Source organism: Patulibacter americanus DSM 16676 (assembly GCF_000420025.1).
Classification (GTDB): Bacteria; Actinomycetota; Thermoleophilia; order Solirubrobacterales; family Solirubrobacteraceae; genus Patulibacter; species Patulibacter americanus.
The window spans coordinates 56,651-283,817 of the sequence record NZ_ATUD01000002.1 but is presented as its reverse complement, the minus strand read 5'-3'; the positions used below and the strand labels follow the sequence as shown (position 1 = coordinate 283,817).

The 227,167-nt window shown below is 74.2% G+C and carries 211 protein-coding genes, 4 tRNA genes and 1 riboswitch (2 of these 216 cut by a window edge); of the genes, 63 read left to right on the top strand and 152 right to left on the bottom strand.

The window, feature by feature from the left end; all coding sequences use genetic code 11:
• From F593_RS27840 to F593_RS0105555, 7 genes are all read left to right on the top strand, one after another.
• Positions 1–243, top strand: partial view of a ParB/RepB/Spo0J family partition protein gene (locus F593_RS27840; protein WP_022927771.1) — the final stretch only. The gene continues 948 nt to the left of window position 1, outside the view; only the last 243 of its 1,191 coding nucleotides appear in the window; its start codon lies off the left edge, out of view; its stop codon occupies positions 241–243.
• Between the two features lie 131 nt (positions 244–374).
• Complete coding sequence (locus F593_RS27835) at positions 375–1,730, top strand: glycosyltransferase family 4 protein (RefSeq protein ID WP_169449153.1); 1,356 nt, start codon at positions 375–377, stop codon at positions 1,728–1,730.
• Entirely contained in the window at positions 1,727–2,392 is a 666-nt protein-coding gene (locus F593_RS0105575; RefSeq protein ID WP_022927769.1) for a class I SAM-dependent methyltransferase, read from the top strand. Before F593_RS27835 ends, F593_RS0105575 begins: the two co-directional genes overlap by 4 nt.
• 76 nt (positions 2,393–2,468) lie before the next feature.
• Entirely contained in the window at positions 2,469–2,693 is a 225-nt protein-coding gene (locus tag F593_RS0105570) for an AbrB/MazE/SpoVT family DNA-binding domain-containing protein (protein ID WP_022927768.1), read from the top strand.
• A gap of 2 nt (positions 2,694–2,695) precedes the next feature.
• Positions 2,696–3,100: a type II toxin-antitoxin system VapC family toxin gene (locus tag F593_RS0105565; protein ID WP_022927767.1), complete on the top strand. Its 405-nt coding sequence runs from the start codon at positions 2,696–2,698 to the stop codon at positions 3,098–3,100.
• Positions 3,101–3,154: 54 nt separating this feature from the next.
• Positions 3,155–3,985: a helix-turn-helix domain-containing protein gene (locus F593_RS22700; protein WP_157251595.1), complete on the top strand. Its 831-nt coding sequence runs from the start codon at positions 3,155–3,157 to the stop codon at positions 3,983–3,985.
• A gap of 10 nt (positions 3,986–3,995) precedes the next feature.
• Positions 3,996–4,397, top strand: coding sequence for a VOC family protein (locus tag F593_RS0105555; protein WP_022927765.1), 402 nt, complete (start codon positions 3,996–3,998; stop codon positions 4,395–4,397).
• A gap of 113 nt (positions 4,398–4,510) precedes the next feature.
• On the opposite strand, the gene F593_RS0105550 is transcribed toward F593_RS0105555, so the two are convergent.
• The gene (locus tag F593_RS0105550) at positions 4,511–6,616 is read right to left on the bottom strand and encodes a phosphoinositide-specific phospholipase C-related protein (RefSeq protein WP_022927764.1); all 2,106 of its coding nucleotides are present in this window, start codon (positions 6,614–6,616) and stop codon (positions 4,511–4,513) included.
• A 123-nt stretch (positions 6,617–6,739) separates the two neighbouring features.
• Positions 6,740–7,333 (bottom strand): DsbA family protein, encoded by a 594-nt coding sequence (locus F593_RS0105545; RefSeq protein WP_022927763.1) that lies wholly within the window; start codon positions 7,331–7,333, stop codon positions 6,740–6,742.
• Between the two features lie 107 nt (positions 7,334–7,440).
• Here F593_RS0105545 and F593_RS0105540 point away from each other — a divergent pair, with 107 nt between their 5' ends.
• Positions 7,441–7,647, top strand: a complete 207-nt coding sequence (locus F593_RS0105540) for a hypothetical protein (protein ID WP_022927762.1) — start codon at positions 7,441–7,443, stop codon at positions 7,645–7,647.
• Positions 7,648–7,666: 19 nt separating this feature from the next.
• On the opposite strand, the gene F593_RS0105535 is transcribed toward F593_RS0105540, so the two are convergent.
• Positions 7,667–9,637 carry a BTAD domain-containing putative transcriptional regulator gene (locus F593_RS0105535; RefSeq protein ID WP_028721461.1) on the bottom strand — a complete coding sequence of 657 codons (1,971 nt, stop codon included), beginning with the start codon at positions 9,635–9,637 and terminating at the stop codon, positions 7,667–7,669.
• Between the two features lie 115 nt (positions 9,638–9,752).
• Between F593_RS0105535 and F593_RS0105530 the strand changes: the two genes are divergently transcribed.
• Positions 9,753–10,631 carry an alpha/beta fold hydrolase gene (locus tag F593_RS0105530; protein WP_022927760.1) on the top strand — a complete coding sequence of 293 codons (879 nt, stop codon included), beginning with the start codon at positions 9,753–9,755 and terminating at the stop codon, positions 10,629–10,631.
• Positions 10,632–10,664: 33 nt separating this feature from the next.
• Here the strand turns inward: F593_RS0105530 and F593_RS0105525 are convergent, their stop codons facing one another.
• From F593_RS0105525 to F593_RS0105515, 3 genes are all read right to left on the bottom strand, one after another.
• The gene (locus F593_RS0105525; protein WP_022927759.1) at positions 10,665–10,958 is read right to left on the bottom strand and encodes a hypothetical protein; all 294 of its coding nucleotides are present in this window, start codon (positions 10,956–10,958) and stop codon (positions 10,665–10,667) included.
• A 287-nt stretch (positions 10,959–11,245) separates the two neighbouring features.
• Entirely contained in the window at positions 11,246–12,811 is a 1,566-nt protein-coding gene (locus F593_RS22695; RefSeq protein WP_022927758.1) for a 4Fe-4S binding protein, read from the bottom strand.
• On the bottom strand, positions 12,811–13,806 hold the full coding sequence (locus tag F593_RS0105515; protein WP_022927757.1) for an AurF N-oxygenase family protein: 996 nt from the start codon (positions 13,804–13,806) through the stop codon (positions 12,811–12,813). The genes F593_RS22695 and F593_RS0105515 overlap by 1 nt, the downstream gene beginning before the upstream one ends.
• Positions 13,807–14,038: 232 nt before the next feature.
• Here F593_RS0105515 and F593_RS29780 point away from each other — a divergent pair, with 232 nt between their 5' ends.
• On the top strand, positions 14,039–16,654 hold the full coding sequence (locus F593_RS29780) for a metallophosphoesterase family protein (RefSeq protein WP_022927756.1): 2,616 nt from the start codon (positions 14,039–14,041) through the stop codon (positions 16,652–16,654).
• 88 nt (positions 16,655–16,742) lie between these two features.
• Here F593_RS29780 and F593_RS0105505 read toward each other — a convergent pair whose 3' ends face one another.
• Both F593_RS0105505 and F593_RS29775 read right to left on the bottom strand, forming a co-directional pair.
• The gene (locus F593_RS0105505) at positions 16,743–17,360 is read right to left on the bottom strand and encodes a hypothetical protein (RefSeq protein WP_022927755.1); all 618 of its coding nucleotides are present in this window, start codon (positions 17,358–17,360) and stop codon (positions 16,743–16,745) included.
• 87 nt (positions 17,361–17,447) lie between these two features.
• Positions 17,448–17,603, bottom strand: a complete 156-nt coding sequence (locus tag F593_RS29775) for a hypothetical protein (RefSeq protein WP_022927754.1) — start codon at positions 17,601–17,603, stop codon at positions 17,448–17,450.
• A 148-nt stretch (positions 17,604–17,751) separates the two neighbouring features.
• Here F593_RS29775 and F593_RS0105495 point away from each other — a divergent pair, with 148 nt between their 5' ends.
• The 4 genes from F593_RS0105495 to F593_RS0105475 all read left to right on the top strand — a co-directional run bounded on the left by F593_RS0105495 (position 17,752) and on the right by F593_RS0105475 (position 22,890).
• On the top strand, positions 17,752–18,573 hold the full coding sequence (locus F593_RS0105495) for a hypothetical protein (RefSeq protein WP_157251592.1): 822 nt from the start codon (positions 17,752–17,754) through the stop codon (positions 18,571–18,573).
• 48 nt (positions 18,574–18,621) lie between these two features.
• The gene (locus F593_RS0105485; RefSeq protein WP_022927752.1) at positions 18,622–21,204 is read left to right on the top strand and encodes a DEAD/DEAH box helicase; all 2,583 of its coding nucleotides are present in this window, start codon (positions 18,622–18,624) and stop codon (positions 21,202–21,204) included.
• Between the two features lie 201 nt (positions 21,205–21,405).
• On the top strand, positions 21,406–22,254 hold the full coding sequence (locus tag F593_RS27825) for a phospholipase A2 (protein ID WP_022927751.1): 849 nt from the start codon (positions 21,406–21,408) through the stop codon (positions 22,252–22,254).
• A gap of 162 nt (positions 22,255–22,416) precedes the next feature.
• Positions 22,417–22,890, top strand: a complete 474-nt coding sequence (locus tag F593_RS0105475; protein ID WP_022927750.1) for a VOC family protein — start codon at positions 22,417–22,419, stop codon at positions 22,888–22,890.
• Between the two features lie 64 nt (positions 22,891–22,954).
• Here the strand turns inward: F593_RS0105475 and F593_RS0105470 are convergent, their stop codons facing one another.
• Positions 22,955–31,822, bottom strand: a complete 8,868-nt coding sequence (locus F593_RS0105470; protein WP_084629505.1) for a tandem-95 repeat protein — start codon at positions 31,820–31,822, stop codon at positions 22,955–22,957.
• Positions 31,823–32,039: 217 nt separating this feature from the next.
• Between F593_RS0105470 and F593_RS0105465 the strand changes: the two genes are divergently transcribed.
• The 4 genes from F593_RS0105465 to F593_RS0105450 are packed head-to-tail and all read left to right on the top strand — an operon-like array spanning position 32,040 to position 34,104.
• Positions 32,040–32,537 (top strand): phage tail protein, encoded by a 498-nt coding sequence (locus F593_RS0105465; RefSeq protein WP_022927748.1) that lies wholly within the window; start codon positions 32,040–32,042, stop codon positions 32,535–32,537.
• A gap of 3 nt (positions 32,538–32,540) precedes the next feature.
• Entirely contained in the window at positions 32,541–33,056 is a 516-nt protein-coding gene (locus F593_RS0105460; RefSeq protein ID WP_022927747.1) for a phage tail protein, read from the top strand.
• A complete protein-coding gene (locus F593_RS0105455) occupies positions 33,056–33,583 on the top strand; it encodes a phage tail protein (RefSeq protein ID WP_022927746.1) in 528 nt (175 codons plus the stop codon). The genes F593_RS0105460 and F593_RS0105455 overlap by 1 nt, the downstream gene beginning before the upstream one ends.
• Positions 33,580–34,104 (top strand): GNAT family N-acetyltransferase, encoded by a 525-nt coding sequence (locus F593_RS0105450; RefSeq protein ID WP_022927745.1) that lies wholly within the window; start codon positions 33,580–33,582, stop codon positions 34,102–34,104. Before F593_RS0105455 ends, F593_RS0105450 begins: the two co-directional genes overlap by 4 nt.
• Here F593_RS0105450 and F593_RS0105445 read toward each other — a convergent pair.
• The 3 genes from F593_RS0105445 to F593_RS0105435 all read right to left on the bottom strand — a co-directional run bounded on the left by F593_RS0105445 (position 34,083) and on the right by F593_RS0105435 (position 36,552).
• Positions 34,083–34,385: a DUF6916 family protein gene (locus tag F593_RS0105445; RefSeq protein WP_022927744.1), complete on the bottom strand. Its 303-nt coding sequence runs from the start codon at positions 34,383–34,385 to the stop codon at positions 34,083–34,085. The two genes, F593_RS0105450 and F593_RS0105445, sit on opposite strands and share 22 nt — an antisense overlap.
• Positions 34,382–35,260 (bottom strand): DUF6916 family protein, encoded by an 879-nt coding sequence (locus F593_RS22680; protein WP_022927743.1) that lies wholly within the window; start codon positions 35,258–35,260, stop codon positions 34,382–34,384. The genes F593_RS0105445 and F593_RS22680 overlap by 4 nt, the downstream gene beginning before the upstream one ends.
• A gap of 140 nt (positions 35,261–35,400) precedes the next feature.
• Positions 35,401–36,552 carry an FAD-dependent oxidoreductase gene (locus F593_RS0105435; protein ID WP_169449152.1) on the bottom strand — a complete coding sequence of 384 codons (1,152 nt, stop codon included), beginning with the start codon at positions 36,550–36,552 and terminating at the stop codon, positions 35,401–35,403.
• Between the two features lie 220 nt (positions 36,553–36,772).
• Between F593_RS0105435 and F593_RS0105430 the strand changes: the two genes are divergently transcribed.
• Entirely contained in the window at positions 36,773–38,317 is a 1,545-nt protein-coding gene (locus F593_RS0105430; RefSeq protein WP_022927741.1) for a flavin-containing monooxygenase, read from the top strand.
• A gap of 72 nt (positions 38,318–38,389) precedes the next feature.
• On the opposite strand, the gene F593_RS27820 is transcribed toward F593_RS0105430, so the two are convergent.
• The 6 genes from F593_RS27820 to F593_RS0105400 all read right to left on the bottom strand — a co-directional run bounded on the left by F593_RS27820 (position 38,390) and on the right by F593_RS0105400 (position 43,364).
• Positions 38,390–39,049, bottom strand: a complete 660-nt coding sequence (locus F593_RS27820) for an adenylate/guanylate cyclase domain-containing protein (protein WP_022927740.1) — start codon at positions 39,047–39,049, stop codon at positions 38,390–38,392.
• Positions 39,050–39,247: 198 nt separating this feature from the next.
• Entirely contained in the window at positions 39,248–39,727 is a 480-nt protein-coding gene (rsfS, locus tag F593_RS22665) for a ribosome silencing factor (protein WP_022927739.1), read from the bottom strand.
• Positions 39,724–40,335, bottom strand: coding sequence for a nicotinate (nicotinamide) nucleotide adenylyltransferase (gene nadD, locus F593_RS0105415; RefSeq protein ID WP_022927738.1), 612 nt, complete (start codon positions 40,333–40,335; stop codon positions 39,724–39,726). Before nadD ends, rsfS begins: the two co-directional genes overlap by 4 nt.
• 2 nt (positions 40,336–40,337) lie before the next feature.
• The gene (locus F593_RS0105410; protein ID WP_022927737.1) at positions 40,338–41,618 is read right to left on the bottom strand and encodes a glutamate-5-semialdehyde dehydrogenase; all 1,281 of its coding nucleotides are present in this window, start codon (positions 41,616–41,618) and stop codon (positions 40,338–40,340) included.
• Between the two features lie 43 nt (positions 41,619–41,661).
• On the bottom strand, positions 41,662–42,447 hold the full coding sequence (locus F593_RS0105405; protein ID WP_022927736.1) for an ABC transporter permease subunit: 786 nt from the start codon (positions 42,445–42,447) through the stop codon (positions 41,662–41,664).
• On the bottom strand, positions 42,444–43,364 hold the full coding sequence (locus tag F593_RS0105400) for an ABC transporter ATP-binding protein (protein ID WP_028721459.1): 921 nt from the start codon (positions 43,362–43,364) through the stop codon (positions 42,444–42,446). Before F593_RS0105400 ends, F593_RS0105405 begins: the two co-directional genes overlap by 4 nt.
• Positions 43,365–43,540: 176 nt before the next feature.
• On the opposite strand from F593_RS0105400, the gene F593_RS0105395 reads away from it, so the two are divergent.
• Positions 43,541–44,758: a sensor histidine kinase gene (locus F593_RS0105395; protein ID WP_051160446.1), complete on the top strand. Its 1,218-nt coding sequence runs from the start codon at positions 43,541–43,543 to the stop codon at positions 44,756–44,758.
• A complete protein-coding gene (locus F593_RS0105390) occupies positions 44,755–45,438 on the top strand; it encodes a response regulator (RefSeq protein WP_028721457.1) in 684 nt (227 codons plus the stop codon). The genes F593_RS0105395 and F593_RS0105390 overlap by 4 nt, the downstream gene beginning before the upstream one ends.
• A gap of 23 nt (positions 45,439–45,461) precedes the next feature.
• Here the strand turns inward: F593_RS0105390 and proB are convergent, their stop codons facing one another.
• The 5 genes from proB to F593_RS0105365 form a co-directional block, all read right to left on the bottom strand.
• Positions 45,462–46,556 carry a glutamate 5-kinase gene (gene proB / locus F593_RS0105385; protein WP_022927732.1) on the bottom strand — a complete coding sequence of 365 codons (1,095 nt, stop codon included), beginning with the start codon at positions 46,554–46,556 and terminating at the stop codon, positions 45,462–45,464.
• Between the two features lie 107 nt (positions 46,557–46,663).
• Complete coding sequence (locus F593_RS0105380) at positions 46,664–47,611, bottom strand: glycine betaine ABC transporter substrate-binding protein (RefSeq protein WP_211216155.1); 948 nt, start codon at positions 47,609–47,611, stop codon at positions 46,664–46,666.
• Complete coding sequence (locus tag F593_RS22660) at positions 47,608–48,384, bottom strand: ABC transporter permease (RefSeq protein WP_022927730.1); 777 nt, start codon at positions 48,382–48,384, stop codon at positions 47,608–47,610. The genes F593_RS0105380 and F593_RS22660 overlap by 4 nt, the downstream gene beginning before the upstream one ends.
• A complete protein-coding gene (locus tag F593_RS22655) occupies positions 48,381–49,709 on the bottom strand; it encodes a betaine/proline/choline family ABC transporter ATP-binding protein (RefSeq protein ID WP_022927729.1) in 1,329 nt (442 codons plus the stop codon). The genes F593_RS22660 and F593_RS22655 overlap by 4 nt, the downstream gene beginning before the upstream one ends.
• Positions 49,702–50,370, bottom strand: coding sequence for an ABC transporter permease (locus F593_RS0105365; protein WP_022927728.1), 669 nt, complete (start codon positions 50,368–50,370; stop codon positions 49,702–49,704). Before F593_RS0105365 ends, F593_RS22655 begins: the two co-directional genes overlap by 8 nt.
• Before the next feature lie 200 nt (positions 50,371–50,570).
• Here F593_RS0105365 and F593_RS29770 point away from each other — a divergent pair, with 200 nt between their 5' ends.
• Positions 50,571–51,590: an IclR family transcriptional regulator gene (locus F593_RS29770; RefSeq protein ID WP_022927727.1), complete on the top strand. Its 1,020-nt coding sequence runs from the start codon at positions 50,571–50,573 to the stop codon at positions 51,588–51,590.
• A gap of 57 nt (positions 51,591–51,647) precedes the next feature.
• Here the strand turns inward: F593_RS29770 and obgE are convergent, their stop codons facing one another.
• Positions 51,648–52,994: a GTPase ObgE gene (obgE, locus tag F593_RS0105355; protein WP_022927726.1), complete on the bottom strand. Its 1,347-nt coding sequence runs from the start codon at positions 52,992–52,994 to the stop codon at positions 51,648–51,650.
• Positions 52,995–53,072: 78 nt separating this feature from the next.
• Between obgE and F593_RS0105350 the strand changes: the two genes are divergently transcribed.
• Both F593_RS0105350 and F593_RS22645 read left to right on the top strand, forming a co-directional pair.
• Positions 53,073–53,762 carry an SDR family oxidoreductase gene (locus tag F593_RS0105350; RefSeq protein ID WP_022927725.1) on the top strand — a complete coding sequence of 230 codons (690 nt, stop codon included), beginning with the start codon at positions 53,073–53,075 and terminating at the stop codon, positions 53,760–53,762.
• Between the two features lie 127 nt (positions 53,763–53,889).
• Positions 53,890–54,276 (top strand): hypothetical protein, encoded by a 387-nt coding sequence (locus tag F593_RS22645; RefSeq protein WP_022927724.1) that lies wholly within the window; start codon positions 53,890–53,892, stop codon positions 54,274–54,276.
• Positions 54,277–54,389: 113 nt separating this feature from the next.
• Here the strand turns inward: F593_RS22645 and rpmA are convergent, their stop codons facing one another.
• The 14 genes from rpmA to F593_RS0105275 all read right to left on the bottom strand — a co-directional run bounded on the left by rpmA (position 54,390) and on the right by F593_RS0105275 (position 69,673).
• On the bottom strand, positions 54,390–54,668 hold the full coding sequence (gene rpmA / locus F593_RS0105340) for a 50S ribosomal protein L27 (protein WP_022927723.1): 279 nt from the start codon (positions 54,666–54,668) through the stop codon (positions 54,390–54,392).
• 30 nt (positions 54,669–54,698) lie between these two features.
• The gene (gene rplU / locus F593_RS0105335) at positions 54,699–55,004 is read right to left on the bottom strand and encodes a 50S ribosomal protein L21 (RefSeq protein ID WP_022927722.1); all 306 of its coding nucleotides are present in this window, start codon (positions 55,002–55,004) and stop codon (positions 54,699–54,701) included.
• Positions 55,005–55,009: 5 nt separating this feature from the next.
• Entirely contained in the window at positions 55,010–57,349 is a 2,340-nt protein-coding gene (locus tag F593_RS0105330) for an Rne/Rng family ribonuclease (RefSeq protein ID WP_022927721.1), read from the bottom strand.
• A 9-nt stretch (positions 57,350–57,358) separates the two neighbouring features.
• Positions 57,359–58,552: an FtsW/RodA/SpoVE family cell cycle protein gene (locus F593_RS0105325; RefSeq protein WP_022927720.1), complete on the bottom strand. Its 1,194-nt coding sequence runs from the start codon at positions 58,550–58,552 to the stop codon at positions 57,359–57,361.
• Positions 58,552–60,858, bottom strand: a complete 2,307-nt coding sequence (locus tag F593_RS27815; protein ID WP_022927719.1) for a penicillin-binding transpeptidase domain-containing protein — start codon at positions 60,856–60,858, stop codon at positions 58,552–58,554. Before F593_RS27815 ends, F593_RS0105325 begins: the two co-directional genes overlap by 1 nt.
• On the bottom strand, positions 60,855–61,502 hold the full coding sequence (gene mreD / locus F593_RS27810; protein ID WP_022927718.1) for a rod shape-determining protein MreD: 648 nt from the start codon (positions 61,500–61,502) through the stop codon (positions 60,855–60,857). Before mreD ends, F593_RS27815 begins: the two co-directional genes overlap by 4 nt.
• Complete coding sequence (locus F593_RS0105310; protein WP_022927717.1) at positions 61,499–62,383, bottom strand: rod shape-determining protein MreC; 885 nt, start codon at positions 62,381–62,383, stop codon at positions 61,499–61,501. Before F593_RS0105310 ends, mreD begins: the two co-directional genes overlap by 4 nt.
• A gap of 61 nt (positions 62,384–62,444) precedes the next feature.
• On the bottom strand, positions 62,445–63,503 hold the full coding sequence (locus F593_RS0105305; RefSeq protein WP_022927716.1) for a rod shape-determining protein: 1,059 nt from the start codon (positions 63,501–63,503) through the stop codon (positions 62,445–62,447).
• A gap of 234 nt (positions 63,504–63,737) precedes the next feature.
• Positions 63,738–64,340 carry a Maf family nucleotide pyrophosphatase gene (locus F593_RS22630; protein ID WP_022927715.1) on the bottom strand — a complete coding sequence of 201 codons (603 nt, stop codon included), beginning with the start codon at positions 64,338–64,340 and terminating at the stop codon, positions 63,738–63,740.
• Positions 64,341–64,386: 46 nt separating this feature from the next.
• Positions 64,387–64,794 (bottom strand): nucleoside-diphosphate kinase, encoded by a 408-nt coding sequence (ndk, locus tag F593_RS22625; protein ID WP_022927714.1) that lies wholly within the window; start codon positions 64,792–64,794, stop codon positions 64,387–64,389.
• 111 nt (positions 64,795–64,905) lie between these two features.
• A complete protein-coding gene (locus F593_RS22620) occupies positions 64,906–65,478 on the bottom strand; it encodes a double zinc ribbon domain-containing protein (protein WP_022927713.1) in 573 nt (190 codons plus the stop codon).
• Between the two features lie 63 nt (positions 65,479–65,541).
• Positions 65,542–65,676, bottom strand: a complete 135-nt coding sequence (locus F593_RS31050; protein WP_022927712.1) for a hypothetical protein — start codon at positions 65,674–65,676, stop codon at positions 65,542–65,544.
• A 2-nt stretch (positions 65,677–65,678) separates the two neighbouring features.
• Positions 65,679–67,031 carry a bifunctional folylpolyglutamate synthase/dihydrofolate synthase gene (locus tag F593_RS22615; protein ID WP_022927711.1) on the bottom strand — a complete coding sequence of 451 codons (1,353 nt, stop codon included), beginning with the start codon at positions 67,029–67,031 and terminating at the stop codon, positions 65,679–65,681.
• Complete coding sequence (locus tag F593_RS0105275) at positions 67,028–69,673, bottom strand: valine--tRNA ligase (protein ID WP_022927710.1); 2,646 nt, start codon at positions 69,671–69,673, stop codon at positions 67,028–67,030. Before F593_RS0105275 ends, F593_RS22615 begins: the two co-directional genes overlap by 4 nt.
• Positions 69,674–69,762: 89 nt before the next feature.
• Here F593_RS0105275 and F593_RS0105270 point away from each other — a divergent pair, with 89 nt between their 5' ends.
• Positions 69,763–70,596: an alpha/beta fold hydrolase gene (locus F593_RS0105270; protein WP_157251583.1), complete on the top strand. Its 834-nt coding sequence runs from the start codon at positions 69,763–69,765 to the stop codon at positions 70,594–70,596.
• Positions 70,597–70,662: 66 nt separating this feature from the next.
• On the opposite strand, the gene F593_RS0105265 is transcribed toward F593_RS0105270, so the two are convergent.
• The 4 genes from F593_RS0105265 to tig form a co-directional block, all read right to left on the bottom strand.
• Complete coding sequence (locus F593_RS0105265; protein WP_022927708.1) at positions 70,663–70,950, bottom strand: hypothetical protein; 288 nt, start codon at positions 70,948–70,950, stop codon at positions 70,663–70,665.
• A gap of 64 nt (positions 70,951–71,014) precedes the next feature.
• Positions 71,015–72,295 carry an ATP-dependent Clp protease ATP-binding subunit ClpX gene (gene clpX / locus F593_RS0105260; RefSeq protein WP_022927707.1) on the bottom strand — a complete coding sequence of 427 codons (1,281 nt, stop codon included), beginning with the start codon at positions 72,293–72,295 and terminating at the stop codon, positions 71,015–71,017.
• Positions 72,296–72,352: 57 nt separating this feature from the next.
• Positions 72,353–72,937: an ATP-dependent Clp endopeptidase proteolytic subunit ClpP gene (gene clpP / locus F593_RS0105255; protein ID WP_033205957.1), complete on the bottom strand. Its 585-nt coding sequence runs from the start codon at positions 72,935–72,937 to the stop codon at positions 72,353–72,355.
• A gap of 178 nt (positions 72,938–73,115) precedes the next feature.
• Complete coding sequence (gene tig, locus F593_RS22610; RefSeq protein WP_022927705.1) at positions 73,116–74,585, bottom strand: trigger factor; 1,470 nt, start codon at positions 74,583–74,585, stop codon at positions 73,116–73,118.
• Between the two features lie 22 nt (positions 74,586–74,607).
• On the opposite strand from tig, the gene F593_RS29765 reads away from it, so the two are divergent.
• The gene (locus tag F593_RS29765) at positions 74,608–74,772 is read left to right on the top strand and encodes a hypothetical protein (protein WP_022927704.1); all 165 of its coding nucleotides are present in this window, start codon (positions 74,608–74,610) and stop codon (positions 74,770–74,772) included.
• Between the two features lie 145 nt (positions 74,773–74,917).
• On the opposite strand, the gene F593_RS0105240 is transcribed toward F593_RS29765, so the two are convergent.
• The 5 genes from F593_RS0105240 to F593_RS0105220 form a co-directional block, all read right to left on the bottom strand.
• Positions 74,918–75,679, bottom strand: coding sequence for a hypothetical protein (locus F593_RS0105240; RefSeq protein ID WP_022927703.1), 762 nt, complete (start codon positions 75,677–75,679; stop codon positions 74,918–74,920).
• A gap of 170 nt (positions 75,680–75,849) precedes the next feature.
• A tRNA-His gene (locus F593_RS0105235) sits at positions 75,850–75,922 on the bottom strand.
• A 53-nt stretch (positions 75,923–75,975) separates the two neighbouring features.
• Positions 75,976–76,049, bottom strand: a tRNA-Arg gene (locus F593_RS0105230).
• Between the two features lie 13 nt (positions 76,050–76,062).
• Positions 76,063–76,740: a sterol desaturase family protein gene (locus F593_RS0105225; protein WP_022927702.1), complete on the bottom strand. Its 678-nt coding sequence runs from the start codon at positions 76,738–76,740 to the stop codon at positions 76,063–76,065.
• 133 nt (positions 76,741–76,873) lie between these two features.
• A tRNA-Pro gene (locus tag F593_RS0105220) sits at positions 76,874–76,947 on the bottom strand.
• Positions 76,948–77,025: 78 nt separating this feature from the next.
• Here F593_RS0105220 and F593_RS0105215 point away from each other — a divergent pair.
• Positions 77,026–77,439, top strand: coding sequence for an OsmC family protein (locus F593_RS0105215; protein WP_022927701.1), 414 nt, complete (start codon positions 77,026–77,028; stop codon positions 77,437–77,439).
• Between the two features lie 22 nt (positions 77,440–77,461).
• Positions 77,462–78,028 carry an NUDIX hydrolase gene (locus tag F593_RS22605; protein ID WP_245540778.1) on the top strand — a complete coding sequence of 189 codons (567 nt, stop codon included), beginning with the start codon at positions 77,462–77,464 and terminating at the stop codon, positions 78,026–78,028.
• Positions 78,029–78,035: 7 nt separating this feature from the next.
• On the opposite strand, the gene F593_RS0105205 is transcribed toward F593_RS22605, so the two are convergent.
• Positions 78,036–78,536 carry an NAD(P)H-binding protein gene (locus tag F593_RS0105205; protein WP_022927699.1) on the bottom strand — a complete coding sequence of 167 codons (501 nt, stop codon included), beginning with the start codon at positions 78,534–78,536 and terminating at the stop codon, positions 78,036–78,038.
• 213 nt (positions 78,537–78,749) lie between these two features.
• On the opposite strand from F593_RS0105205, the gene F593_RS0105200 reads away from it, so the two are divergent.
• Complete coding sequence (locus F593_RS0105200; RefSeq protein ID WP_022927698.1) at positions 78,750–80,189, top strand: wax ester/triacylglycerol synthase family O-acyltransferase; 1,440 nt, start codon at positions 78,750–78,752, stop codon at positions 80,187–80,189.
• A gap of 20 nt (positions 80,190–80,209) precedes the next feature.
• Here the strand turns inward: F593_RS0105200 and F593_RS0105195 are convergent, their stop codons facing one another.
• The 5 genes from F593_RS0105195 to F593_RS0105170 form a co-directional block, all read right to left on the bottom strand.
• Positions 80,210–80,449 carry a hypothetical protein gene (locus F593_RS0105195; protein ID WP_022927697.1) on the bottom strand — a complete coding sequence of 80 codons (240 nt, stop codon included), beginning with the start codon at positions 80,447–80,449 and terminating at the stop codon, positions 80,210–80,212.
• A gap of 132 nt (positions 80,450–80,581) precedes the next feature.
• Complete coding sequence (locus tag F593_RS0105185) at positions 80,582–81,496, bottom strand: heme o synthase (RefSeq protein WP_033205955.1); 915 nt, start codon at positions 81,494–81,496, stop codon at positions 80,582–80,584.
• Positions 81,497–81,535: 39 nt separating this feature from the next.
• Positions 81,536–83,224 carry a cytochrome c oxidase subunit I gene (gene ctaD / locus F593_RS0105180; protein WP_028721454.1) on the bottom strand — a complete coding sequence of 563 codons (1,689 nt, stop codon included), beginning with the start codon at positions 83,222–83,224 and terminating at the stop codon, positions 81,536–81,538.
• Positions 83,225–83,248: 24 nt separating this feature from the next.
• The gene (coxB, locus tag F593_RS22600) at positions 83,249–84,235 is read right to left on the bottom strand and encodes a cytochrome c oxidase subunit II (RefSeq protein ID WP_051160439.1); all 987 of its coding nucleotides are present in this window, start codon (positions 84,233–84,235) and stop codon (positions 83,249–83,251) included.
• 115 nt (positions 84,236–84,350) lie between these two features.
• On the bottom strand, positions 84,351–85,172 hold the full coding sequence (locus tag F593_RS0105170; protein ID WP_022927694.1) for an enoyl-CoA hydratase/isomerase family protein: 822 nt from the start codon (positions 85,170–85,172) through the stop codon (positions 84,351–84,353).
• Between the two features lie 150 nt (positions 85,173–85,322).
• Between F593_RS0105170 and F593_RS0105165 the strand changes: the two genes are divergently transcribed.
• The 3 genes from F593_RS0105165 to F593_RS29760 all read left to right on the top strand — a co-directional run bounded on the left by F593_RS0105165 (position 85,323) and on the right by F593_RS29760 (position 87,757).
• Entirely contained in the window at positions 85,323–86,270 is a 948-nt protein-coding gene (locus F593_RS0105165) for a phosphatase PAP2 family protein (RefSeq protein ID WP_022927693.1), read from the top strand.
• A gap of 113 nt (positions 86,271–86,383) precedes the next feature.
• Complete coding sequence (gene trxB / locus F593_RS0105160) at positions 86,384–87,361, top strand: thioredoxin-disulfide reductase (RefSeq protein ID WP_022927692.1); 978 nt, start codon at positions 86,384–86,386, stop codon at positions 87,359–87,361.
• Positions 87,362–87,601: 240 nt separating this feature from the next.
• A complete protein-coding gene (locus F593_RS29760; RefSeq protein ID WP_022927691.1) occupies positions 87,602–87,757 on the top strand; it encodes a hypothetical protein in 156 nt (51 codons plus the stop codon).
• A gap of 79 nt (positions 87,758–87,836) precedes the next feature.
• Here the strand turns inward: F593_RS29760 and F593_RS22595 are convergent, their stop codons facing one another.
• Positions 87,837–88,283 (bottom strand): CBS domain-containing protein, encoded by a 447-nt coding sequence (locus F593_RS22595; protein ID WP_051160438.1) that lies wholly within the window; start codon positions 88,281–88,283, stop codon positions 87,837–87,839.
• Positions 88,284–88,526: 243 nt separating this feature from the next.
• Between F593_RS22595 and F593_RS0105145 the strand changes: the two genes are divergently transcribed.
• Genes F593_RS0105145 through F593_RS27805 form a run of 3 tightly spaced genes read left to right on the top strand, consistent with a single transcriptional unit; the run spans position 88,527 to position 89,848 of the window.
• Entirely contained in the window at positions 88,527–88,928 is a 402-nt protein-coding gene (locus F593_RS0105145; protein WP_022927689.1) for a helix-turn-helix transcriptional regulator, read from the top strand.
• Between the two features lie 35 nt (positions 88,929–88,963).
• Positions 88,964–89,245 (top strand): hypothetical protein, encoded by a 282-nt coding sequence (locus F593_RS0105140; RefSeq protein ID WP_022927688.1) that lies wholly within the window; start codon positions 88,964–88,966, stop codon positions 89,243–89,245.
• Positions 89,246–89,275: 30 nt separating this feature from the next.
• Complete coding sequence (locus F593_RS27805; protein WP_022927687.1) at positions 89,276–89,848, top strand: hypothetical protein; 573 nt, start codon at positions 89,276–89,278, stop codon at positions 89,846–89,848.
• Positions 89,849–89,973: 125 nt separating this feature from the next.
• On the opposite strand, the gene F593_RS0105130 is transcribed toward F593_RS27805, so the two are convergent.
• The 17 genes from F593_RS0105130 to F593_RS0105050 form a co-directional block, all read right to left on the bottom strand.
• Positions 89,974–90,669, bottom strand: a complete 696-nt coding sequence (locus tag F593_RS0105130; RefSeq protein WP_022927686.1) for a hypothetical protein — start codon at positions 90,667–90,669, stop codon at positions 89,974–89,976.
• A 231-nt stretch (positions 90,670–90,900) separates the two neighbouring features.
• Positions 90,901–91,317 (bottom strand): HIT family protein, encoded by a 417-nt coding sequence (locus F593_RS0105125; protein ID WP_022927685.1) that lies wholly within the window; start codon positions 91,315–91,317, stop codon positions 90,901–90,903.
• Between the two features lie 10 nt (positions 91,318–91,327).
• Positions 91,328–92,698, bottom strand: coding sequence for a tRNA nucleotidyltransferase/poly(A) polymerase-related protein (locus tag F593_RS27800; protein WP_022927684.1), 1,371 nt, complete (start codon positions 92,696–92,698; stop codon positions 91,328–91,330).
• Positions 92,695–93,840, bottom strand: coding sequence for an alanine racemase (gene alr / locus F593_RS0105115; RefSeq protein ID WP_022927683.1), 1,146 nt, complete (start codon positions 93,838–93,840; stop codon positions 92,695–92,697). The genes F593_RS27800 and alr overlap by 4 nt, the downstream gene beginning before the upstream one ends.
• 11 nt (positions 93,841–93,851) lie before the next feature.
• Positions 93,852–95,465, bottom strand: a complete 1,614-nt coding sequence (locus tag F593_RS0105110) for an NAD(P)H-hydrate dehydratase (RefSeq protein WP_157251581.1) — start codon at positions 95,463–95,465, stop codon at positions 93,852–93,854.
• Complete coding sequence (locus F593_RS0105105; RefSeq protein ID WP_022927681.1) at positions 95,462–95,839, bottom strand: holo-ACP synthase; 378 nt, start codon at positions 95,837–95,839, stop codon at positions 95,462–95,464. The genes F593_RS0105110 and F593_RS0105105 overlap by 4 nt, the downstream gene beginning before the upstream one ends.
• 153 nt (positions 95,840–95,992) lie before the next feature.
• Positions 95,993–97,345, bottom strand: a complete 1,353-nt coding sequence (glmM, locus tag F593_RS0105100; RefSeq protein WP_022927680.1) for a phosphoglucosamine mutase — start codon at positions 97,343–97,345, stop codon at positions 95,993–95,995.
• A gap of 26 nt (positions 97,346–97,371) precedes the next feature.
• Complete coding sequence (rpsI, locus tag F593_RS30775; protein WP_028721450.1) at positions 97,372–97,767, bottom strand: 30S ribosomal protein S9; 396 nt, start codon at positions 97,765–97,767, stop codon at positions 97,372–97,374.
• Positions 97,768–98,132: 365 nt separating this feature from the next.
• On the bottom strand, positions 98,133–98,570 hold the full coding sequence (gene rplM / locus F593_RS0105090) for a 50S ribosomal protein L13 (RefSeq protein WP_028721449.1): 438 nt from the start codon (positions 98,568–98,570) through the stop codon (positions 98,133–98,135).
• Between the two features lie 65 nt (positions 98,571–98,635).
• Positions 98,636–99,232 carry a hypothetical protein gene (locus tag F593_RS0105085; RefSeq protein WP_022927677.1) on the bottom strand — a complete coding sequence of 199 codons (597 nt, stop codon included), beginning with the start codon at positions 99,230–99,232 and terminating at the stop codon, positions 98,636–98,638.
• Entirely contained in the window at positions 99,223–100,836 is a 1,614-nt protein-coding gene (gene guaA / locus F593_RS0105080) for a glutamine-hydrolyzing GMP synthase (RefSeq protein ID WP_028721448.1), read from the bottom strand. The genes F593_RS0105085 and guaA overlap by 10 nt, the downstream gene beginning before the upstream one ends.
• A 58-nt stretch (positions 100,837–100,894) precedes the next feature.
• A complete protein-coding gene (locus F593_RS0105075; protein WP_022927675.1) occupies positions 100,895–102,046 on the bottom strand; it encodes a GuaB3 family IMP dehydrogenase-related protein in 1,152 nt (383 codons plus the stop codon).
• A 114-nt stretch (positions 102,047–102,160) separates the two neighbouring features.
• A complete protein-coding gene (locus F593_RS0105070) occupies positions 102,161–103,135 on the bottom strand; it encodes a 1-phosphofructokinase family hexose kinase (protein ID WP_022927674.1) in 975 nt (324 codons plus the stop codon).
• Positions 103,136–103,149: 14 nt separating this feature from the next.
• Positions 103,150–104,415: a D-alanyl-D-alanine carboxypeptidase family protein gene (locus F593_RS0105065; RefSeq protein WP_157251579.1), complete on the bottom strand. Its 1,266-nt coding sequence runs from the start codon at positions 104,413–104,415 to the stop codon at positions 103,150–103,152.
• 5 nt (positions 104,416–104,420) lie between these two features.
• The gene (locus F593_RS0105060; RefSeq protein ID WP_028721446.1) at positions 104,421–104,726 is read right to left on the bottom strand and encodes a LysM peptidoglycan-binding domain-containing protein; all 306 of its coding nucleotides are present in this window, start codon (positions 104,724–104,726) and stop codon (positions 104,421–104,423) included.
• A 44-nt stretch (positions 104,727–104,770) separates the two neighbouring features.
• Positions 104,771–105,658: an orotidine-5'-phosphate decarboxylase gene (gene pyrF, locus F593_RS22580; protein ID WP_281166649.1), complete on the bottom strand. Its 888-nt coding sequence runs from the start codon at positions 105,656–105,658 to the stop codon at positions 104,771–104,773.
• Between the two features lie 47 nt (positions 105,659–105,705).
• Entirely contained in the window at positions 105,706–105,978 is a 273-nt protein-coding gene (locus F593_RS0105050) for an HU family DNA-binding protein (RefSeq protein WP_022927671.1), read from the bottom strand.
• A gap of 241 nt (positions 105,979–106,219) precedes the next feature.
• Between F593_RS0105050 and F593_RS30260 the strand changes: the two genes are divergently transcribed.
• Complete coding sequence (locus tag F593_RS30260; protein ID WP_022927670.1) at positions 106,220–106,360, top strand: hypothetical protein; 141 nt, start codon at positions 106,220–106,222, stop codon at positions 106,358–106,360.
• 76 nt (positions 106,361–106,436) lie between these two features.
• Here the strand turns inward: F593_RS30260 and rdgB are convergent, their stop codons facing one another.
• Positions 106,437–107,024 carry an RdgB/HAM1 family non-canonical purine NTP pyrophosphatase gene (gene rdgB / locus F593_RS0105040; protein WP_022927669.1) on the bottom strand — a complete coding sequence of 196 codons (588 nt, stop codon included), beginning with the start codon at positions 107,022–107,024 and terminating at the stop codon, positions 106,437–106,439.
• An 88-nt stretch (positions 107,025–107,112) separates the two neighbouring features.
• On the bottom strand, positions 107,113–107,427 hold the full coding sequence (locus F593_RS22575) for a hypothetical protein (protein WP_022927668.1): 315 nt from the start codon (positions 107,425–107,427) through the stop codon (positions 107,113–107,115).
• Positions 107,428–107,525: 98 nt separating this feature from the next.
• Between F593_RS22575 and F593_RS0105030 the strand changes: the two genes are divergently transcribed.
• The 3 genes from F593_RS0105030 to F593_RS31045 are packed head-to-tail and all read left to right on the top strand — an operon-like array spanning position 107,526 to position 110,501.
• Positions 107,526–108,479 (top strand): glycosyltransferase, encoded by a 954-nt coding sequence (locus F593_RS0105030; protein ID WP_022927667.1) that lies wholly within the window; start codon positions 107,526–107,528, stop codon positions 108,477–108,479.
• A 25-nt stretch (positions 108,480–108,504) separates the two neighbouring features.
• Entirely contained in the window at positions 108,505–110,043 is a 1,539-nt protein-coding gene (locus tag F593_RS29750) for a hypothetical protein (RefSeq protein WP_022927666.1), read from the top strand.
• A complete protein-coding gene (locus F593_RS31045; RefSeq protein WP_022927665.1) occupies positions 110,040–110,501 on the top strand; it encodes a hypothetical protein in 462 nt (153 codons plus the stop codon). The genes F593_RS29750 and F593_RS31045 overlap by 4 nt, the downstream gene beginning before the upstream one ends.
• 44 nt (positions 110,502–110,545) lie before the next feature.
• Here the strand turns inward: F593_RS31045 and F593_RS22570 are convergent, their stop codons facing one another.
• The gene (locus tag F593_RS22570; RefSeq protein ID WP_022927664.1) at positions 110,546–111,574 is read right to left on the bottom strand and encodes a histone deacetylase family protein; all 1,029 of its coding nucleotides are present in this window, start codon (positions 111,572–111,574) and stop codon (positions 110,546–110,548) included.
• 19 nt (positions 111,575–111,593) lie between these two features.
• On the opposite strand from F593_RS22570, the gene F593_RS22565 reads away from it, so the two are divergent.
• From F593_RS22565 to F593_RS0104995, 4 genes are all read left to right on the top strand, one after another.
• A complete protein-coding gene (locus tag F593_RS22565; protein WP_022927663.1) occupies positions 111,594–113,069 on the top strand; it encodes an L-aspartate oxidase in 1,476 nt (491 codons plus the stop codon).
• Positions 113,070–113,178: 109 nt separating this feature from the next.
• The gene (locus tag F593_RS0105005) at positions 113,179–113,625 is read left to right on the top strand and encodes a hypothetical protein (RefSeq protein WP_022927662.1); all 447 of its coding nucleotides are present in this window, start codon (positions 113,179–113,181) and stop codon (positions 113,623–113,625) included.
• A 54-nt stretch (positions 113,626–113,679) separates the two neighbouring features.
• On the top strand, positions 113,680–113,817 hold the full coding sequence (locus tag F593_RS29745; protein ID WP_022927661.1) for a hypothetical protein: 138 nt from the start codon (positions 113,680–113,682) through the stop codon (positions 113,815–113,817).
• A gap of 250 nt (positions 113,818–114,067) precedes the next feature.
• Positions 114,068–114,712, top strand: a complete 645-nt coding sequence (locus F593_RS0104995) for a DUF1802 family protein (protein WP_022927660.1) — start codon at positions 114,068–114,070, stop codon at positions 114,710–114,712.
• 200 nt (positions 114,713–114,912) lie between these two features.
• On the opposite strand, the gene F593_RS0104990 is transcribed toward F593_RS0104995, so the two are convergent.
• The 7 genes from F593_RS0104990 to moeB all read right to left on the bottom strand — a co-directional run bounded on the left by F593_RS0104990 (position 114,913) and on the right by moeB (position 122,108).
• The gene (locus F593_RS0104990; protein WP_022927659.1) at positions 114,913–115,320 is read right to left on the bottom strand and encodes a M67 family metallopeptidase; all 408 of its coding nucleotides are present in this window, start codon (positions 115,318–115,320) and stop codon (positions 114,913–114,915) included.
• Positions 115,321–115,369: 49 nt separating this feature from the next.
• The gene (locus F593_RS22560; protein ID WP_022927658.1) at positions 115,370–115,663 is read right to left on the bottom strand and encodes a Sec-independent protein translocase subunit TatA/TatB; all 294 of its coding nucleotides are present in this window, start codon (positions 115,661–115,663) and stop codon (positions 115,370–115,372) included.
• Between the two features lie 4 nt (positions 115,664–115,667).
• On the bottom strand, positions 115,668–116,642 hold the full coding sequence (locus F593_RS0104980) for a PLP-dependent cysteine synthase family protein (protein ID WP_022927657.1): 975 nt from the start codon (positions 116,640–116,642) through the stop codon (positions 115,668–115,670).
• A 136-nt stretch (positions 116,643–116,778) separates the two neighbouring features.
• Positions 116,779–118,881 (bottom strand): RecQ family ATP-dependent DNA helicase, encoded by a 2,103-nt coding sequence (locus F593_RS0104975; protein WP_022927656.1) that lies wholly within the window; start codon positions 118,879–118,881, stop codon positions 116,779–116,781.
• A 54-nt stretch (positions 118,882–118,935) separates the two neighbouring features.
• Positions 118,936–120,465, bottom strand: a complete 1,530-nt coding sequence (locus tag F593_RS22555) for an ABC1 kinase family protein (protein WP_022927655.1) — start codon at positions 120,463–120,465, stop codon at positions 118,936–118,938.
• Between the two features lie 165 nt (positions 120,466–120,630).
• Complete coding sequence (locus F593_RS0104965) at positions 120,631–120,906, bottom strand: ubiquitin-like small modifier protein 1 (RefSeq protein WP_022927654.1); 276 nt, start codon at positions 120,904–120,906, stop codon at positions 120,631–120,633.
• Between the two features lie 14 nt (positions 120,907–120,920).
• Complete coding sequence (gene moeB, locus F593_RS0104960) at positions 120,921–122,108, bottom strand: molybdopterin-synthase adenylyltransferase MoeB (protein WP_022927653.1); 1,188 nt, start codon at positions 122,106–122,108, stop codon at positions 120,921–120,923.
• Positions 122,109–122,239: 131 nt separating this feature from the next.
• Between moeB and F593_RS27795 the strand changes: the two genes are divergently transcribed.
• Positions 122,240–122,887, top strand: coding sequence for an SCO family protein (locus F593_RS27795; protein WP_022927652.1), 648 nt, complete (start codon positions 122,240–122,242; stop codon positions 122,885–122,887).
• Between the two features lie 99 nt (positions 122,888–122,986).
• Here the strand turns inward: F593_RS27795 and F593_RS0104950 are convergent, their stop codons facing one another.
• The 3 genes from F593_RS0104950 to F593_RS0104940 form a co-directional block, all read right to left on the bottom strand.
• Positions 122,987–123,241: a hypothetical protein gene (locus F593_RS0104950; RefSeq protein WP_022927651.1), complete on the bottom strand. Its 255-nt coding sequence runs from the start codon at positions 123,239–123,241 to the stop codon at positions 122,987–122,989.
• A gap of 295 nt (positions 123,242–123,536) precedes the next feature.
• On the bottom strand, positions 123,537–123,725 hold the full coding sequence (locus tag F593_RS0104945; protein WP_028721443.1) for a hypothetical protein: 189 nt from the start codon (positions 123,723–123,725) through the stop codon (positions 123,537–123,539).
• Entirely contained in the window at positions 123,722–125,167 is a 1,446-nt protein-coding gene (locus F593_RS0104940; protein WP_084629480.1) for a hypothetical protein, read from the bottom strand. Before F593_RS0104940 ends, F593_RS0104945 begins: the two co-directional genes overlap by 4 nt.
• A 66-nt stretch (positions 125,168–125,233) precedes the next feature.
• Here F593_RS0104940 and F593_RS22545 point away from each other — a divergent pair, with 66 nt between their 5' ends.
• Positions 125,234–126,019, top strand: coding sequence for a thioredoxin domain-containing protein (locus F593_RS22545; protein ID WP_022927649.1), 786 nt, complete (start codon positions 125,234–125,236; stop codon positions 126,017–126,019).
• Between the two features lie 51 nt (positions 126,020–126,070).
• Here F593_RS22545 and F593_RS0104930 read toward each other — a convergent pair whose 3' ends face one another.
• The 3 genes from F593_RS0104930 to F593_RS0104920 are packed head-to-tail and all read right to left on the bottom strand — an operon-like array spanning position 126,071 to position 129,317.
• On the bottom strand, positions 126,071–127,219 hold the full coding sequence (locus tag F593_RS0104930; RefSeq protein ID WP_022927648.1) for a metallophosphoesterase family protein: 1,149 nt from the start codon (positions 127,217–127,219) through the stop codon (positions 126,071–126,073).
• A gap of 7 nt (positions 127,220–127,226) precedes the next feature.
• Entirely contained in the window at positions 127,227–128,270 is a 1,044-nt protein-coding gene (locus F593_RS0104925; RefSeq protein ID WP_084629478.1) for a 4-hydroxy-3-methylbut-2-enyl diphosphate reductase, read from the bottom strand.
• Positions 128,271–128,318: 48 nt separating this feature from the next.
• A complete protein-coding gene (locus tag F593_RS0104920) occupies positions 128,319–129,317 on the bottom strand; it encodes a M28 family metallopeptidase (protein WP_022927646.1) in 999 nt (332 codons plus the stop codon).
• A gap of 109 nt (positions 129,318–129,426) precedes the next feature.
• On the opposite strand from F593_RS0104920, the gene F593_RS22540 reads away from it, so the two are divergent.
• Positions 129,427–130,869 (top strand): WS/DGAT/MGAT family O-acyltransferase, encoded by a 1,443-nt coding sequence (locus tag F593_RS22540; RefSeq protein WP_022927645.1) that lies wholly within the window; start codon positions 129,427–129,429, stop codon positions 130,867–130,869.
• 94 nt (positions 130,870–130,963) lie between these two features.
• On the opposite strand, the gene F593_RS0104910 is transcribed toward F593_RS22540, so the two are convergent.
• Positions 130,964–132,667, bottom strand: a complete 1,704-nt coding sequence (locus F593_RS0104910) for a S8 family peptidase (protein WP_022927644.1) — start codon at positions 132,665–132,667, stop codon at positions 130,964–130,966.
• A gap of 89 nt (positions 132,668–132,756) precedes the next feature.
• A complete protein-coding gene (locus tag F593_RS0104905) occupies positions 132,757–133,053 on the bottom strand; it encodes a metal-sulfur cluster assembly factor (protein WP_022927643.1) in 297 nt (98 codons plus the stop codon).
• A gap of 49 nt (positions 133,054–133,102) precedes the next feature.
• Between F593_RS0104905 and F593_RS0104900 the strand changes: the two genes are divergently transcribed.
• Both F593_RS0104900 and F593_RS0104895 read left to right on the top strand, forming a co-directional pair.
• On the top strand, positions 133,103–133,648 hold the full coding sequence (locus F593_RS0104900) for an FxsA family protein (RefSeq protein WP_022927642.1): 546 nt from the start codon (positions 133,103–133,105) through the stop codon (positions 133,646–133,648).
• A 173-nt stretch (positions 133,649–133,821) separates the two neighbouring features.
• On the top strand, positions 133,822–134,790 hold the full coding sequence (locus F593_RS0104895; RefSeq protein WP_022927641.1) for a hypothetical protein: 969 nt from the start codon (positions 133,822–133,824) through the stop codon (positions 134,788–134,790).
• 151 nt (positions 134,791–134,941) lie between these two features.
• On the opposite strand, the gene F593_RS0104890 is transcribed toward F593_RS0104895, so the two are convergent.
• The 6 genes from F593_RS0104890 to gltB form a co-directional block, all read right to left on the bottom strand.
• Positions 134,942–135,397 carry a hypothetical protein gene (locus F593_RS0104890; protein ID WP_022927640.1) on the bottom strand — a complete coding sequence of 152 codons (456 nt, stop codon included), beginning with the start codon at positions 135,395–135,397 and terminating at the stop codon, positions 134,942–134,944.
• Positions 135,398–135,480: 83 nt separating this feature from the next.
• Positions 135,481–136,947: an RNA polymerase sigma factor gene (locus F593_RS27790; RefSeq protein WP_022927639.1), complete on the bottom strand. Its 1,467-nt coding sequence runs from the start codon at positions 136,945–136,947 to the stop codon at positions 135,481–135,483.
• 164 nt (positions 136,948–137,111) lie between these two features.
• Positions 137,112–138,143: a hypothetical protein gene (locus F593_RS0104880; RefSeq protein WP_022927638.1), complete on the bottom strand. Its 1,032-nt coding sequence runs from the start codon at positions 138,141–138,143 to the stop codon at positions 137,112–137,114.
• A gap of 102 nt (positions 138,144–138,245) precedes the next feature.
• Positions 138,246–138,887: a TetR/AcrR family transcriptional regulator gene (locus F593_RS30540; protein ID WP_211216154.1), complete on the bottom strand. Its 642-nt coding sequence runs from the start codon at positions 138,885–138,887 to the stop codon at positions 138,246–138,248.
• A 5-nt stretch (positions 138,888–138,892) separates the two neighbouring features.
• Positions 138,893–140,377 (bottom strand): glutamate synthase subunit beta, encoded by a 1,485-nt coding sequence (locus F593_RS0104870; RefSeq protein WP_022927636.1) that lies wholly within the window; start codon positions 140,375–140,377, stop codon positions 138,893–138,895.
• A complete protein-coding gene (gltB, locus tag F593_RS22525) occupies positions 140,377–145,002 on the bottom strand; it encodes a glutamate synthase large subunit (RefSeq protein WP_084629467.1) in 4,626 nt (1,541 codons plus the stop codon). Before gltB ends, F593_RS0104870 begins: the two co-directional genes overlap by 1 nt.
• Before the next feature lie 279 nt (positions 145,003–145,281).
• Between gltB and F593_RS0104860 the strand changes: the two genes are divergently transcribed.
• Positions 145,282–146,259 carry a YihY/virulence factor BrkB family protein gene (locus F593_RS0104860; RefSeq protein ID WP_022927634.1) on the top strand — a complete coding sequence of 326 codons (978 nt, stop codon included), beginning with the start codon at positions 145,282–145,284 and terminating at the stop codon, positions 146,257–146,259.
• Between the two features lie 123 nt (positions 146,260–146,382).
• Here F593_RS0104860 and F593_RS0104855 read toward each other — a convergent pair whose 3' ends face one another.
• From F593_RS0104855 to F593_RS0104840, 4 genes are all read right to left on the bottom strand, one after another.
• Entirely contained in the window at positions 146,383–150,327 is a 3,945-nt protein-coding gene (locus tag F593_RS0104855) for a UvrD-helicase domain-containing protein (RefSeq protein ID WP_022927633.1), read from the bottom strand.
• Positions 150,324–153,461 (bottom strand): PD-(D/E)XK nuclease family protein, encoded by a 3,138-nt coding sequence (locus F593_RS29735; RefSeq protein ID WP_022927632.1) that lies wholly within the window; start codon positions 153,459–153,461, stop codon positions 150,324–150,326. Before F593_RS29735 ends, F593_RS0104855 begins: the two co-directional genes overlap by 4 nt.
• An 81-nt stretch (positions 153,462–153,542) precedes the next feature.
• A complete protein-coding gene (locus F593_RS0104845) occupies positions 153,543–155,891 on the bottom strand; it encodes a type IA DNA topoisomerase (RefSeq protein ID WP_022927631.1) in 2,349 nt (782 codons plus the stop codon).
• A gap of 93 nt (positions 155,892–155,984) precedes the next feature.
• Positions 155,985–157,151: a MarP family serine protease gene (locus F593_RS0104840; protein WP_022927630.1), complete on the bottom strand. Its 1,167-nt coding sequence runs from the start codon at positions 157,149–157,151 to the stop codon at positions 155,985–155,987.
• Positions 157,152–157,375: 224 nt separating this feature from the next.
• Between F593_RS0104840 and F593_RS0104835 the strand changes: the two genes are divergently transcribed.
• Positions 157,376–159,121: a penicillin-binding transpeptidase domain-containing protein gene (locus F593_RS0104835; RefSeq protein WP_022927629.1), complete on the top strand. Its 1,746-nt coding sequence runs from the start codon at positions 157,376–157,378 to the stop codon at positions 159,119–159,121.
• 268 nt (positions 159,122–159,389) lie between these two features.
• Here F593_RS0104835 and F593_RS0104830 read toward each other — a convergent pair whose 3' ends face one another.
• The 3 genes from F593_RS0104830 to F593_RS30250 are packed head-to-tail and all read right to left on the bottom strand — an operon-like array spanning position 159,390 to position 161,001.
• Positions 159,390–160,082 carry a hypothetical protein gene (locus tag F593_RS0104830; protein ID WP_022927628.1) on the bottom strand — a complete coding sequence of 231 codons (693 nt, stop codon included), beginning with the start codon at positions 160,080–160,082 and terminating at the stop codon, positions 159,390–159,392.
• An 11-nt stretch (positions 160,083–160,093) separates the two neighbouring features.
• Positions 160,094–160,699, bottom strand: coding sequence for an SRPBCC family protein (locus F593_RS30255; RefSeq protein WP_022927627.1), 606 nt, complete (start codon positions 160,697–160,699; stop codon positions 160,094–160,096).
• A 44-nt stretch (positions 160,700–160,743) separates the two neighbouring features.
• Complete coding sequence (locus F593_RS30250) at positions 160,744–161,001, bottom strand: hypothetical protein (protein ID WP_028721441.1); 258 nt, start codon at positions 160,999–161,001, stop codon at positions 160,744–160,746.
• Positions 161,002–161,089: 88 nt separating this feature from the next.
• Here F593_RS30250 and F593_RS0104815 point away from each other — a divergent pair, with 88 nt between their 5' ends.
• Positions 161,090–161,878 (top strand): ParA family protein, encoded by a 789-nt coding sequence (locus tag F593_RS0104815; protein ID WP_022927625.1) that lies wholly within the window; start codon positions 161,090–161,092, stop codon positions 161,876–161,878.
• Positions 161,879–161,899: 21 nt separating this feature from the next.
• Here the strand turns inward: F593_RS0104815 and thrB are convergent, their stop codons facing one another.
• The 3 genes from thrB to F593_RS0104800 all read right to left on the bottom strand — a co-directional run bounded on the left by thrB (position 161,900) and on the right by F593_RS0104800 (position 165,213).
• Positions 161,900–162,769 carry a homoserine kinase gene (gene thrB / locus F593_RS0104810; RefSeq protein WP_022927624.1) on the bottom strand — a complete coding sequence of 290 codons (870 nt, stop codon included), beginning with the start codon at positions 162,767–162,769 and terminating at the stop codon, positions 161,900–161,902.
• Positions 162,770–162,838: 69 nt separating this feature from the next.
• Positions 162,839–163,867 carry a threonine synthase gene (thrC, locus tag F593_RS0104805; RefSeq protein ID WP_033206069.1) on the bottom strand — a complete coding sequence of 343 codons (1,029 nt, stop codon included), beginning with the start codon at positions 163,865–163,867 and terminating at the stop codon, positions 162,839–162,841.
• Positions 163,868–163,974: 107 nt separating this feature from the next.
• On the bottom strand, positions 163,975–165,213 hold the full coding sequence (locus F593_RS0104800) for a homoserine dehydrogenase (protein ID WP_022927622.1): 1,239 nt from the start codon (positions 165,211–165,213) through the stop codon (positions 163,975–163,977).
• A gap of 70 nt (positions 165,214–165,283) precedes the next feature.
• On the opposite strand from F593_RS0104800, the gene F593_RS0104795 reads away from it, so the two are divergent.
• Complete coding sequence (locus F593_RS0104795) at positions 165,284–165,919, top strand: HAD-IA family hydrolase (RefSeq protein WP_022927621.1); 636 nt, start codon at positions 165,284–165,286, stop codon at positions 165,917–165,919.
• Here the strand turns inward: F593_RS0104795 and lysA are convergent.
• The 4 genes from lysA to F593_RS30535 all read right to left on the bottom strand — a co-directional run bounded on the left by lysA (position 165,916) and on the right by F593_RS30535 (position 170,182).
• Positions 165,916–167,211: a diaminopimelate decarboxylase gene (lysA, locus tag F593_RS0104790; protein WP_022927620.1), complete on the bottom strand. Its 1,296-nt coding sequence runs from the start codon at positions 167,209–167,211 to the stop codon at positions 165,916–165,918. The two genes, F593_RS0104795 and lysA, sit on opposite strands and share 4 nt — an antisense overlap.
• A gap of 30 nt (positions 167,212–167,241) precedes the next feature.
• Positions 167,242–168,090 carry a hypothetical protein gene (locus F593_RS31040; RefSeq protein ID WP_157251575.1) on the bottom strand — a complete coding sequence of 283 codons (849 nt, stop codon included), beginning with the start codon at positions 168,088–168,090 and terminating at the stop codon, positions 167,242–167,244.
• Positions 168,091–168,166: 76 nt separating this feature from the next.
• Complete coding sequence (locus tag F593_RS0104780; RefSeq protein ID WP_022927618.1) at positions 168,167–168,922, bottom strand: prolipoprotein diacylglyceryl transferase; 756 nt, start codon at positions 168,920–168,922, stop codon at positions 168,167–168,169.
• Between the two features lie 24 nt (positions 168,923–168,946).
• Positions 168,947–170,182 carry a murein hydrolase activator EnvC family protein gene (locus tag F593_RS30535; RefSeq protein ID WP_211216153.1) on the bottom strand — a complete coding sequence of 412 codons (1,236 nt, stop codon included), beginning with the start codon at positions 170,180–170,182 and terminating at the stop codon, positions 168,947–168,949.
• 163 nt (positions 170,183–170,345) lie between these two features.
• Between F593_RS30535 and htpX the strand changes: the two genes are divergently transcribed.
• Entirely contained in the window at positions 170,346–171,257 is a 912-nt protein-coding gene (gene htpX / locus F593_RS0104770; protein WP_022927616.1) for a zinc metalloprotease HtpX, read from the top strand.
• 2 nt (positions 171,258–171,259) lie between these two features.
• Complete coding sequence (gene pspAB, locus F593_RS0104765) at positions 171,260–171,847, top strand: PspA-associated protein PspAB (protein WP_022927615.1); 588 nt, start codon at positions 171,260–171,262, stop codon at positions 171,845–171,847.
• Positions 171,848–171,985: 138 nt separating this feature from the next.
• Here the strand turns inward: pspAB and pspAA are convergent, their stop codons facing one another.
• The 3 genes from pspAA to F593_RS22510 form a co-directional block, all read right to left on the bottom strand.
• Complete coding sequence (pspAA, locus tag F593_RS0104760) at positions 171,986–172,276, bottom strand: PspA-associated protein PspAA (RefSeq protein ID WP_022927614.1); 291 nt, start codon at positions 172,274–172,276, stop codon at positions 171,986–171,988.
• Entirely contained in the window at positions 172,273–173,085 is an 813-nt protein-coding gene (locus F593_RS22515; protein WP_022927613.1) for a PspA/IM30 family protein, read from the bottom strand. The genes pspAA and F593_RS22515 overlap by 4 nt, the downstream gene beginning before the upstream one ends.
• Positions 173,086–173,265: 180 nt before the next feature.
• The gene (locus tag F593_RS22510) at positions 173,266–173,898 is read right to left on the bottom strand and encodes an NlpC/P60 family protein (protein ID WP_169449151.1); all 633 of its coding nucleotides are present in this window, start codon (positions 173,896–173,898) and stop codon (positions 173,266–173,268) included.
• A gap of 31 nt (positions 173,899–173,929) precedes the next feature.
• A riboswitch (cyclic di-AMP (ydaO/yuaA leader) is annotated at positions 173,930–174,077 on the bottom strand.
• Between the two features lie 152 nt (positions 174,078–174,229).
• Here F593_RS22510 and F593_RS22505 point away from each other — a divergent pair.
• From F593_RS22505 to F593_RS0104730, 4 genes are all read left to right on the top strand, one after another.
• Complete coding sequence (locus F593_RS22505) at positions 174,230–175,555, top strand: cell wall-binding repeat-containing protein (RefSeq protein WP_051160434.1); 1,326 nt, start codon at positions 174,230–174,232, stop codon at positions 175,553–175,555.
• A gap of 70 nt (positions 175,556–175,625) precedes the next feature.
• Positions 175,626–175,907 carry a hypothetical protein gene (locus F593_RS0104740; RefSeq protein WP_022927610.1) on the top strand — a complete coding sequence of 94 codons (282 nt, stop codon included), beginning with the start codon at positions 175,626–175,628 and terminating at the stop codon, positions 175,905–175,907.
• A 17-nt stretch (positions 175,908–175,924) separates the two neighbouring features.
• A complete protein-coding gene (locus F593_RS0104735; protein ID WP_022927609.1) occupies positions 175,925–177,013 on the top strand; it encodes a hypothetical protein in 1,089 nt (362 codons plus the stop codon).
• Between the two features lie 95 nt (positions 177,014–177,108).
• The gene (locus F593_RS0104730) at positions 177,109–177,903 is read left to right on the top strand and encodes a 3-hydroxyacyl-CoA dehydrogenase family protein (RefSeq protein WP_022927608.1); all 795 of its coding nucleotides are present in this window, start codon (positions 177,109–177,111) and stop codon (positions 177,901–177,903) included.
• A gap of 353 nt (positions 177,904–178,256) precedes the next feature.
• Here F593_RS0104730 and F593_RS0104725 read toward each other — a convergent pair whose 3' ends face one another.
• From F593_RS0104725 to F593_RS0104695, 6 genes are all read right to left on the bottom strand, one after another.
• Positions 178,257–178,538, bottom strand: coding sequence for a 4a-hydroxytetrahydrobiopterin dehydratase (locus tag F593_RS0104725; RefSeq protein ID WP_022927607.1), 282 nt, complete (start codon positions 178,536–178,538; stop codon positions 178,257–178,259).
• Positions 178,539–178,603: 65 nt separating this feature from the next.
• Positions 178,604–179,428, bottom strand: a complete 825-nt coding sequence (locus tag F593_RS0104720; protein ID WP_022927606.1) for a rhomboid family intramembrane serine protease — start codon at positions 179,426–179,428, stop codon at positions 178,604–178,606.
• Positions 179,429–179,463: 35 nt separating this feature from the next.
• The gene (locus F593_RS0104715) at positions 179,464–179,814 is read right to left on the bottom strand and encodes a hypothetical protein (protein ID WP_022927605.1); all 351 of its coding nucleotides are present in this window, start codon (positions 179,812–179,814) and stop codon (positions 179,464–179,466) included.
• Positions 179,811–180,356, bottom strand: a complete 546-nt coding sequence (locus F593_RS0104710; RefSeq protein ID WP_022927604.1) for an RNA polymerase sigma factor — start codon at positions 180,354–180,356, stop codon at positions 179,811–179,813. Before F593_RS0104710 ends, F593_RS0104715 begins: the two co-directional genes overlap by 4 nt.
• Positions 180,357–180,409: 53 nt before the next feature.
• Positions 180,410–181,267: a lysophospholipid acyltransferase family protein gene (locus F593_RS27775; protein ID WP_022927603.1), complete on the bottom strand. Its 858-nt coding sequence runs from the start codon at positions 181,265–181,267 to the stop codon at positions 180,410–180,412.
• A gap of 282 nt (positions 181,268–181,549) precedes the next feature.
• Positions 181,550–181,623: transfer RNA gene (locus F593_RS0104695), tRNA-Thr, on the bottom strand.
• Positions 181,624–181,767: 144 nt separating this feature from the next.
• Between F593_RS0104695 and F593_RS0104690 the strand changes: the two genes are divergently transcribed.
• Complete coding sequence (locus F593_RS0104690) at positions 181,768–183,633, top strand: ABC transporter ATP-binding protein (RefSeq protein WP_022927602.1); 1,866 nt, start codon at positions 181,768–181,770, stop codon at positions 183,631–183,633.
• Between the two features lie 91 nt (positions 183,634–183,724).
• Here the strand turns inward: F593_RS0104690 and F593_RS0104685 are convergent, their stop codons facing one another.
• The 21 genes from F593_RS0104685 to F593_RS0104580 all read right to left on the bottom strand — a co-directional run bounded on the left by F593_RS0104685 (position 183,725) and on the right by F593_RS0104580 (position 208,988).
• The gene (locus F593_RS0104685) at positions 183,725–184,165 is read right to left on the bottom strand and encodes a hypothetical protein (protein ID WP_022927601.1); all 441 of its coding nucleotides are present in this window, start codon (positions 184,163–184,165) and stop codon (positions 183,725–183,727) included.
• Positions 184,166–184,211: 46 nt separating this feature from the next.
• A complete protein-coding gene (gene sigH, locus F593_RS0104680) occupies positions 184,212–184,871 on the bottom strand; it encodes an RNA polymerase sporulation sigma factor SigH (protein WP_051160433.1) in 660 nt (219 codons plus the stop codon).
• Between the two features lie 165 nt (positions 184,872–185,036).
• A complete protein-coding gene (gene rlmB / locus F593_RS29120; protein ID WP_022927599.1) occupies positions 185,037–186,236 on the bottom strand; it encodes a 23S rRNA (guanosine(2251)-2'-O)-methyltransferase RlmB in 1,200 nt (399 codons plus the stop codon).
• Positions 186,233–187,612: a cysteine--tRNA ligase gene (gene cysS, locus F593_RS0104670; RefSeq protein ID WP_022927598.1), complete on the bottom strand. Its 1,380-nt coding sequence runs from the start codon at positions 187,610–187,612 to the stop codon at positions 186,233–186,235. Before cysS ends, rlmB begins: the two co-directional genes overlap by 4 nt.
• A gap of 156 nt (positions 187,613–187,768) precedes the next feature.
• Complete coding sequence (locus F593_RS0104665) at positions 187,769–189,313, bottom strand: NAD(P)/FAD-dependent oxidoreductase (RefSeq protein ID WP_022927597.1); 1,545 nt, start codon at positions 189,311–189,313, stop codon at positions 187,769–187,771.
• A 66-nt stretch (positions 189,314–189,379) separates the two neighbouring features.
• Positions 189,380–191,008, bottom strand: a complete 1,629-nt coding sequence (locus tag F593_RS22490; RefSeq protein ID WP_022927596.1) for a glycosyltransferase family 39 protein — start codon at positions 191,006–191,008, stop codon at positions 189,380–189,382.
• Positions 191,005–192,531: a hypothetical protein gene (locus tag F593_RS0104655; RefSeq protein ID WP_028721437.1), complete on the bottom strand. Its 1,527-nt coding sequence runs from the start codon at positions 192,529–192,531 to the stop codon at positions 191,005–191,007. The genes F593_RS22490 and F593_RS0104655 overlap by 4 nt, the downstream gene beginning before the upstream one ends.
• 86 nt (positions 192,532–192,617) lie before the next feature.
• Positions 192,618–193,115, bottom strand: coding sequence for a 2-C-methyl-D-erythritol 2,4-cyclodiphosphate synthase (gene ispF / locus F593_RS0104650; protein ID WP_033205943.1), 498 nt, complete (start codon positions 193,113–193,115; stop codon positions 192,618–192,620).
• Positions 193,115–194,038 carry a histidinol-phosphatase HisJ family protein gene (locus tag F593_RS0104645; RefSeq protein WP_022927594.1) on the bottom strand — a complete coding sequence of 308 codons (924 nt, stop codon included), beginning with the start codon at positions 194,036–194,038 and terminating at the stop codon, positions 193,115–193,117. The genes ispF and F593_RS0104645 overlap by 1 nt, the downstream gene beginning before the upstream one ends.
• A 45-nt stretch (positions 194,039–194,083) precedes the next feature.
• A complete protein-coding gene (locus tag F593_RS0104640; RefSeq protein WP_022927593.1) occupies positions 194,084–195,457 on the bottom strand; it encodes a hypothetical protein in 1,374 nt (457 codons plus the stop codon).
• 106 nt (positions 195,458–195,563) lie between these two features.
• Positions 195,564–196,331 carry a 2-C-methyl-D-erythritol 4-phosphate cytidylyltransferase gene (ispD, locus tag F593_RS22485; RefSeq protein ID WP_022927592.1) on the bottom strand — a complete coding sequence of 256 codons (768 nt, stop codon included), beginning with the start codon at positions 196,329–196,331 and terminating at the stop codon, positions 195,564–195,566.
• A gap of 39 nt (positions 196,332–196,370) precedes the next feature.
• Positions 196,371–197,021, bottom strand: a complete 651-nt coding sequence (locus F593_RS0104630; protein WP_022927591.1) for a CarD family transcriptional regulator — start codon at positions 197,019–197,021, stop codon at positions 196,371–196,373.
• Between the two features lie 75 nt (positions 197,022–197,096).
• The gene (gene disA, locus F593_RS0104625) at positions 197,097–198,209 is read right to left on the bottom strand and encodes a DNA integrity scanning diadenylate cyclase DisA (RefSeq protein ID WP_022927590.1); all 1,113 of its coding nucleotides are present in this window, start codon (positions 198,207–198,209) and stop codon (positions 197,097–197,099) included.
• Positions 198,210–198,417: 208 nt separating this feature from the next.
• Complete coding sequence (gene radA, locus F593_RS0104620; RefSeq protein ID WP_022927589.1) at positions 198,418–199,887, bottom strand: DNA repair protein RadA; 1,470 nt, start codon at positions 199,885–199,887, stop codon at positions 198,418–198,420.
• 234 nt (positions 199,888–200,121) lie between these two features.
• Positions 200,122–201,528: a PLP-dependent transferase gene (locus F593_RS0104615; RefSeq protein ID WP_022927588.1), complete on the bottom strand. Its 1,407-nt coding sequence runs from the start codon at positions 201,526–201,528 to the stop codon at positions 200,122–200,124.
• A 251-nt stretch (positions 201,529–201,779) separates the two neighbouring features.
• Positions 201,780–204,365: an ATP-dependent Clp protease ATP-binding subunit gene (locus F593_RS0104605; RefSeq protein ID WP_022927587.1), complete on the bottom strand. Its 2,586-nt coding sequence runs from the start codon at positions 204,363–204,365 to the stop codon at positions 201,780–201,782.
• 168 nt (positions 204,366–204,533) lie between these two features.
• Positions 204,534–206,045, bottom strand: coding sequence for a lysine--tRNA ligase (gene lysS, locus F593_RS0104600; RefSeq protein ID WP_022927586.1), 1,512 nt, complete (start codon positions 206,043–206,045; stop codon positions 204,534–204,536).
• Positions 206,046–206,064: 19 nt separating this feature from the next.
• On the bottom strand, positions 206,065–206,538 hold the full coding sequence (gene greA, locus F593_RS0104595) for a transcription elongation factor GreA (protein WP_022927585.1): 474 nt from the start codon (positions 206,536–206,538) through the stop codon (positions 206,065–206,067).
• Positions 206,539–206,686: 148 nt separating this feature from the next.
• Positions 206,687–207,736 carry a tRNA dihydrouridine synthase gene (locus F593_RS0104590; RefSeq protein ID WP_022927584.1) on the bottom strand — a complete coding sequence of 350 codons (1,050 nt, stop codon included), beginning with the start codon at positions 207,734–207,736 and terminating at the stop codon, positions 206,687–206,689.
• A 27-nt stretch (positions 207,737–207,763) separates the two neighbouring features.
• Positions 207,764–208,180, bottom strand: a complete 417-nt coding sequence (locus F593_RS22480) for a VOC family protein (RefSeq protein WP_022927583.1) — start codon at positions 208,178–208,180, stop codon at positions 207,764–207,766.
• A gap of 43 nt (positions 208,181–208,223) precedes the next feature.
• Entirely contained in the window at positions 208,224–208,988 is a 765-nt protein-coding gene (locus tag F593_RS0104580; RefSeq protein WP_022927582.1) for a type III pantothenate kinase, read from the bottom strand.
• A 71-nt stretch (positions 208,989–209,059) separates the two neighbouring features.
• On the opposite strand from F593_RS0104580, the gene F593_RS22475 reads away from it, so the two are divergent.
• Positions 209,060–209,833, top strand: a complete 774-nt coding sequence (locus F593_RS22475) for a glutathione S-transferase family protein (protein WP_022927581.1) — start codon at positions 209,060–209,062, stop codon at positions 209,831–209,833.
• 9 nt (positions 209,834–209,842) lie between these two features.
• On the opposite strand, the gene F593_RS22470 is transcribed toward F593_RS22475, so the two are convergent.
• The 10 genes from F593_RS22470 to F593_RS30245 form a co-directional block, all read right to left on the bottom strand.
• On the bottom strand, positions 209,843–211,495 hold the full coding sequence (locus F593_RS22470; RefSeq protein WP_022927580.1) for a DUF7800 domain-containing protein: 1,653 nt from the start codon (positions 211,493–211,495) through the stop codon (positions 209,843–209,845).
• Position 211,496: 1 nt separating this feature from the next.
• Complete coding sequence (gene folK / locus F593_RS0104565; RefSeq protein WP_022927579.1) at positions 211,497–212,054, bottom strand: 2-amino-4-hydroxy-6-hydroxymethyldihydropteridine diphosphokinase; 558 nt, start codon at positions 212,052–212,054, stop codon at positions 211,497–211,499.
• Positions 212,051–212,950 carry an acyl-CoA thioesterase gene (locus tag F593_RS0104560; RefSeq protein ID WP_022927578.1) on the bottom strand — a complete coding sequence of 300 codons (900 nt, stop codon included), beginning with the start codon at positions 212,948–212,950 and terminating at the stop codon, positions 212,051–212,053. Before F593_RS0104560 ends, folK begins: the two co-directional genes overlap by 4 nt.
• Positions 212,947–213,492, bottom strand: coding sequence for a dihydroneopterin aldolase (gene folB / locus F593_RS22465; RefSeq protein WP_022927577.1), 546 nt, complete (start codon positions 213,490–213,492; stop codon positions 212,947–212,949). Before folB ends, F593_RS0104560 begins: the two co-directional genes overlap by 4 nt.
• Positions 213,485–214,330 carry a dihydropteroate synthase gene (folP, locus tag F593_RS22460; protein ID WP_022927576.1) on the bottom strand — a complete coding sequence of 282 codons (846 nt, stop codon included), beginning with the start codon at positions 214,328–214,330 and terminating at the stop codon, positions 213,485–213,487. The genes folB and folP overlap by 8 nt, the downstream gene beginning before the upstream one ends.
• Before the next feature lie 95 nt (positions 214,331–214,425).
• Positions 214,426–216,402, bottom strand: a complete 1,977-nt coding sequence (gene ftsH / locus F593_RS0104545) for an ATP-dependent zinc metalloprotease FtsH (protein ID WP_022927575.1) — start codon at positions 216,400–216,402, stop codon at positions 214,426–214,428.
• Between the two features lie 156 nt (positions 216,403–216,558).
• A complete protein-coding gene (gene hpt, locus F593_RS0104540) occupies positions 216,559–217,107 on the bottom strand; it encodes a hypoxanthine phosphoribosyltransferase (RefSeq protein ID WP_022927574.1) in 549 nt (182 codons plus the stop codon).
• Positions 217,108–217,170: 63 nt separating this feature from the next.
• Positions 217,171–218,118 carry a PP-loop family protein gene (locus F593_RS22455; protein ID WP_051160431.1) on the bottom strand — a complete coding sequence of 316 codons (948 nt, stop codon included), beginning with the start codon at positions 218,116–218,118 and terminating at the stop codon, positions 217,171–217,173.
• Between the two features lie 110 nt (positions 218,119–218,228).
• Complete coding sequence (locus F593_RS0104530; protein ID WP_245540776.1) at positions 218,229–219,461, bottom strand: adenylate/guanylate cyclase domain-containing protein; 1,233 nt, start codon at positions 219,459–219,461, stop codon at positions 218,229–218,231.
• A 182-nt stretch (positions 219,462–219,643) separates the two neighbouring features.
• Positions 219,644–220,222 (bottom strand): hypothetical protein, encoded by a 579-nt coding sequence (locus tag F593_RS30245; protein WP_169449150.1) that lies wholly within the window; start codon positions 220,220–220,222, stop codon positions 219,644–219,646.
• 27 nt (positions 220,223–220,249) lie between these two features.
• Here F593_RS30245 and F593_RS30240 point away from each other — a divergent pair, with 27 nt between their 5' ends.
• Positions 220,250–220,939 carry a nucleoside phosphorylase-I family protein gene (locus F593_RS30240; RefSeq protein ID WP_022927571.1) on the top strand — a complete coding sequence of 230 codons (690 nt, stop codon included), beginning with the start codon at positions 220,250–220,252 and terminating at the stop codon, positions 220,937–220,939.
• 6 nt (positions 220,940–220,945) lie between these two features.
• Here the strand turns inward: F593_RS30240 and F593_RS22445 are convergent, their stop codons facing one another.
• The gene (locus F593_RS22445) at positions 220,946–221,380 is read right to left on the bottom strand and encodes a hypothetical protein (protein ID WP_022927570.1); all 435 of its coding nucleotides are present in this window, start codon (positions 221,378–221,380) and stop codon (positions 220,946–220,948) included.
• Between the two features lie 197 nt (positions 221,381–221,577).
• Here F593_RS22445 and F593_RS30530 point away from each other — a divergent pair, with 197 nt between their 5' ends.
• Positions 221,578–224,160: a lytic murein transglycosylase gene (locus F593_RS30530; protein ID WP_022927569.1), complete on the top strand. Its 2,583-nt coding sequence runs from the start codon at positions 221,578–221,580 to the stop codon at positions 224,158–224,160.
• A gap of 4 nt (positions 224,161–224,164) precedes the next feature.
• Positions 224,165–225,061, top strand: a complete 897-nt coding sequence (locus F593_RS0104505) for a hypothetical protein (protein ID WP_022927568.1) — start codon at positions 224,165–224,167, stop codon at positions 225,059–225,061.
• Between the two features lie 40 nt (positions 225,062–225,101).
• Here F593_RS0104505 and F593_RS0104500 read toward each other — a convergent pair whose 3' ends face one another.
• The gene (locus F593_RS0104500) at positions 225,102–225,884 is read right to left on the bottom strand and encodes an SIR2 family NAD-dependent protein deacylase (RefSeq protein WP_022927567.1); all 783 of its coding nucleotides are present in this window, start codon (positions 225,882–225,884) and stop codon (positions 225,102–225,104) included.
• A 76-nt stretch (positions 225,885–225,960) separates the two neighbouring features.
• A protein-coding gene (locus F593_RS0104495; protein ID WP_022927566.1) for a 3-hydroxyacyl-CoA dehydrogenase/enoyl-CoA hydratase family protein crosses the window boundary here: on the bottom strand, positions 225,961–227,167 show its 3' portion. Its footprint extends 824 nt past the window's final position; the window shows 1,207 of its 2,031 coding nt (coding positions 825–2,031); the start codon falls outside the window, past its right edge; the stop codon is at positions 225,961–225,963.

Genomic DNA, 227,167 nt, shown 5'->3' with positions numbered 1-227,167 from the left:
CCCCGCGGTCTGGCGGGCGAGGCGACGGACGGGCAGGTCCAGGCGCAGCTCGACCGCTACCTCGTCCGTTGGCTGGCGGAGCACAACAAGACGGTGGGAGAGGCGGTTGAGCTGCCCTCCGACCTGGACGACCTGGGCGCCGGGGACGTGGCGACCTGGGTTCGCCGCTGCGCGCAGGCCCTGCTGCGGGCGGACAAGCCCGCCGCGGCCGCGCACCCGGACGCGGTCAACCGGGTCCTCTGAGGACGGGCCCGGTCTGCGCGTCGGCCTGCCCTGCAGGCCGGCCAGCGTAGATGCCCGTTGCCCCAAGACCCCAAACCCACGAGTCCCGAAAAGACACAGGACGGCCGCACGATCGGCGTAGCGTCGCTCTCGTGCCTCGACGTCGTGATTCCGTGCGGTCCTCCACCCTGGATCGAGACACGGCGTCCGGCCCGTCCACGGCGACCCGCTCGGCAGCCCGCGACAGCGCGACCACGCGCGCTGCGGGCCGCGACGGCGCGACCGTCGTCGACCTCCCCGCCCGCCGTCCTGGCCGCACCGTCCGCAACGGCACCGGGCCCGCCGAGCGTTCGTCCCGGCCGGCCGGCCCGGTCGGCCCCGCCGACCGCTCCTCCGGCTCCTCCGGCCCCTCCGAGCTCGTCGTCCGCGTGCTCGCCAAGCTCGAGCCCGGCGGCGCGCAGCTCTCCGCCCTGCGGGTCGTCCGCGGCCTGGACGACCTCGGCGTGCGTTCACGCGTCCTGGTCGGTTGGGCGTCCGACGACGGCCTGGCGCTCGCCGCGCGGATGGGTGTCGAGGTCGACGTCTACGGCGCGGCGGGCGATCTGCAGTGGCGCGCCGACGAGGGCTTCCGGCGCTGGCTCGCCCCGCGCCTGCAGGGCGCCTGCGCCGTGCACGCGCATATGTTCGGGGCCTGGTGGGCCGCGGCCGGCGCGGTGCCCGCGGGCGTGCCGCTTGTCGCCAGCGAGCACAACGCGCTGACGTGGCCGACCGGGCCGCCGAGCGTCCGCCTGGCCGACGCCCTGGCGCGCGTCGACCGCTTCTACGCCCACGGGCCCGGCGCGCGGGCGGCGATCCTGGCCGCCGGCCTCGACCCGCGGCGGATGCGCGAGGGCGTCTCTCCCCTCCCCGACCTGGGCGGTGCCGCCGACCCGGCCCTGCCGTCGCCGCGAATCGTCTTCGCCGGGCGCCTGCACGCCGAGAAGGGCCCCGACGTCCTGCTCGACGCGCTCGCCCTGCTGCCCGACGCCCCGCCGCTGCAGATGCTCGGCGACGGCGCGATGCGTCCCGCGCTCGAGGCGCAGGCCGACGCGCTCGGGCTGCGCGACCGGGTGACGTTCCGCGGGTGGCAGGCACGCCCCAGCCTCACGATCGCCGGCGCCTCTGTCCTCGTCGTCCCCTCCCGCGACGAGTCGTGGTCGCAGACCGCCGTGCTCGGCATGGCCCACGGGGTGCCCGTCATCGGCACCGACGTCGACGGCCTGCCGCACACCCTCGGCAACGACCGCGGCATCGTCGTACCGCCCGAGGACCCGGCCGCGCTGGCCCGGGCGATCGACGACGTGCTCGCCGGCCGCCGCGAGATCGACCTCGTCGGCGCCCGCGCCTACGCCCGCCGGTTCGCGACCGACCGCGTCGCCGCCGGCTACGCCGCCTCCTACCGTGAGCTCGCGAGCGCCACCGCGCTCGGCGAAGCCTCCATCCCCGCAACGAACGTGGTGTCCGCATGACCCAGAACCAGGGCACCGTCGCCTGGACCCAGCACGACCTGATCGGCCTGGAGATCCTGCGGCCGCTGCTGTCGGCCGGCCCCTACCTGCCGTGGAGCTCGGGCGCGATGCGCGCCTCCGGCCTCGTGTCGATCTGCAACGAGATCGTGCTCGGCCAGCGCCGGCGGATCGTCGAGCTCGGCTCGGGCACGAGCACCGTGCTGCTCGCGCGTCTGCTCCGCGAGCAGGACCGCGGCGGCACGCTCGACGCCGTCGAGCACCACGCCGGCTGGGCCGACCGGGTCAACGAGATGCTGGCGGCCGAGGACCTCTCGTCCTTCGCGCGGGTCACGATGGCGCCGCTCGCGCCGCACCTGCACGGGGTCGATGGGCTGCCGTGGTACGAGGAGGGTGCGCTCGACGCCGTGCTCGAGGGCCCGCCGGTCGAGGTCCTGATCGTCGACGGTCCGCCCGCCTTCGAGCCGGGCGACGCCCTGGCCCGCTACCCGGCGCTCCCCGTGTGCCTGCCGCGCCTCGCCCCCGACGCCGTGGTCGTGCTCGACGACGTAATCCGCGCCGGCGAGGCCGAGATCGTGGAGCGCTGGGAGGCCCTGTCGGCGTACCGCTTCGACCGCCGCGCGGACGAGGGCATCGCGTTCGGGCGGGTGCCGGCGGCGGCCTGAACACCCCGGGCGTTGGAGGCCGAACCAGGCCCCGCGCCCAGTAGTACCGCCCGGTATTACCCGGTACGCTGACCCCATGCGCGTGACGAGCAAGGGCCAGGTGACCATCCCGCTCGAGGTGCGTCGGCGCCTCGGCATCGAGCCGGGCAGCGAGGTCGACTTCCGCGTCGACGCGGAGGGCGCCCGGCTCGTCCGCCGTACCGGGGGCGACGGCGAGGCCCTCGTCTCCGGGATGCGCGGGCGCGCCACCACGCGGATGACCACGGACGAGCTCCTCGCGCTCACGCGCGGCGAGGACTGAGCGTGCCCCACGGGACGCTGGTGGACTCGAACGTCCTCCTGGACGTCCTCACCGACGACCCACGGTGGAGTGCCTGGTCGGTGAAGCACCTGGCTGCCGCGTTCGACGCCGGTCCGGTCATCATCAACCCGCTGATCTACGCCGAGCTGTCGGTGGGATTCGAGCGGATCGAGGAGCTGGACGACGTCCTGCCGGCCCGCATCGAGCGCGAGGACCTGCCGTGGGACGCCGCCTTCCTCGCCGGCCGCTGCTTCCTCCGCTATCGCCGCGGCGGCGGGACCAAGCGTGCCCCTCTCCCCGACTTCTACATCGCGGCCCACGCAGCGCTCACCGACCGTGCGCTCCTCACGCGTGATCGCCCCCGCCACGCCGACCTGCTGCCGAGCCTGCACGTCATCGCGCCGTAGGCGGCCATGACGACGGGCCTGGACATCCGCCGCCGCACCCCGGACGATGGGCCCGTGGCACCCGACGTCGCCACCGCCCTCCCCCGCCCCGAGCTCGCCGGCCACCTGGGACGCCTCTGGGGTGTCCGGTCGATCGGCGCGCCGGAGCAGCACACCGAGCCGTGCGTCCCCGGGACGGCGCTGATCCTCGTGCTCGAGCACGACTGGGCGATCGGCACGGGACCCGACGCGCCGCTGAAGCGCATGGGCGCGTCGTTCGCGGGTGGGATCTCGCTCACCCCCGCCGTCTCCCGCCACGAGGGCCGGGTCCACGTGCTGCAGGTCGACCTCACCCCGCTGGGGACCGCCGCGGTGCTCGGGGTGCCCGGGGCCGCACTGGCGGGCGCGGTCGTCGGCCTGGGCGACCTGGTCGGCGAGCGGGACGGCGCGTTGCTCGTCGAACGCCTGGCGTGCGCGACGACGTGGGACGCCCGCTTCGCGCTGCTGCAGGACTGGATCGGGCGTCGCGTGCGCGACGCCCCCGTCCCCCGGCCCGACGTCGCGTGGGCCGCTGCGCGCATCGACGCGACGGGCGGCCAGGTGCCCGTCGAGCGGCTCCAGCGCGAGCTCGGCTGCTCCCGCCGTCACCTCTCGAGCCGGTTCCGCGAGGCGGTCGGGGTCGGCCCGAAGGCGTACGCGCGCCTCGTGCGCTTCGGCCGGGCCAAGCACCTGCTGCAGCAGAGCGCCATGGACCTCGCGACCGTCGCGGCGTCGTGCGGCTACAGCGACCAAGCCCACCTGACCCGCGAGGTGCGGGCGCTCTCGGGGCTGACGCCCGCCGGGATGCGCGCCGACGCCCCCTCGACGGTCACGTCCGTTCAAGACGGGGGCCGGGACCGCCCGTAGGTTGCGGTCCATGTCCCAGGTCATCCCCACGTTCCGCGTCCACGAGCGGGCCACGCTCCAGCACTGGGTCGACGCGTTCGGCCTGCAGCTCGCCTCCGTGCACCCCGCCGACGGGCCGGCCGTCGACCACGCCGAGCTGCGGCTGGGCGACGGCTGGATCATGGCGGGCACGTCCCGGGACGAGCGCGTCGGCCAGCCGCCCGGGACCGGTGCGACCTACTGGGTGCTCGACGACGCCGCGGCGGTCGACGCGGTCCACGCCAGCGCCGTCGCGGCGGGCGCGACGTCGGTCATCGCGCCCCGCGGCCCCGAGTACGGCGGCCGCGAGTGCGTGCTGCGGGACCGCGAGGGCAACGTCTGGTCGTTCGGGACCTACGCGCCCGGCGACGCAGGCGCGGCCGGCGGCGCGTGAGGCGCGGCTGACGACGCGTGAAGCGGCTGACGACGCGTGAAGCGGCTGACGACGCGGGAGGCGGCTGACGACGCGGGGAGCGCGGCCCACCGGAGGGGCCCCCGGATCGTCCCTCAGACCCCGTCCCGGTTCAGCTCCCGCACGACCTTCAGCAGGTCCCCCCGCTGGTAGAAGTCCACCGCGATCGAGTTGGGCTTGCGCCCGAGTCGCTCCTCGCAGCTCTTCACCCGCCTGCGCAGCACGCCCGCCTCGTTCGCGCGGGCGGCCCGCCCGGCCGGCGGCGGGAACCGGTCGATCCAGTGGTTGGCGATCAGCAACGGGTTGTCCGGGGTGCCGCGGCCCGGGGCGCACGAGGCCTGGTCGTCGGTGAACTTGTCGATCGACGTGTTCTGCGCGAGGACGAACGCCGGCTGGTGCCACGGCTCGTCGCCGCCGTCGCGCTCGTCGAGGACGATCAGGCGGCGGCCGGTGGTGATCAGGTCCTTCATGCGCGGCATCGGGCCGGTGCGCGGGAGGGTCGCGAGGTAGTCCTCGAGGCCTGCCTTGTCGAACGCCTCCTCGATCTCGGTCGGGTCGACGCTGGACTCGAGCATCACGATCAGCACCTCGGAGCGGTTGCGCTCGAGGAACCCGCGGATGTCCTTCAGCGTGCCGCCGAAGCTCTCGGCGCCGAGCTCGCACAGCGAGTGGCACAGGTAGATCCGCCGCTCGCCGTCGGAGGGCACGAGGCCCAGGCGACCCGCGAGCTGCTCGGCCGCGCCGATCGCATCGGTGCCCAGCTCGGCGGCCACGCGGTTGCGGGTCGTGCCCTCGGCCTCGAGGTCGGTGCGGATCCGGCCCTCGCGGTTCACCACGCCGTAGTGCGGGTCGATCATCAGCAGGCGGATGCCGTCGTCGAGCTGACGCGGGATCGGCAGGCGCTGGTTCGCGAACAGCCAGCCCGGGCGGTCGGCGGCCGACATCGAGTTGTGGGTGCCCGGGAAGACGACCTGGTCCAGCCGGCGGTCGCAGAGCTCCGGCAGGCCGTTGCAGGCCGTGACGTCGGCCGGCTTCAGCGGATCCGCGCCCCCGCCGTTCGGGAGCACGATCGCGACCGCCACGGTCGCGGCGACCGCGCCGGCGGCGAGGCCCCCGACCAGCGCTCGGCGCCGCGTGCGTCGACGGTCCTCCGCGGAGCGCGCCCGGCGGGCGGTGCGCAGCGGCGAGACGACCTCGGCCAGGCCCGCGAGCACGATCGCCACGCCGATGGTCGCGATGATGATCCGGGCCAGCAGCCCGGCGTCGAAGAGGATGACCGCGCCCAGCGCCGCAGCCGCCATGCCGCGTGCGACCCGCGCCGCGACGGGCAGGGATCCGTCGCCCAGCACGGCAGAGGCGCGGCGGAGGACCCACGCCCGGTCGATGCGGCGGTCGGCGATCACGACGCTCCCGAACAGCAGCGCGCCGAGCGCGCCGACGCCGAGCAGCACGCTGCGCAGGTCGCCGGCGAACGCGTCGAACGTGGCGCGCGCCGCCTGCTGCGCCTCGTCGTCGGAGATCACGCCGACGGCCTGCGCGTGGGACACGACCTCCGTCCCCAGGGCGGAGACGGCGAGCGCCCCGAGGAGTCCGCCGGCGGTGAGGGCGACCCCGGCGCGGAAGACGGCGCGCCGCCGGTCGTGGGCCAGCGCGACGATCGCGACGACGCTCAGCACGCCCAGGCCCAGCAGGGGCCACGCGACGTTCGAAATTCGGTCGGCGGTGCGGGTGACGGCCGAGGCCGCGTCCGTCCGCCGGATCGTGGCGATCTGCGGGCGCAGGTCCTGGGGCAGGCTGCGCGCGAGCTCGGGGGATGCGGTCCGCACCGCGGGCACGAGCACCTCGCGCAGCGCCGCGAGCTCGACCGCGACGTCGGTGTCGCCGCGCAGCAGCACTCCGTGGGCGGTGACCGCGGCGCGGCGGAACACGTCCTCGAACTGCCGGGTCTGCAGCACCGCCTCGATCGCGGTCAGGACGAGCGGGCGCGCCGCGACCAGGTCGGGCGCCTGACGCTCGAGCACGTCGACGGCGACCTCCTCGGCGATCACCGTCTGGACCGCGTCGGACCGCAACGCGGCGACGCCGCGGTCGGCGAACGCCTCCGGCTCGGCCAGCTCGGTCTTCACGTACACCGCCGCGATCCCCGCGACGACGAGCGCCACGGCGAGCGCCAGCAGCGCTCCTTGTCGCAGCGTGGTCACGGACGCAGTGTTTCAACGCGAGGCGGCTCGGCGTCGCGGCGCCCGGGGCATGGCGCCCAACGCCCGGCCGCGAGCGCTGCCCGTCGCGACGCATCCCGTGCCGCCGTCGGAGACGTGCCGCGCTCAGTCGGCCGATGCCCCGAGCGCGCGCGCCGCGTCCTCGAGCCGGTCGTCGCCCCAGAACCGCTCCGCGCCGACCTCGACGGTCGGCACGCCCGTGACGCCCCGACGCGCCGCGGTCTCGGTGGCGTCCCGCAGCGCCGCCTTCAGGTCGGGCCGCTCGACCGCCGCCGCCAGCGCGTCCACGTCGGCCCCGACGGCCCGGGCGGCGTCCCACACCACCTCCGGGTCCGTCAGGTCCTGGCCGAGCCCGAGCCCCACACGGAACGCCTCGAGCGAGAACTCCCGCAGCAGGCCCTGCTCGCCGGCGGCCAGCGCCGCCCGCGCCGCCAGGACGGAGTACGTGCCGAGCGGCCAGTCGCGCGGCCACGTCAACGGCAAGCCGAGTGCGGCGGCGCGCTCCTCGCAATCGCGCATCCGCCGGTCGCGCTCCGCGCCGAGCTGCAGCGACCACGGCACCTTGCCGATGGACTGTGCCAGCGCCCCGAACAGGATGGGCTGCCACCGCACCGGCATCGGCATCAGGCCGTTGATGCGGTGGGCGCTGAAGTACGCGTATGGGGAGCTGAACTCGTAGAGGAAGAGCGGTGCGGTCATGTCTCGCGGCCGGGGGCGGCTGGTCCGGATGACGCCCGACCCTACCGCCGGTCGCGTACGGCACCAACCGCCGGGTGCTCCGTGGCACCCGCCAGTAGCCTCGCGCCATGTCCTACGTCGTCGCCGCCCTCCTCGTGCTCTTCGGGCTCGCCGTCGTCCTCGACCTCGGCGGCCTGGCGACGTGGGGCTCGCAGGACCGGTCGGGTCCACGCGGCGCCGACGGCGAGGTCGGGCAGGTCCGGCCGTTGTGGGTCACGAAGGCGGTCGGTGTGATCGCGATCGGGATGGCGATCCTGCTCGTCACCACGAACTAGGCCGACGCGGGGTCGGCGATTAGCGCGACGGCGACCGGGAGGACGAGGGCTCCGCCGGGCCCAGGTAGCTCGCCACCGGACCGAGCGCGAACAGGCCGCTGCCCGCCCCCGCGATCTCGGCGGCGGCGGGCTCGAGAGCGACCCGGGCCCGTTCCGCCGTCTCGGCGTCGTTCAGCAGCGTCGCGGCGCGGGCGACGAGGCACCAGAGCGCCTCCTGCAGCAGGTCGGCCGGCGGGTCGGGCACCGCGCGCACGGCGTCCCCCGCCGCGACGGCGTCGTCGGCGGCGAGCAGGACGAAGGGGCGCGCCCAGGGCTCGAACGGCCCCCAGTCCTCGTCGGCGTCGACCGGCGCGTCCATGCCGCGGCACACCCGCAGGCACAGGCGGACGAGCGCGGGCAGGCCGCCGGCCATGCCCGGCATCCCCGCCGACTCGAGCGCGGCGACGGCCCGTGCGTAGGCGCCCGCGACGGCATCCCACCCAACGGTCGCGTCGAGCGTCAAGCGCCGCACCTCGTGCCAGCGGACGAAGACGGCGATCAGCGGGACCTCGTGCCGCTCCGCCAGCGCCGTCAGCGCGGCCGCGTGCCCGTCGGCACCCGTGGGGTCGTCGAGGGCCCCGCGGGCCTGCAGGCGGACGAGGTGCCCGAGCACCTCGAAGCTCGTCAGCCCGTGGCGCGCGGCGGTCTCGATGAGCTCCGCGCCGAGGGCGTCCCGCCGCGGCGCCAACCCGGTTCGGCCGAAGGACTGCATCAGCACGCCGTTGAGCGCGAAGGAGAGGAGCGACGGGTCGCCCAGCCCGCGCGCGATCCGCTCGGCCTCCGCGGCCGCCTCGGCGGGACGACGGCCACCGGTGCCCCGCGACTCGACCGCGATCGTCGCCAGCAAGCGGGCGCGCAGCCCGTCGCCGGCGCCGGCGTCGAGCCGGATCAGCGCCCGCTCCGCGGCCCGGACGATCCGCGCCGCCTGCTCGGGGTCGTCGCCGCGCGGCCAGATCGCGGGCACGTCGTAGCCGCCGATGACCCGCGCGGTCAACTCCGCATCGCCCAGCTCCTCGGCCGCTTCGACCGCCTCGAGCCGGCCCGCCTGCACGGCCTGCAGCCCCGGGCCACCCGCGCCGACCGCGAGACCGCGCAGCATGTCGACGGACGACCGCAGCCGGACCCGCGGCGGCACGGAGCGGTCGTAGGCCGCCGCGGTGCTCGCCCAGAGCCGGCCGACGGCCGAGTCCGCCGGCGGGTCGAGGTGCTGCGCCTGCCGCAGGACGTCGACCTCGAGCCGCCGGAGGGCGGCTCCCGGCTCGACGCCCAGCCCCTCGTCCATGAGTGAGCGGGCGCGGCGCAGCGTGGCCAGCGCGTCCCCCTGACGCCCGCTGCGGTAGAGGGCGAGCGCCAGCAGCCGCCACGCCTCCTCCCGCCAGGGCTGCTCGACCGTCAGGCGCTCCAGGTCGGCGACCGCCTCGCCGGTGCGACCCAGCGCCAGCGCCGCCGCCGCGTGGCGTTCGCGCGCCAGCAGCCGCAGCTCCTCGAGCCGTGCCCGCTCGCCCTGCGCCCACGAACCGTCGCCGACGTCGGCGTACGCCGCGCCGCGCCACAGCGCGAGGGCCTCGCCCAGCGCGTCGAGCGCCGCGTCCGGCGGGAGCGCCGCGGCGGCCTGCACCGCACGTTCGAAGCGCCACGCGTCTACCGCCCCGGCGTCCAGGTGCAGCGCGTAGCCCGGGCCGTGCGTCACGAGGACCCCCGCCGGCGCGCGCGGCGCCCGGTCGGGCTCGATCACCCGCCGGAGTTCGCCGACGAACGTGCGGATCGCGCCCGCCGCGCCCGCCGGCGCGTCCGCCCACAGGTCCTCCGTCAGCCCCGCGACCGTCACGACCTGCCCCCGGGCCGCGATCAGGCGGCCCAGCAGCTCGCGGTGCCGGCGCCCCCGCAGCGCGAGCGCCTGCCCGTCGCGGAGCGCCACGACGGGGCCGAGCACTCCGAAGGTCACCTCCACCACGTTCGCCCGCCCTCTCGCACCGTTGGCCGCTCACGGTACCGCGCGCTGATCGATCGCTGATCGGGCCCCGGGAGGCTCCAGCTCCACCCACGAACGAAGGCCCTCCCGAACGATGCACCCGACCATCCCCGGCTTCGCCGACCACCGACTCCGCGTCGCCCCGAACGTCACGCTCCGCGCCGCCGTGAGCGGCGCCGGCACCCCGATCGTGCTCCTCCACGGGTTCCCGCAGACCCATCTGATGTGGCGGCACGTCGCCCCCGCGCTCGCCGACCGGCACACCGTCATCTGCCCCGACCTACGCGGCTACGGCGACAGCGACAAGCCCGACGCATCCGATCCCGAGACGTACTCCAAGCGCACGATGGCCGCCGACGTCGTCGCCCTCGCCCGGGAGCTCGGCCACGACCGCTTCGCGCTCGTCGGCCACGACCGCGGTGCCCTCGTGGCGTTCCGCGCCGCACTCGACCACCCCGAGGCGGTCTCCCACCTGGCGTGCCTCGACGTCGTCCCCACCCTCGACACCTGGGAGGTGCTGAGCGGCACGGGCGCCGCCGTCGCGTTCCACCTGTACCTGATGGCCCAGCCGCCCGGGCTCCCGGAGCAGATGATCGCGGCCAGCGCCGACGCGTTCTTCGGCCACTTCCTCGACGCCTGGAGCGCCGGGCCCGACGCCCTGCCGGCGGACGTGCGCGCCGCCTACCTCGACGCGTGCCGCGGGGCCGTCCCGTCGATCGTCGCCGACTACCGCGCATCCGCCGGCGTCGACGTCGACCACGACCAGGCCGACCGCGACGCCGGGGCGCGACTCGCGATGCCGACCACGGTTCTGCAGCAGGACTGGGGCGCCGCGCTCGGCTACGACGCCGCCGGCGTCTGGCGCGCCTGGGCGCCCGACCTGCACCACCAGACCACGACCGCCGGGCATTTCATGGCGGAGTCGGCGCCGCAGGAGGTGGTCTCGGCGGTGGAGGCGCTCCTGCGGCGCTGACGGGCGGGGTCGCGCTGGACTACGCGGCGCCCTCTAGCAGCGGAGCTGACCGGTACGCACCCACAGGTCGCTGTTGTTGTTCTTCGTGTGCCCGTAGGACCAGAACACGCCGTTCACCAGGGTCGTCGAGTGCCCGTAGAAAGCGTCGCCCGTGTGAAGGATCCAGTCCACGGGCCCGACGCCGGGGCCGTCGCCGTAGAGGTAGACGTTGCTCTGGTTGGCCCAGCACGTGAACGCCGGGGTCCCACCGGCGGCAGCGGGTCCGGCGGTGCCGAGCGCGAGTGCGGCGGCACTCGCCAGCCCGACCGCATAGTGACGAAGCTTCATATGATCTCCTCTGCTTGGGTCTCTGGTGACGGCCCGCGCCACGGTGAAGACACCGCCGCACAGACCCCCGACGCCAAACCGCCGGCTCCACCGGCGGGCGTCGCGTACACCATATACATACGGGCTTGTCGGGCGCAAGAACGCACCGCCCGGATCCTCGCGAACACTCCCCGCGTGCTGACCTCGACCCAGGGCTCGTCGCCTCCGTCACCACCGTGGAGGGCAACTTCACCCCCGCGGACGCCCTCCAGTCGGCCCCCACAGCCCCGCCCCTTGGCCCTGCCCCCTCAGCCCCGCGCCGCCAGCAGCTCCCCGGCCAGCGCCCGCAGCCGCTCGCGCCGCCCGGGCGCCGCCGGCTCCGGCTCGGGCTCGATCACCGGCGACGGCAGCCGTCCGGCGTTGTAGTCCTCCACGAGCGCCGCGACCGTCTCCTGCGAGCAGCCTTTGTTCGTCCCGATGAACCCGGAGGGCCCGCGCTTGATCCAGCCCGCGACGTAGGTGCCGGGGTGCGGCTCGGCCGTGGCGGGGTCCACGACCCGGCCGGACGCGTTCGGCACGACGCCCCGCGCCGCGTCGTAGGGCAGGTCGCCGACGGGCAGCCCGCGGTAGCCGATCGAGGTGACGATCAGGCCGGCGTCGAGGATCTCGGTCTCCCCCGTGCCGACGACGGCGCCGGTCGCGTCGACCGTCGTCCGCTCGACCTCGAGCCCGGCGACGGCGTCGCTCCCGGCCTCGGGGCCGACGGCCGTCCCGCCGCCGACCACGCGCACCGGCGCCCGGCGGTACCGCAGCGCGATCGTCCGGTCCCCGTCGGTGGCCGCGGGCAGCTCGCGCAGCAGGTCGATCTTCGCGTTGCCGGGCGCGACGCCCGCCAGCTCGGAGTCCTCCACGTCGACCGCGACGCCGGGCGTGGCGCGCAGGCCCACGAGCTCGGGCAGCGTGAACGCGGAGCCCTCGATGCCGCGGCGCGCGACGACCACGACCTCCTCGATCCGGCTTGCCCGCAGGGCCTCGAGCGCCTCCGGGGCGATCTCGCTGCCGTCCAGCGCCTCGGGGTCCATCGTCAGGACACGGGCGACGTCGAGGGCGACGTTGCCGTTGCCGATCACGATCGCGCGACGGCACGAGAGGTCGATGGCGCGGGCGGCGTGGTCGGGGTGGCCGTTGTACCAGCCGACGAGCTGGGTGGCCGAGACCACGCCCGGCAGATCGGCGCCCGCGACCTCGAGCTTGCGGTCGGACGCCGCGCCGACCGCGTAGATCACCGCGTGGTGATCCTCGAGCAGGCCCTCGTGGGTGACGTCGCGTCCGACCTCGACGCCCAGGTGGAGCGTCAGCCCGGGGTGGTCGGCGATCCGCTCCATCTGCCGGCTGACGCGGCGCGTGCGGCGGTGGTCCGGAGCGACGCCGGAGCGCACGAGCCCGTGCGGACGGTCGAGCCGCTCGTACACGTCGACCCGCGCGCCGGGCACGGTCAGGAGCTCCTCCGCCGCGTACATCGCGGCGGGGCCGGAGCCGACGATCGCCACGCGCAGCGGCTCGCCGCGGTCGCGCACCCGCAGCGGCGGGCGGACCGGGGCCATCTTCGGGCGGGGCCGCGGGGTCGCGTGGTACTGCGCGTTGATGACCTCGAAGGCGCGCTCCGCCTCCGTCAGCTGCGAGTGCGGCTTGATCGCGTCGACCGGGCACGCGCTGATGCACGCGCCGCAGTCCACGCAAGCCGTCGGGTCGACGTGGAGCATCTCGGCCAGCTCGAACGCCGGGTCGTCCGGGGTCGGCTGGATGCAGTTGACGGGGCAGGCGAAGACGCACGAGCCGTCGCCCACGCACGACTGCGTGACGACGTGCGGCATCAGGCCACCAGCTTCGCGCGGCGGTCGGGCTCGCCGCGGTAGAGCGACGGCGCGCCGCCGATGCCCAGGCGGTTCCAGACGCGCTTGGCGATCGGGTTCATCAGGCCGACGTCGGTGGCCAGGGCGCGCATGTCCCCGAAGTACGACGCCATCACCCGCTGCGAGTGCGGGCTGTGCCAGAACGCCTCGCGGTAGACGTCGTCCGGCACGGCGAAGCGCTTCTTGATCGTCCGCGGCATCGTCATGATCTCGCCCGCGAGCCAGCGCATGATGACCGGGAACGCGATGGACAGGCCCAGGCGCTGGACGCGGCTCATGCGCGGGATCCGCAGGCGCAGGAACTCGTCGGCGAAGGAGATGTGGCGGGCCTCCTCGGCGATGTGGATCTCCATCGTCCGCAGCACCGCCGGGGGCATCTCGGCCCCCTCCCGCAGGATCGACTTCTGGTAGTGGTCGATGGGCTCCTCGCCGGCCAGGATGCCGACCATCAGGAGCACGGGGAGGTAGCCGCCGACGAAGCCGAGGACCGGCGCGGCGGCCCGGAACGTCGGGCGCATCCCGGGCACGTCGGTGCCCGTCCGGTTGACGAGCTCCTGGAACATCTGGATGTGGTTGCACTCCTCCGTCATCTCGTGGAGGCAGTAGCGGAACTCGGGCGAGCCGTTCTTCAGGCCCATCGCGTAGTGCATGAGCCCGCGGATGAGGATGCTCTCGAACGCGCCGCCGACCTTGATCGCGTTCGTCACGCGCCAGCGGCCGATCTCGATCTGGCGCTCGCGGGGCTGCGCCTGGTACCAGGCGGTCGCGCCGAGCGGATCGAGGTCGGCGGAGAGGATCCAGCGCGGGTCCGCCGGGTCGATCTGCATCTCCGGGGCGTCCCAGGCGATGTCCTCGTACGGATCGAAGTGGACGTGCACGGAGCCCTCGGAGAGGGTCCTCAGCATCGCCTCGTACTCGTCGTCGTGGGTGCGGGTGCTCGGGGCGGTGGTGCTCATCGGGTTGCTCCCTGCTCGGTGGGATGGAGCACCGGGGTCGTTCCGGACCCCTGCGTGAGGGGCACGGGCGAGGCCGGTGGCTACGGATCCGTAGCGTAGCGAAACTACGGCCCCGTAGCCAAGGGACCGGCAGGCGATTCGTCCGACGGGTCACCACCACGTCACACCCGGGCCCCCTCGGCACTGGATCCTCGGCCGGGCCCGCAGCCGCCCCCTCCATCGGACCTCTTCCGTGCGCACCGCCACCACCCGCTTCCCCCGACGCCTCTCCTCCGTCGCCGCCCTCTCCTGCCTCGCCCTCGGCGCGGGGACGACCGTCGTCGCCCACCAGGCCGCGGCGCCGACCGCGGCCCACGCCCAGGCGCCCGCCGGCGACCCGACGCTGCTGACGGACCCGTTCCTGCAGCTGCCGACGGCCGACGGTGTGACCGTCGCCTGGATGACGGAGTTCCGCGGCGCCGACCACGTGGTCCTGGTGGGCGACGGCGTAGGCGGGCTCTCCGCCGGCGCGGCCGCCGACGCCGCGCGGACGGGGCGCGCCCCGGGCGTGCGCGTCGTCCCCGCGTCCAGCCGCCGGCTCAGCCGCGTCGGCGAGGACAGCGCGTCGTTCCTGCCCGCCGACCGCAAGCCGGCGGTCGGCGCGGGCATCGTGGACCGCGAGGTCTGGCGGCACGAGGCCGTCGTGGACGGGCTGACCCCCGGCCGCAAGACCCCGTACCGGGTCGTGTCGGGGCGGGACGGGTCGTACGTGAGCTCGGGCGCGTTCCGGCTCGCCCCCGCGCCGCCCAAGGGCGCGGGCCAGCGGATCCTGCTGACCAGCGACCACCAGGCCATGGTCAACACCCCGGCCAACCTCGAGATGGCCGCCAAGACGATCGGCGACATCGACGCCGTCTTCATGGCCGGCGACCTGGCCAACATCCCCGACCGCGCCTCGGAGTGGTTCGACGACACCCGCGGCAGCGCGTTCTTCCCCGTGCTGCAGGGCCGCGGCGGGCGCGTGTCGACCCACGGCGAGACCTACAAGGGCGCCGAGATCATCCAGAACGCCCCGATCTTCCCGGCGGTCGGCAACCACGAGGTGCAGGGCCGCCGGGCCGGCGCGACCACCCTGGGCGGGTCGTTCAACGCGCCCGTCCCGCGCGCGATCGTCGAGCGCGCGTACGCCGCGGCCGCCGACACCGTGAACCCGGGCCGCGACCCGCAGATCAAGGAGGACTGGATCCGGGAGAACTCCTTCAGCACCTCCACCTACGAGGAGCTCTTCACCCTGCCGAGCGACTCCCCCGGCGGCGAGACCTACTACGCGATCACGATCGGCGACGTCCGCCTGATCTCGCTGTACTCCACGCGCATCTGGCGCAGCAGCACGGCGAACCCGGCCCCCGCGGACCGCGCGTCGTCCACCCGGTACCAGGAGAGCCGCACGAGCCTCACCGATCCGTTGGCCCAGGGATACGGGGAGCACATCTTCGAGCCCGTCGACGCGGAGTCGGAGCAGCTGAAGTGGCTCGAGAAGGAGCTGCAGAGCCCCGAGTTCAAGAACGCCCGCTTCCGCGTCGCGATGCTGCACGAGGGTCCCCAGGGCCTCGGCGACAACATCATGCCGGTCTTCACCGACCCCGTCCGCACCGAGGAGCGCGACGCCACCGGCGCGCTCGAGGGCGTGCGCTACGAGTACCCGTCGTCCGAGAACCACCTCGTGAACGACCTCCAGCCGATGCTGGAGCAGGCGGGTGTCGACCTCGTCCAGAACGGCCACAGCCACCTGTGGAACCGCTTCCAGGGCGCCGGCGGCACCCACTTCCTCGAGACCTCGAACACCGGCAACACCTACGGCGCGTTCCACCACCTGAGCGGCCGCTCGCGGCCGCTGCCGCCCGCGCCGTGGCTCGCGTCGAACTACATGTCGATCGGCAACCCCGGCGGCCTCGCGCCGATCCTGCCGACGGACAGCCCGATGCTAGCGCCCAACGGCGTCCCGATGCCGTTCGTGCAGAGCAACGACCACAACGTCTTCACGGTGCTCGACACGGCGAAGAACGAGGTCGTCTCCTACATCTACGACGTGCGTACCCCGACGGTGCGCCCGAAGGTCCTCGACCGCTTCTCCCTCGGCCGCCCGGCGGGCCCGGACGGGACCGGGACCCCGGCGGCAGACGGGACCCCGAGCCCGGCTGACGGGACCGCGACCCCGGCGGCGGATGCGCCGCAGCCCCCGGCGGTCGGCGGCGCCGCCACCGGTGCGGCGGCGCCCGGCGCGCCGGCCCCCGGCGGTCCGGGCACCAAGCCCTCCCGCACCTTCGCCGCCGCGGGCAGCGCGCGGTACGGCACGGCGGCCACCGTCCGCGTGCGGGTCGCCGGGGCCGCCTCCGGCGTGGTCGCGGTCAGCAAGGGCCGCGAGCCGTTGGCCACCGGCCGCGTCCGCGACGGCGTCGCGCGCGTCGTGGTGCCCGGCACCGCGCTGCGCCCCGGCCGCCACCGCCTCACGGTCCGCTTCGCCGGCGACGCCGGCGTCGCGGGATCCGCCACGACCTCCACGGTCGTCGTCCGCAGCACCACCCCGAAGGTGACGGCCGCCGTCGCCCCCGGCCGGATCGTCGCCGGACGGACGCGGTCCCGCGTGAGCGTGCGTGTCACCGCGCCCGGTCTGCGTCCCGCCGGCCGGATCGTCGTCCGCGTCGGTGACCGGGTCCTCGGCCGCGCGACGGTCCGGGGCGGGCGCGCCACGCTGCGGCTGAGCCGCTTCGGCAGCGCCGGCCGCCACGCCCTGGCCGTCACCTACCGGGGCGACACCGGCATCCGCGCCCGGACCGTCACGGTGCCGCTGAAGGTCGCCCGCCGCTAGCGGGGCTCGCCCGCCCAGCGGGCCTCGCGCCCGGGTGGGGCGCAGGCGGGGGCGACGGCGGCCGCGAACGAGCGGCCGCCGCGCCGGGTCAGCCCCCGAGCGGCTCGGCGGCGTCGAGCCCCGCCGGGCGCTCAGGCGCAGGCGCGGTGCCGTAGTCCGTCATCCGCGCGGTGCTCGAGACCTTCAGCGTGGCCTTGCCGTTCGGCACGAGCTTCGAGAAGTCGACGTCGTAGTCGAACGCGTGGAGCAGGCCGCGGCCGTCGACGCAGCCGCGGATGGTGATATCGGGGGCGTCCCGCAGCCGCTCGGCGTCGGTGCCCGACCGCGAGGCGGTGTCGCCCGCGAACGCGACGAGCGCGAGCGTGCCCGCGAACGAGCGGCACGTGGCGCCGCCGAGCTGCTGCGTGTCGCCGACCGACGTGATCGTCGCCCGGGACAGCCGCCCGAACAGCGACACGGGGCTCGCCAGCGTCGCGGGGGTGGCGTCGTCGATGGTCCACCCCGCGTCGCCGACGGGGATCCGCGTGTACGTCTTGCCGCCCTCGACGTACGTCTCGGCCTTCAGGGCCTTCGCTCCGTCGCCGATCGACGCCGACGCCCGGTACCGGTCCTCGACCAGGTCGACGGTGCCGGTGCCCTGGCTGATGGTCTCGCCGCTCGCCTGCTTCGAGACGCTGGCGATGCGGGCGGTCTTCGCCTCCTTCATGGCCGCGGCGGTGCGCCCGAGGGCGTCGCGGACGGCGCCCTCGTCCTTGCCGGGGACCCCGCCCTCGGCGCCACCGCCGCCTGCGCCCTAGGTGCCGGCGTCGCCGCCGGAGCCGCAGCCCGCGGCGCCGAGGCCGAGCAGCAGCGCGGCGACGAGCACCGACGACCGGCGCATGGAACGGCCGCCGATCGAGGCCGTCGGGGCGGTGTGGGGCCGGCACGGGGACGCAGTACGCGGGGACATGCCCGCACCCTAGGCGGGCGGCCGTGGGCCGGGCGACCGGCTCTCACGCCGCCCTCACGTAGGCGACCCTCCCCCACACCACCCGGAGGCCGACGCCCGCCGGCCCGCGACCGCGAACGGCGGGAACCCCCGGGTGTAGCGTGCACACATGAGCCTCGACCCCGCTCGGCCCGGCCGTCCACGACGGAGCGTGCGGCCCGGGCCGCACGCGGCCGCCGTCGCCGCGCTGACCCTGGCCGTCGCCGCGGCGTGCTGGCCCGCGCCCGCCGACGCCGCCCCGGCGGAGAAGCGGTGCTCCACGGCCGGCCGGACCCTGGCCGTCGTGGGTCCGAAGGCCCGGCCCGAGTCGCGGGTCTGGCGCTCGCGCGGGGTGACGTACGGCTGCACCGTCCTGCCCAGCGGCCGGGCGCGGACGTCGGTCCTCACGCGCGTGCCGACCGGGCTCGTGCGCCTGGACGGCGAGACGGTCGCCTGGACCACCCCGCGGGGCACCGGCGACGCGCGGACGGACCGGGTCTCGCTCTTCGACCTGCGCTGGCCCAGCCGCGAGCTGCGAGCCGTGCCCGCCGTGCCCGCGACGGCGCCGGGGGTGCCGCGCCGGTCCGCACGGGTCGACGCCCTCGCGGTGGCCAGCGGCGGGGACGTCGCCTGGGTCGCGGACGGAACCACGGTGGTCGTGGGCGCCACCCCGGATCCGCAGGCGGAGTTCACCCTGCAGGGAGCGGACGGCACGGGCACGCCCCTGTACCGCGACGGGTCGGTGGCCGTGGCCGCAGTGCATCCCGCCGACCCCGCGGTGGCGGAGCGCCTGCGCACCTCGCTGGCGATCGGCGTCGTCCCCGGCGACCCGGGGGACTCCGACGGGTGTCTCTACGCCTTCGCCAGCGCCTTCCGCTGGGACGCCGGGGCGGGCGTCGTCGAGGCGCGGATGCGCGGGCAGCGCGCGACGTTCGGAGGCGGCTGCTCGTAGCGCGCCGCGGGCCGGCGGGCCGCTGACCGATACCGTCCCCCCGGTCCCATGAAGCTCGTCTCCGCCCTCCCGTCCGACCCGTCCCCCGACGCGCTCTACGAGGCCTTCACCGACTGGGCGGCCCACGAGGGACTGAACCTCTACCCGCACCAGGAGGAGGCCGCGATCGAGCTCTTCTCCGGCAACAACGTCGTGCTCGCCACGCCGACGGGTTCGGGCAAGTCGATGGTCGCGATCGCCGCGCACTTCGCGGCGCTGGCCGAGGGGCGCGTCACGTTCTACACCGCGCCGATCAAGGCGCTCGTCTCCGAGAAGTTCTTCGCCCTCTGCGCGATCTTCGGGGCGGAGAACGTCGGCATGCTGACCGGCGACGCGGCCGTCAACGACGACGCGCCGATCATCTGCTGCACGGCCGAGGTGCTGGCGAACATCGCGCTGCGGCAGGGGGCGAAGGCCGACGTCGGCCAGGTCGTGATGGACGAGTTCCACTACTACGCCGACGGGCAGCGCGGCTGGGCGTGGCAGGTGCCGCTGCTCTCGCTCCCCCAGGCGCAGTTCCTGCTCATGTCGGCCACCCTCGGCGACGTCTCCCGGATCTCGGACGACCTCACCCGCCGCACGGGCCGTGAGACCGCGCTGATCGACCAGGCCGAGCGGCCCGTTCCGCTGCACTACGACTGGTCCGTCGAGCCGCTGCACGAGCTGCTCGAGGAGCAGGTCAAGGCGGACCGGGCGCCGCTCTACGTCGTGCACTTCACGCAGGCCTCGGCGATGGAGCGCGCGCAGTCGCTCATGTCGGCCAAGCTCGTCTCGAAGGCCGAGCGCGAGGCGATCGCCGAGGCGATCGGCGCGTTCCGGTTCACCGCCGGGTTCGGCAAGACGCTCTCCAAGCTCGTGCGCTCGGGCATCGGCGTGCACCACGCCGGCATGCTGCCCCGCTACCGGCGGCTCGTCGAGCAGCTCGCCCAGACCGGGCTGCTCAAGGTCATCTGCGGCACCGACACGCTCGGCGTCGGCATCAACGTGCCGATCCGCACCGTCGTCTTCACCGCGCTGGCCAAGTACGACGGCACGAAGCACCGCCTGCTCAAGGCCCGCGAGTTTCATCAGATCGCCGGCCGCGCCGGCCGCGCAGGGTTCGACACCGCGGGCTACGTCGTCGTGCAGGCCCCGGAGCACGTCATCGACCGCCAGCGCGCGCTGGCGAAGGCCGGCGACGACCCGAAGAAGCGCCGGAAGGTCCAGACGAAGAAGCCGCAGGACGGCGCCGTGCAGTGGACGGAGGAGACGTTCGAGCGGCTGAAGCACGCGACGCCCGAGGCCCTCGTCTCCCGCATGCGGGTGGACCACGCGATGCTGCTCAACGTCGTCAACCAGCCCGCCGACCCCGTCGTGACGATGCGGGCGCTGATGGAGGAGAACCACGAGGACGACGCCGGCCGGATGCGGCTGGCGGAGCAGGCCCAGACCCTCGGCGACGAGCTCGTCGAGGCCGGGGTGCTGCAGTGGATGGACGAGCCCGACGAGCACGGCCGCACGCTGCGCCTGGCGGTCGAGCTGCAGGAGAACTTCGCGCTGAACCAGCCGCTGGCGTCCTTCGCGCTCGTGGCGTTCGAGCTGCTGAACCCCGAGGCCGAGACCTATGCCCTCGACGTCCTCTCCGTCATCGAGGCGATCCTCGACGACCCCTTCCCCGTGCTCATGGCGCAGGCCAACAAGGAGCGCGGCGAGGCGATCGCCGAGATGAAGGCGCAGGGCATCGAGTACGACGAGCGGATGGAGCTGCTCGAGCAGGTCACGTACCCCAAGCCGCTCGGCGAGCCGCTCCTCGACGCGCTGCGGACGTACCGCGAGACCCACCCGTGGGTGCGCGAGAGCGACCTGTCGCCGAAGGCCGTCGTGCGCGACATGTACGAGTGGGGCCGCACGTTCACGGAGTTCGTCGCCCACTACGGCGTGATGCGCTCCGAGGGCCTGCTCCTGCGCTACCTCTCCAACGCCTACCGGGCGCTGCGCCAGACGGTGCCGGAGGCGGTCAAGACGCCCGAGCTCGAGGAGATCATCGAGTGGCTCGGCGAAACGGTGCGGCAGACGGACTCGAGCCTGCTGGACGAGTGGGAGGCCCTGACGGACCCCGAGGCCGTCGACGCCGCCTCGGCCGCGGCCGCCGCCGGCGCGCCGCCGCCCCCGCCGCGGCCCATCACGGGCAACGCGAAGAACTTCGCGGTGATGATCCGCAACGCGATGTTCCTCAAGGTCCGCCTCGCGTCGCGGGACCGGGCCGACGAGCTCGCGTCGCTCGACGCCGCGGCGGCCGCGCTGTCGGACCCGCCGGGCAAGATCGCGATGCGCGCCCCCGCCTGGCGCGACGCGCTCGACGCGTACTGGGACGAGTACGACGAGCTGAACGCCGGCCCGGCCGCCCGCTCCCCCGCGCTGCTCCTGATCGACAAGGACCCGCCGTCGGCGGGCGAGGGACATCGCCGCTGGCGCGTGCGCCAGCTCGTCGACGACCCGGAGGGCAACCACGACTTCCAGTTCGTGGCCGAGGTCGACCTCGACGCCTCGGACGCCGCGGGCGAGCCGGTCATCCGCACGCTGTCCTTCGGGCCGGCGAGCCACACGGACTGAAGGTCGGCCCGGCCCGACAGCCGGGCCGGCGGCGCGGAGGGATCGGTCAGCGCGGAGGGCCGGTCGTCAACACGGCGGCGCGTGGCGTTCTCATGGTCGCCTCACGAGCGCTGAGAAGCTCGTGAGAGCGCCCTCGGCGCGAGGCCACAGCGGTGGAAAGGTCGCGGCGTACCCCGTACCCCCCCACCCGAGCGAGCCGAGATGTCCCCCTCCCCGTCCCCGTCCACCCTCCGTCGCCTGGCCGTCGTCGGCCTGGCCGTCACCGCCGCCGCCACGCTGCCGCCCGCCGCCGCGTCGGCCGCCAGGGTCACCGCCCCCGGGCCGTGGCAGGCTGCGAACCGCTACCTCGTCCAGACGAACCTCGACGGCCGCGCCGCCCCCAAGCTCGAGCCCCGCGCGAAGGTCGACCACGTCAAGCAGGGCCAGTGGGTGCGGATCGAGTGCCAGACCACCGGCGAGGCGGCCTACGGCTCCACGGTCTGGACGCGGGTGCGGGGACTCTACGTGCCCGACGCGCACCTCAAGACCTACACCGACGGGTTCATCCCGGGCGTCCCCCGGTGCGATCAGGCGCCCCCGAAGCCGAAGGGCCCGAGCCGCGCCAAGCTCGCCCGCATCGTCGAGAAGGTCGCCTACGAGCAGGTCTACGGCCCGCGGTACGGGCGGTACTACAACAAGTTCAGGGGCAAGATCATCTGGGACAAGAACGGCTGCAGCGTGCCGAAGGCGATCCTCGAGATCGAGGTCGGCGCCGGCGGGTGGCTGCGCGGCAAGCCCGTGTCGTACTACGCCGGCCTGTTCCAGAAGTCCTGCGACCGTCACGACTTCGGCTACCGCAACTACGGGTCCAACTCCGACGGCCTGAAGCTGGACCCGACGGAGTCCCGCCGGGCGTCCATCGACACGCGCTTCGGCAGCAACATGGACCACCAGTGCGAGGAGATCTTCGACCGCGAGTACGTCGAGGCCCTCCAGCGGGGCCTCTGCTTCAAGGCGGCCGACGCGTTCCAGACCGCGGTCCAGCAGCAGGGCCAGGACCACTTCTTCTAGGCCACCCGGCCCGGCCGGCGCGGGGAGCGCCGGCCCTCCCGGGCGATGACACAGCTCCGGCCCGGAGACGCAGGTTCCCGGCCGGGGTCTGGCGGCCCACCGATGAGTTCCCGTCGGTCCGGCGGTCCTCTCGACGTACGCACCCCTCGAGAGGACCGCACCATGCCCACCATCAGGCCCAACCTCTGGTTCGACCGCGAGTCGGAGGAGGCCGCCGCGTTCTACTGCGGGATCTTCCCCAACTCCCGCGTCACCGCCGTCACGCGCTACGGCCCGAACGCCCCGCGCGAGGAGGGCACCGTCATGACCGTCACGTTCGAGCTCGACGGGATGGCCTTCGTGGCCATCGACGGCGGCCCCGAGTTCCCGCACTCCGAGGCGATCTCGCTCGAGATCCCCTGCCGCGACCAGGACGAGGTCGACCGCTACTGGGCGGCGCTCACCGCCGACGGCGGCAAGGAGGGCCAGTGCGGCTGGCTGACCGACCGCTTCGGCGTCTCGTGGCAGGTGGTACCCGCGGGGTGGGAGGAGCTCCTGAACGACTCCGACCCGGCGCGGGCGCAGCGGGCCATGGCCGCGATGTTCACGATGCGCAAGCTCGACATCGCGGCGCTGGAGACGGCGGCCGACGGCTGAGGGCCACCACGGGCACCGCGGCCGACGGCGGGCGCGTCCGCCGCGTGTCCCCGCCGTCGGCGTCCTACGGTTGCGGGCAGGACGCCGCGGGCCCGAACACGATGCCGGCGACCCGCTGCGTGGCGCTCACGGTGGGCGTGCCGCCCAGGTTGTTGCGGGCCTGCAGGTAGGCGCCGACTGCGCCGGTGTCCGACGGGCCGCCGCCGTAGCCCACGAGGTTCGCGGTGCTGCCCGGGTCACCGGCCATGCGTAGCCGGATGTCGAATCCGCCGTTCAGCGCGGTCCCTGCGACCTTGTTCTTCCGCACCGCGTCGGACGAAGAGCCGATGTCGAGGCACGACGTGCCTACGTCCCCGGCGGCGCTGCCGATCACCGCCCGGATCGCCCCCGTCCCGTCCGGGCCCGTCTCCTCCACCGTGTTGCCGACGACCGTGGCGTTGACCGTCCCGTTGCCGTCGTTCTGGAGCACGTCGATTCCGACGGCCCCGTGCTGCCGGACGTCGTTGCCCTGGATGAGCGCATTGATGATCGAGGCCCCGTGGCCGTTCACGAAGATGCCGTCGCCGGAGTACGAGCCCGAGTTGACCTCACCCGCGGTCCCGATCACGTTGTTCCGCACGGTCGCCCGCACCGTCCGGGAACTCCCCAGGGGCGAGTTGACCAGGATGGCCGAATCGTTCGCCCGCTCGATGTCGTTCCCGGAGACGGTGGCGGTCGTGGCGCCGCTGCCGGACACGTTGACGGTGATCCCGCCGCCGAGCGTCCGCGTGTTGGGCTGGTTGCCGTTGGCGCGGAGCGTGTTGTTCTGGATCGTCACGTTCTGCGTCGCCGAGGTCGAACCGTCCGTGGTGACCTGGACGTGATCGCCGCGGTTGCGGTCGAACGTGACGTTCTGGATCGTCGCGGTCAACGCTCCCGTGCCGTTGCTCTGCAGCCGGATCCCGTCCTCGCCGACGTCGGTCGCATCGTTGAGGCCGACCGTGCCGCCGTCCACCGTCAGGTTCGACAGCGTCGCGGAGTCGTTCGCAACGGCCATGTTGTCGTCCGCGCTGCCGGTCACCGTCGCGCCCGTGAGCGTCGCCACGCCGGCGAGCTCGGTGAAGTCCAGGCCACGCTCCTGGTCCGCGTTGCCGTTGGCGAGGATCTGCGAGCCCGCCGTCAGAGCGAACCCGTTGACCCCGGTGCCCCGGATGCCGTCGTCCTGGCCGTTCTGGACCGTGACGCCCGCCAACCGGACGTCCCTGGCGTTCGTGAGGTCGTAGCCCGCACCCGAGGCGCCCGACACCGTGCCGCCGCTGCCGACGGCCGGCGTCCCGACCGGCGAGCCGGTGACGTTCAGGCCGCCGTCCGTGCCGGTGTCGGCGAGTCGCACGCCGTTCACGGCGCCGGCCGAGTTCAGGGACCGGAACGTGAGGTCCCCCGTGGCGATGTCGGGGCCGTTGACGTCGAGGGCCGTGGCCGCCGTCGCTGCGATCGTGTTCTCCGCGCCGGTCACGCCGACCGTCCCGCCGCCCGAGGCCCGCAGGCCCGTGCCGGACGTCGTGTCGATGTCGAGGCTGCCGCCCGTGAACCGCACGGCCGCGGCGCCGGACAGCGACAGGTCGACGGCGTTCGAGGCCCCGGTGTTGAGGGTCTTCGTCGCCCCGGAGAACAGGACCGTGCCGCCGGAGCTCCCGCTCGAGGCGATGCCGCCGCCGGCGTCCGCCGTGTCGTTGATCGCGCCCGCCAGCGTGACCGTGCCGCCGGTCCGGTTGTGCACCCGGGCGCTGAGGCCCGCGCCGTTGCCGATGGTGCCGGGGTAGGTCACGTCGCCGGACCCGCCGGCCACGGAGACCTCGGCCGTGACGTGCCCGCTGAGGCTGCCGCCGTTGGCGGTGAAGGTCCCGGTCCCGATGTTCGAGAGGCGGATCCCGTTCGCGCCGCCCGTCGACGTCACCTGGTCGAGCGCCACCTTCGGCTGAACCGGCGGCGTTGCGGCGTCGCTGCTCAGGTCGACGGCCGGGCCGGCCGAGGTGACGTCGGCGTCGCCGGACGCGTTCACCGTGACGCCCATCGCGCCGTTGAGCAGGAGCCCGGAACCGGTGGTCGTGAGGTTGAGGTCGTCGAGGACGAGCGAGCCCGTCGTGCTCGTGAGCGAGACGCCCGTCGTGGGCGACGCCTGAACGGTGGTGCTGTCGATCGTCCCGGAGAGCGACGTGTCCGCGACGGTGAGACCGCGGCCGTTGGTGGTGCTCACGCTGACCGTCCCGGCCGAGGCGAAGGCGACCGTGCCCGCGTTCGCGAGCGTGATGCCCTCGCCCGAAGACGTCGCGACCACGGTGGTGTCGGAGACGTTCCACGTGCCGGTGGTGCTCGAAAGCGCCAGGCCGGTCCCACCGGCCCCGGCCGTCAGCTGCAGGTCGGCGAGCGTGCCGCCCGCGTCGCCGTTGCCGGCGATCGCCGCCCCGCCTCCGCCGTCGATGGCCAGGCCGGTGACGGTGTTGCCGTCCTCGACCGCCACCGAGCCGGCGACCGAGGGCCGCTGCGAAGGGGCGCTGTCGTAGAGCACGTCGGCGCCGACCTGCAGGTCCTGCGCCTCGCCGATCAGCCGCTGGCCGTCGAGCAGCGACACGCCGCCGGTCAGGCCGGTGGTGTCGCCCGTGCCACGGAAGACGTAGATCCGATCGTTGGCCGCGTCCGCCGCGGCATCGGCCTCGGCGAGGGTGTCGAACGGGGCGCTCGAGCGGCCCGTGCCGTTCGCCGTCGCCGTGTTCTGGACGTACCAGACGCGCTCGGCGACGGTGACGTTCACCGTGCCGTTGCTGGCGGCGTCGCCATCCGTGGCGCGGTAGGTCAGCGTGTCGGTGCCGGTGTAGCCCGTGGGCGGGACGTAGACGAACGTGCCGTCCGCGTTCCAGCCCACCGTGCCGCCCTGGGAGCTCGTCGCCGACGACGCCGCGGGGTCCACGGTGATCGGGCCGGGGCCGTCGATGTCGGTGTCGTTGGCCACGACGCTCGGCCCGGAGCTCGCCTTGCCGGCCTCGCCGGCCGGCACCGCGACGCCGCGCGCCAGGCGGGTGTTGCCCACAGCGCTGTCGGTGTCGGTGACCGTGGTCGGCGCGTCGTTCACCGCGGTGACCGCGACCGTCGACGTGCTCGTGGCGGTGAGCCCGGGCGTGCCGGAGTCCGTGGCCTCGAAGACCACCGTGCGGCCGTCCTCGGAGGGCGCGTCGGACGTGTTGCGGTAGCGGACGTTGCGCAGTGCGGCCTGGTAGTCGGCCGTGCTGGCGGCGCCGCTCAGGGTCAGCGTGCCGGTCGCGGCGTCGTAGCTGCCCGTGATGCCGCCCGTGTCGGCGAAGCTCAGGACGTCCTCCGCCGGGTTCAGCCCGGTCGTGATCCGGACCCGGGCCCCGCTCATCGTGGCGCTGTCGACGTCGGTGAGCGTCGCCGCCGGCGCGATCGACGTGGCCGGGTCGTTCTCGGTGTAGGCGAGTGCGCCCGGTCCCCCGAGCGTCGGGGCGTCGTTCACGCCCTGCAGGTTCACCGCATGGGTCACGCCGGCGCTGGCGGTCGACGTGTCGTCGCGGGCGATGGTCGTGACGGTGCGAGAACCGGTCGGCGCCTGGCTCGTGTTGCCGAACCGCACCGAGCGCAGGGCGGCCTGGTAGTTCGCGACGCTCGACGTGCCGGAGAGCGTCAGCACGCCCGTGGCCGTGTTGTACGAGCCGGCGATGCCGTTCTGGTTCGTGAACTCGAGGGTGTCGCCCTGGGGGCTGGAGAAGCCGGTCGTGATCGAGACCGTGGCGCCCGAGAGCACCGTGCTGTCGACGTCGGTCACCGTGACCGTGTCGTCCACGAGGACCGGGGAGCCGTCCTCGACGAACGTCGACACGTTGCCCGTGCCGGGCGTGACGACCGGGACGTCGGGCTCCTCAGCCACCGTGACCGTCGTGGTCGCCGCGGCGCTCTCGTCGTCGCCGTCGTCCACCACGAACCCGACGGTGCGCGGCGCCGTGCTGGGCGCTGTCGTGTTCAGGTTGCGGTAGCGGACCGACCGCAGCGCGGCCTGGTAGTTGGCCAGCGTGTCCTTGCCCGTGAGCGTCAGGAGGCCCGTCGAGACGTCGTAGCTGCCGCTGATGGCGCCGGCGTTCGTGAACAGCAGGCGGTCCTCGGCCGGCGCGAAGCCGGCCGTGATGCGGACCGTCGCGCCGTCGAGCTGCGTGTCGTCCGGATCGGTGACGGCCAGGGACGCGTTGAGGACGGTCGCCGGGTCGTCCTCGGTGTAGGCCACGGTGTTGTCGCCGCCCGTCAGGGTCGGGGCGGTGTTGATCGGGTCGATGGTCAGCGTCGTCGACGCGGCCGTGCTCGTGAGCGGGCCGTCGGACACCCGCATGTCGATCCGCCGCGCGGCTGTCGAGGGCTGCGTGGAGGAGTTGCTGTAGGTCACGCGACGCAGCGCCGCCTGGTATTCCGCGGCCGACACCGAGCCGGTCAGCGTCAGCGTGCCGGTGGCGGCGTCATAGGTGCCGGCGATGGTGCTCGTGCCCTGGTCGTAGGCCAGCTCGTCCTCGCCCTGGGCGAAATTCATGCACAGGCAGACGGTCGCCGAGTCCAGCACCGGGCTGTCCGGATCGCTGACCGTCACGGCCGGATCGACCGTCTCCGCGGGTCCGCTCTCGGTGTAGACCGGGCTGCCGCCGCCGGCCGTCGTGACCGGCCGGTCGTTCGTCGGCGTCACCGAGACGCCCTTGGTCGCGTTCGCGCTGGCGGCGTTGGCGGAGTCCGTGACGCGGAACGTGATCAGGCGGTTCGTGGTGTTCGGTGTGTCACTCGGATCCTCGAACGTCACCGAGCGCAGCGTGGCCTGGTAGTTCGCGACGCTCGCGGTCCCGCTCAGGGTCAGGACGCCCGTCAGGGTGTCGTAGACGCCGGTGATCCCGCCGCTGCCGACGAAGGCGAGGCGGCCCTGCGGCGTGGTGAGCTGGCCGGCGTCCAGGGTGACGGTGGCGCCGGAGAGCGTGGCGTGGTCGATGTCGGCGACGGTCAGACCGGGGTCGACGGCGACCGGGTCGTCGTCCTCGACGTAGGCCGAGAGCCCGGCCGTGGTGGTGAGCACCGGGGCGTCGTTGACCGTCTGGATCGCGACCGTCGTCGTCGCGGGGACGCTCGTCCGGTCGCCGTCGTCGACGACGATGCGGACCCCGCGCGACGTCGGCGACGGGTTCGTGCCGTTGACGTTCTCGTAGGTCACCGTGCGCAGCACCGCCTGGTACTGGGCGACGGTGGCCGAGCCCGAGAGGGTGAGGACGCCGGCCGCCGAGGCGTAGCTCGCGGTGATGCCGCTGGCGTCCGTCGAGACCGCCAGGCGGTCCTCGGCGGCGACGAAGCCGGCGTTGACCGTGACGGTCGCGCCCACGAGGTTCGTGTCGTCCACGTCATCGAGCGTCAGGCCCGGATCGACGACGACGGCCGTGCCGCCCTCCGTGAAGGTCGGCGTGCCGCCGCCGGGCGTCGCCGTCGGCGGGTCGTTCGACGGGGTCACCTGCACCGTGGTGACGGTGGCCGTGGAGACGTTGCTCGACGCCGCTCCGTCGTTCACGCGGAACTGGACGGTGCGCACGGCGTCCGACGGGGTCGCCGTGTTCGTGTTGCGGTAGCGCACGCGACGCAGCGCGGCCTGGTACTCCGCCTTCGTCGCGGTACCCGAGAGGGTGAGCGCCCCGGTGGCCGCGTCGTAGGCCCCGGCGATGCCGTCGCCGTCGGTGTACTCGAGGCGGTCCTCGCCGGCGACGAGGCCGGCGGTGATCGTCACGGTGGCGGACTCCAGGGTCGCGGAGTCGACGTCCGTGACCGTCAGGCTCGGGTCGAGGGGGACGCCCGTGACGTTGTCCTCCTCGAACGTGACGGTGTTGCCGCCGCCGCCGAGGACGGGTGCGTCGTTCACCGCGACCACGTCGACGGCGGCGTCGGCGACGTCCGACGTCAGGTCGCCGTCGGTGACGGTGAACCGCACCGCGCGGCGGGCGGTCGACGGGTCGTCGCCCGTCGTGGCGAAGGTCACCGACCGCAGCGCGGCCTGGTAGGCGGCCGTGCTGGCGGTGCCCGTGATCGTGAGCGTGCTCGTCGCCGCGTCGTAGCTCGAGGTCAGCCCGGGCGTCGTGGGCAGGGCGAGCGCGTCGCGGGGTGCGTCGGCGCCGCCCGCGACCCGAACGGTCGCGCCGGCGAGCGTGGCGTCGTCGGCGTCGTCGGCGATCAGGCCGGGATCGACGGCGGCGGGGCCGGTGTCCTCCGTGAACGTGGCGGTGGTGCCGCCGGCGGTGACGGTCGGCGCGTCGTTGACCGCGGCGACGGTGGCCGTCGTCGTGACCGTGTTGCTCACGGCGTCGGCGTCGGCGCCGTCGTTCACCGCGAGGGAGAACGTGCGGGTGGCCGTGGAGGGGTCGCCGCCCTCCACGTTGCGGTACCGCACGCGGCGCAGGGCGTCCCGGTACTGCCCGAGGGTCGCGGAGCCCGTGAGGGTCAGGACGCCCGTGGCGGCGTCGTAGTTGCCGGCGATGCCGTCGGCGTCCGCGTAGGTCAGGCGGTCCTCCGCGGCCACGAGGCCTCCGGTGATGCGCACGGTGGCGGAGGCGAGCGTCGGGCTGTCGACGTCGGCGACGGTGAGGGCGGGCGCGACCGTGACACCCGTGGCGTCGTCCTCGGTGTAGGCGGCCGTGGTGCCGCCGCCGCCCAGGACCGGGGCGTCGTTGACGGTGGCGACGGCGACGGTCCGCACGGCAGGCGTGCTCTGGAGCTCGCCGTCCGTGGCCCGGATCGAGATCTCGCGGGGCGCCGCGGACGGGTTCGCCCCGGAGGTGGCGAAGCGGACGGAGCGGACGGCGGCCTGGTAGTCGGCGACCGTCGCCGTGCCCGTCAGCGCCAGGACGCCGGTGCCGGCGTCGTAGGCACCGGTGATGGTCGCGGTGTCGGCGAACTGCAGCTCGTCCTCGCCGGCCGCGAAGCCGGGGCCGACGGCCAGGGTGGCCCCCTGGAGCTCGTCGTCGTCGACGTCCACGAGCACGACCTGCGGGTCGACGGCGACCCCCGCGCCGCCCTCCGTGAAGGTGGAGGTGCCGGCCCCGGGCGTGATCCGGGGCGCGTCGTTCTCGGGGTCGATCCGCACGGTGACCGTCGCGGGCGCCGAGCCGGCCCGGCCGTCCGAGACGGTGAAGGTGAAGGTGTCCGTCCCGGTCGCGTCGGCGGACGGGGTGTAGACGCGCGTGGCGCCCTCGCCGCTGAGCGTGCCCTTCGTGGGCGTGTCGGCGACGGCGGGGGTCAGCGGGTCGCCGTCGGGGTCGGCGCCCGCGAGCGTGACCGAGACCGCGGTGTCCTCGGTCGTGGCCAGCGTCGTGCCGACGGCCGACGGGGCGCGGTTGACCGGGGCGGGTGGCACGGGCGGGGTCGGCGGGCCGGAGGGCCCCTTCGGCGGCGCGGGCGGGATGCCGCCGTCGACGTCGATGACCGGGCTGGGCGCGCCGTCGATGAGGTCCGTCAGGCTGCCCTCGGCGCAGAGCGCGAAGGAGCGGGCGAGCATCCAAGCGAAGAAGGAGCGCGTGCGCCCCTCGGCCTTGGCCCGCGCCGCCGCGGCGACCTCGTCGGGCCGCGACAGGAAGCACTTCAGGCCCTCGAGCTGCCGGTTGGTGAACTCGAGGTGGCCGCCCGCGTTGTACGCGTTGGGCACCGGGCGGCCCTGGGCGTCGGTGACGTCGGACAGCGCGGTGAAGCTGCCCTCCCCCGCGCCGGACGAGGCGGCGAAGTGGACGAGGTTCGACTCGCCGCGCAGCACGGGCAGGAACGCGCCGGAGTACGGCGCGTCGATCAGCACCTTGAACGTCACGTCGCGGTGCGCGCGCAGCATCGCCCGCACGTCGGTCGCGGTCACGAGCTGCTGTTCGATGCGCCCTCCCGCGCCGCTGCGCGTGCCGACGTTGACGGCCGGCGCGCCGTCGGCGTAGCCCCCGCCGCCGAGGTACAGGAGCACGTCCTTGCAGCCCTGGTTGCGCACGGCGCGGGCGACGAAGCCGGCGGGCGTCGTGCCGCTGAGGTAGCGGTAGCGCGCGGTGCGGAAGCCCGGGTTCTGGCCGGCGAGCCGCTCGAAGACCGTGCCGAGCTCGGCGCGCGTGCGGTCGACCGGCCCGACGTCGTAGAAGTCGCCCAGCGTGTCGCTGACGCGGATGGCGCAGGAGCGCTCGGCCGCGAGCGCGTCGGCGGCGGCCTTGCTGGCGGCAGCGGCGGCCGGGTCCGCCGGCTTGTCCGCGGCCCGCGCGGTGGGCGCAGCGTCGGAGACGGAGCGCAGGGCGCCGACGACGTCGCGCAGCGGCGCGGCGAGCGGGCCGGCGAACGTGTCCGTCCGGACCTTCGCGGTCGGGGCGCTCCCCCGCAGCCGGTAGGCCCGCACGAAGACGCGATGGCGCTTGGCCCGGTAGGCCTCGTAGGACCGCAGGAAGACGGGCAGCCGCCCCGCGATCACGGGCGGCCAGGGCAGGGCACGCGTGACGGTGACCCGCCCGGTGCGCTGCCCGACGAGGACCACCCGTCCGCGGTGTTGGTAGGCCTGGTAGGGGGCCTCGTCGGCGTAGAACAGCCACGCGGCCTCGCTGCCCGTCCGCGTCACGACGGGCGCCGAGGTGACGGTGACCCCGGCGCGCCGGAGCTTGCGTTCCCGGGCCGGCCTGGCGTCGGCGCGGGCGGCGGTCGACGCACCGGCCTGCCCGATCGCGGTCCGTGCCGGCACGGGCCGCGGTTGACGGAAGACGACGACAGGCTTCGTGCCCTTCCGCACGCCGAGCGCCGCGACCGCCTTGCGCGCGGCGGCCGACGAGGAGGTGTCCGCCGAGGCGCCCGCGGGGAGGGCGGCGACGAGTCCCACCACCACGGCGAGGGTGGGGACGACGGGACGGAGCGATCGGGGCATGGTGCGGTGCGCAGGTTCCCGGCGATCTGGGCTCGACCGACGAGTCCGGCACCGCTGCGCGCAGGAGCGTACACCGATACGGAGTACGCCGTTAGCCACCCTGGACGATCGTTGGCTATCTGTTCACCTGCGCAGCGTCCGACCGCGGCCGGACGGGGATCGACCCGCGGAGAATCCGCTCTTGCAGGGCCCGGTTGCACCTGTAAGCTCGCCGCCGATGGCCGAGCCCTTCATGTCCGAGCTGCGGCTCATGAGCTTTAACTTCCCGCCGAAAGGGTGGGCGTTCTGCAACGGGCAGCTGCTCCCCATCAACCAGAACCAGGCGCTGTTCGCCCTGCTCGGGACGACCTACGGCGGGAACGGCCAGACGAACTTCGCGCTGCCGAACCTGCAGGGGCGTGCGCCGATCCACGTCGACGCGACGTCGGGGACCGTTCTCGGGGCGCGCTTCGGCGAGGCCGCGCACACCATCACCATGTCGGAGCTGCCGAGCCACCAGCACGCGGTGGGCGGAACGTCCGTCACCGGATCGAGCCCGACGCCGTCCGTCCTGGCGGCCGCCAACAACGTCTACGCCCCGCCGAGCGACCTGACGTCCCTCGCGCCCGCCACGGTCTCGAACGTCGGCGGCAGCCAGCCGCACAACAACATGTCCCCGTACCTGACGTTGAACTGGTGCATCGCGCTCCAGGGCATCTTCCCGAGCCAGAACTGACCCATGGCGCAACCGTACGTCGGAGAGATCCGCCTCTTCGCCGGGGACTTCGTGCCCGTCGGCTGGCAGTCGTGCGACGGCAGCCTGCTGCCGATCGCCGAGAACGAGACGCTCTACCAGCTCATCGGCACCACCTACGGGGGCGACGGGCAGTCGAACTTCGGGATGCCGGACCTGCGGGGCCGCGCGGCCGTGCACTTCGGCTCGGCCCCCGAGGGGTCGTACCCGCTCTCCCAGGCCGCGGGCACGGAGCAGGAGACGCTGAGCGCGCAGCAGATCCCGGTCCACACCCATACGTTCGCCGCCTCGACGGCACCCGGCTCGTTCGGCAGCCCGGAGCACGCGGTCGTCGCGAGCCCGCCGGGCGTGACGATGTTCATCCGCGACTCGCCGGGCACCGCGCTGCCCGCCAACCTCGTGACGCCCACGGGCGAGTCCCAACCCCACTCCAACCTCATGCCGTCGCTCGCGATGACCTACATCATCTCGCTCTTCGGCATCTTCCCCTCACCCACCTGATGGCCGACCCGTTCGTGGCGGAGATCCGCCCCTTCCCGTTCACCTTCGCCCCGAAGGGCTGGGCGTTCTGCGACGGCCAGCTCATGCCGATCTCCCAGAACACCGCGCTCTTCTCGCTGCTCGGCACGGCCTACGGCGGCGACGGCAAGTCGACGTTCGCGCTCCCCAACCTCAAGGGCCGGGCCCCGATCGGGACGGGTCAGGGCAACGGGCTGTCGAACTACACCCTCGGTCAGGAGTCGGGCTCGGCCCAGGTGATCCTGCTCGAGGCCGAGATGCCGCAGCACACCCACGTCCTGCAGGCGTCGAGCGATCCCGCCGAGCTCCAGACCCCCGGACCGGACCGCGCCCTGGCCCGGGCGGCCCCGGGTCGCCCCTACGGCACCGATCCGAACGCGGACCGCGTGTGGATGGCGGCCGGCACGCTGGCGCCCGTGGGGAGCACCGAGGGGCACAACAACATGCCGCCCGTCCTCGCGATCAACTACTGCATCGCCCTGCAGGGCGTCTTCCCACAGCGCCAGTGACCGCCCGCGGCGCCGTGGCGCTGCGGCCCGCGACCGCGGACGACGCGCCGTTCCTGGAGCGCCTCTACGCGAGCACCCGCGACGACCTGCTGGCGCTCCCGCTGCCCGTGCCGGCGCGCACGGCGCTGGTCGCGCAGCAACACCGGGCCCGCACCCAGCAGCACGCCGCCGCGTATCCGGACGCGTCGTCCCAGGTCGTCGAGCTCGACGGCGTCGCGGTGGGGCGACTGGCGGTGGACCACGCCGAGGACGAGCTCCGTGTCGTCGACGTCGCACTGCTGCCCGAGCACCGGGGCCGGGGGATCGGCACGACGATCCTCCGGTCGGTGCTCGCGCGGGCGGACGACCTCGCCGTGCCCGTGACGCTGCAGGTCGCGGCGGGCAACCCGGCGCAACGGCTGTACGGCCGCCTCGGGTTCCGCCCGACCGCCGACGCGCAGCCCGGCGACGGTCCGGCCGCCTACCTCACGCTCCTGCGCCCTCCGCGGGAGGGCGACGGTCAGGCGAAGACGGCCTCGTAGCGCGCGCCGTCGGCGTCCCGGCCGACCGGCACGAGGAAGACCGGCAACTCGCCGAGCTCCGGGTGGGTCAGGAGGTACGTGGCCTGCGGCAGCATCGGGTCGGCGGGCCCGACGAAGAGCAGGGAGAACGGCTCGCGCGGGGCGCCGGTCGTCGCTGCTGCCGCGGGCGTGGCGCTGCGGAGCACGAGCGCGAGCGTCCCGGCGGCACCGACGTCCAACGCGTACGGGGTGCCGACGGTCGCGGCGAAGTCGTCGACGGTCAGGGCGGAGAGGTCGGTCATACGAGCCGGACCCGGCGGCGGATGCGCGTGATGCGGCCCTGGGCGTCGACGAGCGTGAGCACCAGCTCGTGCCGCCCGGAGGTCAGCCTGCCCCGGGACGCCGCGACCCGCACCCGCAGGGGCCGTCCGGGACGGACGGCGAGCGCGCCGCGCCCGACCACCCGACCGCGCGCGAGGAGCAGCGCGTTGACCGTGCGCGTCGTGCCGAGGTCGGTGACGGACAGGTCGAGGGTCGCGGAGCGGTGGCCCGTCGCCCGCCGCGCGGCCAGGCGTCGCACCCGCGGTCGACGGCGGGGCCGGGGCGCCGCAGTACGGGCGACGGGCGTTCCGGCCGCCGTGACGGCCGGGGTCGCCGGCGCGTCGGCGCGCGGCGCGGCGCCCCGCGCATCGGGGACCGAGACCCGCACCGGCGTCCCCTCCTCGTTCACGCCCGCCACGCGCACGGTGCGGTCGACGATCGCCTCGTAGCGCCGGCCGGCGCCCGCGCCGCCCACGGGCACGAGGAACAGCTCGAACGCCCCGAGCTCGGCGTGGCGCAGCGCGTGGGTGCCCTGGGGCAGCCCGGCCGGCCCCGTGAAACGCAGGGCGAACGCGCCGTCGTGCCCGTGCAACGCGGGGAGGACGGTCGCGACGGGCAGGTCGGCGACCTCGACGAGCCGGAGCGCGACGGGCCGGCCCCCGGTGTCGACGGTCACGGCGGGATCGGCGAGCCCGAGCCACGTCGCGCGCTTGAGCTCCGGGCGCAGCGTCGCGGCCTCGGCCACGCCACCGATCGGCGCCAGCCAGAGGGCGGCGACGCCGGCGCCGCCCGCGGCCAGGAGGTGACGACGGCTGAGGCGCGGCGTCTGGTCGTCGTGGTGGAGCGCGTCGTTCATGGCCGACGGGGGATCATGACGTGGCTACCGGCGTTCGCCAAACACCCTCGGCGGACGTTCTGCTCGGCCCGATGCCTCCCCCGCGTCCCGTCGCCCGACCGTCCGGCGCCCCGCTCACCTGCCGGGGCCCGCCCGCCGCGTCAGACCGTCTCCCGCTCCGCCAGGTACGAGGGCAGCCGCCCGCCCGCGATCTTGGACGGCGGCCACCACAGCGGCTCCCGCGAGACCTCGGTGTCGAAGCCGCCGACGACGGGGCGTGAGCGCAGGTAGAGCGTGCCCGCGCCGTCGAGCAGCGCGGCACGCAGCACGGCGGGCGCCGGGCCCTCGCTCGTGAGCGGCTCGAGGCCGAGGTGGCGGGCGACGTCGTCGGCCACGACGTCGGCCTGCTGCACCGCCAGCCCGCCCTGCTTGAGCGGGTGGGCGGCCACGTCGCCGGCGGCCCACACGCGGGTCTGCTCCGCCACGCGCCCGTCCGGGCCGACGGGCAGGAACCCGTGCTCGTCGCAGGGCAGCCCCGGGAGCGACGGCCCGCCGGGCCGTGCGAGCGCCACCGCGGCGTCGACGGGCGACGCGCCCTGGAGCGGCATCCACAGGTGTCCGTCGGCCACGGCGTCCGGCCAGGTCGACGTCTGCAGCTCGATGTCGTTGCGGTCCAGGAGCCCCTGCACGGCCGCGCCGAAGTCCGCGCCCGCGGCGACCATCGGGGCCTCCTCCGCCGTGACGACCGCGAGGCGCGTGGTGCCGGCGGGCGCCGCGTGGCGGAGCAGCAGCGCCAGCTCGTACGCCGGCAGCGACCAGAGGACCCCGGGCGGGACGACGACGGCGAGCCGCCCGACCTCGCCCGCCCGCACCCGGGCGACGAGCCGCGCCAGGGCCGGTTCGTCGTGGGGGTCCCCCAGGGTGAGCGCCCCGGACAGGCCCTCCTGGGGCACGGCGCCGGTGGCGACGACCAGCGCGTCGTACCCGATGCGGGCGCCGTGGGCCGTCCGGACCTCGTGGGCGTCGGCGTCCACGGCCGCCAGCCGGTCGCAGACGAGCCCGCCACCCTGCTCGGCGGCCATGCGGGCCAGGTCGACGGTCTGCGTCATGTCCGGCACCAGGCCCGCGTAGGCGGCCAGCGGCCGGTAGCGGAAGCGGGCGTGCGGGGCCAGCAGCGTCGGACGCAGCGCCCCGCCCGTGCGCTCCTTCAGCGCGAGCAGCGTCTCGAGCGCCGCGACGCCCCCGCCGACGACGAGCACGCGGGTGTGCGCCTTCGCGGGTCCGGCGGTCGCGGAGGGAGGGGTGCGATCCATGCGCTCGACGCTACGGACGAGCAGGCCCCGCGCCATCGGGACTCGACCCGGGCGGGCACCGTAGGGACTACGGAGCGTGCCCGGACGGCCGGCGACGCGACCGGGGAGCGCGGGTGCGGTCCGGCCCCGCCGCGCCCGCCACGCCGGGGCCTTCCCCCTCTGGCTACGATGGCGTAACCTACTCACCAGTAACCGGTCACCGAGCCCTAGGATCGCCCGCATGAGCACCACCGCCGCCTCGCCGCAGTCCCCCACCGCCGCGCCGTTGCCCGACGAGGTCCGCGTCGCCATCGTCGGCAGCGGCTTCTCCGGCCTCGGCATGGCCGTCGGCCTCCTCGAGGACGGCGAGCGGAACTTCGTGATCCTCGAGACCGCGGACGACATCGGCGGGACGTGGCGCGACAACGTCTACCCCGGGTGCGCGTGCGACGTCCCGTCCCACATGTACTCGTTCTCGTTCGCACCGAACCCGGACTGGTCGCGCTCCTTCGCCACGCAGCCCGAGATCTGGGCCTACCAGCAGAAGGTCGTCGAGCGGTTCGGGCTTCGCCCCTACGTGCGCACCCGCGCCGAGGTCACCTCGGCGACGTGGCACGAGGACGAGCAGCGCTGGCACGTCGAGACCCCACGGGGCAGCCTGCGCGCCCAGTTCCTCGTCGCCGGCACGGGCCCCCTGTGCGAGCCGAAGTACCCCGACCTCCCCGGCCTCGACACCTTCGAGGGCACCGTCTTCCACTCCGCCCGCTGGCGGCACGACCACGACCTGACGGGCGAGCGGATCGCGGTCATCGGCACGGGTGCCTCGGCGATCCAGTTCGTGCCGAAGATCCAGCCGCAGGCGCAGTCGCTCGTGCTCTTCCAGCGCACGCCGCCGTGGGTCCTCCCCCGCCCCGACCGCCCGATCACGCGGTTCGAGCGGTTCCTCTTCCGCCGCCTGCCGTTCACGCAGCGCCTGGCGCGCCTCGGGGTCTACCTGACGCGCGAGAGCTTCGTCCTCTCCTTCAACCACGTCGGCGCGCTGCGCGGCCTGCCCCGCCAGGTCGGCCTGGCCCACCTCAAGCGCTCCATCCCGCACGACGAGGCGCTGCGCGCCAAGCTCACGCCGGACTACCAGGTGGGCTGCAAGCGGGTCCTGATCTCGAACGACTACCTGCCGGCGCTGGGCGCGCCGAACGCCGACGTCGTCACGAGCGGCATCCGCGAGGTCCGCCCGCACTCCATCGTCGACCACGACGGCGTGGAGCACGAGGTCGACACGATCATCCACGGCACCGGCTTCCACGTGACGGACCAGCCGATCGCGGAGCGCCTGCGCGGCGCCGACGGCCGCCTGCTCGCCGAGCACTGGCAGCAGGGCATGGAGGCCTACCGGGGCACGACGATCGAGGGCTTCCCCAACCTCTTCATGCTCGTCGGCCCGAACACGGGGCTCGGCCACAACTCGATCATCTACATGATCGAGTCGCAGGTCCGGTACGTGCGCGACGCCCTGCGCCGCGCGCGGCAGGGCCGGTTCGCCGCGTTCACGCCCAAGCCCGCGGCGGTGCAGGCCGACAACGACGAGGTCCAGCGCCGGCTGCAGGGCACGGTGTGGACCGAGGGTGGCTGCGCGTCCTGGTACATGGACGCCCGGGGGCGCAACACGACGCTCTGGCCCGACTTCACGTTCCTCTACCGCCGCCGCGTCGCCCGCTTCGACGAGGAGCAGTACGAGACGACGCCGGTCCGCCGGCGCGAGATCGAGCGCGAAACCGTCGGGGTCTGACCGGGCCCGCGCCCGGCTGGTCGGGCTGGTCGGCCGGGGTGGCCGGCTACCGCCGTCGGCGGGCCGCGTCGCTCAGGCGGCGCGGTGCACGCGGCGGCCGGCGGCGCGACCCCAGTGCTCGGCGCACTCCGCCGAGCAGAAGCAGCGCAGCTCCGGGCCGTGCTCGCCCGTCGGGGAGACGGCCACGGACGGGTCCACGGGCATGCCGCAGACCGGGTCCATCACGGGCTGGGTGTCGGGCGTCAGCAGCACGTCGACCTCGTGGACCGCGAGCGGTTTCGACAACCCCGGCACGTCGACGAGGCCGTAGGGGCGCGTCGTGGCCCACGGGGGCACCGTCGCGTCCGGGTGCTCCGCCATCAGGATCTGTCCCGGGCCGGCGCGGTCGCAGAGGCGCGCGGCGGCGTTGATGACGGCGCCCACGTAGTCGTCGCCGTCGAAGACGAGGACGTCGCCGCGGCAGATGCCGGTGCGGACGCTGAGCGGACTGGCGCCGCCGAGGTGGTGGCGGATCTCGAGCGTCGCGGCGGCGATCGACCCGCGGTCGCCGCTGGCCAGCATCACGCCGTCGCCGAGCCACTTCATCACGCGCACACCACGGCGGTCGGCGGCGCGACGCACGACGGAGCGCATCATCGAGAGGACGGAGACGGCCTCCTCGTCCCCGTTGAGCTCGGTGTACGCGCTGAACCCGCAGAGGTCCAGGAACGCGAAGCAGCGGTCGACCCTCACGGTGCGGCGGCCGGCCGGCCGTGGGGGGTCAGATCGAGCATGACGGGTCTCCGAGCACCCCATGATGACACGCCGGCTTCTGTGTCGCAGCACACACCAGCCGATCGGCGGGGGTCGTTCGTCGACGGCCCCGGGGGACCGGTTGCGCCGCCTGCGCCGGTCGGCGGAGGCGACGGCGGTCGCCCGCCGCGACCGGGCTCAGCCGTCGAGCGGCTCGGCGTCGGCCGTGGCCGTCTCGTCCGTGGACCCGCCCTCGAGCAGGTCGGCCACGTCGAAGCGCGGGCGGTCGCCCCAGAGGGACTCCAGCCGGTAGAAGGCGCGGGTCTCCGGGACGAAGACGTGCACGACGAGGTCGCCGTAGTCCATGAGGATCCAGCGGGCCTCCTGGACGCCCTCCACGCGGCGCGGCAGCAGCCGCTCGCCGTCGTGCTTCATGCCCTCGTGGACGCTGTCGTGGATCGCCTTCGCCTGGCGGTCCGTGCGGCCCGTGCAGATCACGAACGCGTCCGTGTAGGCCGAGGCTCCGCGCAGGTCGACGGTGACGACGTCGAGCGCCTTGCGGTCCGCGACGAGGGTCACGACGCGCCGGACGAGCGCCTCGAGCTCGGGGTCCGGGGGCAGGACCTCATCGGTGGCGTCCGGGGACGCGTTCTGGGTGATGTACGTACGCTTGCTCATTCGCTCTGCCCCCCACGGTAGAGCCCCAGGAGGTCGATGCGCGCTTCGACCTCCGGCGGGACGAGGTGACGGACCGTCCGCCCGGCCCGCACGCGGGCCCGGATCAGCGTCGAGGACAGCTCGAGCGCCGGCATCGCGAAGGGCAGCAACCGGTCCGGATGACCCAGCTTCGTCAGGGTCTCCAGCGCCCGCTCGTGGGTGTCCCGCCCCCGCTCCGCGACGCCGATCGCCGCGAACCGGAGGATGTCCTTCGGGCGGTGCCACGACGCCAGCCCGGCGGCCGCGTCACCGCCGAGGAGCAGCACGTACTCCGCGTCGGGGTGGCGCTCCTGCAGCTCGACCAGCGTGTCGGCGGTGTAGGACGGGCCCTCGCGGTGCAGCTCGACGTCGCAGACCCCGATCCGCCCCTCCTCACCGGCCACGGCGGCCCGGCAGAGCCGCAGGCGCTCGTCGGGCCCCGGGTCGCCGTCGACGACCTTGTGCGGGGGTCGGGCGGCGAGGACGAGCAGCACCTCGTCGAGTCCGAGCGCGTCGCGGGCGCACTCCGCGAGCACGAGGTGGCCCAGGTGCGGCGGGTTGAACGTCCCGCCCAGCAGCCCGACCCGCACGCTCAGCCGCGCACGTGGCCGTCGCCGCGCACGAGGTAGCGGTACGTCGTCAGCTCGCGCAGGCCGATCGGGCCGCGGGCGTGCAGCTTCTGCGTCGAGATCCCGATCTCGGCGCCCATGCCGAACTCCGCGCCGTCCGTGAACCGCGTGGACGCGTTGACGTAGACGGCGGCGGAGGACACGCTGCGCTCGAACGCCCGGATCGCGCCGGCGTCGCGCGAGACGATCGCGTCGCTGTGGCCCGATCCGTGGGCCTCGATGTGGTCGATCGCCGCCCACACGTCGTCCACCAGGCGCACGCCGAGGATGAGCGCGAGGTGCTCCGTGTCCCAGTCCTCGTCCGTGGCGGGGACCACCGCGGCGCCGCGGTCCTCCACGAACGGGAGCGCCTCGGCGTGGGGCCGCAGCTCGACGCCGCGGGCCCCGAGCCGCTCGGCCATCGCGGGCAGGAACGCCTCGGCGACGTGCCGGTGGACGAGCACGGTCTCCGCGGCATTGCAGGCGCTCGGGCGCTGGACCTTCGAGTTCTCGACGATCGCGAGGGCCTGGTCCAGGTCGGCCTCGGCGTCCACGTAGACGTGCCCGATGCCGGCGGCGGCGAAAATCACCGGCACCGTGGCGACGCCCTTCAGCGCGCGCTTCAGGCCGTCGCCGCCGCGGGGCACGATGAGGTCGACGTAGCGGTCCTGCGTGGCCAGCTCCGTCAGCTCGTCGCGCCCGCCGCCCGACACGAGGCCGATGGCCCCCTCCGGCACGCCCGCCGCGGCGGCCGCCTCCGAGGCCACGGTGGCGAGGACCCGGTTGGAGTGCAGGGCGCTGGAGGAGCCGCGCAGCACGATCGCGTTGCCGCTCTTCAGCGTCAGGGCGACGGCGTCGATCGTGACGTTCGGGCGCGCCTCGTAGACGACCGCGACGACGCCGAGCGGGATCCGCTGGCGCTGGACGTCGAGGCCGTTGGGCAGGCGGTAGCCCTCGATCGTCTCGCCGACGGGGTCGCGCAGCGCGATCACGTCGCGGACGCCCCGGACCATCCCCTGGAGCCGCGCCTCGTCGAGCCGCAGGCGGTCCATGAGCGCGGTGGAGAGGCCCGACTCGCGGCCCGCCTCGAGGTCCAGCGCGTTGGCGGCGAGGATCTCGGCCGACCGGGCCGTGATCGCGTCGGCGATCGCGCCGAGCGCCCGGTCCTTCGTCGCCGTGTCGAGCGCCGCGAGCCGGCGGCCCGCGTCGCGGGCCTGCCGGCAGACGTCGGCGACGGAGGGGACCTCGACGCTGGTGGTGGCCATGCGTCCCACTCTAGCCCGTCGTCCCGACCGTCCCCTCGCGGCGCTACTTCACCTCGCGGCGCAGCGTGCGGACCACGCCGACGGCCAGTGGGATCGCGATCCACAGGACGCAGGAGACCGCGAACTTGCCCCAGTCCCCCGCGGCCAGCGTCTCGGTGGGCATCCGCTCGAGCGCCTGGTTCGGGTCGAGCCACTGCCACGCGTCGTCGAGCCCCGGGACGAGCTCCCCGACGACGGAGAACGCGATCGGCAGGGCGAAGTACGCGACGATCGCCGCCGCCGGGTTCGCGAGGACGAGTCCGAAGGCCATCGCCCACAGCACGCCGACCTCGAGCGCGAGGAACCCTTGGCCGACGACGGCGCCCGAGGCGTCCCAGGCGTCGGGAGCCCCGGACGACGACGCGAGCACGGCCCCGAGGCACGACAGCCCGAAGGCGACGACGAGCGCGGCGAGGCCGAGCAGCAGGGCGGCCAGGACCTTCGCGGCGACCACGCGCCCCCGGCGCGGCACGAGCGCGAACGTCGTCAGGGCCGTGCGCTGCGACCACTCGCCCGTGGCCGTCAGGATGCCGACCACCGGCAGGAAGACGCTGAGGGGGAGCATCTGCAGCGCGAAGATGTCGCCCAGGGTGCGGTCGGCGTCGCTGCCGAGCAGGCCGCCCAGGACGGCGACGAGCAACGCGATCCCCGCGGTGATCCCGAGCAGCCAGCGGCCGGCGCGGGTGTCCGTGGCCTTGCGCAGCTCGACGCGGACGAGGAGGCCGAGCGAGGGCCCGCTCGTCCGCGGGGTGGTGCGCCCGGCGGGCGCGGTGACGGTCGCGGTGCTCATGCGGCCACCTCCTGGGCCGTCGACGCGGACGCCGCCGGGTCGGGGCTCGAGGTCAGGGAGAGGAAGAGGTCCTCGAGGCCCGCGCGCTCGGCGACCCGGAGCTCGACGAGGGGGACGCCGGCGTCGGCCGCCGCGCGGCCGACGGCCTCGGCGGTGCCGTCGACGAGCTGCCCGCCCTCCGCCGTGGGCGTCGACGGCAGGCCGGCCGCGGCGAGCGCGCGGCGCAGTGCGGTGGGTTCGGGCGAGCGCACCACGACGCCACCGCGGCTCAGGAGCTCGTCCACGGTGCCCTGCGCGACGATCCGGCCGCCGGAGACGACGGCGAGGTGGTCCGCCACCGCCTCGACCTCGTGCAGGAGGTGCGAGGACAGGAGCACGGTGCCGCCCCCGTCGGCGAAGTCGCGCAGGAGGCGGCGCATCCAGCGGATCCCCTCGGGGTCCAGCCCGTTGGCGGGCTCGTCGAGGATGAGGATGCGCGGGTCGCCGAGCAGCGCGTGGGCGAGCCCGAGGCGCTGCCGCATGCCGAGGGAGTAATCGCCCGTCCGGCGGCGGGCCGCGGTGGCGTCGAGGCCGACGGTCGCCAGGACCTCCTCGACGCGGGTCCGGGGCAGGCCGAGGACCATCGCCGAGAGCGTCAGGACCTCCCGCCCCGTGCGCCCGGCGTGCTGGGCGCTCGCGTCGAGCAGGACGCCGACGGTGCGGCCCGGGTCGGGGAGCTCCGCGTAGGGCACGCCGTCCACGGTGGCGTGCCCGCTGGTGGGGATCGTCAACCCGCAGATCATGCGCATCGTGGTGGACTTGCCGGCGCCGTTGGGCCCGAGGAACCCGGTGACGGTGCCGGGCTCGCAGCGCAGGTCGACGTCCTGCACCGCCGCGTGGGTGCCGTAGCGCTTCGTCAACTGCTCGCAGAGGATCACGGGGACCAGCCTGCCCGCGGGCCCCCGGCCCCACATCGGCCGAGGGTCTGCCCCGCCATCGACCTCCGGCCGTGGTGCGTCCGCCGTCCGGACCGTACGCTCGTCCCGTGGTCAGCACGACGTCTCCCCCGCTCCCCGTCTCCCGGTGGTCACGGGCCCGCGCGTTCCTCCCGTCCCTGCTCCTGGACGGCGCGGCCGAGGACGGCGCGCAACGGCCCGCGCGCCGGAGCGCCCGGGACTGGTTCGTCGACGTCGTGGCGTTCGTGCTGGCGGCCGGGTTCGCCGGCGCGTCCTTCGCCACGACGTTCCCCGAGGGCCCGAGCGGCGACGCGCTCGCCGTCGTCGACCTCGTCGCGGGCGTCGCCTTCCTGGTGGCGATGTGGTGGCGCCGGCGGTGGCCCGTCGCCCTCGCGCTGGCGACGGTGCCCTTCGGGGCGTTCGCGGCGTCGACGGGGGGCCCGTCCATCGTGCTCCTGTTCTCGTTGGCCGTCCACCGGCCGTTCCGGGTCGTGGCGGCCGTCACGCTCCTGCAGCTCGCGGGGCTCGTCCCGTTCTTCCGGATCCACCCCGACCCCGAGATGAGCTATTGGTCGGCGATCGTCGTCGTCTCCGCCCTGATCGTCGCGGTGACGGCCTGGGGCGTGGTGGTGCGCTCGCGCCGCCAGCTCCTGTCCTCGCTGCGGGAGCGGGCGGAGCGGGCCGAGCGCGAGCAGAGCCTGCTCGTGGACCAGGCGCGCCAGGCCGAGCGCGCCCGCATCGCCCGCGAGATGCACGACGCCCTCGCCCACCGGATCTCGCTGCTCAGCATGCACGCGGGAGCGCTCGAGTTCCGCCCGGACGCGTCCCCGGCCGACGTCGGGCGCGCCGCCGGCGTCATCCGCGCCAGCGCCCACGAGGCGCTCGAGGACCTGCGCGAGGTCATCGGCGTGCTCCGCCACACGGAGATCCCCGACGGGCAGCCCGCCCCGGAGCGCCCGCAGCCGACCCTCTGCGACGTCCCGGCGCTGCTCCAGGAGTCCCGCGCCGCCGGCATGCGGGTCGACGGCGACGTGACCGTCGACGCGCCGGAGGACGTGCCGCGCAGCCTCGGCCGCAACGCCTACCGAGTCGTCCAGGAGGGCCTGACGAACGTCCGCAAGCACGCCGCCGGCACGCGGGCGCGGGTCGCGGTGACCGGCTCCCCGACCGACGGCCTCACCGTCGAGGTGCGCAACGCCGCCCCCGTCGGCGGCACGAACGGCTCCTCCGAGGGGCCGGCGCTCCCCGGCGCGGGCACCGGGATCGTCGGTCTGGCGGAGCGGACCACGCTCGCCGGCGGGCGCCTCGAGCACGGCCACACCGGGGACGGCGGCTTCGTGCTGCGCGCGTGGATGCCGTGGGGGACGACGGCATGAGCGCGCCCGCCGCCGTGCCCGTGCGCGTGCTGCTCGTCGACGACGACCCGCTCGTCCGCTCTGCGCTGACCCTCATGCTCGACGGCGCCCCGGGGGTGCGCGTCGTCGGCGAGGCCGCCGACGGCGCCGAGGTGCCCGAGGCACTGCACGCCCACTCCCCCGACGTCGTCCTCATGGACCTGCGGATGCCGCGCGTCGACGGTGTGGCCGCGACCCGCACGGCCCGGGAGCACGCCGCCCGCACGGGCGGGCGCCCGGAGGTGATCGTGCTGACGACCTTCGACACGGACGACCACGTTCTCGACGCGCTGCGGGCGGGCGCGGCGGGGTTCCTGCTCAAGGACACGCCGCCGGCGGAGATCGTGCGGGCGATCGGGCTCGTCGCCGCGGGCGAGGGCATGCTCTCGCCCACCGTCACGAAGCGCCTGATCGCCCACGTCGCGGACGCGTCCGCCCACGACCGCCGCAGGAGCGCGTCCGGGCGGCTCGACGACCTCACCGAGCGCGAGCTCCAGGTCGCGATCGCGCTGGGCCGCGGGGCCTCGAACGCGGAGATCGGCGCCGAGCTGCACATGAGCGTCGCGACGGTGAAGGCCCACGTCTCGCGCCTGCTGCAGAAGCTCGACCTCACCAACCGGGTGCAGGTCGCGCTGCTCGTGCACGACGCCGGCCTGACGTAGCGTCGAGACGCCGCCCGCGGCCGCTAGAGGACGACGAGGCGGTCGCGGTGGACCGCCTCCTCCGGGGCCTGCGGGAGCAGCTCGCGCACGCGCTCGGTGCGCTCGCCCTGCACGAGCCGCAGGGCGCCCGAGGCGTAGCCCGAGATGCCCTTGGCGACGACGACGCCGCCGCAGGCCACGTCGACCGCGTCGCCGGCCCGGAAGTCGCCCGTCACGCCCACGACGCCCACGGGCAACAGCGACGTGGCGTCGCGCTGCAGGGCCCGGCGGGCGCCCTCGTCGACCTCGATCGTGCCTCGCGCCTGTTTCGCGTGGCGCAGCCAGAGCTTGAAGCTCGACCACCGGGCGGGGCCGGCGACGAACGCCGTGCCCTCGTCCTCGCCGGCCAGCACGCGGCCGAGCGCCTCGGGGCGCAGGCCGGAGGCGACGACGGTCGGGATCCCGGCCGAGGCCGCCACGTCGGCGGCCAGCGCCTTCGAGCGCATCCCGCCCGTGCCGAGGGTGGACGTGGTGGCCCCGACGTCGTTGTCGGCGAGCGCCCGCTCCACGTCGTGGATCTCGCGCACGAGCGTGGCGGCGGGGTCGACGCGCGGGTCGGCGGAGAAGAGGCCGTCCGTCGACGTCAGCAGCACGAGCCGGTCGGCGCCGAGCATCATCGCGACCTGTGCCGCGAGCAGGTCGTTGTCGCCGAAGGAGATCTCTTCCGTCGTCGTGGTGTCGTTCTCGTTGATGACGGGCACCGTGCCGAGCTCGACGAGCTTGGCCAGGGTGCGCCGGGCGTTGACGAACGCCTCGCGGTCGCCGAGGTCGTAGCGGGTGAGCAGCACCTGGGCGGCGGTGAGCCCCTCGGCGGCGAAGCGGTCGTCCCACTGGCGGAAGAGGCGACCCTGGCCCACGGCGCTGGCGGCCTGCAGCGCGTCGGTCCCCGTCGGGCGCGCGGCCAGCCCGAGCTCGCGGACGCCGCGGGCGATCGCGCCGCTCGAGACGACGACGAACCGCTCGCCGCCGCGGTGGCGACCGGCGAGGGTGGCGCAGAGGGCGGCGATGCCCTCGGCGCGCAGCGACCCGTCGTCGTGCACGACGACGCTCGAGCCGAGCTTGATGACGGTCAGGGACATCGGGCGTCAGGGTAGTCGCCGCACGGCGGCGGATGCGGTCCCCGCCCGGCCGGGGCGGGGCGGGCGGAGGGTTCGAACCCTCGGCCCGCGGCCCGCGGGCCGGGTCCTCAGTCCTTCGGGATCAGGCCCTCGTCCTGCAGCCACTCGCGCGCGACCTTGTCGGGCAGCACGCCCTCGATGTCGACGCGCCCGTTGAGCCGCTGCATCGTCTTCGTGGTCAGGCGCCGCGCGACGGGCTCCATGATGCGCTCGATCTGCGGGTGCTTCCCGAGCACCTCGGTGCGGATGTTCAGCGCGGCCTGGTAGATCGGGAAGAACTTCTTGTCGTCCTCGAGCGTCAAGAGGTCCAGGTTCTGGATCCGGCCGTCCGTCGTGAAGACCTCGCCGAAGGTGCAGGTCCCGTTGCCGGTCTGGGAGTAGATGAGGCCGGTGTCCAGGCGCTTCGTGTTGTCGCGGGTGAACTTCAGCCCGTACGTCTTCTGCAGGCCGGGGAGGCCGTCGGGGCGGTTGGCGAACTCGGACTCGACGCAGAGCGTGAGGTCCTTGCCCTTCGGGCTCGCGACGAGCTCCTTGAGGTCGCTGAGCTTCGTGATGCCCAGCTCCTCCGCCTTCGAGCGCTTGATCGCCAGGGCGTAGGTGTTGTTCAGCGGGGCGGGGTCGATCCAGGAGAGGCCGTTCTCCTCCTCGTCCTGCTTCTTCACCGCCTCGAACTGCGCCTTGGTCTCGGCGATCGGCTTCGCGTTGCCGAGGTACGTGATCCAGGCGGTGCCCGTGTACTCCCAGTTCGCGTCGATGTCGCCGCGCTCGATGGAGCTGCGCACGGCCTGGGACGAGACGAGGCCCGTCTGGTCCCAGACGTCGGCGCCCTGGGAGCGCAGGTACTGCACGGCGATCTGGCCGAGCACCTTCTGCTCCGTGAAGTCCTTCGAGCCGAAGGCGATCTGGGCGCCCTTCAGCGGCCCCTCGCCGCCGCCGCTGTACTGGGCGCCGCACCCCGCCAGCGCGGGGATCAGCGCAGCGGCCGCCGCCAGGGACACGATCCGTCGACGCATCATGCGCTCTCTCCCCGCAGGCCCTTGGGGCTCATGTAGCGCTCCGCCAGCCCGGCGATCCAGTCGATGAGGACGGCGAGCAGCGCGGCCGTCACGGCACCCGTCAGGAGCACGGCGTCGCGCTGGTTCTTGATGCCGTCGTTGATGATGTTGCCCAGACCGCCGCCGTTGATGAACGTCGCGAGCGTGGCGGTGCCGACGAGCAGCACGAGGGCCGTGCGCACGCCGGAGAGGATGATCGGGACGGCGAGCGGCAGCTCGACCCGCGTGAGCACCTGGGCCCGCGAGAAGCCCTGGCCACGGGCCGCGTCGACGAGGCCCGGGTCCACGTTGCGGATCCCCTCGACGGTGTTGCGCATGACGGGCAGCACGGCGTAGAGCGTCAGGCCCGCGTACGGGACCCAGCCCTTGAGGTCGAAGATCGCCACGAGCAGCACGAACACGCCGATGACCGGCGCGGCCTGGCCGGCGCTGAAGATGCCGTTGAGCAGCAGGCTGACGATCTTGGAGCGCGTGCGGGTCAGGACGATGCCCAGCGGGATCCCGATCAACAGCACGAGCACGGCCGAGATGCCGACGAGCCGCAGGTGCCGGAGCAGCGCGTCGATCACCTTGGAGTCGAACGCGTGGGCGCTCGTGGCGCCCTCCGCGTCCGTCAGGGCCGTGACCGACAGTGGGTCGGTCTGCTTGCCGATCGCGACGTAGAGCACCACGAGCGCGATCGCGACGACGACCGGCGTGGCGAAGAGGCGGACCGCCGTGGGAACGCGGGTCACGCGTCGTCCCCGGACATCGCGGCCGCCTGGCGCGCCTGCTCCGCCTCGATCTCGCGGCGGTCGATCTCGCCCGTGATCTCGGCGAGCGTCTGCACCGGCGTGGCGTCCGCCTGCTCGGCGACGGGCTTCGTGTGGATCGCCTCGAGCGCGGCGGTGACCTGGTCGAGCCGGACGACGCCGAGGTAGGCGCCCCGGTCGTCGACGGCGGGGACGACGCCCGTGCCGGAGCTCAGCATCTCGTCCATCGCGTCGTGCAGCGTGGTGGTCGCCATGACGACGCCGGAGACGGCCTGGCCCACGTGCTGCGGCTGGCCCGGGCGGTCGCCGAGCTCGTCCGTGTGCAGCCAGCGCTGCGGACGACGCTGGTCGTCGAGCAGCAGCGCGTAGTCGCGCTGGCTCGCCTGGAGCTGGCGGATGATCGTGTCGTAGCCCTCGCCCTGCGTGAACGCGGGGTACGGCTCGAGCTCGAGGTCCTCCACCCGCACCAGGTGCAGGCGCTTGACCGCGGCGCCGCCGCCGATGAACGCGCGGACGTAGCGGTCGGCGGGCTCGGCGAGGATCTCGTCGGGCGGGCCGGCCTGCGCGATGCGCGAGCGCTCCTTCAGCACGACGACGCGGTCGCCGAGCTTGATGGCCTCGTCGATGTCGTGGGTGACGAACACGATCGTCTTGCGGACCCGGCGCTGGATCTTGAGCAGCTCGGACTGCAGGCGGTCGCGCGTGATCGGGTCGAGCGCGCCGAACGGCTCGTCCATGAGCAGGATCGGCGGGTCGGCCGCGAGCGCGCGGGCGACGCCGACGCGCTGCTGCTGGCCGCCGGAGAGCTCACGCGGGAAGCGCCCGGCGAACTCGCCCTCGTCCAGGCCGACGAGCTCGAACAGCTCCGTGGAGCGCTCCGCGATGCGGTCGCGCTTCCAGCCGAGCAGCCGCGGGACGGTCTCGATGTTCTGGCGCACGGTCAGGTGCGGCAGCAGCCCGGCCTGCTGGACGACGTAGCCGATGTGGCGGCGCAGGTCGTCCGGCTTCATCTCGGCCGCGTCCTCGCCGCCGATCAGGATCCGGCCGCCCGTGGGACGGACGAGGCGGTTGATCATCCGCATCGTCGTCGTCTTGCCGCAGCCCGAGGGGCCGACGAAGACGACGATCTGTCCCGCGGGGATCGTCAGCGAGAAGTCCTCGACGGCCGGGTTCGGGCTGCCGGGGTAGCGCTTCGTGACCGACTGCAGGTCGATCTCGACGGCGTTGCCCGTGGACATCGCCTCGCGGAGGGTCTGCGTGGCGCCGGAGCGATCGGAGCTCGGCACGGCGGTGGAGGTGTCAGGCACGGATCCCCTTCGAGATGGTTGCGCGACCGAGGAGCGCCAGGAGGGCGTCGAAGATCAGCGCGATGATGATGACGCCGAGGGTCCCCACGACGATCTGGTTCGTGGCGTTGGCGCCGCCGAGCTGCGAGAGCCCGGAGAAGATGAACGTCCCCAGGCCGGGGCCGTTGACGTAGGCGGCGATGGCCGCGATGCCCACGACGAGCTGCGTCGCGGTGCGCAGGCCGGCCAGGATCACCGGCCACGCGATCGGCAACTCCACACGGACGAGCCGGCGCGTCGTCGACATGCCGAGGCCGCGGGCGCTGTCGAGCACCATCGCGTCGACCTCGCGCAGCCCGGTGATCGTGTTGCGCACGATCGGCAGCAGCGCGTACATGACGAGGGCGATGACGACCGGCGTCACGCCCAGGCCGAGCACGGCCAGTAGCACGCCGAGCAGCGCGAAGGACGGGAACGTCAGGAAGAGCCCCGCGACCGTGAGCGTCACGGACGACGCCACCGGTGAGCGGTACGTGATGACGCCGAGGCCGATCCCGAGCACCGTGGCGATGGCCATGGAGAGCGCGACGACCCACACGTGGCCCCACGCGAGCTGCAGGACGGAGTCGGAGTTGTCCCCGACGTACTCGAAGAAGCTCGATGCGACCGGTGGTACGAACACTGGAGGGGACGGTAGCCGATGTCGCAGACGCACGGCGTGTTGCCCGTTGCGCAACCCCGTCGGTGAAGTCGTCCACGGCGCGACCGCGAGCGACCCCGGCGGGGGCGCCGGCGCTCCACCGCCGGGGCCGCCCGCCCCCACGGAGGGCGGCCGTCCGCAACTCCTCGGCAACCCGCGCGACCGCGCGTCATGCTGTGGCGGTGTCCGTACCCGATCACCCCCTCGACACACCCGACGCCGGTCCGGTCGACGTCGTCGCCGCGCCGCCGGCCGCCCTCGGCGACGACGCGCTCGCCGCACCGGACGACGCGCTCGCCGCGGGGGACGACGCGCTCCCCGGACCGGACGAGACGCTTGCCGGACCCGACGAGACGCTCGCCGCGCCGGACGAGTCCGCCTCGGCCCCGGCCCCCGCGGGCCGTCGCCCGCGCGCCGTGCGGCTGACGAAGGACCTCGACCTGCTGCGCGGCCTCGCCGCCGACCCGACGGGCGAGGGCCTCGGCGTCGTGCGCCTGGCCACCCAGATCGGCCGCGACAAGAGCCAGGTCTCGCGCAGTCTCCGCGCCCTCGTCGACACGGGGCTGGTCGAGCGCGATCCGGCCACGGGCCGCTACCACCTGGGCCTCGAGCTCTACGCGCTGGCCGCCGCCACCGCGCAGCGCCGCTTGCTGTCCGTGGCGCCCGACGTCCTCCGTCACCTCGCGGGCGAGCTCGACGAGACGGTCCACCTCTGCACGCTGCACGGCATCGACGTGCTCACGCTGCGCTCGGAGTCGCCTCCGACCCGCGCGACCGCGTGGGGCGCGTGGGAGGGCGAGACCGCGCCGGCGCACGCCACGAGTGCGGGCCGGGTGCTGCTCGCCGGCCTCTCCCCCGCCGCGCTGCGCGACCGCTACCGCGCCGCCGAGCTGGCGGGGGTCGCGCCCCGCAGCCGCGTCCAGAGCGTCGACGAGCTGAACGCCGCGATCTCCGAGGTCCGCGCGACGGGGATCTCCGTCGTGCGGGAGGAGCACGAGGAGGGCGCCATCGGCGTCTCGGCCCCCGTGCACGACTTCCGCGGCGAGCGCGTCGCCGCGGTGAACGTCTCGGGCGAGCGCCGCGTGATGGAGGACCGGGTCGACGACGTCGTCACCCGCGTGGCGGCCGCCGCCGCCCGGCTCTCGCGCCTGCTGGGTGCCCACACCACGGCGGACGGCGAGCTGCCGCGCCGCCCCACCTAGGGCGTGGGCGGCCGGCCCGCGCCGGCCGCGGGACCGCCGCCCGGGGCGCTCCGCCCGCTAGGCCTCGGGGTCGAACTCGAAGACGAGGCCGGCGATCTCGACGTCGTCGCCCGGCTCGAAGCCCTGGGACTGGAGCTCCTCGATGACGCCCATCTTGCGCAGGCGCTGCTCGACGTACTCCAGCGACTCCTCGTTGTCGAGGTCGTGGCGGGCCATGAGCCGCTCGATGCCGTCGCCGACGACGCGGTAGCCGCCCTCGCCGTCGGGCTCGACGGACCAGTCGCGCGCGACGCGCGGCCGGTAGACCTTGTGCTCGGCCAGCGGCGCGTCGCCGAGGTCGACGCCGGCGGTGGTCGCCACGGCGGGACGCGACGGCACCTTGCGCAGCAGGAGCGCGCGCAGCTCGTCGATGCCCTGGCCGGTGGCGGACGAGGTCACGAGGATCGGGATCTCCGGCTCGACCGGCTCCTCCCATTCCTCGAGCACCGGCACGTCCGGCCCGTCGAGGGTCTCGCGCCAGTAGGCGACGGCGTCCTGCACCTCCTCGGGGGTGACGATGTCGGCCTTGCTCAGCACGAGCACGCGCGGGAGGGTCGCCAGGCGCTCGTCGTACGCCGCGACCTCCTTCTCGATCGTCGCGTAGTTCTCGACGGGATCGCTGCCGTCCAGCGGCTTCATGTCGAGGACGTGCACGAGCATCCGGCAGCGCTCGACGTGGGCGAGGAACTCGTGGCCGAGGCCCTTGCCCTCGCTCGCACCCTCGATGAGGCCCGGGATGTCGGCGACGATGAGCTGGCGGCGCTCGCCGTCGATCGTGCCCAGCACGGGCTCGAGCGTGGTGAAGGGGTAGTTGGCGACCTTCGGCCGGGCGCGGGTGGCGCGGGTCAGCAGCGAGGACTTGCCCGCGTTGGGCAGCCCGATCAGGCCGACGTCGGCGAGCAGCTTGAGCTTGAGGTCGATCCAGCCCTCGTCGCCGGGGAGCCCCTTCTCGGCGAAGCGCGGCGCCTGGCGGGTGGCCGAGGCGAACCGGGCGTTGCCGCGTCCCCCTGAGCCGCCCTGGGCGACGACGACGGACTGCCCGGGGACGAGCAGGTCGTGGACCGTGCCATCGAGCCCCGTGACCTGCGTGCCCGGCGGGACCTTCACGATCAGGTCCTCGCCGTCGTGGCCCTTCTTCAGGGCACCCTCGCCGTGGCGGCCGCGGGGCGCCTTGTAGTGCACGCGCCGCGAGAAGGACTGCAGGTCGCGGTAGGAGTCGTCGCAGATCAGCTCGACGTGGGCGCCGCGTCCGCCGTCCCCGCCGTCCGGCCCGCCCTTGGGTACGTGCGCCTCGCGGCGGAAGGAGGTGCACCCGTCGCCGCCGTTCCCACCCTGGACGAAGATGTGCGCGGAATCGGACAGCACCCACCGATGGTCGCACGGACGCCCTGCCCCCCGCCGCGTGCCCACGGGGCGGCCCGGAGCGCGTGCCAGACTCGGGTCATGACCGATCGTAAGACGCTCCTCATCACCGGCGCCTCCTCCGGCATCGGCTCGGCCACCGCCCGCGCGGCCGTCGCCGCGGGCTGGAACGTCGCCCTCGCCGCCCGCTCGGAGGACAAGCTCGACGCGCTCGTGACCGAGCTCGGCGCCGACCACGCGCTGGCGACCGTCTGCGACGTGACCTCGTTCGAGGACCAGCAGGCGGCCGTCGCGGCCGCCACGGAGCGGTTCGGAGGCGTGCACGCCGCGTTCGCCAACGCGGGCTTCGGCGCCGCGCGCGGGTTCCGCGAGGAGACGCCGGAGCACTGGCGCGAGATGGTGCTGACGAACGTCCTCGGCGCCGCCCTCACGATCCGCGCCGTCATCGACCCGATCAGCGCGGTCGGCGGTCACGTGCTGCTCACGGGCTCCGTCGCGGGCCGCAAGGCCTTCCCCGGCAGCCTCTACTCGTCCACGAAGTTCGCCGTGGGCGCGATGGCCGAGTCGCTGCGGGCCGAGCTCAACGGCACGGGCGCCCGCGTGACGCTGATCGAGCCGGGCATGGTCGACACCCCGTTCTTCGACGAGAAGCCCGAGATGGAGGCGCTGCACGCCGACGACGTCGCCGAGGCGGTCCTCTGGGCCCTCTCCCGCCCCGCGCGCGTCGACGTCAACGACATCCTCATCCGCCCGACGGCCCAGGACTCGTAGCCGCCCGAGACGCCCGGGGTGGGTCACGCGCCTCCGCGGGTGCCCCGGGCCGGGCCGCAGTCCGACGAGGCCCGCCCCGAGACGTCCGGGGTGGGTCCCGCACACCTCTCTCGGGTAGGGGGAGGCCATGAGCATCCTCACGCCCCAGAACGTCTCCCGCGCCATCGGCGTCAGCCGCATCGCCGTCGGGGTCGCCCTCATCGCGGCCCCGGGGCGCGTCGGGCAGGCGTGGCTCGGCGAGGGCGGGAAGACGGCCCCGACCAAGGTGGCGCTGCAGGGCCTGGGCGTCCGGGACGCCCTCATCGGCATGGCGGTGGCCCACAGCGCCGGCGACCCGGCCCGCGGGTACCGCTGGGCCCGCACGAGCGCGATCGGCGACGCGGTCGACCTGGCCGCCACGCTGAACGCTCGCGAGCTGCTCCCCCGCTCCGGCGTCGTCGCCACCGCCGCCCTGGCGGGTGCCGGCGCCGTTCTGAGCATCGCCACGAGCGAGTGGCTGCGCCGCAGCGCCTAGCGCCCCGGCGTCCCGCCCCCGGAACGACGACGGCCCGCCGATGGCGGGCCGTCCTCTCGTCCTGCGGTGCTGCGTCCGCCGCGCGTGGGGCGCGGCGGGGTGACGCGGGGTCGCTAGTCGGCGGCGACGGCCTCGGGGGCCGCCACGGGCTCGATCTCGACGACACGGCCACGCCAGCCGCGCTTGAAGGCGACGGTACCCGGCGCCTTCGCGTAGAGCGTGTCGTCCTTGCCGATGCCGACGCCGGTGCCCGGCTTGAAGCGGGTGCCACGCTGGCGGACGATGATCTCGCCGCCCGTGACGATCTGGCCGCCGAACACCTTCACGCCGAGGCGCTGGGAGTTCGAGTCGCGGCCGTTGCGAGAGGAGCCGAGGCCCTTCTTGTGTGCCATGAGTTCTGGTGCTCCTTCGAGTCTTCGGCGCTAGGCCGAGATCGAGTCGATGCGGATCAGCGTGAGCGGCTGACGGTGGCCCGTGGTCCGCTTGTAGCCACGCTTGGGCTTGTACTTGAAGATGCGGATCTTCGGGCCCTTCGTGTGCTCCACGATCGTGGCGCCCACGTTCGCGGACTTCAGCGCGTCAGCGCTGATCGCGATGGAGTCTCCACGAACGAGCACGGGCTCCAGGGTGACGGCAGCGCCAGCATCGGCGTCGAGCTTCTCGACCAGGATCTCCTGGCCCTCTTCGACGCGGTACTGCTTGCCACCGGTCTTGACGATTGCGTACATACGGCTCACTCGGACGAGATGGTCTCTGCGGTCTCACCCGTGGGCGGGTCCTCGGGGGACGCGGCAGAGCGGCGCGCACCACCAGTGCGACGCCGGACGGAAGAGGATACGTCATCCGCGGCCTCGCCGTCGGGCCGTGCTTCACCACGACCGCGCCCACGGCGACCGCGGCCGCGCGAGCGGCGGCGCGGCTTGTCCTCGCCCAGCTCGGACGGGTCGGCCTCCCCCGCCTCGACGGCGGCGACGAGCTCGACCTCCTCGACGGCGTCCAGGATCTCGTCCGCGGCCTCCACGACCTCGTCGGCCGCGGCCTCGAGCTCGTCGGCGTCGACGGGGGCGTCGATCTCGAGGACGTCGTCCTCCGTCGCCTCCTCGTCGACCGACTCCTGGGCGGCCTCCTCGGCGCGCGCGGCGGCCGAGCGGCTACGACGGCGGCGCGAGGAGCGCTTGGACGTCGTGCCCGTGGCGGTGCCGGGGTCCGGCGCCGCAGCGCCCTTGTCGGCCGGCAGGACCGCGTCGGGGCCCACGAGCACGGCGCTGGCCGACGTGCGGCCGGCGCGCTCGATGCGGACGAGCTTCTTCTCGCCGACGAAGCGGCCGCCGTTCGTCACGGAGACGACGTAGCCGCCGACCTTCGCGACGGCGTCGTCCACGTTGTACATGTGCGGCTCGACGATCTGGACGAGGACCTCCTCGCCCTCGCCGAACGGGATCGCCCGCTCGCGGACGTCGTCGATGGAGCCCTCCATCACGACCTCGAAGTCGTCGAGGGGCAGACGTTCCGTGCCCTCGAAGACGAAGTAGCGGCCCGTCTGGGCCTCGAGCTGGTGCAGCACCTTGGCGCTCTGGCCGGTGAACTCCGCGACCACGCCGGGGTGCATGCGCACGAGGAACGCCTGGGACGCCTCGGGGGCGCGGGCGGCGATCTCGCGCAGCTGGCGCTCGAACTCGATCGCGAGGGTCTCCTCGCTCTTGATGACGCCGTCGCCGTCGCACGTCGGGCAGGCGCGGGTGATGACCTCGCGGGCGCCCTCCGTCACGTTCTGGCGCGTCATCTCGACGAGCCCGAGCTTCGAGATCTCGGCGGTGAAGGTCTTCGTCCGGTCCTCCGCGAGCTTCGCGCGGAGCGTCTTCAAGACCTCGCGCTGGTTGCGCGCACGGGCCATGTCGATGAAGTCGATGACGATGATGCCGCCGATGTCGCGCAGGCGCAGCTCGTTGACGACCGCCTCGGCCGCCTCGAGGTTCGTCCGCGTGATCGTGTCCTCCAGGCGGGCCTGCTTGCCCTTGCCCGTGAACGAGCCGGAGTTGACATCGATGACCGTCAACGCCTCGCCGTAGTCGATCATGAGGTAGCCGCCCGAGGGCAGGTCGACACGGCGACCGAGCAGGCCGTCGATGACGTCCTCGACCTCGTAGGCCTCGAACAGCGGGGCCGAGTCCTCCCACAGCTCGACCTTGTCGACGAGCTCCGGGGCCGTGCGGGTGAAGAACGACTTCAGGCGCTGGACCTGGGCCGGGTCGTCGACGATCGCCTTCTCGAACTCCGAAGAGAAGATGTCGCGGACGACGCGGACGGAGAGGTCGGCCTCCTGGAAGACCATGCAGGGGCCCCTGAGCTCCTGCGCCCGCTGCTCCAGGACCTCGTGGAGCTTGAAGAGGTACGGCAGCTCACGCTCGAAGTCCTCGCGCACCGCGCCGCGCGCGGCGGTGCGGACGATCGCCCCGCCGCCGTTGAGCTCGAGGTCCTTGACCTCGCGCCGCAGGCGGTTGCGCTCGTGGTCGTCGACCTTCTTCGAGACGCCGACGCCCTCGCCCTTCGGGGCGTAGACGAGGTAGCGGCCCGCGATGGTCAGATCCATCGTGACCCGCGCGCCCTTCGTCTTCAGCGGGTCCTTGGTGACCTGCACGACGAGCTCGTCGCCGGGCTTGATCAGGTCGGAGATCTTCGTGCCGTCGTGGCCACCGTGGCCGCGGCGGACGGTCTTGACGCCGGGGAGACGGATCTCGTCGACGTGGAGGAACGCGTTCTTCTCCAGCCCGATGTCGACGAACGCCGCCTCGAGCCCGGGCAGCACGTTGTCGACGCGACCCTTGTAGACGTTGCCCACGATGGAGCGGTTCGAGCGCCGCTCGAAGTAGAGCTCGGCGACGCGGTAGTCGGACGACGGCTTCTTGCCGCCCCGTCCGCGGCCTCGCCGGCGACGGCCACCCGTTGAGGTGCTCTCGCCGTTGGGGGCGGCGGCGGCTGCGCCGTCGCTGCCCTGCCCGGCGGATTCGGTGGACTCCAGGAGCGCGACGCGGGTCTCCCCGCGGTCCACGCTCACGAGGACCTGTTTCCTCATGGTTGCCTATCAGTCGGTTCTGTCCACGGTCGGGCCTCGTCGCGTCGCTGCCCGACCCTGCGCGTAGATCGCCTGGAGCAGGCCGATCGCGAGGTAGGTGGACAGGACGGAGGACCCGCCGTAGCTCACAAGTGGGAGTGGGATGCCGGTGATCGGCATGATGCCGACGTTCATCCCTGCGTTGACCAGGACCTGGAACAACAGCATGGCCAAGATACCGGCCGCGAGCACCGCGCCGTAGAAGTCTCTGGCCGTGGAGAGGATCCGGAGCCCTCGCCACATGACCAACGCGAACAGCGAGAGGACGATCGCGGTGCCCACGAACCCGAACCGCTCGCCGATCGAGGCGAAGATGAAGTCGGTCTGCTTCTCAGGCAGGTAGCCCAGCTTCTGCTGGGTCGCCTCGTCGCCGCGACCGGTCTTCTGCCCCGAGCCCACGGCCGCCTTCGCCTGCTTGAGCTGGAACGTCGCCTCGTTCGCGTCGTTCTCCGGGTTCAGGAAGGCCGTGATGCGGTCCACCTGGTAGGGGCGGAGCACGTCGACGCCGGCGGCCGGCAGCACGCCGAGCACGCTGACGACGGCCACGACCCCCACGACCCCGATGGTCGCGAGGTGCTTGCCCGGTGCCCCGCCGATCAGCAGCACGGCCAGCGCGATCGCCCCGTAGACGAGGGACGAGCCGAAGTCGGCCGTGAGCGCCGCCGGCAGCAGCACGAGCAGCAGGACGCCGCCCGTGGTGCGCCAGGAGTGCGCGTCGTGGCGGCGGTCGACGATGAAGCTCGCGCCGACGACGGCCACGAGCACCTTGCCGAGCTCGGAGGCCTGGAAGCTGAAGAAGCCGAGGTTGATCGACAGCGTGGTGCCGTTGACGTTCTGCCCGAACAGCGCCACGGCGACGATCGACCCGAGCGTGAACGCGTAGAGCGGCCAGCGGATGGCCTGCCAGCGCGCGTAGTCGACGCGCGAGACGACCGCGGCGATGCCGAGGCCGACGAGCGCGTAGGCGGCCTGGCGGACGACGAAGGAGTTGCCCTCCGTCGCGCCGGCGAGAGCGATCACGGAGCAGAGGCTCAGCGCGACCGCGGCGAACGCGAGGATGGGATCGAAGGGCAGGCTGACGTCGACGACGTCGGCCATCGACCGCCGCCGGCGACGCGGAGCGCGCAGCCCGACGGAGCCGGCGGTGGAGCGGTCGGTCGCCATCACTCGGTCGCGTTCGCGTCGCTCTTCGCGCCGGCGCAGGTCGCGGTGGACGGGGGCTGCTCGAACCACGTGCGCAGCATCCGGCAGACGATCGGCGCGGCGGTCGTGGTGCCGAAGCCGCCGTTCTCGACGGTGGCCGCGATCACGATCGGCCTCTCGGCGTCCGGCACCATCGCGGCGAACCACGCCTGGTCCGGGCAGGTCGAGTCGTTGCAGCGCTGGGCCGTGCCCGTCTTGCCGTAGACGGGGTAGCGCCCGTGGTCCCAGCCGTCGAACACGCCCGCGGCGGTGCCGCCGGGGAGCGTCACGGCGTGCAGGCCCTGGAGGATCTTCTGCTTCCAGGTCGGGTCGCCGACGTCGACGGTCCGGCGCTTCTTCGTGTCGAACTTCTGCTCGAGCACGCCGGTGGAGGTCTGGATCTGCGTGCCGAGCTGCGGGGTCGGGAAGTGCAGCTGCGACGTCTCCTTACCCGGCTCGTCGTAGAGCCCGGCGTAGGAGACGGCGACCTGCAGCGGCGTGGCGAGGAAGTCGCCCTGCCCGACGGACAGGTTCACGTTGTCGCCCAGGAGGAATTGGCCGTTGATGTCGCCGACGAGGCCGCAGGAGGCCTTGCCCTCGTCGCGGCGGCAGTCCAGCTCGGCCTGGTTGCGCTGCTTGCGCCACGCGCTGTCGGGGATGACGCCGGGTGCCTCGCCGGGCAGGTCGACGCCCGTGCGCTTGCCGTAGCCGAACAGGCCGGCCCACGTCTGCAGCGGCTTGTCCTTCTGCTTGTAGAGCGCGGCGCCGATGTCGTAGTAGTAGACGTCGGAGGAGACCTGGAGAGAGCGCACGAGGTCCGAGGGCCCGAGGTCCTCCTTGCCGGCGTTGCAGAACTCCTGCCCCGCGGTGCCGAAGGTCCGGCAGGCGCCGCCGGCCGTCTGGGCGTCGGGCGTGACGACGCCCGTCGACAGCCCGGCCATGGCGGAGACGATCTTGAACGTGGAGCCCGTCGGGTACTGGCCGAGAATCGCGCGGTTGAGCATCGGGGAGCCGTTGCGGCGCCCCGTCAGACGCTTGGACCGGCGCTGGGAGATCTGCCCGTAGATCGTGTTGAGGTTCAGCGTCGGATAGGACCCCATCGCGAGGATCTCGCCGTTGCGCGGGTCGAGCGCCACGTAGGAGCCGGCGGCGCGGTAGTTCGTCTTGGAGTCGATGGAGTTCCCGATCTCCTTCTCCATGCCGTACTGGCCGGTCTTCTCGAGCGCGGTGTCGAGCGAGAGCATGAGGCGGCTGCCCTGCTGGGCCTCTGTCTCCTGGACCCGTCCGGTGGGACGCCCCTGGGCGTCGACCTCGACGCGCTGCTCGCCGTCGCGGCCCTGGAGGTAGCTGTTGTACTCGTACTCCAGCCCGTCCTGGCCGATCTTCTGGCCGGCCTTCAGCCCGCGGTACTTCGTCTCCTTCAGCTGGCCCTCGCTGATCTGCCCGATGTTGCCGAAGAGCTGCGCGGCGAGCTCGCCCTGCGGGTAGCGCCGCAGGTACTCCTTCGTGACCGTGATGCCGGGGAAGTCCGCCTGACGCTCGAGGAGGTAGTTGCGGATCTGCGGCTTGACCCCTCGGCTCTTGAGCGGGACGCCGGCCCAGGGCAGCTTGAGCGTGTTGGAGACGACGCGCTCGTAGAGGGCGGGCGTGGACTCGCCGAGGATCTCGCCGATCCGGTCGAGCTTGGCCCGCAGCTCGGGCGTCGCGTCGCGGCTGACCCGCAGCGCCCTCGGGCGCTTGTCGGCCAGGCGCCGCGTGGCCTCGCGGTCCGCCGCGCGCTTGCGACGGGCCGTCCGGCGGCTCAACGTCTGGCGGCGGGCGCGGGCCTCGGCCGGCGTGAGGCGGTTCAGGCGACGCTCGAGCCGCTGCTGCTGCGCCTCGGTGCGGGTCTCGGCGCGCGCCTCGTCCTCCTTCCGCTGCACGTCGACGAGCTGCTCCGACAGGCGGTCGACCGCCACCTCGTACTCGCCCGTCTTCTGCCCCCAGTCCGCGATCGTGTCGCGGTCGTCGTCGGGGATCGCGTCGGCCTGCATCGTCACGACGATCGAGGCGCGGTTCTCGACGAGCGGCTTGCGGTTGCGGTCGACGATCATGCCGCGCGGCGCGGCGACGCGGACGACACGCACGCCGTTGCTCGCGGCCTGGGTCAGGTACTGCTCGCCCTGCAGGATCTGCAGGAACCACAGCCGCAGGAACAGGATCGCGAAGATCCCGAAGGCGATGATGCCGAACGCCGCGACGCGGAGCGCGAGCTGCGGGGTCGGTGTCCTGCGGTCACGGGAGCTCATCGGATACGCACGTCGAGGTCGGACGACGGGGAACGCCGGCCGTAGCTGCGGCGTCGACGGCGGCGGCGCGCTTCCTCGGGAAGCATCGGCAGCAGCCAGGCCTTCACCCGATTATGCACGGGGAGGGACAGGACGGCGTTGATCACCGAGGTGCCGACGATCACCCAGGCCATGCTCCCGGACACGCGGACGCCTTGTGTGAGCAGCAGCTCGACGACCCCGTAGACGACCAGGACGCCCGCCGTGCCGAAGAGGCCCACGACGACCGGCACGACGCTGCTCTCCGGGTCGCGCAGCTCGCCCAGGCGTCCGATCGCGTAGGCGGAGGTGATGTAGACGAGCGAGGTGATGCCCGTCGTCTGGCCCGTGATCAGGTCGAGCAGCAGGCCGACCCCGAAGGCGAACGCCACGCCGTGGAGCGGGCCGGCCAGCAGGGCGACCATGAGCACGCCGAGCAGCGCCAGGTCGACCTGCATACCGAAGAAGTGGAGCCGTCCGAAGATCGCGGCCTGGAGCAGGACGACGAAGACTCCCAGCACGACGAGCCGCAGCACGGGCTGCGGGCCGAGCTGGGCGTGGTCGGGGAGTCGCGGCCGACGGCGCCGGCGCGGGCCCGCGCGGCGGACCGGCGGCCGGGTGCTCACTGCCCGCGGTTCCCGTTGACGACGCGGGTGAGGACCTGGACGTTCTCGAGCGTCCGCAGGTCGACGAGCGGCTTGATGTGGGCGACCTGCTCGTCCGTGCGCTCGTTGTCGACGCGGGTGACCTTGCCGATGGGCAGTTCCGGCGGGGCGTTCGACGGGAACTGCGTCGTGTCGCCCACCGTGCCGGACGTGGCGACGAGGGTCCCCGGCTCGATGTCCGTCGTGGACGGCACGAAGTCGAGCTCGAGGTCGTCGACGGTGCCGGCCCCGGCCCCGTGGACGGTCAGGATCAGCCGGTTCGTCGCGAGGTCCTTCGTGACGAGGCGGGCGCCGACGGCCACGTCCTGGCTCGGCAGGAGCGAGACGGTCGCCTGCCCGCCGCTCACGGCGCTGACGAAGCCGACGAGCCCGGCACCCTCCCCCGCCGCGCCGACGACGGCCTGGCGCTCCTCGACCCCGTCGTTCGCGCCGCGGTCGATCGTGATCGTCGTGGCCCAGGCGGTCGGCGAGTGCCCGATGACGTTCGCCGGCACCGGGCTGTTGCGCTGCAGGTCGTACCGGGCGATCAGCGCCTGCAGCCGACGCTCGTTGGGGAACTTGCGCAGGCGCGACGTCAGGTCGACGTTCTCCTTGCGCAGCCGGGCGGCGTCCGCCCGCAGCTCCTCCGCCTCGCCCTTCGCGTCAGCGGTGTCGCCGACCCAGCGCACGAGGTCGCGCACGGGCTTGGCGATCTTCGAGGCACCCTCGCCCAGGGCGCCGATCGGCCCGCCGGTCGACGAGCCGCCGGTCGAGCCGAAGCCCGCGGTGATCAGGACGAGGCACACCACCACGAGGGCGGCGAGGAGCAGGCGACGGCGACGGCGGGCGGCGGGATCGATCAAAACAGGGGGTGCGCGAGGTGGGGGACGGCGCGCGGAGGCCGGCTCGGGCGGCGGCGGGTGCTCAGTAGCGGTTGCGGCGGCGCCCGTTGCGGGAGTGTCCGCGGTTCATCCGGTGGATGACCTCGAACTCCTCCAGCGAGCGCCCGGAGCCGACGGCCACGCACGTCAGCGGGGACTCTGCCAGGTGTGCGGGCATCTGCGTCTCCTCGCGGAGCCGCTCGTCCAGCCCGCGCAGCAGCGAACCGCCGCCCGCCAGCATGATCCCGCGGTCCATGATGTCGGAGGAGAGCTCGGGCGGCGTGCGGTCGAGCGTCTCCTTCACGGCCTCGATGATGGTCGAGAGGGGCTCCTCGAGCGCCGTCCGGACCTCCTCCGAGGTGATCACGACGGTCTTCGGCAGACCCGAGACCATGTCGCGGCCGCGGATCTCGGTCTGGACCTCCTCGACCATCGGGTACGCGGACCCGACCTCGAGCTTGACGTCCTCGGCCATCTGCGTGCCGATGAGCAGCTTGTACTCGCGCTTGGCGTAGGCGACGATCGCCTCGTCGAACTCGTCGCCGCCGACGCGGACGGACTGGGAGACGACGATGCCGCCGAGCGAGATCACGGCGACCTCGCTCGTGCCGCCGCCGATGTCGACGACCATGGAGCCGGTCGGCTCGGCGACGGGCAGGCCCGCGCCGATCGCGGCGGCCATCGGCTCCTCGATGAGGTACGCCTGGCGGGCGCCGGCCGAGATCGAGGCCTCCTCGACCGCGCGCTTCTCGACGCCGGTGACGCCGGAGGGCACGCAGACGACGACGCGGGGGTGCGCGAAGCGGTTCTGGTGCGCCTTCTGGATGAAGTGGCGCAGCATCTCCTCCGTCACGTCGAAGTCGGCGATGACGCCGTCCTTCAGCGGACGGATGGCCTGGATCGTCCCCGGGGTGCGGCCGAGCATGCGCTTGGCCTCGATGCCGACGGCGTGGACCTCGCCGGAGCGCGAGTCGATCGCCACGACGGACGGCTCCGACAGGACGATGCCGCGGCCCCGCACGTAGACGAGGGTGTTGGCGGTGCCGAGGTCGACGGCCATGTCGCGGCTGCCGATCCCGGTGAGATAGCTGAAGATGCTCATCGAGGCAGGGGCTCCGGGTCCTCGTGGATGTCGGTGGGAACGGGCGCGCGAGGGACGCGCGCCGGGCGGACCCACCGCCGCGGACCGGACGCGGAGTGTATCGGAGCCTCCACCCCGGCCCAGAGGTGCAGGCGGGCCTGCAAGCGCGGGCGCACCCGCGGTGGGCGCGCCGCCGCGACGAGGAGTGCCGCGGCGCCACCGACGCGCCGGTCGGCCGCCGGGGCGGGCAGGCGCTCAGCGCAGCAGCTGGGGCATGCGCCGCGCGAGCATCGCGACGGGCAAGCCCACGACGGTCCACCAGTCGCCGTCGATCCCGTCGACGAGCAGGCCGCCGCGCTCCTGGATGGCGTAGGCGCCGGCGCGGCCCTCCCACTCGCCCGTGCCGACGTACCAGGCGACGTCGGCCTCGTCGAAGAGCCGGAACCGCACGCGGGTCAGGTCGGCGTCCGCGAGCAGGACTTCGTGCCCCTCCCCCGCACCGGCGCGCACGACGGCGGCGGCCGAGGCCACGTGGTGGTCGGCGCCCGACCAGCGGGCGAGCATCGCGGCGGCCTCAGCGGCGTCGCCCGGCTTGCCCACGGCGCGGGGCATCGGCTCCGTGCGGTCGACGATCACCGTGTCGGCGCCGAGCACCAGGGTGCCGGCCGGCTCGAGGGCCGCGACGGCGCGCGCCTTGCGCAGCGCGTTCTCGACGGCGACCGCGACGGGCTCGCCGTCGGCGGTCTCCTCGACCCCCGCCACCCGCACGCGGTGCGGGACGCGGAGCGTCGTGAGGATCGTGCGGCGCTGGGGCGACGCCGAGGCGAGCACCAGCGCGGGGCCGGCGGGCGCGGGCACCGGACCGTCAGGGTCCGGGGTGCCGCTCCCGCCGGGGGTCATCGGCTCAGCCGAGCTCCGAGAAGAAGCGCTTGATCTCGATCTCGGCGTTCTCGTCCGAGTCCGAGCCGTGGACGATGTTCTCGCCGGCGGAGATCGCGAGGTCGCCGCGGATCGAGCCCATCGTGGCCTCGAGCGGGTTCGTGGCGCCGATGACCTGGCGGCCGACCTCGACGGCGGAGTCGCCCTCGAGGATCGCGGCGACGACGGGGCTCTGCGTCATGAAGGACACGAGCTCGCCGAAGAACGGCTTGTCGTTGAGGTGGGCGTAGTGCTCCTCGACGACGGCCGTCTGCAGCTGCACGAGCTTGAGGGCGGCGATCTTCAGGCCCTTGCGCTCGAAGCGGCCGAGGACGTCGCCGACGAGCTGGCGCTGGACGCCGTCCGGCTTGACGAGGATGAGGGTGCGGGACATGGGTCTCCTGCGCGGCGATCCGCGCGTCTGGGAGGTACGGACGCGGAAAGTGAAGCAGCCGCGCGGGGGCGCGTGTCGGCGGGGTGCGCCGCGGCCGGTGGCCGCGGCGGATCAGCGCCGGGCGCGGGGCTCGCCCCGGCGGCCCTCGCGGGGGTCCGGCTCGGCCTGCGGCTCGTCCTCGCCCGGCCCGCCCGGTCCTGCGGCACGGGCGCGGCGGCGACGCGGCGTGCGGCCGGGGATCTCCGTCTCGCAGAACGGGCAGATGCGCCACTCGGGATCGAGCGGGCGCGCGCAGCCCGTGCACTGGTCGCGCAGCTTCTTCAGGCAGGAGGGGCAGCGCAGGAAGTCCTTCTGCACCTGGTACTCGCAGTGCGGGCACAGGAGGACGCCGGACTGCAGCAGGCGGGCCTCGGCGGCCTGCATCTCGAGCTCGCGCTCGCGGACGTCGTCGAGGTACTCCGGCGGCCGCACGACCATGTAGATGATCGTGCCCGCGAAGGGCAGCACGAGCGCCGCGAGGGTCGCCGTGCCGATGAGGATCGGGTCGGAGATGCGGCGGCGCGCGTCGGCCCACGTGTAGTAGACGAGCGCCAGCCAGATCAGGACGACGAAGAGGACCAGCAGCTTCACGACCGTGTCGAGCGTGCTGTTGTTGATGCCGAACACGGCGAGAGGAGCAGGCATGGGGTTCACAGGAACGGTAGTTCGTCGCCGGGTCGGGTGATTCCTGGTACGGACACGCGCGGGCTAGACGAAGGCCCGGCCGAGGCCGTAACCGATCGCGAAGAACACGAGGATCACGACCGCGACGACGGCCGCGACCGCGAGCACCATGCGCAGGAACGGGATCTGGTCGTCGTGGCGAGGGGTGGACGAAGGCATGGTCAGAAGCGCGCGCCGGGGCCGGCTCCCCGGCCACGGCGAAGATCCGCGACGAGGTGCAGCGACCCGGTGACCAGCACCGTGCCGCGCGATCCGGCAAGTGTACGGGCCGCCGCCAGCGCGTCGTGCACGCCGGCGACCACGCGGGTTTCGCGGTCGGGCAGCGCCCGCGCCGCGACGCGCGCCAGGTCGGCCGCCGGCAGACGCCGGGGGTTCGTCGGCTCCGTCACGACCACGGCGTCCGCCCAGGGGGCCACGGCGGCGAGCATTCCGACGGGATCCTTGTCGTCCAGCACGCCCACGAGCAGCACGAGCGGTCGCGACGGCGGGTCGGCGCGCAGGGCGTCGCCGAGCGCCACGAAGCCCGCCTCGTTGTGGGCGCCGTCGTGGATCACCCGCGGACCGCCGTCGGGACCGCCTCCGGGCTCGACGGTCTCGAAGCGGCCGGGGACGGCGAGGTGCGCCGCGACGTCGCGCTCGGCGCCGGGGTCGCGCGGGACGTCGGGCCCCAGCGCCGCCGACACCGCGGCGATCGCGGTGGCGAGGTTGCGCCGCTGGTAATGCGCGGCGCCCGGGGTCGGCACGTCGGGCCCCGGGTCCGCCGGGGCCTCGACGACCGTCCCCCCGACCTCGGCCGCGCGGGCCAGGGCGACCTCGCGGGCCCCCGCCGGCAGGCCGTGGGCGAGCACCAGCACGCCGCCGGGCCGGAGGACCGCGGCCTTCTCCGTGGCGATCGCCTCGACGGTGTCGCCGAGCCAGCGGGTGTGCTCGAGCGAGACGGAGGTGAGCACGGCGACGGGCGCTCCGCCCCCCGGCGTCGCCGGGGGCAGCACGTTCGTGGCGTCCCAGCGTCCTCCGAGCCCCGCCTCGATCACGGCGCACGCGACGCCGGCCTCGGCCAGGACGACGAACGCCGCCGCCGTCACGGCCTCGAACTGGGTGACGGGGCCGTCGATGGCGGGGGCCTCCCCCGCGGCCTCCGCCCGGGTGGCCTCGGCCTCGAGGGCCTCTGCGGCCTCGCGCACCCGCGTCACGGCCGCCGCGAAGGGCTCCGGGGCCGCCGGCTCCCCCGCGATGCCCACGCGCTCGCGGAAGCTTACGAGGTGGGGCGAGACGTACGTCCCGGCCCGCACCCCGTGGCGCTCCAGGAGCGCCTCGGCGATCGTCACCGTCGAGGTCTTGCCGTTGGACCCGACGACGTGGATCGCGTCGAAGCGGTCCTGCGGGTCGCCGAGGCGGGCGAGCAGCACGCGCATCCGCTCCAGGCCGGGGCGGATCCCGAAGAGCTCGCGGCCGAGGAGCCACTCCTCGGCCGCCCGCAGCGCCCCCGCGCCGGGAGCTTCCGGGCCGCTCACAGCGTGCGGAGCTCCTCGCGGAGCGCCTCGACCTTCGCCCGCTCGGCGGCCACGACCTCGGCGGGGGCGCGCGAGACGAACTGCTCGTTGCCCAGGCGCTTCTCCGTCGAGGCGATCTGCCCCTCGACCTCGGCGCGGCGCTTCTCCACGCGCGCCCGCTCCGCGGCGGGGTCGACGTGCTCGCCGGCCAGGATCGCGACCTGGCCGCCGGGGATGGCGACGGGCACGGCGTCGCCGGCCTCGTCCGTGGGCTGCAGGCGGGCGAGCCGCGCGATCAGCGTCGTGGCCTCGTCGTCGTAGCCGTCGGCCTCGAGGCGCGCCGGCAGGATCGGGCCGGGCGGCACGTTGGCGCCGTTGCGCCACGAGCGCACGGTCGTGATGGCGTCGATGACCCGGGCCAGGCGCTCCTCGGCCTCCGGGTCCAGCAGCCCGTCGTCGGGCGCCGGCAGCAGCGAGGCCGCCAGGAGGCCCGAGGTGCCGGGGATGGACGCCCAGGCCTCCTCCGTGGCGAACGGGATGACCGGGTGCGCGATCTGCAGGGTGCGGCGCAGCGCCCAGGCCAGCGTGCGGGACAGGTCGGCGTCCGTGGCGGCCTCGCGGCCCTTCACGAGCTCGAGGTACCAGTCGCAGAGCTCGCCGTAGACGAAGTCGTAGAGCCCGAGCGCGGCCTTCGCGAAGTCGTACTCGTCGATGCGGGCGGCGGTCTCGCGGGCGATCCGCTCCGTGCGCGAGACGATCCAGCGGTCCTCGAGGCGCGTGGGGAGGTCGGCGCCCGACACGCCGGCGGCCGCGACGGCCTGGTCCGCGTCCCCCAGGCGGCCGGCCGCGAAGCGCACGGCGTTGCCGAGCTTCGTCACGAGCTGCTTGCCCTGCGCGATCTTCTCCTCCGAGAAGCGCACGTCCTGGGTCGACGACATCGCGAGCAGGCCGAAGCGCACGGCGTCGGCGCCGTAGGCCGGAAACTCCCCGGCGTCGGCGCCCTTCTTCTTGGCGAAGACGGCCGGGCGGGGGCCGCCGTCCATCAGGGCCAGCGGGTCGATGCCCGTGCCGAGCGACTTGCTCATGCGGCGGCCGTCGGGCGCCTGGATGACGGAGTGGCAGTAGACGTCGCGGAAGGGGACGTCGTCGGCGAAGCGCAGGCCGAGCATCACCATGCGGGCGACCCACAGGAAGAGGATGTCGCGCGCCGTCGAGAGCACGGAGGTCGGGTAGAAGGCCCGCAGCTCCGGTGTCCCCTCGGGCCAGCCGAGGGTCGCGAAGGGCCAGAGCCCGGACGAGAACCACGTGTCGAGGACGTCGGGGTCGCGCTCCCAGCCCTCGCCCTCCGGGGGCTCGACGCCGCAGTACGTCTCGTCACCGCGGTACCAGACGGGGATCTGGTGGCCCCACCACAGCTGGCGGGAGAGCACCCACGGGCGGATCTCCTCGAGCCACGCGATGTAGCGGCGCTGCTGGCTCTCGGGGTGGATGCGCACGCGGCCGTCCTTGACCGCGTCGATCGCGGGCTGCGCCAGCTCGTCCATCCGCATGAACCACTGCAGCGAGATCAGCGGCTCGATGCGCTGGCCCGAGCGCTGCGAGAACGGGACGGTGTGCGTGTAGGGCTCCTCGGCCCGCAGTGCGCCCTGCTCGCGGAGCGCGGCGACGATCGCCTCGCGCGCCTCGGCCGTCGTCATGCCCTCGAACTGCGGGGCGTAGCCGCCGGTGATCCGGCCGTCCTCGCCGATCACGTTGAGCTGCTCGAGCCCGTGGCGGTGGCCGATCTCGAAGTCGTTGGGGTCGTGCGCCGGCGTGATCTTCAGGCACCCGGTGCCGAAGTCCGTCTTGACGTAGTCGTCGCCGATGACGGGGAGCTCGCGGCCGACGAAGGGCAGCAGGACGGTGCGGCCGATGAGGTGCTTGAACCGCTCGTCCTCGGGGTGGACGGCCACGGCGACGTCGCCCAGCATCGTCTCGGGGCGGACGGTCGCCACCACGAGCTCGGTCACGCCGTCGGCGGACGCGTCGGCGTCCTTGAGCGGGTAGGCGATCTGGAAGAGCGTGTCCGTCTCCTCGCGGTCCTCGACCTCGAGGTCGGAGATCGCGGAGCGGGAGCCCGGGTCCCAGTTCACGAGGTAGGTGTCCCGGTAGATCAGACCCTGCTCGTAGAGGTCGACGAACACCTTCAGGACGGCCTGGGCGTAGCCCTCGTCCATCGTGAAGCGCTCGTGCTCGTAGTCGGCGGAGCAGCCGAGGCGCCGGAACTGGCCGATGATCGTGCCGCCGTACTGCTGACGCCACTCCTGCGTGCGGGCGACGAAGGCCTCGCGTCCGAGCTCCTCGCGGCTCGTGCCCTCCGCGACCAGCGCCTGCTCCACCTTCGTCTGCGTCGCGATGCCGGCGTGGTCCGTGCCGACGGTCCAGCGGACGTTCTTGCCGCGCATCCGGTTCAGGCGCACGAGCGCGTCCTGGATCGAGCCGTTCAGCGCGTGACCCATGTGGAGGGCCCCGGTGACGTTCGGGGGCGGGATCGCCACGGAGAACGACTCGGCGCCCTCCACGTCCTCCCGGGCACGGAAGACCCCGGCCTCCTCCCAGCGCGCGAAGACCTCCGCCTCGACCTGGGCGGGCTCGGGGCGAGGGGAATCGGTCGTGTCGGACATCCCCTCCAGTCTAGGATCCCCCTGCGTTCGGGGTGCGCTCGTGCATCCGACACCGCGTCCGGCCGACGATCGGCCGCGGAGGACCCTTCATGCAGACCCACCTGGAGCGGCACGACGCCCGCCGGTCCCCGCAGGCTCCCGCGCCCGACGGGGCGCCCCTGCTGCTCGTCCACGGACTCGGCGGCGACCGCCACTCCTGGTCCCCGCTGCTGCCGGGGCTGACGGAGACGCGCGACGTGCTCGTGGCCGAGCTCCCGGGGTTCGGGGTCGCGCCGCCGCTGCCGGACGACATCGAGCCGACGCCGGCGGCGTTGGCCGCCGACGTGGTGCGGGCGCTGGACGCCGCAGGCGTCGAGCGGGTCCACGTCGTTGGGCACTCCCTTGGCGGCTGGGTCGCGCTGGAGCTGGCCGAGCTGGCGCCGGCCCGGGTGCGCTCCGTCGTGGCGATCACGCCCGCGGGCTTCTGGTCCCGCCCGCTCGCCGCCCACGAGGGCCGGGCCATCAAGGCCGGTCGGCGCCTGTCCCCCGTCCTCCCCGCGCTGCTCGCGCCCCGGCGGGTGCGCAACGCCGTGCTACACGGCGTCCTCGGCGGCAGCGGCGGCTTCGGGTACACCGACGCCCTCGCAGTCGTCCGCGGCTACGTCCGCGCCGCGGACTACGAGCGGGTCAGCGCCGCGATGCGGGCCCGGGTCTACGACGTGCGGAGCCGGCTGGCACCGTTGGCCGCGCGCATCCCCGTGCACGTCGTGTGGGCGACGCTGGACCGCGCCGTCACCGCGCCGCGGGCGGCGTTGCCCGCCGCCGTCCACGTCCACGTGCTCGACGGCGCCGGGCACCTCCCGATGTTCGAGCAGCCGGACCGCATCGTCACGGTGCTGCTGGCGGCCGCCGACAGCCACGGTGCAGCCGCAGGAGCGGCCTGACGGCCGCCCGCGGTGCGGGACAGGTCGACCGGAGTCCGGGGCCGGTGCCCGGCCCGCGGTTGCGCCCTAGTGCCGGCGGCCGACGCGGCGGCCGGCGGTGGACAGGGCCGCGCGGGTGCCGAAGCCCTTCAGGTCGAGCTTCGTGGCGAGGGCGCGCAGCTCCTCCTGCTCGCGGGCACTCAGCGACCCGGGACGGCCCTTGCTCGCCTTGAGCAGGGAGAGGGCGCGGCTGCGCTCACGCGGGCTGAGCTGCTGGTTCCAGTGCTGCTGGCCCTGACGGAGCAGCTCGAGCACGAGCAGCCACGGCACGGCACGGCGACCGGCGACGACGGGGGCACGGCGGAGAAGACCCATGTCTTCGAGGGTACCCGGGGCGGGCGGCCGCGACACGGCCCCCGCCCCGGCGCACAGACCCCGTTCAGGCGGACTCGGCCGTGAGCCCGCCGTGGTCGTCGCCCGCGACGGCCTCCGTCACGAGCGTCGGCTGACGGCCGTCCGAGATCGTCTCGCGGGTCACGACGCACTTGCGCACGTCGCGGCGGCTCGGGAGCTCGAACTGCACGTCCAAGAGCGCCTCCTCGAGGATCGACCGCAGGCCACGGGCCCCGGTCTCGCGTTCGAGCGCCTTGTCGGCCACGGCGTCGAGCGACTCGTCCTGGAAGACCAGCTCGATGTCGTCGAACGCGAAGCTCGCCTGGAACTGCTTGACCAGCGCGTTCTTCGGCTCGGTGAGGATCGTGATGAGATCGCTGCGCTTGAGCTGACGCACGGCCGTGACGACCGGCAGGCGGCCGATGAACTCGGGGATCAGGCCGTACTCGACCAGGTCCTCCGGCAGGGCGTTCTCGAACAGGCGATCGTCCGGGACGTCGTCCTGCGCGTGCTCCTCCGCGTCGACGAAGCCGACGCTGTGCTGCCCCGTGCGGCGCTTGACGACGTCGTCCAGCCCGGCGAACGCGCCGCCGCAGATGAACAGGATGTTCGTCGTGTCGATCGTGAGGAACTCCTGGTGCGGGTGCTTGCGCCCGCCCTGCGGCGGCACCGACGCCTGGGTGCCCTCGAGGATCTTCAGGAGCGCCTGCTGCACGCCCTCGCCCGAGACGTCGCGCGTGATCGACGGGTTGTCGGCCTTGCGCGCGATCTTGTCGATCTCGTCGATGTAGATGATCCCGGTCTCGGCCTTCTTCACGTCGAAGTCGGCGGCCTGGATCAGCTTGAGGAGGATGTTCTCGACGTCCTCGCCCACGTACCCGGCCTCGGTCAGCGCCGTGGCGTCGGCGATCGCGAAGGGCACGTTGATGATGCGGGCGAGCGTCTGGGCGAGCAGCGTCTTGCCGCAGCCCGTGGGCCCCAGCATGAGGATGTTCGACTTCTGCAGCTCGACGTCGACGTCGGGACGCTGCGCCAACCGCACCCGCTTGTAGTGGTTGTAGACGGCGACGGCGAGGGTGCGCTTCGCCGCGTCCTGTCCCACGACGTACTCGTCGAGGATGCCGAAGATCTCCTGCGGCTTGGGCAGGTGCTCGACGTCGAAGCCTGGCTGCGCCGAGAGCTCCTCATCGATGATCTCGTTGCAGAGCTCGATGCACTCGTCGCAGATGTAGACGCCGGGGCCGGCGATGAGCTTCTTGACCTGCCGCTGCGACTTGCCGCAGAAGGAGCAGAGGAGCTGCTCGCCGCTCTCGGTGGCTCGGGCCATGGTCGCGTCCTGTGTCTCGTGGGTCGCTCGCGCGAGCCGTCCGGTCCGAGGAGCCGGCTAGGCCTTCGTGACGACGTTGTCGATGATCCCGTACTCCTTGGCCTCTTCCGGGTCCATGAAGTAGTCGCGCTCCGTGTCCCGCTTGACCTTCTCGAGCGGGGTGCCGGAGTGGTGGGAGATGATCTGGTCGAGCTTGCCGCGCAGCTCGATGATCTCGCGGGCGTGGATGTCCACGTCCGTCGCCTGACCCTGGAAGCCGGAGCTCACCTGGTGGATCAGGATCTTCGAGTTCGGGAGCGCCATGCGCTTGCCCGGCGCGCCGCCGGAGAGGATGACCGCGCCCATCGACATCGCGATGCCGACGCAGATCGTGCGGACCTGCGGCTTGATGAACTGCATCGTGTCGTAGATCGCGAGGCCCGCGTACACCGACCCGCCGGGCGAGTTGATGTAGATCGAGATGTCCTTGTCCTCGTCGTCGGACGCGAGGTGCAGGAGCTGCGCGACGATGAGGTTCGCGATCTGATCGTCGACCGGGGTCCCCAGGAAGATGATCCGCTCGTTCAGCAGACGGCTGTAGATGTCGAACGCGCGCTCGCCGCGAGCGGTCTGCTCGACGACCATGGGGACCATCGGACTCATGCTGGGGTTCCCTCTTTCGAGTGGGGTGCAGGGACCCGGCCTGTGCGCGTCTGCGCCTGGGCCGGGGCTCGGAAGAACCTGCTGCTCAGCCTACCAACCGCACCCGCCGTCCCCTGCCAGCAGGGGACGAGCGTTGCGGGGCCGGGGAGCCGGGCGCCATCGGCGCCCGGCCGCAGGCTCAGGACTGGTCGGCCTCGGCGGACTCCGCCGGGGTCTCGTCGGCGTCGGCCGCCGGCGCGTCGTCGGCGGCCGGAGCCTCCTCCGCCGCCCACGGGCGACCGCCGCCGGTGGCGGGGTCCTCGCCGGCCTCGGGCGTCCACAGCAGGCCGCGCGAACGGGCGTCCTCGACGGAGACGGCCGTGGCCTTCTCGACGAGGCGCTCGATGGCCTGCTGCTGGGCGACGTCCGCGACGAGCTCGTCGCGGTGGCCGTCGCGCTCGAGGCGCTTGAGCAGCTTCTCCGGCGTGGTGCCCTGCTGGGCGGCCGGGGCGTTCAGGACGTCGAGCAGGTCGCCGTCGGCGGGCTCGATGCCCTCCTGGGCGATGTACGCCTCGACCGCGGCCTCGCGGCGCAGCGAGCGGCCGGCCTCGGGCGCGGCCTCGGCGAGCAGCTCGTCCTCGCTCTTGCCGGACATCTGGAAGTACAGGTCGCGCGAGATGCCCTGCTGAGAGAGCTGGTTCAGGGTGCGCTCGAGCAGCTCGGAGGCGCGCGCCTTCGCGAGCGAGTCCGGGATCTCGACCTCGGCCTTGAGCATGAGGGTGTCGATGACGGCCTCGCGGTACTCGCGCTCGATGGCCGTGCCGTCCTCCTCGCTCAGGCGCTGGGCGATGTCCTCGCGCAGCTCGTCGAGCGTGTCGACGCCCGCGGCCTCCTCGGCGAACGCGTCGTCGAGCTCGGGCTGCTGCTTCTCCTGGACCTCGTGGACCGTGACGGCGAAGACCGCCTCGACGCCCTGGAGCTGCTCCGCGCCGTAGTCGTCCGGGAACTGCACCGTGACGTCGCGGTCCTCGCCGGCCTTGGCGCCCTGGAGCTGGTCCTCGAAGCCGGGGACGAGGCGGCCGGAGCCGAGCTCGACGAGCTGGTCGCGTCCGGCGCCGCCCTCGAACTCCTCGCCCTCGATGCGGCCGACGAACGAGATCAGGACGGTGTCGCCCTCCTTCGCCTCGCGCTCCACGGGGACGAGCTTGGCCTGGCGCTCGCGGAGCGTCTGGATCTCCTGCTCGACGCGCTCGGTGTCGGCGGCGGGCTCGCGGCGGCCGACCTCGAAGGGCTCGAGGTCGCCGAGGGTCGCCTTCGGCTGCACGCCGATCTCGAAGTCGAACTTCAGCGGCTCGCCCTCGGCGGGCATGTCGCCAATGTTGACCTGCGGCTCGCCGACGGTCTTCACCCCGGCCTGTTCGACGGCGGCGACGAGCCACGTGCCGATCTCGCGGCGCAGGGCCTCGTCGAGCACCGTCTCGCGGCCGTAGCGGCGGAGGACGACGGGCGGCGGGACCTTGCCCTGACGGAAGCCCGGCATGCGGAGGTCGCGGGCGAGCACCTTGGCGGTGGCGAGCATCGCCTGCTCGACCGCCTTGGGGGTCACCTCGGCCTCGACCTTGACGCGGGAATCGGGGAGTTCGGTGACGGTCGTGGAGACAGCGGACATGAGGATCGGCAACGATAGCGGCGTGATGCACCCCGAGGCGCCCACGCGGCTGGACCGCACCGTCCTGGCCTTCGCCTCCGGGCCCGTCGGCCACCTCCTGGGGACGCTCCTCGAGCTCGCCACGATCGCCGGCGGGGCGCTCCGTCAGCGGGCCGCCGCCGCGGTGGCGCGCCGTCGCTCCCACTGAGGGCACAGCACCCCGGAACGGGCCGCGGCGCCCGTGAGGGCGCCGCGTGGTCCTGCATGGCGCCGTCGGTGCGCCACGTGCTGCTAGGGCGCCCTCGGGCGCCGGGTACGGCCGTGCGACGCTCGGCGTCGCGGGGGCCGGTGGATCAGCAGGTCACCGTGAGGGCGAACTGGCGGTCGACGGCGGTCGGGTCCGTCGTCGCGTCGCCGGCGCTCTGCGTGCGCACGCGGATCTGGTTCGCGCCGACGGGCTCCACCGTGGCGTTGGACCCGGGCGTCGCGTCCGTGCCGTAGACCGTGACCTGCGGGACGCACTTCGAGATGTCGGCGTCCGCGGTGACGAGGTAGCGACCGGCGGCCTCGCGGCCCGCGGCCGTGAAGCCCCGCTGGTTCGCGAGCGCGCCCTCGGCGGTGACGACGGTCGTCTTCGTGCCGGACCGCGCCTCCTCGACGATCTGCTGCGCGTCCTTGCCGTCGACGCGGTCGGCGTTCAGGCCGGTCGCGACGCCCGTGGCGTTCGTGGTGAACGGGCGCGCCGCGTCCTTGTTCGGCAGCAGCGTCGTGATGGTGCCGCCCAGCTCGCCGCGGAAGCGGAAGTTGAACGCCTGACCGTTGTTCAGGTTGGACGCCTCGATGCAGCCCTTGCCGGCGGTGGCGGCGCGGCAGCCGTAGATGGCGCCGCCGCCGGCGCCCAGGTTGGACTGGCGGGTGCCGAAGGCGTTGTTCTTCGCGATGACCTTCGTCTCGGAGCTGAAGGTGCCGCTGCGCTGGCCGCCCTTGAGCGGGGTGCCCTCGTTCGCACCCGTCGCGAGCGGCGCGGCCACTGCGGCGGCCACGACGGCGGCGGCGGTGACGGTCATGACGCGGCCCGACTTGAAGCTGCGGGCGGTGTTCGTGATGCGGGACATGGGGGTTGTCTCCTCGGTACTGGGGGTTCGTACATCCCTCCCAACCGGTCCCCGTGCGAAAGGTTGCGGTCGCCACCGAATCGATCCGCCGTGCAAGGGATCGCCCACGCCGGCGGTCCCGGAACGCAGAACGGCGCCGCTGCAGGGCAGCGACGCCGTGGGGCGCGAGGGGCGAACGACGGGACTCGAACCCGCGACCGCCTGGACCACAACCAGGAGCTCTACCGACTGAGCTACGTCCGCCGCGCCCAGGGAACTTTACCCGGTTGTCGCGCGGAGCGTCCGGTCGCCCGAGGCACCCCCACTTGGATTCGAACCAAGGACCTGCGGATTAGAAGGCCGCTGCTCTATCCAGCTGAGCTATGGGGGCGAGGCCCCGGAGGCTAGCGCGGGCGGGCGCCGGGCCGCTCGGGCGCGGTCCCGAACACGCGGTCCCACCAGGGCGCCGAGATGCCGTAGCCGCGCGTGTCGTCCTGGAAGTGGTGGCGCATGTGCAGCTCGCGCATCCGCCGGCCGAGCCGCGTGCGCGGGCGATGGTGGTGCAGCGCGTGGTGGATCACGTCGTAGACGAGGTACCCCGTGACGAAGCCGACGCCGACCGCGAGCCCGGATCCGAGGCCGAACAGCGCGACGAACGCGAGCACGAACAGCGCGTTGCCGGGGACGGAGACCGCGGGTGGCATCACGAGCCGCAGCGGGTCGTTCGGGTGGTCGTGGTGCACCCCGTGGACCATCCAGTGCAGCCGGGCGCCGAAGCCCTGCTCCGGCTCGATGTGGAAGACGATGCGGTGCACCCAGTACTCCACGAGGCCCCAGAACGCCCACCCGGCGAACGCGAGCAGCAGCACGGTGCCGACGCCCAGCCCGCGACCGAGGGCGAGCGCGAAGAGCACCCCGATCGCCGGGACGAAGAGCACGACGGGGACCAGGGGGTGCACGCGGGTGACGCGGTCGACCGTCGGCGTGCGGAACATCGGCGGCGAGGCCCGGAGCACCTCCGTCCTCGTGACCTGCTCAGGCCCTGGACGGGTCGCGGCGTGCTCGTGCTGGTCGATGGCCACGTGGACATCTTGGCACGCGCACCGACCGGCCTCCGGACGCACTCTGCGCGCACCCGGATCGTCCCTCGTGTCGGGGGCCGCCGCGAGCGGGAGGCCCCGCGGATCCGGGGTCCCCACTCGCCGTGACCGATGATCGGGGCGCCCGGATTCGAACCGGGGACCCCCGACACCCAAAGTCGGTGCGCTACCAGGCTGCGCCACGCCCCGTGCTGGCCGGCGGAGTATAGGCGGCCACGGTGGCATACTGGACTTTCGGCCTCGATCCCGGAAACAGAGGGAACAACGATGCAGGTCAAGGCTCGCGCCACCCGCGAGGACCATCTCCGCCACTCCGTCAGGATGCGGCACCACAGCACGACCGTCGACGAGCCCATCGACATGGGCGGCGAGGACTCGGGCCCCACCCCGCAGGAGCTGATGGCCGCGAGCCTGGCTTCCTGCACCGCGATCACGCTCCAGATGTACGCCGACAAGAAGGGCTGGGACATCGGCGAGGTCGAGGTGGAGTGCACCTACAAGCCCGCCCCGGAGCGCGGCTGCCCCACCCGGTTCGAGCTCGTCATGCGCGTCGACGGCACCATCGACGACGAGCAGCTCGAGCGCCTGCGCGTCATCGCGACGAAGTGCCCGGTGCACCGGGTCCTCGACGGCGAGGTCATGTTCGACGAGCGCGTCGAGCGGGTTGCCCACGTCGGCTGACGCGCGCGAGCGCATCCGGGCGGTGCTGCTCCCGACGGAGCACGCCGCCGAGCTCGACGCGCACGGCACCACCCGCGCGGCCGTCCTGGTCCCGCTCGTGGAGCTCCGCGGACGGATCCACGTCGTGCTGACGCGCCGGCCGGCCACCATGCGCCGCCACGCCGGCGAGATCGCGTTCCCCGGCGGTCGCTCGGACGACGACGACCCCACCCCCACGGCGACCGCGCTGCGCGAGGCCCACGAGGAGATCGGTCTGCGGCCGGAGAACGTCGAGGTCCTCGGCGCCCTCTCCCCGGTCGGCACGTTCGTCACGGGCTACGCGGTCTACCCCGTCGTCGGCTGGGTCGAGCACCCCGGCCGGTGGCAGCTGTCGCCGCGCGAGGTCGACGCGGTGCTCGAGCTCGACCTCGAGGCCCTGCGCGAGAGCCACGAGCAGCGCCGGCTCGTGCGGCAGGGCGTCCCGTTCCTGACCGACACCTACACCGTGGACGGCCACGAGGTCTGGGGCGCCACGGGACGGATGCTGAAGGACCTCTTCGCCCGCCTGCCGCCGGACCTCGTCGGCGCCATCGACCCCGCCGCGCGCTAGCCCCCGCTCAGGCGCGCGGGCGGCTCAGGAGCCGCTCGACCGCGTCTGCCGCGGAGGCGGCCCAGCCGTCGGCGTCCTCCGGCGGGTGGTGAAGCAGGCCGTAGGGGATCTCGTTGCGCCGGCAGAGGCGCTCGACGATCTGCGCCCCCTGGCTCAGGAGCTCGACGGGTAGCGGCCCCGAGCACTCGTAGAGCACCCCCCGGACCGTGGTGTCGATCGTGCGCTCGAGGAGCATCTCGAGCCGCGTGCCGTGCAGCGCGGCCACGCCGGCGGGGTCGGGCCCCGTGGCGGTGCCGAGGGCCCACACGAGCACCGTGACGTTGTCCAGGGCGTACCGCAGCGTGCCGATGCGGTCGGGATCTCCGTCGTAGGGCTCCGCACCGGCCGCCGCGATGGCCGCGTGCTTCCCGGGGTCGCGGGTCACGACCCGCACCGCGTGGCCCTCGGCCGTCAGGAGCCGGGCCAGCCGCAGGCCGCGGTCCCCCGCCCCGATCAGGAGCAGCCGCACGGGGTCTTCACGCTCCGGGTCACCATGGCCGCGAGTCTACGGTCGCCGCCGCGGGCCACTGCGACGGCGACCGGCCGCTGACCCGCGGACCGCTGCGGCACCGGCGAGATCGCGGCGTCGGCGGCGCCCCGAGCACCGCCACGGCACCGGCGAGGTCGCGACGCCGGCGGGGCCGAGGTCCCGGCGTCGGCTATGGTCGGCGCCGAGCCCCGTATGCCGTCCACACCGCCCTCCGAGCTGACCGCCGCCGACGTCTCCCTCCTGCGGGAGGAACGCGCCGCGTCGGCGCACATGCACGTCGGGGGCGTGTCCGTGTTCACCGGCCCTCCCCCGCCGATCGCCCAGATCCGCGCCCACGTGCTGCGCCGGCTCGAACGGGTGCCGCGCTACCGCACGATCCTGGTCAAGCCGCCCCTGCGTCTCGGTCGTCCGCACTGGGCCGTCGACCCGAACTTCTCCATCGACTACCACGTGCGCCACGTCGCGTTGCCGCGACCCGGCGACGAGCACGAGCTGCGGACCACGACAGCCCGCCTCTTCTCCCAGCGACTCGACCGCCGGCGCCCCCTCTGGGAGCTGTGGATCGTCGAGGGCCTCGCGGACGAGCGGTTCGCGGTCGTCTCGAAGTCGCACCAGGCGCTCGTCGACGGCGTGGTGGCCCTCGACCTCATGACCGCCCTCCTCGACGCCGATCCCGACACGCCGCCGGAGGACGAGGACCGTGGTCGCTGGCTCGCGCCGCCGCTCCCGTCCACCGCGCAGCTCGTGGCGTCGGGGGTCGCGGACGTGGCACGCGGTGCGCTGACCACGCCGCTGCGGGCCGCGAGCACCCTGGGCCGGCCCGTCGAGGCCGCCGCCCGCGCGTGGGCCGAGGCCGACGGCCTGGGCGACCGCGTCTCCGTGCGTCTGCGCCCCGCCCCGCCGTCGCCGCTGAACGTGCCGATCGGCCCCCACCGGCGTGTCGCGCGGACCGCCGTGCCGATCGCCGACCTCAAGCGGGTGAAGGACACCTTCGGCGGGACGGTCAACGACGTCGTCCTCGCCGTCGTGACGGGCGCGATCCGCCACTGGATGGCCGACCGCGGCCTGCGGACCGCGGGGATCGAGCTGCGGGCGGGCGTGCCCGTGGCGATCGAGGCCCGAAAGCGCGAGCCGCGGCCGATCGCCCTGCTGCACGCGCCGCTGCCCGTCGGCGAGGCCGACCCGCTCGTGCGGTTCGAGCGGATCCGCCGGGCGATGTCGGAGAACACCGCCGGCCGCCACGCCGTGGCGGCGAGCACGCTGGCGGCGGCCGACGAGGAGTTCGCCCCGCCATCCGTGCTGGCGCAGGCGTCGCGCCTGCGGTTGGACGAGCGCCGGTTCAACCTGATCGTCACGAACGTCCCGGGCCCGCAGACGCCGATGTACCTGCTCGGCCGTGAGATGGAGACGGTGGTCCCGATCCCGTTCCTGTCCGGCGACCGGGCGCTGGCCGTCGCCGTGATGTCCTACGCCGGCACGGCCCAGTTCGGGCTGCTCGGCGACCTGGACAAGCTCGACGACATCGACGTCGTCACGGAGGGCCTCGAGCGGACGCTCGAGGAGCTCCTCAGCCTCGCGCGGCGGGGCCGGCCCGCGCGACGCCTGCGGCGCGCCGCTCCGCCCGTGGGCTGAGCGACGCCGCCGGCGACGGCCTAGTGGTGGTCGTCGTGGTGGTGCACCGGGAACGCGTTGGTCTCCCGGATGGCGTCGCGCACCCACGCGACGAGGACGCCGACCGTGATGATCAGGCCGAGGGCCAGGATCCAGAGGCTCGTCGTCAGCCCGATCAGCAGGATCGTGATGCCGACCGTCAGGAGCAGCGGCTGCAGGCTCCCGCCGGGAAGGTGGATCTCGTCGCCGGCGGGCGGGACGGGGGTCTCGTGCTCGCTCATCGTTCTAGGAGACGTAGATGACGGCTGCGACGAAGGTCAGCAGGAACATCACGAGGACGACGACGCCCGCGATCATGGCGTCGCGCAGGTTGCGCTTGGCGAGGTTGCGATCCATCAGATCGGTCCTTTGGGTCAGAGCTTGGCGTCGACGACCATGCCGGCGAACAGCACCGTCAGGTAGACCAAGGCGTAGAGGTGGAGGGAGAGAGCACGTGCGCGGGTGCCGGCGCGCAGCAGCAGGAACGACTGCCGCATGAGCTCGGCACCGAGCACGAGGGCCACGGCGAGATAGATGGTGCCGAACGCCCCGGTGATCACCGGGACGACGGAGACCAGGACCGTGATCGCGGACCACACGACGATCGCCCGGTACGTGTAGCGGTCACCGCGGACCACCGGGAGCATCGGGATGTTCGCCGCGGCGTAGTCGTCCTTGATGAGCATGGACAGCGCCCAGAAGTGCGGCGCGGTCCACGCGAAGACGATCGCGAACGGGTACAGCGAGTCGACGGCGAAGCCGCCGGTCACCGCGGCCCACCCGACCATGGGCGGGAACGCCCCGGCGAGGCCGCCGATGACGATGTTGTTCGTCGTCCGGCGCTTGAGCCACATCGTGTAGACGCCGACGTACCAGGCGAAGCCCGCCAGGGCGAGCAGCGCCGCGGTGATGTTCGCCGCGATCGCGAGCAGGAAGAAGGAGGCGATCGTCAGCCAAAGCCCGACCCAGAGCGCGACGTGCGGTTCCATCCGCCCCGAGGGGATCGGACGGTCCTGCGTGCGCACCATCAGGCGGTCGATGTCGCGGTCGTACCAGTGGTTGATCGCGCTGGCCCCGCCCGAGGCGAGGGAGCCGCCGATCACCGTGGCGAGGACGAGCCACGGCGACGGGCTGCCGGCCGCGTACATCGCGGTGACGGTCGTCAGGAGCAGCAGCACCTGCACCTTCGGCTTGGTCAGCGCCACCAGATCGGCGACGCGCTGGCGCGCGCCGTCGGTCAGCAGCGCCGACGCGCCGGCACGGCGCGGTGCGGAGAGGGAGGACGGCACGCCGTCAGCCCCTCGCCGCAGCCGTGGGGACGACGCGGGTCATGCCGTCGCCGAGGCGTCCGCGGACCGCGGGTTGGACTCGTGGTTGCGACGCTCGATCTCCGCGCGGATGTCCTTCATCGGCTCCACGGAGCGCACGCGGGGCACCGCGTCGAAGTTGTTCTGCGGCGGCGGCGACGGGATGAACCACTCCAGCGTGTTGGCCTTCCACGGGTCCGGGCCGGCGACCGCGCCGTGCTTGAGGCTCCGCAGCGCGTTCCAGGCCGTGACGAGGATGCCGGCGCCCAGGATGAACGAGCCGATCGTCGAGATCATGTTGTAGAGCGCCAGGTTTCCGACGTCCGCGTACTCCGGGATGCGTCGCGGCATGCCGTCGAGGCCGATGGAGTGCTGCACGAGGAACGTCGTGTGGAAGCCGATCAGCATGAGCCAGAAGCTGATCTGGCCCTGCTTCTCGTTCATCATCCGGCCGGACATCTTCGGGTACCAGTAGTAGAGGCCCGAGAAGACCGCGAAGACCGCGCCACCCATCAGCACGTAGTGGAAGTGCGCGACGACGAAGTACGTGTCGTGCAGCTGCCAGTCCACGGGGTAGATCGCGAGGAACACGCCCGTGATGCCACCGATGAGGAACGTGCCGAGGAAGCCGACCGCGAAGAGCAGGGGCGTCCGGAACACGATCGTACCGCGCCAGAGCGTGCCGATCCAGCTGAAGATCTTGATGCCCGTAGGGATCGAGATCAGCATGGACGAGACCATGAAGAACACGAGCACGACGCTCGGGCTCGGCGTGGTGAACATGTGGTGGGCCCACACCATCAGGCCCAGGAAGGCGATGGTGAGCGTCGAGGCCGCGATCGCCTTGTAGCCGAAGATCGGCTTGCGGGCGAAGACCGGGAGGACCTCGGAGATGATGCCGAAGCCCGGCAGCACCATGATGTAGACCTCGGGGTGACCGAAGAACCAGAAGAGGTGCTGCCACAGGAGCGGCGAGCCACCCTCGGACGGGTCGTAGAAGTTCGTCCCGAAGTGCCGGTCGGTCAGCAGCAGCGTCACGGCCGCGGCGATGGCCGGAAGGGCGAGGATCAGCAGGACGGAGTACGTCAGGATCGTCCAGCAGAACAGCGGCAGGCGGCTCCAGGTCATGCCCGGCGCCCGCAGGTTCGCGATCGTGACGTAGAAGTTGATGGAACCCACGAGCGAGCCGAGGCCCGTCAGGTGGACGAGGAAGATCCACGCGTCGACGCCGCCGTTGGGCAGGTAGTCCTTCGAGGACAGCGGGACGTAACACGTCCAGCCGCACTCGGGCGGGTTGAAGAAGATCGACGCGTAGAAGACGAGTCCGCCCGCGGCCAGCAGCCAGAACGAGAGCGCGTTGAGCTTCGGGAACGCCATGTCCCGTGCGCCGATCATCAGCGGCACGAAGTAGTTGCCGAAGCCGGCCATGACGGGGACGACGAACAGGAAGACCATCGTCGTCCCGTGCATCGTGATCAGCTGGTTGTACGTCTTGAAGTCCAGGAGCGTGTTGTCCGGGACGGCCAGCTGTAGGCGGATCAGGAGCGCCTCGACCCCGCCCACGCCGAAGAAGGCGAAGGTGAGGACCAGGTACATGATCCCGATCTTCTTGTGATCGGTGGTGGTGATCCAGTCGACCCAGCCGCGGTTCGGCTTCTCGACGTCGTGGGCGACGACCTGCGGGATCGGTGTGGCGGTGACGGTGGCCATGGGTGGTTCCTCGATACCGGAGGGCTAGCGCTCGGCGCCGGAGGGCGAAGCGTCGGGGGTCTGCGGGGCGCCTTCGGCGCGCTCGTCGCCGGCGGAGGCAGCGGCCTCTGCGGCGTCGTTCTTGGCCTGCTGAGCACGGTACGCCTGGACGCCGGCACCGGACGCCGCGATGGCCGCCTTCTGCCGCGCGAGCCACTGGTCGAACTGCGCCGGGGTCACGGCGCGCACGCGCGCGGTCATGTTGGCGTGGTTGCGGCCGCAGAGCTCGGCGCAGTTGCCGGTGTAGACGCCTTCCTTGCCGAGCGGCACCTTGAACCACGTGTGGTTCGTGTAGCCCGGGAGCGCGTCGGCCTTGCCGCCGAGCTTCGGGATCCACCAGGAGTGCCCGACGTCGGAGGAGCGGATGTCGAGCGTGACGGTCGTGCCCGTGGGGACCACCATCTCCTCGTACGCCTGCACGTTGTTCTGCCGGTCCTTGTCCCCGTCGGGGTACGTGAAGCGCCAGGCGTACTGCTGGCCGTTCACGTCGATGTTCAGGGAGCGGCCGTCGGGCGGCAGCAGGCTGGAGTCCTTCGCCGTCTGGAACGAGGCGGGCACCTGCCAGCCGGCGGCGTCGGAGTTGTCGGGGTTGCGGATGCCCGGGAGCATCGCGAACGTGACGATGCCGATCACGAGCACGATGACCGCGGCACCGGCCGTCCAACCGATCTCGAGGCGCGTGTTGCCGTGGAGCTGCTCCGCCTTCGCGCCGGGGCGCATGCGGAACTTCCACAGGGCGTAGAAGAGGGCGCCTTCGACCGCCACGAAGATGATCGCCCCGATCGCGAAGATGATCGCGTAGAGCGTGTGGATGCGGTCGGCGTTCGGGGATCCGCCGGCTTGCGGCGCCCAGAACGAGGCGTGGGCTGGGCCGGCCAGCACGAGCGTCAAAGCGATCGCGAGAGCGATCGCCGACGTCATCGCCAGCAGGGATGCCCGTGAGAGGTGAGGGATCCGGTTCGAGCGTCGCAAAGCGGGGCCGATTCTAGTGGCGAAGTGCACGGGAAGGAACCACCCTGGGGTCAGCGGCCCGGAAACCCTTTTGCAGCGGGGTTCTCGGGCCTCGGGTCGGTCGGGGTCGCGAGCCTCAGCGGCCGACGTACGTCGGCGGCTGCTTGCTCATGAAGGCCATGACGGCCCCGGCGAAGTCCTCCGTGTCGCCGAGCCGCCCCTGTTCGCGACCCTCGAGCTCGAGCAGCTCCTCGAGCTGGCGGGCCACCTGGGCGTTCAGCGTGCGCTTGATCGCCGCGTAGGCCTTCGTCGGACCCGCCGCCAGCTCGCGGACCTGGGCCTCGACCGTCTCGCGGAACCCCTCCGTCGGCCGGACGCGATTGATGAGCCCGATGGCGAGCGCCTCCTCCGCGGGCACGACGCGACCCTCGAACATGATCTCTGCCGCCCGTGTCCATCCCACGCGCGCGAGGAGGAACAGCGACGCACCACCGTCCGGGCCCAGGCCGATCTTCGTGAAGGCGTGATTGAGCTTGGCGCGGTCGCTCGCCGTGACGAGGTCGCACGCCAGGGCGAACGACATGCCGATGCCCGCCGCGGTGCCGTCGACGCCCGCGAGCACCGGCTTGTCCAGGCGGCGGACGGCGCGCATGATCGGGTGGTAGCGCGACTGGAGCACATGCTCGAGGTCGGGGCGCCCGCTGGCGCGCAGCGGGATGTCGTCCGTGCCGACGGAGCCGAGGTCGGCGCCGGAGGAGAACGCCCGCCCCTCCCCCGTGACGAGCACGGCGCGGACATCCTCGGCCTCGCACGCGCGGAGCGCCGCGAGCAGGTCCTTGCCCATCTGGGCGTTCCACGCGTTCAGGACCTCGGGTCGCCGCATCTCGACGACGGCCGCGGGGCCGTCGCGCAGGAGGGTGACCGTCTCGAGGCTCTCGGCCGGCTCGAAGCTGCTCATGGGCGGGCAGGATGACAGGACGCCGCGGTCCTGGCCGGACGGCCAGTCGGTGCCGCCCGCACGCCGGCGGGCGGGCGTCCCGACCCGGCCCGCCGGGGCCCCGCGACCGGAAGGGGCCGCTCCGGGCCGGCTCGATAGCCTCTCGCCCTCGTGTCCTCCCGGAACGCCATCCGCGCCGCCGCCTGGGCGGCGGTCGGACTCGGGGTGGCCGCGCCGCTCGTCCGCCGCAGGCTCCGCCTCCGCGCGCCCGTGGTGCTCGCCACGGCCGCCGCCGCCCCGGTGGCGCTCACCTTCGTCGTCCCCCGCTCGCGCGCCCGCGACGTCGCCGTCTGCGCGCTCCAGATGTGGGCGTACTTCGCCGCCTACGAGATGCCGGCCGACGACCCCGAGCGCCTCCGCGGCCGGGTGCGCGTGGACTACCCCGTGCGCAGCGACACGGTGATCGGGCGGGGCCGCATCCCGACCGTGCGGCTCCAGCAGGCCCTGCACCGCGACGGCGCCTTCCAGACCTGGGAGAAGGTGCTGAGCTGGAGCCATTGGGTGTGGTTCGCCGTCCCCCACACCGCGGCGGCCTACGTGCTGCTGCGCCACCCCGAGCAGTTCCCGCGCGCGGCCGCGCGCATCTACGGCACGTTCGATCTCGGCGCCGTCATCTACTGGGCCGTGCCGACGGCGCCCCCGTGGTTCGCGGCCGAGGCCGGGCGCATCGACCCGGGCGACGGGCCCCAGCTGCGGCGCCTCATGCGCGAGTACGGCGAGGGCCTGTGGGGCGAGCGCTGGCCGCAGCTCTACGACGCGTTCGGCGGCAACCCGCTGGCGGCGATGCCGTCGCTGCACTTCGGCACCTCCGTCGCGGCCGCGCAGGTGCTGCGCGACACCGGGCCCGTCGCGGGCGCCGTCGGCTGGACCTACGCGGCCACGCTGGGCTTCGCGCTCGTCTACCTCGGCGAGCACTACGTCACCGACCTCGTCGCAGGCGGCTCGCTCGCTGAGCTCGTCCGCCGGGTCACGCCCCGCGCCGCGGGCCCCGTCTCGCACGTCGCGACCGCGATCGGGCGGTACGCCGCCTACGCCCGGCGACCCGATCCGACCCCCTAGCGCCGGGGTACTTCATTTTGTAAAGTGTGTTGCGGGGCGACCCGACGGCGACACGCGCAGACGCGCGTGGGCAGACTGTCGGGGAGCGCCCGACGACCAGAAGGAACCCCTCCATGCCGGACCCCGAGAACGTCATCATCATCGGCAGCGGTCCCGCCGGCTACACGGCGGCGCTCTACACCGCGCGCGCCGAGCTCGAGCCCCTCGTCATCGAGGGCTGGAACTGGGGTGGCCTGCTCCAGCAGACGACGGACGTCGAGAACTTCCCCGGCTACCCGAAGGGCATCCTGGGGCCGGACATGATGCAGGACCTGCGCGACCAGGCCGCCCGCTTCGGCGCCCGCCTGCAGACGGAGCAGGTCACCCGCGTGGACCTCTCCTCCGAGCCCGGCGGCCTCCACTCCGTGTGGGTGGACGACACGGAGTACAAGACCCGCGCGGTCATCGTCTCGACGGGCGCGGAGCACCGCAAGCTCGGCGTGCCCGGCGAGGACGAGCTCTCCGGCCGCGGCGTCTCCTACTGCGCGACCTGCGACGCGGCGTTCTTCAAGGACCACGACACGCTCATCGTCGGCGGCGGCGACTCCGCGATGGAGGAGGCGATCTTCCTCGCCAAGTTCGGCCGCTCCGTGACGATCGTGCACCGCCGGGACGAATTCCGCGCCTCGGCGATCATGGTCGAGCGCGCCCGCGCCGTGGAGAACATCCACTTCAAGACGCCCTTCGAGGTCGAGCGCTTCGAGTCCGCCCCTGGCGAGGGCATGAAGCCGCTCTCGACCGTCGTGCTCAAGAACACCATCACCGGTGAGACCGAGACGATGGAGATCACCGGCGCGTTCATCGCCGTCGGCCACGACCCGCAGAGCGAGCTCGTGCAGGGCCAGCTCGACACGGACGACGAGGGCTACGTCCGCGTGCAGGGCGTCACGACGGAGACCTCGCTGCCCGGCGTCTTCGCCGCGGGCGACCTCGTCGACCCGTCCTACCGCCAGGCGATCACCGCCGCCGGCTCCGGCTGCAAGGCCGCGCTCGACGCCGAGCGCTACCTCCGCGACGTGCCCGTCCTCGCGGACGACGTCGCCACCGTCTGATCCCCCGTTCTCCCGGCCCCGCGCCGGGAGGACCCGCGGCTTCCCCGACGAACCCCGAAGGACGCTCCGGTCCGCCCCCGCGCGCTGGCCGATGTCCGCGAGCCTGGGCGATGGCCCTGGGTCGTTCGTCCACCAGCCCCCGTGCCGGCTGCGTGGCGTCCGATCCGGGGCCGATCCTCAGGGCAATGATGAGAACGGGCGGAACCTCTCGCCCCTTCCGGTGTTCGTAAAGGAAGAACCATGGAACAGCACACGTACAGCTTCCCCAAGGTGTCCCCGGCCGATCCGCACGAGCTGCGCGAGAGCCTCCGCGCCACGCGCCGCGAGGCCGCGGGCACCCAGACCGACGACCGCCGCAGCGACGACCGTCGCGACGCGGACCGCCGCAAGCACTAGCCCCCGGGCGGAGCCCCGCTCCCACCCCCGATCGGCCGACGCGCGCGACGTCTCGTCGCGCGGCGCGGCCGCTCCTCCCTCACGCGGTGCCGATGACCTCGGACTCCGCGTCCACCGGCTCGCCGTCGCGGGCCGCCTTCTCGAGCAGGCCCCGCTCCCCGGCCCACGCCCGCGCGATGTCGCGGACGGAGATGACGCCCGCGAGCTCGGAGCCCTGCAGGACCACCAGGTGACGGAACCCGCCCTGGACCATCGCCACCGACGCGTCGTCGAGCGACCACGACGGCTCGGCGTAGACGACGTTCGTGGTGACGTGATCCGCGACCAGGACCTCGCCCGGGTCGTCGCCCCGTGCGATCGCCCGCATGACGTCGCGCTCAGTGATGATGCCCGGCCCCTCGCCGTCGGGGTCCATGACGACCGCGGCGCCGACGTTGCGGTCCGACATCAGCTTGGCGGCCTGGCGCAGCGTGTGCCCCGGACCGACCTCGACGACCAGGGGGCTCATCGCGTCTCGTACCAGCATGGGTGTCCTTCCGTCGCTCGTTCGTGCCCTGCGGCACTCCTACTCGTGCCGATCCGCACGATGTCGGGGAAGTGTAGAGCAGGATCGCGCCACGCGCGAACGTCCTACCGTCGGTAGCTCGGCAGCCCCTCGGCGCCGGCGACCCGGACGGTGCGGCGCCACGGCGCGCGTGCCGGCGGGACCGCGACGGTTCGTGCGACACCGAGTGATCCCGAACCGGGGGTGATCCGTACTCCCCCTGACATGCGGCGTCCCGACACGATCTTCATCCGTACGGCCCTCTACGAGGAGGCCGTCTCCGTCATGCGCGAGGAGTACGCCTCCGACCTCACGGTCGCCGAGCTGGCCGACCGCGTGGCGTGCTCCTGCCGCCAGCTGCAGCGGGCGTTCCACGACATCGGTGGGACCAGCTTCCGCTCCGCGCTGATCGAGATCCGCATGGAGCAGGCGGCCGAGATGCTCGCCCGCGGCCCCGTCTCCGTCCGCGAGGCCGCCCGGTCCGTCGGCTACCGCCAGCCGGCGCAGTTCGCCAAGGCCTTCCGCCGCCACCACGGCGTCGCGCCCTCGCAGTACCGCATCGGCCGCCACATCGGCCGGCTGCGCGACCTGCGGGAGGCCGCGGAGCAGACCGCTGCGGCGGCCTGACCCCCGCACCCCGGGGGAGCAGGTAGATTTTGCGCATGGCCGCACGTCAGCGCTACCGGTTCCGCGCGCCCTCCACGGGCCGCGAAGTCATCATCGAGGCCCAGCCCGGCCACACCTACCGGGACCGCGAGACCGGCGAGACGCTCGAGCCCGTCGGCAAGCTCGTGCCGCTCGCGCCGAGCGCCTCCGACCTCCCGTGGGCGGTCGAGAACCTCCGTCACTGCCCCCACTGCGGGCAGATGGCGCAGAAGGACCTCAACGACTGCCCGACCTGCGGACGGCGGCTGGACCCGATCGGCGTCGTCGTCGGCGGCTGAGTCCGGCTCCGGATCCGGGAGCGGACGACCATGCAGCCCGTCGCCACACGCCTCCTCGTGACGCTCGCCCTCGCGGCGGGCGCCGGAGGCCTCACGGCGTGCGGGAGCGACGAGCTGTCCTCCGACGTCGCCCCGAAGCGCAGCCCCGCCCTGAACGCGCCGACCGGCGACGGTCAGGCGCCCGGCGCGGGCGACCAGGCCGGCCAGATCGCCGACCTACCGACGGGCACCACCACGACCGGCCCCACACCCGCAGCGGCGGCCTCGAGCGACGCTGCGGCGTCGTCCGGCGCCGACGGGGCCGCCTCGTCCGGCAGCGCGGCGTCCGGCGCCGCCTCGGGCTCCGGGGCCGCGAGCTCCTCCGGCGGCACTGCGGCGTCCGGCGGCGGCACCGCGAGCGACGCCACCCCGCCCGCCAGCAGCGCACCCTCCAGCGGCAGCGGCGGCACGGGTGGGACGACGACCCCGAGCGGTGGATCGTCCGGCTCCGGCACGCCGTCGGGCGGCGGTTCGGGCACCTCGACGTCCGACTCCGGCAGCTCGGGCGGGTCCGCCCCCAGCGAGTTCAGCGCCTTCTGCGAGACGAACCCCGGCGTCTGCTGACGCCGGGCCTCGCCCCCCCTACGGGCGACGCCCGCCGGGCACGCTGCCACGCGGCGCCGCACCGCATATGTCGTGGGACGCCGGCACGGCCCGTGCGCGCCGCCGTGACGGCAGCGCGGAGCGGACTAGCGCGACGTCGCCGTGCGCGTCGGGGTCGGCACGAACGTCGCCGTGTAGGCGAGCCGCTCGGCCTTGTAGAGGCAGTTGAAGGTGCCGGCGGCGCCCGGGCGGAGCGTCGTGTCGACGTAGTAGTCCTTCTGGCGCTCCGCGGTGCTGCCGCCGCAACGCCCCGTGGGGCGGCTGGCGCGCCACGACGTGTTCGTGCCGTAGCCCTGGACGAGCGCGGGCGCCCACGACGGGACGCTCAGGCCGATGCTGTCGCCCTTCTTCACCGCGATCGTCGTGGGCAGCGAGAACGTGACCTCGCCACCGAAGTAAGGGTCGAGCTTCTTGGCCGAGGAGGCCGCGACGACCGTCGCGTTCACGCTCTTGCCGCGGCGCAGGACGACGAGCTGCGCCTGGGCGCGGCCGAGCTGCTTCTCCAGCGCCTTGCGGTCGTCCGCCGACGGGGCGCCGAGCATGATGCTCCAGGCGACGATCCGGCCGTCGGAGGGGATCGCGTAGACGTCGCGGTTGCCGTCCACGTTGGTCGGCATCGACGTGGTGCGCGTGACGACGGAGCACGACTCCGGGCAGCGGGGCTGCTTGCCGTCCGTGACGGTGCCGATCTCGCTGATCTTGGCCGCCGAGGCACCGCTCGGGAGGGCGATGACGGCCGCGGCGGCGAGGCCGAGGGAGACGACGAGACGACGACTGCTCATGGTGATCGAAAACCCTCCCGAGGGCTGGAAGTTGCGGGCGATGGCCCTGTGCGCCTGGTCCGGTCCGGGGCCGGTGTGCGCGTGCGACGGCGGCCGGGGACGTGGCCGCGAGGGCCCCGCGGCGCCGGACGCCGCAGCGTCGCGCGCGGACGGCCCGCTTCCCCCATCGTGCCCGATCGGCGCGCGGAGGGCGACGTTGCAACGCCCCGCCCGCGCGGCACGGCCCGGCCGTCAGGCCGTCAGGCGCTCGTGGGTCGCCGTGATCTCGTCGCGGTCCCCTGCGGCGGGGATCCACGGCAGCCGCAGCGGGTCGTCGACGTAGCGCGGGACGACGTGGAGGTGGAAGTGGAAGACCGTCTGCCACGCCGCGGAGCCGCAGTTGTTCAGGACGTTCACGCCGGCCGGCTCGAGCCGCTCCGTCGCCAGCCGCGCCACCCGCTGGGCCATCGCGGCGCAGGCCGCGAGGGCCTCCGGGTCGATCGTCAGGAGGTCGCGGTGGTGCTCCTTCGGCACGACCACCGTGTGCCCCGGGGTCGCGGGCGCGACGTCGAGGAACGCGACGGTGCGGTCGTCCTCGGCGACAACGAGCGACGGCAGCTCGCCGGCGACGATCTTGCAGAAGATGCAGTCCGGATCCCGTTCGGCCATGGACGCCACCCTACCCGCCGGGGGGGGCCGGCTCGGCCTCCGACGCCCGCAGAGCCCGGGCCAGACGGACGGCGTCGTCGGGACCCGTGACGGCGCCGGCGTCGTGCGCCACCGCCAGCGCGCGCAGCAGCCGGCCGAGCTCCGGGCCCGGACGCAGGCCCAGCTCGCGCGCGAGGGCGTCCCCGGTGACGGGCGGCCGGGGCGGGCCGCCGGCCCAGCGGACCGCGCGGGCCGCGAGGGCGGCCCACGGCGGACCCGTACCGGCCGCCAGCGCCCGGGCGAGCAGCACCCCCTCGGGCGCGTCCGTGCCGGCGGGCCCGAGCGCGGCGAAGAGCGCCTCGGGGTCGGCGTCCGCGGACAGGCCGGCGATCCGACGGACCGCGGCGACGGCGCGGGCCACCGCCGTACGGAGGTCGCGACTCGGGCGCAGGCCGTCGAGCGCCGCCCCGGCGTCGGCGGAGCCGGCCAGCAGCGCGGCGAGGACCAGGACCTCCCGGGCGCGCGGCTCGACGGCGCGTGCACGGAGCGCGGCGTCGTCCGCCGGTCGCGCCTCGGGAACGCCGAGGAGGCCGACGTCGCCCGGGAAACCGGGGCCCTCGGGCGCTCCGAGCAGGCCGCGGAGGGCGGTGCGCGTCGTCGCGGGCACGGACCCGTCCGCCCCGGCGGTCCCGGGCAGCAGGGCCGCGAGCGCCCCGGTCGCCTCGAGCGCCCGGAGGCCGCGTTCCCACGCCGGGCCGGCGAGGGCCCGGAGGAGCTCGGGGAGCACGCGCTCGCCCGGCACGCCGACCAGCGCCGGCGCGGCCGCGCGGGCCGCCCGGAGCGCGGCGTCGTCCGGGTCGGCCTCCAACTCCGCGGCGAACCGGGCCAGCCGCACGACGCGGACGGGGTCGCGCTCCAGGGCGTCGGGAGCGACGAGCCGCAGTCGCGAGGCCCCCAAGTCGACCCGGCCGCCGAACAGGTCGACCAGCGCGCCGCCACCGACGGGCTCGGCCAGCGCGTTGACGGTGAGGTCGCGCCGCCCGAGGTCGTCGTCGAGCTCGCGGCCCTGCAGCGGCGTGACGTCGAGCTGCCACGCCCGCTCCTCCTCCGGCCGCGACGTCGCGCGCCACGCCCCGAACGCGTCCGAGAGCGGGAACGCGTGACCGCCGACGGTCCGCGCCACGCGGCGGGTCACGTGCCGCACCGCGTCGCCGTCGCCCGCGAGGGCGACGTCCAGGTCGTGCGTCGGCCGGCCGCGCAGGCGCTCGCGCACCGCGCCGCCCACGACCCACCCCTCCGTGCCGTCGGCGGCGAGGGCCTCCCGCAGCGCGGACAGCACCGCGTCGGCGGCGGGCCCGTAGGACCGGCCGTCTCCCGACGGAGGCGCGGGGACGGCGGTCACGCGACGCCGGCCGCTGCGGCCCGGCCGTCGAGGGGTACCCCGTCGCGGTGGTACTCCCGCGGGACGCGGGCGCCGATCGCGCAGGTGACCTCGTAGTTGATGGTGCCGATCCACCGGGCCAGCTCCTCGGCCGGCAGGTGCTCGTCGCCGTCGCGTCCGACGAGGACGACACGGTCCCCGGGGCGCTCCGCGGCGTCCGGCCCCAGGTCGACGCCGAAGCTGTCCATGGACACCGTGCCCACCAGCGGCACGCGGCGGCCGCGGACGAGCGCCTCGGCCCCCGAGACGCCCAGCGCGCGCCGCACGCCGTCGGCGTACCCGGCCTGAACCGTGCCCACCTGCGTCTCGTGGTCGGCCACCCACCGGCGCCCGTAGCCCACGCTCTCCCCGGGGAGCAACGGCTTGACCGACGCGAGCCTGCTGTGCCACTCCAGCGCGGGCTCGACGCCCCGGGCCGCGGCGTCCTGCTGGAGCGGGTCCAGCCCGTAGATCGCCACGCCGGGGCGGACGAGGTCGAAGTGGGCTGCGGGGTCGCGGAACGTCGCGGCGCTGTTGGCGGCGTGCAGGACGACCCCGGGATGGCGATCGCGAACCACCGCGGCGAAGCGCTCGAAGCGGGCGAGCTGCTCGCCGAAGAACGCGTCGCCGGGCTCGTCGGCCGTCGCGAAGTGGGTCATGGCGCCCGAGAGGCAGAGCAGCCCGTCGTCCGCGACGGCGTCGCACAGCGCGAGGGCCTCGTCCAGGTCGCGCTGCCCGAGCCGCCCCATCCCGGTGTCGACCTTGACGTGCACGGCGGCGGGGCGGCGCTGCCCGCGCAGCCGCTCGAGACCGTCGCGGTCCCACACCACCACCTCGGCGTCGGCGGCCAGGGCCGTGGCGACGTCGTCGTCACCGAGGGGGCCGAGCACCAGCAGGCGGCCCTCGACGCCGGCGGCGCGCAGGGCGCGGGCCTCCCCCGCGGTCACCACCGCCAGCCACGTGGCGCCCCCGGCCTGGGCGGCGCGGGCGGCCGGTGCGGCGCCGTGGCCGTAGCCGTCGGCCTTCACCACGGCGCAGACGGCGGTGCCCGGACCGACGTGCCCCACGATGTGGGCGACGTTGCGCTCGATCGCGGCGACGTTGATCCTGGCGACGGTCCGCATCCCTCCCAACGCTACCCGTCGTGCGTGGCAGCGGCGGACCGCCGGGCGTGCCCCAGCCGCTCGGCGACGTCCCGGGCGATCACCCCGTCCGCGCCGTGCTCCGCCGTCGCCAGATCCCCCGCTCGCAGGTGCAGCCAGACGCCGGCGGCCGCCGCGACGAACGCGTCGGTGCCGCGGGCCAGGAGCGCGCCGATCGTGCCCGCGAGCACGTCGCCCGTCCCGGCCGTGGCCAGTCCCGGCACTCCGCCGGGGCTGATCGCCGTGCGGCCGTCCGGGGCGACGACGAGGGTGTCGTCCCCCTTGAGCACCACCACCGCGTCAGCCCGCCGGGCCGCCTCGCGGGCGTGCCAGAGCCGGCGCGCCGCCACCGCCTGCGTCTCGACGTCCAGCAGCCGCGCGAGCTCGCCGGCGTGCGGCGTGAGGACCGTGTGCAGGCCGCGGCCGCCCGCCGCGGCCAACGCCTCGGGCTCGCCGGCCACGGCCGCGAGCGCGTCGGCGTCGAACAGCGCCGGACCGTCGAGCCGGTCCACGAGGGTCCGCACGAGTGCGCCGCGGGAGCCGCCGCGGCCCAGGCCGGGCCCGATCACGAGCGTGCCGCCGTGCGAGCCGAGCGCGTCGACCACCGCGTCGGAGGCGTCGGCCGTCACCCCGCCGTCCTCGCCGGCGGGGAGGAGCACGCCCAGGGCCTCGGTCGGCGCGCGGGCCAGGATCGCCGCCTCGATGTTCGTCGGCGCGGCCACGGTGACGTAGCCGGCCCCCGCCCGCATCGCTCCGTGCGCCGCGAGACAGGGGGCGCCGCTCATGCCGGGGGCGCCGCCGACGACCACGACGTGGCCGGAGCGGAACTTCGTGCCGCTCGCCCCGCGGGTCGGCAGGCCGGCCACGACACCCGGCGTGATCAGGCCGGCCCACGGCGCGGGGATCGCGTCGGCCGCGCTCGCGCGCGCCGGAATCCCGATGTCGGCCACCGCCACGCGGCCGGCGAGGGTCTTGCCCGGGGCGATCCAGAGGCCGGGCGGCGCGGCGTGGAACGTGACCGTGGCGGTGGCCGGGACGGCGACGCCCGGCGTCTCCCCCGTGCTCGCGTCGACCCCGCTGGGCACGTCGCATGCCACGACCGGGACGGCCGCCACGCCCCGCGCGTCGTCTCCCTCGGCCGCCGCCGCGATCGCCTCGATGGCCTCGGCGGCCACGCCCCGCGGAGCGTCCGTCGCCCCGGTGCCCAGGATGCAGTCCACGACGACCGCGGCGCCGTGCAGGGCGGAGGGCTCCCACGGCTCCGCCGGACCGACCGCGTCGCGGGCGGCCGCCGCGTCGCCCCCGAGGCGATGGTCCGGCACGACGGAGAGCAGCCGCACGGGCCGGCCTGCCGCCCGCAGCAGCCGCGCGGCCACGTACCCGTCGCCCCCGTTGTTCCCGCCCCCGCAGACCACCGCGACGGGCCCGTCAGGGGCCACGGACGTCACGGCGTCGGCCAGCGCGGCCCCGGCGGCCTCCATGAGCGCCGGGCCGGCGATGCCGACGTCCTCGATCGCCCACCGGTCCGTGGCGCGCATCGCCTCGGCGTCGACGAGCGGCTCGAGGCCGGCGGGCAGGGGCGGACGGGCCCCGTCCGCCCCGCTCACGACGCCGCTCCGGCCGGGACGAAGGCCCACGCGACCGCGCCGGCGGTGTGCCGTTCGTGGGTGAGCGAGATCGCCACGTCCACGCCGAGCTCGGCGGCCCGGTCCGCGGCGGCCCCGTGCAGCCGCACGGACGGCGGCCCGCCCGTGCCGACGACCTCGATCTCCAGCGGCCGCAGGGCGTCCATCCGCAGCGCCTTCGTCACCGCCTCCTTCGCGCAGAAGCGGGCGGCGAGGGAGCGCGCGGGCCGTGCACCGCGGGCGCACGAGTCCTGCTCGCCCGGGGTGAACAGCCGGTCGCGCAGCCCGGGCCGGCGCCCGAGCGCCTCCTCGAGCCGCGCGACGTCCAGCAGGTCGATGCCGACGCCCTCTCGCATGGCGGCGATGCTATCCGCCCGGCCGAGCGGCCCCGCCCCGGGCCATCGGTGCGGAGAGGTCGGAAGCGCGGCCGCGGGCAACCCTCGTGGCGGGCGAAGCAGCCTGGGCGCCCCACCGGCGGGCGGCCGGCGCGGAGGCGCCGACGGGCGGACTCAGCGCCCGATGCGGCCGGGGACGCGGGCGACGAGCGCCTCGCACACGCGGCGGGCCTCGTCCTCCGTCGGCGCCTCGGCCATGACCCGCACGAGCTGCTCCGTCCCGGACGCGCGGACGAGGACGCGACCGCGGCCCTCGAGGTCACGGTCGGCCTGGGCCATCGCGTCGCGCAGCCCCGTGTCGGTCATCGCGGCGTCGCGGTCCTGTACGGGCACGTTGATCAGGGTCTGGGGCAGGCGCTCCATCGCGCGGCGATCGGCCAGCGCGTCGCCGCCCAGGGCCTCCATGAGCAGGAGCGCGGCGGCGACGCCGTCGCCGGAGGGCACGAAGCCCGTCTCGATGAGGTGCCCGGACTGCTCGCCACCGAGGTTCCAGCCGCGCTCGCCCAGCGCGGCGACGACGTGCCGGTCGCCGACGGGGGTCGTGGCGACCGGGATGCCGGCCTCGTCCATCGCGGCGTGGAAGCCGTAGTTCGACATCACCGTGACGGAGACGCCCCCCTGCAGACGGCCGGCGGCGCGCAGGTGCAGCGCCATGATGGCGAGGAGCTCGTCGCCGTCGTAGGCGCGGCCGTCGGCGTCCACGGCGAGCATGCGGTCCCCGTCGCCGTCGAACGCGAAGCCGATGGCGGCGCCGCTCTCGCGGACGAGGCCCTGGATCGCCTCGGGATGCGTCGAGCCGACGCCGTCGTTGATGTTGCGCCCGTCGGGGGCGTCGCCGATCACGACGACCTCGGCCCCGCGCCGGCGGAACGCCTCGGCCGCGACGGGCACGGTGGCGCCGTGCGCGCAGTCCAGCGCGACCTTGGTGCCGGTGAGGTCGAGCGCCGCGAAGCGCTCGTCCAGTGCCGACAGGTGGTCCTCGGCGGCGCCCAGGAGCGGCGCGACGTCGCCGATCCCCGGGTTGCGCACGGCGTCGGGCGGCAGCGCCTCGACGAGACCGGAGACGGCCTCCTCGAGCGCGTCGGGCAGCTTGCGGCCGTCCGGGCCGAAGAGCTTGATGCCGTTGTCCGCGTGCGGGTTGTGCGAGGCGGAGACCACGGCCGCGAGGTCGTAGCCCAGGCGGCGCACCAGCAGCGCCGCCGCGGGCGTCGGCACCACGCCGGCCAGGTGGACGTCGGCGCCGGAGGCCGCGGCCCCTGCGGCGAACGCCGCCTCGAGCATCGGCCCGGAGGCCCGGGTGTCGCGCACGACGAGCACCCGCGGGCGGGGCCGCTGCCCGCCCTCGTCGTCGGGACGCGGCGCGATGCCCCCCAGAACGGCCGCACGGCCGAGTCGCAGTGCGAGCTCGGCCGTGAGGACGATTCCGGCGGGACCACGCACGCCGTCGGTGCCGAACAGTCGGGCCACGGGTGCGAGTCCTTCGGTGGTGCGGGTTAGCGCTTGGAGAACTGCGGGCGCTTACGAGCCTTCTTGAGGCCCGGCTTCTTGCGCTCCTTGACGCGCGCATCACGCGTCAGGAAGCCACGCTTCTTCAGCTCGCCACGCAGGTTCGGCTGGGCGACCAGCAGCGCGCGGGAGATGCCGTGGCGCAGCGCGCCGGCCTGGGCCGAGACGCCGCCGCCCTTGATGCTGACGCGGACGTCGAGGTTGCCGTCCTGGCCGACGACCTCGAGGGCCTGACGGATGTTGCGACGCAGGGCCTCACGCGGGAAGTACGTGTCGAGGTCCTTGCCGTTCACCGTGTAGGCGCCGGTGCCGGGCGCCAGGATGACGCGGGCGATCGCGGACTTGCGCTTGCCGGTGGCGGCGTAGCGCGCGCCCTCGGACAGGTCGATCGAGACGTCGGCGATCGGCTCGTTGGCGGCCTCGTCGCCGTCGGCGTTCTCGCCACCCTCGGACTCGCCCTCGGCGTCGCCCTCGAAGTAGTACCCGAACTCGTCCTTCTCGCCGCTCGTGCCGCCCTCGAGCACGATGTCGACCTCGAGGTCGGCGCCGGGGATGGCCGGCTTCTCGCGCGGGGTGTCGTCGGCCTCGTCGGCCTCCTCGTCGGCGGCGGCCTCCGTCTCCGGGGCCTCCTCGGCGACGGGCTCGGCCGGCGTCTCGTCGACGGGGGTGCCCTCGGCCTCGGCCTGGGGCGCGTCCTCGGGGGCCGTGGTCGGCTCCTCGGGCGTCTCGTCGGGGGTGACGTCGTCAGTCATCGGGCGTTGATCTCCAGGGCCTGCGGCTTCTGGGCCACGTGCGGGTGCTCGGGGCCGGCGTAGACCTTGAGCTTGGTCAGCTGCTTCTTCGCGAGGCGGTTCTTGGGCATCATGCCCTTCACGGCCTTGCGGATGATCTCCTCGGGCTGCTTCGCGAGCTGCTCCTCGAAGGTGCGCGTGTACAGACCGCCCGGGAAGCCCGAGTGGCGGTGGTACAGCTTGTCGGTGCGCTTCTTGCCGGTGACGTCGATCTTCTCGGCGTTCACGACGACGACGAAGTCGCCCGTGTCGACGTGCGGCGTGTACTCCGGCTTGCGCTTGCCGCGCAGGTGCTCGGAGATCTGGGTGGCGAGGCGACCCAGGGTCTGGCCCGTGGCATCAACCACGTACCAGGAGCGTTCACGGGTCTCAGAGCTAGCTACGTACGTCTTCACAAGGATCTCGGCGTGCGCGGGCAGGGATGGACGCGCAGCGGCGAGCGATCCTAGCGCAGGAGGGGCTAGGTACGCGGTCCGGTCAGCCCGGCCTCGCGGTCCCGCGCCCACAGGAGCAGGTTCACCGCGCCCAGCAGGAAGAGCAGCGCGGCCCACGTCCCGGGGCGCACGAGCGCCGGCACGTCGTAGCGCGCGGCCACGATCGCGACGAGCGCCGCGACCGCTGCGGCCGTGGCCAGGAGCCCCATGCGCACGCCGCGCAGCTCGGCCAGGCCGACCAGGAGCAGACCCGCACCGCCGCCGATCGCGCCCGCCGTGTCCAGGGTCAGGGCCATGCGGGCGGGGGCCTGGTCCATCAGCAGCGCACCTGCGCCGGCCAGGGCCAGCACGAGCGCCGCCCCCCAGGGCCCGTCCTCGCGTCCGCCCAGGAGGCCCACCAGGGCCAGCACGAGCGCCACGGCGAGGCCGACGTGCCCGAGCTGCAGGTCCGTGCCCAGCGCCGCGGCCAGCAGGCCGGCGGCACCGAGCAGGTAGAGGACGGCCCGTGGACCCCGCGCGGGCGCGGGGCCGGGGCGCCACGACGGCGCGGCGCGGAGCGGCGCCGGTCGGGTGGCGCGGGCGGGGCGGCCGGTCGGCCGTCCCGAGCGGCTCGCTACTCCCACTCGATCGTGCCGGGCGGCTTGCTCGTGATGTCGAGCACGACCCGGTTGACCTCGCGGACCTCGCCGACCATGCGGCCGGCGACGCGGTCCAGCAGGTCGTAGGGCAGGCGTGCCCAGTCGGCGGTCATCGCGTCGTCGGAGGTGACGGCGCGGATCGCGACGACGTAGCCGTAGGTGCGCTCGTCGCCCTGCACGCCGACGGTGCGGACGTCGGGCAGCACGCAGAAGCTCTGCCACAGCTCGCGGTAGAGGCCCGCGGCGCGGACCTCCTCCTGGAGGATGGAGTCGCACTCGCGCAGGATGTCGAGCTTCTCCTCCGTGACCTCGCCGCCGACGATGCGGATGCCGAGGCCCGGGCCCGGGAAGGGCTGGCGCCACACCATGCGCTCGGGCAGGCCGATCTCGGCGCCGACCGCGCGGACCTCGTCCTTGAAGAGCGCGCGCAGCGGCTCCACGAGCTCGAACGTCAGGTCGTCCGGCAGGCCACCCACGTTGTGGTGGCTCTTGATGGTGGCGGCACCCGTGCCGCCACCGGACTCGATGACGTCGGAGTAGAGCGTGCCCTGCACGAGGAACCGCGCGCCCTCGACCGCGACGTCGCCGCTGACGTGCGTCTCGGTGCCCTCGGCGGAGGGCTGCTCGCCCACCGCGAGCTTCAGCGCCTCCTCCTCGAACACGCGGATGAACTCCGTGCCGATGATCTTGCGCTTCGCCTCGGGCTCCGTGACGCCCTTGAGGCGCTCGAGGAACCGCTTCTTCGCGTCGACGACGACGAGCGGCACCTGGAAGTGCTCGCCGAACATCTTCTCGACCTGCTCGGTCTCGCTCTTGCGCATGAGGCCGTGGTCGACGTAGACGCAGGTGAGCTGGTCGCCGACGGCCTTGTGGACGAGCAGGGCCGCCACGGACGAGTCGACGCCGCCGGAGAGGCCGCAGATGACCTTGCCGTCGCCGACCTGCTCGCGCACGAGCCGGATCTGCTCCTCGGCGATGTTCGCCGCGGACCAGTCGAGGTCGCAGTGGCAGATGTCGCGCAGGAACGTCTGCAGCGTCTGCTGGCCGTAGGGGGTGTGCACGACCTCGGGGTGGTACTGGATGCCGTACAGGCCGCGGTCGGGGGCCTCGAACGCCGCGACGGGCGACGCCGTCGAGCTGGCCAGGGCCGTCGCGCCCTCCGGGGGCGTGTAGACCGTGTCGCGGTGGCTCATCCAGGCGGGCTGCTCGTCCGGCTGGTCCTTCAGCAGCGTGCCGTGGTCGTGGACCGTCAGCTGGGAGCGGCCGTACTCGCCGACCTCGGCCGACTCGACGCGCCCGCCGAGCTCCTTCGCGAGGAGCTGCATGCCGTAACAGATGCCGAGGACCGGGACCCCGAGGTTCAGGAGCTCCGGGTCGAGCGGCGGGGCTTCGGGCGAGTAGACCGAGGCGGGGCCGCCGGAGAGGATCACGCCCTTCGGCTTGCGGCGGCGAACCTCCTCCGCGCCCACGTGGTGCGGGAGCAGCTCGGAGAACACGCCGCATTCGCGGACGCGCCGCGCGATGAGCTGGGAGTACTGGCCGCCGAAGTCGAGGACGACGACCTCGTCGACGTTCGCGCCGTCGGGCAGCGGGTTCTCGGGAACGGGAGCGTCGTCGGCGGGCGGGGTGGAGGAGTCGGTCACGGGGTCAGGCGATCGGGTGGTTGGCGGCGGGCGCGATGGCGATCTCCGCGCGGTTGAACTCCGCGAGGTCGAGCGACCCGCAGGTGGCCATCGAGCGCTTGAGCGCCCCGATGAGGTTCGTCGTGCCGGCGCCGTCCTTGGCGGGGCCCAGGAGGACCTCCTCCAGCGGACCGGCCGTGCCGACGTGGACGCGGCTGCCGCGGGGCAGCTCGCGGTGGGCGGCACCGGGGGTCCAGTGCCAGCCGCGGCCCGGGGCCTCCTCGGCCCGCGAGAGCGGCGCGCCGAGCATCACGGCGTCGGCGCCGCAGGCGATGGCCTTGGCCAGGTCGCCCCCGGTGCGCATGCCGCCGTCGGCGATGACCTGCACGTACTCCCCCGTCTCGAGGACGTGGGTCGAGCGGGCACCCGCGACGTCGGCGATCGCCGTGGCCTGCGGCAGCCCGACCCCCAGCACGCGACGGACGGTCGAGCCGACCCCGGCGCCGACGCCGACGAGCACGCCGGCCGCGCCGGTCCGCATGAGGTGCAGGCCCGTGTGGTAGCTCGAGCAGCCGCCGACGACGACGGGCACGGGCACCTCGGCGATGAACTCCTTGAGGTTCAGGACCTCGTGGTGCGGCTCACCCGACTCCGCGTCGGCCTTCGCCACGTGCTCCGCGGAGACGACGGTGCCGAGGATCGCCAGCACGTCGAGTCCGGCGTCCAGCGCCACCTCGTAGTGCTTGCGGACCCGCTGCGGGGTCAGCGACCCGGCGACGACGACGCCCGGCTCGGACTTGATCTCGCGGATGCGCTCCCGGATCAGCTCGGCCTGCACCGGCGCGGCGTGCAGCTCGCGCAGGCGGGCCAGGGCCTCGGCCTCGGACAGGTCGGCGAGCTTCGCCAGCTGCTCCTCCGCGTCGGCGTGGCGGGTCCAGACGCCCTCGAGGTCGAGGACCGCGAGGCCTCCGAGCCGGCCGATCGTGCGGGCGGTGGACGGCGAGACGGCGGCGTCCATCGGCGACGCCACGAGCGGCAGCTCGAAGCGGTAGGGCCCGAGCTTCCACGCGACGTCGACCTCGTCGGGGTTGCGGGTCCGGCGCGACGGCACGATCGTGATCTCGTCGAAGCCGTAGGCGCGGCGGGCTTTTTTGCCCCGGCCGATCTCGATCTCCATTCCGTGAAGGATCGCGCAGCAGGCGGCGGCACGTCGTCCGGCAGCCCGCGGGCGACCGCCGCACGGCCGTGGGACGCGCCGCGCCGCGCCGCCCGGCGGGAGGACCGGGCGGGGTCAGTCCTCGTCGTCGAGCTCGATGGGCTCGATGACGACGTCGTGCACGAGCCGCTCGACCTGCCGGGGATCGACGAGGCCGGCGCCCAGCCGCTGCGTCGCGTCGGCACCGCACGCGACGGCGTAGCGGAGGCTCTCCTCGTCCGAGCGCTGCTCGTAGCGCGCAGCCACGAGCCCGGCGAGGAACGCGTCGCCCGAGCCGATCCGGGCGACGGTCTCACGCACGTCGATCCGGGCGCGCAGCAGGTGCTGGCCGAGCGGGCCGCCCGCTCCCCCGTCGTGGCGCATGCCCGCGACGCAGCCGTCCTGCAGCGTCATCACGGCCTCGCGCACGCCGTGGTCGAGCAGCTCGCGGATCGCCAGCGCGCGGTCCTCGTCGCCCGTGAACTCGTGGCCGACGATCTCCTCCGTCTCGAGCTGGTTCGGGGTCAGCCCGTCCGGCTCGCTCTTGAGGAGGTGGCGCAACGGCTCGCCGTCCGTGTCCGCGTAGACCCGGACGTTCATGCGGTGGAGCTCGCGCACGAGATCGCCGTAGACCGTGTCGGGCACGTTGCGCGGCAGGGAGCCGGCGAGCACGACGATGTCGGCGCCGCGGGCGAGGTAGAGGAGCTTGTCCTGGAAGAGCTCGAGCTCGCGCTCGTCGACGCGCGGGCCCTTCTCGTTGACCTCGGTCTGCACGCCCGACGTCGGATCGAAGATCGCGGTGTTCGTGCGCGACTCGTCCGCGATGCGCACGAAGTCGTTGAGGATCGACTCCCGCGTCAGCTGCTCGACGATGCGCGTGCCCGTCGCCCCGCCGGCGAAGCCCGTCGCGATGACCGGCTGCCCGAGCGTCTTGAGCGTCCGGGCGACGTTGACGCCCTTGCCGCCCGCGAGCGTCGTCTGCTCCACGGCACGGTGCCGGTGGGCGAGACGGATGTTCGGGACGACGAGGGAGCGGTCGATGGCCGCGTTGAGGGTGACGGTGATGATCATCGCTCGGGGCCACCCTACGTGGTCGGGGACGAGCCACGAGGGCTCCCGCTGGGGCGGCGCGCCACACGCCGTGCGCGGTACACGAGGAGCGCGAGCGCGAGGACGCACAGCACCGCGGCGGCGAGCAGGAACCGCACCCAGCCGCGTTCGAGGTGGTCGTCGAGGCGTTCCCAGAACGTGGCGGCCGCGACCGCGCGCTCCGTGACCGCGGGGACCCGGGCGACGACGCGCCCGCGTTGCACCAGCTCGACCGTGCCGAGGCGGGCTCCGGCCTTCAGCGGCCCCTCGACGTCGCGGGGCAGGCCGATCACGCGGGTCGTGAAGCGCTCCCCGCGGCGGGCCGTGCGCGTGACCGACCCGGCCGCCACGATCCGCACGCGGGAGTCGCGGTAGCGCAGCGGCAGCGCCTCGAGCGCCTCCCCCCGCCGGAGCGGCCGGGCGCGTTCGTAGCGGGCGAGGGCGTAGCGCAGGAGCGCCAGGCTGTCGCTGTTGCGCTCCGCCTCGGACGAGGTCCCCAGGACGACCGTCACCACGTCGATCCCGCGCCGCCGGCCCGAGCCCACGAGCGCGTAGCCCGACGCGCGGGTGTGGCCGGTCTTCACGCCGTCGACCCACGGCACGCTCTGCACCAGCGTGTTGCGGTTGACCACCGTGATCGGCGGGCTGGCGGAGGAGAGCGTCGCGGAGCGCTCGTCGACGATCTCGCGGAACGCCGGGTAGCGGCGCAGCAGCAGCGTGATCTTCACCAGGTCGGCCGCGCTGGCGTGGTGGCCGGGCGCGTCGAGGCCCACGGGGTTCGTGAAGCGCGCGTCGATGCCGATCTTCCGCGCGCGGTCGTTCATGAGCCGGACGAAGGCGGGGACCGATCCGCCGACCGCCCGTGCGATCGCCGTGGCGGCGTCGTTGCCCGACGGCAGCATCATGCCCGTGAGCAGGTCCCGCAGGGTCATGCGGTCGCCGGTGTGGAGGTTCGCGAGCGACTCGCCCGGGCTCGCGTCGTAGGCGGGGACGGTGAAGCGGCGGGAGAGGTCGGGCTCGCGCTCGAGGGCGACCAGCGCCGTCATGAGCTTCGTGGTCGACGCGATGCCGCGCTGGTCGTCCTTGCGCCGCTCGAAGACGACGTCGCCCGTGGAGAGCTCGACGGCCAGGGCCGCCGGGGCGCCGACGTCGGGGGCGTCGTCCTCCGCGGCCCGCGCGGTCGGCGCGAGTGCCGAGAGGAGCAGGACGACCATCGCGAGCAGGGCCGACGCGCCCCGCGCGCCGGCGGGGCGTCGCAGCACGCGGGTCACCGCAGGCGAAGGCGCTGTCCGGCGCGGAGCGTCTGTGGGTCGATCTTCGGGTTCAGCTCGACGAGCCGGTCGACCGAGACGCCGAAGCGCTCCGCGATCGACGACAGGTTGTCGTTCGAGCGGATCGTGTAGCGCTTGCGCGTCGACGGCTTCTTCGTGGCCACGGCCTCGGTGGTCGTGCCCGCTGAAGGCGCCGGGTCCGAGACCCCGCCCATGCCGCCGCTGACGACGAGGAAGACCGCGACGAGCACGGCCAGGAGGGCGCCGGGCGCGAGGAAGCGGGTGGGGCTGCGCGGCGGCATCGCAGGGAGGATAGGCGTCGGGGCGGAAGAGCGGGAGGTCGGGCTCAGCGCAGGCCCGCCGCGGCGGCCCGCAGGGCCTCGGCGGCACGGCGGGCGTCGGGGCCCGGGTCCTCGTGGCCGTCGCCCGCGGCGTGGACCACGGAGCGCGACGCGGTCACGAGGGCGGCGCCCGGTCCGGGCGCGAACGCGGCGGCCAGATCCTCGACGCGCCCACCCTGCGCGCCGACGCCGGGGAGCAGGAACGGGGCGCGCGGCATGAGCTCGCGCAGCCGGCCGATGCGGTCGGGCGCGGTGGCGCCCACCACGGCCCCGACGTCGGCGACGGGTCCCTCCGGCGAGGCGTCGTCGCCGAGCGCGGCGACCGCGCGCGCCACCCGCGCCCAGACGGGGTCGCCCTCGACGAGGACGTGCTCCTGCAGGTCGGCCGCCCCGGGGTTCGAGGTGCGAACGAGGACGAACAGCCCGCCCCCGGTGCGGCGGCCGGCGGTGACGAAGGGCCGGATGCTGTCGCCGCCCATGTAGGGGGCGACGGTCACCGCGTCGGCGCCCACCCCGGGCACGGGGCCCCACGGGGTGTCGACACCGCCGAAGGCCGCCTGGGCGTACGAGGCGGCGGAGACGTCGATGTCGCCGCGCTTGGCGTCGAGGACGACGAGGAGATCGAGGGTGCGGGCGTGACCTGCGACCTCGTGGAGGGCGCGGACGCCATCGGCACCGAGGCGCTCGAAGGAGGCGCTCTGGAGCTTCACGGCCACACAGGCCGGGGCCACCGCGTCGAGGACGCGACGGCAGTGGTCGGCGACGGCGAACGCGGCACGGGCCGCGGGGGTCGCATCGACCGGAACGGTGGTCCCGCCACGCCAGAGGCGCGACGGGTCGGGGTCCAGCCCGACGGCGATGGCGCTCTCGCGCCGCCGCACCGCGGACGCCAGCCGACTCCCGAACCCGGGAGCCGACCGGTCGTCGAGGACGTTCGTCGTCAGGCGACCGACTTCTTCAGCGCGGCGCCAGCGGAGAACTTCGGCAGCTTCTTCGCCGCGATGTCGATCTGCTGACCGGTCGCGGGGTTGATGCCCTTGCGGGCGCTGCGCTCGGCGACCGAGAACTTGCCGAAGCCGGAGAACGTGACGTCGCTCCCGCGGGACAGCGCGTCGGTGATCGTGTCGAGCACGGCGTCGACGGCGGCCTGCGCGTCCTTCTTGCCGAGACCGGCCTTCTCGGCCACGTGGTCCACGAACTCTGCCTTGGTCATCTAACCGCTCCTCCTGTGGTGGGGCACGTTTCTTGTTGCGACGCTATCGCGTCTGCACGCCCCCCGCAGGAGCGGGAGAGCGACCCATCGCCTGCTGGGGAGCAGGGACGGACGGCGAGAGTGTGCCGTCCCGGCAGGACGGAACGTCGTGCGGTCCCCCCTCGGCCGGCCCGGCGACCGCCCGACGAGCCCCCTGCCGGGCGTCGCGCCGGGACGCCTGCGAGGTGCTTGGATACCGGCCATGACTCTGGAGCGGATCGCCTGGTCGATCGTCATCCTGGCGTGCCTCGTGACCGCGATCGTGCTCGTCCTCGGGCACCGCTACGGCTACGGCGGCGTCGCCGCCGCCGTCGGCCTCGCCGCCGCCACGAACCTGCGCTGAGCAGGGGTTTTCGGGCCTCGGAGCCCGGCGACCGGACCGGCGCCGGGCGCGAGGTCGTCGCTCCCCGGCCGCCGGCTCAGCGGTCGCGCGACCCCAGCCAGGCCAGCAGCTCGCGGGCCGCGATCCCGCGGTGGGAGATGGCGCCCTTCTCGGCCGGCGTGAGCTCCGCGACGGTGCGTCCACGGGCGATCTCGGTCTCGTCGGGGACGAAGATCGGGTCGTAGCCGAATCCGCCCTCGCCGCGCGGCTCCGGCGCGACCGTGCCGGTGCAGCGGCCCTCCACGACGTGCTCCACGCCGGCCCGCGGATCGACGTACGCGATCGCGCAGACGTAGCTCACGGCGCTGCCGGCGGGCACGAGCTCGCGGAACAGCGCGAGGTTCTCCTCGTCCGTGGCGTCCTCCCCCGCGAACCGGGCGGAGCGCACCCCCGGCGCGCCGTCGAGGGCGTCGGCCGCGATCCCGGAGTCGTCGCCGAAGCACGCCCGCCCGGTGCCCGCGGCGGCCGCGCGGGCCTTGCCGAGCGCGTTCTCGGCGAACGTCGTCCCCGTCTCCGGGGGCAGGTCGACGTTGTCGGGCAGCGGGGCGACCGACCACGGCCGCAGCAGCTCGGCGAACTCCTCGGCCTTGTGCGGGTTTCCGGTGGCGAGGATGAGGGTGCTCACACCCCCATCCTAGGCACCCGGTACGGGCGCGGATCGGCGCTCGCAGCGCGCTCCGGGGACGGTCCGGGCGCGCCCGGGCCGTCCACCGTCAGCCCTTGCCCCCGGGCGCGGTGCCGGCCGCGCCGATCGCGGACTTCACCTTCTCGACGACGGCCTGGGCGATCCCGCCACCCTTGAGCCCGCCGGCGACCGAGACGACGCCGACCATGATCGCGGCGATCAGCATCGCCAGGGCGACGTACTCGACGGTGCCCTGCCCGCGCTCGCCGTCGCGGAGCCGGAGCGCCCCGTGGTGGGCGCGCGCGGCGAGCGCCCGGGGCGCCAGGGCGAGCGGGACGGACGGACGGGTGGCGGCGCGGCGCGCGGCGGACGGCGAGGTGGGGACGAGCTGCTGGTGGGTCATGGTGGCTCCTGGAGCTGGACGGGTCGTGGACTGCACGGCCATGGTCCGCCCGGGGCCCGTGACGGCACCAGGGGCCGACCGTGCACAATCCGCACCGGATGCGTGTCCTCGTCGTGTCGAACATGGCGCCCGACGCCGAGCACCCGGAGCGGGGTGGGTTCGTGCGCGACCACGTCGCGGCGCTCCGCCGGCTGCCCGATCTCGACGTCACCCTCGAAGAGCTGACGCCGGGCGCCTACCGCGCCGCGGCGCGCACGCTCCACCGCCGCTACCGCAGCCGCACGTTCGACGTCGCGCACGCCCACTTCGGGCTCTCCGCCGTCCCGGCGCTCGTCGTGCGGGCCCGCCGCCGCGGCGTCACGCTCCACGGCACGGACGTCCACGTGCCCCGGAGCCGGCTGGTGAGCCTCGCGGTGCTGCCGACCCAGTCCCTCGTCGCCGCCTCGACGACGGAGCTGCGCGACGCGCTCCCGGGCTGGGCCCGCCGCCGCGCACAGGTCCTGCCCGTGGGCGTGGCCCTCGACCGGTTCCGGGCGATCCCCCGCCCGGAGGCCCGCGCCGCGCTCGGCCTCGATCCCGCCGAGCGGTTCCTGCTCTTCCCCTGGGACCCGACCCGCGCGGACAAGCGCGTCGACCGGGCCCGGGAGCTCGCGGCCCGCGCCGGCCTGCCCCTGCGCACGCTGGGCGGGGTCGACCCGACCCGCATGCCCGAGTGGATCAATGCCGCCACCGCCGTGGTCGCCCCGACGATGCACGAGGGGTTCGGGCTGGCCGCGGTCGAGGCGCTGGCCTGCGACGTGCCCGTGCTCGCGACCCCCACCGGCATCCACCCGGCGACGGTCGGCCGCACGCCGGGCTGCCTGTGCGCCCCGTGGGACCCCGACGGGTGGCTCGCCGCCCTGCGGCCGCACCTCGACGCGCCGGATCCCCGTGTGGACGGCCGCCGGGCCGTGCTCCCCCTGGGCACCGACGCCTGTGCCCGAGCCCTCCGGGACGCCTGGCGGACGCTCCTGCCGTCGCCGCTAGACTCGCAGCGCGGTCCGGCGGGGTGACCCCGCGGGGCCCGTCCCTCATCCCATGAGCAAGCTCTTCGACCGCATCCGCCAGCGCTCCGGGAAGGACGACGCTCCCCGCGTCGGCGCGGAGGGCACCCCGCCCCCCGGTGCCGCGCCGCCCGACGCCGCGGGGGCCACCGCCGCGCCCGAGACGTCGTCGCCCGCCCCTGCGGCGCCCTCGGCCTCCGGGTCGGACGCGGGCGCCACCCCGTCCGGCCCTCCCGACGGCGACACCGCCGCCGGGACGTCCGGCCCGGACGCCGGGCCGACGGCCGGCACGGGGACCGGTGGCGACGCGCGGCCGGACGCTCCGGCCGAGGCCCCCACGCAGGTGCACACAGTGCCCGGGGCCGCCGACACCGCGTTCCACCCGCAGGTCCCGGCCGGCGGCGAGCCGCCCACAGGTCAGCCGGACGGCCCGGCCCCGCCCGCCACGGTCACGGGCGACCCGTCCCAGCCCGTGGGCGGAGCGCCCGGCACCGGCGGTGCCGCGGGCACGGCCGCCGTCGGAGTCACGGGCGACGCATCCACGCCCACGGGTGCACAGCAGGCCACCGGCCAGCCCACGGGCGCCACGCCGCAGGCCGCCGGCGCCACGCCGCAGGCCACGGGTGCCACGCCGCAGGCCGCCGGCGCGCCGGCGGGCCAGCCGGGCGCCCTCGGCGCCGCGCCCGCCGCGCCGCCGGCCGACGCCGCGGTCGTGCCCACCCGCGTCAGCGTCCGCAACCGGGGGCGCATGCGGCGCCGCCTGGGCTACCTCCGCCGGGTCCGCGAGCTGGGGTACCGCGACCTGGGTGGCCTCGTCTTCGAGCTGCGCCGCGCCGGCACGGAGAACGAGGTCCTGGTCGGCGCGAAGGTCGACGCGCTGCGCGCCATCGACAGCGAGCTGCACGCCCTCGAGCACGGCCTGCGGGACTACCAGACCATCGAGGAGCTGCACGAGCCGGGCGTCTCGGTGTGCCTGCGCTGTGGCGCGCTGCACGGCAGTGACGCGAACTTCTGCCCGCAGTGCGGCATCCGCGTCGGCCAGCACGGCGCGGCGGCGCCGGCGAGCGATCCGGCCACCGTCATGGGCGCGCCCGGCGCGGTCCCCGGGACGCCGCAGGCGACGGGCACGGGCGCGAGCGCGGCCGGCACGACGGGCGCGCAGGCCGCCGCGTCCGGACAGCCGACGGGAGCCGGCCCGGTGGCCGGCGGCACCCCGGCCACCGCGACCGGGTCGACCCCGAAGCCGGTGCAGACCGGGGACCCCGCGCCCGCGCCGAAGCCCGTCCCGACCGGGGATCCCGAGCCGGCGACCTCCGTCCCGGCGGGCGACCCGGCGCCCGCGCAGCCCGTCCCGACCGGCGACCCGGGGTCCGCGTCCGGTCAGGGCGGCGACGCGGAGGACCGGCCGGACCAGCCGACCCGGATCACGGGCTCGACGCCCGCCCCGACCGAGCCCGGCGACCGCGAGCCGCGACCGAACGCCGAGGGCACCACGCCGGGCGGCGCCCCGCCGTGGGCGAGCCCGTCCACGCCCAGCGACCCCAAGGGCCGCGGGGGCCGCGAGGACCGATGAGCCGCACCCCTCCGCAGCCCGTCGTCTGCCCGCGGTGCGGGAACACCGTGGGCGCCGAGCAGGCGTGGTGCCTGAGCTGCGGCGCCCCGGCCCGCACCCGAATGAGCCCGACGCCGAACTGGAAGCTGCCGATCGCGGCGATCGCGGCGACCGTGCTCGTCGTCGCCGGTGGCACCCTCGGCGCCTTCGTGGCCCTCACGACCACGACGGACGCACCCCCCGCGAACACGACGACGACCGTGCCACCGGCCGCCGTCACGCCGCCGCCGGCGGCCGCCCCGGCGCCCGCGACCCCCGCCCCCGGCGCCGCGGCTGCGCCCACGCCGGGAGCGGCGTCCGCCACCCCGGCCCCCGCGGCCTCGACCCCGGCCCCGGCCGCCACGACCCCGGGCCCCGCCACGTCGACACCCGAGCCCGCCCCCGGCGACGACGCCCCGAGCGGCGGCGCCACGCCGTAGCACCCGCCCCCGCCCGTCCGGCCGATCCGGGCGTGGCGGGCGGCTCAGCCGGCGTCGGCGGCCACGCCGGGCCAGCGCTCCGCGAGGAACGCGCGGGCGCGGTCGACGATGCCGTCCTGTGGCACCGCCGCGGGTGCCCCGGGCGCCGGCGACGACCACGTCCCGAGCGTACCCGCCACGCACCGGGCCAGCGCGTCGGGGGCGTAGCCGCCCTCGAGGACCATGCCGACCGGCACCCCGAGCTCCGTGCCGAGACGGTGCACGGCCTCCGCCATGCGGTCGAACCCCCCGTCCGTCACCTCGCAGCCGGCGAGCGGGTCCTCCACGTGGGCGTCGTAGCCCGCGGAGACGAGGATCAGCTCCGGGGCGTACTCCCGGGCGACGGGCAGGACGACACGTTCCGTCATCGCGACCCACGTGTCGTCCCCGCTGCCGGCCGGCACCGGGAGGTTGACCGTCAGGCCCTCCCCGGCGCCGTGCCCGCGCTCGTCGGGTCGTCCCGTACCGGGGTAGAGCGGGAACTCGTGGATCGAGACGAAGAGGACCTCGTCCGTCCCCGCGAAGATCTCGGCCGTCCCGTTGCCGTGGTGGACGTCCCAGTCGAACACCAGGACCCGCCGGATCCCGTACGCGTCGCGGGCGTGGCGCGCCGCGACCGCGACCGAGTTGAAGAGGCAGAAGCCCATGGGCTCCGCGGTCTCGCAGTGGTGCCCCGGCGGACGGTGGACGGACGCCGCACGGCCCGCGCCGTCCCGCAGCAGCGCGTCCACGACGGCGACCGCCCCGCCGGCGGCGTGCACCGCGGCGTCCCACGAGCCGGGCGAGACGATCGTGTCCGCGTCGATCCGGCCGCCCCCGGAGGCCGCGAGCGCGCGGATCCGCGCGACGTGCGTCGCGGGGTGCACGGCCTGCAGCTGCTCCACGGTCGCCGCGGGCGACTCCAGGCGCTCGAAGCCGCACCAGTCCCGCGCCGCGAGCTCGCGCTCGATCGCCACGATCCGCGCCGCCCGCTCTGGGTGCGAGCCGGTGTCGTGACGCTGCGAGGACTCGTGGGCGAAGAGGGGGTGGGCCACGCCGGATACCGTACCCGCCATGCCCCCGGCCCCCGATGCGCACACGGACGTCCTGGTCGTCGGCGCGGGAGCGGCGGGTCTCTACGCCGCGCTCCGCGCCGCACGCGACGGCGCCCGCGTCACGGTGATCAGCGCGACGCCCCTCGCGGAGACCGCTTCGTACTGGGCTCAGGGGGGCGTGGCCGCCGCCCTGGCCGTCGACGACAGCGCCGCGGCCCACCTGGCCGACACGGAGCGGGCGGGCCGCGGACTCGTCCGCCGCTCCGCCGCCGACGTGCTCTGCCGCGAGGCCCCGGACGCCGTGTCCGACCTCGAGTCGCTGGGCGTCGTGTTCGACGCCGACCGCCACGGGCGGCTCGTCCTCGGCCTGGAGGGCGGCCACACCCACCGGCGCGTCGTCCACGCGGGCGGGTCCGCCACGGGACGCCGGCTCGTGCGCCAGCTCTCGGCGAAGCTCGTCGCGCACCCCGCGGTCACGGTGATGGAGCCGACGCGGGCAAGCGCCGTCTGGACCTCCGAGGGCCGGTGCGTCGGGGCGGTGACGGAGGACGGTCAAGCCGTCGCGGCCCGCGCGACGATCCTGGCCTGCGGCGGGTCGGCGGCCCTGTGGAGCCGCACGACGAACCCGCCGGGCTCCGTCGGCGTCGGGGCGCAGCTGGCGTACGCGGCGGGCGCCGACCTCGCGGACCTCGAGTTCGTCCAGTTCCACCCCACCGCGGTCGCCGGCATCCCGGGCCGCGAGGGATTCCTCGTGACGGAGGCGATCCGGGGCGAGGGGGCGCTGCTGCTGGACGGTCGCGGCGAGCGCTTCGTGAAGGAGCTGGCGCCGCGCGACGAGGTGGCGCTCGCGGTCTGGCGGACCATGAAGGAGGAGGGCACCGACCACGTGCTCCTGGACATGCGCGAGGTCGACCCGGGCGGATTCCCCAACGTCGTCGGCGCGCTGCGCGAGTCGGGCCTGGACCCGGCCACCACGCCGATCCCGGTCTCCCCCGCCTGCCACTACACGATGGGCGGCGTGGCCTGCGACCTGCACGGCGCCACCAGCGTGCCCGGCCTCTACGTCGTCGGGGAGACCGCCTGCACGGGCCTGCACGGCGCCAACCGGCTGGCCTCGAACTCCCTGGCCGAGTGCATCGTCTTCGGCGGCCGGGCGGCCCGGGCGGCCCTCGACGCGCCCGCGCTCCCGGGCTCCCTGGACCCTGCTCCCGCCGGCTCCGCGGTGATCCCGCCGTCGCGGGAGACCCGGGAGGCCCTGTGGCGTCACGCCGGACTCGAGCGCGACGCGGAGGGACTGCACGCCCTGCGGGACGACCCGCACCCCCTGGCACGGGCGATCGGCGCGGCGGCCCTCTCCCGCGAGGAGAGCCGCGGTGCGCACCGCCGCCTGGACCACCCGGAGCTCGATCCCACCCTCGACGCGGTGCACACCGTGGTGGGCCCCCTGGAGGGCTCCGCGCCCCCACCGGCGCACCACGAGCGGTGGGACGGATAAGCTCCAGCTAAGGAGCGGTCTGGTACGAATCGGCCGGTTTCTTCACTCAAACCCAACATTCGGCGGGTTCTTACAAGTAGACGGTTCCAACCCACCGTCGCTTCCCGCCATGTACCACCTCTCCAGGACTCTCTACCGCGACGTCACCCGGCACCTGCCCGGTGGCGGCTCTCGCACCACCCAGGAGCGCGTGCTTCGGGCCTGCGAGTGCACGATCGAGCGACTCGTCACGGACCCCCACTACTTCGCCCACCCGGCGAAGCACCTGTTCGGGGAGATCCGCTTCCTGTTCCCGATGGCCGCCCAGGCCCAGGTCTGGCGCACCGTGGACACGTACGTCGGCACGGTCGCGGACGAGCTCCGGCGCCGCCCGGACCTCGGCCACGACCTGACGGGCACCAAGCCGACGTGCCAGGCCACCACCCGTCGGGGCCAGCCGTGCCAGCGCGATCCGTTGACCGGCTCGCGCTACTGCCCCTCCCATCAGCACCTCAGCGAGACCGAGGAGCCGATGGAGGAGTTCATCGAGCGCACCGACCTGCCGATCGCCGCCTGATCGGCCGGGGGTCGCGCCGCCGGCGGGGGGCCGGCGGCGCGACGTTCGCCCCCGATGCTCGTCGACGTCGACGTCGGCGGGACCCCCACGGACCCGGTCGCCGTCGACGACGGCGACCACGGGCCGACGGCGCGCGGGGCGGACGGGGCGTCGGGCCGCGCGTTCGCCGCCGGCCGGGAGCTGCCGCCGTAGGCCGCGGGCACCGCGAGCGGGGCGAGACGCTGCGCCTCGCGACTCCGGCGCGGGCGGCCGGGGAACACCGTTCGGGCTGCCCGACGGGCCCTAGCACGAATCGCCAAGATCCGTGCGCTGCCGCACGGAGAGTGCTTCAGCCCTTGGATTTTGCAGCGTCGTCTGTCACGATGATGTCTCCGTCCTGTTGCGATCTTCGTTCGTAACGCTGCGCGCAGGATCGTCTCATCACCAACAGTTGGTTACCGCCATGCCTATTGCATTCAAGGAATGGGCGGTCACGGTCCGTGCCCTCGCCGAGGGTGAGCAGCTGCTCACGCTACGGAAGGGCGGGATTCGGGAGGAGCAGAAGCACTTCCGTCTCGACCACGATCGCTTCTTTCTGTACCCCACCTTCGATCACCAGCGCAACGACGTCATCCGGGAGTCTCACCTCCCCGAGCTGCGTCGTGCCCTCGAGGAGGGCGTGTGGCCGGACGGCGATCCGCCCCCCACGGCTCTGACCGACGACGGCGGCATCCCGCAGCCGGAGCGCGTCCGCATCCGGGCCTGGGCCGAGGCCGTCGCGCACTACACCGTCACGGATGCCCGTGTCGTCGAGGCGCTGTCCCCGTACTACATCTGGACGCCGGACTACGCCGAGAAGCGCCTGAACTGGAAGCACCGGCACCCGCTGCACGTCGTGCTGCTGCGTGCCTACCGCATCCCGCGTCCGGTGACCGTCCGCGTGCGTGACGACTTCGGTGGATGCCGTTCGTGGCTGGAAATCCAGCGCGACCTGCCCTTCGAGGGCACGCCCGTCCTCTCCGACGACGAGTTCACCCGCGCGACGGACCAGATCGAGTCCATCCTGGACGGCACCGCCGAGCGCGCCGCGCTCCCGGCCCTGGCCTAGCCCCCCCGGGGCGTCGCCGCGGGCCCTGGGCCCGGCACGCGCCCCCTCTCCCCCCGCCGCCGACACCTCGCGGCGGGGGTGCAGCACGACGAAGGGCCGCCCGAGGGCGGCCCTTCGTCGTTCCGTGGCGCGGGGGGCATCGAGGCCACCGCCGTCGCGGCCTGCCGGAGAGGCCGCGGGCCCGGGCCGCGGGCGGGCGCTCAGTCCGCGACGGCGACGGGCACGTCCGTGATGTCCCCGTCCCGGGTGATGAGGTAGCTCTTGACCTCGGGCTCGGCGCCCTTCGTGCCGACGATGAGCCACTCCACGCCGGGCCAGCCGCCCGCGAAGTTGATGTCCGTCTGCGACGGATAGGGCGGCGACCGGGTGTGGGAGTGGTAGATCGCCCCCAGCTCCGCGCCGGCGTCCTCGATCTCGTCGATGAGGCGCAGCAGGGTCAGGCCGTCGAGCTCGAAGCCGAGCGGCTTCGGGCCCTGCAGCACGTTCTCCATGGGGTGCACGGAGACGGCGACCCCGTCCCGCAGGGCCACCACCCCGCAGCACTCGTCCGGGGCGTCGCGCAGCGCGTGCGCGACGACCTCGTCCAGGAGGGCCGGGGCGATCCTCACGTCCGGGCCCAGGACGCGACGGGGTGGCCGGCCCGGCGCCGGGCTGCCGTCACGACTTGTTGGCGCCGAAGGCGTCCTGCGCCTCGCGGCTGTCCGTCTCCGCCTCGACGGGCTGCGCCGGGGCGACCGGGGCCGCCGGGGCCGCCGCGACCTGCTTGGCGCGGCGCGCGGGGCGCTCGTCCTCGTCGTCGTCCTCGAACGGGTTCGCGTTCGAGATTCCGTCCTTGAACTCCCGCATCCCGCGGCCGAGCGACTTGCCGACCTCCGGGAGCTTCTTCGGGCCGAGGACCAGGAGCGCGATCACGAGGATCACGATGAGTTCGGGTGCGCCGATACCGGGCATCACATCACCACCAAAGGGTCGATTCGAGGTTCTCGATCTCTTCCAGCGGGCGGGTGTAGATCCCGGAGGAGAGGTACTTCCAGCCGTCGTCGCAGACGATGAAGACGACGTTGCCCTCGTCCATCTCGTTCGCGATCCGGACGGCGACGCGGGCGATGGCGCCGGAGCTGACGCCCGCGAAGATGCCCTCCTCGTCGAGGAGGCGCCGGGTCCAGACGATCGCGTCGTTGTTCGTGACGAAGATCTTCCGGTCCAGCAGGGAAAGGTCGATGATCGGCGGGATGAACCCGTCGTCGAGCGAGCGGAGGCCCTGGACCGGCTCGCCCTGCATGGGCTCGGCCGCGACGATCTTGACGCGGTCGCCGAGCTCCTCCTTGAACCGGCGGCCGTTGCCCATCAGGGTGCCGCCCGTCCCGAGGCCCGCGACGAACGCGTCGACCTGGCCGTCCAGCTCGTCGAGGACCTCGAGCGCCGTGCCGTTGTAGTGGGCCAGCGGGTTGGCGGGGTTGCCGTACTGGTACGGCATGACGTACGTCGCGTCCTCCGCCGCCATCTTCTCGGCAAGGGCGACGGCGCCGTTGCTGCCCCGGTCGCCCGGCGAGTAGACGATCTCCGCGCCGTACATCCGCAGGAGGTCGGTGCGCTCCTGCGTGACGTTGTCGGGCATGACGACCTTGAGCCGATAGCCCTTGCGCCGGCAGATCATGGCCAGCGCGATGCCGGTGTTGCCCGACGTCGGCTCGAGGATCACGGAGTCCGGGCCGATCGTGCCCCGCTCCTCGGCGTCCTCGATGAGGGCCCGGGCGACGCGATCCTTGATCGAGCCCGTCGGGTTCGCCGACTCCATCTTGGCCCAGATCCGCACTCCCGGCTTCGGGGACAGGCGCTTCAGCTCCACCAGCGGCGTGTGCCCGATGGACTGCACGATGTCGCCGTAGCGTCCCGCGCACGGGCGGTTCTCGAGGGGAGGCAGGGCCATGGACACCGAAGTGTAGACACGCTGAGCGGCCGTGCCGCCGGGCGACGGGGGCTCCGGGCCGGCGGCGGCTGGTCCGCGTCGTCGGCCGGCGCCGTGCGACCGGCGGTAGCGTGCCAAGCCGCGTCCGCCGGGCCGCTCAGCCGCCGGTGCTCAGGACCACGGGGTGGACGCGGGCCGCGCCGTGGCGGCGCAGCTGCCCGCCGACCATCGCGCCCGTCCACCCGCTCTGCCGGACGTCGTCGACGAGGAGGCAGGCGCCCGCCGGTACCTCGCCCGCGATCCCGAAGGCCCCGCGCACGTTGGCCGCCTGCTGCGCGGCGCCTCGCTGGTCCGCCTGGCGCGGACGCTCCTCGCGGCGGACCACCACGGGGTGCCACGGGAGCTCGAGCGCGGCGGCCAGCCGGGCGCCGAGGTCGGACGACGGGTCGCCGGCGCGGCGCGACGGGACGGCCGCGACCCACTCCGGACGGATGCGCCAGCCCCGCACGAGCTCGGCCATCGCCGCCACGACGTCGTCGCCGACCCGTCCGGCGGCGATCTCCTCGCGCACCTGCTCGTCCCAGCCCGCGTCGCCGCGCCGGGCGAGCGCACGGCCGGGCTCGACGCGCACGTTCTCGGGGATCTTCCGCATGGCGCCAGTGGTGGCGTCGGGCGCCATCCGCTTCGGGTCGAAGTCGACGGGTCGCGAGCGCAGGGCCGCCTGCCCGGCACGGACCAGCTCGCGGTCCGGCGCGGCGGCGTACCGCGGCCCGGCGCACACGGCGCAGCGGCCGCAGTCCGACGGGTCGGGGTCGTCCAGCTGCTCCTGCAGCGTCCGCATCAGGCAGCGGCCGTCGGTGCCGTAGGCGGCCATCGCCTCCTGCTCCGCCCGCCGCAGCTCGGTGACGTGGCGGTAGCGCTCCGCGTCGTAGGTCCAGGTGCTGCCGGGCACGTCGACCCACCGGCCGCCGGAGCGTCCGACGGCCCCCTCGACGTCCAGCACCTTCAGCATGGCCTCCAGCCGGGTCAGGCCGAGGTTGACCTGCGCCTGGATCTCGCGGGTGGTGGCCCCCGCGTCGCCCGCGTCGGCCAGCACGCCGCGAACCTCGGCCACGCGCTCGGCGCTCGGGAACGCCTGGGTGATGAAGAAGTCCTGGATCCGCCGGTCCTCCCGGCCCCGCAGCAGCACGACCTCGGCGTGGTCGACGCCACGGCCCGCACGCCCGACCTGCTGGTAGTACGCCACGACGGAGCCGGGCGCCTGGTAGTGGACGATGAACCCGAGGTCGGGCTTGTCGTAGCCCATCCCCAGCGCGCTGGTGGCGACGACGACCTTCACGTCGTCGCGTTGCAACCGCTCCTCGAGCGCCACGCGGTCCTCCGACGCCTGCTGGCCCGTGTAGGCCTCGGCCGAGATCCCGTGCTCCTGGAGGAACGCCGCGACCTGCTGGGCGTCGGCGACCGTCAGGGCGTAGACGATGCCCGAGCCCTCCAGGGCGTCCGGGCCGCGGAGGTGCTCCACGAGCCACGCGAGGCGCTCCGCGGGGTGCGGCAGCTCGACGGTCTCCAGCCGCAGGCTCGTGCGGGCCAGGGACCCGCGGTAGGTGCGCAGCTCGCCCGCCCCGGCGTCGCCCTCGACCGCGAGCTGCTCCACGACGTCGGAGACCACGCGGTCGTTCGCGGTCGCCGTCGTGCCGAGCACCGCCGCGTCCTCCGGCAGGCCCGCCAGCACGTCGTTGATGCGGCGGTAGTCCGGCCGGAAGTCGTGGCCCCAGTCCGAGACGCAGTGGGCCTCGTCGATCACGAGCAGCCCGGTGCGCGCGGCCACCACGGGCAGGAGGCGCTCGCGGAAGCGGTCGGCGTTCAGCCGCTCCGGGCCGATGAGCAGCAGGTCGACGTCGTCCGACGCGATCAGGCCCTCGATCGTCGACCACTCCGCCTGGTTGGTCGAGTTGATCGTGTGGGCGCGCAGGCCCATCGCCTCCGCGGCCTGCAGCTGGTTGCGCATGAGCGAGAGCAGCGGCGAGACGATGAGCGTGGGCCCCGCCCCGCGCGCCCGCAGCAGCGCCGTGGCGACGAAGTAGACGGCGCTCTTGCCCCAGCCCGTCCGTTGCACGCAGAGCACGCGGGCGCGGTCCTCCACGAGGTCGCGGATCGCGTCGAGCTGGTGCTCGCGGAACGTGGCCTCCCCGTTGCCGGTCAGCTGGCGCAGCCGGCCGAGGGCCTCGTCGGCGAGGGGCGTGTCCGTCAGGGTCGACATCCCGGTCCATGCTGCCTGAGTACCCGTGCCGCGTGGGTCACGGGGCGTGCCGGATCAGGCGCGATCGAGCCGCGATCCCGCGACGAAGTCGGCTTCCTCGCGGCCGAGCTCGGTCGTCGGCTCGTCGCCGTAGAGGTACTCGCCGACGATCGCGCCCCAGTCGCCGCCCGCGTGCAGCTGACCGAGGACGATCGCGACGACGTCCGCCATCCGGCGGACGAGAACGGCCTCGGGCGGGAGCGTGAAGCGGTTGGCCTCGGCGCGCACGGCCTTGAACTGGGCGCGCTGCGCCGCGCGCTCGGCGGCCTCGTCGACCGGCGTCTCCCCGTCGACGGTCACCGGCGACGGGGCCTCCCCCGGCGCCCCGGGGGCCGGCTCGCCCTCCGGGGTGGTCCACACGCGCGGGTCGCCGGCGTCGGGCGTGAAGCGGCGGTCGCCGGGGACGGCGTACCACCCCGCCATGGCGCGCATGAGGCGCAGGACGAGGTCCTCGTCCATCGCGGCGGCGCGCTCCGGGGGCAGGTAGCCCGTGCCGATCAGGGCGTCGCGCAGGCCCGCGGCGTCGGCGTCGCGGGTCGCGCGGGCGATCGCGCGCTCCCCGTCGAGGTAGGCCGGGCCGACGTCGCGGAGCAGGCCGAAGTCCAGGAAGCAGACGCGGCCGTCGGCGCACCGCAGGTAGTTGCCCGGGTGCGGATCACCCAACGCGATGCCGTCGCGGAACAGGAGCCCGAAGAAGAAGCGGACGACGATCTCGCCGTAGCGGTCACGATCGTCCTGGTCCAGGCGCCGGACCTCCTCGAACCGCTGGCCCTGCACGAACTCCGAGACGAGCACGCGGCGGGTCGAGAGCTCCGTGTAGACCCGCGGGACCTTGACGAACGGATGCCCGCGGTAGATCCGCTCGATGCGGCGGTGGTTCTGCGCCTCGAGCTCGTAGTCCAGCTCCTCCGAGATCCGCTCCCGCAGCTCGTTGGCCAGCGACTTGGCGTCGAGGCCCGGCGCGATGCGCTTGACCAGGGGCAACAGCATCATCGCGTTGCGCAGGTCGGTCTCCACCGCCTCGGCAACGCCCGGGTACTGGACCTTCACGACGACGTCGTCGCCGTCGAGCGTCGTGGCGCGATGGACCTGCCCGATCGACGCCGCGGCGAAGGCCTGCTCGTCGAAGTCGGCGAAGACGGAGGAGAGCGGACCACCGAGCTCCTGGCGCATGAGCTTCTCGAGCTTGCGGAACGGGACGGGCGGGACGTCGTCGCGCAGCTGGGCGAGCTTGGTACGCAGCTCGTCGCGCTGGTCCTCGGGGAGACCGTCGAACTCGATCATCGAGAAGACCTGGCCGATCTTCATCGCGGCGCCGCGCATCTGGCCGAGCTGGTCGACGAGCTGGTGCACGAGGGCGCCGGTGCGCTCGGCGCGCGCCTCGGCGGAGCGCTCGGGCGTGCGGACCCGGTTCGCGGCCCGCATGCCGGCCCAGCGCAGGCCCTGACCGGCGACGAGCGAGCCGACGCGCGCGGTCCGCGCGACACGCCCCGTCGGCAGCTCCCCGGCGGACTCGGGGGACTTGTCGGACGGACCGTCGGGCACCCGTCGAGGGTAGCGAGCGGACCTGAGCGCCCGATCAGGAACGGACGCTCGGGCGCGCGGTGCGTCAGGCGACCCGGGGGCCGCCCGGAGCGGTTAGGCCGCGCCGGGCGGCCGATGGGCGACGGCCGCGCTAGCGGCCGCCGGCCGCGATGGGCGTCGGCCGCGCTAGCGGCCGCCGGCCATCGCCGGGAGGATCTGGAGCGTGTCGCTCTCCCCCACCGCGGTGTCGAGGCCCTGGAGGACGCGGACGTCCTCGTCGTTGAGGTAGACGTTCACGAACCGGTTGAGCTCGCCGTCGGCACCGTAGAGCTGCGTCTTGAGCTCCTCGTGCGCCGTGGAGAGGCCGTCGAGGACCTCACGGACGGTGCTGCCGTCGGCGTTGACCTGGCGCTCACCGCCGACGGACGGGCGCAGGACCGGGGGGATGCGAATCGTGGCCATGAGAGAGCGGGACCCTAGCCCGCGGCGGCGCAGAACGCCTCGTAGTCGGGGAAGACGCCCATCTCCTCGTCGGAGATCGACGCGCGGTCGCGGGAGCACACGGGGCACTCCGGATCCTTGCGGACCTTGACCTCGTTGAACTCGGCCGCCAGGGCGTCGTACATCAGCAGGCGACCACGGAGAGAGTCGCCCACGCCGATGATGAGCTTGATGACCTCGGTGGCCTGCAGCAGGCCCGCGGTTCCCGGCAGCACGCCGAGCACGCCGTTGGCGCCGCAGGACGGGGCGAGCTCGGCGGGCGGCGGCACCGGGAACAGGCAGCGGTAGCAGGGGCCGTCCTGCGAGGTGTCGAACACGGAGAGCTGCGCCTCGAAGCCGAGGATCGCGGCGGACACGACCGGCTTGTTCAGGCGGACGGCGGCGTCGTTGATGAGGTAGCGGGTCGGGAAGTTGTCCGTCCCGTCCACGATCACGTCGTAGGCCCGGAACAGCTCGAGCACGGAGTCGGCGTCGAGCCGGCCCTTGTGCTGGACGACGGTGACGTCCGGGTTGAGGTCGTTGATCCGCGTCGCGGCCGACTCGACCTTCGGCACGCCGATCGTGGCGGTGCCGTGGACGACCTGGCGCTGCAGGTTCGAGAGATCCACGACGTCGTCGTCGACGATCCCGATCGTGCCGACGCCGGCCGCCGCCAGGTAGAGGGCGTTCGGCGAGCCGAGGGCGCCGGCGCCGATGAGCAGCACCTTCGCGTCGATGAGCTTGATCTGGCCCTCGAGCCCGACCTCGTTGATCAGGATGTGGCGGCTGTAGCGCTCGCGCTGCTCCGCGGTGAGCGTGCGGGGCACGTCGACCTCGTAGCCGCGGTCCTTCCACAGCGTGTAGCCGCCCGTCATGGACTCGACGCGCTCGTACCCGAGGTCCTCGGTCAGCGTGCGGGCCGCCAGCGCGGAGCGGTTGCCCGACGCGCAGTAGAGGACGACGCGCTTGGAGCGGTCGCCGACCGCGCCGTCGATGCGGGACTCCAAGAACCCCCGGGGGACGTGGACGGCGCCCGGCAGCTTGCCGGCGGCGACCTCGTCGCTCTCGCGGACGTCGACGAGGACGACGTCCTCGTTCCACAGGACGTCGTGGACCTGCGCCGGATCGACTTCCGCGATCTGGCCCTTGATCTGGCGGACGAACTCCGCACCCGAAGGGGTCATGGCTTCACCTGAAGTTCCATAGGGATTACCGGCTTTACAAAGTGTAGCGGCCGGGCGGGTGCTTCCGGGACCGTCGCCGGGGCGGGGACCGGGCGCGCCCGCGACCGCCGAGGGACTACCCTCGAAGGGCCGTGAACGCCCGTGCTCGCCTGTCCCTCCTGACGACCGCCGTCGTGGTCCTCGGCGTCCTCGTCGCCCTGGCGCTCATGCGCCCTGCCGGCTCCGACTCCGAGGCCGCGGCCGAGGGCATCCGGACGGACGGCTCGCCGTTCCAGGGCGCCACGCGCCCGCCCGCGCCCTCCCCCACGTTCGCCCTGCGCGACCAGCAGGGCCGGCCCGTGTCCGTCGAGGACCTCCGCGGATCGGCGGCGATCGTCACCTTCGTCTACTCCACCTGCGACGACACCTGCCCCGCGATGGCGCGCCAGATCGCCACGGCGCTCGACACGCTCGGCGAGGACGTCCCGACGCTCCTGATCAGCGTGGACCCCGAGGGCGACACGCCGGGGTCGGCGCAGCGCTTCCTGAACAAGATGGGCCTGCGCGACCGGGCGCGGTTCGTGCTCGGCACGCGGGCGGAGCTGGCCCCGGTCTGGAAGGCCTACGGCATCCAGCCGCAGGGCGCCGGGTTCGACCACTCCGCCTACGCGCTGATCATCGACCGCAAGGGGCGCCAGCGCGTGTCGTGGCCCAGCGAGAAGCTGCAGTCCGACGGCCTCGCCCACGACGTGCGCGAGGTCCAGCGGCAGGACGCGGCGCAGGCCGCCGCCGCGCGCTGAGGCGCGCCGGCCGGGGCGGGGCGGGTCACGCGCGCCGGCTGAGGTGCGCCGGCCGGGCCCGGAGCGCCCGGGCCTGCGCGCGCCGCCGGACGGCGGCGCTCAGGCCCGGGCGGGCGCCGGGTCGAAGGGGGCGAAGGCGGCGTCCTCGCGGTCCTGGGCGGCGAGGTAGACGGCCCAGGTCTCGCGGCCGGGGCGGCGCGCCCACGCGGTCCACGCCTCGTGGGCGTCGTCGCGCGCCGCCTTCCACACGGCCTGCGCCAGGTCGTCGGCGTCGTAGCGGCGGACGACGATGTCGCGGGTGTCCTCGACGGAGTCGAGGAGCTCGTGCAGCGTGTGCGTTTCGCGGGTGGTCATGTTGCTTCTCTGATCGACGGGCTCGCCCTACTCTTGAGCACTCCGTACACGAGATCTGGTTCCACGTGAAAGGAGTCGCGTGTCGCGTCGCACGCGAGACGGGCCGTTGGGGGGAGGTCGTACCCGGGATACGGGCCGCAACACCCGGCGGTTGCGACCTGGTCGAGCCCGGGAGTACGCCGTCGAGACGACGACCATTGCGTTGACCGCAGACGGTCGCCGCAGCGGACCGCGACGACCGCGCCGGGACGCCCCGATGCTCGGGCGGCGCGGGTGGCCCGACGCCCGAGGGCGGTCAGGAGACGCCGCGCGCGTCCTCCGGGCGCGGGCCGTCCCGACGGTCGTCGTCGGCGTCGTCGAACGCGTCGTCGCCCTCCTCGGGCAGGTGGCGCCCGGCCCACCACAGGCCGCCGCCCACGATCAGGACGGGTACGAGGTACAGGACCGCGTGGTACCAGTGGCCGATGTGCGCGAGGAGCGTCACGAGAGCAACCATAGACCGAGCGACGTGAACGCCACCATCACGGCGAGCATCCAGTACTGGGAGCGGGCGGCGGCCCGCGGACCGCGGAACGTCCGCAGGGCCAGGTCGTGGGCCGCCACGAGGCCGGCGACGTGCCCGAGGACGAGCGCGGCGACCTGGACGTACCACGTCGCGTTGCCGCTCAGCACCTCGTAGTCGACCTTCCAGCCGGCCGTGCCGAACCAGTCCGCGCCGGTGCCCCGGGGGTCGGAGAGCAGGAACCCGAGCGCCTGGCCCTGGGACAGCAGGAACGAGAAGTAGTGCGCGACGGCGTAGCCGATCGCGATCGGCACCAGCGTCGGCGCGAAGCGGCCCATCAGCTCGCGGGCGTCCTGGTGCTTCGGGTCGACGCTGCGCACGCCCGCGATGCCCAGGCGGACGAAGCCCGTCACGAGCAGCGTCACGACGATCAGGCCGATCGTCGCCGCCACGGTGGCGGCCGAGCTCGCGCCGAGACCGAGCGAGCCCAGGGCGTCCTGCAGCGCGACGCCGGGGGAGCCGTCGGCCGTCCAGAGCTCGCCGCCCGAGACGCCGTCGAACGTTGTCGAGCCCACCAGCGCGAGCACGACGGCCGCGAGGCCCGGCTCGGCCCGCACCTCGGCCAGCCCCGTGCCCGGCCAGCGGAGCGTCAGCCGGCCGTCGTGCCAGCGCAGCGGGGCCAGGGAGGCGGCCAGGCGGAAGTAGCGGTCGAAGCCGTCGGCCTGGTCCAGGAAGCGGGTGCCGAAGACGGAGCAGCCGACGAGCATCGCGGCGCCGTAGAGCAGGGCGAGCACCCCCAGGAGCCCCGGGTCGTCCTTGTTCGGCGCCGCGAGCTCGAGCCAGGCGAAGGCGACCAGCACCGCCGCGGCGGGCCACAGGCCGAGGCGGGCCGGCCAGGACGTCGGGGCGGGGAGCCCGTCGGGACCGGCGACCCGCCGGCCGATCCAGGAGGCGGCGTCCGCGATCGCACGCCACGGGCTCAGGGCGCGCCACAGGTCGCCCACGAGGATCGAGAGCACGGGGAGGCCCACCCAGAAGCCGGCGTAGACCATCGCCGGGGCGACGTTCGAGAGGACGTTGTCCGTCCCGGTGATGCCGGCCCAGACCGTGAGCGCCCACAGGGCGACGCCGAGCGCGCCCAGCAGCACGCGGCCCGCGACGCGGACGGGCGCCGGCACGGCCCACGAGCGCCCGACGGCCAGCGCCGCGAGGCGCGGCCGCGGCCAGAGGACGGAGAGACCGACGAAGGAGAGGACGAGGACGATCGCCGCGGCCCAGGCGAACAGCCACTCCGGGATGGGCAGCGTGCGGGTGCCGCCGAGCCCGTGGGCGTCGGCCGCCGCCGGGGCGAGCAGCGCCGCGGCGAGCACCGCGCCCGCGACCCCGGGCCAGCGTGCGGTCCGGGCCGGTGCAGCATCAGGCATCCCGCGGATGGTAGGCAAGCGGGGCGCCCGGGGGACGCTCCTGTCCACCCCCTCCGACGATGTACCGTGTCGCCCTTCATGCGCGTGCCCGCCGAGACGATCCCGGCCCCTCCGTTCCCCCGCCCGGCGCTCTGGGCGAACGTCGCGATGCTGCGGATGGACCAGCAGAAGGGTCGCCCGGTGCTCATCGAGTTCTGGGACTTCGCCAACCCCGCGTCCGTGCGCAGCCTGGAGTACCTCAAGGCGTGGGACGCCCGCTACGGCGAGGCCGGGCTCCGGGTCGTCGGCGTGCACTGGCCCGCCTCGGACCTCTCCCGCGGCTACGAGCGCGTCGGTGCGGCCATCAAGCGCCTCGGGGTGACCTTCCCGGTCCTCATCGACGACCAGGGCGCCTACCGCGACGAGTTCGAGACCCCGGGCTGGCCGGCCCGCTACCTCTTCGACGGCACGAGCTGGCTCGTGCACTACGAGCACGGCGAGGGCGGCTACCGCGAGACGGAGGAGGCGATCCTCGAGCTGCTCGGGTCCGACGCCGAGCCGCTCGCGCCGCTGCGGCCCCTGGACGACGACGACGCGCTGCTCGCGATGCCGACGCCGGACCAGCCCGGCGCCTGGTCCGGTACCTACACCGCCGGCGAGGTGTGGGCGGTGCTCGAGCCCGGTCCGGACGGCCCCGGCTCGCTCGTCGTGGACGGCGAGACCGTCGTCGTGGACCATCCCGGCGCCTACCGCCTGGTCGCCCACGAGGTCTCGACGACCGCCGAGCTCGTGCTCGAGCCCGGCGACGGCACCGTCGTCCACGGCGTGAGCTTCGCCCCGGGCCTCGCGCCCGGAGGGTCCGGCGCGGCCTGAGCCCCGGGCCTCGCGCCCGGGGCGTCCGACCCGCCTGAGCCCCCGGCCCCGTCAGTCCTGCAGGCCGCGCAGGTCCGCGACGTCGTCGAGCAGGCGCAGGGGGCGGGCCGCCCCGTCCGCGTCGACCAACACCGCCCGCCCCGGCCAGTAGGCCGATCCGGGACCGGCCTCCGGACCGATGGGCGCCGTGCGGGGGTGCACCCACGCCCCCGTGTTCAGCATGCGGCCGCCCCGCTGGGTGGCCCATTCCCACGCGGGATCGCCCGGCAGCGGCCCGGCGCGGTGCGTGTGCCCAAAGATCAGCGCGTCGGGCGCCACGCCGAGCGCCTCGGCGACCCGGTCCGTCCCCCGCAGGCCGGCGGCGCGCAGCGTCTCGGGCGTCAGCTCGCGCTCGAAGCGCCCCAGGCCGGCGCGCTCGAGCGCGGCGAGCACGCGCGGCACCGCCAGGCGCAGGCCGCGCCCCGTCCAGCCGCGGTCGCCGTTCAGGCGCTCCCAGGTGGTCGAGGACGCCCGCTGGGTGGCGCCGACGGCCAGGCCCGTCGCGTGGTCGGCCAGCCCGTCCATCCAGCCGTAGCCGGGGGCCAGGACCCGCTCGAAGTCGTCCGGCCCCCGGAGGTCGTCCGGCGTGACCCCGTGGGTGCGGGCCGCGAGGCCGGCGGAGAGCCGCTCGAACGTCGGCATGCGCCACAGGGCGTCGACGTAGTGCCCGTGCATGACGAGCACCCCTCCGCGGCCGTTCGCGCCCGGCGGGACGAGCCACGCCCCGGGGTACGCGACCCGCAGCCGCGCGGGCGCCAGGGCCTCGGCGAGCGTGGCGGCCAGCGGCGACGCGTCGGCGGGGTCCAGCGTGGTGCTCAGCGGCAGGGGGTGGCCGTCCAGGCGTTGCGCGTCGAGCCACGAGCGGATCAGCCGGTGGTCGTGGTTGCCCGGGAGCAGCAGCAGTTCGCGGTCGGGCCCCAGCCGCTCCGCCAACGCCCGGAGGAACGGGCGGGCCCGGTCGAGGATCTCGCGCGGCGGGGCGTGGCGCAGCTCGAGCAGGTCGCCGGCGACCACGAGTCGGCCGACGCCGTCGATCGCGTCGAACAGGCGTCGTCGGGCGACGCCGTCCTCGCGGAGCAGGTCGATGCCGGAGTTCGCCCCGAGGTGCAGGTCCGAGACGACGAGGGTCGGGACGACCGCGCCGCCCGCCGGGTCGGGCACCGGCGCCCTAGGCCTGAACGGCCTCGCGGGCGGCCTGCTCCACGCGGATGGCCTTCGGCAGCATGAACCGCACGTCCTCGCGCACGACCTCGAGCTCGCGGACCTCCGTCGTGCCGCGCTGGCGGAAGAGGTCGACGAGGCCCTCGACGAGCTCCTCCGGCGCGCTGGCGCCCGACGTGATGCCGACGGTGCGGCGGCCCTGGAGCCACGCGTCGTCGACCTCGTCCACGTGGTCGATGAGGTACGAGTCCGTACCGAGCTCGCGCGTGACGTCGACCAGGCGCAGCGAGTTCGAGGAGTTCTTCGACCCGATGACGAGCACCAGATCGCACTGCTCGGCGAGCTCCTTGACGGCCGCCTGGCGGTTCGTCGTGGCGTAACAGATGTCGTCCTTGCGCGGACCCGTGATGTGGGTGAAGCGCTCGCGCAGGCGGGTGATGATGTCGCGCGTCTCGCCGACGGAGAGGGTCGTCTGCGAGATGTAGGCGAGCTTCTCCGTCTCGGGGTCGATGTCGAGCTTGTCGACGTCGTCGATCGTCTCGACCAGCGTGATGTGGTCGGGGGCCTCGCCCATCGTGCCCTCGACCTCCTCGTGGCCCGCGTGGCCGATGAGGATCATGTGGTAGCCCTCCTCGGCGAACTTCACGGCCTCGCGGTGCACCTTCGTCACCAGCGGGCACGTGGCGTCGATGGTGCGCAGGCCGCGGCGGCCGGCGTCCTCGTGGACGGCCGGGCTGACGCCGTGCGCGGAGAAGACCGTGACGGCGCCCTGCGGGACGTCGTCGGTCAGCTCGTCGACGAAGACGGCGCCGCGGGCGCGCAGGCTCTCCACGACGTGCTTGTTGTGGACGATCTCCTTGCGCACGTACACCGGGGGTCCGTAGAGGTCCAGCGCACGCTCGACCGTGACGACGGCCCGGTCCACGCCGGCGCAGAAGCCGCGCGGGCGGGCGAGCAGGACGGTGTCCGGGGTGGGGAGCGAGCTCACTCCTCCATGGTACGCGCCTTCGGGCGAGCCGTGGGCGGATACCCGACCCGACGGATCGGACATGACGCACACGCGGCCTGCAGACGCCGGGGCCCGGTGGGGTGGTCGCCCTCAGCGGCGGCGGCGCTCCGTCAGGAGCCAGTCGACGACGGTCTCCCCCGTCGCGTCGATCGCCCGCGCGGAGAGGCGGTCGAGCGTGTCCTGCGCCGTCTGCTTGTACGCGTAGTCCCAGTCGATGAGGTCGACGGCCGGCACGCCGGCCTGCAGGAACGGCACGTGGTCGTCGACGATGCCGACGCGGCCCGTGCCGGCGAAGACGGATCCCACGCCCGCCCGCTGCGCGGCGGCCCGCACCCGGGCCCACAGCTCCTCGTCGGACCCGGGCTCACGCGGGAGCCGCAGTCCACGCCCGGCGACGTAGTCCGCCACCACGACGGCGCCGAGCTTCCGCGCGTGCGCCGCGGCGTAGGCCTTCGAGCCGCGCAGGCCCTGGGCGAGGAAGTCCGCGTCGGCCGCGCCCGGCGGCAGCTCCTCGCCGTCCAGCAGCACGAACCGCACCTCGCGGGCGCCCGCGGGCCGCTTGGTCCCCGTGAGCGCGCGGGCGGCCTCGAGCACGACCGCGGTGCCGGCGGCGGAGTCGTTCGCGCCCACGAACCCGGCGGGCTCGATCTGCGTGTCGTAGTGCGCGGCGAGCACGATCGCGGGCCGGCGGCCCGGGATCGTGCCGACGAGGTTGAAGAGCCCCGGGTGGCCCGGGACCGCCTCGCGCCGCGCGCGGGGCAGGCGCGCCAGCAGGCTGCGCCGGACCCGCTCCAGCGCGGGGCTTCCCGAGGGCCGCGGGCCCGCCTGGAGCTGCAGCCGCACGAGCCGCAGCGCCCGGTCGGCGTCGAACCGGCGCGTGGTCGCCGCCGGGACCGCGGCGTCGGTCCGTCGGGCCGCAGCCAGGTCGGCGTCGAGCCCGCGACCCGCCGCGGGGGTGGCCTCCTCGCCCCGCGGGATCAGCACGAGGACCGCCACCAGCACCGCGGCGACGACCGCCCCCGCGGCGACGATCCACGCCCGCGAACGGCCGCCCGGGCGGCCGGTGTCGGAGGCGCGGCGGACGGGCATCGCCCCAGCGTAGACACCCGTGGCCGGGGCCCGTCGCGGCGGGTAGGGTGGATCGTCCGGGGCCCGCGCCCCGGACGCCCGCGCACACCGACGGAGGGGACCCCACCGCATGGCCCAGCAGCAGACGGACCGGCTCACGGCCGTGGACGCCGGGTTCCTCCACCAGGAGGGGCCGGCGTCGCACATGCACATCGGGGGCCTCACGCTCTTCGAGGGCCCCCCGCCCGCGTTCCACGAGATCCTCGACACGATCCGTGGACGCCTGCACCTGCTGCCCCGCTACCGCCAGCGCCTCGAGCACGCCCCGATGCAGTCGGGCAACCCGGTCTGGATCGACGACCCGGCGTTCAACCTCGAGTACCACGTGCGCCGCACGGCGCTCCCCTCCCCCGGTGGCCGGGACCAGCTGCGGGAGGCGACGGCGCAGATCTTCTCCCAGCGCCTCGACCGCTCCAAGCCGCTGTGGGAGCTGTGGATCATCGAGGCGCTCGAGACGGACCGCTGGGCGATGATCTCGAAGACGCACCACGCGCTCATCGACGGCCTCAGCGGGATCGACATCGCCACCGCGCTGCTCGACATCGGGCCGGAGCCGATGGAGATCCCCCACCCCGACGAGGCGTGGCAGGCCCGCCCCGTCCCGTCGCGCGCGGAGCTGCTGACGGACGGCGTGCTCGGCGTCGGACGCGCGGCCGTCCTCGGGGCCGCCCGGGCCGTCGAGGCGCTCGGCCGCCCGAAGGCCGCGATCCACCGGGTCAAGGAGGTCGGGGAGGGCGTCGGCGAGATGGCGTGGGCGCTGCTGAACCCCGCCCCGCCGACGCCCCTGAACGTCCCGATCGGCCCCCACCGCCGCTACCGCGTGGTGGAGGGCGACCTCGCCGCCTACAAGCGGATCAAGGACGCCTTCGGCGGCACCGTCAACGACGTCATGCTCGCGGCCGTCACCAGCGCGTTGCGCGAATGGCTGCGCCACCGCGGCGTGCGCACCCAGGGCCTCGAGCTCCGCGCGCTCGTCCCCGTCTCCATCCGGTCGCCGAACGAGCAAGGGCAGCTCGGCAACCGGCTGACCGCGATGCGCGGACCCCTGCCCGTCTACATCGAGGACCCGGTGCAGCGGCTGACGTTCATCCGCGAGGCGATGAAGGGGTTGAAGGAGAGCAAGCAGGCGCTCGGCGCGGAGACGATCGCCAACGTGCAGAGCTTCGCCCCGCCGACGATCCTCGCGCAGGCGTCGCGGCTGACGTTCTCGACGCGGCTCTTCAACCTGCTCGTCACGAACGTGCCGGGGCCGCAGTTCCCGCTCTACTTCCGCGGGCGGCGGATGGAGCGGGCGTTCCCGATCGCGTTCCTCCCCCAGGACCACGCGCTGGCGATCGCGATCCTCTCCTACGACGGCGCCGTGAACTTCGGACTGATCGCCGACCGCGACGCCGTACCCGACCTGAAGCTGCTCGCGGACGGGATCGCGGCGGCCGTCGACGATCTCGACTCGCTCGCGCAGACGGTGAACGCGCACCGGGCCGCCGACCGGGCGGCCGTGGCGGGCGACTGATCCGGGCGGCAGCGGCCGGGACGGGGGAGCCTCAGGGGTGAGCGGCCGGCCTCAGGCGCGACCGGGCGGCGCCGGGTCGTGACCGGGCGCCGCGTCAGCGGGTGATCGTGACCGTCGCGCGCTTCGTGATGCCCGCGCGGTTGCCGGCGCGGTCGACGCCGCGCAGCGCGTAGCGCACCGTGCCGCGAGGCACCGAGACCGCCAGCCGCGTGGCGCCGGTGGCGGCCACGCGGGCGAAGCGCCTCCCGTCGACGCTGCGCCACACCTCGACGCGGCGCACGCCCGAGGCGACGAGCGGCTTCGGCGCCTTGTCCGTCACGGTCCAGCTCAGGGTCGTGCGCGACCCCGAGATCGTGCGGGAGCGGCTGCGGAACGTGGCGCGGGGCGCGCGCAGGTCGATGCGGCGCGCAGTGTCGACCGCGGCGTAGCCGTTCACGACGCCCCAGCCCGTACCGGTCGTCCAGCCCTCCGGACGGGACGCGGTGTCCTTGATGACGCGGACGATGCCGGCGGCGGTCAGCCCCGGGTTCGCGGTGCGCACGAGCGCGGCGACGCCGGCGACCATCGGGGTCGCCATGGACGTGCCCGCCTGGTACGCGTACCGCGTGTCGCCCCGCAACGGGACCCGCTTCGCGACCGCCGGCCCGTCCTTCGACGGCTGCTCGTTCGCCGTGACCGCGGCGGGGAACGCCCCGAGGATCCCGGGGGGGCCGCTCACGTCGGCGAACGCGCCGTAGCCCGCGACGCTGATCTGGCTGCCGGACCCGGCGAAGCTCGCCCGCACGCCGGTCGCGAGCGCCGCGGTGACGGACAGGCCTATGCCCGCCTCGAGGTCCGCCCCCGTGCCCGTCGGCTGCAGGACGTTGGCGGGGTAGCCCTGCTGGGTCGTGGCCTTGTCGGCCGCGGCGGCGACCAGGACGACGCCCTTGTCGGCGGCGTCCTGCAGGGCCTGCTTCAGGAACTCCGGCGCGGGCACGTCGCCGTCGACGCCGAAGCTCATGACGATCGCGTCCGCACCGAGCGCCGTGGCCTTCTTCACGGCCTTCGCGACGCTCGTGTCGTAGAGGTCGCTCTTGATCGTGATGAGGCGGCAGCGCCCGCCGGCGCCGACGGTGCCGGCGCCGTCGTTGAAGGCGGAGCATGCGAGCGAGGCGACGTGCGTGCCGTGGCCGTACTCGTCGGTGCGGGCCGTGCCGGGCACGCCCTGGCTCTCGATGACGAGGGCGCGGTCGACGATGCCCGAGAGCTGCGGGTGCGTGAGGTCGAACCCGGAGTCGATGACGGCGACGGTGGTGCCCTTGCCATTGGCCAGCGACCACGCCTGCGGGAGCTTCATGCCCTTGGCCCACCAGCCGAACTCCACGCCGGGCGGCGCGGCGGGGTCCTGGTCGTGCAGGACGGCGTCGTTGGGGAGCGCGCGCACCGCCGCGCGGTGCTCCTCCACGACCTCGACGACGTCGGGGTCGCGCTCCAGCCGGGCCTTGAGCCGGGCGCGGGACGCCGCGTCCCCCGCCCGGACGGCCGCGGTCGTGCCGGTCGCGTCCGCCGCCACGGCACGGGAGCCGGCCTGGCGGACGGAGTCCTCGACCCGGTCGGAGACGGCGTGCGTCGCGTTCCCGTGGGCGCCGCGGACGGTGACGAGCAGCCGGCCCGTGGGGCCCGACGTCGTGGGCGCGGCTGGCGGCGTGGCCGCCCCCGCGGGCGTCGCGGCTCCGAGGGTCGTCCCCGCGAGCGTCGCGCAGGCGACCACCACCCCGAGCACGGACAGGGGGCGATGACGGAGGACGGGGCGGTTCATGGTGTCGCGGTCCTCAACCCGTGAGGAGGCCGCGGGTTTCGGTGCCGGGCGCAAAGCCGCCCGTTCGGGCGGTCCGACGCCGGCGCCGGTCAGAAGCCGAGCGCGAACTTCGCGTCCTCGCTCATCTTCTCCGGCGTCCAGGGCGGGATGAACGTGACCTCGGAGCCCACGGACTCGACGCCTTCGAGCTCCTGGACGAACTCCTCGATCTGCGACTCGACCTGCGGGCCAATCGGACAGCCCGGGGTGGTCAGGGAGTACGTGACCTGCACGTGCCCGCCCTCGATCTCGATCCCGTAGATCAGGCCGAGCTCCACGAAGTCCAGCCCCAACTCGGGGTCGATGACGTTCGCGAGCGCGGCTTCGACATCTTCGACGGTGGCCATGCACCGAGTGTGGCACACGGCCCGCGCCGGCTCGGCGTACCGTAGGGGCATGCCCCTCGTGCTCCTCGCCCTGCTGCTCGGCGGTGCCGTGGTCGAGGTCCTCGTGGCCGTCCGCGTCGCCGACCTCATCGGTGTGCTCCCCGTGGTGCTCCTGCTGTTGGGTGGCTCGCTCCTCGGCGCCCGCGTGCTCTCGCGCCGGGCGATCCAGGCCTGGAGGCGCGTCGGCGCCGCCGCCCAGGGCGGCGGGCCCGTCGGACGCCGCGTGGCCGACACCGGCCTCGTCGTCCTCGCCGGCGTGCTGCTCGTCCTCCCGGGCCTCGTCAGCGGCGCCCTCGGGCTCCTGCTGCTACTCCCGCCGGTGCGGGCGGTGCTCCGCCCCGTGATCGGCGCGCTCGTCCTGCGGCGCTTCGCGCTGCCGGTCGTCCTGGGCGCCCGTGGTGCCGGCTGGGCGTTCGACCGTGCCCGCACCGGGCGACCCGGCGCGCCCGCCGACGTCGAGGGCCACGCCACCGAGCGTGCGCCCCACGCGGACGCCCCGCCGACGATCCTGCCCCCGCGGGTCGACGGCGACGGCGCCCCGCGCTCCGGCGCCTGACCGGAACGGCGCCGCGCCGGCGCCTCCGGGCCCGGGCCACGTCGACGCCTCCCGGTGGCGCCCGCGTCGGCGCCTCCGGCTCGGGGGCGCGCCGGGGCCGACCACCAGCGGCAGGGGCCCGCGGCCCTGGGGCGGGACGAGCCCGCGGAGGGTCCCCGTGCGATCATCGCGCGATGGCCCTGGACCCCGCGCTGGAACGCCCCCGTCTCTCCGAGGACCCGACGTTCAGCGACGCCGTCACCTGCGCCTTCGCCGACGAGGCCGCGGGCGTGCAGGGCTCGGTGCGCATCGGACTGACGGCCGACGGCGCGTCCGGGCTGATCATGGTCTTCGTCGACGGCGAGCCGGCCATCGCGCAGGCCGAGGGCGCGATCGCCGTCGAGGGCACGCCGAAGGACTACGCCGCGGTGAAGGCCGCCGGCATCGACCACGAGGTCCTCGAGCCGCACCGTCGCTGGCGCACCGCGGTCGACTCCGTCGCCGGGCGCCTGGACCTGACGTTCGAGGCCGCCGGCCCGTCGCTCGTGCTGGAGCCGAAGACCCGGGCGGCGCGCCTCGGCGGCATGGAGGGCTACGAGCAGCCGTGCCGCGTGACGGGGACGCTGACGCTGCTGGCCCCCGCCCACGAGGAGCGGACGATCCGGATCGACGGCGTCGGACAGCGCGGCCACCAGTGGGGCGCCCCGGACTGGACGACGATCTCGCTCTCCCGCACCGTCACCGGCTGGTTCGGCGACGACCTGGCGTTCAACGTCAGCGCGCTGCGCCCCGCGAAGGGCCACACGCACGCGGACGAGATCGCGTGGTCGACGGTCGTCCGCCCCGCACTGCCCGAGGCGCGCGAGGAGGACGACCTGGAGGACGAGGACGACGAGGACGTCGTCGCCGTCGGGCCGCCGCAGGCGGTCGACGCGCCGGAGCCCCGCATCTCCACGACGACGGACGCCACGGGACGCCACACGCTGGCGACGGTGGAGCTGTGGGAGAGCGACGAGGGCCCGGTGTGGACGGCGACGGGCGAGGCGATCTCCGGCACCACGATCGAGCTCGGCCGGATGCGCCTGGACATGGCGTTCTTCCGCTGGCGCCTCCGCGGCCGCCAGGGCGTCGGCCGCTACGACGTGCTCCGCCGCATCGACTGACGCGGCGCGGGCCCGAACGCCCGCGCCGGTGCGTCTGAGGTGGGCGTAGGCCACGCAGGTCGGCTGGGCCGGGGTGAGAGCTGTACGCAAGTACTGCCGAGCCCCGGCCGGGCCGAGATGCGCCGGCATACGGCCGCCTCAGGCGTACCGGCTAGTTCTCGGAGCCGAGGCGGTCCCAGCAGTAGAGCTCGAGCGCCTCCTGCACGATGAGCGCTGCGCTCTCCTTCGAGAGGTGCGGGAGGATCGCGCCGAGCGCCTGCTCCTCGGCCACGCCCGCGTCGAAGGCGTCCTCGCCGCGGAACCCGGCGGCGATCTTCAGCGCCTCGCGACGGTTCTCGCCGAGCGTCGGGAAGACGCGCACGAGGAAGTCGCGGTTGGCCAGGGGCTGGCCGACCTCCATCGACGCGTGCCACGCGGCAAGCATCGAGAGGTCGTTGTCGTCGAGCTCCGCCAGGGTGCGCGAGTACTGCCCGACGAGCTCCGGCTCCGGGATCTCGTCGACCCAGGCGCGGACGACCTCGCCGACGAGCTGCCGGCGCGCCTCGCGGCCGATGGACTCGGCGATGACGCGGATGGCGTCCTGGGGATTGATGAAGACGAGTTCCACGGGGATCCGTTCTCGGGGACGACGCGGTGGACGCTACGGACAGGGGCGGACGGAGCCCGCGGTGGGGTGCGCGGCGGGCACGGCTACTCAAACCCGAACTCGTCGGCGGCGCTGCCCCCCGTGCTCGCGGCTCCGCTCCGGGACGAGGTGCCGCCGCCGGACGGCGCGGCGGCGGCGGGGACGGGAGCCGGGGTCGGGGCGGGTGCCGAGGCCGCCGGCGCGACCGGCGCGGCGGGGCCGGAGGGCGCCGCGGACCGCGCCGCGGCGTCTCGGCGGGCCGCGGCTCGTCGCGCCGCCGCTCGTCGCGCCGCCGCCCGTCGCGCCGCCGCCCGCCGTACGGCGGCCCGCCGCCGGGCCGCCCGCTCGGCGCGCCGCTCAGCCGCGCGGGTCGCCTGCCGCCGCTCGGCGGCGCGCGCCGCCGCCTCGGTCCCCGTGCGGGCCGCCCCCGCGGGAGCGACGCTCGCCCCGAGCGCCGCGACGACGGGCGACACGGGCCGGACGGCCGGGGACGGGGCCGGTGACGCCGCCGCGCGGGCCACGGACGGCGCGCGGCGCTCGGCCGGAGGCGGGGCGTCCTGCCCCGTCCCGCCCGCGACCACGCCCGCGCCCAGGGCGACGGCCGCGACCCCGGCCGTCAGCGCGAGGCCGGCCTCGGTCACCGCGCCGGCGCTGGCGGGGACGAGCAGGGCCAGGCGCTCGGCCACGACCTCCGCCACCCGCGGACGGGCGGGGGCGGGCACGGTCTGGCCCGCGCGCCCGAGCCAGCCCGTCCACGCCAGAAGCACGGGCGGCACGGTGCCCCAGCGCCCGCCCCGGGCCCGCCGCAGGCGCCCGCGGCAACTCGAGCAGCGGCGCAGGTGCGGGCGGAGCTCCGCCAGGTCGTCCCGCGACGCGTGCCCGGACGCCAGGCGGTCGATCCGGGGGCCGGCCGCCGCGCAGCTCTCCCCCATCGCGATCCCCGCGAGGGTCTTGCGCAGGCTGGCCCGGCCCTCCGCGATGTTCCGGTTGACCTTCGTCCTGCTCCAGTCGAGCTCCGCCGCGATCTCGTCGTACGAGCGGCCCTCCGCCTGGAGCCAGAGCGCCAGGCGCTCCTGCGGCTTGAGCCGTCCGAGGGCCTCGCGGGCCAGGGACAGCTCCTCCCCGCGGGAGGCCAGGTCCTCCGGGCCGTCACCCGTGTGCACGAGCCGCCGGTCGTCGTCGTCCTCGAACGCCCCGGTGCGACCGCGGCGCTCCCGCACGCGCAGCGCCTCGTTGCGGGCCACCGTGACGAGCCAGCCGGTCGCCGTCTCCGCCACGATCTCGCCCTGGTGCTTCAGGAACCGCTCGGCGGCCGCCTGCACCGCGTCGTGGGCGTCGTCCTCGCAGTAGGAGTACCGGCGCGCCACCCGGAGCATCGCGCGGGCGTTGTCCTCGAGCGTCCGCGCCGCGTCGAGGCCCCCGCCGGTCGATGACCGCGGGCGCGCGCCGGGCAGCGGGCGGGGGCGTGCGCCGACGGCGTCGAGCGGACGGGCGGGCGGATCGGACAGATCCGCCGAGGGGGAGTCGGGCATGCGGGGGCGAGTACGGGACGAGGACGGAGGGCGGCTCACCGGGGGGACCCGCCGCGCCGCATCAAATCACCCCCCGACCTGCGACGCCACTCTCCGTGGACAACGTATGCCGCGCCACCGAGCCGCTCGCGGGCCGTCGGCGGCGCCCCGGCCGCGGACCCCGCTCAGCCCGCGGCGGCGTCCGGCGCGTCCTCGCCCGGCAGACCCAGCGCCTCGGCGAGCATCGCGACCTCGTCCGCGTCGGGCTCGCAGGGGACACCGCCCTCGAGGTAGCCCTTCGGCGCGGTCGGCGACGGGCGCAGGTCCCAGTTGAGGAGGCCCAGGTCGAACGCGGCGACCGGGACGCCGAGCTCGCGCTGGAACGCGCCGAACCGGCGCTGCAGCAGAACCGCATCACCCGTGAGGAACGCGCGCTTCGCGGCGACGGAGACGGGGTCGCGACCCGCGTCGAGCAGCAGCGACCACGGGTTGACGTCCACGAGGCCCAGGCGGCCGAGGGTGACCACGAACTCGTAGCGGGCGGGGCGCGTGAGACCCGGCAGCGCGAGCGCGCGGTACGCGGCGTCGAAGCGGCGGGCCGGGTCGGTGCCGCCGGCGCCGAGGCCCTTGAGCTGGCCGCCGACCTTGCGGGCCCACTCGCGGTAGCCCTGGAGCGTCGCGACGCCGCGGTCGTGGGCGTGCGCGCCGCGCGGGCCGACCTGCGCGTTCTGCAGCGCCTCGGCGTCGGGCAGCGCCTCGTCCCAACGCACGACCAGACGGTCGATCTCGCGGAACGGCTCGCCGCCCTCGAGCGGGCCGTAGTAGGCGGTCTGGAAGAGGATCCAGGCGGCCTCCTCGCGGTCCTCGGCCTCGCCGCCGGCCAGCGCCCGCGCCGTGGCGTACGGGCCCGGGGCGTCGGTCGCGAGGCGGTCGAGGCGCACCCGGGCGCGCGAGAGCTCGCTCAGCAGGTCGTGCGCGTCGCGGCTCGCGTTCAGGCCCGGCACCAGCTCGTTGCCCCAGCCATCGCCGGCGTGACGGGTGAGCTTCGTGACCTTCACGCTCGAGGAGGTCGCGGCGCGGCGCCGGCCGGCCAGCGCACCCGAGGCGGCGCTGCGCGAGGCGGCGTGGGAGCTCTCCGTCCGGCGGGCACTCGTCACCTTGCCGGGGTTCTTGGGCTTGCTGGCCGCCTTCGCGCGCTTCTCCCGGAGGCAGATCACGCACCGATCTTCACGACGACCATGGCGGCAGAACACGGAGCGATTGTAGGTCGTCCCGCCGGCCCCGGGGTGTCGCCCGACACGTTGCGAGAAGAACCGAGCTCAGCCCGTGGGGCGGCCGCCGAGGATGCCGTCGACCAGCAGGGCGCGGATCACCGCGATCGCGGGCTCCGGGTCGTCGCCGCCGCGCTCGGCGAAGCGCATGACGATGTCCATCCCCGCGCCGATGACGCCGGCGGCGAGGAGCTCCGTGTCCAGGTCGGGGCTGCCCGCGTCCGCGAGCAGGCGGTCGAGGTCCTCGCGCAGGCTCTCGACGATGTGCGCGACGAGGTCGCCGGCGGCGTAGGCGCGCAGCGTGCCCGCGTTGCGGCGGAACATCGCCAGGAGATCCGCCCGCTCCATGAGCAGCCGGAAGTACGCGGCCGCGCCGAGCTCGACGGCCTCGCGGGGCGTCGTCGCTACGGCGCGGGCCTCGGCCATGCGGCGGTCGGCCTCCCCCACGTGCTCCGCGAAGAGCTCGAGCAGGATCGCGTCCTTGTCGGCGTAGTAGTTGTAGAAGGTGCCCGAGGCCAGGGACGTGCGCCGCACGATGTCGCGGACGGTCGTGGCCCCGAACCCGAGCTCGGTGAACGCGTCGACCGCCGCCGCGCGGATCTCGTCCCGGTTGGCGGCCTTCGTCTGCTCGCGCTTCCCGAGCACGCCCCCCGCCGGCCGGGCCGCGGTCCGGCGGGGTGTGGGCTCCACGTGGCTCAGGTGCCCGAGAGCGCGGCGGGGCGGGCCTTGCGGCCCGCCTGCTGCGCGAGGTAGCGGTCGGCGACGCGGGCGCACTGACGGCCCTCGTTGATCGCCCACACGATGAGGGACTGCCCGCGGCGGCAGTCGCCCGCGGCGAACACGCCCGGCTCGGAGGTCGCGTACGCGCCGGCCTTGATGTTGCCGCGCGCGTCCTTGTCCAGCCCGAGCGCGTCGATCGGCCCCTGCTCGGGGTGCAGGAAGCCCATGGCGAGCAGCACGAGCTCGGCGGGCTGCTCGCGCTCCGTGCCCTCGACGGGCGCGAAGGGCGGGGCCGGCTGCGCCTGCGCGTAGCGGAGCGTCGCCACGCGGCCCTGGTCGTCGCCCTCGAGCCCGAGGGTGGCGACGGAGAAGTTCTGCACGCCCTTGCCGATGGCGCGCGCCTCCTCCATCGCGTAGCTCAGGCGGAACTTCGCCGGCCACAGCGGCCACGGCGTGCGTTCGTCGGGCCGGTTCGAGGGCGGCTCGGGGAGCAGCTCGATCTGGACGACGGAGGCGGCCTCCTCGCGGATGGACTGCGCCACGCAGTCCGCGCCCGTGTCGCCGCCGCCGATGACGACGACGTGCTTGCCGCGCGCGCTGATGCCGCGCGGCTCCGGGCGCGGCGCCTGGTGGGGCACGCCCTGGTCGTCCTGCGCCCAGCGCGTGCGCTCGTAGAGGAACTCCATCGCGAAGTGCACGCCGTCGAGCTCGCGGCCCGGCACGGGCAGGTCGCGGGGAACGCGCGAGCCCGTGGCCATCACGACCGCGTCGAACTCCTCGCGGAGCTCCTCGACCGTCACGTCCGTGCCGACCTCGACGCCGCAGCGCAGCTCCACGCCCTCGTCGACGAGCTGCTGGACGCGGCGCTCGACGATGCGCTTCTCGATCTTGAAGTCCGGCACGCCGAAGCGGATCAGGCCGCCCGCGGCCTCGTCGCGCTCGAACAGCGTCACGGCGTGGCCCGCGCGGCGCAGCTGCTGCGCCGCGGCCATGCCGGCCGGACCGGCACCGACGACGGCGACGGACTGCCCCGACTCCGCGACGGGCGGCTGCGGGGTGACCCAGCCCTCGGCCCAGGCGCGGTCGATGATCGTGTTCTCGATCTGCTTGATCGTGACGGCGTCGCCCTCGTTGATCTCGAGCACGCACGCGGCCTCGCACGGGGCGGGGCAGACGCGGCCGGTGAACTCCGGGAAGTTGTTCGTCGCGTGCAGCTGGTCGATGGCCTCGCGCCAGCGCCCGTGGTAGACGAGGTCGTTCCAGTCCGGGATCAGGTTGCCCAGCGGGCAGCCGTTGTGGCAGAAGGGCACGCCGCAGGACATGCAGCGCGCGCCCTGCTGCTGGACCTCCTCGACCGGACGCTCCTTGATGAACTCCGTGTAGCGGGTGACCCGCTCACGGGCGTCGTCCCACCGGACCGGCGACCGATCGATCTTCAGGAACCCGCCGAGCTCGCCCATCAGTACTTCTCCTCGTCGGTCGTCTGCGGAGCCCCGACGATCTCCGTCGTCTCCTCCTTCGCGGCCCGTGCACCCACGGCCGCCTCCTCGTGCGCCAGCTGCTCCAGCACCCGCCGGTAGTCCGCCGGGAAGACCTTCACGAACCGGGTCTGCGCGTGCTCCCAATCGCCCAGCACCCGCTCGGCGACGGCGGAGCCGGTCCACTCGCGATGCTCCGTGATCAGGGCGTGCAGCTCGATCAGGTCGGCCTCGTCCGGATCCTCGAGCTGGTCGAGGACCGTCGGGTTGACGTTGCGCCGGAAGGTGCCCTCCTCGTCGAGGACGAACGCGAAGCCGCCCGACATGCCGGCCGCGAAGTTGCGCCCGACGGAGCCCAGGACGACCACGCGGCCGCCCGTCATGTACTCGCAGCCGTGGTCGCCGACGCCCTCGACGACCGTCGAGGCCCCCGAGTTGCGCACGGCGAACCGCTCGCCGGCGCGGCCGCGGAAGAACGCGCGGCCCTTCGTGGCGCCGTAGAGCACCGTGTTGCCGACGATCTGCTGCTCCTCGGCGACGTACGTGGCGCTCTCGGGCGGGCGCACGGAGAGCACGCCGCCGGAGAGGCCCTTGCCGGTGTAGTCGTTCGCGTCGCCGGAGAGCGAGAACTCGATGCCCGGCGCGAGCCAGCCGCCGAAGCTCTGGCCGGCCGAGCCGGAGAACGCGATCTTCAGCGTGCCCTCGGGGAGGCCGTCGATGCCCTGGAGCGTCGCGATGCGGGAGGAGATGATCCCGCCGACGCAGCGGTCGACGTTGCGGATCCGCGACTCGATCGCGACGGCCTCGCCACGCTCGACGGCCGGGGCCACCTGCGGCAGCAGCTTCCAGTCGAGGTGGTCGTCGATGTGGCCCGTGCGCTGCGGGGCCACACCGCCGAGGGCGACGTCCTCACGGATCTCCGGACGGTGGAAGAGGTTGGCCAGGTCGACGCCGCGCGCCTTCCAGTGGTCCACCGCCTCGTCCGCCTTCAGGAGCTCGGAGTGGCCGACGATCTCGTCGACCGTGCGGGCGCCGAGCTCGGCGAGGATCTCGCGGATCTCCTCGGCCACCATCAGGAAGTAGTTCACGACGTGCTCCGGCGTGCCCTGGAACTTCTTGCGCAGCTCGGGGTCCTGCGTCGCGATGCCCACCGGGCAGGTGTTGAGGTGGCAGGCGCGCATCATGATGCAGCCCGTCGCGATCAGGGGCGCGGTCGAGAAGCCGAACTCGTCCGCACCGAGCAGCGCGGCGATGACGACGTCGCGGCCCGTCTTGAGCTGGCCGTCCGTCTGCACCCGCACCCGGGAGCGCAGGTCGTTGAGCAGCAGCGTCTGCTGCGTCTCGGCCAGGCCGATCTCCCACGGGACGCCCGCGGAGACGATGGAGGAGAGGGGCGACGCGCCCGTCCCTCCGTCGTGGCCGGCGACCACGATGTGGTCGGCCCCGGCCTTCGCGACGCCGGAGGCGATGGTGCCCACGCCGACCTCGGACACCAGCTTCACCGAGACGGACGCCTCGGGGTTGCCGCAGCGCAGGTCGTAGATGAGCTGCTTGAGGTCCTCGATGGAGTAGATGTCGTGGTGCGGCGGCGGCGAGATCAGGCCGACGCCCGGCGTCGTGTGCCGGACGGAGCCGATGTACTTGTCGACCTTGTGGCCGGGCAGCTGGCCGCCCTCGCCGGGCTTCGCGCCCTGCGCCATCTTGATCTGGAGCTGGTCCGCGTTGGCGAGGTAGTGCGCCGTCACGCCGAAGCGCCCGGACGCGACCTGCTTGATCGCGGAGCGCTTGCGGTCGCCGTTGGGCTCGGGCGTGAACCGTCGCGGGTCCTCGCCGCCCTCGCCCGTGTTGGACTTGCCGCCGAGGCGGTTCATCGCGATCGCGAGGTTCTCGTGGGCCTCCGTCGAGATCGAGCCGAGCGACATCGCGCCCGTCACGAACCGCTTGACGATCTCGCTGGCCGGCTCGACCTCCTCGAGCGGGATCGCCTGCACCCCGTCCGTGTCGAAGGTCATGAGCCCGCGTAGCGTCGCCTTGCGGGTGGCGTCCGAGTTCGAGACGTCGGAGAACTCGCGGAACTTCGTCCGCGCGCCGTCGTCCGGCCCGGAGCGGTCGCCCGTGCGGACGGCGTGCTGGAGCAGCGAGATCGTGGTGGGGTTCCACATGTGGTGCTCGCCGTCGCGGCGCCACGAGTAGATGCCGCCGACGGGGAGCAGCGACTCGACCTTGGCGCCGACCTGGGTCGGGTCGTGGTCGGCGTCGAGGATCCACGCGCGGGCGTGGCGCTCGAGCGCCTCCTGCGCCAGGACCTCGAGGCCCACGCCGCCGATCCGCGAGGCCGTGCCCGTGAAGTAGCGGTCGATGAGGGAGGGGTGCAGGCCGACGGCCTCGAAGATCTGGGCGCCGGAGTACGACGCGATCGTCGAGATGCCCATCTTCGAGATCGTCTTCAGGAGGCCCTTGCCGATGGCCTTGACGACGTTCTTCTCGGCGGTCCGGTGGTCGTCGACCCCGGGGATGCGGCCCTGGTCGACGAGCGCGTCGACCGTGTCGAACATCAGGTACGGGTTGATCGCGGCCGCGCCGTAGCCCAGGAGCGTCGCGAAGTGGTGGACCTCGCGCGGCTCGGCCGACTCGATGACGAGCCCGGCCTCGAGCCGCACGCCCTCACGCACGAGGTGGTGGTGCACCGCCGCCACGGCGAGCAGCGAGGGGATCGCGACCCGCTCGGCGCTCGCCGCGCGGTCGGACAGGATGAGGACGTTGCGCCCGGCCTGGATCGCGTCGTAGGCCTCGTCGCACGCGTTGGCAAGCCGGCGATGGATGCCCTCGGGCCCCTCCGCCACGGGCCATGTGACGTCGATCGTGTGCGAGCGGAAGATGCCCTGGTCGACCTGCCGCAGCGTCTCCATCTCGTCGTTGCGGAGGATGGGGTGCTTCAGGACGAGGTGGTGCGCGTGCTCCGGCGTCTCCTCGAGCAGGTTCTTCTGCCCGCCGATCGAGGAGGACAGCGACATCACGATGTCCTCGCGGATCGGGTCGATCGGCGGGTTCGTCACCTGCGCGAACAGCTGCTTGAAGTAGCTGAACAGCTGCGGGCGCTTGTCCGAGAGCACGGCGAGCGCCGCGTCGTTGCCCATGGAGCCGATCGGCTCGGCGCCGCCGGAGGCCATCGGCGTCAGCAGGACGCGCTCGTCCTCCTGGGAGTAGCCGAACGCCTGCTGGAGCTGGCGGAGGTGCTCGCCCGACTCGTGGACCGCCTTGCGCTCCTCGAGGTCGGAGAAGTGCACGACCTGGTCGCGGTGCCACGCCTCGTACGGGCGCTGCGTGGCGACCTGCTTCTTGACCTCGGCGTCCGGGACGACCCGGCCCTGCTCGAGATCGACGAGGAACAGCTCGCCCGGCGCGAGGCGGCCCAGGCGCTTGATGTTGCTCGGGTGGATCTCGAGCATCCCGGCCTCGGAGCCGAGGATGATCCAGCCGTCCTTCGTCTCCGCCCAGCGACCCGGGCGCAGCCCGTTGCGGTCGAGCGTGGCGCCGACGGTGCGGCCGTCCGTGAAGAGCACGGCGGCGGGGCCGTCCCACGGCTCCATGAGGAGCGAGTGGTAGGCGTAGAAGCCCTTGAGCTCCGGGCTCAGGTCGTCCCGGTCCTCGAAGGCCTCGGGGACCATCATCATCACCGCGTGCGGCAGCGAGCGTCCGGCGAGCATGAGCAGCTCGAGGACGTTGTCGAACGTCGCGGAGTCCGAGCCGCCGGGGCGGACGACGGGCTTGATCTTGCCGACGTCGCCGCCGAAGAGGTGCGACTGCAGCTGCGACTCGCGCGCCCGCATCCAGTTGATGTTGCCCCGCAGCGTGTTGATCTCGCCGTTGTGGGCGATGACGCGGTTGGGGTGCGCGCGGTCCCAGCTCGGGAACGTGTTCGTCGAGAACCGCGAGTGCACGAGGGCGATCGCCGAGGTGAAGCGCTCGTCCTGGAGGTCCGGGAAGAACTGCGGGACCTGCGCGGAGAGCAGCATCCCCTTGTAGACCAGCGTCCGCGAGGAGAACGTCGACGCGTAGAACTCCGGCGTCGCCAGCTCGCAGGTGCGGCGGATGACGTAGAGCTTGCGCTCGAACGCCTCCTGGTCGTGATCGAAGCCCGGTCCCGCCTCGATGAAGATCTGGCGGAAGTACGGGCGCGCCTCGTTCGCCGTCTGCCCGATGGCGTCCTCGACGACCGGCACGTCGCGCCAGCCCAGCACGCGCTGGCCCTCGACGCGCACGTTGCGCTCGATCATGTCCTCGACCTTGTGCCGCTGGCGCTCGTCCTGCGGCAGGAAGCACATGCCGACGGCGTACTGGCCCGGCTCGGGGAGCTCGAAGTCCACGACGGACCGGAGGAAGTCGTGGGGCAGCTGTACGAGGATGCCCGCGCCGTCGCCCGTTCGCGCGTCCGCGCCGGCGGCCCCGCGGTGGTCCAGGTTCTCCAGCGCGTGTAGCGCCCGGACGATCGTCTCGTGCTGCGGGACGTTGTCCAGACGCGCGATCATCGCTACGCCACAGGCGTCGTGCTCGTTCTGTGGGTCGTAGAGGCCGTTGGCCGCGGGGAGGCGAGTGAATCGGGTCATAGGCAAGGGGTGCTCCTGCGGGAAGGGCCCGTGTGGAGCGCTCCGGGGTGGGCGACAATGCATCCCGGAGGGAACGGCGGATTCTACACCGGGGTTCGCAGGGACCTCAACGTCGGAGGCGAAGGGGCGACGAAGAGCAGGCCCCCACGGGCGACCGCCGGCGGGCCCCCCGGAGGCCCGCGTCCCCGGCCGGGCGCACGGCGTCGACGCGCCGACCGGGTCGTCCACCCCCGGTGACCGTCGTCCCGCCCGCCGACGGGCCGCTACGCTGCGCCGCGGATGGCCTCAGACGCGCAGAACCGACGACCACGCCGGCTGCGCCCGCTGCGGGACACCGACCTCGGCGCGCGCGACTGGCGCGGGATCGTGGTCCGGGCCTTCAACGCCTTCCGCGAGCAGGGGATGACGGACTGGGCGGCGACCCTCGCCTACTACTCCGTCCTCGCGCTCGTGCCGGTGCTGCTCGTCGGCGCGTCGCTCCTGACGCTGCTGGGCGCCGACTCCCTGCCGACCACGATCGCCGACGAGTTCTCGTCGCTCGTGTCGGAGCGCACGTCGAGCTCGACCGCCAGCGACAGCGCCGAGGCGGTGCGGGGCCTCGTGGAGACCGCGCTGGACCAGGCCCGCGGGGGAGCGTCGATCACCCTGGCGATCTCGATCGTGCTCGCCATGAACGGCGCCTCGGGGGCGTTCTCCGCCGCCGGCCGGGCGCTCAACGTCGTCTACCACGTGCCCGAGACCCGCGGCTTCGTCCGCCACAAGCTCGCGGACGTCCTGACGGCCGTGCTGGCGATCGCGCTCATGGCCTTCGCGGCGATCCTCTTCGTCGTCGGCGGCTCGGTCGCCGACACCGTCTTCTCCGCCGTCGGGCTCGGCGACGCGCCCATCGTCTGGCAGATCGTCCGCATCCCCGTCGGCCTCGGCGCCCTGCTGCTCGTGATCGGGCTGATCTACGCCCGGGCGCCCGACCTGCACGAGAACGGGCTGCGCCTGCTGACCCCGGGCGCGCTCACGGCCCTCGCGGCCTGGATCCTCGCCACGATCGGCTTCGCGCTCTACGTGCGGATCGCCGGCTTTGGCAGCGCCTACGGCGCTCTGGGCGGCGCGGTCGTCCTGCTCTTCTGGCTCTGGCTGTCCTCCGCCGCGTTCCTCTTCGGCGCCCAGGTCGAGGCCGAGCTCGAGCGCACGCGGCTCGTCCGCGGCGACGGCCCGCCGGCCGCGATGCCGACCCCGCCCGTGGGGACGCCGCCGGTCTGAGGGTCGGCGGTTCCCGGCCCGGTCGTGTCCGGGATCGCCGGGCACGGCCCCAGGCCCCGGCCCGGGATGCCCGGGGCGGGCCGGGACCGGCGCAGGCCGGGACCGGCGCGGGCCAGCCCCGGATCAGCCCCGCGGGACCGTCCGGGCGGCGCGGTCGATCTCGGCGCCGACCCGCTCGCGCAGCGCCGGGAGGTCATCCGCGGTGAGGACGGCCGAGGCGGGCTCGTCGGGGGCCTCCGCGAAGACGAACTGGACCTCGACGCCGCGGGCGCCGGAGAGCAGGGCGGCCAGGGCGTAGACGTCGCGCTGCAGCGCGTAGTGCCCGTCGACCACGGCCTGCGGGCTGCGGCCCTGCAGCCGGTTGGTCTTCCAGTCGGCGATCGTCACCCGGCCGTCGTCCTCGTCGAGCCACAGGTCGACCACGCCCTGCAGCAGCGGGCGGCCCGCGCCCGGGTCGAACAGGAACGGCCGCTCGACGTGGCGCCGGGCCGGCGGCAGGGCCAGCGCGCGCCGGGCGACGTCCGTGGCCTCGAGCCGCGCGGCGATCGCGACGAGCGCCCGGGCGTCGGCCTCGTCGACGGGGCCGAGCCCCGGGGCCTCCTCGGCGAGGATCCGCCGGGCGTCGTCGGGCGTGGCGCCGCGGGCGCCGGGCCCCGCCGCGGCGGGGCCGGGCCGCGCGGGACCGGACAGCCGGGCCTCAAGCAGCCCGTGCACGGCCACCCCGCGCGCCCGGCCGTCGAGGGACGCCGTCGTGAAGAGCGTGGCCGGGGGTGCGGCGGGCAGCGCGGCGGGATCGTCCTCGGCGGGCTCCTCGTCGACGGGGTCGGCCGGACGCTCGTGGCGAACGTCGCCGGGATCGACCTCGAGTCCCAGGCGGGCCGCGAGCGCCGTGTAGCTCACCGGGTCGGGCAGCGGCAGGGGCGGCGGGCCGGGGCGGAAGCCGTCCTCGTCGTCCTCGTCCTCGAACGAATCGGGCTCGCCGGGGCCCACCAGCACGCCGAGGGCGCCGACGTCCTCGGCGTCACCGGCGTCGCCGTCCTGGGCGGCGGGCACGGCCGGCGCCGCGGCGGCCGGGGCCGTCGGGGCGGCCTCGGCGGGGTCGACGGCGCGCAGCAGCACCTCGGCGGGCGACGTGACCGCGCCCGTCGGGTCGGTGACGGGCACGAGCCGCTCGTCGCCGCGGGACGGCCACGCCTCCTCGGGCGCCACGAGCGGCAGCAGCCAGCGCAACGGGGCGGTACGCGGTGCCGCGTCATGGCCGCCACCCGGGGCGACAGCGACCGCGCGCTCGGGGTCCAGGCGGTCCGTGGCCTCGCGGTCGGAGCCCGTCCCCTCGCAGGCCAGGGGCCAGCCGCCGCAGAGGATGAGCCGCTCCTTCGCCCGCGTCGTCGCGACGTGCACGAGCCGGCGCTCCTCCTCCGCCTGCGCACGGTCGGCTTCGGCCGTCAGCGCGTCGTAGTCCCACAGGCGCACGGGCGAGCCGCCCGCGGGCAGCCGCAGGCCGATCCGGGTGTCCTCGGGGGCCGTGCCGACGAGGACGCCGGGCCGGTCGGCGTTGATGCGGGCGCCGAGGTCGCAGACGATCACGACGGGCCACTCCAGGCCCTTCGAGCGGTGGACGGTGGTGATCCGCACGGCGTCGCCGTCCGTGAGCACCGGCGCGTCGGGGCCGTCGCGGTCGGCGGCGATGCGGCGCAGCAGGCCGGGCAGGTCGTCGCCGGCCTCCTCCTGCTCCTCGGCCCAGGCCACGAACGCCTCGACCGTCGCCCACCGGCGCGCACCTCCGGGACGGGCCAGGATCGACGCGCGGTAGGCGTCGTTGCCGCGCAGGTCGGCGAGCAGCTCGGCCGGGCCGGCGCGGCGGGCCAACCCCCGGTGCCGCGCCAGCGCGACGGCCTGCAGGTCGAGCTCGTCGCGGGCGTCCTCCGACATCGGGTAGCGCGGGCTGCGTCCGGGGAGACCGAGCTCGCGCAGGGTGTCCCACAGGACGGGCGCGGGACGGCCGGCCTCGCGGGCGAGCTCGAGCGCGGCGCCGTGCTCCGCCGCCAACGGGACGAGCGCGTCGGCGTCGACCCCGGCCGTGGGCAGGCGCAGCGCACCCATGAGCGCGACGTCGTCGAGCGGGTTGGCAACCGCGCGCAGCCACGCCTCGAGCTCCCGCGCCTCGAGCGTGCGCAGGAGCGGCGTGGCCACGACGGGCACGGCGTCGATGCCGCGGTCCAGGAGCGCCCGGCCCAGCGCCTCGACGGGCGCCGTGCGGCGGACGAGGATCGCGATCTCCGCGGGCCGGCGGCCCTGGGCCACGAGCTCGGAGACGACGCCGGCCACGTACTCCGGCTCGCCGGGGGCGACGGGTGCCTCCTCGGCCTCCCCCTCCGCCTCCTGTCCAGCGTCCGGCGTGCTCGGGTCGATCGCGAGCACGTGGATCTCGACGGGCGGCGTGGGCCGCTCGTCCTTCGGCGCCCGGTCGTGCCCGCCGACGAGCGGCTGGTAGCCCTCGTGCGCGGGCACGCCGACGCGGTTGGCGAGCGCGAGCACGTCGCTGGGGCAACGGAACGTCTCGTCGAGCGCGAGCCGCCCGCCCGCGGCGTCGGCGCGGGCCGCGGCGGCATCGAAGCCGGCCACGGTGGCGTGCCGGAACCCGTAGATCGCCTGCAGCCGGTCGCCGACCTGGAACCGGCTCTCCGGGTTCGACAGCCGCTCGACGAGCTCGAGCTGCACGGGGTTCGTGTCCTGGTACTCGTCGACGAGCACCTGCTGGAACCGCGCCCGCAGGCGCCCGGCCACGTCGGGCCGGCGTCGCAGGAGCTCGAGCAGGGCGAGCAGCAGGTCGTCGAAGTCGACGAGCGCGCGCTCCCGCTTCGCCCGGCGGTACTCCCGGGCCGTGGCGACGAGCAGCGCCTCGCGCAGCCGCAGCTCGCGCTCGCCGTGCGGGGCCAGCTCCCGGGCACGGGCCAGCTCGCGGGCGTCCTCGACCGCCGCGCGCAGCTCGCCCACGGCCGGCCCCTTGCCGACCTTGGGCTGGCGGGTGGGGAGCGCCCAGCCCTCCATCGCCGCCGCGGAGGGCAGCTCCACGGGAGCAGGTGCGTCGGGGTCGGGCAGCTCGACGTGCAGCGCCGCGACCGTGTCGTGCACGAGGTCCAGGGCGCGCTGGCCGGCGGGCGTCGACTTGCCCTCCTCGAAGACCGCCTCGGCCTCCGCCTGCGCCGGCCCGGCCGCGGCGCGCAGCCGGCGGACGGCCGCGCGGACGTCGTCATCGCCCTCCGGCGGCGCCGGCAGGGCCCGGCCGGGGGTGGTCGCGGGATCGCGGCCCTGGGTGCGGCGCAGCGCGAGCAGGCCGAGGGTGTCGTCGCGCAGGGCGTCGAGCCCGGAGGACGCCGCGAGGGCGAGGGCCGCGTCGGCATCGGCGGGCAGCGCGCCCTCCGGACCGCGCAGCGGGTCGGGCTCGGTGTGGCCGTTGCGGTCGGGGCGCCCGCGCCCGCGGGCGCGGGCGGGGTCGGCCAGCCACGCCGACAGCGCGCGCTCGAAGGCCACGTGGCGCAGCTCCCGCGCCCGGCCCTCGTCGGCGACCTCGGCGTCGGGGTCGATCCCGGCCGCGAGCGCGTAGCGCCGCAGCAGCCGTTGGGCGATGCCGTGGAACGTGCCGATCCACGCGTCCTCGAGCCGCCAGCGCTCCGGCAGCTCGACCCGGCCGCCCACGAGCGCCTCGAGCCGGCGGCGGACGCGCTCCCGCATCTCGGCCGCGGCCTTGTCCGTGAACGTGATCGCGAGGACGGAGCCGGTGCTCAGCCGGTCGTCGCCCTCCAGGAGCCGCAGGTAGCGCTCGACGAGCACGCTCGTCTTGCCCGCTCCGGCTCCGGCGGACACGAGCGTCTCGCCCTGCCGCTCGATCGCGGCGGCCTGCCGGTCCGAAAACACCTCGTCCGGGCCGCCCTCCACGGGCAGTGCCCGGCGCAGCCCGCCGTCGTCCGTGTAGAGCAGCCGCCGGTCGACGGGCGACGCCCGCAGCTCGCCGGCGCCGTCGCCCGCCCCGGGGGTCCCGGGGGTGTCGCGATCGGTCGTGCTCACGTCAGGAGCCTCGCGACGGCGGGGTGGTCGCACTCGCCCGTGTCGGCGTGCGTCGAGGCGCCGGGCAGGGGCGTGACGCCACCGGCCCGCAGGTCGGCCACGGCGCGCGCGGCCTGCCGGCGCGCGGCCTCCACGATCGCCGCGACCTCGTCGAGCTCCTTCGGCCCGCGCGTGCGGCCCCCGAGGACGCCGCGCAGCTCCAGGCCGGCCGGCGGGCGGGCGCCGGGGTCGACGCCCGAGACGGGCGAGGTCGGCTGGTACAGGGCGTAGGCGGCGGGCCGCGCGGGCTCGGCGACGGCCGACAGGTACAGGGCGGCCTGCAGCGTCGCGGTCGACGACCAGCGCCCGCAGCCGATCGCCCCGCCCGTGCCGAGCTTGTAGTCCACGACGCCCACGCCGGTGGACCCGTCGGGCAGGGGCACCTCGTCGACGCGGTCGATGCGGCCGATCGCCCGGGCGCCGTCGCCGAGCTGCACCGGCGGGGTGTCGGCCCCGTCGTCCACGACGACCTCCGTCGCCCGCAGGCTCGCGGTCGCGTAGCGGTCGGGCAGCGCGCGGAGCACGGCCGAGACGCCCACGTCGACCCGGCGCAGCAGGACGCTGGCGCGGTGCTCGGGCAGCATCGCCACGGCCCGGGGGCCGAGCGCGGTGAGCGCCCGACGGCCGGCCGCCACGAGGACCTCGGGGTCCAGGTCGCCGTACGGGGTCCCGTCGCCCGCGACCTCCACGAGCGCCCGGTCGAGCACGCCGTGGACGAGGTTGCCGTGAACCTGCGGCTCGGTCTGCGGCTCGTCGTCCTGGGCGCGGGCGAGGTGCTCGACCGTCCAGCAGACGGGGCAGCGGGCGAGCCGCTCGACCTCGCGCACCGCGAAGCGGGAGCGCTCGAGCAGCACGCGGCGGACGGTCTCGCGGCCGGCGTCGTCCAGGTCCGCGCCGAACGGGGCAGCCGTCGCCACGGGTCGGCGGGACGGCGCGCGTACCTCGGAGGCCCCGTGGAGCACGGCGCGGGGCCGGTCGGGCAGCAACGCCGCGAGCGCGTCGCCGAGGAAGGGCGCGGGCGGGAGCGCCTCCCCCGTGTCGGACGCCGCGGGTCGCGAGAGCACGAGCCGGCGGGTCGGTCGCGCCGCGAGCTCGAGGAACAGCACCCGCTCGGCGGCCAGCCGTTCGACGGGCACCTCGATCGTCGTCCCCCCAGCACGGGAGAGCACCTCGCGGGCGTCCCGGTCGACGAGCGGGTCGACCCGCTCCGGCGCCGGGAACGCCTGCTCGCGCAGGTCGGCGAGCGCCAGTACCTGGACCTGCCGGCCACGCAGGGCGCCGGGTTCGGCGATCTCCAGCCGGCCGCGCCCGGGCGCCTCGCCGACGGGGACGGGGAGCTCCCCGAGCTCGTCCGCCAGCTCCGCGGGGTCGGGCAGGAGCGCGGCGTCGGCGGCGGCGAGCGCCTCGAGCCCCCGCAGCTGCTCGCGCAGGCGCCGGGCGGCGCGGAGCTCGGGGTCGCGCGCGGCGGGGAGCGTGGGCGAGCGCAGCAGCTCCTCCAGCGTCGTGATCGCGGGCTGCAGGGCGGCGATCAGGCGCTCCGTCCGCAGCGGCCGCTCGTCGACGGGCACGGTGCCCAGCAGGTCGCGGCCCTCGAGCGTCGGCACGAACTGGTGCGCGCGGACCTCGGCCGCCCCCGCGTCCGTCACGCCGGAGCGGGAGAGCGCGAGCGCGAAGGCGTCGATCGCCTCGAGGTTGGCCAGGGTCGCCCCGGACCGCAGCACGCAGACCACGTCGGCGGCGTCAGCCCCGCCCGTCCCGATGCGCACGAGCGCCGCGACGGCGCGTCCCACGGCCGTGCGGCGCGCCGGCAGGTCGCGCGGGCGGGCGACGGGCACGCCCCGCGCCACCAGCTCGCGCTCGAGCCGTGCGCCGGGAGGCCCCGCCGCCCCGCGCACGGCGATCGCGACGTCGTGCCAGTCCAGCCCCTCGGCCGCCACGACCCGGAGCAGCTCGTCCGCCAGGGCCTCGGCCTCGGCCCGCGCGCTCCCCCCGGTGACGAGGACGACGTCGTGCAGCTCGGTCCCGTCCGCCGCACCGTCCGCCGCCGCGTCGGGGGACCGGGCCCCGGCGTCCTCGGGAGAGCCGTCCGCGAGCGGGTGCGACCCCGCGGCCCGGCCGGTGTCCGCGGCCACGGTGACGTCGGCCGCGGCCGGCTCGAAAAGCCGGCGCTCCAGGCGGGCGAGGCCGCCGTCGGCGACGGCGGGCGGCAGCAGTCGCACCTCGTGGGCGTCCACGCCGGCGACGCGCGCGTCCTCGAGCTCCGACGCCCCCGCGCGCAGGGGGAGCGCGCCCGTGCCGCCGACCGCCCGGCCGGCCACGTCGAGCGCGACGGCGCGCAGCTCCTCCACCACGGGTCGGCGCGCGGCCGTGGCGATCCGGTCGTCCTCGAAGGGGAGCGAGACGACGACGTCGGCCGCGCGGGACAGCGTCCGCACGAGCGCGAGCTGCGCGAAGGTCAGGTCGTCGAAGCCGTAGAAGGCCACGGGCCGCCCGCCCCACGCGGCCGGATCGGCCGCCAGGCGCCGGCGGACGGCGAGTCCCTGGGCCGCCGGCGTGGCCAGCGGGCGCCCACCGCCGTCGGTCAGGTGCAGGGCGGACGCCGCCACGGCCTCGAGCACCTGCCGCAGGTCGTCGACGAGCTGCCCGTCGACGCCGTGCTCCGCCGGGTCGAGCGCGAGCAGGTCGGCGTGGAGCTGCCCCGGTCCGAACCCGCGCTCACCGAGCTCCTCGAGCAGCGCGTCCAGGCGACGGCGCACGCCGCGCCGGCCCGCGGTGCCGCCCAGCGGCCGGCCGGCGGGGACGGCGCGCAGCGCGCCCGCCAGTAGCCGGTCGCGGGCCAGCGGGCCGAGCGTCGCGGCCGTCACGTCGACGGCCCGCCGCACGTCCTCGGCCAGGCGCGCGAAGGTGCCCACGGTCACGCCGACGGAGACCCCGCCGCTCACCCGCAGCAGCTCGCGGCGGTAGCGCTCGGCGTCCGGGCCCGTGGGCACGACGAGGACCGGGCGGCGGCCCTCGGCGGCCCACCGGCGGACGAGGCCGAGCACGACGCCCGCCTTGCTGGCGTTCGTCGGCCCGGTGACCAGTTGCAGCGTCACCCGTCGAAGGTCCCACGCGGACCGGACGGCGCGCACGCGCGCTTGCAGCCCGAAAACGCCGTGCGCACGGGCCTCCGGCCGCTAGGCGGCCCGGTCGCTGCCGCCCGCGGCCGCGGCGGCGGCCTCCGCGGCGACGGCCGCGACGGCGGCCTCGCCGGTCGCGGCGGCCGTGGCCGCCTCGGCGGCCTCGATCTCCTCGGGCGTCGGGGTCTTCAGCCCGTCCTGCGCCCACGGCTCGTCGAACTCGACGCGCCACTTGCCCTCGTCCGTCTGGTGCAGCGCCAGACGGGCGCGGAAGCTGCGGCCCGCGCGGCTCTTGAAGCCCGTGACGGGCTTGATCGTCCGGCCGGTCTTGATGAGTTCCTTGGCGACGGCGGGCGCCAGGGTCTTCCCCGCCTTGCTCTTCCAGATCACGAACCCGCAGCCCGGGTCGTCCTTGGACCAGCAGGAGAAGCCCTTGCGGTTCTCGCTGATGTCGCGCCCGCACACGGGGCACGGCCCGAGGTTCGCCCGCGGGATGCGGACGTCCTTGAGCTTCGCGTCGAGCTCCTCGACGGTCGACTTCGCGAACACGGCGATGGCGTCCATGAAGGTGCGCCGGGTCTCCTCGCCGGACTCGATCTTCGCCAGCCGGCTCTCCCAGTCGCCCGTGAGCGACGGGGACGTGAGCTGGTGGCCGTCGAGCAGCCGGATGACGTTCAGGCCCTTCTCCGTCACGAGCAGCGCCCGGCCGTCGCGCTCCGTGTAGCCCACGTCGATGAGCCGCTCGATGATCGCGGCGCGCGTGGCCGGGGTGCCGATGCCGGCGTCCTTCATCGCCTCGCGGGCCTCGTCGTCGTCGACGAGCTGCCCGGCGGTCTCCATCGCGCCCAGCAGCGAGGCGTCGGAGTAGCGCCGCGGCGGCTTCGTGACCTTCTCGTCCGAGGTGACCTTGGCGACCTTCGCGTCCTCGCCCTTCTCGAGCTTGGGCAGCGTCTGGTTCGCGCCCTCGTCGTCGTCGGAGCCCGAGCCTTCCTCGAGCTCACCGTAGACGCCGCGCCAGCCCGGGACGAGCAGCACGCGGCCGCGGGTGCGGAAGACGTGGGGGCCCTTCGCGATCTCGGGCGCGTCCGGCGTCTCCACCGTCGTCTCGATGCGGGTGTTCTCGAACTCCGCCTCGGGGTGGAAGACCGCGAGGAACCGCCGCACGACCATGTCGTAGATGCGGCGGTCGTCGTCGCTCATCTTCTCGAGCGTGTGCTGCGCGTTCGTCGGGATGATCGCGTGGTGGTCCGCGACCTTCTCGTCGTTGACGACCTTGCCCAGCGGGAGCTTGTCGAGGCCCTGCACGTACTTGGCGGCCTCGCGGTACTCGGGACGCGAGCCGACCTGCCCGGCCGTCGGCTTGATCTCGGGGATCATGTCCGTCGTGAGGTAGCGCGAGCTCGTACGCGGGTACGTCAGGGCCTTGTGCTCCTCGTAACAGCGCTGGGCGGCCGCGAGCGTGCGGCGCGCCGTGAATCCGAAGCGGCTGCCCGCGTCGCGCTGCAGCGACGTCAGGTCGTAGAGCATCGGTGCGCGCTCCTTGCGGCGCACCTTGTCCAGCTTCGTGATCGTGCCCGTGCGGCCCTTGACGGCCGCGGCGATGGCGTCGGACTCCTCCGCCGTCTTCAGCCGGGGCTCGGTGCCCTGATACAGGCGGCCGAGGTACGTGCGGGCCTTCGTGGTGCCGTCGGCCGGGCCCGCGTCGAACTTCGCGTCGACGAGCCAGTACGGCTCGGGGACGAACGCACGGATCTCCTCCTCGCGGCGGGCGAGGATGGCCAGGGTCGGCGTCTGCACCCGGCCCAGCGAGACGGCGCCGTCGAAGCTCGAGCGCAGCCGGATCGTCGCGGCGCGCGTGGCGTTCATGCCGACGAGCCAGTCGGCCTCGGACCGCGACTGCGCGGCCTCCCCGAGCAGGATCAGCTCGTCCGGCGACCGCAGCGACTCGAGCGCGCGGCGCATCGCGGCCTCCGTCATGGAGGAGAGCCACAGGCGCTCCACGGGCTGCGTGCCCCCGCCGGCGGTGAACACCCACTTGAAGATGAGCTCGCCCTCGCGGCCGGCATCGCAGGCGTTGATGACGTGGTCGACGTCGGGGCGCGACAGCAGGTTCTTGATGACCGCCATCTGCTTCTTCGAGGAGTCGTCGCGCTCGACGAGCTTGAACTCCTCGGGCACGATGGGGAGGTCCTCCATCTTCCAGCGCTTGAACCGCTTGTCGTACGCGTCGGGCTCGGCGAGCTGGACGAGGTGGCCGATCGCCCACGTGATCACGTGGTCGGGGCCCTCCATCCAGCGCGCGCTGCGCTCGCCCGACGGCTTGCCGATCGCGAAGGACCCCGGGAGGACCTTGGCGAGGTCCCGTCCGACGGACGGCTTCTCGGCGATGACCAGCGTTTTGCCCACGCGCCGCAGCGTAGCGGGACGCGGGAGGCGGGTCCGCCACGCCCCGTGCCGAATCGGCGCAGGGGCCGTGCCGGAACGCCGCCGCCGGCGGGCTCAGTGGCTGCAGGGCCCGGGCGAGACGGTGCGGGCCGGGTCGGCGGCGGCGACGGCCTCCGTGATGACGTCGTTGGGGATGGCGTAGCCGCGACGCTGCCCCTCCTGCGTCGAGGAGGCGAACACGGTGCCGACGACGCGCCCGCGGCGGTCGACGAGCGGTCCCCCGCTGTTGCCCTGCTCGACCCGGCCGCGGAACGGGAGCACGCGGCGCCGGACGGGGCCGACGCCGTAGGAGTCCTCCCCCGTGACGGTCTGGGCCGCGCCGATGCGGGCCGCGCGCGAGCGGAACGGGCCGGCCAGGGGGTAGCCGAGGATCGCGGCCGAGCTGCCGGTCCGGGGGTCCTCGACGACCCGCAGCGGCGTCGTGGGCAGGCCTTCGACGGCGAGCACCGCCACGTCCTGCTGCCGGTCGACGTACACCGGGCGGCCGGTGTAGCGCTGCCCGTCCGTCGCAGAGACGACCGTCGTCTCGTCCTCCCCCGCGATCACGTGCTGGTTCGTCACGACGAGCCCCTCCCCCGCTACCCAGCCCGTTCCGACGACCCCGACCCCGCAGGCGTTGCCCTCCACGCGCACGACCCCGCGGCGCCCGGTCCGCACGCCCGGGTCGTTCACGATCCCCTGGTCCGGCGCGTCGACGAGCGCGCGCGGCCCGGCGAACCCGGGCAGCGGGTCGAAGCGGGAGAGCAGCGCCAGGGCGTCGTCCGCCGGCGGCAGGTCGCGGCGCAGCTCCTGCAGGAGCGCCGACTCCCGCACCTGGGTGCGCCACGAGCCGGGCACCCCGGGCGTCTGGAGGACCATGGCGGAGACGAACCACGCGGCCAGGACGACGAGCGCCCCGGTGAACACCGCTCCGAGTGCGGCGTCGAGCGTGCGGCCGACGCGGTGGCCCGGGCCACGCAGCCGGTGGTGGAGCCGGTCGCCGAGCCGCTGGAGCCCGACGCCGAGCAGCACGCCGAGCAGCGTGGCGCCGAAGATCGCGGCGACCGGGGCGTTGATGTCGTCGGCGCCCTGGGGCAGGACGAGGGGTCCGAGGCGCGCACCGGCCAGCGCGCCACCCATGAATCCGACGAAGCCCAGGGCCGACGCGAGGAACCCCTGCGTCGTGCCGCCCGCGGCCGCCAGGAGCAGCAGCGCGAGCAGTGCCCAGTCGAGCCCGGTCATGCGTCGCACGAGGCTACCCCCTCGCGTCCGTCGGCACCCCCGCACGCGCGGGTAGTATGGGGCGCTCGATGACCGCCCGTCGCCGACGCCCTCCGCAGCGACGCTCGTCAGGCGGTACGCGCCCGTTCTCGCCGGTCACCCCGTCGTCGTCGTCGCGGACCCGATCCTCCGGTCGGGGCCCGGTCGGTCGCGGACCCGCCGGGCCGTTCGGCGGCCGTCGCCTCGTGCCGGCGATCGTGGCCGTCCTGCTGCTCACCGTGGGCATCGGGGCCTACCTCGTGCTCGACGCCCGCGCCAGCCGTGCCGCCGAGCGCGACCTCGCCGCGGGCTACGTCCGGGCGTGGCAGCAGGGCGACTTCTCCGCGATGTACGGCAGCCTGGACGCCGCGTCCAGGTCGCGGGTGGACGAGGCGCGCTTCACGAGCGTGATGCGCGACGCCCTGAGCACCGCGACCGTCTCGCGCCTCGCCCCCGGTCCCGTCCGGCGCACGGAGGGCGGCGACTTCACCGTCCGTGTCAGCGCCCGCACCCGGCTCTTCGACACGCTGGCGGGCGACGTCGTCCTGCCCGTGGTCGGCGAGGGCGACGACGCCCGGATCCGCTGGTCGCGCCGGATGGCGTTGCCGGGCCTGCGCACCGGCGAGACGCTGACCCGCACGACGGACCTCCCCCCGCGCGCCGACATCCTCGCCCGCGACGGCAAGACCGTCCTGGCCGGCGGTGCCGACCGCACGTCGGACGTGCCGAACATCGCCAGTCAGGTCGTGGGCCAGCTCGGCACCGCCACGCCGGTCGACGCCGCGCAGCTCAAGCGGCTGGGCGTGCCGGCCGACGCGAAGGTCGGCGTCTCGGGCCTGGAGCGCATCCTCAACCCGCAGCTCGTGGGCACGCCCGGCGGCACGCTGAAGGCCGGCGACCGTACCCTCGCGCGCGTCGAGCCCCGCAAGGCCTCCGCCGTCCGCAGCTCGATCTCCGTCGGGGTCGTCAAGGCCGCCGTCGAGGCGCAGAGCGACGCCCCGGACGCCAGCGGCACGACGGTCATCGACTCGCGCACCGGCGAGGTCCTCGGGTTCCAGGGCAGCGCGTGGTCCGCCCTGCAGCCCCCGGGCTCGACGATGAAGATCGTCACGGCCGCGGCGGCCCTCGAGGACGGGGTGGCCAAGACCACCACGGTCTACCCGCGCGAGACCGAGGCGAAGGGCTTCGGGATCCAGAACTCCAACGGCGAGGTGTGCGGCGGCACGCTCGTGCAGTCCTTCGCGCACTCGTGCAACTCCGTCTTCGTCCCCATGGGCGCGAAGCTCGGCGCCAAGCGCTTCGTCGCCATGTCCGAGCGGTTCGGGTTCAACCGCAAGACGCCCGGCGTGCCGAGTGCCGCGGTCAGCACGATCCCGGAGGCGTCCGCGATGGTCGGCAGCGAGGTCGCGTCCTCCGCGATCGGGCAGGGCCGGGTGCAGGCCACGAGCCTGCAGATCGCGCTCATGACGGCGACGATCGCCAACGGCGGCCGCCAGCCCGAGTTGACGTTCCTCCGCACGAGCAGGACGGCGAAGACGAAGCGCGTCGTCAGCGCGAAGACCGCCGCCGCCATGCGGCAGCTGATGACGGCCGTGATCAGCGACGGCACCGGAGAGGAGGCCCGCGTCGGGCTCTCCGGCATCACCACGGCCGGCAAGACGGGCACCGCTGAGCTCGCGTCGACCCAGGGCCCGCAGTGCGACGCGGAGGCGGCCGCGAAGGCCGCGGCCGCCCAGCCCGACGCGGTGACCGAGGCCCCGGAGCCCCCGTCCGCCTGCGGCAATGCGGACGGCAAGTCGACGACCGCGTGGATGTCAGCGTTCGCGCCTACGACGAAGCGCGGCGACGTCGACCCCGTCGCCGTCGGCGTCCTGCGCGCCCGGAACTTCCAGGGCGGTGCCACGGCCGCGCCGGTCGCCCGGAAGGTCCTCACCGCCGCCCTCGGCGGCTGAGCGCCCCGCGCGGGGTCCGGGCGGGGGCCGGCGGACGCCCGTCCTCGGCGCCGACCCTCGCGCCCACCCCAACGGCGACCCTCGCGCCGACCCTAGCTGCGTCGCCCTGCCGCCGCCCGGCGGCAGGGCGACGGTTGAGCCCATTCGAACGCGCGCGCCCCCGGGCCCCGCCGACCTCGGCCCCGGACCCCTGCCCCCGGAACGACGACGGGGCGCCGAAGCGCCCCGCGGGTCCTGCTGGTCGGTCGGCGCCGGGGCGCCGATCGGATCAGACGTCGAGGTCGACCTCGGCCTTGCCACCGTTCGGGCCGGTGATCTCGAGCGCCAACGGGCGGTTCTCGAGGGACGCCTGCGGGATCTTGAAGACCAGGAGCTCGGCGGCCGTCGTGCTCGAGCCGGCCGGGCTGTTCGGGAGCGGCTGAACGCCGCTGCCGGTGCCGACGGCGTGCGGCACGATCGCCTGGCGGTAGAGGAACGGGTTCGGCGGGTTGGCCGGGTCCGGGCCCGAGATCGGACGGAAGACGTGCTCCTCCTCGTCCGGGGCACCCTCGACGTAGAGGCTGTCGTGGATCTCGAAGCCCTCCAGCGCGGCGGACCGCAGCGGCTTCTGCGTGTCGTTCGCGGCCTGGATGAAGACGCCGAAGTAGACCTCGTCGTCCAGCGGCGTCTGCGGGTTCTTCTTGAGCTGCAGCTGCGAGGCCGGGATGCCGCGGAGGTACTCGGAGTCCTCCGGGTCGACCTTCTCCTGGTCCCCGCGCGACGCGGTGTTCTGGAAGTCGCCCGGGTTCAGCTGACGGGACACCTGGACCTGGTACTTCAGGTACGGGCCACCCTCTGGTCCGACGGAGACGTAGACCGCCTCGGTCTCAGCGTGGGTGACCACGTCCTCCTTGGAGCCGCACGCCGTGAGGGCGGTGGACGCCAAGGCGACCGCAAGCAGAGGGATGAGCCGCTGACGCATGAGGGCGGAGTCTATTCGACCGGTCCGCGTCCCGCGTGCGCGGGCGACGGGCTCGTCGTTCCGGCGCCCTCGGGCGTGTCCGCGAGGCGGGGATCGAGGCGGAAACCGCTCGCCGGCTTGCGCGCGCCGCCGGCCATCGAGACCCGTGCGGAGCCGGCGTCGCCGTCCTCCAGGATCCCGCGCAGGCGCGACAGGCCGCGCTTCAGGCCCCGCTTGGCGAGGCCGCGCTGCATCGTCAGCGTCTCCATCAGCCCGTCCGACGCCAGGCCGGGGGCCGTCTCGACCGTCCAGCGCAGGCGGGTGCCGCCGTGCTCGTCCGTCAGCGTGATCTCGCCGAGGAGCTGGGTGCGGTCGTACTTGCCGCCACGGCCGACGTAGGCCAGGCGGTAGGGCGGCTCGACCTCGAGCAGCGTCGCGTCGTAGTACGCGAAGCGGTTGCCGAGCAGCTTGACCTTGAAGCGCACGCCGGCACCGCGGCCGATGGAGTCCTCGCGCGTGAGGTGCCAGTCCGTGAGGACGTGGTCGAGGAAGCGACGGGCGTTGGCGACGTCGGCGAGGAACCCGAACACCTCCTCGCGCGGGCGCTGGAGGACGATCTCTTCGGTCACCGGTTCCACGCCCGCAGTGTAGCCCGCAGGCGGGGGCGCGGACCGCCTGACCGTCAGACGCGGGGCGTCAGACGCTGCGCCCGGATCTCCTCGCCGTGGCGCACGGGGATGGAGGCGACGGGCTGCTCCCTGCGGCGCGGCGAGCAGAGGGCGCAGAGCGTGCGCCCGCGGGCGTAGCGGTAGACGACCTCGCCGACGAGCGGGGTCCGCCGGCAACGGTCGCAGCAGAGCCGGTCGGCGTGCAGGGAGGAGACGGACCGCCGCAGCAGCTGGCGCTCGAGGTCGGCTTCGGAGATCGGCTGGCGGCGCATGACGCCCCCGTTCGCCATCGTCGCCGCCGTTCCTCCCCGCGCGCCGCCTCCCGGGGGCGCCGCCGTGTCCCGGCATACACTGCCGACCATGGCCCACCGGATCGCCGTGCTGTCCCAGAAGGGCGGCACCGGGAAGACGACGACCGTCCGCACGCTCGCCGACGCCTTCCGCCGCGGCGGGCTGCGGGTCCTGGCGATCGACCTCGACCCCCAGGGCAACCTCTCGGACTACTTCGACGTGCCGCCAGACGCCAGCCCGACGGTCGCCGACGTGCTGGTCGGGCGCGCCCCCGCGGCCGACGCGATCCACGACGACGTCATCCCGGCGAACCTGCAGCTCGCCGAGGCCGAGCTCGCCCTCGCCGGCCGCATGGGCCGTGAGCTCACGCTGCGCAAGGTGCTGCGCGACGCGGACGGCGAGTACGACGTCGTGCTCCTGGACTGCCCGCCCAACCTCGGGCTGCTCACGGTCAACGCCCTCGTCGCGGCGAGCCACGCGCTCATCGCCTGCGAGGCCCAGTACTTCGCGCTGCAGGGCGTCGAGCAGGCGCTGCAGGTGATCGAGCTGGCGAAGGACGGCCTGAACCCCGACCTGGAGTGGCTCGGCGCCGTCGTCACGAAGGCCGACCTGCGCACCGTGCACTCCCGGGAGGCCGTCGAGGCGCTGCGCAAGGAGCACCCGGGCAAGATCCTCGACGCGGTGATCCGGCAGTCCATCGCCTACGCCGAGTCCTCCGAGCGCGGCGTGTCGATCCTCGACCACCGCCCGGAGCTCGGCGTGGACTACCTCGACCTGGCCGGCGAGCTGGCCCGCGCGCTGGGCGAGGACGACGCCGCGGCGCGGATCGACGGGCTGTCCGCCGGCGTCCGCGCCTGAGGGCGCGGCAGGCCGGTCGGCTCAGTCGGACACGCCGACGGTCACCCGGGCGCCGTCGCCGACGAACGGGGCGTGCAGCACGCTCGCCCAGCCCGCGGTGCGCTCGCGCGCCGCCTCGAGGACGCCCGCGGCGTCCTCCGCCCGGGTCCACAGCATCACGGTCGGTCCCGCCCCGGAGACGGTGGCGCCGATCGCGCCGAGCTCCGTGCAGTCATCGATCAGCTCGGACGAGCGCGGGAAGAGCGCGGCTCGGTGCGGCTGGTGCAGGACGTCGCGGAGGCTGTGGGCGACGATGTCCAGGTCGCCGCGCTCCAGGCCGACGGCGAGGGAGGCGCCCCAGGCGACGTTCGCCGTCGCGTCCTCGAGCGGGACGTGCTGCGGCAGGACGGCGCGGGCGGCGGCGGTGCGGACGGCTTCGTCCGGGACGACGAAGACGGCCTCGAGCCCGGGCGGCGGAGAGATCCGCACGGTCCACGTCCCGTCCGTGAGCACGAACCCGCCCAGGAGGGCCGCGGTGACGTTGTCCGGGTGCCCCTCGAGGTCGACGGCGAGCGGGAGCAGCGCCTCGGGCTCGGTCGAGCCGCCGTCGAGCGCGGCCGCGGCGGCAAGGCCCGCGACGATCGCCGTCGCGCTGGACCCCAGCCCGCCGGCGAGCGGGATCTCCGTGCGCACGCGGAACGTGATGCCGTCGGCCGGCCGCAGGCGCTCGAACGCCTGGACGATCGCGTTCTCGCGGTCGGCCGGCAGCGGCAGGTCGTGCTCGACCGCGAACGTGCCGGTCTCCTCCACCTCGACGTGCAGCCACAGCCCGAGGGCGGCGGCCATGCAGTCGAATCCCGGGCCGAGGTTGGCGCTCGACGCGGGGACGGAGACGGTGACGGTACGACCCATGCGAGGCCGACCTTACCCGACCGCGCCGGAGCAGAGCCGGGTCGGCGAGCGCCGCACGGGCGCCCACGGTCAGCCGACGAGGACCTTCTCCAGCGCCTGCAGGTTCGGCTCGCAGGGGATGACCGGCGAGGACTCGTCGATCGCGGTCTGCGGGTCCTTCAGGCCGTGGCCCGTGAGCACGCAGACGATGCGCCCGGCGTCCCCCGCGCCGTGCTTGAGCAGCCCGGCGACGGACGTGGCCGAGGCCGGCTCGCAGAACACGCCCTCCTCGCGGGCGAGGAAGCGGTAGGCGTCGAGGATCTCCTCGTCCGTCACGTCGGCGACGGTCCCGCCCGAGCCGGTCATCGCCTCCATCGCCTCCTCCCACCGCGCCGGGTTGCCGATGCGGATGGCGGAGGCCACGGTCTCGGGCTCCGAGACCATCTCGCCGCGGACGAGCGGATTCGCACCACGGGCCTGGAAGCCGAGCATCGCGGGCAGGCGCACGGAGTCGTCCTCCGCCGCGAGCTCCCGGAAGCCCTTCCAGTACGCCGTGATGTTCCCGGCGTTGCCGACGGGGATGCAGAGGGCGTCGAGCTGGCCGTCGAGGTCCTCCATGACCTCGAACGCCGCGGTCTTCTGGCCCTCGATGCGGAAGTCGTTGACGGAGTTGACCAGCGCGATCGGGTGGTGCTGGGTGATCTCGCGCACGAGCCGCAGCGCCTCGTCGAAGTTCCCACGCAGCGCCACGACCTGGGCGCCGTGCATGAGCGCCTGGGCGAGCTTGCCGGCGGCGATCTTCCCGTCGGGGACGAGCACGACGCCGCGGATGCCCGCGCGGGCCGAGTAGGCGGCGAGTGCCGCGGCGGTGTTCCCGGTCGAGGCGCAGATGACGGCCTCGGCGCCCTCACGGACTGCGGCGGAGACCGCGCAGGTCATCCCCCGGTCCTTGAACGAGCCGGTCGGGTTGAGGCCCTCGTACTTCAGGTGGACCTCGGCGCCGACGCGCTCGGACAGCCGCGGGGCGAAGATCAGCGGCGTCGAACCCTCGTTGAGCGACACGATCGGGTCGCCCGGCGCGAACGGCAGGCGGTCCATGTAGCGCTCGATGAGCCCCATCCGGCGGATGGAGTCGGAGCCGGTGAGCCGGTGCGGGCCGCGGGAGCCGTCGCCGGAGCGCTCGCCTGCGGGCGGGGTCAGCAGGTCTGCGGGGAGCTCGGAGGGGCTCACGACGCGAACTCCTCGTCGATCACGCGGATCGCGCGCGGCGGCGCGGTGACGAAGTCCTTCGAGGCGATCATCTGCACGGCCCCGAAGAAGCGGGACTCGAGCACGGGATGCACCACGAGGACGAGGCGGGCGCCCGTGCCCGTGCCCTTCTGGACGACGCTCTTGACGGAGACGCCCTGCAGCCCCAGCAGCTGCGCGATCTGCGCGAGCACGCCCGGGCGGTCGGCGACCTCGACGTGGAGGTAGAAGCTCGAGGCGACGTCCTCCACGAAGCCGAGGCGGTGCTGGGTCGGCGGAGTCTGCGCCGGCGGGATCATCGCGGAGATGACGTCGCCGATCACGGCGGTGGCCGTCTGCGGGCCGCCGGCGCCGGGCCCGGAGAGCGTGATCTCCGTGATGGAGGGCGACTCGATCGTCACGGCGTTGAACGGGCCGTCGATCGACGCGAGCGGGTGGCCGGCGTAGAGGAACGCGGGGTGCACGCGCACGGCGAGCTCGTCGCCGATCCGCTCGGCGGTGCCGATCAGGCGCAGCGAGAGGCCGAGGTCGCGGGCGTACTCGATGTCCTCCGCCGTGAGGTGCGCGATGCCCTCGTAGGGGACGTCGGAGAGGTGCACCGGGGTGTCGAACGCCAGGCGGGCGAGGATCGCCATCTTCGCCGCGGCGTCCTTGCCCGTGACGTCGTCCGTCGGGTCGCTCTCGGCGTACCCGAGCTCCTGGGCGTCCTTCAGGGCCGCCTCGTACGAGGCGCCCGTCGCGGCCATCTGGGTGAGGATGTAGTTCGTCGTGCCGTTGACGATCCCGTGCAGGCGGTCGATGTGCTGGCCCGTCAGCGACTCCTGGAGCACGCGGATGATCGGCACGACGCCGGCCACCGCGGCCTCGAAGCGCAGCTGGACCTGGTTCTCGCGGGCCAGGCCCCACAGCTCCTCGCCGTGCTCGGCCAAGAGCTGCTTGTTCGCGGTGACGACGTGCTTGCCGGCGCGGATCGCCCGGACGACGTAGTCGCGGGCGGGCTCGATGCCGCCCATGACCTCGACGATGAGGTCGCTGTTCTCCAGGATCTCCTCGAAGTCGCCGCGGCTGCGCGTGAGCACCCCCGAGACCTCCGGCCGCAGGCCGGTGACGTGGGCGATCGCGTCGGCGCGCTCGGGCAACAGGGCGGCGACGGCCGAGCCGACGGTGCCGTGACCGAGCAGGCCGACGCGGAACGGGGCGGGAGCGTCCGGCGACATCGGACGCGGATCATCGCACGGCAGCGGGTGTGACGACCCGCACGAGGGGCGGGCTGGCAGGGTGGAGCCGATGCGCGCCATCCTCTCCGACCTCGACGGCACCCTCGTGGACTCCACGGACGCGGTGCTGCGCGTGTGGCACGGCTGGATGCGGGACCGGGACCTGCCCGTCACCCCGCCGGACCAGCACCCGCACGGGATCCCGGCCCGGCGGGTCGTCGAGATGCTGGCGCCGCAGCTCGATGCCGCCGAGGAGGCGCGCGAGCTCGAGCGCCGGGAGATCGCCGACCTCGACGGCGTGCGTGCCCTGCCGGGCGCCGAGGCGCTGCTGGCCGCCGCGGCGGGCCTCCCGGCTCGCGGGCTGGCCGTCCCCGTGGCCGTCGTCACCTCGTGCACCGTCCCGCTGGCCCTCGCCCGCCTGGGCGCGGCGGGCCTGCCCGAGCCGCGCACGATGGTCACCGCGGAGCGGACGACGAGGGTCAAGCCGGACCCGGACCCCTACCTGCTCGGAGCCCAGGAGCTGGGTGTCGACCCGGCGGACTGCGTGGTCCTCGAGGACGCGCCGGCCGGCATCGCCGCGGGACGCGCGGCGGGCATGCGCGTGGTCGCGGTCCGCTGCTCGCACCCCCGCGACGCGGACCTCGCCGCGGCCGACGAGATCGTCGACGACGTGGCGGCCTTCCTCCGCGCGGAGGGTCTGACCTAGGCCGCGGGCTGCGCGACGTCGCGCAGCCAGAGCTCGTCCGTCCGCTCGCGGCGGACGACCTCCCACGACCGGCCCCCGCCGACGAACACGACCGGCGGGCGCGGCACGCCGTTGTACGTGTTCGCCATGGCGTAGCCGTAGGCCCCGGTCACCGGTGTGACGAGGACGTCGCCGGACGCCGGCGCGTCGAGCACGGCGTCGCGGACGAGGACGTCGCTGGACTCGCAGTGCTTGCCCGTCACGCGGCAGTGCACGGCCCCCGCCGCCCCGTCGGTGGCGAAGCGGTCGACGATCTGCGCCTCGTAGCGGGCGTCGTAGAGCATGGGCCGCAGGTTGTCGGCCATCCCGCCGTCCACGCCGACCCAGGTCGCGACGTTGCGCTTCACGGTCTGGACGGTGTAGAGGGTCACGCCGGCGCGGCCGACGAGCGAGCGCCCCGGCTCGTCCCCGATGCGGACCCGCTCGCCGAGCAGGTCGCGCACGGCCGAGACCTTCTCCCGGGCGTACGCGTCGACGGAGGGGAGCTGCGCGGCCTGGTCCGCGGTGTAGGCGACGCCGAGACCGCCGCCGAGGTTGATCTCGTCCAGCCCGTCCATGAGCGGGACGACGGCGGCGACGGCGCGGCGGAAGACCGCGAGGTCCAGGAGCTGCGAGCCGACGTGGAAGTGCAGCCCGTCGAGCCGCAGGGCGTCGTGGTCCCGGATGCGGTCGATCGCGGTGCGCGCGTCCTGCAGCCCGAACCCGAACTTCGACTCGGCCTGCCCCGTCGAGATGCCGTCGTGCGTCTCGCCGCGCACGTCGGGGGTCACGCGCACGAGGACGGGCTGCACGCGGCCGCGCTCCCGGGCCACGCGCGCGAGCCGGTCAACCTCGTCCAGGCCGTCGAGGACGACGTGGCGGACGCCGGCCTCCACGGCCTGCGCCAGCTCGTCCTCCGACTTCGCGTTGCCGTGCACGTGGATCCGCTCGGGGGCGAAGCCGGCGTGCAGGGCGAGGGCCAGCTCGCCGCCCGACGCGACGTCGCAGCCCAGGCCCTCCTGCTCGACCACGCGCAGCACGGCGGTGCAGGGGTTCGCCTTCGACGCGAAGGAGACGTGGCTGCCGGGGGCGTGACGGTGGAACGCCTCGCGGTAGGCACGGACCTGGGCGCGCAGGTCGTCCTCGACGACGACGTACGCCGGGGTGCCGTGACGCCGCGCGATCTCGAGGGCGTCGACGCCGCCGAGGTGCAGGCGGCCGCGCTCGTCGAGGGCGCTCCCCAGGGGGTAGACGGCGAGCGGGTCGGCGGTCATGGACGCCGGATGATGCCAGGGGACCGCGGGTCAGCGACCGGAGCCCGGGCGGGCGCCGAGCACGCCGCCCAACGTGTCCCCGAGACCGCGGGTCACGCCGTCGACCACGTCGCCCACGCCGCCGACGACCCCGCCGGCCACGGTGCCGCGGCCTCCCACGGCGTTCGCCACGCCGTCGGTGACGCCGGTGACCGCGTTCGCGACGCCGGCCGTGGTGTCGCGCACCCCGGCGCCGGCCGCGGCCGCGCCGCGGCCCAGGCCGTCGGCGACCGGCCCGGGCGTGGGCGCCGGGACCGGCACGGGGACGGGGACGGGACTGGCGGGGGCTGCCGGGGTGCTGCCCCCGGGCGACGGGCTCGGCGTGCGCGCGGCGGGTGCCGGCGCGGCGACGACGGGCCTCGTGGCGGCCGCGGAACCCGACCCGGAGCCGGTGCCCGTGCTCGTGCTCTCCCGGCCCCTGCCTCCACCGGCGTTCGGTCCGGGGGTGGTGCCGGCGCCCGGGGCGGGCGCCGTGCTGGCCACCCCGGCCCGCGGCGTGGGGCCGGTCGCGGCGGCCGGCGAGCCGCCACCGGACCGCGTCGTGCGTGCGGTCCCGCGCACCGCGTCGGGGACGACGACCGCGCCGTCCGCCGTGGACGGTGCGGTCGCCGCGGGGGTCGCGGCCAGGTCCGCGTTGCCCGTGGCGACGAGGACCGCGCCGCTCGTGCGCGCGTCGCGCAGGACGATCGGGGCGTCGCTGCCGCTGCCCGGCAGGGTCACGACCCCGGTGCCCTCGAGCACGCCGGCGGCGCCGGCGGCGAGCACCACCGCCGCGACGACGGGCACGGCGCCGAGTCCGGCGCCAGGGGCGACGGATCCAAGAAGACGTGAGGGGGCCACGGGATGTGGGTCGGCAGATCGGTCCCGAAACATGAGCGACGAGCCCGAAGTTGGACGAACGTCCTAGCCCGGTCGGCTACGCGGTCGCCGGCGTGCGCGGTCCGCGCAGGCGCCACGCGACCACGAGCACGCCCGCGACCAGCATGATCAGGCTCGTGATCTGGGCCGACGTCAGGCCGAGGTCCGCGTCCGGGTTGCGCCGCCAGAACTCGACGACGAAGCGCTCCGTGCCGGCGAAGACGAGGTACAGGCCGAAGAGCGCGGCGGGCGGCAGGCGATCGCGCAGCTGCCAGAGGACGAGCGCGGCGAGCCCCATGCCCAGCGTCTCGTAGATCGGCGTGGGCTGCACGACCTCGTCCGTCGGCACGACGCCGTTGGGGTACGCCATCGCCCACGGCACGTCGGAGGGCCGGCCGTAGTCGCCGTCCCCCGAGACCTGGCAGCCGACGCGGCCGATGGCGTAGCCGAGCGCGAGGGCCGGGGCGGAAGCGTCGAGCAGCGAGAGGCTCAGCCGCCCGCGCCACCTCGCCCACAGCAGGACCGCGATGGCACCACCGAGGGCGCCGCCGTACCAGGTGAGCCCGGAGCCGCCGAAGATCGAGCCGAACCAATCGCCCGAGGCCTCGTCCCAGTTGTCGAGCAGCCAGTAGACGCGGGCGCCGACGAGTCCGCCGACGAGGGCGGCCAGGAGGGCCTCCGTGGCCTGGTCGGCGGGCCACCGCAGCTCCTTGAAGCGCCGGGCCAGGATCGCCCCGGCGCAGAGGAACGCGAGCGCGAAGCAGAGCCCGAAGGTCTTGACCGGGAGTCCCAGCAGGTCGATCTCGGGCTGCACGCGCCCCAGGCTAGCCCACGGGGCCTACAGGTAGCCCATGGGGTCGCGCGGAACCCCGCCGACGCGCGTCTCGAAGTGGATGTGCGGGCCGGTGCTGTGGCCCGTGTTGCCCGAGGCCGCGAAGACCTGCCCCTTCGAGACCTTCTGCCCCACGCTGACGCCCAGGCGCGAGTTGTGGCCGTAGCACGTCGAGAGCCCGCCGCCGTGGTCGATGCAGACGTAGTTGCCGTAGCCGCCGACCCAGCCGGCGATACGCACCGTGCCGGCGTCCGCGGCGTGCACGGGGGTGCCGACCGGCACGGCGATGTCGATGCCGGCGTGGAGCTTGCCCCAGCGGTACCCGAAGGGGGAGGTGAACTGGCCGTTGGCGGGCCACACGAGCTGACCGCTGCCCTGCTTGACCGCACCCCCGCTGGGGATCCCGGAGAGCTGGGACTGGATCTTGCTCTCCTCCTTCTCCATCGACTCGAGGCTCTCCTCGAGGTTCTGCCGCTGGGAGCGGACCGTGCGCAGGAGCTTCGTCCGCTGGGCGCGGGCGTCGCCGATCGTGCTGCGGGCGCTGACGAGGCGGCCCTTGACCTGGACGATCTCGTCGCGGCGGGCCTGGATCCGCTCCGCCGCCTCGCGCTGCGTGCGCTCGAGGCCGGACAGGCGGTCCTCCGTCTGCACCGCGTCCTTCTTCGCCGCGGAGACGGTCTTCATGACGCGCTGGTCCTGCTGGCCGATGCGGGCGAGGAACTCGCCACGCTCGATGAGGTCGGCGAAGCCGTTCGAGCTGACGACCACGGAGACCAGATCGGGCTTGTCCGCCTGGTACAGCTCGACGAGGCGGGCGGAGAGCGTGCGGCGCGCCTCCTTCAGGCGGGCGCGGAGCCGGACGAGCCGCGCCCGCTCCTCCCGCAGCTCGGACTGCGTGCGCGTGAGGACGGTCTCGCTGCGGTCGAGGTCCGCCTGGACCCCGTTCTGCCGCGTCTGGAGCTCGTCGATCCGGCCCTGGAGCCCGTTGATCTTCGTGGAGAGCGCCTGGACGTCGCCCGTCAGGACCCGCTCGCGCTTCCGGCGCGTCTCGACCTTGCTCTTCGTGGAGCCGATCTTCCCGCGCAGCTGCTCGAGCTTCTGCTGCGAGGCCGCGTCGGCCAGGGCGGGACCGCCGAGGCCTCCCCCGGGACCGACGCCGGTGGCGAGGCCGATCGTGACGAGCAGCGCGACCCCCGTCGCGGGCACGAGGCGGTGGTGGCTTTGGCGCAGGGGGCGAGGCACAGGGGTTCGACGGTACGGGGACGCGGCGCTGGGACCAAGGGGTGCAAGCCGGTTTGCGCGCAGGCCCTCCGCCGGGTTCGGGCGGGCTGTGCGCCGGGTAAATGTTGGCGCGCAGGCACCCGATGAACGCCGTTTGCGCCCTGGGGTGTGGAACGATGGACGCATGTCTCGTGGCGCCTCATTCGGCAAGGACTCCGGCCTGCAGGCCCGGATGGTCGGGACCCTCTTCGCCCTCGGGCTGCTGTACGTGGTGTTCGCGGCGATCCTGACCGCCGCCCTGAAGGGCCAGGCCGGGCTCGTGATCGTCATCTGCGGAGCGCTGCTGCTGTTCCAGCTGTTCACGGCGGACAAGCTCGCGCTGCGCTCCATGCACGCGCACAAGGTGACGCCGGACCAGGCGCCCGAGCTGCACGCCCTCATCGACCGGCTCTGCCTGCAGGCCGACCTGCCGAAGCCGAAGGTCGCCATCGCGGACGACCCGATGCCGAACGCCTTCGCCGTCGGCCGCTCGCAGAAGAACGCGACCGTCGCCGTCACCACGGGCTTGCTCGAGCTCCTGCCGCCCGCCGAGCTCGAGGGCGTCCTCGCCCATGAGCTCGCCCACGTCGCCCACCGCGACGTCCTGGTGATGACGGTCGCCAGCTTCTTCGCCTCGCTCGCCGCGATGATCGTGCAGAACGCGTTCTGGTTCGGCGGCGGCAGCAGCGACCGGGACGAGGACAGCGGCCCCGGCCTCCTCGCCGTCGTCGCCGTCGCTGCGGTCGTCTACGCGGTGAGCTTCTTCCTCCTGCGCGCCCTCTCCCGGTACCGCGAGTACGCGGCGGACCGCGGCGCCTCGCTCGTCACGGGCCGGCCCAGCGCGCTCGCCGCCGCCCTCGTGCGGATCAGCGACGGCATCGCCCGCACGCCGGACCAGGACCTGCGCGAGGTCGGCCCCGTCGCCGCCTTCTACATCCTGCCGCCGCGTGCGAAGAAGGCCGCCAGCGCCCTCTTCTCCACGCACCCGCCGATGGAGAAGCGGATCGCCGCCCTCCAGCGCATCGAGGCCCAGCTCCAGCTCGGCCGGACGGCCTGATCGTGGGCTTCCTCGACACGCTCTTCGGGCGCCGCGAGACGGTCAAGCAGGTCCGCCCGGACCGGCTGTTCGCCCTGACGACCGCCGCGCTCGACCTCGAGACGGCCCACGGGCTCGTCACGACGGGCGAGGCCGCCATCGTCTTCCAGCCCCTCGCGACGGGGGACTTCACGCAGATCGCCGAGGACTCCGAGGCCGTCCTGCGGGGCACCGGGGAGGACTCGGGCACGACGGTCGTCCGCCGCGACGACGAGTTCGGCTATCGCTGGATGGTCCTGCAGGACCCTGACGTCGACGATCAGGTCGTGGGCGTCAACGCCGTCATGGAGTCGCTGCAGGCCGGCGGCTACGCGGATCGCGTGCTGTGCGCCGTCTTCGCGCTCCGCGGCACCGAGGGGCAGACGGTGCACCTCGTGTACCTCGCGAAGCGCGGCACCTGGTACCCGTTCGTGCCGCAGCCGGGCACGGCGAAGGAGCGCAACCGCGAGCGCGAGATGCAGCTGCGGGCGATCCTCGACCCGCTCATGCCGATCGAGCCGGCGCTCGACCGGTGGTACCCCCTCTGGGGCGCCCCGCTCGGCGGCTCCTGAGCCACGAGCGCTGCCCCGCACGGGGCGCGTCGCCCGCCGCACGACGGGGCGCGGAGGCCGCGGCCTCCGACGGGCCGGCGGCCGGCCCGGATCGCGGGCCGGCGCACCGCCGGCCCGCGCGGGTGACCCCTCCGGCCCTCAGGCCTCGGCGGGGTCGGGGACGAGCCCCTCGCCCGTGAACTCCCGGCCGGCTTCCTCGAACGAGAAGTCGTCGGCCGGGATCAGGACGTCGCTGCCGATGAGCTCGTCCTCCGCCAGGGGCGTGCCGTGCTGGCGCACGAACGCCAGCAGCGCCGCGAAGCCCTGCAGGTACGCCTGCTCGTCGCCCGCGTCGACGGCCGCCACGACCGCGTCGTCGAGGTCGTTCAGCGCGGGGTGCTGCGCGTCGTCCAGACGGTACTGCTGATCGTTGAAGATCCGGACGATCACGCGCCCTTCTCCTCGCCCTGTGGCACCTGCGTCCCCGCGGTGCCCGGCGTCGTCCCCGTGCCACCGGGCTCGCCGGGGCCGAGCTCCGCCGCCGGGGCGCTGCCCTGGCCGAGCTCGGCCTTCATGCGCTCGAGCTCCGAATCGACCTGCGAGCCGCTCGTGAGCGCCTCGAGCTGACGGTCGATGTCGTCCTTGCCCGAGCCGAGCTCCATCATGTCGCCGAAGGTGCCGGCCTCCTCGAGCTCGGCGACGGCGTCCGCGCGAGCGCGCATGTTCTCCGTCTTGTCCGTGGCGCGCTGCATCGCCATGCCGACCTCGGCCATGGACTCGCCCACGCCGCTGGCGGCCTCGGAGATCCGCACCTGGGCCTCGGCAGCGCTGTACTGCGCCTTGATGACCTCCTTCTTGGTGCGGAACTGCTCGATCTTCGTGCGCAGCTTCGCCTCGGAGTCGATGAGGGCCTGCTGCTGCTTCTCGAGGTCCTGGATCTGACCGTCGAGGCCCTGCAGCTCGTTCTGGATCAACGTCTTGCGCTCGAGCGCGACGCGGGCCAGGTCCTCGTTGCCGGACGCGAGCGCCTGGCGGGCCTGCGTGTCGAGCTTGACGATGGACTGCTGCTGCTTGTCCGTCTGGAGCTGGAGGCGCTTCTTCGCGGTGACGACGTCCGCGATGCCCTTCTTGACGTTCTGGAGGTTCTCCAGCTGCTTCTGGTAGCTGTAGTCGAGCGTCTCGCCCGGGTCCTCAGCCTTGTCCAGAACGCGGGACAGCTTCGCTTTGATGGTGGTGGACATGCGGCCGCCGAGACCCATGTGGTGCTCCCTTGTGGCGTTGCAGAAAGAGGTCCGCGTCAGCCTATCGGTCCTGGCTCAAGCGGCCGTGAAGGCCTGGGTGCCAGGCCGGAGCAGACCCCAAAACGACGAGAGGCGCCGCGATGCGGCGCCTCTTCGGCGGGGCCGGCGCGCGGAGCGCCGGACGGGGTCCTGTGCGGTCTAGAGACCCGCGGGGTGCGTGGCGACGAAGTCCGTCGCGTCCGTGCGGTTGTCCGGGCGCCACTGCGGGCCGCGGATGCCGCTCGGGTCCTTCGCCGTCGACGTGTCGAGGCGGAGACCGGCGATGACGGCGTAGGCGTGGCCGCTGTTGCCGTAGACGGAGATCCACTGGCCCTCGCCGGCGAGGCCGGCCTTCCAGTTGCCGTCGAACTCGTAGGAGGAGAGCGGGGCGTCGAGGAGCTTCGCGGCGATGAGCGCGTAGGAGACGGTGCCGGAGCAGTCGTACCCGGAGTCCTCGACGCGGGCGTGTCCGCCGCCCCACTTGTAGGGCTTGCCGACGATCTTGTTCGCGGCGACGATCGCGGCCTGGACCGGGGCCGGGGCCTGAAGCGGCACGCGGGCGAAGTACGCGGTGCGGCCGTCGGTCGTGGTGCCCTTGTACCGCTTGGCGCGGATCCCGTTCGTGGTGCGCATCCCGTCGGGGATGGCCACGGCGCCCGGGGCCGGAGCGGCCGGGGTGGCGGGAGCCGGCGTGGTCGCCGCGGGGGTGGCGGTGAGGCCGCCGGAACGCGGGGTGGCGGCTGAAGCGGCTGATCCGGCACCGGCGAACCCGGCGAGGACGACCGCAGACAACGCTATGGCTCGTGAAGTCGAACGCACTGAACTGCTCTCTTTCGTCGGCCTACGGGGTTAGCTGACGGGCTAGCGCAGAAAGAGACAGCGCTTCCGCCGGAGTCCGGCGAATTAGCCCCAAGAACACGTGGTTCCCCCGCCCGCCGGGAACGACCCCGGCGATTCGGCTTCGCGCACAGTAGCAGGACTACCGCAAGAGGTCACCCAACCCTGCAAGGTCGGCTGCAGGCCGGAGGGTCCCCCGGGGCGAGGTGCACGCGCGTGTTGTGCGCCGCCGGGGCGGGTGTCGGACGGGCGCGAACCGGCGCCCGTGCGGGTAGCGTTGCCCGCGATGGTCTCCTACCCGCCTCTCCGCCGCCGCATTCCGGGAATCGCCCTCCCCCTCGCGGCCGGGGCCCTGGCGCTGGCGGGCTGTGGCGGCGGCGACGCGTCGCCCTCGCCCTTCACCACGCCCGCGGGCGAGTCGAAGGCGACGTCCGACGTGGGCATCCCGCTCGTCGCGACCCGGGACACCACGCGCACCGCCACGGACGACCCCGTCGTGGCCGCCGCCGCGGTGGCCCGGGCGGCGTTCCCGGGCGGCGCGCCGTCGAACCAGGCGAAGGCCGTGACGATCGTCGACCGCCGTGACTGGCGCAGCGCGCTCGCCGCGACGGCGCTCGTCGCCCCGCCGATCGGCGCGCCCGTGCTCTTCGGCGACGGCGCGAAGCTCCCCGAGGCGACGACGCAGGCGATCGGCGCGCTGCGGCCGACGGGCAGCGAGGCCGCCGGCGGGGCGCAGGCGATCCGGGTCGGCGACGTCGGGCGCCCGCCCGGGCTGCGCACCACGGACATCGCGGGGGCCGACCCGTACGAGACGGCACGGGCGATCGACCGCTTCACGACCGCGGTGCGCAACCGCGTGAGCCCGCGCGTGCTCGTGGTCAGCGCGGACAACCCCGAGTTCGCCGCGCCCGCCGCCGCCTGGCTGGCGAAGAGCGGCGACCCCGTCGCGTTCGTCACGAAGACCGGGATCCCGCCCGCCACGGCACGGCAGCTCGCCGCCCACCCCAAGGCGACGCTCTACGTGCTCGGCCCCAGCGCCGTGGTGCCGCCCGCGGTGACGAAGAAGCTCCGCGCGTACGGGACCGTCCGTCGCGTCGGCGGCCTGACCCCCGTCTCCAACGCGGTCGGATTCGCGCGCTACGACGACGGTGACTTCGGCTGGAACGTGAACACCCCGGGCCACGGGTTCACCGTCGCCCGGACCACGGACGTGCTCGGCGCGATCTCGCTGGCACCGCTGTCGACGTCCGGCCTGCACGGGCCGCTGCTGCTCCTGGACGACGCGGCCCGCATGCCGACCGAGGTCCGCGACTACCTCCTGGACATCCAGCCCGGGTTCTACGCCGATGACCCCGACCGCGACGCGACGCAGGCCGGCGGCTACAACCGCGCCTGGCTCACCGGGGACGGGACCGCCATCACCCCGAACCTGCAGGCACAGCTCGACGCGCTTCTCGAGATCGCCCCGGTCAGCACGGAGGCCAACCCGACGGCGTCCAGCGTGCCGTCGACGGGCACCGCCCCGGCGCCGCCGGCGGGCACGAGCACCACGGGACGCGGCACGGGCACCACCGGCACCGGTGCGTCGGGCGCCCCCACGCCCGCCCCCTGACCGGCCGCTCCCGGACCCCGTCGACGGTCGCCCGCAGGCGGCCGCCGTCCCGGCGCGGTACAACAGACGCATGAGCGAAGCGCAGAGCCCGGCCGAACGCGACCTCGGCACCCGCGTCACCATCGACGACCTCCGCGAGCTCACGGGCGCGGCGACGCCGCACTTCGCCCAGCAGATCCGCAACCGCGTGGCCCGCCTCATCGACGGCCTGCCCGCGGATGACCCGGTCCGCCGCGTGGGCGAGGCCGAGATCCGGCGCCTCACCGCGCTCGGCCGTTCCGGTGAGGTCCGCGGGGGTTCCGCGCAGCCCGGCATGCCCGGACTGCCCTCCACCGCCCTCCCCAAGGGCTGAGCCGGGGCGACGTCCCCATGCCTCCCGCCGTCGCGCCGCCCACCCCCGGCCCCGCGCTGTGGGAGGCCGTCGCCGGCCTCGCGCTGCGGGTCGACGACGTGGCGCTCGACATCCTCGAGCGCGAGACGCCGGCGTTCACGCGTCGCACGACCGTCGTGCGGCTCCGCGCCGACGGGCGGGAGGGCGTGGGAGAGGACGTCACCTACGACCCCGAGGCCCACCCGGCACTCCTGGCCTGGGACGGGCTCCCGGACCTGCGCGGAGAGTGGACGATCGCGTCCTTCTCCGCCGCGCTCGACGGGGTCTCGCTGTTCCCGTCCGTGCCCGTGCACGCGGTGGACGAGCGCTACCGCCGGTGGGCGTTCGAGTCCGCCGCCCTCGACCTCGCCCTGCGGCAGGCAGGCCTCGCGTGGGACGCGGCCCTCGGCCGGACGGTCCGGCCGCTGACGTTCGTCTCCAGCCGCGGCGTCGGCGACCCGCCCGACCCCGCGACGGTCGAGGACCTGCGGCGCCGCTCGCCCGGGCTGGGGATGAAGCTCGACCTCGGGCTCGCCTGGGACGCGTCGTCCGCCCGAGCGCTGCAGGCGACGGGCGCGGTGCGCATCGTCGACCTCAAGGGCCTCTACCGCGGAACCCCGGTCGACACCCCCGTCGACGCTGCGGTCTACGCGATGCTGCTCGAGGCCCTGCCGGACGCGCTGTTCGAGGACCCGGGCGTGACGGACGAGACGCGCGGGGTCCTCGCCCCGCACGAGGCCCGGCTGACGTGGGACGTGCCGCTGCACGACGTCGCCGACCTCGACGCGCTGCCCTTCGCCCCGCGGATCGTGAACCTCAAGCCGTCCCGGATCGGCAGCATCCGCGAGCTCTCGGCGCTGTACGAGGCCTGCCGCGCGCGGGGCATCGGTGCGTACTCGGGCGGCCAGACCGAGCTGGGGCCCGGACGCGGCCAGGCGCAGCTGCTGGCCGCGACCTTCCACCCCGACGGACCGAACGACCTCGCGCCGACGGTGTTCAACGACGTCGAGCTTCCCGCCGACCTGCCGGCCTACCCCCTCCCGCTCCGCCCGGCACCCACGGGGTTCCGCCTCGCGGCCGGCGGCTGAGACGTCCCGCGTACAGCTCCACCCCCGCTTTTCCGACGGCCGGTAGGGTCCTGCCCTCCCACCCCCGAACAGCGAACCCTGGAGCCCCAGAACCCATGTCTGAGACCGTCGCCGTCGCCGGATCCGGCACCATCGCCACCGGCATCGCGGTCACCGCCGCCCGCACCGGAAGCGTCATCCTCCTCGCGCGTTCGGAGGAGAGCGTCGCCCGGGCCCAGAAGGCGATCGACAAGCAGGCCGGCAAGCTGGGGGTCGACGTCGCCGGCGTCACCGTCACGACCGACGTCGAGGCCGTCCGCGATGCGTCCTACGTCATCGAGGCGGTCTCCGAGGACCACGCCACGAAGGCCGAGGTCTTCGCCAAGCTCGAGGCCGTCCTCTCCCCGGGGGCGATCCTGGCGACCACGACGTCCTCCCTGTCGATCGAGAAGCTCGCCGAGGCGTCCGGGATCCACGAGCGGTTCGTCGGCCTCCACGTCTTCAACCCCGTCACGAAGATGGAGCTCATCGAGCTGATCTTCCCCGCCGCGGCGAGCGAGGACACGAAGGAGCGCTCCCGTGCGCTGGCGGTCGCCTGGGAGAAGACGGCGGTCGAGATCCCCGACGTCCCGGGTTTCGTCGTCAACAAGCTGCTGTTCCCGTTCCTCTTCAGCGCCGTCGAGCTCAAGGAGCAGACCGGCCTGTCGGCGAAGGACGTCGACACCTGCATGCAGCTCGGCGCGGGCCAGCCCATGGGGCCGTTCGCGCTCCTCGATTTCGTCGGCCTCGACGTCTCGAAGGCGATCGGCGAGACCATCGGCGCCCCGATCCCCGCCGAGGTCGACCGGCTCATCGCCGAGGGCAAGCTCGGCCGCAAGTCCGGCGAGGGCTTCCTCGACTGGAGCCGCTGAGGCTCCCGGCCGGCGCTCCGGCGCCGGCCCCGTCGTCGGGGCGCGGCGCTGCCCCTCGCCGCACCGCACCCAACAAACAAATGACCCCGAAGAGCAAGCTCCTCGGGGTCATCCGTGCGTGTGTGTGGTGGTTGGGGCGACGAATCGCCCCTCCCGTATGTTGGTACGGCGCCGTCCCGGGCACCGCACCATGTTGTCCCGTCCAGCCGCACCAGGATCGGCTCGGACAAGGACATATTCGCCGATACGTCACTTCCGGTTGCCGCTGGAGTGACCATTTGGGCCAGATCCGTGACGAGTCTTAGGTTTCGGTCATCAGAGTGACCCGAACGGGCCAATTCGACCGAAATCCGTCACTGCAGCTCGTCGACGCGCTCAGCGAGCTCCGTGTCGTTCTCCGTCACGCCGCCGGCGCTGTGCGTGACGAGTCGGAGCCGCACGTGGTTGAGGTCGTGGAGCGCGATGTCGGGGTGGTGCCCCTGCGCCTCGGCGAGCCCGGCGACCGCCGTGACGAAGCTCACCGCCGCCGAGAAGTCGGCGAACACGCGGTCGCGCTCGAGTCCGCCGTCGCGGAGCTCCCACTCGCGGCCCTCGAGCCACGTCCGGAGCCGTCCGTCTTCGATCAGGTCTGCCATAGCGAGGGATAGTGGAGCACGCGCACCGCCACCGCCTCGCGCCGGGGGGGCGAGCGCCCCCTGGCTCACTCGAAGGAGGTGACGCTCGACTGGCCGGCCATCACGACCGCACCGATCACGGCGGCGACGCAGAGCGCACCGAGGAGCGCCGGGCCGAGCCACCGCGGGCCGCGCCGCGACCCCTCGTGCAGCGCGACCGCGGCGAGCGCGCCGAACACGAGACCGCCGATGTGCCCGCCCCACGAGACGCCCGGGCGCAGCGAGAGCACGAGGTTGATCACGATGAGGAACCCGATCTGGCTCTGGAACGGGTTGAGGCCCTGTCGCCGCATCTCGACGACCAGGAACCCCATCAGCCCGAAGACCGCGCCGGACGCCCCGACGGTCGCACCCTGGGTCTGGACGAGCGCGCCGAACGAACCGCCCAGCAGCGCCGTCACGTACACGAGCCCGAAGCGGCCGCTGCCGAGCCGGGGCTCGAGCTCCGAGCCGAGGAACCACAGCAGCAGCATGTTGAAGCCGATGTGCAGGAGCCCCGAGTGGAGGAACCCGCCGGTGATGAGCCGCCAGTACTCGTGGTCCTGGATGCCGAAGCCGTAGAGGACACCGTTCTGGTAGATCCAGGAGCTGCCGCCCGTCCCGCCCGTGACGCCGAAGTTGCCCCCGGCGACGAAGAGGATCACGCAGATCGCGATGAGCGCCTGGGTGACCCGGGGCTCGCCCGAGCCGCCGATGCTCCCCATCGTGTGGACCTTCGTCCGGTCCTTCGCGCACTCCGGGCACCGCATGCCGACGGCCGTCGGAGTCATGCAGTCCGGGCAGATCGGACGGTCGCAGTTCGAACACCGCACGCCGGTCTCGCGTGCCGGGTGGCGGTAGCAGGTGGCCATTCGTTCGAGCGTACCGTGTGGACCTGAGGGGGCCCTCAACGGTTCCCGAAACGCTCGACGCCCCGGCGCACGGCCTCGGCGACATCCCCGGCCGCCCGGTCCAGCGGCGACGGGACGCGGGCGCGGCGGGCCTTGCCGCGCTGGCGCCAGCGCAGGACGGCGAGCCCCGTGCCGGCGGCGCCGCCCACGGCGACGGCGACGGCGGGCCGCACCCAGTTGCGCGGATTGCCCATCGAGGCGAGCTCCCACGACTCGAGCTCGTCGGCCGCAAGCTCCGTGAGGCTCTGCAGCGTCGCCTCGACGCGGGCACCGAGGCGCTCCGGCGGCTCGATCGGCGCCATCGCCTCGCGCAGCAGCGTCTCGATGTCGACGGTCGGACGGCTCACGAGGACAGCCCCTGCGTCGGCGTCTGGGCCACGAGGCCCTCGAGCTGCTTGATCGAGCGGTGGATCAGCACCTTCGTCGCACCGTCGGAGCGCCCCATCGCGCGGGCGATCTCGCGGTTGTCCATCCCGAGGGCGAAGCGCATGATGAGTGCCTCACGGCGGTCGTCGGGCAGGTCCTGGACGGCGGCGAGGATGCGACTGAGCTCGTCGCGTTCCTCCACGAGGTCCTCCGTGGTGTGCGTCGCCCGCAGGATCGTCGTCGAGTCGTCGTCGTCGATCGAGGTCTGGGGGCGGCGGGACCGGTCGCGGAAGAGGTTCGCGGCGAGGTTGTGCGCGATCCGGATCAGCCAGGGCCTCAGTGGCCGGCCGTCGGATTCCCGCAGTGCTCGCTCGAAGTGCCGGTAGGCCTGCAGGAACGTCTGCTCGGTGAGGTCCTCCGCGTCGTGGTGGTTCCCGACCCGGTAGTACGCGAAGGAGTAGACGTCCTTGAGGTGGGCGCGGTAGAGCTCCGAGAACCGATCGTCGAGCTCCGCCTTGTCCACCGGGTCACCATACCGTCAGGGCGTTGAGGCCCTCGGCGCGACCCCGGACGTCGTCAGCCGCGTGCCGAGCGGGCCCCCTGGTCGGGTGCGGCGGACAGGGCGGCGACGGGCGCCAGGCCGGCGGGCGCGAGCTCGGGACGCAGCAGCGCCGGGTCGACCCCGATGCCACGCTCCGTCGTGTGGCCGCCCAGGCTGTTCCAGCCGAGCTCGACGCAGGGCCAGATCCGGGCCGTGACGGCGTTGGCGAGCTCCGCCGTCGGGTCCTGCACCGTCGGGAAGGTCAGCGGCCGGCCGGCGCGCACGATCACCTTGTGCGGGCGGATCTTCCACTTCGTGCGGATGTGGGTCGTGCCGTGGACGGTCACGGGGACGACGGGCGCGCCCGTCTCGAGCGCCAGGCGGCCGACGCCGCGCTTGGCGCGGCCGATCCCGCCGGGCCGGGTGCGCGTGCCCTCGGGGAAGATCACGACGCAGTCGCCCCGCTCGAGGACCTGACGCGCGGTGCCCATGGCGTCGCCGTCCGCGTTGCCGCGGTCGATCGGGAACGCGCCCAGGCTGTTGAGGAACCAGCGCTGCAGCGGCTTGCGGAAGAGCTCCTTCTTCGCCACGAAGTACAGGGGCCTGCGACTCATCGCCCCGATGACGAACGGGTCGAGGAAGCTGCGGTGGTTCGCGGCGAAGATCACCGGGCCCGAGGCCGGGATGTGCTCGCGACCGATACGCGAGAGCCGGAAGTACACGTGGAAGAACGGCTGGAAGAACGCGCGCACCGTCCAGTAGACGAGCGGGTTGACGCCCTTGCCGACGCGGGCGTGCAGCGCGAGGCGCTGGTCGCGGTCCAGGTCGGGGCGCTCCCGCTTGGCGGGAGCGGTGCCGGGCTGCGGCGCCGCGTCGACGACGACGGCCGGCAACGGGGCTGAGCGGTCCTCGCGAGGCGGGGCGGTCGGAGTCTGGGGATCGTGCGCCATCTCACCCGGAAGGACCCCACAGGTCTCCCGTGGTTACAGGACGTGGAGGAGACCGGGCCCCGGCCCGGGCGTCTCGGGCCGCGACGCGTCGGACGTCGGCAGGGCCCGGTCCACCCGGAAGGGACCGGGCCCCGGCCCGGGCGTCTCGGGCAGCGACGCGTCGGACGTCGGCAGGGCCCGGTCCATCCGGGAGAGGTCGGGCCCACCGCGCTCCCCGGGTTCAGGAGCCCATGGCCGGATTCGAACCGGCGACCTTCGCTTTACAAGAGCGCTGCTCTGGCCAACTGAGCTACACGGGCACAATCGCGATCGTACTACCCGTTCCGGGCCGACTCCCACGCCCTCGGCCCCCGCGCCACCACTCGCCGCCCGTCGCCACGACGACCGACGGCCATCCCGACCTCAGCGGTCGGCGATGGGCGTTCCTGTCGTAGCCTGACCGGATGGCCGCCTCCCCCGATCCCTCAGCGACCGTCCACCCGCTGAAGCGGCTCTGGCGCCGGTCCACGGCGTTCCGCCCACGGATCGTCCTCGCGGTCGTCTCGACGGTCCTCAACAAGCTCTTCGACATCGCGCCGGAGCTCCTGATCGGCGTCGCCATCGACGTCGTGGTCCGGACGGAGGACTCCTTCGTCTCCCGGTTGCTCGGCATCGAGGACCGCGAGACCCAGCTCTACGTCCTGGCCGCCGTCACCGTCGTGGCGTGGGTCCTCGAGTCCTCCAGCCAGTACCTGGCGGACCGGCTCTGGCGGGGGCTCTCGCAGGATCTCCAGCACGACCTGCGCATGGACGCCTACCGGCACGTCCAGGACCTCGACACCGCGTGGTTCGAGGACCGCGAGTCCGGGCGCCTGCTGACGGTGCTCAACGACGACGTCAACCAGCTCGAACGGTTCCTCGACGTCGGGGCGGCGCACATCATCCTGACGGTCACGAACGTCGTCGCCGTCGGCGCGGTCTTCCTCGTCGTCTCGCCGCTGCTGGCGTTCGTGGCGTTCCTGCCGATCCCGGTGATCATGGCCGGCTCGCTGCTCTTCCAGCGGCGGCTCGGCCCGCGCTACGAGGCCGTGCGCGACCGCGCCGGCCGGCTCGGCGGGCTCATCGGCGGCAACCTCGGCGGCATCGCGACGATCAAGGCGTTCGGCGCCGAGGAGCGCGAGGCGGCGCGCGTCCACGAGGCCTCCACGGCGTACGCCACGGCCAACCGCCGGGCGATCGCGCTCAGCTCGGCGTTCGTCCCCCTCATCCGGATGGCGATCCTCGTCGGGTTCATCCTCACGCTCGTGCTGGGCGGCAAGGCCGCGCTGGACGGCACGCTCGAGGTCGGCCTCTACTCCGTGCTCGTGTTCATGACCCAGCGCCTGCTCTGGCCCCTGACGACGCTGGGCGAGACGCTCGATCTGTACCAGCGCGGCGTGGCCTCGATCCGCCGGATCCTCGACCTGCTCGACACCCCCGTGTTCATCCGTGGCGGCGCCCGCGAGCTCGAGGGGCCCCGCGGCACGCCGCTGGCGGTCGCCTTCCGCGACGTGCGCTTCGCCTACGGGGCCGCGCGCGCCGCCGAGTCGGGCGAGCCCGAGGAGCGCGTCGAGGTGCTGCGCGGCCTCGACATCGACGTACCCGCGGGCGAGACCCACGCGATCGTGGGCGCGACCGGCGCGGGCAAGTCCACCGTGGTCAAGCTGCTGCTGCGGCTCTACGACCCGGAGAGCGGCCAGGTCACGGTCGGTGGTGTCCCGGCGGACGAGCTCTCGTTCGCCGCGCTGCGCGGGACCGTCGGCTACGTCGGCCAGGACACGTTCCTCTTCGACGGCAGCGTCGCGGACAACCTGCGCTACGGCGCGCCCGACGCCGACGACACCGCCCTCGTCCGCGCCGCCGAGCTGGCCGAGGCCCACGGCTTCGTCGCCGCCCTCCCCCACGGGTACGACACCCCGGTCGGCGAGCGCGGCATCAAGCTCTCCGGTGGCCAGCGCCAGCGGCTGACGATCGCCCGCGCGCTCGTCCGCGATCCCGCGATCCTCGTCCTGGACGAGGCGACGAGCGCGGTCGACAACGAGACGGAGGCCGCGATCCAGCGCTCCCTGCTGCGCGTGTCCCGCGACCGGACGACGATCGTGATCGCCCACCGGCTCTCGACGATCCGCCACGCCGACCGCATCCACGTCATGGACGCCGGCCGCGTCACGGAGTCGGGCACCCACGACGAGCTCGTGACGCTCGGCGGGCGCTACGCCGGCCTGTGGTCCGTGCAGACGGGCGAGATCGCCGACGGCCTGCTGGACCGCGCGGCCCGCGGCGACGACTGAGTCCCCGGCCGCACCTGCGGGCCGGCGGGGACGGAGCTCCCCGGCGCCGGCCGCGGGGCGACGACGAACGGCGCGTCGCGGCCAGGTGCGCTCAGGGCGCGACGGGCGCCCAGGCCCCGCCGGCGCGGCCGAGCACGAGCTCGATCTCGCGCTCCCCGTCGCGGACGGTGAAGACGGCGCGGTCCGCGTCGACGCCCGGCTGGTCGTCGACGGCGACGAGCACGAGCTCCACGGCGTCGGGGTCGGCGACCCCGACGGCCGTGGCGGCCTGCCGGGCGGCGGCGTGGAGCACCGCCGGATCCCAGCCCTCGTCCGCGGCGTGCGCGGCGGCGAGCGAGGCGTTGGCGGCCCGGATCCGGGCGTCGGTGACGTCCCGGCGGGCGTGGTCGTGGCGCCGGCCGGCGATCCAGCCCGAGAGGACCAGGAGCGCGACGAGCGCGACGATCACGAGGACCGCCACCCCCACCACCGACACGGCCAGTGGCACGTGGCCGGTCGGGTCGGTGAGGGCGATCGGCGCGGCGGACGGCATGGCGGGCATGCTAGTCCGGACGCACCGGATGTTGGCGCGTCGGCGCTCAGACGGCGCGGAGCGGCACGCGCTCGCGCTCGTGGAGGAAGTCGCCGATCTTGCGCTTGACGCGCTGGAGCGCGTTGTCGACCCGCTTGGTGTCCGAGCCGAGCTTCTCCGCGATCTCCTCGTAGGTGCGGCCGCGCAGGTAGAGCGCGAGCACCCGGGACTCGAGGTCGGAGAGCAGCTCGGGAACCGACGACACCAGCGCGCGCAGCTCGTCGCGGTCGACGGCCAGACGGGCGGGGTCGTGCTTCTGCGGGCCGGCGATGACGTCGTGCATCGTCGACTCGCCCTCGGACGCACCGGGGGGCGGGGCGGACAACGACACGGCGTCGTTGAGCAGCTTCGCCTTGTGGCGGTTGTCGGCCTTGATGGCGGTGATCATCCGGCGCGTGATGCAGAGCTCCGCGAAGTTGCGGAAGCTCGACTCACGGTCGGTCCGGAAGTCCCGGATCGCCTCGTACAGGCCCATGAGCCCGTACTGGATGAGGTCGTCGCGGTCGCCACCGTTCAGGAAGAAGGAACTGGCCTTCATCCGGACGAACCCGTGGTATCGCGCGATCAACCGGTTGGTCGCCACGTCATCGCCACGCTTCGCGCGGGCGATCAAAAACCCATCCTCAACCTGACGTTGAGCGTTAGGGCTGGTCTTGAGTTGTGCCACGAGATGCCTTTCCGTCCGCCTCCACGCGGACTGACAAGCCTCGTAACGCGCGCCTCCCACGGCGCTATGAGCCAAAAATAGTTCCTGCGTGTCGCGGTCGCCGACCCCGAGGGCCCGGTCTAGACCTGAGGTCGACGGTCACGACGAGCAGGACTGTGACAGAAGTTATGTCCCCGTGTCAACACGTTCGCGCTGCTGCAAGATCGCGTACAGCAGCGCGGCGCTCGCGGCCCCCACGTTGAGGCTGTCGAGGTGCCCGCGGAGGGGCAGCGCGACGAGCTGGTCGCAGCTCGCGCTGACGCGGGCCCGCAGGCCCGTGCCCTCCGCGCCCATCACGAGGACGCAGCCGCCGGTGTAGTCCGGCTGGGTGTAGGGCACCGCCCCGTCCTCGCGCCCGGCGGCGCCGTAGATCCACGCGCCGGTGCTCTTGGCCTCGGCGAGCGCGTCGGCGAGGTTCCGGGCCTGCACGATCGGCAGGTGCTCCGTCGCGCCGGCCGACGCCTTCACGGCCGCGGGCGTCACCTCGGCCGCGCGGTGGCGGCAGATGATCATGCCCGTCGCGCCGACGCACTCGGCCGTGCGGGCGATCGCACCGAGGTTCTGCGGGTCCTGGACCTCGTCGAGGGCGATGATGAGCGGGTCGGGCTGCGCGAGCAGCTCCGCGAGCTCGACGTAGGGGTACGCGTCGACCGCGGCCACCACGCCCTGATGGTCCGGGGAGCCGGCGAGCGCCGCCAGTCCGTCGGAGTCCGCCAGGCGCACCTCGACCTCGTCGAGCTCCGCGAGCCAGCTCTCCCCCTCGAGGGTCGCCGCGGTCGCCCAGACGGCCCGCACGGGGCGCCTGCCGGCCCGCAGGACCTCGTGGACCGCGTTGCGACCGTAGAGGAGCTGCCCGTCACCCTGGAAGTCACGCGGCAGCGGCGGCGCGTCGGCCTCGCGACGGTCGCCGCGACCGCGACGCTCGCCGTCGGGACGTCCGCTCTCGGGACGTCCACCGTCGGGACGTCCGCCCCGCGGCGGACGGGCGGGCCCGTCGCGGCGCGGGCCGCGGGACGGACCGGTGGTCTCCCCCGGTCCGGGCAGCGGGCGGCCGGCCTTCTTCGCCGCCTTGCGCGCGGCCCAGTACTCCGGGCCGCGCTGGTCGCCCCAGTAGCCCTCGCCGCGCGGGTCGGGCGCGCCGGGCGCCGGCGGCTTGTTGCCCTTCTTCCCGGCCTCGGCGCGGCGCGCGTCGCGCGCGGCCTTGCCGCCCTTCAGGTTGGCGGCCTTTCGCGCGTCGCGCGGTTCGCCGCCCGCGCCCTTGGGCCCCTTGGCCGGCTTGTCGCGGCGCGGCTTCCCGGCCCCGCCCCCACCCTGTTTCGGCGTCACGCTGTGTCCTCCGCTCGTACGAGTTCGGCCCCGTCGGCACCGTCGCGGACGGTCCATCCGGCCGCCGCGAGGGCGTCGCGGAGCTCGTCCGCGCGCCCCCAGTCCCTCTCTGCGCGAGCGGCGTCCCGCTCCCGCAGCAGCCCGAGGGCCGCGTCGTCGGGCCCGTCGTCGTCGGGCGCGTCCAGCACGTTGTCCAGCGCCAGGATCCCCAGCATCTCCCGTAGGTGCTCGTCGCCGACCTGCTCGCCTGCCGCGGTGCGCCGGTTGGCGTCGCGGACCCAGGTCCACAGGTGGCCGAGACCACGGGCGGTGTTGAAGTCGTCGGCCAGCGCGTCGAGGAACGCGTCGCGCTCCGGCGCCAGCGCCTCCGGGGACGGCCCGGGCACGAGCGTGCGGGCGATCTCGCGCAGGCGACGGATCCCCCCGCGGGCCTGCTCGATCGTGTCCTCCGAGTAGGCGAGCGGCTGGCGGTAGTGCGCCGAGCAGAAGAGCAGCAGCAGGGCGTCGCGGGAGACCTCGGCGACGGCCTCGTGCAGCGCCGTGACGTTGCCGACGCTCTTCGCCATCTTCTCGCCGCGGAGCTGCAGCATCCCGTTGTGCATCCAGATCTGCGCGAGCTCGTGGTCGCGGGCGCAGCGGGTCTGCGCGGCCTCGTTCTCGTGGTGCGGGAAGACGAGGTCGTTGCCGCCACCGTGGATCTCGAAGCCGAGCCCCAGGGCCTCCTCCGCCATCGCGGAGCACTCGATGTGCCAGCCGGGGCGGCCGCGGCCCCAGGGGCTGTCCCAGGCGGTGTCCTCGCCCGGCTTGTTCGCCTTCCAGAGCGCGAAGTCCAGCGGATCCTGCTTGAGCTCGAGCCCCACCGGGTCGTCGCCCTCACCCTGGTCCATCTGGTCCACGTCCCGGCGCGAGAGGCTGCCGTAGCGCGCGTCGGAGCGCACGCGGAAGTAGACGTCGCCCTCGGCCTCGTAGGCGGCGTCGCGCGCGACGAGGTCCTCGATCAGCGCGATGATGCCCGGCATCGACGTCGTGGCGAGCGGCTCGACGTCGGGGCGGCCGAGGCCGAGCAGCTCGGTGTCGGCACGGTAGTGCGCGGACATCTCCTCGGCCAGCGCCGTCGACGTCGTGCCCTGCCGCACCGCGGCGGCGTAGATCTTGTCGTTGACGTCGGTGAGGTTCGCCACGAGCGTGACCTCGAAGCCCTCGTGCTGCAGGAAGCGCTTGAGCAGCGCGTAGACGACGAAGGGCCGCGCGTTGCCGACGTGGATGCGGTTGTAGACCGTCGGTCCGCAGGCGTAGATGCCCACCTGTCCGGGGACGCGCGGGCGCAGCTCCTGGAGCGCGCCGCTGGCGGTGTCGTGGATCCGGATCGTGCGCACGACCGTCGAGGGTATCGGCCGGGGGTGGCGTGACGACGCCCGTGTCCGCCGCACCCCCGGCGGGGATGGCCGCGCACGCGCCCCGCCACCGACGACGGCCGCCCCGGAGGGCGGCCGTCGGTGAAGCCGGGTGGGCGACGAGCGTCGCCCGGCGGGCTACTCCCCCGCGACCTCGCGGCTGGTGCTGATGGCGACCTCGTCGTGCAGGCCGACCTCGCCGGACGGGGTCTTGCCCGCCTGGTACGGGTAGGGCGACTGCTTCGTCTCGCCCTCCTCGAGGTACTCGTCCTCCGCGTTGACCTCCCAGAGGTCGTGCTGCTCGCCGTAGAGGTTGTCCACCGCGCGCATCGAGGTGAGCATGGAGTGGTCCGAGTTGTTGTAGCGGTGCAGCCCGTTGCGGCCGACCTGCTGCAGGTTCTCGATCGACGCGACCCAGCGCTTGATGATCTGGACGTTCTCGGCGTAGCCGTCGACGTAGTCCGGGTACGCCTTCGGGACGCGCACGACGTAGCCCTTGTCGACCTGGCCCGGCTTGGAGAGCCCGATCTGCTCGAGCTCCTTCGTGGCGAGCTTGACGAGGTCCTCGTCGGAGGACGTCCAGAGCTCGTCCCCCTCGAAGCAGAAGTACTCCATCCCGACGCAGCCCTTGGTCTCGTCCGGGACCATCCAGGGGCTCCACGAGCGGAAGTTCTGGATGCGACCGACGATGACGCCCGGCTCGTGGATGTAGATCCAGTTGTCCGGGAAGGGATCCTCGCCGTCGAGGATCAGGGAGACCGTGAGGAAGTCGCGGTAGCGCAGCGCCTCGGCGGCGGCGCGCACCTCGGCCGGGGCGCCCTCCGTCATCCGCAGCAGGTTGCGCAGCGGCAGAGAGGAGATGACGTTGCCGAAGTCGGTGATCGTCTCGCCGTTCACCGTGATCTCGGTGATCCGGTCGCCCTCGACCTTCATCCGCTCGATCGGGCTCTCCATCTCGATGGAGCCGCCGCGCTCCTCGATCGCGTTCGTCATCTTCTCCCACATCTGGCCGGGGCCGTAGCGGGGGTAGTCGAACTCCGTGATCAGCGTCTTGATGTCGCCGTTCTTCGACGGGAAGAACGCGTCCTTCGCCGCCGTGACGAAGGAGAGCCCCTTGATGCGCTGGGCGGCCCAGTCCGCCGTCATCTCGCTGGCGGGGCGGCCCCAGACCTTCTCGGTGTAGGTCTTGAAGAAGTGCTCGTAGAGGCGCTTGCCGAAGCGGGCCGAGACCCACTCCTCCAGGGACGCCTCGGGCTTGCGCCGGAAGGGCTTCTTCGCGACGGCCCAGAGGTACGAGAGACCCGACCGCGTCAGCTCGACCGGGCCGAGCTTCTTGATGACGTCCATCCCGTTGAGCGGGTAGTCCAGGAACTTCTTGTTCCAGTAGATGCGCGACATCCGCGGGCGACGGAGGAACTCGTCGCCCATGATCTCGTACCAGAGGTCCTCGACCTCACGGACCTTCGTGAAGAAGCGGTGCCCGCCGAGGTCGAAGCGGTAGCCGTCGCGGACGACGGTCATCGCGATGCCGCCGACCTGGTCGGCAGCCTCGTACACGGTCACGTCCGCGTCGCGCTTGGCGAGCAGGTAGCCGGCGGTCAGGCCGGCAGGGCCACCACCGATGACAAGCGTGCGGCCTTCAGGGGCGGTGGGGGTGATCGAGGACGAGGGGGTGCCGTGCATCGGGACTCCTACGGTCGGGGTGCGGTCAGCATGGTCAGGGACCAGTACCCGTAACCGGGGAAAAGGTCACGGTCGAACGGTGAAGAGTACGCCAAAGACGCCCCGACCCGGTCCGATGACCGGTCGACGACCCACCATCCGGAGTCGGGGGTCCGACAACAGCAGCGCGCGCCAGGCCCGCGTGCGGTCCGCGACGAGCTTCGTCCAGGGGCCCTGGAAGTTGCCGCCGGAGAGCACGGGGAGCACCAGCAGGATGCGCGATCCCGGGGCCTGGTCGCGGATCATGGCGTCGGCCAGGCGGTAGGGCTCGGCGGCCCGCAGGCGGTCCATCCCGTGGCGCCAGTCGAGCAGCCGGGTGTCCGTCTGGCGCCCGAGCGAGGTCGCGTAGCGCAGGCCGTCCGCGACGCCGTTCTTGCGCAACCCGTAGGCGACGACCGGCAGCTGCTCCGGGTGGATGCTTACGACGAGGTCGCCGGCCCGCAGCTCCGGGGCGACGGCGTCGACCATCGCCTGCGGCGTGGCCTTGTCGTGCAGCCGGGCACCCTGGGTGTTCGTGCCCCAGACGACGCACAGCAGGATCAGCGTGCCGATGGAGGCGCGGCCCGAGCGGGCGAGCAGGACGCCGGCCAGGAGGATCGCGGGACCGACGATCACGCCCATGTAGCGGTTGGCCCAGGCGGGGCTGACCTGGGACGCGAACCAGGCGAAGAGGAGCGTCGCGAGGAAGAGGACCGCGAGCACGATCGCGTGGTCGCGGAGGATCTTCGCCTCGGCGGGTGGGGCGACACCGGGGGCGGTGACGACGCCGCGGCGGGCGCCGCCGAGGACGCTCGCGCCGAAGACCATCGCGGCCACGAAGACGACCGCGGGGACCGTCGGGCTGGCGATGGACGCCATGCCCTCCACGAGCATCTGGACCGTCGGCTTGAGCGACCACGGCGCCCCCGTCTCCTTCGCCTGCTGCATCAGGCGGGGCACCCACGGCGCCCACACGACGGCGGTCGCGAGGTGGATGAAGAACCCGATCTTGAGGACGCGCACCCGTTCGGCGCGGTCGCCCTGCAGCAGCGCGCGGGCGCCGACGGCGAGCACGCTGCCGCCCACGAGGAAGACGCCCCAGGTGTGCGTGTAGAGCAGCACCATGAGGACGACGGCCAGCGCGACCTGGAAGCGGCGGGCGCCCGCGTCGAAGATCCGCAGGTGCAGGCCGGCGACGATCAACGAGATCAGCGCGACCAGCGAGTACATCCGCGTCTCCTGCGCGAAGTACGTGAGGTACGGCAGGGTGGCGGCCACGCCGGTCGCCCCGAGGGCGACACGGGGCCCCAGCGGCCGTCGTGCGAGCAGGTACGCCGTCGGGATAGCGGCGAGCGAGGAGAGCAGCGACAACGAGTGCGCCGCGGTCACCGAGTCACCGAAGATGCGCAGCCAGACGTGCAGGATCAGGTAGTAGACGGGCGGGTTGCCGTCGAGGCGCAGCGCGTGCGGGATCTCCGTGAACGGGAAGTTCGCGACGCCGACGCTGATGCCCTCGTCGATCCAGAAGGGCGCGTCGATGTTGCGGGTGCGCAGGAACAGCGACCACAGCAGGAGCAGGCCGACGCTGAACGCGGCGCCCGGCCCGGCGAGCCAGTCGACGACGGCGCCGACGCGGCGGCGGGCGTTCGCGGGGCGCGAGGTGGTGGCGGAGCTCATCGCTCTCCTCCGGGTGTGGGCGGACAACTCCGCGCTTCGATCTGCCAGTGGTCCGTGCGCGCCAGCACGGGGAGCGCCGGCACGCGGCCGACGCTCGGGCGCAGGATGTCGCCCTCGAGGAGGCGCACCCGGAACACCACGGGGGTGCGGCGGTACTTCGCATCCCGCACGTCGACGGCGTGCATGCGCAGCTGCCAGGCGACCTGCGGGACCATGAGGTTGAGGGTGCTGATGCCGCCGCACGCCCGCAGGCGCTCACGCCCGCCGGCGGCGTCGATCGCCTTCGGCAGCTCGTGCACGAGGTTGCCCTCGTAGACGACGCGCCGCACCTGCATCGGCAGCTGCTGGACCGCCGTGGCGACGACCACCACGGCGACGGCGCCGAGCACCACCCGGCGGGGCGTCTCCTCGAGGCCGCGCAGCGCGAGGGCGAGCGCGCATCCGGCCGCGACGATCAGGAAGGCCGCCGGCTGGATGAGGTAGCGCTCGTTGCCGGAGTAGCCGCGCTCGGTCATGATCGCGACGAGCACGAGCCAGGCGACGCCGAGCAGGGCGAGCGCCCCGACCACGAGCCAGGGGGCGTTCACGGCGCTCCCGGGGCCGAAGGCGCGTGTGGTCCCACCGGGGGCGTCCCGCCAGGCGGGGGCCGACCCGGGCGGGACGGCGTCCGGCGGCGCGGCGCCCGCGGGCGTCGAGGTGCCGCCGGCGGCCGCGGCCCGGCGCCGGGCCAGGACCGTCAGGGCGATCAGCAGGAGGACGGCGGCCCCGAACATCACCCACGTCGTCGTGGGGATCATCCGCGCGAAGTTGCGCACGACCGTGAGCCACGGATGCTCCGTCAGCGCGGGCGCGCCGGGGTCCGGGTTCTGCGCCCGGGTCGAGGCGCGGAAGTAGTCGCCCGAGCCCCACTTCTCCGGGACGAGCCACGCGAGAGGCAGGATCGCCAGGCCCGCGAGCACCCCGAAGCGCCCGCGCCAGCCGGCGTGCCACGCGACCCAGGCCGCGTACAGCAGCAGGAACGGCCACGCCTCGGGCCGCAGCAGGCCCGCGGCCACGCCCCACGTCATCGCGAGGCCGCGACGGCCGTCGAGCTCGGCGATGACCGCCGCGAGCACGAACGCCACCAGCAGGCCCTCGCTGTTGGCGAGCCAGCCGTGCCAGAAGAACCAGGGCGCCAGCAGCAGCGGCGCGGCGGAGAGCAGCCCGCCGAGCGTGCCGGCGATGCGCCGGCCGAGGGCGAAGGCGACGACGACGGCGGCCAGGGCCCCGATCCGGGCGACGAGCACCCAGATCGTCGGAGCGATCGAGCCGAGCGGGGCGGCGAGCGCCGTGACGACCACGGGCAGCGGCTTCCACGACGGTCCGTCGATCGTGTTGAGGTCGCCGTGGACCACCTCGCGACCCCAGATGATCCAGGCCCACGGGTCGTAGGTCGCCGTGGACGGCAGGATCAGGGAGAGCAGCGCCAGGAGCACGACGGCTCCGGCGGCGGCGGCCACGGGCGTGCGTGATCGGCCGCCCATGCGCGCGACATCGTACTCAGCAGCCCCCGTCCGCGGCGTCGGGGCCGCACCGTCGTCCCGGCGGGGCCCGACGCGCCCGGGAGCGCTCAGGGCTGCCGCACGATCGTCGCGACGGCCTGGGCCACGGCGCCCTCGCCGCGGCCGACGGCGTCGAGCCGCTCCGCGGTGGTCGCCTTCACGTTGACCCGTTCGACGTCGACGCCGAGAGTCCCCGCGATCGTGGCGGCCATGGCCGCCTTGTGCGGGCTGAGCTTCGGCCGCTCGAGGATCACGGTGGCGTCGACGTTCGTGACGGTCCACCCGCGCTCGGCGACGAGCGTCGTCACGTGCCGGAGCAGCGCGATGGAGTCGGCGCCGCGCCAGCGCTCGTCCGTGTCGGGGAAGTGCTCGCCGATGTCGCCCATCCCGGCCGCGCCGAGCAGGGCGTCGATCACCGCGTGGGTCAGGACGTCGGCGTCGGAGTGCCCGTCGAGCCCGACGGCGCTCTCGATGCGCACGCCACCCAGGATGAGCGGGCGGCCCTCCACGAGGCGGTGGCTGTCCCAGCCCAGCCCGGTGCGGACGTCGGGGAGCCCGGCGGGCATCAGCCCGGCCGCCCGGTCTCGGGGTCGATCGCCGGCGGCGGCGTGTCGCCGTGGCGGTGCACGCGCTCTGCGTCGGCCTGCTCGATCGGGATCTGGCGGCGGGTGCGGCGCTCGAACGTCGCCAGCTCGGTGATGCCGACCTCGCGCAGGAGGTCGAGCGCCTCGGCGTAGCCGTAGCCGAGGTGGTCGGGCGTGTGGGCGTCGCTCGACAACGTCACGGGGTTCCCCGCGTCCGCGACCATCTCGAGGAACGTGCGGGCCGGGTAGAGCTCGCCGACGGGCTTGCGCAGCCCCGCCGTGGAGAGCTCGACGGCGATGCCGGCGTCGGCGATCGCCTGGACGGCCGGCTCGTAGAAGTAGCGCAGGTCGCGCTCGGGCATCGGGCGGGCCGGGCCCCACACCTTCACGAGGTCGGGGTGCGCCAGGAGGTCGTACAGCCCGCTGCTCGCGCACTCGGCGAGGGTCTCGAAGTACCGGGTCCAGACCTCGTCGGCATTGCGGGCGCCCTGCCAGACGTCCCAGTTCGTCCCGGTCTCGTTGTACTCCGCATCCACGCCGCGGTCGGCGAGGAAGTGGACCGAGCCGATGACGTAGTCCCAGTCGCGGGCCTCGAGCAGCTCCGCCATCCGGTCCTCGCGCCCGGGGATGAAGTCGGCCTCGATCCCGAGTCGCAGGTCGGTCTCCTCGCGCACGAACGCGCAGTACGCGTCCAGGTCGTCGCGGGCGGAGAACCGCCAGAAGGGGTGCTGCCACACGTCGAGCGCCTGCTCGAAGCGGTGGATGTGCTCCGAGACGCCCAGCTCGGCGATCCCGCGGCCCGTCGCGGCCTCGCGGTAACGCTCCGCGTTCTTGGCCGTGAAGAACTGCTCCGGCTCGGACGGATGCGCGTCCGGGCGCAGGTGCACGTGGAGGTCGGTCAGCACGGGGCGGGATTCTGTCGCACCAGGTGCGGCAGCGGTGGCTGGTCTCTACGAATCGGCCGCGATCCAATCCGTCGGGACGCCACCCAAGTCCCCGAAAAGAACACTCGTCAAAGCCATGCCGATCGACGGATGGGCAGTGAGACGCACTTCGGCCTCCGGCATGGCCGTACCGAGAGCCGCCGCGGGCACTGCCGAGGCCGGGCAGCCACGGTCAACATCGAAGGTGCTGCCCGTTGGGGTTCTCATCCCCGGGCCATGCAACGCCCGCAGGGGGACGACGTTAGCCGTCGCTCCTACGGGACCGACAACGAGTAGGGCGTCGCGCTGTGCAGCACAGGTCGGCAGCGTCGCACGAAGGGCAGGATTCACGCCTACGATTGACCACGGCCTCCAACCGGAACCCAAAGCGGGCGCCGCTGCCACGAAGACGCCCACGCAGAGGGCAAGCGACACGGACGACGGCCTCAGCCATACCTCGTGCAGCCGCCACCACCCGTTGCCGAGTGAACTCGCTCCGTCTGCGAACTTCGCAACGACGAACACCGCGAGAGGCACTGTCAATGCTAGGAGCGGGAACACCGGGAAGAACACCAGCATGAGCGCGAGCACGGCTGCGATCGTGGCACCCCCGACGCGCCCGATGCTGCCCAGCTGGAACCACGCTACGAAGCGACGAACGGCGCCTCCGAGTTTGAGAAGCCACGGGAATGAAGGAAGCCGCAGGCGATCCCAAGCGTCCGGTTTGGGAAAGCACGCGGCAAGCTTTCGCGTGCCTCGTCTTGCGACCGCCGTGATGCGATCAAGGGTCTCACGCAGCGAGAACACGTCCCCGTTCTGGACCCGCTGCGAGAAGTCGCGGAAGGCAGACACGTAGACCAACATCACGACGAAGAGGTAGCCAGCGAGCGTGACCGCCACCCGAAGGACAGTCCCCGTGTCCAAAGCAGCAGCGCTGGAATCCCCGCGCGTGACGGCCGCGACGATGGCCGACACGGCGATGCAGACCACGAAATAGAACACGGTCCGCAACCATCGTCCCCGCACTCGGCCATGGCTTGGCCTAACGAGTTGCATCGGAGCGGCGAGTACCGCGGACAAGACCAGCCACACCAGCATCTGGCCGGCGACCGGCCCCGTTCCGCCGGACCAGTCGGCTACAACGCCGACGCCTGCGACTGCGAGCCCCATCCAAACCGCCCCGATGATGTCCAGAGCCGTGGCCGCATACCGGCGTACCACGCCTTCTGGCGCAAATCGGGCGACGGTGATCAGCGGCAAGAACAAACCGCCTACAAGAGCCACTCGCACGGCCTCGTATCCCGCCTCCCTGACGGGAGTCGCCTCGAGAATCGCGGGCACTGATACTCCGAGCCACGCCCCCTTTACAGCTGCGACGGAATACCCACCGATCAGCAGCATAGGAACCAAAGCTGCTATCTGCCCCAGCGCTGCCCAGCTCATTCGAGTGGCCGGCGGACGGAACGGTTGTGCTTGATGGCCGCCGCCAGACGGTCGTTCAGCCGAACTAGACATCGCGCGATATCGGGACGTGCGATGACCGCACCTCGGCGAGCAGCAGCCCCGCGAGGTGCAGATCCTCCGGCACGGTGACCTTCAGGTTGTTGCGCGGGGCGGGGACGAGGCGGACGTCGCCGCCGGCCGCCTCGACCAGCGAGGCGTCGTCCGTGGCGGCCGCGAGGACGTCGTCGGGCTGGGACAACGCCCGCTCCAGCACGTCGCGCCGGAAGACCTGCGGCGTCTGGATCGCCCAGAGGACGGAGCGGTCCAGCGTGCGGGCCACGCGCGGCAGGTCCGTGCCCGACGCGGAGCCGTGCGGCGCCGTGGCCTCCTTGACGGTGTCCGTCATCGGGGCCGCCGCGATGGCCGCGTCGGCACCCTGGGCCACGCCCAGCAGGCAGGCGCGCACGAGCTCGGGGGTCACGAGCGGGCGGGCGCCGTCGTGGACGAGCACCGGCTCCTGCGGCGGGCCCTCCCCGCAGGCGGCGAGGCCGGCCCGGACCGAGTGCGAGCGCTCGGCACCTCCGGGGACGGCGGTCACGCGGACCCCGTTCGTCCCGTCCCACGCCCCGTCGGGCAGCCCCCACTCCGCGGGGTCGGGCAGCTCCTCCCCGACGGGAAGGACGACGACGATCCGCCGGAGCGGCCGGGTGGCGATCAACGCCTCCAGCGACCAGGAGAGAAGGGGGCGGCCCAGAAGCGGGACGAGCGCCTTCGGCCGGGAATGGCCGAGGCGCTCGCCACGTCCTGCGGCGACGACGACCGCTACGGCCATCGTCGCCCGTGGGCGCACCCGGGGTGCACCGTCATGCTGCTACTCCTGCAGGGCCAGCTCCGCGTCGCTCTCGTCGACCGACTCGTCGTCGTCCTCGTCCTCGAGCGCGGCGGCGCGGGCCGCGGCCGCGATGTACTGCGGCGAGCCCTCGGCCGGCGGGGCCAGGATGCCGTCGAGGTACTCCTCGGCCTCGTCCTCGGTCTTCTCGAGCGCGTACATCAGCTCGGACGCGAGGACCTTCTTCGTCCGCGTGAACATCTGCTTCTCACCCGTCGAGAGGCCCTTCTCGTTCTCGCGGGTGGCGAGGTTGCGGACGACCTCGGCCAGCTCGTAGATGTTGCCGGTCTTGATCTTCTCGCGGTTGTGCTTGAAGCGCCGGTTCCAGTTCTTCGGCATGTCCGTGACCGGACCCTCGAGGACGTCGAGGACCTTGCGGACGGTCTCCTCGTCGATCACGCGCCGCAGCCCGACCGCGTTGGCCTGGTCGCACGGCACGTGGACCGTCATGTCGTTGTGCAGGATGCGGATCTTGAGGTAGTCGCGCTCCTCGCCCAGCACCTTGCGGGGCGCCCGGGACTTGACGACACCCGCCCCGTGGTGCGGGTACACGACGTTGTCGCCGACCTGAAAGTCGCATTCCGTGCTCGGAACGGGAATCTCGAACAGGTCGTCGTCGATGGTCTCAGTCATGGTCCCTCCTGGGATGGCCCGCGCGATGATGCGCGGCGGGAAGATCGCCCCGGCGGACGTGGTGCGTTGGGCGCATCACGTCTGCAGGTAGCGATCGACGAGGTTGATCTCCTGCAGACGGCGAAGGCCCTCTCGGATGTCCTTCGCCCTGATCTCGCCGACACCCGGCACCGATTCCAACTCGGCGTCGGTTCCGACGAGGAGCTCGTCCAGGCCACCGAAACGATCGATGATCTGCTGCACGACGAGCTTGGGGAGGCGCGGGATGCGCCCCAGCACCCGGTGGCCACGAGGGCTCACCGGGTAGTCCAGCGTGTTGAGCTTCCGGTTGAAGCCGAGGAGCTCGGCGAGTCGACCGAAATCGAGAAGATCGGGGTGCGGGAGGCGCGGCAGCTGCTCGAGCGCCTCGGCGACCGCCTCCTCGCTGGGGTCCGTGGAGTAGTCGCGGACGAGCGCGGCCTTCTCCCCCGCGGTGCCGACGGTGGTCTCCTCGAGCTGCATCTCGATGAGCCGGCCGTCCGTGCCCAGCTCAACGATGTAGCGCTCGATCTCGACCGCCATGCGGGAGACGAGCTCCGCGCGCTGGAGGACCGTGAGCACGTCGTGCAGGGACGCGCCGCCCTCGAACTCGAGGGCGGAGAGCCGCGTCGAGACCTGGTCGAGGCGGGCGCGGTACTTGTCCAGCGTCGCCAGCGCCTGGTTGGCCTTCGCGAGGACGACCGGGATCTGGTCGAGCTGGTACCGCATGCCGTCGACGTAGAGCGAGACGACCTCGCGGCGCTGCGAGATGGCGATGACGAGCGCGGCGGTCTGCTTCGACACCCGCTCCGCGGTGCGGTGCCGGGTGCCCGTCTCCTGCGTGAGGATCGTCGGGTCCGGGACGAGCTGGACGTTGGCCATCGCGATCTTCGTCGCGTTGGCGTTCAGGGTGATGGCGCCGTCCATCTTCGCCAGCTGGTAGAGCAGCGCCGGCGTGTAGTCGATGTCGAGGCGGATGCCACCCGAGCAGAGGTGCGTGATCTCCTCCGGCTCGCCGATGGCCAGCAGGCCGCCGGTGTGCGCGTTGAGGATCGAGTCGATCCCCTCCCGCAAAGCGGTACCCGGCGCAATCATCTCGAGCGCCTTCACCAGCCGGGGTTCCTGACGACCTTCGAGTTCGCCGAACTCTTCGCCGGAGCGCTGAACCATCGCAACAATTGTATCAAGGCCGTACCGGCCCCAACCCCATGTTCCAGGGTGTGCGGTCCTGATCGATTCTGCCCACCGGTTCTGCGGCCCGTGTAGGGGCCTTCCGGGGGTGGCGCTCGCTTCCTGCGACGGGGCCGTACTCCCCCGCTGAGGCCGACACTATCCGCCCCGCGGGTGCCGTGCATAACGGCGCGCCGAGCGGGGGCGCTCAGCCGTCGCGCTTCGGCCGCGGCAGCGCCGTGCGCAGGGCGTCCCGCAGGGTGGGGCAGCGCTCGGGCTGGACGACGGTGCCCAGGCCGAACTTGCGCGCCTCGGCCAGCCGGCGGTCCGCGTGGGCCACGCCACGCAGCTCGCCCGTGAGCCCGACCTCCCCGAAGCAGGCCACGGGCAGCTCGGCCTTGCCGTCCCCCGCCACCCCGGGGACGATCCCCCGCGCGGCGGAGGCGACGGCCAGCGCGACGGCGAGGTCGGCCCCGGGCTCGTCGGCCCGCACGCCGCCGACGACGTTGACGAACACGTCGTGGGTGCTCGTCGAGAGGCCGGCGTGGCGCGCGAGCACGGCGAGCACGAGCGCCAGCCGGTTGCGGTCGATGCCGTTGCAGACCCGACGCGGCGGGACGAGCTCGCTCGGCGACACGAGCGCCTGGACCTCGACGAGCAGCGGCCGCGTGCCCTCCATCGCGCACAGGACCACGGAGCCGGCGGCCTTCGTGGCCTCCCCCACGAACCGGGCGGACGGGTCCAGGACCTCGACGAGCCCGACGCCGCGCATCTCGAAGACGCCGGCCTCGTTCGTCGAGCCGAAGCGGTTCTTGCTGGCCCGCAGCGTGCGGTAGGTGCGCTCGCGCTCGCCCTCGAACTGCAGCACGCAGTCCACGAGGTGCTCGAGCACGCGCGGTCCGGCGAGCGAACCCTCCTTCGTGACGTGCCCGACGAGGACCGTCGCGACGTCGAGACGCTTGCAGACCTCCATCAGCCGGCCGGCGACCTCACGCACCTGCGAGACGGAGCCGGGGGCCCCGGAGAGGTCCGGATCGTGCATCGTCTGCACGGAGTCGATGACGCAGACCTCGGGCCGCTCCGCCTCGATGGTCGCGATCACGGTGGCGAGGTCGGTCTCGGCCAGGATCGGCACGTCGAGCGCCGAGGCGAGCCCGACGGGCGGGCCGTCGCCGGGCTTCGCCGCGCTCCCGGCGTCCTCCGGGCCGGGCGGGGCCGCGAGGCGCTCCGCGCGCAGGCGGACCTGGGCGGCGGACTCCTCGCCGGACACGTAGAGGGTGCGCGTGCCCGCACCCTCGAGGTGGCCGAGGACCGTGTTCAGGAGCGTCGACTTGCCGATGCCGGGCGAGCCGCCGAGCAGGACGAGGGAGCCAGGTACGAGGCCGCCACCGAGCACGCGGTCGACCTCGCCCAGGCCGGTGCACATGCGGGGGACGCGAGGAGCGGTGACGTCGCGCAGCCGGGTCGGTGCGCCCGCGGGCACGCCGCCGCCCCGGGCGCCGGCGGGGGCCGCGGCCGCGCCCCCCGCCGCCTTCGTCCCGCCACGACCGCCCGTGGGCTTGTTCGCCCGCTCCTCGGTGATCGTGCCCCAGGCGCCGCAGCCCGGGCACTGGCCGAGCCAGCGGGGCGTCTCGTGGCCGCAGGCGGTGCAGACGTGGATCGTGGCGGTGCGGGCCATGGACCGAAGGACGCTACGCCCAGCACCGGCGGAGAGACCAGGGGCGGGGCGTCACGCCTCCGTGACGCCTCCGTGGCGACTCCGTGACGAGCCGGTCTCGACCCTGCCCCGCGTGCGTGACGAGCCCGTCGAACGTCGGTGCGGCGTCCCGCAGCCGCGTCTCCGGCGACGCGGGCGCCGCCGGGCCCGGAGCCGCCGGTTCGGGGCCGCCGGGCCCGGAGTCGCCCGCGGGGCTCAGCCCGCGGCGTCGAGTGCCTGCGTCAGGTCGGCGACGACGTCCTCGGCGGACTCGAGGCCGGCGCTGAAGCGGATGTAGCCCGGGCCGACCTGGCCGTCGCCGAAGCGGTCGCGGCGCTCCGCCGAGGAGTGCATGCCGCCGAAGCTCGTGGCCTCGACGACGAGGCGCAGGGCACCGAGGAACGCCTTCGCCCGCCGCATCGTGCCCAGGTCGAAGCCCACGACGCTCGAGATGCCGGGGTAGCGCACGTCGTCGAGGTCGTCGCGCGCGCTCAGGGCCGCGAAGACCGCCGCGGCGACGGCCTCCTGCCGCTGCAACCGCACGTCGAGCGTGCCGAGCGAGCGGTGCGCGAGCCAGATCTCGAACGGGCCCGGCACCGCGCCGGCCAGCGTGCGCCAGCCACGGATCCGCTCGAGCAGCTCCGTGTCGCGGGAGGACACGTGCCCGAGGATGAGGTCGCTGTGCCCCGTGAGGTGCTTGGAGTCCGACGAGACGACGAGGTCGGCACCGAGCTCGAGCGGCCGCTGGCGCAGCGGGGTCGCCAGCGTGTTGTCGACGACGACCTTCGCCCCGGCCTCGCGGCAGATCGCGATCGTCTCCCCCAGCTCGAGGATCTGCAGCCCGGGGTTGGCGGGCGTCTCGATCCACACGAGCGCCGCGCCCTTGGCGGCGCGGCGGATCGCCTCGTCCGTCGTCGGGACCGTGCGGACGCCGACGCCCCGCGGCGCGAGGTGCTCGCGGGCGAAGGTAAGGACCCCCGGGTAGCCGTCGCTCGGCGCGACGAGCGTGTCGTCCGGCCCGAGCATGCACTGCAGCACCGCTGTGGCGGCCGCCATGCCGGAGGCGAAGACGACGGTGCCGCCGCCGTCGAGCGCCCCGAGCGCCTCCTCGTAGCGCTCGAACCCCGGGTTGCTCATCCGGCCGTAGACGTGGCTGACGTCCTGCGGGTCGCCCGCGGCGTGGTACGGCCCGGCGAAGACGGGACCCTGCAGGAACGGCTCGCCCTGGACGGCCGGGGAGAGACCGGCGGTCACCACGCGTGTGGCCATGCCCGCTTCGTCTCGGTGGCGCTCGTGCTCCACCACGTTGCCGCGCACCACGCCGGCGCCGCCGGGCCCGTCGGACTCCAGGGCCGCCCGCTCGGGCGAGCGCGCACCGTCCTCGCCGGAAGGACCGGTGGCCGGCGGCGTGGCGGACGACGATCCGGCGCTCGTCGGGGCCTCCGCGTCGCCGAACGGTCCCGCGGACGCCGGCTCGGGGGCCGGCGCGTCGCCCGTCCGCTCCGCGGCGAGCCGTTCGCGCTGGGCGTCGAGCCGGGCACGCGCGGCGGCAGCGACGCCCTTGGGCAGGACCCCTGCCTCCCCCTTGACCCAGGTGTCCCCGGCGTCGTCGTTCCCGCTCATGCGGAGCGCTCCGCGCGGTCGTCGGCGGTCGGGACGGGGACGCCGACGTCGCGGCGAGGGGCACTGGGCTGCGTCACCCGAGCAGCGTACCGCCGCCGGGGAGAGCGGCCCGGGCCCCGCCCCGAGCGTCGCGGGCTCGTGACCGCGGGCAGCGACCGGGCTCGGGGCACCCGGAGGGCCCCGACCCGGAACGCACGAAGGGCGGGGCCTGTGGCCCCGCCCTTCAGCGGTCCTGCGGTGTTGCGGCGGTGCTAGGCGTCCTGCGCGGGCGCCTCGCCCGTCGGCTCGACCTCGGGCTCGGGCGTCTCGGCCTCGTCCTCGGTGGCGCCGACGGTGGCGGCCACCGGCACCGGAGCTTCGACGACCGTCAGCGTGACGGCGTTCTCCGTGTCGCCCTCCGGCGCCACGTCGACCTTGACGAGCGCCTTCGGCGGCACCTCGTTCGCGAGCACGAAGTCCGCGAGCGGGTCCTCGATGTAGCGCTGGATCGCCCGGCGGAGCGGACGGGCACCCATCGCGGGGTCCCAGCCCTTCTCGACCAGGAGGTCCTTGACGCCGTCCGACAGCTCCAGTGTCAGCTCACGGTCGCGCAGCGACTTGCGCACGCGGTCGATCATCAGCTCGACGATCTGCGTGATCTGCGGCTTGTTGAGCTTGTGGAAGACGATGACCTCGTCGATCCGGTTGAGGAACTCCGGCTTGAAGGCCTTCTTCAGCTCGCCCGTGACGCGCTGCTTCATGTCCTCGTACGTGAGCGCCTCGTCGTCGTCACCGAGCTGGAAGCCCAGCGGCGTCGACTTCGCGATCTCCGAGGCGCCGATGTTCGACGTCATGATCACGATGGCGTGACGGAAGTCGACCGTCCGGCCCTGCGAGTCCGTCAGCCGCCCGTCCTCCAGGATCTGGAGCAGCAGGTTGAAGACGTCCGGGTGGGCCTTCTCGATCTCGTCCAGCAGGAGGACGGAGTACGGCTTGCGCCGCACGGCCTCGGTCAGCTGACCGCCCTCGTCGTACCCGACGTAGCCCGGGGGCGAGCCCACGAGCCGCGAGACGGCGTGCTTCTCCATGTACTCCGACATGTCGACGCGGACCATTGCGTCGGCGTCGCCGAACAGGAAGTTGGCCAGCGACTTCGCCAGCTCCGTCTTCCCCACGCCCGTCGGGCCGAGGAAGATGAACGAGCCGGTCGGGCGCTTCGGGTCCTTCAGGCCGGCGCGCGAGCGCCGGATGGCCTTCGAGACGACCTTGACGGCCTGCTCCTGGCCGATGACGCGCTCGTGGAGCTCCTCCTCCATGCGCATCAGGCGACGGGTCTCCGCCTCCGTCAGCTTGAAGACCGGGATACCGGTCCACATGGAGACGATGTCGGCGATCTCCTCCTCGCCGATCGACAGGCGCGGCTGCTCGCCCTCGCCCTGCTCCCACTGCTCGACGAGCTCGCGCTTCTTCTGCACGAGCTTGCGCTCCTCGTCGCGCAGCGACGCGGCCGTCTCGTACTCCTGCGCCTCGATCGCCGCGTCCTTCTTGCGGCGCGCCTCGGCGATCTGCTCCTCGACCTCCTGGAACACCGGCGGCGACGCCATCGAGCGGATCCGCTTGCGCGAGGCCGCCTCGTCGATGAGGTCGATCGCCTTGTCCGGGAGCTGGCGGTCGGAGATGTAGCGGTCGGCGAGCTCGACGGCGGCCTCGAGGGCCTCGTCGGTGATCTCGACCTTGTGGTGCTGCTCGTAGCGGTCGCGCAGGCCCTTCAGGATCTGCACGGCCTCCTCCGGCGCGGGCTGCTCGACGCGCACCTGCTGGAAGCGACGCTCCAGCGCTGAGTCGCGCTCGAGGTACTTGCGGTACTCGTCGATCGTCGTGGCGCCGATCGTCTGCAGCTCGCCACGCGCCAGGGCCGGCTTGAGGATCGAGGCCGCGTCGATCGCGCCCTCGGCCGCGCCGGCACCCACGAGGTTGTGGATCTCGTCGATGAAGAGGATGACGTCGCCCTTGTTGGCGATCTCCTTCATCACCTTCTTGAGGCGCTCCTCGAACTCACCGCGGTACTTCGAGCCGGCGACGAGGGCCGCCAGGTCGAGCGTGTAGATCTGCTTGTCGCGCAGCAGCTCGGGCACCTCGCCCGAGGAGATGGCCTGCGCCAGACCCTCGACGACGGCCGTCTTGCCGACGCCCGGCTCGCCGATCAGGACCGGGTTGTTCTTCGTGCGGCGCGAGAGGATCTGCATGATCCGCTCGATCTCGGTCTCGCGACCGACGACCGGGTCGAGCTTGCCCTCGGCGGCCAGCTTCGTCAGGTCTCGACCGAACTGGTCGAGCACCTTGGAGGAGCGCTGCTTCGGCGACCCCTCGGTGGTCTGGCCGGAGCCGCCGACGGAGGAGCCCGTCGTCTGACGGCGCCCGCCCGGGCCGGACAGCATCCGGATGACCTCGTTGCGGATCTTCTCGCTGTCGGCGTCGAAGTCGAGGAGGATGCGGGCGGCGACGCCCTCGTTCTCCCGGACCAGGCCGAGCAGGATGTGCTCCGTGCCGATGTAGTTGTGCCCAAGGCTCAGCGCTTCACGCAGCGCCAGCTCGAGGACCTTCTTCGCGCGGGGCGTGAACGGGATCTGGCCCGAGGTGACTTCCTCACCCGAGCCGACGATCCGCACGACCTGCGCCCGCACGCGTTCGACGGTGATGTCGAGGGACTCGAGCACGCGCGCGGCGAGCCCCTCCTCCTCACGCAACAGACCGAGAAGGATGTGCTCCGTCCCGATGTAGTTGTGCTTGAGCGTCCGCGCCTCTTCCTGGGCGAGAACGACAACCTGCCTGGCTCGTTCTGTGAATCGCTCGAACATCCTGGGGATCCTTCCGTGGCTCAAGAGAGACTCTACCAGCGGCCTCACCCGGCCCTGCCAGACACCCCTCCCGTACAGGACTTACGACGCTCAGGCCCTGCCTGGATGCGTCAAAAGCCGTAATGACCGTTCGTCCGGTGGATACCCACCGGGCGGAGACGGGATCCCTCAGTCGCGCATCGTCGGGAACAGGACGATGTCCCGGATCGTGCTGCGGCCGGTCATGCAGATGACCAGCCGGTCGATGCCGAGGCCCAGGCCGCCCGTGGGCGGCATGCCCTGCTCGAGCGCCTCGACGAACGACTCGTCGTAGGGCTGGGCCTCGTCGTCGCCGGCCAGCTCGAGGCGCGCCTGCTCCTCGAACCGACGGCGCTGCTCGTCCGGGTCGTTGAGCTCGGAGAAGGCATTGGCGATCTCCATGCCCAGCGCGAACGCCTCGAAGCGCTCGACGAGCCCCGTGTCCTGGCCGTCCGCGGTGCGCTTGCGCTTCGCGAAGGGCGAGAGCTCGACGGGGTAGTCGAAGAGCATCGTCGGCTGGACGAGCTTCGGCTCGACGTCCTTGCTCAGCAGGTCGTCGACGAGCTGCGGCCAGGTGCGGCCGTCGGGGTCGACGTCCGTCCGGGCCGACGCGCGGACGACGGCGGCGAGCTCCTCGGCGGTGCGGTGGGCGAGCACGTCGATGCCCGTCTCCTCCTCGATCGCGCCGGCGAGGGTCTTGCGGGCCCACGGCTCCGTCCACCGGAGCTCGCCCTCGTACCCCACCGCGGCGGCGACGTGGGAGACGCACGCCTCGAGGCGGTTCGCGGCGTCCTCGACGTCCGCGTAGGCCTCGTACCACTCGAGCATCGTGAACTCGGGGTTGTGCTTGTGGGAGATGCCCTCGTTGCGGAAGTTCTTCCCGAGCTCGTAGACGCGCTCGAGGCCGCCCACGATCAGGCGCTTGAGGTACAGCTCCGTCGCGATCCGCAGGTAGAGGTCGCGGTCCAGTGCGTTGTGGTGCGTGACGAAGGGCCGGGCCAGCGCGCCGCCGTAGAGCGGCTGCAGCACCGGGGTCTCGACCTCGAGGAACCCGTCCGCGTCGAGGAAGCGGCGGATCTCGGAGACGATCCGCGAGCGCATGATGAACGCCTGGCGGGTGTCGTCGTTGCCGATGAGGTCGAGCTCGCGCCGGCGCTGGCGCAGCTCCTGGTCCGCGACGCCGTGGAACTTGTCCGGCGGCGGCCGCAGGGACTTGGCCAGGACCGTGATGTCCTCGACGCGGAGCGTGAGCTCGCCGCGGCGGGAGACGAAGGCCGTGCCGTCGATGCCCAGCAGGTCGCCGAGGTCGACGTCGTCGAGCAGCCGCGACATGCGCTCGGGCCCGAGCACGTCGAGCTTGGCCTGCAGCTGGATCCGGCCGGAGCGGTCGTCGAGGTCGAGGAACGCCATCTTCCCCTGGCCGCGGCGGGCACGCAGGCGCCCGGCGATGCGGTGGCGGACGTCCGTCTCCGCCCCGTCCTCGAGGCCCGCGTGCTGCTCGCGGATCCCGGCGATCGCCTCCACGCCGTCGAAGTCGTGCGGGAACGGCTCGACGCCGGCCGCGCGCAGGCGGTCGAGCTTCGCGCGCCGGACCGCGAGGAGGTCGGTGCCGTCCTCGGCGGCCGCGGCGGTGCCGGCCTGCTCGGGCGTGGGGTCGCTCATGCGGGGCGGAGGGGAGCGATCAGCGCGAGATCGAGACGATCTCGAGCGTGCGCGTGCGGCCGTTGGGCAGGTTCACGGTGACCTTGTCGCCCTTCGCCTGCCCCAGCAGCGCCTTGCCGACCGGCGACTCGTTGGAGAGCTTGTTCTCCTCCGGGTTCGCCTCGGCGGAGCCGACGAGCGCGTACTCCCGGTCCTTGCCCTTCTCGTCCTTCACGGTGACGTGCGTGCCGACCTGCACGACGTCGGTGGAGAGGGAGGACTCGTCGATGACGGAGGCGGAGCGGAGCTGCTCCTCGATGTCGAGGATGCGACGCTCGATCATCGCCTGCTCGTTCTTCGCGTCGTCGTACTCGGAGTTCTCCGAGATGTCGCCGAAGTCGCGCGCGTCCTTGATCCGCTCCGCGACCTCGCGACGCTTCGTCGTCGTGAGGTGATCCAGTTCCTGCTTGAGCTTCTCGAGACCCTCGGGGGTGAGGATGACGTCCTTGGGCAACGTACGGCCTTTCGCCTTCGGCGCCGCGGGCGGAAGCGCGCGCCGATGGGGATGTTCTGTGGTCGCGGACGGCGGCGCCGTCCGCTCAGCGGAGCGGCGCAGTATAGCCAGAGGGCCGGCAGATCCCCCGCCCCGCTCGGTGCGCGGGCTAGGCGGCGAGCACCGTGCCGGCCGCGTCGCGCACCAGCGCGCGGGCCACCTCGACGTCGTCCGTCGCCTGGAGCGCCTCCTGCAGGCGCTTGTCCGGAAGGATCCGGCCGTCGACGGCGCGGGTGCCGACGCCGGCCTCGGCGAGCCGCTCGACGTACCAGGGGTAGTGCTTGCGCAGGTAGCGGCCGGCGCGCTCCGGCCCGAGGTGCTCCGTGGTGCGGTCGAGCACCCAGTCGAGCTCGTCGGCGACCTCGGCCGGGGTCGGCGGGACGTCCTCGCGGAGCCCCAGCAGCGTGGAGAAGAGCCAGGGGTTGCCGAGCGCGCCGCGCGCGAGCATCACCGCGGCGGGGCCGACCTGCTCGTAGGCGGCGAGCGTCTGCGCGTCGTCGTGCAGGCCGCCGGAGAGGACGACGGGCACGGGCAGCTCCTGCACGAGCTTCGCGGCGAGCTCGTAGTCCGGGAAGCCCTTGTGGTGGACCTGGGCGGAGCGGGGGTGGAAGCCGATCGCGTCGACGCCGGCCTCGTCGACGAGGCGCGAGGCGAGCGCGTAGCCATCGGCCTCGCCGTCCTTCTTCGTCGACGAGCGCAGCTTGACCGTGACGGGCAGGCCCGAGCCCTCCTTCGCGGCGCGGGCGACGGCGACGGCCGTGTCCGGGTCCTTCAGCATCGCGGCGCCCGCGCCGGTCTTGATGACCTTCGGTACCGGGCAGCCCATGTTGAGATCGATGACGTCGACCCCGACGTGCTCGGCGACGTACGCCGCGGCGGAGCGCATGACCTCGGGGTCCTGCCCGAAGAGCTGGATCGCGACCGGGCCGCCCTCGCGCTCCTCCGCCTTGAACTTCAGGAGGTCGCGGAGCGTCTTGTCGTTCTTGTGGTGGATCGCGAAGGACGAGACCATCTCGGAGACCGCGTAGCCCGCGCCGTAGCGCTTGGCCTGCAGGCGGACCACCCAGTTGCCGATGCCGGCGAGCGGCGCGAGCGTCACCCGGTTGGGGATCTCGAGGCCGGCGAGGGTCCAGGACGACGTGAGGGGTGCGGACGGCATGCACCCCCCAGGGTACCGACCCGCGGTCTAGCGCTCGTCGGGGTCGCGGGGCGTGGGGAAGCCGCCGTCGATGAGCTCGACGCGGTAGCCGTCCGGATCCTGCACGAAGGCGATGTGCGGCAGCTCGGCGCGCCCGCCGGGGTGGAACGGCGGCTTCTCCGGCTCGACGCCGAGGCCGGCCTTCAGGTCGGCGAGCTGCTGCTCCAGGTCGTCGACCACGAGCGCGATGTGGTTGTAGCCGTCGCCGAGGTCGTAGGGCTGCTCGCGGTCGTCGTTCACCGTGAGCTCGAGCCGGTCGCCGTCGCCGGGGAGGCCCATGTAGACGTTGAACGCCGTCTCGAAGTTCAGGCGGCCCCGCTTCTCGAAGCCCAGCGCCTCGTAGAAGCGGACGGAGGCGTCGATGTCGCGCACGCGGACGCAGGTGTGGACGAGGTGACTGGCCATGTCCCCAAGCTAGCGCGCTGCCCCGGGGGCGGGACCGTGTCGGTCAGGTGTTGCGCTCGTGCAGCAGGCGGAGGCCCGTGAGGGTGAGGAGGTCGTCGACCTCGTGGATCGTCTTGCAGTGGGGGACGATGTGGCGGGCGAGACCGCCCGTGGCGATGAGGTCGATGTCCTCCCCCAGCTCCTCCATGAGCCGGGTGCAGATCGCGTCGACGCCGCCGGCGAAGCCGTAGATGACGCCGGAGCGGATGCCCTCGATCGTCGACTTCCCGATGAGCTGCCGCGGTGCGACGAGGTCGATGCGGGGCAGCGCGGCGGCGCGGGACGTCAGAGCCTCGAGCGAGATCTCGACGCCGGGGCTGATGATGCCGCCGAGGTACTCGCCGTCGGCGGAGACCGGGTCGTAGGTGATGGCGGTGCCGAAGTCCACGACGACGCACGCCCCGCCGAAGCGCTCGTAGGCGGCGACGGCGTTGACGAGGCGGTCGGCCCCGATCTCGCGCGGGTTGTCGTAGCGCAGCGCCATGCCGGTGCGGATCCCCTGCCGGACCACGACCATCTCGTGGTCGAGGTAGCGGTCGGACATCCCACGCCACTCGTCCGCGAGCTGCGGCACGGTCGAGGAGACGATGGAGGCCGAGACGTCGGACATGTGCAGCCCGCGCAGCTCGAGCAGGTTGCTGAGCTTGGCACCGAGCTCGTCGGCGGTGGACTGCCGCATGGTCGCGAACCGCCAGTGCTCCACGAGCTCGCGCCCGCGGAACGCCCCGAAGTGCGTCTGGGTGTTGCCGACGTCGACGACGAGGAGCATCGCGGCAGTATCGCGGCCCGGCCCGCCGCACGCGAGGTGGGGCCCGCCCGTCCTCTCCATATGCTCTGCGGATGCTGGCCACCCTGTATGTCGTCCACGGCTCGCACCCGTGCGCCACCGTGAAGCGCGCGCTCGAGCTCAAGGGCGTCGAGCACCGGGTGGTCGAGTGGCCGCCCGCGGCGCACGTCGTCCCGCAGACCCTGCTGTTCCGTCGCCGGACCGTGCCGGGCCTGAAGCTCGAGGACGGGGACCGGATCTCCGGCTCCCGCGCCATCCTCCGCCGCCTGGACGAGCTGGTGCCCGACCCGCCGCTCGTCCCGGCCGACGGCATCGCACGCGAGCGGGTGCTCGAGGCGGAGCGGTGGGGCGACGAGTGGCTGCAGCCGTTGGTGCGCCGCGTGCTCTGGTGGGCGCTGGACCACCGGCCCACCGCCATCGGGTCGTTCCAGGAGCACTCGACCCTCCCCCTCCCGCCCGCGATCCGCCCGCTGCTCACCCCGGCGATCGTCGGCGTGGAGCGGCGCCTGAACCACGTGACGGACAAGGGCGTGCGGGCCGACCTGCGCGACCTGCCCCTCGCGCTGGACAAGGTGGACGACTGGCTCCGCGACGGCACCCTCGGGGGGCCGGGCCAGAACGCCGCCGACCTGCAGATCGCTGCGGGGCTGCGCCTGCTGATGACCATGGAGGACCTCGACGGCCCCTTCCGCGAGCGGCCGGCCGGCGAGCTCGCGCTGCGGATCTTCCCGGAGTGGGACGGGCACGTCCCGGCCGGCGCCTTCCCGGAGGAGTGGCTCCGCGGGCTGCCCGTGGCGCCCCGCTCCTCCGGCGCGACGCGCGCCTGAGCGGCAGGGTCAGTCCGTCAGGGAGACCTCGCCCAGGTCCTCGAGCAGCGGGCCCGGCGCGGAGCGCTGGAAGCGCAGGCGCCCGCGGCGGCCGTCGAGCTCGAGCCAGGCGAGCTGGTTGTCGAACCACGGGCCGAGCTCGCGGCGCCAGCCCACGGGAGGGTCGGGCACGCCGGCCGCGCGACCGAGCGCCCGGCCCAGGGCCCACGAGGTCCGCGTGTGCAGCGCGCCGATCATCCGTCGTTGGCCCGGAGGGAGCGGGTTGCGGTAGGGCGAGCAGACCGCCTGGAGCACGAGGCTGTGGCGGGCGCCCGGGGCGCGGAACCCGACGCGGTCGACGTACGCGTGGTGCACGTCGCCCGAGAGCAGCACCACGGAGCCGGGCGGGCGCCCTGTGCGCCCGGAGGCGACGTCGTCGAGCAGCTCGGCCATCTCGTCGAAGGACCGGCCGAACGCCGGCCAGTGCTCCAGGTCGACGGCGCGCCGGGCGACCTCCGTCAGCCGCGCCACCAGGGAACCCCAGGCCCCGGCGGCGAGCGCCTCCGACGCCGCCTCGAACCAGTGCATGCCGTGGCCGACGAAGACGGGGACGGACGTCGCGAGGAAGAGGTGGTCGTGGTCGCCGGCGGCCTGCTCGCGCACCCACGCCCACTCCTCCCGGTCGACCATCCGCCGCGGACGGCCGTCGTCCGAGCCGAGGTCGCGTGCCGCACGCGAGTCGACCACGACGATGCGGGTGCCGCAGAGGTCGCGGACGTAGCTCCAGCGGATGCTCTCGGGATGGACGTCGGCCCGCGCCGCCGTCTCGCGCAGCAGCGGAAGCACGTCGCCCTCCTGCGCCCGGATGCGGGCGTGCAGCGGGTCGTCGTCGACGGCGGAGGGCGAGAGGTTGCCGAGGTGCTGGTAGACCCAGTAGGAGGCCAACGCGCCGACGATGCGCTCGTGCCACCACGGCTCCTGCTGGATGTCGGCACGCCACGAGCGCGACGTGTTCCAGTCGTCGTGGACGTCGTGGTCGTCGAAGACCATGGCGCTGGCGACCGTCGAGAGCAGCCAGCGCACGGCCGGGGTGCTCCAGGCGTCGTAGTACAGCCAGGTGTACTCCTCGTAGTCGTAGACCTGGTCCTCCGGCGCCCCGCGGCGGTCGATGTCGCGCTCCTCGATCCGCTCCTGCACCGCCGGCGGGATGTCGTCGGCGTAGACCTGGTCGCCCAGCCACAGGAGCAGGTGCGGCAGGTCCTCCGCGGCGCCGCTGCGCAGGCCCTCCGCCAGCGCCTGGATCGCGTCGACCCCAAAGGCATCGTCGTCCTCCTCCGGGTCGAGGTCGTAGGGGTCCTCGTGCGGCCGCGAGACGCGGCACGAGCCCCAGACCACGCGCAGCTGCTCCCCCGGCTGCACCGTGTGGATCGCCGGGGCGGGATACGGGTCGTCGGGCTCGGGCCACACGGACGCGCCGTCCAGCGCGACCGCGTAGCGCGTGACGGTGCCCGGCTCCAGGCCCTCCACGCGCACGACGGCGTAGTGGTGGCCGGCGACCTCGAAGGTGCGGTCCGTGTGGCCGAGGACCTCGACCTCGGCCGGGGCGTCCGTCTCGACCCACACCGTCGCCGACGTCGCGTCGACGTGGCGCAGCAGCGGCCCGAGGACCAGGCGGGGGGCCACCTCAGCCCTCCGCCGGCACGGAGAGCGGGTCGCCCGCGCGGCGGACGCCCTCGTCGAGCGGGAGCTGCTCGAGCCGCTCGGACAGGCGCGTCCCGTCCGGCAGCGTCAGGCCCAGGTCGAGCTCCAGGAGGGGGACGAGGACGAAGCGGCGCTCCGCGACCTGCGCGTGGGGCAGCGTGAGCCGCCCCGAGACGTACGGCTCGTCGCCCAGGAGCAGCAGGTCGACGTCGATCGGCCGCGGGCCGTGACGCACGTAGTCCGGCGACGTCACGTCCGTGGTGCGGCCGTGCTCGCGCTCCACGGCCTTGCACGCGTCGAGCAGGCCCTCGGGCGGCAGCGCCGTCGCGATGCGGACGCAGGCGTTGAGGAACGCGGGCTGGTCGAGGATCTCGCCGACGGGGTCCGTGTCGTACGTCGCCGACGCCGCGAGCACGCGCACGCCGTGCCCCGGCAGGGCGTCGACCGCGGCCTGCAGGTGCGCGCGGCGGTCGCCGAGGTTCGTCCCGAGCCCGAGGTAGCCGAGCCGCTCGCCGGGGCGTAGGTCGTCGCGGGAGCTCACGAGAGCGGTGCCAGGAGCGCGAGCTGGCGGGACTGGGCGAGCAGCGTGCCGTCCGGGAGGAACAGCGTGCCGTCCTCCTCGACGAGTCCGCCCTGGGCCGCGGAGGAGGCGTAGTGGCCGAGCACCGGCGCGGCGGGCAGCCCGCCCAGGGGCAGGTCGGCGCGGAAGTGGATCGTCAGATCGATCGTCGGCGCGGCGGCGGGGCCATCGAGCGCGCCGAGCGCGGGCGGCCACCAGAAGTCGGTGAGCTGCGCGACGTACGCGGCGTCGATCGGCTGGTCCTCGGGTGAGCCGATCCAGCCGCCGGTCTCCGCGGCCTGGCCGGGCCGGGGGGTGCGGCCGGCGAACGGCAGGCCGCCGATGCGCGGCGAGAGTCGCAGCTGGTTCGTGATGGCCGGCATGCCGGGCATCGGCGCGACCCACGCGCCGGCGTCGGCGCGGTACGCCTCGACCGGGACCGCCGCGGCGTCGGGGGCCGGGGGCGCGCCGGCGTCGGGGGCGGTCGGCGCCCACGTCCCCGCCGCAGCGAGGTCGGGGACCGCGAAGGCCGCGAGCCCGAGCAGCACCTCCCGGCCGTCCTGCCGGGCGGTGACCGTCGTCGAGGCGAGCCGCCGGCCGGCCCGGACGGTGCGGACCTCGAGGTCGAGCGGGCCCGTCTGCGCCGTGCGGAGGTAGTGGACGGTGAGCGAGCGCAGGCGCCGCTCGCCGCCCGGGGCGGCCTCGGCCTCGAGGGCGCGCACGAGGATGGCGGCGAGGTAGCCACCGTTCGGCCCGGTCGGGGCCTCCCATCCGGCGTCGACCGCGGCGGCGTAGCGGCCGTCCCCCTGCGGGACGACGGCCGTGGCGCGCGCGAACGCGGTGCTGCCGGTGCGGGCCGTGTCGGCCGCCGCGCTCAAGCGCCGTCCCCGGCGCGCCAGAGCTCGACGGAGACCTCTTCCACCGCCAGCGGGATCGGCGGCTCGGGCTTCGTGCACTTCACCCAGACCTCCTCGGCACCGTAGTCGGCGACGACGCGGTCGGCGATGGCGGCACAGAGCCGCTCGAGGGTCTTGTACGAGCGCTGCTGGGCCACGAGCGCCACGAGCTGGCAGACCTCGCCGTAGTCAATCGTGTCGGCGACGCGGTCCGTCACGACGGCGTCGCAGTCGACGACCGCCATCCGCAGGTCGACGAGCAGCCGCTGGCCGATCTCGCGCTCCGCGGCGGAGACGCCGTGGTGCGTGTAGAGGGAGAGGCCGCGGATCTCGACGGTGACCTCGTCGCGCTCCTCCCCCTCCAGCTCGTCGAGGTCGTCGTCGTCGTCCTCGTCCTCCTCGGGCTCCGGGTCGTCCCGGCGGCCCCGGGCGTCGCCGGGGGAGTCCTCGAACCGTCCGCGGTCGCCGCCCTCGGTGTGCTCGTCGCCGTCGTCGGCGGGGCGCTCGTCGCGTTCGTCATCCATGGCGCGCCACGCTAGCACCGGGGGCCGCGCGGCCGACGGGCACGACGTGCGCGGCCACCGCGAGCGCGTCGTACACCGCGCCGACGTCGTGGACGCGGAAGACGCGGGCGCCGGACTGCAGCGCGAGGACGTTCGTCGCGATGGTGCCCGCCAGACGCTGGCGGGGGTCGTCGCGGCCCGTCAGGCGCCCGAGGAAGCTCTTGCGCGACGTGCCGACGAGCACGCGGGGGCCGATCGCGACGATCTCGTCCAGGCGCCGCAGCAGCTCGAGGTTCTGCTCCCCCGTCTTCGCGAACCCGATGCCCGGGTCGACGTCGATCGCCGCGAGCGGGATCCCGGCCTGCGTCGCGGCCTCGATGCGTTCCTCGAGGTGCGCGCGTACCGTGTCGACGACGTCGTCGTAGCGGGCCTCGCCCGCCATCGTCCGCGGGTCGCCGCGCATGTGCATGAGGCAGCAGCGGGCGCCGCGCTCGGCGACGAGCGCCGCCATGTCGGGGTCGAACCGCAGCGCCGAGACGTCGTTGACGTAGGAGGCGCCGGCGTCGAGCGCCGCCGCGGCCACGACGGCCTTCGTGGTGTCGACCGAGATCACCGCGCGGGGGACCGCCTCGGCCAGGCCGGCGACCACGGGCACGACCCGGCGCAGCTCCTCCTCCGCCTCGACCGCCGGGGCGCCGGGCCGGGTCGACTCGCCGCCGACGTCGAGGATCTCCGCGCCGGCGGCCGCGAGCTCGCGGCCGTGGCGGACCGCCGCATCCGTGTCGAACCACTCCCCGCCGTCGGAGAAGGAGTCGGGCGTGACGTTGACGATCCCCATCACGGAGAAGGACGCGGGCATCGCCCGAGCCTACGCCCCAGAACGACGACGGCGGCCTCTGGGGGCCGCCGTCGCGGTGCTGCGCGGGTGCGGTCGCCGGAGCGACCGCGGAGGGCTCAGACGCGCCGGACGCCGTCCGGGCCGTCGCCGGCGTCCATCGCCGTGCCGAGGCCCGGGCGGGGCAGCGGGCGCGGGGCGGGGCGCTCCGTGCGCGCCTCGTCCTCGGCCGCCGCGGGCAGGCCCGAGGCCGGCGCGGGCGGCTCGTCGTCGAACACGTCGTCCTCGTGACGGCCCTCGAGCAGCGCGAGGAACTCCGTGCGCTCGATCGTCTCGCGACGGATCAGGATCTCCGAGACCGTGTTCAGCAGCTCGCGGTGGTCGTTGAGGATGTCGGTGGCGCGCTGGTGCGCGTCCTCGACGATCCGGCGGATCTCGTCGTCGATCTCGCGGGCGATCTCGTCGGAGTAGTCCGGCGTCGAGCCCATGTCGCGACCGAGGAACGGCTGACCGGAGTCCGTGCCGAAGACCCGCGGCCCGAGGCGCTCGCTCATGCCGAGGCGCATGACCATCTGCTTCGCGGAGCCCGTGACCTTCTCGAGGTCGTTCGACGCGCCCGTCGTGATCTCGCCGAAGACGATCTCCTCCGCGGCGCGGCCGCCGAGGGTCATCGCCATCTGGTCCAGCAGCTGCTGACGCGTCGTGAGGAACTTGTCCTCGGACGGCATCGAGATCGTGTAGCCGAGCGCCTGGCCGCGGCCGACGACGGAGATCTTGTGGACGGGATCGGCGTGCTCCAGGAAGTGACCCACGAACGCGTGGCCCATCTCGTGGTACGCGGTGATCTCGCGCTCCTTCTCCGTCATGACGCGCGTCTTCTTCTCGGGACCCGCGATGACGCGCATGATCCCTTCCTCGAGCTCGTGCTGCCCGATCTGCTTCTTGCCCGAGCGGGCGGCGAGCAGAGCGGCCTCGTTGACGAGGTTCGCCAGGTCGGCGCCGGTGAAGCCCGGCGTCTGGCCGGCGAGGGCCTCCGTCTCGATGTCCGGCGCGAGCGGCTTGCCCCGGGTGTGGACGTCGAGGATGCGGGCGCGGCCCTTGCGGTCCGGGCGGTCGACGACGATCTGGCGGTCGAAGCGGCCCGGACGCAGGAGCGCCGGGTCGAGGATGTCCGGGCGGTTCGTGGCGGCGATGAGGATGATGTTGTCCGTCATCGTGAAGCCGTCCATCTCCACCAGGAGCTGGTTCAGCGTCTGCTCGCGCTCGTCGTGACCGCCGCCCATGCCGGCGCCGCGGTGGCGGCCGACGGCGTCGATCTCGTCCATGAAGATGATGCAGGGCGAGTTCTGCTTGGCCTGCTCGAAGAGGTCGCGGACGCGGCTGGCGCCGACGCCGACGAACATCTCGACGAAGTCCGAGCCGGAGATCGAGAAGAACGGCACCCCGGCCTCGCCGGCGACGGCGCGGGCCAGGAGGGTCTTGCCGGTGCCGGGAGGCCCGAACAGCAGCACGCCCTTCGGGATCCGGGCGCCGAGCGCCTGGAACTTCTTCGGGTTCTCGAGGAACTCCTTGATCTCGTGGAGCTCCTCCACGGCCTCGTCGGCGCCCGCGACGTCGCGGAACGTGATCTTCGGCGTGTCGGGCGACATCCGCTTCGCCTTCGACTTGCCGAACTGCATCACCTTGGAACCGCCACCCTGAACGTTGTTCATGATGAGGAACCAGACGCCCAGGATCAGGACGAACGGGATGATGTAGATCAGGGCGCTGAGCAGCCCGGACGTCTTGGACGACTTGACGTCGAAGCTCTGGATGTCGCGGGCCTTGAGGGCCGTCGACAGCTGGCTGGACACGACGCTGCCCTGGTCGGGCACGTAGCCGACCTCGAACTTCTTGCCCGAGTTCAGCTCGACGTCGAGAGCGTTGTCCTTCGTCTTCATGACGACGCTCTTGACGTTGTTGTTGGCGAGCTGCGTGGTGAACTCGCCGTAGGTGTACTTCTCCTGCGACTGATTCGCGAAGAGCTGCTGGGCGAAGAACGCCAGCAGCAACACGATCAGGATGGGGAAGAGGGCGCTCTTGAAGAACCGGCTCATGTGGGTGACCGACTGCGTTCCCCCTCACGATTGAGCGAGGAGCGAAACCGGGCACCTAGCGTAGCAACGCCGGTGTAACCGCCACGCTGGGTACGTGTTCCAAGAGGGTTTCGCCTGTGGTGCGCGCCCGTTCGACGCGCGGCGGGCGGGCCTCGTTCAGCCCGCGGCGGCGATCGCCTCGTCCGTGAGGGCCGCGACGTAGGGGAGGTTGCGGTAGCGCTGGGCCATGTCGAGGCCGTAGCCGACGGCGTAGCGGTCGGGCAGCTCGAAGCCGGTGTAGCGGATCGGCACCTCGACCTCGCGGCGGCTCGGCTTCGTCAGGAGCGAGCACACCTCGATCGACGCCGGGCCCCGCGAGCGCAGGTTGCGCATGAGGTACTGCAGCGTCAGACCGGAGTCGATGATGTCCTCGACGATCAGGACGTGCTTGCCCTCGATGGACCCGTCGAGGTCCTTCAGGATCCGCACCACGCCGCTCGAGCGGGTCGCGGAGCCGTACGACGAGACCGCCATGAAGTCGATCTCGCAGGGCACCGTGATCTGCCGCATGAGGTCGGAGACGAACAGCACCGCTCCCTTCAGCACGCACACGAGCAGGATCTCGCGACCCTCGTAGTCCTTGCTGATCTCGACGCCCAGATCGGCGATGCGAGCCTGCAGCTCGTCGGCCTGGATGAGGATCTCGCCGATGTTTGGGTCGCGCACGGGGCAGCAGTGTAGGACCTCCGGGGGACGCATGGGCCGCCCCGGCGGGGCCGCCGGGGCGCCTCAGGAGCGGGGCGGCGACGGCGTGCACCGCACGCGACCGCGCGCCACGACGGCGCGGACGCCGTCCCCCAGGTCGAGCGCCGCGGCCTCCCCGCCGGCGGGCCGCAGCGCGAGGACCTCCTCGAGCCGCGCCCCCACCCGGGGACAGGACGCGCCCACGGCCGCCTCGGCGAGCAGGCGCAGCGCGCGTCGCCCGATCGCCGCCGGGGCTCCCGCCAGGGCGTCGCGCGACACCTCCGTCGTCGGTCCTGCGTCCGCGTTCGTGGGGCGGACGAGCGCCACCGCGGCCGCCGTCAGGGCGTCGTCGTCCTCCCGCGCCCGGGCCGCCGTGCCCAGCAGGGCGGGGACCGCGCGGGCGTCGACGCTCTCCAGCGCCGCCAGCAGGGACCGGACCCGCCCGCGGGGGCCCAGCGGGTTCGTGGCGTCGTCGCGCCAGGGCCGTCCGTGCGCGACGCACCAGGCGCCGGCCTCCTCACGCGTGACCCCCGCGGCCAGCAGCGGACGCACGACGGCCCGCTCCGGATCGGCGAGGGCCATGCCCGCCAGCGACCGTGTGCCCGGCGAGGAGACCGCGCGCAGCAGGACCGTCTCGGCCTGGTCCGTCGCGGTGTGCGCGACCGCGACGGGGGTGCCCGCCCCCGCCCAGCGGTCCGCCGCGGCCCGCAACGTCGCACGCCGGCCCTCGCGCGCCCAGACGGCGGGCGACCTGCCCCCGGCCACGAGCGCTGCCGGGGGCGTCAGCCGCACCACGCGCACCGCCACGCCCGCCGTCCGCGCGGCGGCCGCGGCCGCCGCGGCGTCGCCGTCCGCCGCCGCGCCACGCAGGCCGTGGTGGACGTGCACCGCGAGCACGTGCTCCGGGCCGGCCACCCGCGCGGCCAGTCCCAGGAGGCACAGCGAGTCCCGGCCGCCCGAGAGCCCGACGACCACCGGCGCGCCCGGGCGCAACAGCCCCGTCGCCCGGACGCGCTCGAAAAGCTCGTCGGCCCGGGCCGAAGCGCCGCGGGCGGTTCGCCCCTCGGACCCGCCCGGCCCGGTGCCCGCCCTCTCCCCCACCGTCAGCGACCGGCGGGGCGGGTGGCCACGTAGAGCGCCGTGGGGTCGCGGAAGCCCTTCAGACGGACCGCGCCGATCGGCGTGAAGGCGACGTCGCGACGCGGGCGGGCGGCGATCTCCTCCGTGGTGAGGACCTCGCCTCCGCCGGCGCGCGCGACCACCCGGGCGGCCTTGTTGACCTCGCGCCCGAAGTAGTCCCCGTCGCGGAAGAGCACCTCGCCCTCGTGGATCCCGATGCGCGGGCGCGGCTCCTCGCGGTGGCGCTCCTGGAAGCCGACCGCCCACTCGACGAGGGCCGCGGCGTCGTCGCCGATCACCATCACCTCGTCGCCGATCGTCTTGAGGATCCGGGCGTCGTCGGGCAGCGACGAGTCGACCGCGTCGACGAACCGCTCCACCGCCTCGACGGCCTCCTCGTCGCCCTGCTCCTCCGTCAGGCGCGTGTAGCCGGCGAGGTCGGCGAACGCGATCGCGACGCGCAGGCGCCCCAGGCCCAGCAACGACTCCGCGTCGAGCGCCTGCTCCACGAGGCTCACAGCGTCCTGCTCGATGAACCAGTGCAGGGAGCGGCGGTGCACGTCCTGGATGATCCGCTCGGCCAGCGGGGTCACGAGGCTGGCCAGCGCGCCGACGGCCTCGGCGGCCTCGAGCGCCGTGGTGTCCTCGCGGAGCAGCGGGTCGCGCACGTAGAGCCGGAACATCCGCACCTCGGCGTCGGCCACCCGCCCCAGCGCCTGCCCGTAGACCCGGGCGAGCTGGAGCATCGCGACGAGCGGGAACCCGGCGTCGAGCGCGCGGGCGACGTGCTCGAACAGCGCGACGTCGTCCTCGCCCAGCGCCTCGACGCCGGTGGCGCTGAACCCGAACGCCTCGGCCACGCGCCGCACGAGCGCGGGCTGCAGCCCCGTGCGCTCGCCGACCTGCTCCGGCGTCAGGTGCTCCGTCGCCGGGTCGATGACGCCGGAGAGGTAGTGCAGCGCGAGGCCGCTGCGCTCCGCGACGAGCGCGATCTCCGCGAGGGATCGACCCTTCGAGCGGAGGCGCTGCACGACCCGCGCGTGATTGAGCGAGGAGGTCGTCCAGCCGTGCTCCGGATCGACGGGGACGAGGCCGAGGTCGGCCCAGCGGCGCAGCGTGCTCTCGGAGACCCCGACGAGCGCGGCGACCCGACCGCGCGTCAGACCGCCCCGCGCCCGAGGAGCGGTCGGCTCCACGGACGCGGGCTCGGGCTGCAAGCTACGACGGCGGGGTCCTCTCGGGCCCCGCCGTCCGCGGGCATCACGTCCCGCACCGTCGGCCCTCGGCGCTCGTCCCAACAACGGGCGGCGCCTCGCGGGTGACGGATCACCCACGTTCTGGCCTGAGGCTTTCGTTGGGTCAGTCATACCCGCTCGCGGGTCGTGCCGTCAAGCCGGATTCAGCCGTCGGTGGACGGCGTACCGTCGGCGGGGGCGTTCTCGAGGCGCGCCAGCCGCTCCTCGAGCGCCTCCACCCGCTCCGTCAGCCGGCGGACCTCGTCGCCGCCGCCGGGTCGCACCTCCTCGAGGGTGCGGCCCAGGCGGCCCACGGCCTGCCCCAGCTCGTCGGCGAGCGCGCCCGCCTGCATCGTGCCGGCCGCGCTGAGCTCCTCGATCGTGCCGCGCACCCGGGTGACGACGGAGCCGAGCTCGTCCGCGAGCTCCTGCGCCCGCGCCCGCGTCGAGCGGGGCGCGCCCGCCGTGGCCGTCAGCGCCTGGTCGACGGCGCGTCGCACGGCCTCGACCCGGTCGGTGCGGCGCGCGCGCGACTCCTCGCCGGCCGCCGCGTCGTCGCCCGCGGGGGCATCGGCCGTCGCGGTCCCGTCGGCCGTCGGGAGGTCCGGCGGCCGCGTGTCCGCCGGCCGGCTGTCGGCCGCCACCGCGTCCACCGGCGGGGCCCCGTCGGCCGGGGCGGGCTCCGGAGCGTCGGCCCCGGCGGGTGGCGTGCGGCGATCTGGGGTGCGGCGATCGGGCTCCACGCGGCCAGTCTATCCTCGGCGGTCGCCGTGACCGAGGACCTGCGCCTGCCCCCGATCCTGCGCATCGGCCACGCCGTGGCGGACCGCGCCGTCCTCGTGGGCGACCCCGGCCGGGCCCTCGTCCTCGCGCAGTCCGTCCTCACCGACCCGCTCATGAGCAACCACGCCCGCGGGCTGTGGGGCTACACGGGGACCGGCCCCGACGGCGCGCCCCTGACGGTGCAGGCCACGGGCGTCGGCGGGCCGAGCGCGGCCGCGGTCCTGCGGGAGCTCGCCGCCGAGGGGGTCACGCGCGTCGTCCGCGCGGGCTCGGCGGCGGTCGCGACCCCGCACGCGCCGACCGGGCAGGGCGGCGGGCTGCGGGCCGTGACCTTCGCCGTCGCCCGCGACGGGACCTCGCGCGCCCTCGGCGTCGCCGACGGGTCCGCGCTCACCCCCGACCCCGTCCTGCTCGAGCGGCTCCTCGCGGCGGGGATCGTCGGTACCGGCGTGGTCTCGGTCGACCTGCTCCCGGCCGACGGCGGGCCGCCGCCGCCGGGGCACCCGCAGGCCACCCTCGTGGACCGCCAGACGGCGGCCGTGCTCGCCGCGGCACGACGGCTCGGGGTGCCGGCCGCCGCGGTCCTCGGGATCCCGGGACCGGACGAGGACAAGGACGCCCGCGAGGCCGGCTGGCGCGCCGTCGGGGCCGCGGCGGCCGCGGCGCTGGGCGCCTGAGGTCGGCTAGGAGTCCTTCTTCGTGCCGGAGGACTTCGACGCGGACGCCGGGGAATCGGCGAGCGCGGCGACCTGCGCCTTGAGCGCGTCGAGCTTCGCATCGATCTCCTTCAGCACGGCGGCCTCGCCCTTCCCGCCGAGGGAGGAGAGCCGCTCGTCGACGCGGTCGACGGCGTCCTCGATCGACTCGAGCCGCTGGGCGACGTTGCGCACCCGGCGGGTGAGCCGCTCGATGTCCGCCGCGGACGGCACGTTCAGCGCCCCGAAAGCCGCCTCCTGCGCCTGCGTGGCCCGCTCGCGGACCTCCATCGCGCGCTGCACGGCGCCCGTCACGATCGGGTTGCCGAGCAGCTCCTGCGCGAGCTTGCCGATGGTGTCCTCGCTGGCGCCGCGGACGCGGTCGCGGAGGTCCTTCTGGGAGGGGGACGGGTCGTCGGTCATGGCGTGTGCTCCCGCGTGGTGGCGCCGCGATCCTCCGGGCCGGAGGGCGGTCTGGGGCGCACCCTAGCCCATGCCCGAACGATGTCGTGCAGGGGGTCGAGAACCCGCACGGAGCAGCCGATACCCGTGGTAGGGTGCGACACCGGCACCCGGGCGATCGCTGCTGCGGTCGCCTGCCAGGAGGCTTACGGAGAACCATGGCGTCATCGACACGCAAGCTGCTCGTCGGCCTCACGACCGCCGGAGCGGTCGCCGCCGGATTCGGCGTCACCGCCCAGGCCGGCGCGGAGGCGCGGACGCTCAGCGTCACGCTGCTCGGCGGCAAGGTCGTCCAGCTCACGATCGACGTCCCTCCAGGCACCCCCGTCGCGCAGATCCCGCTCCCGGATCTCGGCGCCCCGATCGTCCGCGTGTCCGACACGTCGACGCCCGCGCCCGCCGCGACGACGACGGAGGCCGCGCCCGCGGCCACCACCGAGGCCGCGCCCGCCGCCCCGGCGCCCACGGTGCCCGCCCCCGCGCCGACCACGACGGGCACGACGCCGACGCCCGCCCCCGACGCCGCGGACGATGCCCCGCGCGGCGACGACAGCGGCGGTCAGGGCCGCGCCGAGGCCGCGAAGGCGAAGCGCCGCCGCGAGGCCGCCGCCCGCAAGGACCGCACGGACGGCCGCAAGGTCACCCGGAAGGAGCGCAAGGCGGCCCGCGAGGAGCAGTCCGAGCGCGCCGACGCCCCGGCCGACGACGCCCCGGACGCGGCGGCCGAGGCCCGCGACGCCGGCACGCCCGACCCGACGGACCCCTCCTTCTCCGAGGTCGGCCCCGGCCCCGCGCCGATCGGCGTCCCGAACTACTTCATCGACAAGTTCCGCATCCCGCCGTTCCTGCTGCCGATCTACCAGGCGGCCGGCATCGAGTACGGGATCCGCTGGGAGGTCCTGGCGGCGATCAACGAGATCGAGACGGACTACGGCCGCAACCTGAACGTGTCCTCCGCCGGCGCGCTCGGGTGGATGCAGTTCATGCCGGCCACGTGGAAGGCCTACGGGGTCGACGCCAACGGCGACGGCAAGGCCGACCCGTACAACCCGGTCGACGCGATCTTCGCCGCCGCCCGCTACCTCAAGGCCGCCGGCGGCCAGGACCAGATCCGCAAGGCGATCTTCGCCTACAACCACGCGGACTGGTACGTCGACCAGGTCCTGCTCCGCGCCCGCCTCGTGTCGGGCCTGCCGGAGGACCTCGTCGGCTCCCTCACCGGCCTGACCCAGGGCGTCTTCCCCGTCGCGGCCAAGACCCAGTACGTGGGCGACGACGCCAACCGCAAGGCGCGCACGCGCACCGCGAAGGGCAAGAACGCGGCGAAGGCCGTCGAGTCCGGCTCCCGCAACTCCATCGACCTGTTCGCGAAGGCCGGCGCCCCGGCGATCGCCGTGCAGGACGGCACCGTCGTCGCCCTCGGCGAGTCGAAGCGCCTCGGCCGCTTCGTGCGCCTGCGCGACGTCTACGGCAACGTCTACACGTACGGCAACCTCAAGAAGGTCTCCGCCGTCCACCCCGTCGCGAAGGACGAGGACCGGGCCGGCGACGCCGCGGCCGCCACGCGCGCCGCGGACGCGAAGGACCCCGTTCCGACGGCGGCCGCGTCGGCCGGCGAGCAGGCGCGCCGTGACGCCGCCCCGCGCGCCACCCGGGCCCGCGAGGTCACGCCGGCCCCCGAGGCCCCTGCGTCCTCCGGCCCTGTGCCGCCCGCGGCCGAGCGCACCCCCGTGTTCGCGAACCCCGCGCGGCCGCTGGCCAAGCTGCACGGCGGCGCGGACCAGCTGGCCGCCGCCGACGTCGACGCGGCGGCCGACGAGGACGGCAACTACTCCAGCTACCTCTCCACGCTGCACGGCCTGTCGAAGGACGACGTCCGCTTCGTGCGGCTCCGGAAGGGCTCGCGCGTCATGGCCGGGACCATCCTCGGCCGCCTGGGCGAGACCCGCGAGGACGAGGCGCCGCACCTCAAGTTCGAGATCCGCCCCGCCGGCAAGGGCGCCCCGCGCGTCGATCCCAAGCCGATCCTCGACGGCTGGAAGCTGCTCGAGTCCACGACGGTCTACCGCGCGAAGGACTCCTCCCCCCTGTTCCGCACCACGGACGGCGCCTCCGCCGGCCAGGTGCTGCTGATGAGCAAGGAGCAACTGCAGGAGCGGGTGCTCGCCGACCGCAACCTCGACATCTACGAGGCCGGCCGTCAGCAGATCCGTGCGGGCGCCATCGACCGCCGCGTGCTCGCGAGCCTCGAGTACCTGACGGCCAACGGCCTGCGCATCGGCGTCTCGTCCCTGCGCCGTCCCGGCTCCATCACGACGTCGGGCAACCTCTCCGAGCACGACTCGGGCAACGCCGTGGACATCTCGTCCGTCAACGGACAGGTGATCTCGGCCAAGACGCAGGGCGCCGGCTCGATCACGGAGCAGACGATCCGCCTGCTCCTGCAGCTGCAGGGCACCCTCAAGCCGCACCAGATCATCTCGCTGATGACGTTCGAGGGTGCGGACAACACGATGTACCTGCCCGACCACGCGGACCACATCCACGTCGGATTCCGGCCGTCGGTGCAGAACGACCCGAAGCTCGGCGCCCAGGTCGCGCAGGTCCTCAAGCCCGGTCAGTGGATCAAGCTGATCGACCGCATCGCCGACATCGACAACCCCACCGTGTTCGAGAAGCCCTCGAAGTACGCGGTGCGCGCCCCGCAGCCCGGCAAGCGCTCGGGCACCGCCGGCGACTGACCGCGTGCCCGACGCCCCCGCTCCGGGTCTCTTCCGGATCGTCCAGCTCGAGGTCGCGGGCGAGCTCGACCTCAACGACGGCCGCTGGACGGTCCGCGGCCACGCCAACCGGCCGCGCGCCGTCGTGGTCGTCGAGACGACGCCCCGGCCGCGCCGGCGCTTCCGCCGCGACCGCCGCAGCCCGGAGGAGCCCGCGCCCGTGCCGGCGGCGATCGTCACGGTGGTGGACGCCGACCCGCTGGACGCCGCGCGCCCCGAGCGGTGGCTGCAGCACGCTGACGGCGAGGCCGCGCTGACGGAGGCCGTGTCGGTGGTGCGGCGGCTGCTGCACCTGAGCGCCGTGGCCGCCGCCGACCCGGACCCGCGCCCCCTGCGCCTGCGCGACCTCACGCGGGCCGTGCTCGCGTACGGCACGGGAGCCGAGGGGGCCTACGGCCGCTGGACGGCGGGCCGCCGCCTGCGCGTGCCGGCGGACGAGCCGGACCGCGTGCGCCGCAGCGGCCGCGGCGTCGGCTCGGACGAGCGGCTCGCCGACCTGCTCAGCGGGCGCGACGCGGTCCTGGCCTCCGAGGTCGTCACCCTGCGCGCCCGCCAGGACCTCGTCGCCGGTCGCACGCGCGAGGCCGCGCTCGGGCTGCGGATGGCGCTGGAGGCGGGGATCGCGGAGCTCGAGCCGTGGCGCGACGCGCCGCAGCTCGACGCCGCCCTCGACGCGCTGCGCGCCGAGCGCCCGCGCGTGGCCGACGCCGCCGCGGCCGCCGTCCGGGGCGGGCTCGACGACACGCAGGTCCAGGCGGTGCGCGAGGTCCTGCACGCGCTGAGCGTCGCGCTGGCGCGGCGCGCGGGCGGCCGGCGCGTGGGCGAGCGCGCCGTCTGGCCGCGCCCCGGCAGCGCGGGCTGAGCGGCCCTCACGCCCCGGCAGCGCGGACCGCGCAGGGCCCTCAGCCCTCGAGGCGGTCCAGCGCGGCGACGAGCCCCGTGAGCTCGTCGACGACGTCGCCACCCAGGCGGACCGCCGCGACGTCGTCGTACGGGGTCTCGCTCGCGGTGAGCACCGCCACGGCTCCCCCCGTGGCCAGCACGCGCGCCGGCAGCTCGGAGACGGGGAAGACGGCCAGGGACGAGCCGATGCAGAGCATGAGGTCGGCGCGCAGCGCGAACCGCTCCGCCCCGGCCACCGCGTCGAACGGGAGCTGGTCGCCGAAGAGGACGACGTCGGGCTTGAGCACGTCCCCCGAGACCGGGCAGCGCGGGACGCCGTCGGGGGCTTCGGCGATGAGCTCGAGCACCCGGGGCAGCGGCACGAGCGCGCCGCAGCCCGGGCAGTGGCAGCCCGCGATGCTGCCGTGCAGCTCGACGACCTCGGACGAGCCGGCCTTCTCGTGCAGCAGGTCGATGTTCTGGGTCAGGACCGCTTCGAGGTGGCCCCGCTGCTCGAGCTGGACGAGGGCGCGGTGCGCGTCGTTGGGCTCGACGTGGCCGAGCTGGGCGAAGCGCTGCCCGTAGAACGCCCAGAACCGCTGCGGGTCGTTCCGCCAGACGTCGACGTGCGCGATCTCCATCGGGTCGACGTTCGCCCACATCCCCGTGACGGGGGTGCGGAAGTCCGGGATGCCGGACGGGACGGAGATGCCCGCGCCCGTCAGCGCCACGACCGACCGCGCGCCGGCCACGAGCCTCGCGAGGCGCTCGTGGTCCGTGGTGACGGTGGTCTGGTCGGTCATGGCGTCCTGTGTACCCGCCGGAACGCCGGGCCTCGCACGTGCGAGGCCCGGGCCCGGCGGCTCCGGGGTCTGCGGGCTACTTGCCCTGCCAGCGAGCGTCGCGCTTGCCGAGGAAGGCCGAGATGCCCTCCTTGGCGTCCTCCGTCGCGAAGATCTCGGCGAAGGCCTCCTTCTCCGCCTCGATGCCGTCCGTGAGGTCGGCGACGTCGGAGACCTGCTTGATCTTCTGCACGGCCAGCGGGGCCTGGCCGGCGGCGCGACGCGCCCAGTTCAGGGCGACGTCGAGCAGCTCGTGGTCGTCGACCACGGCGTTGACGAGGCCGTGGGCGTACGCCTCGTCGGCGAGGATCGGGTCGCCGATGAGGTTGAGCTCGAGGGCCTTGGGGTCGCCGACCAGCCGGCGCAGGCGCTGCGTGCCGCCGAAGCCGGGAATCAGGCCGAGCTTGACCTCGGGCTGCCCGAAGACGGCGGAGCGGGCCGCGATGCGGATGTCGGTCGCGAGCGCCAGCTCGGAGCCGCCGCCGAACGCGAGGGCGTTCACCGCGGCGATCGTGACGATCGACGAGTGGCCCAGGCGGCGGAACGCGTTGTGCGCGTCGTCGAGCAGCGTGCGGCCGCCCGCGGCGTCCATCGTCGTGAACGCCTTGATGTCAGCCCCGGCCGAGAAGACGGCGGACATCGGCGACGCCGAGGCGAAGACGACCGCGCGGGTGCTGCCGTCGGCCTCGAGGTGGTCCCACACCGCCTGCAGGTCGGCGATGACCTGCGGCGAGATGGAGTTCATCGGCGGGTTGTCGAGCCAGGCGATGACGACGCCGTCCTCGCGGGTCTCGAGCTTGACCTTCTCGGCCGGCTGCGTCTCGTCGTACTGCGGGTACGCGTAGAAGCCCTGGCCGCTCTTGGCGCCGAGACGGCCCTGGGCGACGAGGCGCTGCAGGACGACGGGGGCCTCGAAGCGCTCGCCGTGCTTCTCGGCGGCCTCCTCGAAGCGCTCCAGGATGACGTCGAGCCCGTCGACGTCGGCCTTCAGGAGCGGGGGCAGGATGCCGCGGCGGGGGTCCATGCCGGTGCCGGCCGCCATGCCGAGGTCGATGTCGCGGTGGCTCGTGACGCCCTCCTCGATGAGCAGCGCGGCCTCGCGGACCTGCGCGAGGTGCGCGAGGTTGGCGATCTCGTCGAGGTCGGGATCGGCGTCGCCCGCGACGTTCGGGGAGCCGTCGGCCTTGTAGAAGCCGTCGCCGGTCTTCAGGCCGAGGTTGCCCTCCGCCACGAGCTCGCCCTGA

Excerpts from the sequence above, each read along its gene's own strand:
- F593_RS0105575 (WP_022927769.1), top strand. The coding sequence starts at position 1,727 with ATGACCCAGAACCAGGGCACCGTCGCCTGGACCCAGCACGACCTGATC.
- F593_RS0105570 (WP_022927768.1), top strand. The coding sequence starts at position 2,469 with ATGCGCGTGACGAGCAAGGGCCAGGTGACCATCCCGCTCGAGGTGCGT.
- F593_RS0105555 (WP_022927765.1), top strand. The coding sequence starts at position 3,996 with ATGTCCCAGGTCATCCCCACGTTCCGCGTCCACGAGCGGGCCACGCTC.
- F593_RS0105545 (WP_022927763.1), bottom strand. The coding sequence starts at position 7,333 with ATGACCGCACCGCTCTTCCTCTACGAGTTCAGCTCCCCATACGCGTAC.
- F593_RS0105540 (WP_022927762.1), top strand. The coding sequence starts at position 7,441 with ATGTCCTACGTCGTCGCCGCCCTCCTCGTGCTCTTCGGGCTCGCCGTC.
- F593_RS0105530 (WP_022927760.1), top strand. The coding sequence starts at position 9,753 with ATGCACCCGACCATCCCCGGCTTCGCCGACCACCGACTCCGCGTCGCC.
- F593_RS0105525 (WP_022927759.1), bottom strand. The coding sequence starts at position 10,958 with ATGAAGCTTCGTCACTATGCGGTCGGGCTGGCGAGTGCCGCCGCACTC.
- F593_RS22695 (WP_022927758.1), bottom strand. The coding sequence starts at position 12,811 with ATGCCGCACGTCGTCACGCAGTCGTGCGTGGGCGACGGCTCGTGCGTC.
- F593_RS0105515 (WP_022927757.1), bottom strand. The coding sequence starts at position 13,806 with ATGAGCACCACCGCCCCGAGCACCCGCACCCACGACGACGAGTACGAG.
- F593_RS0105505 (WP_022927755.1), bottom strand. The coding sequence starts at position 17,360 with ATGAAGGAGGCGAAGACCGCCCGCATCGCCAGCGTCTCGAAGCAGGCG.
- F593_RS29775 (WP_022927754.1), bottom strand. The coding sequence starts at position 17,603 with ATGTCCCCGCGTACTGCGTCCCCGTGCCGGCCCCACACCGCCCCGACG.
- F593_RS0105495 (WP_157251592.1), top strand. The coding sequence starts at position 17,752 with ATGAGCCTCGACCCCGCTCGGCCCGGCCGTCCACGACGGAGCGTGCGG.
- F593_RS0105485 (WP_022927752.1), top strand. The coding sequence starts at position 18,622 with ATGAAGCTCGTCTCCGCCCTCCCGTCCGACCCGTCCCCCGACGCGCTC.
- F593_RS27825 (WP_022927751.1), top strand. The coding sequence starts at position 21,406 with ATGTCCCCCTCCCCGTCCCCGTCCACCCTCCGTCGCCTGGCCGTCGTC.
- F593_RS0105475 (WP_022927750.1), top strand. The coding sequence starts at position 22,417 with ATGCCCACCATCAGGCCCAACCTCTGGTTCGACCGCGAGTCGGAGGAG.
- F593_RS0105470 (WP_084629505.1), bottom strand. The coding sequence starts at position 31,822 with ATGCCCCGATCGCTCCGTCCCGTCGTCCCCACCCTCGCCGTGGTGGTG.
- F593_RS0105465 (WP_022927748.1), top strand. The coding sequence starts at position 32,040 with ATGGCCGAGCCCTTCATGTCCGAGCTGCGGCTCATGAGCTTTAACTTC.
- F593_RS0105460 (WP_022927747.1), top strand. The coding sequence starts at position 32,541 with ATGGCGCAACCGTACGTCGGAGAGATCCGCCTCTTCGCCGGGGACTTC.
- F593_RS0105455 (WP_022927746.1), top strand. The coding sequence starts at position 33,056 with ATGGCCGACCCGTTCGTGGCGGAGATCCGCCCCTTCCCGTTCACCTTC.
- F593_RS0105445 (WP_022927744.1), bottom strand. The coding sequence starts at position 34,385 with ATGACCGACCTCTCCGCCCTGACCGTCGACGACTTCGCCGCGACCGTC.
- F593_RS22680 (WP_022927743.1), bottom strand. The coding sequence starts at position 35,260 with ATGAACGACGCGCTCCACCACGACGACCAGACGCCGCGCCTCAGCCGT.
- F593_RS0105435 (WP_169449152.1), bottom strand. The coding sequence starts at position 36,552 with ATGGATCGCACCCCTCCCTCCGCGACCGCCGGACCCGCGAAGGCGCAC.
- F593_RS0105430 (WP_022927741.1), top strand. The coding sequence starts at position 36,773 with ATGAGCACCACCGCCGCCTCGCCGCAGTCCCCCACCGCCGCGCCGTTG.
- rsfS (WP_022927739.1), bottom strand. The coding sequence starts at position 39,727 with ATGAGCAAGCGTACGTACATCACCCAGAACGCGTCCCCGGACGCCACC.
- F593_RS0105410 (WP_022927737.1), bottom strand. The coding sequence starts at position 41,618 with ATGGCCACCACCAGCGTCGAGGTCCCCTCCGTCGCCGACGTCTGCCGG.
- F593_RS0105405 (WP_022927736.1), bottom strand. The coding sequence starts at position 42,447 with ATGAGCACCGCGACCGTCACCGCGCCCGCCGGGCGCACCACCCCGCGG.
- F593_RS0105390 (WP_028721457.1), top strand. The coding sequence starts at position 44,755 with ATGAGCGCGCCCGCCGCCGTGCCCGTGCGCGTGCTGCTCGTCGACGAC.
- proB (WP_022927732.1), bottom strand. The coding sequence starts at position 46,556 with ATGTCCCTGACCGTCATCAAGCTCGGCTCGAGCGTCGTCGTGCACGAC.
- F593_RS0105380 (WP_211216155.1), bottom strand. The coding sequence starts at position 47,611 with ATGATGCGTCGACGGATCGTGTCCCTGGCGGCGGCCGCTGCGCTGATC.
- F593_RS0105350 (WP_022927725.1), top strand. The coding sequence starts at position 53,073 with ATGACCGATCGTAAGACGCTCCTCATCACCGGCGCCTCCTCCGGCATC.
- F593_RS22645 (WP_022927724.1), top strand. The coding sequence starts at position 53,890 with ATGAGCATCCTCACGCCCCAGAACGTCTCCCGCGCCATCGGCGTCAGC.
- rpmA (WP_022927723.1), bottom strand. The coding sequence starts at position 54,668 with ATGGCACACAAGAAGGGCCTCGGCTCCTCTCGCAACGGCCGCGACTCG.
- rplU (WP_022927722.1), bottom strand. The coding sequence starts at position 55,004 with ATGTACGCAATCGTCAAGACCGGTGGCAAGCAGTACCGCGTCGAAGAG.
- F593_RS0105330 (WP_022927721.1), bottom strand. The coding sequence starts at position 57,349 with ATGAGGAAACAGGTCCTCGTGAGCGTGGACCGCGGGGAGACCCGCGTC.
- F593_RS0105325 (WP_022927720.1), bottom strand. The coding sequence starts at position 58,552 with ATGGCGACCGACCGCTCCACCGCCGGCTCCGTCGGGCTGCGCGCTCCG.
- F593_RS27815 (WP_022927719.1), bottom strand. The coding sequence starts at position 60,858 with ATGAGCTCCCGTGACCGCAGGACACCGACCCCGCAGCTCGCGCTCCGC.
- F593_RS0105305 (WP_022927716.1), bottom strand. The coding sequence starts at position 63,503 with ATGAGCATCTTCAGCTATCTCACCGGGATCGGCAGCCGCGACATGGCC.
- ndk (WP_022927714.1), bottom strand. The coding sequence starts at position 64,794 with ATGTCCCGCACCCTCATCCTCGTCAAGCCGGACGGCGTCCAGCGCCAG.
- F593_RS22620 (WP_022927713.1), bottom strand. The coding sequence starts at position 65,478 with ATGCCTGCTCCTCTCGCCGTGTTCGGCATCAACAACAGCACGCTCGAC.
- F593_RS31050 (WP_022927712.1), bottom strand. The coding sequence starts at position 65,676 with ATGCCTTCGTCCACCCCTCGCCACGACGACCAGATCCCGTTCCTGCGC.
- F593_RS0105275 (WP_022927710.1), bottom strand. The coding sequence starts at position 69,673 with ATGTCCGACACGACCGATTCCCCTCGCCCCGAGCCCGCCCAGGTCGAG.
- F593_RS0105270 (WP_157251583.1), top strand. The coding sequence starts at position 69,763 with ATGCAGACCCACCTGGAGCGGCACGACGCCCGCCGGTCCCCGCAGGCT.
- F593_RS0105265 (WP_022927708.1), bottom strand. The coding sequence starts at position 70,950 with ATGGGTCTTCTCCGCCGTGCCCCCGTCGTCGCCGGTCGCCGTGCCGTG.
- clpX (WP_022927707.1), bottom strand. The coding sequence starts at position 72,295 with ATGGCCCGAGCCACCGAGAGCGGCGAGCAGCTCCTCTGCTCCTTCTGC.
- clpP (WP_033205957.1), bottom strand. The coding sequence starts at position 72,937 with ATGAGTCCGATGGTCCCCATGGTCGTCGAGCAGACCGCTCGCGGCGAG.
- tig (WP_022927705.1), bottom strand. The coding sequence starts at position 74,585 with ATGTCCGCTGTCTCCACGACCGTCACCGAACTCCCCGATTCCCGCGTC.
- F593_RS0105240 (WP_022927703.1), bottom strand. The coding sequence starts at position 75,679 with ATGTCCCGCATCACGAACACCGCCCGCAGCTTCAAGTCGGGCCGCGTC.
- F593_RS0105215 (WP_022927701.1), top strand. The coding sequence starts at position 77,026 with ATGCAGGTCAAGGCTCGCGCCACCCGCGAGGACCATCTCCGCCACTCC.
- F593_RS0105200 (WP_022927698.1), top strand. The coding sequence starts at position 78,750 with ATGCCGTCCACACCGCCCTCCGAGCTGACCGCCGCCGACGTCTCCCTC.
- F593_RS0105195 (WP_022927697.1), bottom strand. The coding sequence starts at position 80,449 with ATGAGCGAGCACGAGACCCCCGTCCCGCCCGCCGGCGACGAGATCCAC.
- ctaD (WP_028721454.1), bottom strand. The coding sequence starts at position 83,224 with ATGGCCACCGTCACCGCCACACCGATCCCGCAGGTCGTCGCCCACGAC.
- F593_RS0105170 (WP_022927694.1), bottom strand. The coding sequence starts at position 85,172 with ATGAGCAGCTTCGAGCCGGCCGAGAGCCTCGAGACGGTCACCCTCCTG.
- trxB (WP_022927692.1), top strand. The coding sequence starts at position 86,384 with ATGCCGGACCCCGAGAACGTCATCATCATCGGCAGCGGTCCCGCCGGC.
- F593_RS29760 (WP_022927691.1), top strand. The coding sequence starts at position 87,602 with ATGGAACAGCACACGTACAGCTTCCCCAAGGTGTCCCCGGCCGATCCG.
- F593_RS22595 (WP_051160438.1), bottom strand. The coding sequence starts at position 88,283 with ATGCTGGTACGAGACGCGATGAGCCCCCTGGTCGTCGAGGTCGGTCCG.
- F593_RS0105145 (WP_022927689.1), top strand. The coding sequence starts at position 88,527 with ATGCGGCGTCCCGACACGATCTTCATCCGTACGGCCCTCTACGAGGAG.
- F593_RS0105140 (WP_022927688.1), top strand. The coding sequence starts at position 88,964 with ATGGCCGCACGTCAGCGCTACCGGTTCCGCGCGCCCTCCACGGGCCGC.
- F593_RS27805 (WP_022927687.1), top strand. The coding sequence starts at position 89,276 with ATGCAGCCCGTCGCCACACGCCTCCTCGTGACGCTCGCCCTCGCGGCG.
- F593_RS0105130 (WP_022927686.1), bottom strand. The coding sequence starts at position 90,669 with ATGAGCAGTCGTCGTCTCGTCGTCTCCCTCGGCCTCGCCGCCGCGGCC.
- F593_RS0105125 (WP_022927685.1), bottom strand. The coding sequence starts at position 91,317 with ATGGCCGAACGGGATCCGGACTGCATCTTCTGCAAGATCGTCGCCGGC.
- alr (WP_022927683.1), bottom strand. The coding sequence starts at position 93,840 with ATGCGGACCGTCGCCAGGATCAACGTCGCCGCGATCGAGCGCAACGTC.
- F593_RS0105105 (WP_022927681.1), bottom strand. The coding sequence starts at position 95,839 with ATGCGAGAGGGCGTCGGCATCGACCTGCTGGACGTCGCGCGGCTCGAG.
- F593_RS0105075 (WP_022927675.1), bottom strand. The coding sequence starts at position 102,046 with ATGGAGATCGAGATCGGCCGGGGCAAAAAAGCCCGCCGCGCCTACGGC.
- F593_RS0105070 (WP_022927674.1), bottom strand. The coding sequence starts at position 103,135 with ATGATCATCACCGTCACCCTCAACGCGGCCATCGACCGCTCCCTCGTC.
- F593_RS0105060 (WP_028721446.1), bottom strand. The coding sequence starts at position 104,726 with ATGCCGCCGCGCAGCCCCACCCGCTTCCTCGCGCCCGGCGCCCTCCTG.
- F593_RS0105050 (WP_022927671.1), bottom strand. The coding sequence starts at position 105,978 with ATGACCAAGGCAGAGTTCGTGGACCACGTGGCCGAGAAGGCCGGTCTC.
- F593_RS30260 (WP_022927670.1), top strand. The coding sequence starts at position 106,220 with ATGACTCTGGAGCGGATCGCCTGGTCGATCGTCATCCTGGCGTGCCTC.
- F593_RS22575 (WP_022927668.1), bottom strand. The coding sequence starts at position 107,427 with ATGACCCACCAGCAGCTCGTCCCCACCTCGCCGTCCGCCGCGCGCCGC.
- F593_RS0105030 (WP_022927667.1), top strand. The coding sequence starts at position 107,526 with ATGCGTGTCCTCGTCGTGTCGAACATGGCGCCCGACGCCGAGCACCCG.
- F593_RS29750 (WP_022927666.1), top strand. The coding sequence starts at position 108,505 with ATGAGCAAGCTCTTCGACCGCATCCGCCAGCGCTCCGGGAAGGACGAC.
- F593_RS31045 (WP_022927665.1), top strand. The coding sequence starts at position 110,040 with ATGAGCCGCACCCCTCCGCAGCCCGTCGTCTGCCCGCGGTGCGGGAAC.
- F593_RS22565 (WP_022927663.1), top strand. The coding sequence starts at position 111,594 with ATGCCCCCGGCCCCCGATGCGCACACGGACGTCCTGGTCGTCGGCGCG.
- F593_RS0105005 (WP_022927662.1), top strand. The coding sequence starts at position 113,179 with ATGTACCACCTCTCCAGGACTCTCTACCGCGACGTCACCCGGCACCTG.
- F593_RS29745 (WP_022927661.1), top strand. The coding sequence starts at position 113,680 with ATGCTCGTCGACGTCGACGTCGGCGGGACCCCCACGGACCCGGTCGCC.
- F593_RS0104995 (WP_022927660.1), top strand. The coding sequence starts at position 114,068 with ATGCCTATTGCATTCAAGGAATGGGCGGTCACGGTCCGTGCCCTCGCC.
- F593_RS22560 (WP_022927658.1), bottom strand. The coding sequence starts at position 115,663 with ATGCCCGGTATCGGCGCACCCGAACTCATCGTGATCCTCGTGATCGCG.
- F593_RS0104980 (WP_022927657.1), bottom strand. The coding sequence starts at position 116,642 with ATGGCCCTGCCTCCCCTCGAGAACCGCCCGTGCGCGGGACGCTACGGC.
- F593_RS0104975 (WP_022927656.1), bottom strand. The coding sequence starts at position 118,881 with ATGTCGACCCTGACGGACACGCCCCTCGCCGACGAGGCCCTCGGCCGG.
- F593_RS0104965 (WP_022927654.1), bottom strand. The coding sequence starts at position 120,906 with ATGGCCACGATTCGCATCCCCCCGGTCCTGCGCCCGTCCGTCGGCGGT.
- moeB (WP_022927653.1), bottom strand. The coding sequence starts at position 122,108 with ATGACCCCTTCGGGTGCGGAGTTCGTCCGCCAGATCAAGGGCCAGATC.
- F593_RS0104950 (WP_022927651.1), bottom strand. The coding sequence starts at position 123,241 with ATGACCACCCGCGAAACGCACACGCTGCACGAGCTCCTCGACTCCGTC.
- F593_RS0104940 (WP_084629480.1), bottom strand. The coding sequence starts at position 125,167 with ATGCCTGATGCTGCACCGGCCCGGACCGCACGCTGGCCCGGGGTCGCG.
- F593_RS0104925 (WP_084629478.1), bottom strand. The coding sequence starts at position 128,270 with ATGTCCGATCCGTCGGGTCGGGTATCCGCCCACGGCTCGCCCGAAGGC.
- F593_RS0104920 (WP_022927646.1), bottom strand. The coding sequence starts at position 129,317 with ATGCCCGTCCGCCGCGCCTCCGACACCGGCCGCCCGGGCGGCCGTTCG.
- F593_RS22540 (WP_022927645.1), top strand. The coding sequence starts at position 129,427 with ATGGCCCAGCAGCAGACGGACCGGCTCACGGCCGTGGACGCCGGGTTC.
- F593_RS0104910 (WP_022927644.1), bottom strand. The coding sequence starts at position 132,667 with ATGAACCGCCCCGTCCTCCGTCATCGCCCCCTGTCCGTGCTCGGGGTG.
- F593_RS0104905 (WP_022927643.1), bottom strand. The coding sequence starts at position 133,053 with ATGGCCACCGTCGAAGATGTCGAAGCCGCGCTCGCGAACGTCATCGAC.
- F593_RS0104900 (WP_022927642.1), top strand. The coding sequence starts at position 133,103 with ATGCCCCTCGTGCTCCTCGCCCTGCTGCTCGGCGGTGCCGTGGTCGAG.
- F593_RS0104895 (WP_022927641.1), top strand. The coding sequence starts at position 133,822 with ATGGCCCTGGACCCCGCGCTGGAACGCCCCCGTCTCTCCGAGGACCCG.
- F593_RS27790 (WP_022927639.1), bottom strand. The coding sequence starts at position 136,947 with ATGCCCGACTCCCCCTCGGCGGATCTGTCCGATCCGCCCGCCCGTCCG.
- F593_RS0104870 (WP_022927636.1), bottom strand. The coding sequence starts at position 140,377 with ATGGGCGAGCTCGGCGGGTTCCTGAAGATCGATCGGTCGCCGGTCCGG.
- gltB (WP_084629467.1), bottom strand. The coding sequence starts at position 145,002 with ATGACCCGATTCACTCGCCTCCCCGCGGCCAACGGCCTCTACGACCCA.
- F593_RS0104860 (WP_022927634.1), top strand. The coding sequence starts at position 145,282 with ATGGCCTCAGACGCGCAGAACCGACGACCACGCCGGCTGCGCCCGCTG.
- F593_RS0104840 (WP_022927630.1), bottom strand. The coding sequence starts at position 157,151 with ATGACCGGGCTCGACTGGGCACTGCTCGCGCTGCTGCTCCTGGCGGCC.
- F593_RS0104830 (WP_022927628.1), bottom strand. The coding sequence starts at position 160,082 with ATGCGTCAGCGGCTCATCCCTCTGCTTGCGGTCGCCTTGGCGTCCACC.
- F593_RS30250 (WP_028721441.1), bottom strand. The coding sequence starts at position 161,001 with ATGCGCCGCCAGCCGATCTCCGAAGCCGACCTCGAGCGCCAGCTGCTG.
- F593_RS0104815 (WP_022927625.1), top strand. The coding sequence starts at position 161,090 with ATGGCCCACCGGATCGCCGTGCTGTCCCAGAAGGGCGGCACCGGGAAG.
- thrB (WP_022927624.1), bottom strand. The coding sequence starts at position 162,769 with ATGGGTCGTACCGTCACCGTCTCCGTCCCCGCGTCGAGCGCCAACCTC.
- thrC (WP_033206069.1), bottom strand. The coding sequence starts at position 163,867 with ATGGGGCTCATCGAGCGCTACATGGACCGCCTGCCGTTCGCGCCGGGC.
- F593_RS0104800 (WP_022927622.1), bottom strand. The coding sequence starts at position 165,213 with ATGTCGCCGGACGCTCCCGCCCCGTTCCGCGTCGGCCTGCTCGGTCAC.
- F593_RS0104795 (WP_022927621.1), top strand. The coding sequence starts at position 165,284 with ATGCGCGCCATCCTCTCCGACCTCGACGGCACCCTCGTGGACTCCACG.
- lysA (WP_022927620.1), bottom strand. The coding sequence starts at position 167,211 with ATGACCGCCGACCCGCTCGCCGTCTACCCCCTGGGGAGCGCCCTCGAC.
- htpX (WP_022927616.1), top strand. The coding sequence starts at position 170,346 with ATGTCTCGTGGCGCCTCATTCGGCAAGGACTCCGGCCTGCAGGCCCGG.
- F593_RS22515 (WP_022927613.1), bottom strand. The coding sequence starts at position 173,085 with ATGGGTCTCGGCGGCCGCATGTCCACCACCATCAAAGCGAAGCTGTCC.
- F593_RS22505 (WP_051160434.1), top strand. The coding sequence starts at position 174,230 with ATGGTCTCCTACCCGCCTCTCCGCCGCCGCATTCCGGGAATCGCCCTC.
- F593_RS0104740 (WP_022927610.1), top strand. The coding sequence starts at position 175,626 with ATGAGCGAAGCGCAGAGCCCGGCCGAACGCGACCTCGGCACCCGCGTC.
- F593_RS0104735 (WP_022927609.1), top strand. The coding sequence starts at position 175,925 with ATGCCTCCCGCCGTCGCGCCGCCCACCCCCGGCCCCGCGCTGTGGGAG.
- F593_RS0104730 (WP_022927608.1), top strand. The coding sequence starts at position 177,109 with ATGTCTGAGACCGTCGCCGTCGCCGGATCCGGCACCATCGCCACCGGC.
- F593_RS0104725 (WP_022927607.1), bottom strand. The coding sequence starts at position 178,538 with ATGGCAGACCTGATCGAAGACGGACGGCTCCGGACGTGGCTCGAGGGC.
- F593_RS0104720 (WP_022927606.1), bottom strand. The coding sequence starts at position 179,428 with ATGGCCACCTGCTACCGCCACCCGGCACGCGAGACCGGCGTGCGGTGT.
- F593_RS0104690 (WP_022927602.1), top strand. The coding sequence starts at position 181,768 with ATGGCCGCCTCCCCCGATCCCTCAGCGACCGTCCACCCGCTGAAGCGG.
- F593_RS0104685 (WP_022927601.1), bottom strand. The coding sequence starts at position 184,165 with ATGCCGTCCGCCGCGCCGATCGCCCTCACCGACCCGACCGGCCACGTG.
- F593_RS0104665 (WP_022927597.1), bottom strand. The coding sequence starts at position 189,313 with ATGCACGGCACCCCCTCGTCCTCGATCACCCCCACCGCCCCTGAAGGC.
- F593_RS22490 (WP_022927596.1), bottom strand. The coding sequence starts at position 191,008 with ATGAGCTCCGCCACCACCTCGCGCCCCGCGAACGCCCGCCGCCGCGTC.
- F593_RS0104655 (WP_028721437.1), bottom strand. The coding sequence starts at position 192,531 with ATGGGCGGCCGATCACGCACGCCCGTGGCCGCCGCCGCCGGAGCCGTC.
- ispF (WP_033205943.1), bottom strand. The coding sequence starts at position 193,115 with ATGCCCGCCGGGCTCCCCGACGTCCGCACCGGGCTGGGCTGGGACAGC.
- F593_RS0104640 (WP_022927593.1), bottom strand. The coding sequence starts at position 195,457 with ATGCTGCTGATCGGTGGGTATTCCGTCGCAGCTGTAAAGGGGGCGTGG.
- ispD (WP_022927592.1), bottom strand. The coding sequence starts at position 196,331 with ATGGCCGTAGCGGTCGTCGTCGCCGCAGGACGTGGCGAGCGCCTCGGC.
- F593_RS0104630 (WP_022927591.1), bottom strand. The coding sequence starts at position 197,021 with ATGACTGAGACCATCGACGACGACCTGTTCGAGATTCCCGTTCCGAGC.
- disA (WP_022927590.1), bottom strand. The coding sequence starts at position 198,209 with ATGGTTCAGCGCTCCGGCGAAGAGTTCGGCGAACTCGAAGGTCGTCAG.
- radA (WP_022927589.1), bottom strand. The coding sequence starts at position 199,887 with ATGGCCCGCACCGCCACGATCCACGTCTGCACCGCCTGCGGCCACGAG.
- F593_RS0104615 (WP_022927588.1), bottom strand. The coding sequence starts at position 201,528 with ATGAGCGGGAACGACGACGCCGGGGACACCTGGGTCAAGGGGGAGGCA.
- F593_RS0104605 (WP_022927587.1), bottom strand. The coding sequence starts at position 204,365 with ATGTTCGAGCGATTCACAGAACGAGCCAGGCAGGTTGTCGTTCTCGCC.
- lysS (WP_022927586.1), bottom strand. The coding sequence starts at position 206,045 with ATGAGCGACCCCACGCCCGAGCAGGCCGGCACCGCCGCGGCCGCCGAG.
- F593_RS0104590 (WP_022927584.1), bottom strand. The coding sequence starts at position 207,736 with ATGCCGTCCGCACCCCTCACGTCGTCCTGGACCCTCGCCGGCCTCGAG.
- F593_RS22480 (WP_022927583.1), bottom strand. The coding sequence starts at position 208,180 with ATGGCCAGTCACCTCGTCCACACCTGCGTCCGCGTGCGCGACATCGAC.
- F593_RS0104580 (WP_022927582.1), bottom strand. The coding sequence starts at position 208,988 with ATGCTCCTCGTCGTCGACGTCGGCAACACCCAGACGCACTTCGGGGCG.
- F593_RS22475 (WP_022927581.1), top strand. The coding sequence starts at position 209,060 with ATGCTGGCCACCCTGTATGTCGTCCACGGCTCGCACCCGTGCGCCACC.
- folB (WP_022927577.1), bottom strand. The coding sequence starts at position 213,492 with ATGGATGACGAACGCGACGAGCGCCCCGCCGACGACGGCGACGAGCAC.
- folP (WP_022927576.1), bottom strand. The coding sequence starts at position 214,330 with ATGCCCGCGTCCTTCTCCGTGATGGGGATCGTCAACGTCACGCCCGAC.
- ftsH (WP_022927575.1), bottom strand. The coding sequence starts at position 216,402 with ATGAGCCGGTTCTTCAAGAGCGCCCTCTTCCCCATCCTGATCGTGTTG.
- F593_RS22445 (WP_022927570.1), bottom strand. The coding sequence starts at position 221,380 with ATGACCGACGACCCGTCCCCCTCCCAGAAGGACCTCCGCGACCGCGTC.
- F593_RS30530 (WP_022927569.1), top strand. The coding sequence starts at position 221,578 with ATGGCGTCATCGACACGCAAGCTGCTCGTCGGCCTCACGACCGCCGGA.
- F593_RS0104500 (WP_022927567.1), bottom strand. The coding sequence starts at position 225,884 with ATGACCGACCAGACCACCGTCACCACGGACCACGAGCGCCTCGCGAGG.